The sequence below is a fragment of the Cryobacterium arcticum genome (assembly GCF_001679725.1).
GTDB classification, from domain to species: Bacteria; Actinomycetota; Actinomycetes; order Actinomycetales; family Microbacteriaceae; genus Cryobacterium; species Cryobacterium arcticum_A.
In genome coordinates this window covers 2,525,861-2,752,429 of sequence record NZ_CP016282.1, presented here as the reverse complement: position 1 = coordinate 2,752,429, position 226,569 = coordinate 2,525,861, and the positions used below count along the sequence as shown (strand labels likewise).

Below are 226,569 nucleotides of genomic sequence, written 5' to 3'. Positions count from 1 at the left end.
CGGAGCGGGCAAGTCGAGCATCCTCGACGCCATCTGCTTCGCCCTCTACGGGTCGGTACCCCGCTTCGACGGCAGCGAACTGCGCCTGCGCAGCGACCACTGCGACCCCGACGACCCGAGCTTCGTGGAGGTCGAGTTCACCCTCGGCGCCCAGACCTACCGGCTCTACCGCACCCCGGCCTACGACAAGCCCAAGAAGCGCGGCACGGGCACCACACCGGCCAAACCCGAGGCCCGGCTCGAGCGGCTCGGCGCCGACGGCTGGGAGGGCCTGGCGGCCAAGCCCGTGGACGTCGCCCAGGAGCTCGACCTGATCCTGCCGCTTCGGAAGGATCAGTTCCTGCAGGTGATCCTGCTCGCGCAGAACCGGTTCCAGCGGTTCCTGCTGGCCAAGACCGACGACCGGCTGACGGTGCTCCGCACCCTGTTCGGCACGCTGCGGTTCCAACAGCTCGAGGCCGTGCTCATCTCGCGCCGTAAGGTGCTCGACGACGACCTGACCGCCGTGAACCGCGACATCGCCGCCCTCGTGGAGTCCGCGCTGCGCCAGCTCCACCGGGCGGATGACACGGCGGATGCCGACGCCCCCGATGCCGACGACGCTGATCTGTCCGGCCCCGATCGGCCCGACCTGGACTGGTTCGTGGCCGGACTGCACACCGTGGAGACCCGCCTCGCCGCGGCGACCCGGCGGGCCGAGACCGCCGCCGCCGCGCTGGCGACAGCCACGCTCGACTGCGCGGACGCCGAGGACCGACGCCGCCGCCAGGACCGCCGGGACACCGCCGAGCGCACCCTGACCGCCCTCGAGGAACGCGCCGGCGAGATCGCCGCCGTGCGCGAGACCCTGCGCCTGGCCGAGCGGGCCGCCCGCGTCTGGCCGCAGGTGCGCGCCCTCGCGGATGCGCGGGAGCAGGTCACCGCGGCCGACGGCATCGAGGCCACAGCACGGGCGGCCTGGCAGCGACTTCTCGCGGATGCTGATGGCGATGTGGATGCCGATTCTGCTGGCGATGCCGCCGCCCTGACTCTGGTGATCGACGACAGGCTCCGCCAGCTCGGCGGCCTCGCCGACGTACTCGCCGACGAGATTCGGCTGCCGCAGCTCGAAGCGCAGATCAGCGCCCTCGAGCAGCAGGCGGCCGAGCAGTCCGAAGCCCTTGAGCAGGCCCGGTTGTCACTCCTGGCCCTGCCGGAACGCATCGTGGCCGCCACCGACGCCCTCGCCGTGGCCAGCCTCGGCGGCGCCCAGGTCGCCACCGCGGAGGTCGCCGCGGCGCGGGCGAAGGAGGCCCTCGCCGCGGCCGAGGACATGCAGAGGCTCAACACCGAGCTCGTGGGCGTGCACCGGGCCGAGCGTGAAGCCGTGGCCGCGAACACCGCCGCCGCCCAGGCCTACCAGGATCTCGTGGACCGCCGGTTGGGCGGCTTCGCCGTCGAGCTGGCCGCCGGACTCGTCGACGGCGAACCGTGCACGGTCTGCGGGTCGACGGAACACCCCGCGCCGAAGCCGCAGGAAACCGAGCCGGTCACCGAGGCCGACCTGGCCGCCGCCCGGCGCCTGATGACCCAGCGCCAGGCCGCCGTCGACGACGCCCGCGCAGCCTCCCAGACCGTGGCGACCCTGCTCACCGAGGCGCAGACGCGCGCCGGAAACCGCGACTCCGACGACCTCGACGGCGCGCTCCGCACCGCGCAGGAGGCGTTGGCCACGGCCGCCGGCCACCGCGACCGCATCCCCGGACTCGAAGCCGAACTCGCCCGGCTCCGCGCCGACCAGGACGAGGCCCAGTCCGCCCTGGCCCCGCTGCAGCTGGCGCGGGACGAGACCACGGTGCACCTGGCCGGGCAGCGCAGCGAGCGGGACGCCCTGGCCGCCCGGGTGCGCCTGCACCGGGCCGGCTTCGACAGCGTCACCGACCGGTCCGACCGGCTGCAGGCCGAACTCGACGCCGCCCGGGCACTGGCCGACGCCCTGGCCGCCGCCACCACGGCCCGCGGCGCCGAACGAGCCGCCACCGACGCCCTGGGCCGCCAGCTCGGCGAGGAGGGCTTCACCGATGAGGCCGAGGCCGTGGCCGCGCGCCTGGCACCCGCAGCGGTCGAGCGGCACGAGCGCAGCATCCGGGCCTACGACGACGAGCTCGCCGCCACCCGCGGTGTGCTCGCCGAACCCGATCTCGCCGGACTGCCCGACGACCCCATCGACCTGGAGCCGTTGCGGAACGTCCGGGACGCAGCCGCCGTCGCACGCGACGAGGCCCTGACCCGGCGCGAGTCGCTGCGGGAGCGCCGCACGGCGCTCACCGTTCTGGTGGCGGATGCGCGCGCCCGCCTGGAGAGGGCCGCCGACCTGCTGGCCACGCAGGCGCAGGTGCGCCAGCTCGCGGCCGTGGTGCACGGCGACGACCCCAACACCAAGCGCATGAAGCTCGAGACCTACGTGCTCGCGGCCCAGCTCGAAGAGATCATCGCGGCAGCCAACAACCGGCTACGCACCATGACCGGCGGCCGCTACGCCCTCGAACACGACGACGCCCTGCAGTACCGGGGCAGCCAGGCCGGGCTGGGCCTGGCGATCCGCGACGAACACACCGGACGCGCGCGGGCCACGCACTCCCTATCCGGCGGCGAGACCTTCCTGGCCTCGCTCGCCCTGGCCCTCGGACTGGCCGAGGTGGTCTCCAACCAGGCCGGCGGCATCACCCTGGACACCCTTTTCGTGGACGAGGGATTCGGCTCCCTCGACGCCGAAACGCTCGAGACGGCCATGAGCACCCTCGACAGTCTGCGGGCCGGCGGGCGCACCATCGGCCTGATCAGCCACGTCGAGTCGATGAAAGAGCAGATCCCGGCGAAGCTGCAGATCCGGGTGACGCCCCAGGGCTACAGCGAGATCGACAGGAGCTCCGTGGCTCTGTCATAGCTCCTCCATAGCTTCGACGGCTTGTCTGATTCCAGACGCGAACGGTTCCCGGTCGCCCCAGGAAAGGACACAGTCATGAGCGAGCCCGGCACGGCACCCGAGAGCCACCCGGCACCTGAGACCCACCACCGTCCGCGGTGGCGCACCGGCGACATCGTCGCCATGGGCCTGGCGGCGGCGCTCGTGGTGGGCGCCACGGGAACCGGCCTGTACTCGGCCGCCCGCGCGATCGAGCGCAGCGCCGCGGCGGCCGAGACGACCACCCGGTCGGAGACCACCGCCACCACCCAGGACCCCACTGCTCAGGTCTACGGTGGCCAGGGATACGGTGCCCAGGGGTACGGCGCCCAGGGCTCCGGCGCCCCGTCGGTCCGCTCCGGCGGGGGAGGGTCCACCACTCTCGACACCACCGCGGCCACGGCCGCGCAGTCCGTGGGTGTCGTCGTCATCGACACCGTGCTCGGCTACGAGAGCTCCGAGGCCGCCGGCACCGGGCTCATCCTCACCTCGGACGGCCGCATCCTCACCAACAACCACGTCGTGGAGGGCGCCACCAGCATCACCGTCACCGTGGTCTCCACGGGCACCGAATACACCGCAGAGGTCGTCGGCACCGACGCCACCGAAGACATCGCCGTGCTCGAACTCGTCGACGCGAGCGGCCTCGCCACGGCCGACCTCGACACCTCCGGCGAGGTCGCCGTCGGCGACGCGGTCACGGGCGTGGGCAACGCCGGCGGCACCGGAACCCTCACGGCCGCCGCGGGAACCGTGCTCAGCCTCGAGCAGTCCATCACCGCACAGGACTCCGACGGCACGAACGCCGAAGACCTCACCGGCCTCATCGAGGTGGATGCCGACATCGAGTCGGGTGAGTCCGGCGGGCCGCTCTATGACGCCGACGGCGAGGTGGTCGGCATCGACACCGCCGCCTCCTCGGGCAGCACCACCATCACCGGCTACGCCATCCCGATCGAGGACGTCCTCGAGATCGTGGACACCATCGACGCCGCGGTGGCCAGCGGGATCAACACCGACACCATCACCGTCGGTTACCCCGCCTTCCTCGGCATCGGCCTGAGCTCGACCGGCTCAACCAGGACCACCACCAGCACCGGCGCGGGCGTCGCGGGCGTCATCGCCGACACCCCGGCCGCCACGATCGGCCTCGCCGCCGGCGACACCATCACGGCCGTCGACGGAACCGCCGTCGCCACGGCCACGGCGCTGTCCGAGCTGCTCGCCGCCCACAGCCCGGGCGACACCGTGACCATCGACTGGGTGGATGCCTCGGGCGTCACGCACAGCGCCGCCGCCGCGCTCATCGCCGGCCCGGCGGCCTGACTCAGATCACGGCACACTGTGTTCATGACCAGCCCACACACAGAGCCCACCGCCCGACCAGCCAGCGCGGGCTGGACCACCCTCGTCTTCGTCTACCTGGCACTGGCCATCGTGGGCCTGATCGGCACCTGGACCTGGAACATCCAGGCGATCGCCGAGGCCAGCGACTTCATCGGCGACTGGACCATGAGCGGACCGGCCGTTTCGTCGCTCACCACCGATCTGCTGGTCACGGCCATCGCCGGCAGCATCCTGGTCATCGTCGAGGCCCGCCGCCTGGGCATGCGGGCAGGCTGGGCCTACGTCGTGCTCGGCCTGGTGACGGCCTTCGCCTTCGTCTTCCCGCTGTTCCTCGCGTTGAGGGAACGCCGGCTGGTGCTCGGCCGGTAGCCCTCAGCTCACATCCCCCGCCGCGAAACCGGCGTCGTCGCCCGCGAAACGCTCGCGGAGGGCGAGGAAAAGGGTCACCGTGAGCCCGTTCCGCAACAGGTACGGCTCTACGCCGCCGAGTGCGGCGACATCGGCCAGGGCCTGGCGGAGCGCAGCCGGATGCGGTTCGGCGGTGAGCGCCGCCGCCACGGCCTCGTCTTCGGGTACGCCGGCGGCCAGGAAGGCCAGGGCGAGCACCAGCCCGGTGTGGTGCTCGGCGCCGGGGCCGTGCACCACGAGCGGCCCGTCGCCGGCGGCTATCACCGCGACGGCTCCGGCGAGTAGGTGGCCGTCGTGGGCGATGAGGTCGGCGTATGCGCCGCCGGCGCCGATGCGGCCGGAGTCTGTGACTGGACTGGTCATGGTGCCCTCCCGAAGTTCACGAACGTGCGAATCGGGACAGTCTGCGCCATCGGGGTGAACGGGAGGTGAAGACCGACCGGATCAGGCCGACCGGATCAGGCCAGGTCGGGGGCCAACCGGGTGCCTTCGCGGCGCCCCAGCCGGCTCAGGCCGATCGCGCCGGCCGAGATGCCGATGATGACGGCGGCGATCACCAGGATGTAGAGCAGCACGGACGGCCAGCCGCCGGGTTCGCCGGGGTTGAGGAACGGGTAGGTCCACCAGTCGGTGAACGTGCCGCGCAGCAGCGCGTAGGCCAGCCAGGTGAGCGGGTAGATGAGCGCGAACCAGATGCGCTTCCAGGCCAGGGCCGGGCGCCCGGGAGCCAACAGCCAGTCCAGCAGGATCAGGGCGGGCGCCCAGACGTGCAGCACCTCGTTGGGCCAGCTGATGCCCACGTAGCTGCCGTCCGCCGGCAGGTTGCGCAGCAACAGGTTGTAGACGACGCCGGTGATCACGGCGTAGCTGAGCGTGGACATCCGCACCCGGGCCAGCAGCTCGGGCTCGGCGGCCAGGCGGAGGGCGAGGACGCCGCCGACCGCGAGGACGACCACGTTCATCAGGCTGGACTGGATGGTGAAGTAGCCGAAGTAGGCGGCCGGGTCGAAGGCGTCGTGCAGGAGCTCGTCGCTGATCTGGGTGACGATCGCCGCCAGCACCACCAGGGCCAGGACGATCCGCAGGACTCCCACGGTGCGTCGTACGGGGGTCGGACGGTCCGTCTGGCGGGCGGTCAGGCTGTCGATCGGTGCCTCGGCGGGGGCTGCAGAACTCATCTGATCAGGTTAGGGCACCGCCCCCGGCCCGCCCGGTTGGACAGGCTGGAGCTGACGAGGCTAGAAAGGGAACAGCAGCCGGTGCAGGAACTGGCGGGTGCGTTCGTGCTGCGGGTTGCGCAGCATCTGGCGCGGGTCGCCGTGCTCGACGATGGTGCCGCCGTCGACGAAGGCGACCTCGCTGGCCACCTCCCGGGCGAATTCGAGTTCGTGGGTCACGATGACCATGGTCCAGCCCTCGGCGGCCAGCTCCTTGATCAGGCGCAGGACGTCGCCCACAAGCTCGGGGTCCAGGGCGCTGGTGGGTTCGTCGAAGAGCAGCAGGGCCGGGCGCAGCGCCAGGGCCCGCACGATGCCGACCCGCTGCTGCTGGCCACCGGAGAGCTCGAACGGGTAGCTGTCCTTCTTGTCGATCAGTCCCACCCGGGTGAGCAGCTGGAGGGCTTCGGCCTCGACCTCGGCGCGCGGGCGCCGCTGCACGATGACGGGACCCTCCATCACGTTCTCCAGCACGGTCTTGTGCGGGAACAGGTTGTAGTGCTGGAAGACCATGGCCGACTGGTCGCGCAGGGCGCCGAGGGCCTTTCGGGGCACGGGCTTGCCAGCGGCGGTCGCCGCGTCGAAGTCGATGGCCGTGGCCGCCGCATCCGCCCCGACGATCTCGATGCGGCCGCCGTCGGCGACCTCGAGCCCGTTCAGGCAGCGCAGCACCGTGGTCTTGCCCGAACCGGACGGCCCGATCAGGGCAAGCACCTGGCCCCGAGCCACCGTGAGGTCGATCGAGGTGAGTACCCGGTTGGCGCCGAAGCTCTTCTGCAGGCCGCGGACGGTCAGGAGATTCTGGTCGGTGGGTGGGTCAGTGGGCGACATAGCGGTCCAATCGCTTCTCGAGCACTCCCTGGCCACTGGAGAGCACCAGGCAGATCACCCAGTAGAGCAGAGCGGCCTCCAGGTACAGGGCCATGAACTGCTGGCTGAACGCGGCCACCTGCTGCGCCTCACGGAACAGCTCGGTGACCAGGATCAGGGAGGCCAGGGAGGTGTCCTTGACCAGGCTGATGAAGGTGTTCGACAGGGGAGGCACCGACACCCGGGCGGCCTGCGGCAGGATGATCCGGGTGAGGGCGCGCCGGTGCGACATGCCGATCATGTACGCCGCCTCCCACTGCCCCTTGGGCACCGAGAGGATCGCGGCGCGGATGACCTCGGCCGCGTAACCGCCCACGTTGATCGAGAAGGCCACGATGGCGCTGGGCCACGGGTCGATCACGATGCCGAGCGACGGCAGGCCGTAGAAGATCACGAACAGCTGCACGAGCAGCGGTGTGCCGCGCACCACCGAGATGTAGACGCGGGCGATCGAGGAGAGCCAACGCCGTCGCGACAGGCGCATGAGCGCCAGCCCGAGGGCGAGCACCAGCCCGATCGCGAACGACGACAGTGCCAGCGGGATGGTTCCCGTGATGGCGCCGTGGAGCAATGGCCACAGCGAATCGAGCATCAACTGCCAGGTGGACTGGCTCACTTCGAGACGTCGGCCCCGAAGTAGGTGTCCGAGATCGCGGCCAGGGTGCCGTCGGCGCTCAGGGTGGCGAGAGCATCCGTCACGGCGTCGGCCAGGGCCGTGCCGCCCTGGGCGAAGGCGAAGGCGCTCTCCGACCGGTCGGTGGTCTCGGCGGCGATCTTGAGGCCGGATGCGCCGGTCTGCTTCTTGTAGTCGAGGTAGGTGAGCTTGTCGTTCACGGTGGCGTCCACGCGGCCCTGCTCGACGAGGGCGACCGACTGGGCCCAGCCCTCCACGGACTGCACGGTGGCGCCGCTCTCGGTGGCCAGGGTGTACCAGTTGCTCGTGAGCGACTGGGCCGTGGTCTTTCCGTTCAGGCTGTCGAAGGAGGTGATCGAGGTGTTGTCGGACGGCACCACGATGACGCCCGTGGAGTAGGTGTACGGGGCGGAGAAGGCGTAGGCCGCCTCACGCTCGGGGGTGATCGAGACCTGGTTGGCGATGGTGTCGAACCGGCCGGCCTCGAGGCCGGCGAAGATGGCGTCCCACTGGGTCTCTTCGAACTTCGCTTTGACGCCCAGCTGGTCGGCGACGGCCGTGGCCACCTCGACGTCGTAGCCGGTGAGGTCGCCGGAGCCGTCCGCGTGGTACGAGAAGGGCCGGTAGGTGCCTTCGGTGCCGATCGTGAGCGTGCCGGACTCGAGTACCGAACTCAGCGAGTCGTCCGTGCCGGTCGTGGAGCCGGCGGCGCCGCTGGAGTCGCTCGCGGAGGCGCTGCAGCCGGCCAGGGCCACCGCGGCGGCGAGGGTGAGGACGGTGGCGGAGACGAGGTGGCGCTTCATGTGAATGTTCATCCAATTGCTGATCGCTGGCTTGTGGCCGTGCTGGTGGCTGTGCTGGTGGCTGTGGTGCTGACGCTGGTCGAGAGGCTGCTTCCGGCGCTGTACTGGCCGGAAAGGCATACTCCGAGGTTAACAAGTCCGGCGGCCCCGGTGATATTCCGATGTCGCCACATGACGGCTCTGGCCCCCGTTCTGGCGCGGCCCGGCACCTGTCGGGGGATCGGCTTTCGGCATATGCTGCCGCGGTCGCACTCAACCCGAAGGAGTACGCATGAAACTGTCGATCCACCAACACGATCGTTCGTCAGCGGTCCTGCTCGGCATGGCCTGCGGCGATGCACTGGGCGCCGGGTACGACTTCGCCGGGCCGATGCCGCCCACCGCGGCGGTGGGAATGCGCGGCGGTGGCGGTGCGCACTGGGCGCGCGGGGAGTGGACCGACTACACCGCATTGGCGGTCCCCGTGGCCCGGGCAGCGGCCGACGGCCTCGACCTGCGTGACGAGTCCACCCTCGACCTCATCGTGGCCGAGTGGGTGGACTGGTCCACGACCGCGCCGTTCGCCGGCACCCAGTTGGCGGCCGCCCTGTCGGCCGAATCAGGGCGCCCGGACTCGGGGCGCCGGAACTCGGAGCCGACCGCCGCGGCGGTGCGCCGGGCCGCTCGCGACCAGCACGAACGCATCGGCCGCAGCGCCGGGAACGGGTGCCTGCTGCGCACCGCCCCGGTGGCTCTGGCCTACCTGCACGACGCCGACGCCCTCGCCGACGCCGCCCGCGGGCTGAGCGAACTCACACACTGTGAGACGGATGCCGGGGACGCCTGCGTGCTCTGGGGCCTCGCGATCCGCCACGCCGTGCTCGAGGGCGAACTCGACCTGCGCGTGGGCCTCGGCACGTTGTCGCCGGGCCGGCGGGAGCTCTGGTCGGCGCGGATCGGACACGCCGAACGCCGCGAGCCGCGCGATTTCACCCGCAACGGCTGGGTCGTGCAGGCGCTGCAGGGCGCCTGGTCGGCCATCGTGCACACCGACGCCTCGGATGCCGGCCACTACCGCCGGGGCGTCGAGGCCGCGGTGCGTGGAGGCGGCAACACCGATGCCGTGGCGGGCGTCGCCGGCGCCCTGCTGGCCGCCCGGTGGGGCCTGGCGGCGGTGCCGAGCGAGTGGCGGCGCCTTGTGCAGGGCTGGCCGGGGCTGCGCGGGGCCGACCTCGTGCGGCTGTCGGTGCTCGCCGCGCACGGCCACGACACCAACGACGCGGGCGAACGGGAGAGCTTTCGGCTCCACGTCGTGAGGTGAGGCGCCTGCGCGTCTGACCCGCCTTACGACCGCAGTGCCAGCGTGAACGGGAGCACGCCGGGTGCCCCAGCGCGCCGCAGCAGCCGCCCGGCCACCGTGAGCGTCCAGCGGCTGTCGGCGAGGTCGTCGACCAGCAGCACCGGACCGGTGGCCCCGGCGAGGCTCGCGGCGAGCTCTGCGCCCACCTCGAAGCCTCCCCAGACGCTGGAGAGCCGGTAGGCGCTGTTGCCGCCCGAGTCGCCCGTCGGCCCCGTCCCGACCAGGTCGAGGGAGCCCAGGAGGGGCAGCCGGCCCACCCGGCTGAGTTCGGCGGCCACCGAGGCCACGAGCTGCGGATGCGAGCGCGACGGCATGGCCACCACGCCGACGGGCCGCTCGGCCCAGCCCCATTCGGCGAGGACCCGGACGCAGGCGGCCTTGAGCGCCGCCGAGGCGGGCGCATCCGGGGTGCCGGGCGCGAACACGTCGCGCAGGGTGTTGCCCCAGCCCAGGTCGGTGAGCCGGGCGAGCGAACGGCCGCCGAGGAGCCGGTCGCCAGGGTCGATGCGGCCCTTGGCGCTCACGCCCAGCCGGTCGGCGCCGGTGGGCCACTGGGCGCGGGGGTCGAGGGCCACGCCCACCCGGTCGAGGGCCGACCCGGCGGTGCTCGCGGCCGAGGCCGACACGTCGGTGGGATACCAGGGCGCTGTGCAGTTGTCGCAGCGGCCGCAGGGTACGGCGGTGTCGTCGTCGAGGGCGCGCTGCAGGAACTCCATGCGGCAACCGGTGATGCGTTCGTAGTCGAGCATGGCGTTCTGCTCGGCGAGGCGGGCCGCGCCGATGCGCTCGTACCGGTCCCGGTCGTAGACCCACGGTTGCCCGGTGGCCACCCAGCCGCCGCTGACCCGGCGCACGGCGCCGTCCACGTCGAGCACCTTGAGCAGCAGCTCCAGCGGGGAACGGCGCAGGTCCACCCGGGCCTCGAGGGCCGGGGTCGACAGCGGGGCGCCGCCGTTGGCGTGCAGCGCGGCCAGGACGGCCTCGGCCTGGTTCTGGCTGGGCATCGACGAGGTCGCGAAGTACTGCCAGATCGCCTCGTCTTCCACACCGGGCAGCAACAGCACGTCGGCGTTCTCGGTGGCGCGGCCGGCACGACCCACCTGCTGGTAGTAGGCGACGGGGGAGCTGGGGGCGCCCAGGTGCAGCACGAAGCCCAGGTCGGGCTTGTCGAATCCCATGCCCAGTGCGCTCGTGGCCACGAGCGCTTTCACCTGGTTGGCCTTGAGCAGCCCCTCCGACTCCTCGCGTTCGGTCGTGTCGGTCTGGCCGGTGTAGGCCCGCACGGCGTGCCCGGCCTCCCTCAGCAGCCGCGCGGTGTCTTCGGCGGCGGAGACCGTGAGGGTATAAATGATGCCGCTGCCCGGCAGCTCGGCCAGGTGGCTGAGCAGCCAGGCCAGCCGGGCCCGGGAGTCGGGCAGCCGCAGCACGCCGAGGCGCAGCGACGCGCGGGCGAGCGGGCCACGGATGGTGACGACATCGTCGGTCGAGCCTGTCGAGACCCCCCTCGCAACCTGCTCAGCCACATCCGTCACCACCCGGCTGTTGGCCGTGGCCGTGGTGGCGAGCACGGGGACCCCGGCCGGCATGGCCGCGATGAGGTCGCGCAGCCGCCGGTAGTCAGGCCGGAAGTCGTGGCCCCAGTCGGAGATGCAGTGCGCTTCGTCGACCACGAGCAGGCCGGCCCGCTCGAGCAGGGCGGGCAGCTGCTCGTCGCGGAAGGACGGGTTGTTGAGCCTCTCGGGGGAGACCAGCAGCACGTCGACCTCGTCGGCGCGAAGCGCGGCGAGCACGTCGGTCCACTCGTGCGCATTGGCGGAGTTGATCGACACGGCGCGCACGCCGGCCCGGGCGGCGGCGGCCACCTGGTCGCGCATGAGCGCCAGCAGCGGCGACACCAGGATGGTGGGGCCGGTGCCCTGACGGCGGAGCAGCAGGGTGGCCACGAAGTAGACCGCCGACTTGCCCCAACCGGTGCGCTGCACCACGAGGGCGCGGCGCCGGTGGTCGACGAGAGTTTCGATGGCCTCGTACTGGCCCTCGTGGAAGTCGGCGTCCGGCCGGCCGACGAGGGTGCGCAGGATCTCGAGGGCGGCGGTCCTGGTGGCCGTCACGGAGCTGCTGGTCACAGTGCGTCGAGCCGGGCGGCGACGTCGGCCGGGAAGCCGCCCGTGGCAATCGGGCTCCACCTGGTGGGGGTGATGCGGATGAGCGATTTGTCCTGCAGCGTCATGGCCTCCCGGTACTCGTCCCAGTTCGGGTGCTCGCCGGCTACGCAGCGGAAGTAGTCGACCAGGCCGTCGCCGGCCTCGGGCATGTGCAGGATCTCGGCCGTGCCGTCCACCTGCACCCAGGCGCCGTCCCACTCGTCCGAGAGCACCAGCACCGAGGTCTGCGGGTCGCGTTCGGCGTTGCGGGTCTTCGCCCGAGACGGATACGAGGAGATCACGATGCGGCCCTCGTCGTCGACGCCGCCGGAGACCGGCGACATCTGCGGCCGGCCGTCGGTGCGGGTGGTGGCCAGGAGCATCCGGTGCCGGGGGCGCACGAACGCGAGCATCTCGGACAGGGGGACGGTGGTGGAGGTCGCGATGTTTCTGGCCATGCCCTCAGGCTAACGGTGGCCGCTGACAGTGCCTTCGCCTGCCGGGCTCGCCGGCGGGCTGCTCTCCGGCGGGCTCAGCAGGAAGTCGTGGGTCTGGCCCGGGTAGAGCTGCGCCTCCCGGCCCTCGACCCGCACCCGGATCGGCCGCGCCCCACCACTGGGCAGCTGCAACCGCAGGTTGCCCGGAGTGACCTCCAGTCGGATCGGCTGCTCCCGGTAGTTGATGCTGAAGGCGATCTTGTCCAACTGGGTGGGCAGCACCGGGTGCAACCAGAGCATGTCGTCCCGGATCTCCAGCCCCGTGTAGCAGCGCACGACCATGTCGACGGAGCCGGCCATGGCGCCCAGGTGGATGCCCTCGTGGGTGGTGCCGCCCTGGATGTCGCCGATGTCGCTGTCCAGTGCCGCACAGAGCGAGGTCCAGGACCGTTCCCGGTCGGCGCGGGCGTCCACCCAGGAATGCACGACGTTGCTCAGCGTCGACCCGTGCGTGGACCGCTGACGGTAGAAGTCCACGGTGCGCCGGATCAGGTCGGGGGAGAGTGAGTAGCCGAGTTCCTCGATCAGCTCCCGCAGCTCCTCGGCGGAGAACAGGTAGAGCAGCATGAGCACATCGGCCTGCTTGGCGACCCGGTAGTTGTTGGTGCTGTCACCCTCGGCGTTGAGGATCAGGTCCAGGCGCCCGAGCGACCCGTCGTGGGCGCCGTACTGGGCCCGGTAGCGGTCCCAATCCAGTTCGGGGAGGTTCTCGTAGCCCTCGAACTGGCTGATCACCCCGTCGGCGTGGAAGGGCACCCGCAGCCGGCGGCCGATGGTCTCCCAGGTGTCCACCTCGTCCGGGCGCAACCGCAGCCGGTTCCAGAGCGGCCGGCAGGAGCGGCCCTCGAGCAGGGCGACGGTGTCCACGGCCCGGCGCAGCACCCACGCGGCGAAGATGTTCGTGTACGCGTTGTTCCGCAGGCCCTCGCCGGGGTGCCCGGGCAGGCCGTCGTGGAACTCGTCGGGCCCCATGGTGCCGCCGATGTCGTAGCGGTCGTCGGTCTCGTCGTACTCGGTGAGGCTCGCGAAGAACCGGGCGATCTCCAGCAGAAGCTCGGCGCCCTGCTCGATGAGGTAGTCCACGTCCCCGGTGGCCTGGTAGTAGCCCCAGACGCTGTAGGCCAGGGCAAGGCCGACGTGGTGCTGCAGGCCGGAGTGGTCGGGCATCCACCGGTTGGTGCGCGGGTTGAACAGTTCGGTGGGGGTGACGTCGCGCCCGTCGATGCCGCTCTGCCAGGGGAAGCGCGCGCCCTCGTGCCCGGCCGCTCTGGCTGCAGCCCGGGCCTCGCCGAGCCGCCGGTACCGGTACCCGAGCAGCGCCCGGCTGAGGTCGGGCCGGCGCAGGGTGAGTACGGGGTAGACGAACACCTCGTCCCAGAACACGTGCCCGCGGTAGCCCTCGCCGTGCAGGCCCCTGGCAGGAACGCCCGCGTCGAGGTCGGCGTCCACAGCGGCCACGGTCTGCAGCACGTGGAAGGTGTTCAGGTTCAGCGCGAGCGACTGGTGCGCCCCGCTGTGCAGGTGCACCGCGAACTCGTCCCAGAGGATCTGCCACTCGCGCTCGTGCGCGGCCAGCAGGGACAGCGGTTCGTCGATGCGGGCCAGCCAGGTGGCCACTGCCGTGGGCGCCGAGACCACGGCCCGGTCCCGGGAGGTGCTGACCACCACGACCTTCTCGACCCGCAGCGGAACGCCGCGTTCGAGGGCGAGGTCGAACTCGTGCGCGACCCAGCGGCTGGAGTCGGTGAGGAACCGGCGGGCGGGTTCCAGGCGCACCTGCCCGGCACCGGTGCCGGCGTAGGCCCGGGTGCGGGCGGCCATGGCGATGTGGATGCCCGACCGGGTCGTCTCGACCTCGAGGAGCACCGAGTCCTCGTTGAGCTCGCGGGCCGTGCGCGGCATCAGGTGCAGGTGGGCCAGCAGCCTGTCGGCGGCCACATTGCGGTTGGCGACCCGCCCGTCGATGGCCGAGCGCACGGTGAGCGGCCCCGACCAGTCCTCCGCCGTGAAGGTGGTCTCGAGCACGGCGACGTGCGGGGAGGCCTGGGAGACGAAGCGGCGGCTCTGCACCCGGGTGACGTGGCCGCGGGTATCCCGGTAGCGCAGCACGCGGGAGAGCAGGCCCCGGCGCAGGTCCAGTTCCTGGCGGTACTCGAGGAGCTCGGCGGTCTCCGGATGGAACCAGCCCGTGTCGGGGGCGGAGAAGTCGCCCACGCTGCTGCTGCCGGGACCGCCGCCGGTGCGGAACCAGAGCGGGAGCCAGTTCGGCGCGTTCACCATGTGTTCGTCGTTCCGCACGTGGGCGGCCCGTCCGCCCGGCGCCGGGCCCTCGGCCGGAGGTTCGAACGGGGTGCGGATGCCCGGTCCGCCGGCCGTGCCGAGCGTGTCGCCGAGCACGTCGCCGACGGCCTCGCCCAGGTGCACCTCGGTGCTGAGCGGGTTGTAGACGCCGGCGAGGTAGGTGCCGGGGTAGTGCACGGCATCGGTGCGGGCCTCCGGCGCGGCACCCCGGGTGCCCCAGTAGCCGTTGCCCAGCGTGCAGAGGGCCTCGCGGTGGCCCTCGGCGGCGGGGTCGAACCCGTCGAAGCGCAGCACCCACGGGTCCGTTTCGTACACGTCAGCCTCCAGTCATACCCTCACGCTCCTGAGAGTTGCACCGCACGGGCACCTTGTCGAGGTGCGGCCGGCCAAGCTGCGAGAGGATGGAGGAATGACTTCGCTTTCGGCATATATCGACGACCTCGCGGGCTTCATCACGGCGTCGCCCTCGTCCTACCATGCGGCCGCAGAGGCGGCCAGCCGGCTGGCCGCCGCCGGGTTCGTGCGGCGCGACGAGGCCGACGACTGGTCGGAGGTCGACCCGGGCCGGGGCCCCGGCCGCGCCGGCCGGTACTACGTGGTGCGGGACGGCGCCATCGTCGCGTGGGTGCAGCCCACCGGGGCGCAGCCCACCACGCCGTTCCGCATCCTCGGCGCACACACCGACTCGCCCGGGTTCAAGCTCAAGCCCAAGCCCACCACCGGCTCCTACGGCTGGCTGCAGGCCGGCGTGGAGGTCTACGGCGGGCCGCTGGCCAACTCCTGGCTCGACCGGGAACTCGAACTCGCCGGCCGCCTGGTCACCACCGACGGGGTCGAGCACCTCGTGCGCACCGGCCCGTTCCTGCGCATCCCGCAGCTGGCCGTGCACCTGGACCGCACCGCCAACGAGGCGCTCAGCCTCGACCGGCAGCGGCACCTCAACCCGGTCTTCGGCGTGGGGGACCTGCGTCAGGCCGACCTGATCGGGCACCTCGCCGCGCTCGCCGGGGTGGACGGTGCCGATGTCGCCGGCTACGACATCCTCACCGCCGACACCAACCCGCCGGCCCGGTTCGGGCTCGACAACGAGCTGTTCGCCGCCGGCCGGATGGACAACCTCACCTCGGTGCACGCCGGCCTCACCGCCCTGCTCGAGGTCTCCGAGAACGACGAGGCGATCAGCGTGCTGGCGGCCTTCGACCACGAGGAGCTCGGGTCGCAGTCCCGCTCCGGCGCGAGCGGGCCGATGCTCGAGGACATCCTCAGCCGTATCGGCGACGACCTCGGCGCCACGGTGTCCGAGCGGCTGCGCGCCTTCGCCGACTCCTGGTGCGTCTCGGCCGACGCCGGCCACTCGGTGCACCCCAACTACCCGGAGCGGCACGACCCGGCGAACCTGCCCCTGGCCGGGCGTGGCCCGCTGTTGAAGATCAACGGCAACCAGCGTTACGCCACGGATGCGGCGGGCGCGGCCCTCTGGGCGCGCTGCAGCGCCGCCGCCGGCGTGCCGTACCAGGAGTTCGTGTCGAACAACACCGTGCCCTGCGGCTCCACCATCGGGCCGCTCACCGCCACCCGGCTGGGCATCCGTACCGTGGACGTGGGTGTGCCGCTGCTGTCGATGCACTCGGCCCGGGAGCTGGCGCACGTGAACGACCCGTTCTCGCTCTCTGCGGCGATCACGGCCTTCTTCGCCGGGGCGTAGCCGCTCTCCCTACAGCTGTCCCGTGAGCCGGCCGTGCATGGCCCGGCTGCGCTCGTCGAGGCCGTGGAAGGTGACGGTGGCGCCGTGTTGGCGGTACTTGGTCTCCACCGAGTCGAGCACGGCCACGGTCGAGGCGTCCCAGATCTGCGCCTGGGCGAGGTCGACGTCGACCACCGCGGGGTCGACACCGTAGGAGAACTGCTCGACGAGGTCGTTGCTGCTGCCGAAGAAAAGCGGGCCGCTCACCGCGTAACGCACCGACAGGCCGTCGCCGGCCAGAACCCGCTCCACCTTCACCACGTGCGCCACCCGCCGGGCGAAGAGCACCATGGCCAGCACCACGCCCGCCACGATGCCGATGGCCAGGTTGTGGGTGGCCACGACAACGGCGACCGTGGTGAGCATCACGACGGTCTCGGGCACGGGCATCCGCTTGAGCGTCGCCGGGCGCACGCTGTGCCAGTTGACGGTGGTGATGGCCACTATCATCATCACGGCCGCAAGGGCCACCATGGGGATCTGCTCCATGAGGCCGCTGAGTGCGGTGACCAGCAGCAGCAGGAAGACCCCGGCGACGAAGGTGGAGATGCGGGTGCGGGCCCGGCCGAGCTTCACATTCACGACGGTCTGGCCGATCATGGCGCAGCCGGCGATGCCGCCGTACAGCCCCGCGAGCATGTTCGCGATGCCGAGCGCCCAGGCCTCCCGGCCCTTGGCTGAGCGGGTGTCGGTGATGTCGTCGACGAGCTTGGCGGTGAGCAGGGTCTCCACCAAGCCCACGAACGCCACGCTCAGGGCGGTGGGCCAGATGATCTGCAGGGTCTCCAGGTTCAGCGGCACGAGGAGCGGCGTGATGCCGGGCAGGCCGCCGGAGACGTCGCCCTGGTCGCCCACGGTGGGCACGGCGAGGTGGGCGAGCATGGCGATCGCGGTGACGACCACGATGGCCACGAGGGGCGCGGGCACAACCTTGGTGAACCGGGGGAGGCCGAGCACGATCAGCACCGTGAGGGCGAACAGCGGGTAGACCAGCCAGGGCACGTCCACGAGGTGCGGCACCTGGGCGACGAAGATCAGGATGCCCAGCGCGTTGACGAAGCCGATCATCACCGACCGGGGGATGAAGCGCATCAGCCGGGCCAGGCCCGTGACGCCGAAGAGGATCTGCACGAGTCCGGCCAGCAGCACCGCGGGCAGCAGGTACTCCACGCCGTGGTCCTTCACGAGCGGGGCGACCACGAGGGCGACGGCGCCGGCAGCGGCCGTGATCATGGCCGACCGGCCGCCGAGGAACGACATCGACACGGCCAGCACCACGGAGGCGATGAGGCTGACCTTGGGGTCGACTCCGGCGATGATCGAGAACGAGATCACCTCGGGGATGAGCGCCAGGGTGGTCACGACGCCGGCGAGCACCTCGACGCTGAGCGCCTTCGGGCTGCGCAACGTGGCACGCACGGTGGGCGGGGTGGGGATGGACGCGGCGGCGGAGCTGGTGGCAATGGTGGGGCGTTGGGGCACTGTGCAACTGTAATCGGCGGGACGGAATGTGCGGAGTCGCCGGCATCAGGTATAGACAGTGACGCTATCCGATAGTTACACTATCCGTATGAGAATGGCTGAGCTGAGCGCCACGAGCGGAATTCCCGTGGCAACCATCAAGTACTACCTCCGCGAGGGTCTGCTGCCGGCGGGGGAAAGAAGCGGCCCGAACCAGTCACTGTACGGGCCCGAGCACCTGCGCCGGTTGCGCGTCATCCGGGGGCTGCTGGAGGTGGGCGGCCTCAGCGTCGCCGCCGCCCATCAGGTGATCGATGCCATCGACTCCGACCTGGGCCTCGCGCACACCTTCGACATCGCCCAGCGCACGGTGTCGCCGCTGATCGACCCGGCTACTCTCTCGGCCGACGCCGTGGCCCAGGTCGACGAGGCGCTGAGCGGATGGCACGTGTCACCGGAGAACCCCGGCCGTCTGGCCGCGGCCCGGGTGCTGCAGACCTTCGCCGAGCTCGGCCAGCCCGACCTCAGCGGCTGGGTGCCCGGTTATGCGGCCGCGGCGCTCGCCGTGGCCGAGGCCGACCTCGACGAGATCGACGTCCGGGACGACCGTGAGTCGAAGACCGAGATGGTGGTCATCGGCACCGTGCTCGGCGACGCCCTCTTCGCCGGGCTGCGCCGGGCCGCCCAGGAGCACGTCACCTCGACGCGATACGCGGGAGGCGCACGATGACTGCCGCTATGAACCCCGCGCCCCCGGCTATCCGCTGGCATCGCCCACTGCTGTGGTTGGCCGTGGCCATGGCCGGCCTCGCTGTCGTCGCGCTCATCGGCCTCTTCATCGATCCACGCACGGTCACGGGCGCGCCGCTCTGGGCCAAGCCTCTCAAGTTCGCGCTCTCGGTGGGCATCTATGCGGTGACCCTGTCCTGGCTGATCGGACTGCTGCCCGGCGGGGTCGCCGGCCACCGCCGCCTATCCGCCCGTCGAGTGGCCTGGTGGGCCGGCACCGTCGCGGCGGTCTTCCTGGTCGTGGAGATGGTCATCATCGTCGGGGCGGCCGTGGCCGGCGTCACCAGCCACTTCAACGTGTCCGACGGCTTTCACGCCGCCCTCTGGGCGATCATGGCCGTGTCGATCGTGATCGTATGGCTGGCCGCGGTTCCCATCGCCATCGTGCTGCTCCGCACCGCGCTGGGCGATCCGGCGCGCGCCCTCGCCATCCGCTCCGGCCTGATCATCGCCCTCGTCGGAATGGGCCTGGCGTTCCTGATGACCGGGCCCACCGCGGCCCAGCTCGACGACTACCAGGGCATCGTGGGCGCGCACACCGTGGGGGTCGCCGACGGCGGGCCCGGCCTGCCGGTGCTCGGCTGGAGCACGGTGGCCGGCGACCTGCGGATCCCGCACTTCGTGGGCATGCACGCCCTGCAGGTGCTGCCGCTGGCGGCCCTGCTGCTGGAGCTGCTGGGCAGACGGATCACCCTGCTGGCGCATCCGCTCGCCCGCCGCGGTGTGCTGCGCGTACTGGTGGGTCTCTACCTGGGGGTGTTGGCGCTGGTGACCGGGCAGGCCCTCGCCGGTGAGTCGATCGTGCGGCCGAGCGCGCTGGTCTTGTCTCTCGGGGCCGCCCTGGTGGTCGCCGCGGCCCTCGCCACCGCTCTCACGCTCCGGTCGAACCTGCAACCGAACCGGCGGACTCCAGTCGGCTGATCCGGGCGCGGGCGGCGTCTTCGGAGGTCGACGAGGCGCCGAGTAGAACGCGCACCAGGCCGAGCACGGCGCCCGTGGCCCACACCACCGGGAACGGGCTGCGGCGCAGGCCCAGCATCCGCCGGTACTCCACCGGGATCGAGGCCACGGCGCCGGCGAACATGATGCGGTAGAACGGCAGCATGCCACGTCGGAGCGGCGGCTTGCGGATGAATCGCACGGCCTCGGCGACACGGTCGCCGCCCATCAGCACCCCGGCGTCGGAAAAGGCCTTCAGCTGCGCGGACAGCTCGGCGTCCGATCGGGGCGCGCCCTGCACCCCCACGAGCTCGCCGGCCGTGGCCCACTCCCGCACGTAGGCGTCGGCGCCGCCGGGGATCGGGCCGCCCCAGAGCCGGTGGCTGGCCAGGAAGGCGTCGGTGAAGACCACGTGCACCCAGGACAGCAGCTCGGGGTCGCCGGCCGAGTACTCCCGTTCGACGCCGCGGGCATCGACATAGCGGCCCGCGACCCTGGCATGGAACTTCCCCACCCGCCCCGACTCCTGCTCGGCCTGCTCGGTGGCGGCGAAAGTCACGGTGACCAGCCACTGGATGGTGCCGCTGAGCCGGCCGAGCGGGTCCTCCCGGTAACGCGACCAGTCGTGCACACCCGCCATGGCGCCAGGGTGCAGGGTCTGCATGAGCAGCGCGCGGATGCCGGCGACCATGGTGGCCATGCCGCCGTGCACGGCCCAGGAGGCCGACCCCGGTCCGAAGAAGCCGGCGTCGTCGCCCTTCTCCATCGTGCCCACCCAGGCCGGCCGGCCCTCGTCATTGCCCGAGAGGGTGACCAGCAGGTGCGACCGCCAACTGTTCACGAAGCCCCGGGCCACCCTGCTCTCTGCAAAACGGCTCATCCTCCGAACCCTAATCGACGCATCCGGGCGGATGGCTGGGGATGCGCCCCCAAATTCCGTCTGGCTAGACTCCGCTCATGAGAATCGAGAACATCGAGCTGCGCCGCGTGAGCCTGCCGCTGGTGCGGCCGTTCCGCACCTCGTTCGGCACCATCACCGAACGCGAGATCACCCTGGTGCACGTGTCGACGGCCGATGCGGAGGGCTGGGCCGAGTGCGCAGCCGAGGTGCGGCCGCTCTACAGCTCCGAGTTCATCGACGCGAGCGACCTGGTCATTCGCGACCACCTGATACCCCGGCTGCAGGCCGCGGGCGACGCTCTCACGGCCGAGCTCGTTGGCCGCACCCTCGCCCCGGTGAAGGGCCACCAGATGTCCAAGGCCGTGCTCGAGGCCGCGATCCTGGATGCGCAGCTGCGCACGGCCGGGCAGTCCTTCGGCGGCTACCTCGGCGCCGTGCACGACAGGGTGCCGGCCGGCGTCTCGGTGGGCATCATGGACTCGCTCCATGAGCTGCTGGAGGCCGTGGCCGGCTACCTCGCGCAGGGCTACCTGCGCATCAAGCTCAAGATCGAGCCGGGTTGGGACCTCGCCCCCGTGCGCGCCGTGCGGGAGATGTTCGGCCCCGGGCTGCTGCTGCAGGTGGACGCCAACACCGCCTACACCCTCGCGGATGCCCGGCACCTCGCCAGGCTGGACCCGTTCGACCTGCTCCTGATCGAGCAGCCCCTGGGCGAACGCGACCTGCTCGGCCACGCGGCCCTGGCCCGGATCATCCAGACCCCGGTCTGCCTGGACGAATCGATCGAGTCGGCGGCGGATGCCGCGGCGGCCATCAGCCTCGGCGCCTGCAGCATCATCAACGTCAAGCCGTCGCGGGTGGGCGGCTACCTGGAGGCCCGGCGCATCCATGACGTCGCGGCCGCGCACGGCGTGCCGGTCTGGTGCGGCGGGATGCTCGAGACGGGCATCGGCCGCGCCGCGAATGTGGCGCTGGCGGGCCTGCCGAACTTCGTGCTGCCCGGCGACACCTCGGCATCCGACCGGTACTACGCCCAGGACCTCACGGCCCCGTTCGTGCTCGAGGACGGGCACCTGCGGGTGCCCACCGGACCGGGCACCGGGGTCGAGGTGCTGCCCGACGTCCTGGCGACGGTGACCCGGTCCCGGCAGGACATCCGCTTCTAGCTGGCAGCGCCTCGCGGGCATCCGGCGCCGGCCCTACGCTGGGCTGATGCCGTCGTATCGCGTGACCATGACCATCGGGGCCCTGCAGCCGGGGGTGCGGCCGGATGCCGTGCTGCCCGCTGCCGCTGCCGCCGCCGCGGAACTCACGACAGTGGAGGCCTCCGACCTGGCCGTGGTGGCCGGCTCGGCCCGTGCCACCGTGCGGTTCACCGCCGACGACGGCGAGCTGGCACTGGCCATCGGTGAGCACGTCGTGGCGACGACCCGGCAGGTGGCCGCCCCGGTGACCTGGCTGGTCACCGAACGGGTGAAGGGGCGCTGGCTGCCGGTGCGCTGACACCTATGGTCGCTGCCAGCGCGCTCGCCCGCTCCCGGTCCGCGCCGCGGCGCTGCTCCGGCCGGGCCGGCGCGATGATGGTGCCCCGGCGGCCGTCGACCACCAGAGGGTCGGCCGCGCCGAGCACCTGGCTGCGCGCCACACCGTGCCGGTGCCAGAGCGAGGCCGTCCAGGCGCTCAGCAGGGCGTCGATGAGATCCTCGCGGTGCTTGTACGCCGCATCGGCCAGCGGCGTCGGCTCGGTCACCAACCGGTCGGTGGCCTCGTGCGTGCTCAGGTCCAGCGGGGGAGTGGCCGTGCCGAGCCGCCACATCCGTTCGATGAGGTCGTCGCAGACGACGGCCCGGGCGGCTCGGCGTTCGACGATCGGCAACGACGACCCCATGCGCTTGTACCTCGGCCGCACGGCGTCGTAGCCGAACTCGGCGGCGCCCACCAGGGTCGTGTACGGATAGCACTCGAAGAAACTCGACGTGGGGGCGGCGACCGGGTCGAGCCCGTCGGTGTAGGTCCAGCCGAGCTGTTCGAGCCGGCCGCGCAGGGTGACGCCGCCCAGTCGCGGCAGCGCCTGGTTCGAGGCGTTGGCCGACACCTTCCAGCGGCCGTACCGGGAGCCGGTCTCCTTCTCGCAGTCCCGCATGCCGGTCGGGTTGTTCACCACCAACGGTGCATCCACCGCCAGCACCGACCCGGGTTCGGCCACGGACTGCACCCAGTGAACGACCTCGTCGATCCCGCGCGCCCACCCCGCGTCGAGCACCCGGCCGGTCTCGTCGATGCAGGCCAGCCCGCTCTCGTTCGCCGGTTTCGTCGCCGTGCCTTCCGCCCAAGCCAGATCCACCCCGAGGAATCGCGTCATGGCTCATAGATAGCATGCGGCGATGACCACGGGAAGAGCAGGCGTAGGCTCGTCAGGTTGCCCACACGGCAGAACCACCAGCGAACACGGGAGATTTGGCAATGAGCAAGACGACGAAACCGTCTGGAAACGGGCCGTCAACAGGTAGTCTTCCCGGGGTCGCCCCCGGCACGAACCGGAAGGTCATCGCGCTGGCCATCGCCGGCGCGTTCGGCGGCTTCCTCTTCGGATTCGATTCCTCCGTGATCAACGGCGCGGTCGAAGCCATCAAGGGCCAATTCGGCCTCACCGAGGCCATCACCGGTTTCGCCGTGGCCAGCGCCCTGCTCGGCGCCGCGACCGGCGCCTTCCTCGGCGGACGCCTGGCCGACCGGTTCGGGCGCATCCCCGTGATGCTCGTGGGCGCGATCGTCTTCTTCGCCAGTTCGGTAGGCTCCGGGCTCGCCTTCGGCGTCGTCGACCTCATCGTCTGGCGGGTGCTCGGCGGTGTCGGCATTGGGCTGGCCTCCGTGGTCGCCCCGGCCTACATCGCCGAGATCTCGCCCCGGCAGATGCGCGGCCGCCTCGGCTCGCTGCAGCAGCTGGCGATCACCATCGGCATCTTCGCCGCCCTGCTCTCCGACGCCGTGTTCGCCACGACGGCCGGCGGGGCGAGCGAGATGTTCTGGTGGGGTCTGGAGGCCTGGCGCTGGATGTTCCTGGTCAGCGCCATCCCGGCGCTCATCTACGGCGTGATCGCGCTGCTGCTGCCGGAGTCGCCGCGGTACCTGGTGCTGCACGACAAGGAGCCGAAGGCCCGCGAGGTGCTCGCCAAGGTCTGGCCGAACGGCGACGTGGACCGGGAGATCCGCGACATGAAGAAGTCGATCGACGAGGACCTCAAGGCCAAGCGCACCGGCACGCTGCGCGGACCGGTCTTCGGCCTCAAGCCCATCGTCTGGATCGGCATCACCCTGTCGGTGTTCCAGCAGTTCGTGGGCATCAACGTGATCTTCTACTACTCGACCACCCTGTGGAGCGCCGTGGGCTTCGAGGAGTCCAGCTCGCTGGCCATCTCGGTGGCCACCTCGGTCACGAATATCCTGGTCACCCTGGTGGCCATCGCCCTGGTCGACCGGATCGGCCGCCGGCCCATCCTTCTCACGGGGTCCATCGGCATGACCGTGTCACTGGCCACCATGGCCATCGCGTTCAGTCAGTCGGTCATGACAGACGGCGAACTCGCCCTGCCCGGCGCCTGGGGCCCGATCGCCCTCGTCGCCGCGAACGTCTTCGTGATCTCCTTCGGCGCCTCCTGGGGCCCCGTCGTCTGGGTGCTGCTGGGCGAGATCTTCCCCAACACCATCCGCGCCAAGGCGCTCGGCCTGGCCGCTGCCGCCCAGTGGATCGCGAACTTCCTGATCACGGTCACGTTCCCGCCCATGGCGGCGCTGTCCCTGCCGCTCACCTACGGCATGTACGCACTCTTCGCCGGACTGTCGTTCCTCTTCGTGCTCACCAAGGTTCCCGAGACCAACGGCATGTCGCTCGACGAGGCCAACACCCTGCTGCCGCACAAGAACGCGGCCAAGAAGAAGGCGGCCAAGAAGAACACCGCCCGCGCCTGATTCTCAGATCAGGTCGCGGAGCAGTTCCTCGGGGCTGACGCCGCGGGTGCTCGCCCGGCGCTTGAGCCGGGCGAGTTCCTCGGCGCTGAGCGCCACCTGCACCGAATGCGGCCGGTCGACCTCCAGGTCGAACAGGCCCAGATCGGCGGATGCCCGGGGTGCGGTCTTCGCCGCCGGTGCCGTCTTCGCCGGTGCGGTCTTCGTCACGGGAGCGGCCGTCGCCCGTGCGGCCGGTGCCGGTCCGCCCGCCACAAAGCCGGGCCCGGTGGGGATCGGGGCGTTCCGCTGGTACGCCTCCGACACCGCCCGGGCGCGGGAGTCCGCGGCCTCGTTGAGCGGGTGGTTGGCGTGGCCCTTCACCCATTCGAAGCGGTACCGGCGGCCCACGAGGGCCTCGTCGATCTCCTGCAACAGCTCGAGGTTCATCACGGCCTTGCCGTCGGCCTTGCGCCAGCCCTTGGCCTTCCAGCCGCGCATCCACTTGGTCACCGAGTTGATCACGTACTGGCTGTCGCAGAGCACGAGCAGGTCGTCGTCAACGTGCGCGGTGGCGCGGAACAGTTCGAGGACGGCCTTGAGCTCGCCCTGGTTGTTGGTGGCGTGCTTCCAGCCGCCGGCGGCCCAGTTGTTGTCGTCGATGTACCAGGCCCACCCGGCCGGTCCGGGGTTTCCGAGGGCGGATCCGTCTGCGGCGGCGGTGATAGTCATGGATCCAGTCTGTCAGGCCGTGGCTGCCGTCACTCCCGCTCGGCGGCCGTGACCTGGGCCAGCGCCCGGGCGACGGCGTCGACGGAGACGGCCACATCGGCGGCATCCGTCGTCCAATTGCTCACCGAGATGCGCAGCACCGCCCGACCGGACCAGGCCGACCCGCTCATCCACACCGTGCCGTCCTGGATGAGGGCCTGCGTCACCCGGCGGGTGCGGTCGTCGGAGCCGAATGCGACCGACACCTGGGTGAACACGACGTCGTTGAGCACCTCGACGCCGGGCAGCGCGGCCAGAGCGTCGGCGAGTGCCCTGGCGTTGTCGGCGAGGCCCTCGACGAGCGCCACGGTGCCGCTGCGGCCGAGCGACCGGAGGGCCGCCCACACCGGAACGCCGCGTGCGCGCCTGGACAGTTCGGGCACCAGCTCCATGGGGTCGGCGGCACCGGCGTCATCCTGCACGAAGTAGCTGGTTTGCGCGCCGAACGCCGATCGTAGGGCGGCCGGGTCGGCCACCACGGCGATGCCGCAGTCGTAGGGCACGTTGAGGGTCTTGTGCGCATCCGTTGCCCAGGAATCGGCGGTCTCCAGGCCCTCCAGCGCCGCCGTCCAGCGCGGGCTCGCTGCCGCCCACAGGCCGAAGGCGCCGTCGACGTGCACCCAGGCCCCCGCGTCGTGGGCCAGGCGGATGCACTGGCGCATCGGGTCGAACGCGCCGGAGTGCAGGTTGCCCGCCTGCAGCACCACCAGGCAGGGTCCGGTGACCGCCGCCAGCGCCTCCGCCAGGGCGTCGGGGCGGATGCGTCCCTGCGCATCGGCGGCGACGAGGGTCGGTTCGCCCAGGCCCAGGTAGCGCAGCGCGAGGAGTACCGAGATGTGCACCTCGGCGCCGGCGAGCACCGTCACCCGGGGCGCGCCGGTGAGGCCGTCGCTGTTGACGTCCCAGCCGGCCGCGCGCAGCACCGCACCCCGGCCGGCGGCGAGGCCGACAAAATTGGCCATCGTGCCGCCGGTGGCGAAACCGACCGCGCTCGAGGGCGGCAGGTGCAGCAGGTCGAGGATCCACCTGCCCGCGCGTTCCTCGATGGCCGCGGTGGCCGGAGTCGCGTAGCGCAGCCCGCCGTTCTGGTCCCACGCGCTCACCAGCCAGTCGGCGGAGAGCGCGGCCGGCAGCGTGCCGCCCATCACCCAGCCGAAGAAGCGGCCGGAGCCGATGGCCATGAGCCCGGGTTCGGCCAGCGTGGCAAGTTCGGTGACCACCGCTGCAGGATCGGCGGGCCCGTCGGGCAGGGGCCGGTCGAAGGCCGCCGCCAGTTTCTCGACGGGCAGTGCGGGTTTCACGGGCCGGGTCGGCAGCGAGCCCAGCCACTCCTGTGCCGACCGGACCGCCTGCTCGAGGGGCGCCCGGTACTCGTCCGGCCGGAATGTCATGCGGTCACCATACCCCCGCCTGCGCGCCCGGCGCCCGACCGGTTCAGCCCTGGATGCAGGCGCCGGAGCTGACCGCGGCAGACAGGCTGCCGGCCTGGTCGACGACCGGGGTGACCTCGTCCATCGCCAGGGCGTAGCCCACGTTGGCGGTGTTGGCGGCCTTGGCGAAGATCACGCCGGCCACCTGGCCGCCGTCGCTGAGCAGGGGCCCACCCGATTCGCCCTGCTGCACATCGGCGGCGAGGGTGTACACGGAGCGCTCAGTGGGGGACTGGCCGTAGATGTCGGCGACGAGCACCGAGGCCACCGAGATCACCCGGGCCGGGTCGGAGTCGAACGGTCCGCCGAACGGGTAGCCGAGACTGACGGCCTCGGCGTCCACCGGGAGGTTGCCCTGCAGGGTCAGCGGAGCGGCGGTGAGTCCGGGCACATTGATGAGTGCCAGGTCGTCCACCGGGTCGAAGTAGACGATCTCACCGGTCAGCGCACCCGCCCCCGGTACCTCGACGACGGCCTCGGTGACACCGGCGACGACGTGAGCATTGGTGAGCACGCGCTCGGGCGCGACGACGAACCCGGAGCCGGACTGGCTCTGCCCGCAGGCCACCGCGTTGCCCGTGATGCGCAGCACCGACTGGGCCGCCGTGTCGAGGGCGGCGTTGTCCAGCTGGGCTTCCGGCAGGGTGGGGCTCTGCCCGCCGAACGCGTCCGTGATGCGGGGCAGACCGTCGTCGACGACGGTGGAACGCAGTTGCGCGAGGAAGCTCTTGACCGGATCCGGTGTGACCGAGTCGATGGTGCGCACCACGCCGGAGGAGGCGATGGCGGAAGTGAGAACCGGGATGCCGAGGGCGCCCACGCTGAAGGCGACCATCGACATCACCGCGGCAGCGGCGGCGACGCCGATGACGGCGCCGAAGAGCCTGTCGACGCCGCGCAGCTTGCGGGGCGTGCGACGGCGCAGGGCCAGCCCGATGGACTCGCCGACCGTGAGCCCGACGATCACGAGCACCAGCGCAGCGGCGATGGACGCCGGCGTGCGCCACTCGGCGGCGGGCACCCAGGTGGGCACGAGGGGCACGACGAAGTAGGCGGCCACGGCGCCGGCCACCAGGCCCAGGATGCCGCTGATGCTGCCGATGAGTCCGCTGCGGTACCCGGCCACCAGGCTGGAGACGAGAAGGATCACCAGGATCACGTCGAGGATGGCCGAGCCCTGCATGCACGCTCCACTTGTCGGGCCTCGCGGGACGGTGCCGGGCCGGAGCCGGGTGCGAGGGCTGTGTGACGAGCCTAGGCGGACAATCTGCGCATTCGCCGCTAGGGGCGCGTGAGCGTGAGGAAGCTGACACCATGCAGGTCGAGTCGCAGCTGCCCGTCGGTCTCCACCAGCCGCAACAGGATGCCCGAACAACCCGGGCAGCACAGCAGCAGGCCGTGCGAGTGGGGGTAGCACCGCGCCGTGGCCATCGCCGCCGTACGTCCGCAGTGCGCGCACCGCCCCACCGCGCTGGTGACGTCGCCGACGAAGACCTCGCTCAGCGGGCCGGCGGCCGCGTTGCCGTCGACGTACGCGCCGTCCGGGGCTCCGCCGTCTGGGGCTCCGCCGTCTGGGGCTGGGCCGTCCGGGGCTCCGCCGTCCGGGACTGGGCCGGTGATCTCGTCGCTGGTCACGGCGTGATCCCGGTGCCGCCGTAACGTTCGGTCTTGATCCGGTCGGCCGGGTAGCCGGCCTGCACGAGCCAGTCGGCCACGGTTTCGACGAAGGCGGTGGCTCCGCAGACGAAGAACGCCGGGGTGTCCGAGACCGGCGGAATCGCGTCGAGGAGGGTCGGCGCATCCAGCCGGCGGGGCCTCGTGCCGCTGCCGGCGGGAGCCTCGCGGGTGTACACGCAGGTCACGGTGAGCAGCGGCGACCGGGCGAGGTCGTCGAGTTCGGCGCCGTAGTAGGCCGAGGCGGGGCTGCGCACCGAGTAGAGCAGGCGGAACGGTGCGGCGAACCCGGGTGCGCCATCCGTCGCGCCGGCCGCGTGCGACCGGATCATGGCCATCAGCGGCACCACCCCTGAGCCGCCGGCGATGAGCTGCACCGGGGCGGGATCGGCGGGGTTCCAGACGAACCAGCCGCCCACGGGGCCGCGCACCTCAAGCTGGTCGCCGGCGGCCACCTGGTGCACGAGGTACGGCGAGACCTCGCCGTCAGAGAGTTCCTCCACGGTGAGCTCGAGCTCGTCGCCCGGCAGCGCGGACGCCACCGAGTAGGAGCGCACCGCCGTGTAGCCATCCGGGGCGGTGAGACGCACGTCCACGTGCTGGCCGGGCCGGTGCCCGGTGAGGCCGGGCAGTCGCAGCCGCAGCGTGCGCGCCGTGTCGGTCTCCTGCCTCACCTCGATCACCTCCGCGACATTCCAACCGGTTCTCACCAGTAGCGCTGTTCTTGCCAGGGGTCGCCGTACATGTGGTACCCGTTGCTCTCCCAGAAACCGGGCTCGTCCTGCTGGAGCAGCTCCAGTCCGCGCACCCACTTGGCGCTCTTCCAGAAGTACAGGTGCGGCACCAACAGGCGGGCGGGGCCGCCGTGGGCGGGCTCCAGGTCCTCGCCGTCGAACTGGTGGGCGATCCAGGCCTTGCCGCCCAGCAGATCGTCGAGGGGAACGTTGGTGGTGTAGCCGCCGTAGGAGTGCGCCATGGTGAACTCGGCGTCGGATTCGACGGATTCGAAGAGTGTGTCGATCGAGACGCCCCGCCAGCTGGTGCCCAGTTTGGACCAGCTCGTGACGCAGTGGATGTCGTGGGTCACGTCATCCTGTTTGAGGGCGAGGAACTGCTCCCAGTTCCACCGGTGCACCTGGCCCGTCTCGGTCGTGATGGTGAACTCCCACTCTTGCGGTGTGATGCGCGGGGTGGGGCCGGCGGAGAGGACCGGGAAGCTCTCGGTGAGGTACTGGCCAGGCGGCAGCGCCGGATCGTCGCGGCGGCGGCGACCGAAGAAGCCGGGGGAGACGATTCCCATGGGGATTCCTTTCGGTCCGTGACGGTGGTAGTCCGTGAAGGTGGTAGTCGGCAGCCTATTGGCCGGGCGGCGTGTGGTCTAGGGCAGGGCCGGTCGGGGGCGCCTCGACTTCGGTCTCGTTTTCGGCGTCCTGGGCCTGGTCCATCCACCACTCGGTGAAGTCGTTCGCGCGGCCGTCCGGTGCGAAACGGATCACCCAGAGGTTGCTGTACACCGGACCGGTCGCGTATCGGGTGGTGCCCTGCACCACGCTGACCTCGTCGGTCACGGCCAGTGGATGCCACTCGAAGGTGAAGCTGCCGGGAGCATCGGCGAGGTGCAGCCAGCCGTCGACGATCTTCTCGGGCCCGACCCAGGGCTCGGCGTAGGGCTCGGTGCGATAGCGGGCATCGTCGGAGAAGAGCGCCCGGATCTCCTCGGGTTCGTTGGATGCCCAGGCCGTCACGTAGGCGTTCATCCAGTCGGAGATCCGGGCGGTCAGCTCTGCTCGGGTGCCGGGCGTGTTCGGAACGGTCATGCCTCAAGTTTTAGTCGCTTCGCGCCGGTCCGGCCAGCGTCGGAGTGCGATTCTCGGGGCGGTGCCGGGACCGTCAGCTCTGTTCCCGGGCGCAGTCGATGCACAGTTCGGCGGCCGGGCGGGCCTGAAGGCGCTCCCGCCCGATCGGCTCGCCGCGGCGGAGGCAGGTCCCATAGCTGCCGTCGTCGATGCGGGCGAGGGCCGCGTCGATGGCGGCCAGGGCTACGGTCAGTTCGGCGTGCACGCCGGCCCGCAGGGACCACTCGTCTGAGAGTGTCGGGCCCTCCGGATCGTGCTCGTCGTCGGCATCCGCCCCGCTGCGTGCCGCGCGCACATCGGCCAGGCTCGCACCCTGCCGGGCCAGCTCACCCTCCAGCTCGGCGCGGCGCTGCCGCAGCAGCCCGGCGAAGTGGGCCAAATCGGCCGGGCTGAGCACCGGTTCGGGGTGCCGATCGGGGGCGCTCATCGTCAGGACACCGAGACGCTGATCTGGTGCAACCCGGTGGCGCCGTCCGGCACCACATCGGCGGTCTTGCTGGTCTGCACCTCGCCGTTCGTGTCGGTGGCGCGCACCCGCAGGGTGTGCGAACCCGCGGTGGCCGGCCAGTCCCAGCGCCACTGGCGCCAGGTGTCCACCGAGATCGCGTCGGCCAGCGTGGCCGCGTTCCAGTCGCCGTCGTCAACCTGCACGTCCACGGCCGAGATGCCCACGTGCTGGCTCCACGCCACCCCGGCGACCGTGACGGTCCCCGCGGAGACTGTCGCGTTGTCCCGGGGCACGTCGACCCGTGAGGACAGCTTCACCGGACCCTTCTCCGACCAGCCGCGGCTGGTCCAGTAGGCCGTCTCCTTGTCGAACCGGGTCACCACGAGCTCGGTGACCCACTTGGTGGCCGACACGTACCCGTAGAGACCGGGCACGACCATCCGCACCGGGTAGCCGTGCTCGAGTGGAAGCGGGTCGCCGTTCATGCCCACCGCGAGAATCGCGTTGCGGTCGTCGGTGAGAGCCTCGATCGGAGTGCTTGCCGTCCAGCCGTCCTGGCTGCGGGAGAGCACCATATCGGCCTCGGCGAGCGGTGCGGCCCGTGCGAGCAGCTCACGGATCGGGTAGCCGAGCCAGACCGCGTTGCCGATCAGGTCGCCGCCCACGTAGTTCGATACGCAGGTGAGCGTGGTCGTGCTCTCCTCCAGCGGCAGGGCCAGCAGTTCGGCGAAGTCGATCTGCACCTCGTTCTCGACCAGGCCGCTGATCTTCAGCGTCCAGGTGGACGGGTCGATGCGCGGCACCGCCAGGGCGGTGTCGATGCGGTAGAAGTCCGCGTTGGGGGTGATGATCGGCGAGAGACCGTCGATGTCGAATGACGCCCCTGCCGGAACAGGCGTGCCGGGCACGGCCGCCGTCGGCAGGGTGAACAGCGCCCGCGCGGCATCCGCGGCTCGGGTGCCAGCGGTCATCAGCTGCCCGGCGATCGCCGAGATCACGCCGATCCCGGCGCCGGCGCCCGTGTAGGCCAGGAACCGGCGCCGGTCCATGGCGGCGCGCGACGCGGCCGCCGGGGTGACGGATGCCGGGCGGCCGGTGGCTGCCGCCGCAGCTTCAGCGGCAGCGGCGGGCGCCTCGCTGGCGTGCAGACGGGTGATGAGCATGGTCAGCAGCGTGGCGGCGACACCCGCGGCCACCACCGGCGGCACGGCGTCGAGCGGTGCGGCTCCTGCACGGGTGAGGGCGGCGGCCAACGCCACCAGCCCCACAGCGATCACCAGGAACCGGCCCAACGGCGGCCGGCGGTATTCGAGCAGCCCGGCCAGAGCGGCCAGCACGACGGCGACCACGGCGATGCAGACGATCAGGACGACCTTGTCTGCCGTGCCGAACAGGCTGATGACCAGCTCTTTGAGCCAGGCCGGTGCGAGGTCGATGAGAAGCGAGCCCACCACGATCACGGGACTGGCGCCGGGGGCGAGCAGGGCGGCGGCGAACTCCGCCAGCCCGAAACCGGCCACGACGGCCGCAAGCCCGGCCACGGGCGGCAACCACCGGCCACCCGGGCCGAGGGCGCCCTGGCGTGCGCGGGCCGCAGGCGCCCCTGTGGAGGGCGGCACAGGGGTGGGCGCGTGCGGGCTGGACATGGGGTCAGCTTAGATTCGTAGCCTGTGAGCCGGGCAGGCTCGCGCTTACGAATCTCTTACGGAAATGCCCGGCCATCCGGCGATCCCCGCCGTGCCGGTGGCCGGGCGTCGCCGAATGCCCCGGGCGGGCTTGCCAGATCCTGTGTGGTCGTTTTATGGTTGTGATTCGTCACCATGACTGAGGAATCCTCACGAACCCTGCAGTCACCGCCGTACCGTCGCGGCACCGCCCCTGTCCGCATCCCGATCGTCCCCCCCTCGATCCGCTCGATCCATTCACCCAGCTGGATCCCGCCGATGACGCCGACAGCCTCGCCAGCGCGCACCTCTGCGCCACCCCGCCGCGGCACGCCCCGGTTGCCCGCGCGCACGGGCGAGGTTGGTCTTCCCCCACACCCGAAAAGAGAGACGGATGACTGCCCTCGATCCCCGCCCGCCCGCGCCGGCGCTCCAGCAAGCACAGCCTGCTGCGCCCATACGCCCCCGGGCGGACGCGCCGTTGCAGCGCGGCCGTCCCGACATCCGGCCCGACGTGGAGTCGCCGCGCCCGGCGGCGCCCGGTCACGTGCACTCGCCGTCGTTGGTGATGCTGGTGCTCATCGCCACGATCGGGATCCTGGCCTACGCGAACTTCCTGCTGAACCCGGCCAGCCGCGGCGACTGGCTGCCCTACTCGCTGGTCATTCTGGCCGAGTCGATCCTGATCTTCCAGGCGCTGCTGTCGATGTGGACGATCCTCTCCGGCTCGCACGACCCACGTGATTTCAACTTCCACCAGGCCCAGTCCACGCTCTTCCACCGCCGCACCATCGTGCGGGACGCCCTGGACGCCAGCCCGGAGCGGTGGCCGCTGCACCTGAACGACCGGCGGGTCTCGGTGGACGTCTTCATCACCACCTACGGTGAAGACCTCGACGTGATCAAGGACACCGTCGCCGCGGCGGTCGCCATGCACGGCGCGCACCTCACCTGGGTGCTCGACGACGGCCGCTCCGACGAGGTGCGCGACCTCGCGGCCCGGCTCGGCGCCCGCTACGTGCGCCGGCTGAGCTCCAGCGGCGCCAAGGCCGGCAACGTCAACCACGCGCTCAGCCTCAGCTCGGCGGAGTACTTCGTCATCTTCGACGCCGACTTCGTGCCGGAGCCGTCGTTCCTGATCGAGACGGTGCCGTTCTTCGTCGACGGCGGTGTGGCCTTCGTGCAGACCCCCCAGGCTTACCGCAACCTGCACAACGTGATCTCTCGCGGTGCCGGCTACATGCAGGCCGTCTTCTACAGGTTCATCCAGCCGGGCCGGAACCGGTTCAACGCGGCCTTCTGCGTGGGTACCAACGTCATCTTCCGCCGGTCGGCGATCGACGAGATCGGCGGCATGTACACCGACTCCAAATCCGAAGACGTCTGGACGTCGCTCAAGCTGCACGAGCGCGGCTGGAAGACCATCTACATCCCGCTGGTGCTGGCCACCGGCCACGCGCCCGACACCGTCGAGGCGTACACGAAGCAGCAGCTGCGCTGGGCGACGGGCGGGTTCGAGATCCTGCTGACCAGCAGCCCGCTGAGCCCGCGCAGCAGGCTCACCTTCGACCAGCGTGTGCAATACCTGGTCACGGCATCCTTCTACCTCACCGGCATCGCGCCGCTGTTGCTGCTGCTCGTTCCCCCTCTCGAGATCTACCTGGACCTGCGCCCGATGAACCTGTCGACCACCGTGGTCACCTGGGTCGTCTACTACGCCGGTTTCTACCTCATGCAGGTGCTCCTGGCGTTCTACACGATGGGGTCGTTCCGTTGGGAGACCCTGATGCTGGCCACCGCGTCGTTCCCCATCTACGTCGCCGCACTGGTGAACGTGCTGGTCGGCCGGGAGCAGCACTGGAGCGCGACGGGCAACCGGTCGAAAGCCTCGTCCCCGTTCAACTTCATGGTCCCGCAGGTTCTGTTCTTCGTCTTCCTGCTGCTGACCTCGGTCGTGGGCGTCTGGCGTGACCTCGGCATCGGCACCCCCACTCTGGCCACCGCCTGGAACGTCACCAACACCCTGATCCTCGGCAGCTTCGTGGTGGCTGCCCTGCACGAGAGCCGCGCCACCCGGCGCAGCCTGGCCGTTCTCGGCCCGAACACCCGTCGCGGGCGTCAGAGCGCCCGCCGACAGGATGCCCGAACCGGAAAGGTGGCACCCGCATGACCTGGACCAACCGATTCAAACTGTTCTTCGGACTCATCGGTGTTGTCGGCGTCGTGGCGGTGCTGACCCTGGTGTTCAACCAGCGGCAGGCCCAGGTGATGAGCGATTCCGCGTCGATCGAAGCCGCCGAATTCCCGGTCGGCAGCGACTACGGCGGCACCGTCGTCGATCGGCTCGTCACCGAGGGCGACCGGGTCACGGCCGGTCAGGCTCTGTTCACCGTGCAGAGCCCGATCCTGCAGGCCGACCTGGCCCAGGGCCTGGTGACCCCCGAGAGCCCCGCGTACACCGTGGGCGACGACGGGATGCTCACCATCACCGCCTCAGTCGACGGCACCCTGGCCGACGTCACGGCCGAGCGGGGCTCGTTCGTGCAGCCCGGCCAGGTGCTGGCCACTGTCAACCAGGCCGGATCGCTCTTCGTCTCGGCCGAATTCATGCTGACCAGCGGCGATTACGCCCGTATCGAGCCCGGCGCCGCCGTGGACATCGTGCTGCCCAACCAGACCCGGCTGGCGGGAACCCTGGATACCGTCGACGTGCAGACCGCGGACGGCCAGGCCGAGACCACCGCCCGGGTCGTGAGTTCCGGCCTCGTCGACGACGCCGCCAACGGCCTCGTCGCGCCCGGCACCCCCGTGAGCGCCACCCTCGAGCTCCGTGACGACGGTCCGCTCGCCGGTGTCGGCGACGGCCTGTTCACCTTCCTGCGGACGATCGGCCTGTGACTGTGACCCGGCGCCGCCACCGCTCCCGCCCGTTGACCGTGACCCTCGCTGTGGCCCTCGCCGCTGCCGTCGGACTGACCGCCTGCACGGCGGGCCCACCTGACGCCGCGCCCGACGCCGGCGTCAGCCGGTCCGGCCCGGCCATCTTCCCCGCCACGCAGGTCGAGCCGCTCGTATCCGCGCTGCCGCAGGAGAGCCTCAAGGCGTTGCCGACCGCGCGGCTGGCCGACGGCCTGATACCGCCGACCAACCGGTGGTTCTCCGGACTGGTGTTCGGCGACGAGCCGATGCCCGTGTTCCCGCTGCCCCTCTCGTTCGGTCTGACCGAGAACGGATTCGCCCTGGGGCTGCCCGATGTGTCCGCCGATTCTGCAGTGATCACGGGCGGCTTCACCGGCCAGGTGAGCGTGGACGTGGGCGCCGACGAACAGGTCGTCACCGCCTATGACGAGGCGTCGGTGACCATCGGCCAGCGCGCGGACGGCCGGGACCTCGGCTCCACCGTGATCGCCGAGGGCTCACCGTTCGTGTCGTTCACGGCCGCGGACGACCTCACGCTGCAGCTGGCCACGGCCTTCCGCCCCGCCACGGATGCCGGTGACGGAGTCTGGACGGCCGAGCTGGCCGGCACCACCTACGGCCTGGTCTCCGACGGAACCCTGTCCGGCACCGGCCTCGACCTGTCCGTGGGCGGCACGGCCACCTGGTTCGCGCTGCCCGAGAACGGGACGATCGACACGCTCGCCGAGGCCGCCCGGCACCCGGTCACGGGTACCCATCTCGCCTACGGCTCCGGTCCCGACGCGGCGACAACGACCATCCGGTACGACACGGCGGATGGCGGCGACACCCTCATCGCGGCGCTGCCACACCACAGCGCCGGGCTCGCGGCGGGCATGGACTGCGACGCGGGGGAGTACCCGAGCATCTTCGGCACCCTCACCCTGTGCCGCGGCCCCGAACTGAGCTGGACGGTGGCCACCGTGGCGCCCAGCGGGGCGCTGGACCTCTCCGGGCTCGGCGACGACGACCGGCAGCGCCTGGCCGATCAGGTGCGGGCGGATGTGACGGCCACGCCGACCTTCGCGGCCGACACCTACTTCGGCGGCAAGTCGCTGTACCGGGCGGCCAACCTGCTCGAGGTGGCCCGGCAGGTGGGCGCCGACGACGCCGCGGCCGAGCTGACCGGCCGGCTCACCGACGCCCTCGACGAGTGGACCGAACCGGATGGCTGCTCGGACCGCGCCGAACGCTGCTTCGTGTACGACCCCGAGACCAAGGGCGTGGTGGGTCAGGCGGCGTCGTTCGGCTCCGACGAGTTCAACGACCACCACTTCCACTACGGGTACTTCCTCTACGCCGCCGCCGTCGTGGCGGCCCAGGACCCGGGCGCCGTGGACCGTTGGGCTCCCGTGCTCAACCTCCTGGCCGCCGACCTGGCCTCCAGCGGCGGCAACGGGCTCTTCCCCGACCGCCGGGTGTTCGACGCCTATGCCGGGCATTCCTGGGCCAGCGGCACCTCGCCGTTCGGTGACGGCAACAACCAGGAGTCCAGCTCGGAGGCCGTGAGCGCGTGGAACGGGCTGGCCCTCTGGGCCGCCGTGAGCGACCAGGCGGAATTACAGACTCAGGCCGAGTGGATGCTCTCCGCCGAGGCCGCCTCTGCCCGGGCCTACTGGACCGACTTCGACCTGGAGGACCCCGTCTACCAGGGCTTCGACCACACCGTGACCTCCCTGGTCTGGGGCGGCAAACGCGACTACGCCACCTGGTTCAGCGCGGAACCGAGCGCCATGCTCGGCATCCTGGTGCTGCCGATGAGCCCCGTCGCCGGGTACCTCGGTCAGAACCCCGAGCGCGTGACGGCCAACCTCGCCGACGCCCTGCCCGGGCCACCGGACGAGGCCGGAAGCTACGACGTGATGTTCGGTGACTACCTGTTGATGTACGCGGCTCTGCAGGGCCCGGATGCCGCATCCGCCGCCCTCGAGGCAGCCAAGGGACTGCCGGAAGACCGCATCGACGACGGCAACAGCCGTGCCTACCTTCTGGCCTGGCTCATGCAGCACGCCTCCGGATAGGGGAGTATTGGGGGATCATGGCAACCCTCACCGCCCTTCCGCACGTCACCGATCCGGACCTGCTTTTCGAGGCCTTCGAACTCTGGGCGGCGGACGCGGGCCTCCGTCTCTATCCGGCGCAGGAGGAGGCGGTCATCGAGATCGTGTCGGGGCAGAACCTGATCCTCTCCACGCCCACCGGAACCGGCAAGTCGCTCGTGGCCGTCGGTGCGCACTTCGCCGCCCTCTCGGCCGGCAAGCGCAGCTTCTACACCGCCCCGATCAAGGCGCTCGTGAGCGAGAAGTTCTTCGCGCTGGTGGAGATCTTCGGCGCCGAGAACGTGGGCATGATGACGGGCGACTCGTCGGTCAACTCCGACGCCCCGATCATCTGCTGCACCGCCGAGATCCTCGCCAACCTGGCGCTCCGCAACGGCGAGGACACCCCGGTCGACCAGGTCGTCATGGACGAGTTCCACTTCTACTCCGACCCCGACCGCGGTTGGGCCTGGCAGGTGCCGCTGCTGCTGCTGCCGCGCGTGCAGTTCATCCTCATGTCGGCCACCCTGGGCGACGTCACCGACATCGCCGCCGACCTGTCCCGGCGCACCAACCGCGACACCGCCGTCGTCACCGGTGTCGAGCGGCCCGTGCCGCTGCACTACTTCTACGAGACCACCCCAGTGCACGAGACCGTGGAGGACCTGCTCAAGACCGGGCAGGCGCCCGTGTACATCGTGCACTTCGCGCAGGCCGCCGCCCTCGAGCGCGCCCAGGCGCTCTCCAGCGTGAAGGTGGTCACCAAGGAGCAGAAGGAGGCCATCGCCGAGCTCATCGGCGAGTTCAGGTTCACCACGAGCTTCGGCAAGACCCTCTCCCGGCTGATCCGGATGGGCATCGGCGTGCACCACGCCGGCATGCTGCCCAAGTATCGCCGCCTGGTGGAGCAGCTCGCCCAGCGCGGCCTGCTGCGCGTGATCTGCGGCACCGACACCCTCGGCGTGGGTATCAACGTGCCCATCCGCACCGTGCTGTTCACCGCCCTGACCAAGTACGACGGCGTCAAGATGCGCCAGCTCAACGCCCGGGAGTTCCACCAGATCGCCGGCCGCGCCGGCCGGGCCGGCTACGACACCGCCGGCACCGTGATGGTGCAGGCGCCCGACCACGAGACCGAGAACCTCAAGGCCATCGAGAAGGCCGGCGACGATCCCAAGAAGAAGCGCAAGATCGTGCGCAAGCGCGCGCCTGAGGGCTTCGTCTCCTGGGGTGAGCCGTCGTTCAGGCGCCTGGTCGACGCCGAACCGGAGACCCTCACCTCGAGCATGCAGATGACCAGCGCCATGCTGATCAACGTCATCGCCCGCGGCGGCGACGCCTACGCCAACGTCTACTCGCTGGTGTTCGACAACCACGAGCCTTGGAAGCGCCAGCTCGCCCACGCCCGCCGCGCCCTGGGCATCTACAAGACTTTGCGCGCGGCCGGCATCGTCGAGCAGGGGGCGGACGGCAGCATCCGCTTGACCGTCGACCTGCAAGCCAACTTCGCGCTCAACCAGCCCCTGTCACCGTTCGCGCTGGCTGCCTTCGACCTGCTCGATATCGAGGCGCCCACCTACGCCCTCGACATGATCTCGATCCTCGAGTCCACGCTCGACGACCCGCGCCCGGTACTGATGGGCCAGCAGTTCGCGGCCCGCGGCGAGGCCGTGAACGCCATGAAGCAGGAGGGTATCGAGTACGACCAGCGCATGGAGCTGCTCGAGGAGATCACCTGGCCCAAGCCCCTGGACGAGCTGCTCAGCTACGCGTTCGAGACCTACAAGCAGTCCCAGCCCTGGATCGCGGACTTCCCCCTGCGCCCCAAGACCGTGGTGCGCGACATGTACGAACGGGCCATGTCGTTCGGCGAGTTCGTGGCGTACTACAAGCTCGCCCGCAGCGAGGGCGTGGTGCTGCGCTACCTCTCGGATGCCTACCGGGCCGCCCGGCAGACCATCCCGGACGAGGCCAAGACCGAGGACCTGCTCGACCTGATCGAGTGGCTCGGTGAGCTTGTGCGGCAGGTGGACTCCAGCCTGCTCGACGAGTGGGAGGAACTCATCCACCCCGACCTGGCCGCTCACGAGGCCACCGCACACGCCGTCGTGCCGCCCGCGCCGCACCGGCTCACCACCAACACCCGGGCCTTCCGCATCCTCGTGCGCAACGAACTCTTCCGGCGGGTGCAGCTGGCCGCGCTGGAGAACTACGACGCGCTCGGCGACCTCGACCGTGAACACGGCTTCGGGGCGGATGCCTGGGCCGACGCCATGGACGGCTACTACGCCGAGCACGAGGAGCTGCTGGCCGGGGCGAACGCCCGCGGCGCCGGGCTCCTCATCCTCGACGAGGGCGCTTCGGTGTGGACGGCCCGGCAGATCTTCGATGACCCGGCCGGCGACCATGACTGGGGAATCAGCGCCGAGATTGACCTGGCCGAGTCCGACGAGCTGGGCGTGCCGGCTCTGAAAGTGACGGGCATCAACCGGCTCTAGCCCGGGATCGTCGGTCTCACCGCTGTTCGGTCGAATATATTGGAACCGTTCGGCGGTCCTGCCGAGCACCCTTCGGCAGCGAGGAACCCCATGGTCGCATCCAACCGCGTGGCCGTGTCCACCGACACCCTCGACGCCGTCGACCTGGGCCTGCTCGGACTGCTCCGCACCAACGCCCGGCTGTCGAACTCCGCCCTGGCCGCCTCGGTGGGCATCGCGGCGTCCACCTGCCTCGAACGGGTGCGCTCGCTGGTGAGCCGCGGGGTCATCCGCCGGTTCACGGTGGATGTCAACCCGGCCGCGCTGGGCCTCGGCGTGCAGGCGCTGATCAGCATCAACATCCACTCGGGGGCGCGGTCCCAGATCACCCCGTTCGCCACGCGCATCCGGGAACTGCCCGAGGTCGTGCAGTTCTTCTTCGTGGGTGGCAACGAGGACTTCCTCGTGCACGTGGCCGTGCGTGACACCGACGGGCTGCGCCGTTTTGTCGTCGACAACCTCTCGGCCGACCCGGTGGTGGCGGCCACCCGCACGAGCATCATCTTCGACCACGTGTCGCCGCCGCTCTAGCCGGAAGGGCGTAACCTCGGGCCATGGCCTCTTCAGACATCCAGCCGGAATCCCCGATCAACCCGCCGAAGCCCGCCCCCCGGCCTGGGCCGCGCCCCGGACCTGGGCCTCAGCACGGCACGACGCCCGGCGCCGCGCCCACGACCGGCACCCGGGCGCCGCTGACCGGGCCGATCCGCGCGGCGGTCATCGGCTACGGCCTGTCCGGTCGGGTCTTCCATGCGCCGTTCCTCGCGGCCAACCCCGACTTCACCCTCGCCGCCATTGTGACCGGTGATGCGGAGCGGGCCGCGCGGGCCACGGAGAGCTACCCGGGCGTGCGCATCGTGCCCAGCAGCGAGGCCCTGTTCGGTCAGGCCCACGACCTCGATCTCGTGGTCATCGGCACCCCGCCGGAGACCCACGTGGCCCTGGCGAACGCCGCCCTCGACGCCGGCCTCGCCGTTGTCATCGACAAGCCGTTCTCGGTCGATTCCGAAGAGGGCTGGGCCCTGGTGAACCGGGCCGACAGCCTGGGCCTGCCGCTCACCGTGTTCCAGAACCGGCGCTGGGACGGTGACTTCCTCACCCTGCGGGCTCTGCTGGGCACCGGGGCGCTCGGCGACGTGTACACGTTCGAGTCGCGCTTCGAGTTCTTCAAGCCCGGCCCGCCCCGCAGCTGGAAGGCCGCGGCCACCCCGGCGGCCGGCGGCGGCGTGTTGTTCGACCTCGGCGCGCACCTGATCGACCAGGCGGTGCAGCTGTTCGGACCGGTCGACGACGTCACAGCCGAGCTGAACATCCGCCGCCCCGACGGCGTCGCCGACGACGACACCTTCGTGTCGCTGCACCACGGCTCCGGGGTGCGATCACACCTGTGGATGAGCTCGTTCACGGCCCAGGCGGGCCCGCGCTACCGGGTGCTCGGATCCGCCGCGGCCTACGTGAAGTGGGGCCTCGACGGCCAGGAGGCGGCCATCCAGGCGGGCAACCTGCCCGGCGACCCCGGCTTCGGGATCGAACCCGAGAGCACTTGGGGCCGGCTCGGAGCGGACGGCGCGACGCAGGCCGTGCCCGCGCTGCCGGGCCAGTACGCCGCGTTCTACGGCACGCTGGCCGATGCGCTGCTTCGGGGCGGGCCGCTTCCGGTCGAGCCGGGCGATGCCGTGCGCACCATCGAGCTCATCGAACGCATCCACAACGCGGCTCGCTGACCCAGGCGGGTTGACCCGCAGACGGGCGGCGGCGGATCAGCCCGTCGTCGTCCAGTCCAGGTTGATCACCTGGCGCAGGCGGATGTTCTCGCCGAGCCCAGACACCGACGGGTTCATGCGGAGCAGCTGCTGCATCGGCAGGTCGAAGCGCTGGGCGATGTCGAAGAACGTGTCACCGTCGATGACCGTGTAGCTCGTGAGGTTGCCCGCGCCGTCCCGCACCGGGGCGGCCTGGGCGCCGGGGATGGCGCCGTTGTCGTAGGCGGGGCCCTCTGGCAGTGGAACCTCAGGAACCTCGGGGTTGGCCACCAAAGGGTCCGGTTCCGCCTCAGCGACCGGCGGCGTGGTGGCCACGGGCGTCGGCGTGGCGGTGGGTGTCGGTGTCGGGGTGGGCGTCGGCGTCGGCGTGATGACGATGGTCTGGGTCACCACGGGGGCCGGCGCCGGGGCGCAGCCGCTCAGCGCCGCAGCGGCGACCGCGAGCACGGCAACGGTGAACGCACGTCGTGCGGTGAACAGCGATTCGGTCATGGTGTACCCCCGAGAAGACAGCTTAGGTCAGGGATTACGTTCGTGGGACCGTGGCAGGTGCCCACTTCGGGTGCGGTCTCAGCACTCGATGACGTTGACGGCCAGGCCGCCCTCGCTGGTCTCCTTGTACTTGGTCATCATGTCCAGGCCGGTCTGACGCATGGTCTCGATCACCGTGTCCAGCGACACCAGGTGGGTGCCGTCGCCGTGCAGGGCGAGCCGGGCCGCCGAGACCGCGGTGGAGGCGGCGATCGCGTTGCGTTCGATGCAGGGCACCTGCACGAGTCCGCCAACGGGATCGCAGGTGAGTCCGAGGTGATGTTCCATGGCGATCTCCGCCGCGTTCTCCACCTGGCGCGGGGTGCCGCCGAGCACGGCGCAGAGCGCACCGGCGGCCATCGCACAGGCAGAGCCCACCTCGGCCTGGCAGCCGCCCTCCGCACCGGAGATCGACGCGTTCGCCTTGACGAGCGACCCGATGGCCACGGCGGTGAGCAGGAACCGGCGGATCCCGGCGGCCCCGGCCCCGGGCACGAAGCGCAGGTAGTAGTGGGCGACGGCGGGGATGATGCCCGCGGCGCCGTTGGTCGGCGCGGTGACGACCCGGCCTCCGGAGGCGTTCTCCTCGTTCACAGCGAGGGCGAAGGCGTGCAGCCACTCGGTCGAGGTGTCCCGTTCCCGCAGCGTCAGACCGTCATATTCTTCCAATTGCATACGTATGGCCGAGGCTCGCCGCTTGACCCCGAGTCCGCCGGGAAGGGTGCCGTCTACGTGCAGGCCGGCCTCGACGCAGGCGTGCATGGCCGCCCAGATGGCGTCGAGTCCGGCGTCGAGGCGGTCCGCGCCGTGCACGGCCTCCTCGTTGGCCCTGGCCACGTCGCAGATGCCGATTCCGTGGCTGTCACAGAGCTCGAGCAGAGCCGCGCTCGACGCGTACGGCATCGGCTGCGCCACGGTGGCCGCCGGGCGCACCGGGTCGCCGTCGCGGCGGATGAAGCCGCCGCCGATCGAGTAGTAGGTCTCCTCGAGAACGGCCGGCGCCGACTCGTCGGAGCCGTAGGCCGTGAGCGTCATCGCATTCGGGTGCCCGGGGAGCCGGGTGCGCGGCTCGAACACCACGTCGCTCTTCCGCACGGCCACCGGATGGCTGCCGTTCAGTCGCAGCGTGGCGCCGTCGGCGAGGTGCGCCCAGAGGTTCCGCACCTCATCGGGGTCGCAGACCTCGGGGCGGAGGCCCGCGAGACCGGCCAGCACGGCATCCGGGGTGCCGTGGCCGAGGCCCGTGGACCCGAGCGAGCCGAACAGCGAACAGCGGATGCGCGCCACCTCGCCGAGCCGGCCGCCGGCGGCCAGGTTTTCGGCGAAGGCGCGGGCGGCCCGCATCGGGCCGACGGTGTGGGAACTGGATGGACCGATTCCGATGGAGAAGAGGTCGAGGGCCGATACGTACGCAGTCACCCGCTCCATCGTACGCGGGCGGCGTCGGCGGGCGGCTACCGGATGGTCTTGCGGGCCGTGATCTGCCCGGTGTCGAAGCCGAGCAGGTGCAGGCCGCCGTGGAAGCGGGCGTGCTCGATCTTGATGCAGCGGTCCATCACGATGGTGAGGCCCTTCGACTCGCCGTACTCGGCGGCCTCCTGGTTCCAGATGCCCAGCTGCACCCACACGGTCTTCGCGCCGACCGCGAGGGCGTCGTCCAACACCTGCGGGATGTCGGAGGCCTTGCGGAACACGTCGACGATGTCGGGCACCTCCGGGAGCGAGGCCAGGTCGGGGTAGGCCTTCTGACCGAGGATGGTGTCGGCGCGCGGGTTGACGAAGTAGACCCGGTAATCGCTCGACTGCTGCAGGTAGGTGCCGACGAAGTAGCTCGAGCGGGCCGGGTTGGGGGAGGCGCCCACGATGGCGACCGATTTGGCCGAGCGCAGGATGCCCAGCCGCGCCTTGGCGTCCGGTCCCTCCCAAGTGCGCTGGGTGCGCAGCAGTTTCGCCAGGGGGGAGTCGGAGGGCACGCTGCAGCTGAGTCCGTTGGTGAGCTGCACGGTCTCGGAATCTGGCACGGTCTCGGTGCTCATTCGGTTCCTCCTGCGGCGGCGGCGCGGGTCAGCGCCTGGTCGAGATCGTAAATGATGTCGTCGACGTCCTCAATGCCCACGCTGATGCGCACCAGCCCGGCGAGCACGCCGGCGTCCACGAGCTGCTGCTCGCTGAGCTGGGCATGCGTGGTGGAGGCCGGGTGGATCACCAGGGTCTTGGCGTCGCCGATGTTGGCCAGGTGGCTGGCCAGGTCGACCGATTCGATGAAGGTGCGGCCGGCGTCGCGGCCGCCCTTGACGCCGAAGCTGAAGACCGAGCCAGGGCCCTTGGGCAGGTACTTGAGACCGCGTTCGTAGTGCGGGTGGCCGGGCAGGCCGGCCCAGTTGACGAAGTCGACCCGGGGATCGGCATCCAGCCATTCGGCCACGGTGCGGGCGTTGTTCACGTGCGCCTGCAGCCGGTAGGGCAGCGTCTCGACGCCCTGGGCGAGCAGGAACGCGGAGTGCGGTGCGAGCACCGGACCGATGTCGCGCAGCTGTTCGGCGCGGAGGCGGGTGAGGAAGGCGTATTCGCCGAAGTTGCCCGACCACTCCAGACCGCCGTAGCTGGGAACCGGTTCGGTGAACAGCGGGAACTTCTCGCTGTTCCAGTTGAACCGGCCGCTCTCCACGACGATGCCACCGAGGGTGGTGCCGTGGCCGCCGAGGAACTTGGTGGCGGAGTGGATGACGATGTCGGCGCCCCATTCGATGGGCCGGCAGAGGTACGGCGTGGCGATGGTGGAGTCGATGATGAGGGGGATCCCGGCAGCGTGGGCGACGGCGGCGAGCCCCTCGATGTCGGCGACCTCGCCGGACGGGTTGGCCACGGTCTCGGCGAAGATCAGCTTGGTCTTGGGGGTGATCGCCGCGGCGTAGTCGGCCGGCTCGGCGGACTGCACGAAGGTGGTCTCCACACCGAACCGGCGCAGCGTCACGTCGAGTTGGGTGATCGAGCCGCCGTAGAGGTTGGCGCTGGAGACGATGTGATCGCCGGCGCCGGCGAGGCTGGCGAAGGTGATGTACTGCGCGGCCAGGCCCGATGCGGTGGCGACGGCGCCCAGACCGCCCTCCAGGCTGGCGATGCGTTCTTCGAACGCGGCCACGGTGGGGTTGGACAACCGGGAGTACACATTGCCGTACTTCTGCAGGGCGAAGCGGGCGGCGGCATCCGCGGTGTCGTCGAAGACGAACGCGCTGGTTTGGTAGATCGGCAGCGCCCGTGCCCCGGTGACGGCGTCGGGGATGTTCCCGGCGTGGATTGCCCTGGTCGTGAAGCCGTACTCGCGATCTGCCATGGAGGTACGCTACCGGGCGCCGCCGGGCGGACGCGGGTCGCGGCGTAACAGAGTGAAACCCGGGCGGCTCAGCTGATCAGCACGGCGCCCAGCGCGAGAACCGCGATGAGCAGCCAGGAGGCCAAGCCCACGCCCAGGGCCCGTCCGCCGGTGCGCAGCAGCGAGCCGAGGCGCACGGCCGTGCCCAGCCCGAACAGGGCCATGGCCAGCAGCACGGTCTGGGCGAGGTCGGCGGCGACCAGGACCGCCGGGGGAAGCGGAACCAGGGTGCGCACGAGCACCAGGGCCAGGAAGCCGGCCACGAACAGCGGCAGCACCGGGGGGCGCCGGGCGCCGGTCGTCGCGGCGGCGGTGGCGGTGTCGTCGGACTGCGGCAGGCCGGACCCGACCGGGGACACCGCGACGGCCTGGCGGCGACGTTCGTACACCGCGACGCTCGCCACGATGGGGGCCAGCATGAGCACCCGGGTGAGCTTGATGACCACGGCCACGGCGAGGGCGGCGGTTCCGGCGATCTGGGCGGTGGCCACGACCTGGCCCACGTCGTGCACGCCCGCGCCCACCCAGTGGCCGAACTGCAGGTCGGTCAGGCCCAGCGGATGCCAGAGCAGCGGCAGCACGCCGATCGCGAGCGTTCCGCACAGGGTGACGAGCGCCACCGGGGTCGCGGTCTCCTCGTCCTTGGCCTTGACCACGCCGCTCATGGCGCCGATGGCGGAGGCGCCGCAGATGGCGAAGCCCGTGGCGATCAGCAGCGGCTGGTGCCCGGGCAGGCCCATCGTGCGGCCGAGCCAGAGCGTGCCGAAAAAGGTGAGGATGACGATGAGCACGGTGGTCGTGATGGTGAGCCAGCCCAGGCCCGCGATGTCGACGAGGCTGAGCTTGAGCCCGAGCAACACCACGCCGAGCCGCATCAGGCGCTTGGCCGCCACGGAGAGGCCGGGTTTCAGTGCGCCGGTGACGGCGGGGCGCAGCACGGGCAGCTGCCCCACGATGATCCCGAGGACCACGGCGACGGTGAGTAGCGGCACGGCGGGCACGATGCTGTGCACGGCCCACGCCACGAGCGTGGCCCCGGCGGCCGCCGCAATTCCCCAGATCCACACCCGCTCAACCCTACCCATCCGGCCGCGACCCACGAGAACAGCCCCAAGAATCCGGCGGGGATTCTTGGGGCTGTGTTCGCGAGCCGGTTCTGCGCTAGCGGTGGTGGAAGCGCTGCACCATCGGGCAGTCGAACGGGTCACGTGCGGCCAGGCCCACCTTGTTGAGGTAGGCGATCACGATGCCGTACGACTCGAACAGGCCCGTCTCGGTGTAGAGGATCTTGTTCGACTCGCAGTATTCCTTGGTGATCTCCTGCGCCTTCTTGAGGTGCGGGCGGGCCATGTTCGGGAACAGGTGGTGCTCGACCTGATAGTTCAGGCCGCCCATGAAGGTGTCCATGACGGTGCCGCCGCGGATGTTGCGCGAGGTGAGCACCTGACGGCGCAGGAAGTCGACCTTGCTCTCGTGCGGCAGCTGCGGCATGCCCTTGTGGTTGGGCGCGAAGGACGCACCCATGTACACGCCGAAGACGGCCATCTGCACGCCGATGAACGCGAACGCCATGCCGAGCGGGAGGAAGTAGAAGATGACGGCGAAGTACAGCACGATGCGGCTGGTGAGCATGGTGATCTCGAGCCAGCGCTTGTCGACCTTGCCCTTGCCGAAGACGGTCTTGAACCCCTGGATGTGCAGGTTGATGCCCTCGAGGGTGAGCAGCGGGAAGAACAGGTAGCCCTGCTTGCGGGTCATGAAGGAGGTGATCCAGTTGACCTTCGCGGCGTCTTCCTCGCGGAACACGATGAAGTCGGGGTCGATGTCGGGGTCCTTGCCGACCACGTTCGGGTTGGCGTGGTGACGGCTGTGCTTGGTCATCCACCAGGCGTAGCTGATGCCGACGAAGAGGTTGGCGAGGATGCGGCCGGCCCGGTCATTGGCGGGGCCGGACTCGAACACCTGGCGGTGCGAGGCCTCGTGGGCCAGGAAAGCGAACTGGGTGAGGATCAGGCCGAGCACGCCGGCGATGATGAGCTGGTACCAGGAGTCACCGAGCAGGACGAAGCCCACGCCCAGGCCGGCTGTGATCAGCACCAGGGCGGCGAACATACCCCAGTAGAAGCCCGTGCGGCGCTGCAGCAGGCCGAGGTTGCGCACGGTGTGCAGGAGGGAGGAGTACTCGGTGGTGGGATTCTTGGAGTCGCCACCCTTGCGAGTGCGGACAATACGCACCGTGGGTGCGGCAGATGCTTCCGACATGAGGCCTTTGGTTTGTATCTGGACTTCTCAGTCGGTTGTAGAGCAAACACTCGTCAATCAGATACCGGCCATCCTACGGGTCGATTCCCCCAAAACGCCCGCAATTCACACGCCTTTAACAGGGGATGTATTCCAATTCTGGCATACGTCGCCTTGCATGCAGAGACTGCAATAAACCCGTTTGTGCCGGTCAGCGCCAGCTCGGCAGCCAGATGTGCAGTTGCCAGAAGCCGAACGGGACCTGCGCACCGGTCCAGAGCGGGAAGAAGAATGCGCTCACCAGGGTGGCAAGGACCAGGAAGACGATCACGATCGTGCGCCCGGCGCCGGACTTGATCAGCATGCCGATGACGAAGGTGAGACCGAGCAGCAGGTAGGGCTCGAACGCGATCGTGTAGAACTGGAAGACCGTGCGGTTCAGGTACATCAGCCAGGGCAGGTAGCCGGCGACCATGCCCATCAGGACCAGGCCGACGCGCCACTCGCGATACCGCGCCAGTCGGTAGACCAGGTACAGGATCGCGGCGCTGGCAGCCCACCAGATCAGCGGATTGGCGATGCCGGTGATGGCCTCCGAGCACGTCGTGTACCCGCAGCCGCTCTCGCCCAGGCTGCTGCCCTGGTAGTACATGCTCGTGGGGCGGGTCATCGCCAGCCAGGTGAGCGGGTTCGCCTGGTACGGATGCGGCGTGACCAGGCCCACGTGATACGCGTACGCGGCGCTCTGGTAGTGCCAGAAACTCTGCACGGAGTGCGGCACCCAGGCCAGCGCGCCGGTCCAGGCCTGCCCGGCCTGGTCTGCCCAGTCGCGGTAGTACCCGCCCCGGGTGACGAACCAGCCGGTCCAGGAGATCAGGAACGTGACGACGGCCACCGGCACCATCAACAGGAACGTCACCGGGCCCTGCTTGAGGATCGCCCCGCTGATCCAGAACGGCAGGCCGGCCCGGCGCCGGGCCAGGGCGTCGACGACGACGAGATAGATGCCGAACGCGGCGAGGAAGTAGACCCCGGACCATTTCACCGAGCAGGCCAGCCCGAAGGCGAGCCCGGCGGCGAACACCCAGGGGCGCCACCAGAGCGCGGGGCCCCAGGTGGGCTCGACCTCGTTGTCCCGCCGTTCGTTCAGCCAGGCGCCCAGGCGCGCCCGATGGTGGTCACGGTCCATCAGCACCGCACCGAAGCCGAGCAAGGCGAAGAACATCACGTAGTTGTCGAGCAGCGCCACCCGGCTCATCACGATGGCGTTGCCGTCGATGGCGAAGAGGAAACCGGCGATCGTGGCCAGCAGAACCGAGCCGAACAGTTTCTTCGCGATGAGCATCAGCAGGGCAACGGCCAGCACCCCGATGAGCGCCGTGACGATGCGCCAGGCCCACGGGTTGTCGGCGCCGAAGGCCGCCATGCCCAGCGCGATGAGCCACTTGCCGAGCGGCGGATGCACCACGAACGACGGTGCGGTGCCGAAGATGTTGCTCTGCCCGGCGGCGAACAGGGCATCCGCTTCAGCGGGCCAGGTCGACTCGTAGCCGTTATTGAACAGGCTCCAGGCATCCTTCACATAGAAGGTCTCGTCGAACACGAGGGCGCCGGGGTGACCGAGGTTGACGAACCTCAGGACGGCGGCGAGCAACAGCACCAGCGCGGGGCCCGCCAGACGCACCCACCGGTGGGTCCACAGGGCGGGCCAACGGTCGGTCGATCGCAGGGTGAGCAGCACCTGACCATCGTAGTGAGCCGCCACGTCCACGGGCCGTGGGGAACGGGCCCCGGGGGAGGGGGATGCGAGACTGTGACCATGATCATTCTGGCTGCCACCCCCATCGGAAACCTCGGGGACGCCTCGACCCGCCTCATCGAGGCGCTGCGCACGAGCACCGTGATCGCCGCTGAGGACACCCGGGTGACCGTGCACCTGCTCAAGGCCCTCGGGGTGGAGAACCGGCCCCGGCTGATCGCGCTGCACGACCACAACGAGCGCGGCAAGGCCGCCGAGCTCGTCGAGCTGGCCCGCGACACCGACCTGCTCGTGCTCAGCGACGCGGGCATGCCCACGGTCTCCGACCCCGGCTTCCACCTGGTGGATGCCGCCATCGCTGCCGGCGTCACCGTCACGGCGCTGCCCGGCCCGTCGGCCGTGCTCACCGCACTGGCCGTGTCGGGGCTGCCCACCGACCGCTTCACCTTCGAGGGCTTCCTGCCCCGCAAGCACGGTGAACGGATGCAGGCCCTCCGCGAGGTGGCCACCGAGCGTCGCACCATGGTCTTCTTCGAATCGCCCAACCGACTGGCCGCGTCGCTGACCGACCTCGCCGCCGTGCTCGGCGCCGGCCGGCGTGTGGTGGTCTGCCGGGAGCTGACCAAGTTCTATGAAGAGGTCAAGCGCGGCACCGCCGCCGAACTGGCCGAGTGGGCCGAGGCGGGCGTGCGCGGGGAGATCTGCGTGGTCGTCGCGGGCGCCGAAGCCCGGGTGCTCGACCTGGCCACGGGCGTCGAAGAGGTCCTCGCCCTCGTCGCCGCGGGAGCCCGGCTCAAGGACGCCGCGGCCGACGTGTCCGCCGCCTCGGGGCTCGGCAAGCGCGACCTCTACGAGGCCGCCCTCACGGGCCGCTCCGCTGAGGCCGGGTCGACCCGTCGGAAGGCCGAGCCGCAGCCCGATTTCCCGCTCTCCTGAGCGGGCACCGAGCCTGCCGCACGGCGTAACGGGGTCGGACTTCTCCGTGGCTCCCCATAAGATGTGAGCATGTCCGACGGCAATTCTTTCTACATCACCACGCCTATTTTCTATGTGAATGATGTCCCGCACATCGGGCACGCCTACACGGAGGTGGCCGCGGACGTTCTCGCGCGCTGGCACCGCCAGCGTGGGGAGGACACCTGGCTGCTCACCGGCACCGACGAGCACGGCCAGAAGATCCTGCGCACCGCCACCGCCAACGGCGTCACCCCCAAGCAGTGGGCCGACCGGCTGGTGGAGACCGCGTGGAAGCCGCTGCTGAAGACCGTCGACATCCGGAACGACGACTTCATCCGCACCACCGACGAGCGCCACGAGGTGAACGCGCAGAAGTTCCTGCAGCACCTCTTCGACGCCGGCCACATCTACACGGGCGAGTACGAGGGCTTCTACTGTGTGGGCTGTGAGGAGTACAAGCAGCCCGGCGACCTGGTCGACGGCACCGGCGAATACACCGGCCAGCAGGTCTGCGCCATCCACTCCATCCCCGTGGAGCTGCTGCACGAGAAGAACTACTTCTTCCGGATGAGCACCTTCACCGACCAGCTGCTGGCCCTCTACGAGGCCAACCCCACCTTCATCCAGCCCGAGTCCGCCCGCAACGAGGTCATCTCCTTCGTCAAGCAGGGCCTGAGTGACCTGTCGATCTCGCGCTCGAGCTTCGACTGGGGCATCAAGGTGCCGTGGGACGACAGTCACGTCGTCTACGTGTGGTTCGACGCGCTGCTCAACTACATCACCGCCGCCGGCTACGGCCAGGACGATGCGAAGTTCAGCCGCCTCTGGCCGGCCACGCACATCGTCGGCAAGGACATCCTGCGCTTCCACGCCGTCATCTGGCCCGCCATGCTGCTGGCCGCCGGCCTGCCGGTGCCCACCCAGGTGTTCGGCCACGGCTGGCTCCTGGTGGGCGGCGAGAAGATGAGCAAGTCCAAGCTCACCGGCATCGCCCCGAACCAGATCACCGACGTCTTCGGATCCGACACGTTCCGGTACTACTTCATGCGCGCCATCAGCTTCGGCCAGGACGGGTCGTTCTCCTGGGAGGACCTGTCCGCCCGGTACCAGTCCGAGCTGGCCAACGGCTTCGGCAACCTGGCCTCCCGCGTCATCGCCATGGTCGTGCGCTACTGCGACGGCGAGATCCCGGCCGGCGGCGAGCCCACGGACGCGGATGCCGCCATCCACGCCACGGCCATCCGGGTCACCCAGACCGCCAACGAGGCCATCGACAGGCTCGCCCTGCACGACGCCCTCGCTGCCGTGTGGGAACTCGTCGACGAACTCAACGGCTACATCACCCTGCAGGAGCCGTGGGCGCTGGCCAAGAACCCCGACGACCGGGAACGCCTCGAAACCGTGCTGCACACCGTGGTGCGGGGGCTCGGCACCCTCGCCGTGCTGCTGTCCCCGGTGACCCCGCAGGCCACCGCCACGCTGTGGAGCGCCCTGGGCGGCGCCGGAGACGTGCAGGACGCCCGCATCGACCGGGCCTGGGAATGGACCGGCGGCACCCACGTGTCACCGCTGGCGGCCCTGTTCCCGCGCATCGAGGCCGCCGTTGGCTAACGAGCCCGCCGAAACCACCCACATCCGGGCGCGAGAGGCGGGCACCGGACGAGACCTGGTCTACCCGCCCGCCCCCGAGCCGCTGGTCGTGGGCGTCTACGACAACCACACCCACCTGGAGATCTCCGACGGCATCACCCCCTTGTCGGTCACCGAACAGCTCGACCGGGCCTCGAGCGTGGGCGTGCGCGGCGTGATCCAGGTGGGCACCGATGTGGCCACCTCGCGCTGGTCCGCCGAGGCGGCCTCCCGCGAGCCGCGGATGCTCGCCGCCGTCGCCATCCACCCCAACGACGCGCCGGAGCTCGAAGCGGCCGGCACCCTCGACGAGGGCCTCGCCGTGATCGACGAGCTCGCCGCCCGGCCCCGCGTGGTCGCGATCGGCGAGACCGGACTGGACTTCTTCCGCACCGCCCCCGACGGCCGGGCCGCGCAGTTCCGCTCCTTCGAGGCCCACATCGCGATCGCCAAACGGCACGGCCTGGCGCTGCAGATCCACGACCGCGACGCCCACGACGAGGTCGTCGAGACCCTGCTGCGCGTCGGCGCGCCCGAGCGCACCGTGTTCCACTGCTTCTCCGGCGGCGCGAAGCTGGCCCGGCTCTGCGCGGACCAGGGCTGGTACATGTCGTTCGCCGGCCCGGTGAGCTTCAAGAACGCCGCCACCCTGCGCGAGGCCCTCGAGGTGGCCCCGCGCGCGCTGCTCCTGGTCGAGACCGACGCCCCCTACCTCACCCCCACGCCCCACCGCGGCCGGCCCAACGCCCCGTACCTGCTGCCGCACACCCTGCGCGCCATGGCGGCGCATCTGCAGACGGATGTCTCGGTGCTCGCCGCGCAGATCACCTCGAACACCGAACTCGTCTACGGCCGCTGGGATGCGGAACCCGTGGTGTTGACCGACACCCGCCGAAACCCCAGCACCAGCCCGGCCGGAGGCCTCGCATGACCGACTCTGCCCCCACACCCGCCCACGAGCCGGCGCACGCACCGGCCGCACCGACGCTGCTCGGCCCGGCCGAGATCCGCGACCTCGCCGAGATGCTCGGCGTGAACCCCACCAAGAAGCTCGGCCAGAACTTCGTCATCGACGGCAACACCGTGCGGCGCATCGTCAAGGTCGCCGCCGTGCAGCCCGGCGAGACCGTCGTTGAGGTCGGCCCGGGGCTCGGCTCGCTCACCCTGGGCATCCTCGAAGCCGGCGCGGAGGTCGTGGCCGTGGAGATCGACGACCGCCTCGCCGAGCAGCTGCCGCTCACCGTGCGGCTCATGCAGCCCGCCGCCCGGCTCACCGTCATCCGTGCCGACGCGCTGAAGATCGCCGAGCTGCCGGGGGAGCCGACCCGGCTGGTCGCCAACCTGCCCTACAACGTGTCGGTCCCGGTGCTGCTGCACCTGCTCGAGCACTTCCCGTCCATCCGAGCCGGTGTGGTGATGGTGCAGGCCGAGGTGGGCGAACGGCTCGCCGCGGCCCCCGGATCCAAGATCTACGGCAGCCCCAGCGTGAAGGCCGCCTGGTACGGCCGGTTCCGCACGGCCGGCAAGGTGAGCCGGCAGGTGTTCTGGCCGGTCCCCAACGTCGATTCCATCCTCATCGCGTTCGAGCGCCGCACCGAGGAGCTGGAATCCGAGGAGCTGCGCCTGGCCACGTTCGCGCTCGTCGACGGCGCGTTCCAGCAGCGCCGGAAGATGCTGCGTCAGTCGCTGTCGACGGTGCTGGGCGACTCGAACCAGGCCACCGCCGTGCTCACCAAGGCGGGGATCGACCCCACCGAACGTGGCGAGCAGCTCACGGTGGACGACTTCCTCACCATCGCCCGGGCCTGGACCTCCTCCTGAGCGGGTGCGGCACTGGCGTGTGCGCCGAGCGCCTCGCGCCGCTGGGCTAGGTTAGATCCATGACCAACACGGCGACCTCACCGGTTGTGCATGCGAGGGCACCGGGCAAAATCAACGTCTTCCTCAAGGTGGGGGCCGTGATGGACGACGGCTACCACGACCTCGCGACGGCGTTCCAGGCCGTCTCGCTCTACGAAGACGTGCGCGCCAGGGCGGCCGACGATTTCAGCGTCGAGTTCACCGGCTCCGTCGACACCTCCGGCCTGGCCGTGGACGACAGCAACCTCGCGATCAAGGCGGCGCGTGCGCTGGCCGCGGCCACCGGATTCCGCGGCGGCGTGCGCCTGCAGATCGACAAGAACGTGCCCATCGCCGGCGGCATGGGCGGCGGCTCAGCGGATGCGGCGGCCACGTTGCTGGCCTGCGACGCGCTCTGGGGAACCGACCTGGGCAAGGACGAATTGCTCAAGATCGCGGCGACCCTGGGCGCCGACGTGCCGTTCGCGTTCACGGGCGGCACCGCCATCGGCACGGGCCGCGGAGACCAGCTCAGCCCGGCGCTGGCCAAGGGCCAGTTCCACTGGGTGCTCGCCCTGGCCGAGTTCGGCATGTCCACCCCCTCGGTGTACAGCGAGCTCGACCGGCACCGCACCCGGCACGCCCAGGACATCTTTCCCGCCCAGGTTCAGCCCACCGTCGACGCCGACGTTCTGCAGGCCCTGCGCGCCGGCGACCCGGCCATGCTCGCCGAGTCGATGCACAACGACCTGCAGGCCCCCGCGCTCCAGCTCGCGCCGGGCCTGGGCCGGGTGCTCGAGCTCGGCGAGGCGAACGGCGCACTGGCGGGCATCCTCTCCGGCTCCGGTCCCACGGTCGCGTTCCTCGTGCCCGACACCGACGCCGCCCTCGAGCTGCAGGTGGCGCTGAGCGCCGCCCGGCTGCACGTGGTGCGCGCCACCGGCCCGGTACACGGAGCCCGCATCCTGACCAGCTAGCCGCGCTCTCCAGCTCGTCGGTCGAGCGTGCCGAGTCCCGGCGACCCGACCTGCGGATGGTTCCCGCTTCGTCGGTCGAGCTTGTCGAGACCTGGTGACCCGGTCTGCGGATCGGCTCGCGGGATCTCGACAGGCTCGATCAACGTTGGGGTCGCGACCGTTTGTCGGCTCGCGGAGGCGCTGCGCCGAGGAGCGGATGGTGACTCGGCCTGCGGATGGTTCCCGTCTCGTCGGTCGAGCTTGTCGAGACCTGGTGACTCGTCCTGCGGAACGGCTCGCGGGATCTCGACAGGCTCGATCGGCGTGTGGGTCGCGAACGCGGTTCGGCTCGCGGGATCTCGACAGGCTCGATCAGCGTTGGGGTCGCGACCGTTTGTCGGCTCGCGGAGGCGCTGCGCCGAGGAGCGGATGGTGACCCGGTCTACGGATGGTTCCCGTCTCGTCGGTCGAGCTTGTCGAGACCTGGTGACCCGGTCTGCAGATGGTTCCCGCCTCGTCGGTCGAGCTTGTCGAGACCTGGTGACCCGGCCTGCGGATCGGCTCGCGGGATCTCGACAGGCTCGATCAACGTGTGGGTCGCGACCGTTTGTCGGCTCGCGGAGGCGCTGCGCCGAGGAGCGGATGGTGACCCGGTCTGCGGATGGTTCCCGCCTCGTCGGTCGAGCTTGTCGAGACCTGGTGACCCGGTCTGCGGATGGTTCCCCGTCTCGTCGGTCGAGCTTGTCGAGACCTGGTGACTCGTCCTGCGGAACGGCTCGCGGGATCTCGACAGGCTCGATCGGCGTTGGGGTCGCGACCGTTTGTCGGCTCGCGGATGCGGTGCGTCGAGGAGCGGATGGTGACCCGGTCTGCGGATGGTTCCCGTCTCGTCGGTCGAGCTTGTCGAGACCCGGTGACCCGGTCTGCGGATCGGCTCGCGGGATCTCGACAGGCTCGATCGGCGTTGGGGTCGCGACCGTTTGTCGGCTCGCGGATGCGGTGCGTCGAGGAGCGGATGGTCACCCGGCCTGCGGATGGTTCCCGTCTCGTCGGTCGAGCTCGTCGAGACCTGGTGACCCGGTCTGCGGATGGTTCCCCGCCTCGTCGGTCGGGCTTGTCGAGACCTGGTGACTCGTTCTGCGGAACGGCTCGCGGGATCTCGACAGGCTCGATCGGCGTGTGGGTCGCGACCGCGGAACGGCTCGCGGGATCTCGACAGGCTCGATCAACGTGTGGGTCGCGACCGTTTGTCGGCTCGCGGAGGCGCTGCGCCGAGGAGCGGATGGTGACCCGGTCTGCGGATGGTTCCCGCCTCGTCGGTCGAGCTTGTCGAGACCTGGTGACCCGGCCTGCGGATCGGCTCGCGGGATCTCGACAGGCTCGATCAACGTTGGGGTCGCGATTGCTTGTCGGCTCGCGGGATCTCGACAGGCTCGATTGGCGTGGGTGCGCGGGTGTCGGGCGGCTCGCGGGGCTGTGACCGCGGTCCGGGCACTCAGCTGCGACGGCTAGGCTCGAACCCTATGGCACATTTGCTCGGGGCCGAGTCCCTGCACCTTGAATTTCCCACCCGCGTCATCTTCGACAGCGTCACCGCCGGACTGAACGAGGGCGACCGCATTGGCATCGTCGGACGTAACGGCGACGGCAAGTCCACCCTCCTGCGCCTGCTCGCCGGCCGCATGGAGCCCGATTCCGGCCGGGTGACCCGAAGGCGCGGCGTCACCATCGGCGTGCTCGACCAGTCCGACGACCTCGTCAACGGCCAGACCGTCGGCCACACCATCGTGGGCGGCATCGACGAGCACGTCTGGGCCGGCGACGCGAAGGTACGCGACGTGATCGCGGGCCTCGTCCGCGACATCCCCTGGGACACCCTCGTCGACGACCTCTCCGGTGGCCAGCGCCGCCGGGTGGCCCTCGCCCAGGTGCTCATCGGCGACCACGACGTGGTCTTCCTCGACGAGCCCACCAACCACCTCGACGTGGAGGGCATCTCCTGGCTCGCCGGGCACCTCAAGAACCGCTGGGCCCAGAACTCCGGCGGCCTCGTGGTCGTCACGCACGACCGGTGGTTCCTCGACGAGGTCTGCAACATGACCTGGGAGGTGCACGACCGCCTGATCGAACCGTTCGAGGGTGGTTACGCCGCCTACATCCTGCAGCGCGTCGAGCGCGACCGGATGAGCGCCGTCATGGAAGGCAAGCGCCAGAACCTGATGAAGAAGGAGCTGGCGTGGCTGCGCCGCGGAGCCCCGGCCCGCACGGCCAAGCCCAAGTTCCGCATTGACGCCGCCAACGAACTGATCGAGAACGAGCCGCCGCCCCGCGACACCGTGTCGATGCAGTCGATGGCCATGCAGCGCCTCGGCAAGGATGTGGTCGACCTCGTCGACGTCTCCGTGAGCTTCGGCGAGAAGACCGTGCTCAACAACATCACCTGGCTGATCGCGCCGGGCGAGCGCACCGGCATCCTGGGCGTCAACGGCGCCGGAAAGTCGACTCTGCTCAACCTGGTCGCCGGCACCCTCGCCCCCGACACCGGCAAGGTCAAGCGCGGACAGACCATCAAGGTCGCCGTGCTCACCCAGCAGCTGTTCGAGCTCGACGACATCCGCAACGACCGGGTCAGCGACGTCATCGCCCGCCAGCGCACCTCGTACATGGCCGGCGGCAAGGAGATCACGCCCGGCCAGATGCTCGAGCGCATGGGCTTCATGAGCGCGCAGCTGTCCACCCAGGTCAAGGACCTCTCCGGTGGGCAGAAGCGTCGCCTGCAGCTGCTGCTGATCGTCCTGGACGAGCCGAACGTGCTCATCCTCGACGAGCCCACCAACGACCTGGACACCGACATGCTCGCGGCCATGGAAGACCTGCTCGACTCCTTCCCCGGCACGCTGCTCGTCGTCTCGCACGACCGGTACCTCATCGAACGGGTCACCGACAACCAGTACGCGGTCTCCGACGGCGGGTTCCACCACCTGCCCGGCGGTGTCGACCAGTACCTGGAGCTGCGCAAGCGCCAGGTCGCCGGCGGTTCGTTCACGGCGGATGCCGCGTCGCCCACCTCGGCCAACGTCAAGGCCTCCGGCAAGCCGGCTCTCGGCGGCGCCGAGCTGCGGAACGCCCAGAAGGAACTCGCCTCGATCGACCGCAAGGTGGCCAAGCAGCAGGCGAAGATCAAGGAGCTGCACAACGCTCTGGCCGCGCATGACCAGAGCGACTACACGGGTCTCGGTGCACTTCAGGCCGAGGTCGCCGCGGCCGAAGACGCCGTCGCGGGCTTCGAGACCCGCTGGGTGGAACTGTCGGTCCTGCTCGAGAAGTGATCCACTTGTTTCACCCGCACGGCGACCCGGTTCGCTGAACCGCCGCCCAGCTCGCAGATCCTGTGACTGGGCGGCGTTTGTCGCAGCATCTGTGACGAAGTGTGTCCGCGCGGTTCAGTCGTCGAGTGTCCTGCGGTTAACGTAGAAGAGTGCCACGCGACGTTGCGGCACAGATTCCCCACGCGAGTACCCCGTGGATGCCCTGTGCCAACATTCGCTTCGTCGTGCGTGGCGCACACAGCCACACAGACACACAGACACAGCGACCGAGACGTGGAGATCACCAGAGTGAAAAAGAACAGTGCGACCAGAAGCATCCTGAGCGTCCTGGCCATCGGGGCCAGCCTGACCCTGCTCGCCGGCTGCGCCGGTGCTGCCGGAGGCAGTGACGACGAGACCGTGAAGATCGGCGTCGTCGGGGCCAGCGACCCGTACTGGGCCGACTACACCGAGGCCGCCGCCGCCGAGGGCATCACCGTGGAGATCGTCGACTTCGCCGAGTACAACCAGCCCAACCCGGCGCTGACCAACGGTGACATCGACCTGAACCAGTTCCAGCACCTGGCGTTCCTGGCCGACTACAACGTCTCCGCCGGCGAAGACCTCACGCCCATCGGCGCCACGGCCATCTACCCGCTCGGCCTCTACTCGAGCAAGGTCACCGACGTGACCGACATCAAGAAGGGCGACACCGTCGCCGTGCCCAACGACTCCAGCAACCTGGGCCGCGCGCTGCTGCTGCTGCAGAGCGCCGACCTCATCACGCTGAAGGACGGCGGCACGATCTTCTCCACCCTCGACGACGTCGACACCGACGCCTCCAAGGTGACCGTCACGGCGCTCGAGCCCTCCCTCACCGCCACGTCGCTGCCCGACGTGGCCGCGGCCGTGGTCAACAACGACTTCGTGGAGAAGGCCGGTCTCTCCTTCGACGACGCGCTCGTCAAGGACGACCCCTCCGATGACACCGCGCTGCCCTACGTGAACGTCTTCGCCGCGCGCGCCGAGGACAAGGACAACGAGACCTACACCAAGCTCGTCGAGCTTTACCAGAACACCAAGGCCGTCACCGACGGCGTGCTCGAGGTGTCGGGCGGTTCTGCCGTTCTGGCGACCACGCCGGCTGCGGACCTGCAGGCCACCCTGGCCACGGTCGAGAAGGAAACCGCGGCTCAGAAGTAGGCTCCACCCGGCCGGCCGGCCCCGCTGAGAGCGGGCCGGCCGGTTTTCCCGTTCCAACCGAAGGATCGTACATGTCCGCACCAACCCCCCTGGTCGAATTGAAGAACGTGAGCAAGGTGTATCCGGCCACCGTCAAGGGCGCACCCGATGTCACGGCGATCGACGACGTCAGCCTCCGCATCGACGCGGGCGACGTCTACGGCATCATCGGCTACTCCGGGGCGGGTAAGAGCACCCTGGTGCGCCTGGTGAACGTGCTCGAACGTTCCACCGCCGGGCAGATCCTCATCGACGGCCGGGACGTGGCCGGCCTGCCGGAGCGGGAACTCCGCCCGGTTCGGCTCGGCATCGGCATGATCTTCCAGCAGTTCAACCTGCTGAACTCCCGTTCGGTGGCGCGCAACGTGGAGTACCCGCTCGAGGTCGCCGGCCGGGACAAGGCCACCCGCGCCGCTCGCGTCGCCGAGATGCTCGACTTCGTGGGCCTCGGCGACAAGGCGGGGGCCTACCCCGACCAGCTCTCCGGGGGTCAGAAGCAGCGAGTGGGCATCGCCCGCGCTCTGGCGACATCGCCGGCCCTGCTGTTGGCCGATGAAGCCACCAGCGCGCTCGACCCGGAGACCACCCACGAGGTGCTCGAACTGCTGAAGCGGGTGAACCAGGAGTTCGGCGTCACCATCATCGTCATCACCCACGAGATGGACGTCATCCAGACGCTGGCGACCAAGGTCGCCGTGATGGACCAGGGCCGGATCATCGAGCGCGGTGACGTGTTCGACGTGTTCTCCAACCCGCAGCAGGCCGCATCGGCGCGGTTCGTCTCCACCGTCGTGAAGGGAGTGCCGTCTGCGGCCGAGCTCGCCGTGCTGCGCGACCGGCACACCGGCCGGATCGTGACGCTCGCGTTCCGCACGGATGCGGTGGACCAGACACGGGTCTTCGGCGAGCTGTCCCGCGACGGCGTCGGGTTCCAGGTGGTCTACGGCGGTATCAACGAAATCCAGGGGCGCCCGTTCGGGCACCTCACCCTCGCGCTGACCGGCGATGACGCGACCATCGATTCCGCGCTCGACCGTGTCCGCGCGCTCACGACCGTCACCGAGGTGCGCTGACCATGGATTCCCTCATCGACCTGCAGCCCGAGTTCTGGAAAGCCGCGGGGGAGACCCTCTACATCGTCGGGTTCACCCTGCTGTTCGGCGGTCTCGGCGGCCTGCTCATCGGTCTCGGCCTCTACCTCAGCCGCGCCGGCAGCATCCTGGCCAACCGGCCGGTCTTCGCGGTGCTCAACGTGCTGGTCAACACGGTGCGGCCCATTCCCTTCATCATCTTCCTCGCCGCGGCGCAGCCCCTGGCCCGAGCGGTCGTGGGCACCGGAATCGGCAACAACGCGATCATCTTCACCATCGCGCTGGCCGCATCGTTCGCCATGGGACGCATCGTGGAACAGAACCTGCTCACGGTGTCACCCGGCGTGATCGAAGCGGCCCGCAGCGTGGGCGCCGGTCCCGTGCGCATCATCTTCACGGTGCTGCTGCCCGAGGCGCTCGGCCCCCTGATCCTCGGCTACACGTTCATCTTCGTGGCGCTCGTGGACATGTCCGCCGTGGCCGGTTATGTCGGTGGTGGCGGGCTGGGCGCCTTCGCGCTGCTCTACGGCTACCGGCAGTACAACCCGATCGTCACCTGGGCGGCCGTGCTGCTGATCATCGTGCTCGTTCAACTCGTGCAGTTCCTCGGCAACTGGCTGGCCAGGAAGGCCCTGCGCCGCTGATCGGCCCTGCTCCTCGGCGTTCCTTCAGCGACCGTACACCCCCCGTTCAGCCGAGCGGGTCCTGGCGGACACCTCATGCCACGAATGTTCTCGCTGAGGTACGAAGCGAAGTCCTCAAACCGAGTTTCACCAGGTTTCGAGGAGCAGCGTGTCGACGAGCGCCAGCGTGGTCTTTTCCGCCTTCACCTCTGCCGCCGACCCGCGGTTGCAGGGCTGGTTGTCGTTCCGCGGACACCTGCAGGCCGACGACGTCGCGACGGCCCGGCCGGCGCGCGCCGTGCGTCGCGGTGACTCCCGGGGCGAGACGGCCACCGACGGTGCCTGGTCCGCCAGGTCGGGAATCTGGCGCCTGCTGGCCTCGAACAGCCGGGAGCTCGGCCGCAGCTCCTCCGTGTACGCGACGTTCGGCCTGGCGCGCGCGCATGTGATCGACCTGCAGGCCGGCGTGGACCGGATGATCGCGACGACCGTGACAGGGCCGACCTCCGGCACGCACGGCTGGGTGGTGACCGTCGACGAGGTCGCCGTGATGACGAGCGGGCGCTGGTACGGCACGACGTCCACCACCCGGGATGCGTGCGCGGGCGCCCTGGCGGCGTTCCGGAACGCGCTGGTGACCCAGGACCCCCGCCGGATGGTGGAACCCGGCGCCCGCCGCCCCCGCCGGACGAGCGGCGACACCGAGCTGGCGGGGTCCTGGTGAGCGGGCTCCCGGTGACCGGGCGGATCCGCTGGCTGGAGTGGCTTCCGCTGGGCCTCTTCCTGGGCGTGGCCGCCTGGTTCCTCGTGGCCGCCCTGCCCGGTGGGGGATCCGGAGCCGCGCCCGATCAGGCGGCGGTCTACGCCGAGGCCCCGGTCCCCGCGGTGCTCCTCCCGGAGACCGCACCGGAGGCGCCCGCCGGATCGCCGGCTGACACGCAGGACAGCGCTCCCGCCGGAATCGGCCCGGACACGGCCGTGGTCTCGGCGGACTGGGCGCGCGCGGCCTCGGGGGCCACCGGCATCCCGCAGCGGGCGCTGCTCGGCTATGCCGGTGCCGCGCTCCGGGTGGCCGGCGAACAACCGGGCTGCGGGCTGGGCTGGACCACCCTGGCGGCGCTGGGCGCCATCGAGTCCGACCACGGCCGGCACGGCGCCTCCGCCATCGGGGCCGACGGCCAGACCGCGCCGGGCATCCTCGGGCCGCTCTTGGACGGCACGGTCTACGACGCCTTCCCCGACACCGACGCCGGGCTCTGGGACGGCGACGCGCAGTGGGACCGTGCCGTGGGCCCGCTGCAGTTCATCCCGGCGACGTGGTCGGACTGGGGCGCCGACGGCAACGGTGACGGCGTGGCCGACCCGCAACAGATCGACGATGCCGCCCTGACGACCGCGCGGTACCTCTGCGACACCGGCGACCTCACGACTCCGGCGGCCTGGCGCGCGGCCGTGTACTCGTACAACCACGTCGACAGCTACGTCGACCTCGTCGCAGCGACGGCGAACGGCTACGCCGCGCGGATGCCGTGACGGGCGCGGCTGCCGGCCTCGTCTCCGGGCGGTACCGGCTCGGACCGCTGCTGGGCAGCGGGGGATCCGCGTCGGTCTTCGCCGCCGTCGACACCCGCACCGGCGACGCCCTGGCGCTCAAGATCCTGCACCCGGAGCTGTCGCGCAGCCCGCGGCTGCGGGAGGCGTTCTTCCGGGAGGCACGCGAGGCCGGCCGGGTGCGGCATCCCAACGTCGTGGCCGTGCTGGACGTCGGGGTGCACGACGACGAGACCGACCCGCTCGCCTGGATCGCCCTGGAACTGGCCCCCGGCCAGACCCTCGCCGAGTACGTCGAGAGAACCGGCCCGCTGCCGGTTCCGGACGCCCTCACTCTCGCGCTGGCGGTGCTGCGGGGGCTCGCTGCCGTGCACGGTGCCGGTCTGATCCACCGCGACGTCTCGCCGGCGAACATCATGATCGCCCCGGAGGCCGACGGCTTCCTGCCGATCGGCGCCGTGCGGCTGCTCGACTTCGGCCTGGCCGACGTCACCGATCGTGCCGCGACGGGCTCCGACCTGCTGCGCAGCGAGCCCGAACCGGCAGAGGACCGGCCGGATCGGCAGCTGGGCGTGCTCGGGAGCGTCAACTACATGTCTCCGGAGCAGGCGGCCGGCGGGAGCGTCGACGAGCGCGGTGACCTCTACCAACTCGGCGGTGTGCTCTACTTCGCGCTGACCGGCTCCCCGCCCTTCCCGCGCGACACCGTCGACGCCGTGCGGCGCGCGCACGCTCTCACCCCGCCGCCGGTGCCCTCGGTGGTGCGTCCCGGCATCCGGCGCGGCGTGGACCGGATCGTGGTGCGGGCGCTGCTCAAGGACCGTGCCGACCGGTTCGCCTCGGCCGACGAGATGCGCCGGGCGATCCTGGCCCTCGAGCCGTCCGCGACCGCCGAGGCCGCCGCGACCGGACAGTCCGGAGACGACCACACCCGCCGGTTCGGCAGGCCGCTCGACTCCTCGCCGGCTCCCGAAACGGAACGCACCGCCGTGCTCCCGCGTAGGCCCACGCCGAGACCCGCGCCGACCCGCTCAGGGCCCGCTGACCTCCTGCCGCCTCCCGCCGTCCGCCGCACGGGCGCGGGGCGGGCCGCCGGCTGGCTGGCGCTGGTCCTCGTCGCCGGGGTGATCGCGGCCGGCTGGGTGGCCGCGGCCGCCGACGGGGCCCGCACCAGCGTGGCCGTCAGCAGCACCCCGTCGGCCACGGAGACCACCTCAGCGGCCCCGACGGCGACGCCTCCACCCCAGACGCCGGCCCCCGCCGAAGCTGAACGCACCTCGGTGCGGGTCCCCGAGCTCACCACCATGCCGCTGGGCGAGGCCCGGGCCGCCCTCGAGGCGGCGGGGCTGCGGGTCGGCCTGCTCAGCACCCAGGATTCGGTGCGGACCGGCGACACCGTGCTCACCCTGAACCCGGCACCGGGGACCTGGCTGGCGGAGGGCGACCCCGTCGACCTCCTGGTGGCCTCGGGGTCCAACAGCGTGCCGGCGACGGTCGGCCTGGCCCAGGCGGATGCCGTGGCGGCGCTGCAGAACGCCGGCTTCACGGCCGTCGTCGTCGTGCGGGCCGAGGCGGCGGCGCCGACGGGCACCGTGCTGGCCAGCCAACCGATGGACGCCACCGTGCTCCGCCTGGGCACCACGGTCACACTCACCGTGGCCGCCGCCGTCGTCACTCCGACGTCCAGCCCGCCGCCGCAGACTCCCGCGCCGACCGCCACTCCGGCCGGCACGGCGACGCCCGCGCCCTGACCCGGGAACCGTCGCCAAGTCCACACACCACGTCCACATCCAGGTGGTCGGATCGACGCCGGGAATTCACCTGGCAACCCAAACATGTGTTTCGCAGCTGTTGCCGCTTACCCCGGCCCCGCTCGAATCCCACCCCACGTCTCACCCGAGGACACCCATGCCACGCTCGACCCTGCTGCCTGCGCGCACCGCGCCGGCCGGCGCACCGGACAGCGCACCGGACACCGAGGCGTTCCCCTTCGAGAAGGAACGCCGCCGGGCCCTGGTCTCCCGCCCGTCGGTCTCCGACTCGGTGTTCCGGTCGGTGGCGTTCACGGCCGGCGGCATCACCGTGGCGATCATGCTCGCGGTGGGCGTGTTCCTCTCCATCCGCGCCTCCGACGCCCTGGGCGTGGCCGGCTTCTCCTTCCTGACCGAACAGGTCTGGTCGCCGGAATCCCGCACCTTCGGCATCGCGTCGGTGCTGTTCGGCACCGTCACGATCGCCCTGATCGCCATGTGCGTGGCCGTGCCGCTGGCTCTGGGAACCGCCCTGCTCATCTCCGAGGTCGCCCAGGGCCGGCTGCGGTCCACCCTGGTCACCCTGGTCGACCTGATGGCCGCCGTGCCCAGCGTGGTCTTCGGGCTCTGGGGCGTCTTCTTCCTCCAGGCCAACGTCATCCCGGTGGCCAGCTGGATCTCCACCTACTTCGGCTGGATCCCGTTCTTCAGGGTCTCGGATGCCTCCGGCGCGGCCCTGAGCGACGCCAGCGCCTTCACCTCCTCGGCGTTCACCGCCGGGGTCGTGGTCGGGCTCATGGTGGTCCCCACGACGACCTCGGTCATGCGGGAGGCGTTCTCCCAGGCGCCCATCGGTGAACGGGAGGCGGCCTTCGCCCTCGGCTCCACCCGCTGGGGCATGATCCGCGCCGTCGTGCTCCCGTTCGGGCGCGGCGGCATCATCGGCGGCACCATGCTGGGCCTGGGCCGGGCCCTGGGCGAGACCATCGCGGTGTACATGATCATCTCCCCGATCTTCACCATCAACTGGCAGGTGCTCAAGACCGGCAGCAACTCCGTCTCGGCGCTCATCGCCCTTCGCTACGGGGAATCCAGCGAGTTCGGCCTGTCCGCGCTGATGGCCGCCGGCCTCGTCCTGTTCCTGATGACCCTGGTCATCAACTTCACGGCCTCGTCCATCGTGGCCCGGTCCCGATCCGGGGCAGAGAGCAACTGACCATGACCTTCATCCCCTCTCCGGACAGCGCCCCGATCGGCCCGCGCCGTCGCGTGCGCGCCGCCCGCCTCGACGACAGGTTCAACCTGCTCGGCGCGGCCGCCGCCGGCATCGCCCTGTCCACCCTGATCTTCGGCTGGTTCACCCCGCTGTCCGGCGGGGTGGGCTGGACCCTGGTGGCGTTCGTGTCGTTCATCGGCTTCTACGCCCTCCTGGTGAGCAACACCTCCGACTTCCAGGAGGTCAAGGACCGGGTGATGTCGGTTCTGCTCGCCAGCGCCGGGATCGTGCTCTTCGGCGCCCTCGTGTTCGTCGTGGCCTTCACCCTGGTGCGCGGGCAGGAGGCCCTGCCGCACCTCAACTTCTTCACCGAGAGCATGGAGAAGGCCGGCCCCCTCGACGGCCTGGAGATGGGCGGCATCCTGCACGCCATTCTCGGCACGCTCATGCAGATCGGTATGGCCCTCGTGATCACGGTGCCGCTGGGCATTCTCACCGCCCTGTTCCTCAACGAGGTCGGCGGCCGCTTCGCCCGGTTCGTGCGCACCATCTCGGATGCCATGACGGCGCTGCCCTCGATCGTGGCCGGCCTGTTCGTGTACTCGGCGATCATCGTGCTGATCACGCACCAACGCTCCGGGTTCGCCGCGTCGATGGCCATCACGGTCATGATGCTGCCCATCGTGATCAGGGCCTCCGACATCGTGTTGCGTCTTGTGGCCGGCAACCTGCGCGAGGCCGCCTACGCCCTGGGGTCGACCCGGTGGCGCACCATCTGGCACGTCGTGCTGCCCACCGCCCGGCCGGGACTGGCCACGGCCGTGATCCTCGGCACCGCGCGGGGGATCGGCGAGACCAGCCCGGTGCTGCTCACCTCGGGGGTGACGGCCGTGGTCAACACGAACCCGTTCGAGGGCCCGATGATCTCGCTGCCGCTGCAGGTGTTTGACTTCGTCAAATCGCCGGAGCCCAACATGATCGCGCGCGGTTTCGGCGCTGCGGCCGTGCTGATCCTGCTGGTCCTGGCGCTGTTCGCCATCGCCAGGCTGATCGGCGGCCGGGCACCCGGCGACCTCACCGCTCGTCAGCAGCGACGGGTCGGGGCGGCGTCGCTGCGAGACCTGCAGCGCATCACCCTGCAGCACCTGAACGCCCCGAACGTCATCACCCAGACCGCCACCGACCCCCACCAGAAGGAGTCGTCCTCGTGACGCCACAGACCCGGTGGATCCGACGGATCCGCGCCATCGTCGCCCTGCTCGCCATCGCCCTGGTCACCGTGACGGGCGTGATCCCCGCGCAGGCCGCCAGCTACGACCCGATCACCGGCACCGGTTCCACCTGGTCGCAGAACGCCCTCGACCAGTGGCGCAAGAACGTCGCGAACAACTACGGCATGACCGTGAACTACTCCGGGGTCGGCTCCTCGGCCGGGCGGCGCGACTTCGCCGCGGGCAACGTCGACTTCGCCGTGAGCGAGATCCCGTTCCAGCTCGCCCCCGAAGACGGCTCAGCGCCGGAGCAACCTCCTCGCGGTTACGCCTACATGCCCATCGTGGCCGGCGGCACCTCGTTCATGTACAACCTCAAGATCAACGGCGTGCGGGTGTCCAACCTGCGGCTGAGCGGCGACGTCATCACCAAGATCTTCACGGGCGGCATCACCAACTGGAACGACCCCGCCATCCAGGCCGACAACCCCGGCCTGGCCATGCCGGACAAGGGCATCGTCCCGGTCGTCCGCTCCGACGGCTCCGGCTCCACCGCCCAGTTCAGCCTGTGGATGTCCAAACAGCACCCGGCCCTGTGGGACGCGTTCTGCGCTTCCGTCGGACGCGCCACACCCTGCGGCCTGACCTCGCAGTACCCCACCTTCGGCAACGCCAAGGCGCAGAGCGGATCCTCCGGCGTGGCCGGCTACGTCAGCCAGGACTACGGCGAAGGCGCCATCACCTACGTCGAGTACTCCTACGCCCTGGAGTCGGGTTTCCCCGTGGCCAAGGTGCTCAACCAGGCCGGGTACTACGTCGAACCCACCGCGAACTCGGTGGCGGTGGCGCTGCTGACCGCGCAGATCGACCAGACCCCCGGGCCCAACTACCTCACCCAGGTGCTGGACGGCGTGTACAACAGCGCCGACCCGCGCACCTACGCGCTCTCCAGCTACTCCTACATGATCGTGCCCACCGAAGTGGGCGGGGTGTTCACCGCCAAGAAGGGCACCACGCTCGGCGCCTTCGCCAACTACATGCTCTGCGAGGGCCAGCAGCAGGCCGCCGACCTCGGCTACTCGCCGCTGCCGATGAACCTCGTGCTCGCCGGGTTCGACCAGATCAAACGGGTCCCCGGCGCCGACACCACCGGTGTCGACATCAACAAGTGCAACAACCCGACCTTCAAGGCCGGGGATTCCCCGTCGAGCAACCAGCTCGCGCTCACCGCGGCCCAGCCGCAGGACTGTGACAAGGTGGGCCCGAACCAGTGCACCACCGGCACGGCAGGCGCCCCGGCCGAGACTCCGATCACGGGCAGCGGAACCGGCGGGAGCGCCACGGGCGGCACGGCGGAGGAGACCGCCGCCGCAGCGGCAGCCGCGGCAGCTACGACATCGGCCGGCGGGGCAGCCGCCACCGGCACGACGGTGGGGGCGGCGGCGGTCTACGACGCCAACGGCGCCCTCGTCTCCGGCGGCGCCGTCGGCTCATCCGTGGCCGGGGCGGCCGTGGCCACCCCGTTCACCCTCGCCGAGGACGGCTGGGGGCTGCAGCAGTCGCTGATGCTCCTGGCCGCGACACTGCTCGTCGCCGCCGCGGTGCTGCCGCCGGTGTTCTGGCGCAGACTGACGCCCCGCGACCGCACGGGCGGCGTCAAATGAGCCGGCACGCCGCACCGACCCCCGTGCGCACCTCGCCCTGGACCCGGGCCGGGGCCAGCGGCATCATCGTCGGCCTCCTCGTGGGCGTCAGCGTGGCCGCGCTCACGTCGCTGGCCCCCACCGCGGCCGTGGCGGATGCCTCCAGCGCCGTCACCGTGCGAAGTGCGGACTACGAGCTCGCACCGGCCACGGCGCCGTTCCCCGACCTCACCGTCACCGTGTCCCAGACCACCGACCTCGTGTCGGAGGGCATCCTGGTCAGCTGGACCGGCGGCAAGAAGTCGGTGCGGCCGCAGGGCAACGTCGGCGGCGAGAACTTCCTGCAGATCGCGCAGTGCTGGGGCGAGGACCCGAAGAACCCCGGCCACCCCGACCGCACGACCTGCCAGTACGGCGCCTTCCCCAACGTGGGCCGGGACGCCAACGTGCAGGCCAACGTCCCGCCAGACCCCGAGAAGCCGGACCGCGCCCCGAACATCGCCACGCAGGACGAGCAGTACACCACAGCCGGCGCCGGGTTCGCCGTGCCGCCGTACACGTCGATCCCGTTCCAGCCGCGCAACGGCGCCCTCGTAACATCCGTCGTGAAGAACGCGAAGGGCGTGCTCGTGCACGACACCACCGTCGACGTGAACAAGAACGAGTACTTCACTGAGTACACCTCGAACGAGATCAAATGGGCCGGCTCCGACGACACCGGTGCCGGAGCGGTCAAGTTCGAGGTGCAGACCAGCATGCAATCGCCGGGGCTCGGCTGTGGCGAGCCCGTGGTGAAGAACGGCGTCACGACGGGCGCATCCTGCTGGCTCGTCGTCATTCCGCGGCCGGTGGGCGACTCCGGCACGAACGAGATCACCCAGCCTGGCCTGTTCTGGGACGCCTGGCAGCACCACGTGGCGGTCAAACTCGACTTCAAGCCCGTGGGAGTGCGCTGCGACATCGGCAGCGCGGAGTCCCAGCTCGGCGGCAGCGAACTCATCGCCGGCGCCATCTCCTCCTGGCAGCCCAACCTGTGCGCGGGCACCAGCGGCTCGGCGTTCGTGCTCAGCACCGGCAACGAGGCGGATGTGCTGACCAAGGCCGCCGGCACCACCCCGAGCCCGCTGGCGCTCACCTCCTACCCTCTCCAGACGACCGCCCCCGACCCGCTGCAGTACGCACCCGTCGGCATCTCCGGGGTCACGGTGTCCTTCGCGATCGACAGGCGGGTCACCCCCGTCGACGGCATCGACCAGGCCTACAAGGACCGCGAAACCCAGGCGTTCACCTCACTGAACCTCACCCCACGGCTGGTGGCCAAACTGCTCACGGCGTCCTACATCTCAGCGCTGCCACCCGGGGCAGACCTCAAGCACATCAACTACACCGACAACGCCCATCAGGGCCACAACGCCCGCAACCTCACCCGGGACCCTGACTTCCTGGCCGTGAACGATGCGGAGTGGGCCGCGCAGGACCTCAACAGCGCATCGTTGTCCGACATGCTGGCGCCGTCGGGACGCTCGGACCTCGCCACGGCGCTCTGGCGCTACGTGATGGCCGATTCCGAGGCCGTCGCCTTCCTGAACGGCACCCCCGACGAGTGGGGCATGATCGTCAACCCGTGGTACTCCACCAACGCGGGCGTCAACCCCACCGGCGCGGCCTTCACCCTGCCCCGCGACACCTTCCCCAAGGCCGACCCCGTCGAGAAGCCGGCGACAACGGGCTCGAACGGTGTGGGGCCGGTGAACCTGGTGACCTGGCGGCCGTACACCTCCGACTTCGAGAACGGCGCCTACCTCACCCTCCGCGGCGACGGTCAGCTGCTCGGCGGCTGGGACTCCACCAGCACCCCGCCCAAGTACCTCAAGACGGCCAGGAGCCTGGCCGGGGACCAGGGCGTGATCGGCCTGAGCACGGCGGGGTCCGCCGCGCGCTACCAGAACGTCACCGCGTCGCTGCGGAACCCGGCGGGCAGCTTCGTCGCGCCCACCTCCGACGCCATGCTCGCCGCTGCGGCGGCCATGACACCCACCGAGATGCAGACCGCCGTGCTGGAGTTCGATCCGTCGTCGAGCGCGGCGGCGGGCGCCAGCACCGCCTATCCCGTCACCCTGCCGGTCTACGCCGCGCTGAACCCGCTGCAGACGGATGCGAAGCAGCGCGCGAAGTTCGCCAACCTGATCCGCTACGCGGCCACCGACGGGCAGAAGCCGGGCACCGAGCTCGGCCAGCTGCCGGCGGGGTACGCGAGCATGCCCACCAGTTGGAGCGCGCAGGCCCTCGTCGCGGCGACCGCCATCGAGCAGGGCATCAGCCCGCAGGCGAAGCCCGCAGCGACGCCGACCCCGACAGCGGCGGCAGCGAAACCGGCCGCGGCGTCCGTCGCGGCCCCCGCCGCGGCAACGGTTCCCGCCAGCGGGTCCGCGGCGGTCGCGGCGGCGGCGGCGACCGTGGCCGCAGCCACGGCGGCCACCGACCCCACGGCCACCGGCACCGTGGCCGGACCCCTGATCGGGGCCAAGACCCCCGATGACCCCGAGGTCGGCCCGGTCGGCATGGCCGTGCCCGTCGGGCTCCTCTCCGGACTGGCCGCAGCCGCTGCGGTCCCCATGATCTCGCGCCTCAGACGACAGCGCTTCTGATGCGTCACAGCTTGGCGGTCAGTCCGGGGCATCCGCCCCGGCGGGAACACGTCGGGACGGCGGATCCAACCGGATTCCGTTACTTGCACCACATCCGAAAGGCATCACAGTGATTTCGAAGAAGGCTATTGCGCTCTGCGCGACTGTCGGCGTCACCCTGTCTGGCATTGCCCTGGCGGTACCGGCCCACGCCGAGCCCGTCTCCAACAGCTACTCCATCGTCGGATCCGACACCCTTGAAGACGTCGTCGGCGCCCTCGCCAACGGCAGCCGCATCACCGGATCCACCGTGCGAATCACCACGTCAGGCTCCACCCTCGGATCCTTCGACGCCACCGGTTCGCCGTACATCACGACCAAGGCATCCGGTGTGCGTTTCGGCCGGCCCAACGGCTCCGGCGACGGCGTCAAGGCGCTCAGCCGGTCGATCGACGGAGCGGCGTACACATCCGGAACCGTGGGCGGCCCGGCCAACGTGACCATCACCGGCCAGGTCGACATCGCCCGCTCGTCCAGCGCGGGAACGAGCAACACGAACGGCGAGCTGCTCTACGTGCCTTTCGCCCGTGACGCCATCGCCTACGCCTACAAGGGCTCGGCCAGCGGCATCGGCGCCATCACGCCCACCCAGATGAAGAGCCTGTACGAGTGCTCCGCCGGCTTCCAGATCGGCGGCGTCACCGTCACGCCCATCATCCCGCAGGCCGGCTCCGGCACCCGCAAGGACTTCATCAGCAAGATCGGCGTCACCGAGGCGAGCATGCTCACCGTCGCCGAGGGCGGCTGTGTCGTCGAAGGCCAGGAGCACGACGCGACCACCCTCACGAACGAGTCGGTCATGCCGATGGCCGTGTCCCGCTGGGTCGCCATGAACACCGGCGCCAGCTACGACAAGCGCGGAACCGGCACCCTCGGGTCGCTCGTCTCCGGCGTCGCACCGGTGACCGGAACGGGAACGGCCATGGTTCCCAACGCCGCGTACTACAGCAACGGCACCTGGGGCCGCGACACCTACCTCGTCGTCGAATTCGCGCGGGTCGACCCCACCAACGCGAAGTACGACGCGAAGCTCGCCGCCCTCGTCGACCCGGCCAAGGTCACCAGCCTCACCACCTCGGCCTCGGTCCTCGGCAGCCAGCCCGGCGCCGTGAAGAAGAAGTTCGGCATGCTCGCTCCCTCCAGCACCACCCCCTTCCGCGTTCTCAAGACCGCCTAGCCTCCCGCCCCGCGCATCCCCAGAGAAGGAACAAGACCATGAAGCTCAGCAGAAAAACCAGTTTCGCCGCCGCGGGACTGATGTCCCTGGCCCTCGTCGCCACCGCTGCCACGGCCGCCCAGGCCGCCCCGCAGTCCAACGGGTCCGACGGACCCATGTACATCTACGACGGAACCACCGCGGAGATCATTCCCGCCGACGCACCGTTCGCCTGGGACGAAGCCGCCGTGTCGTCCAACTCGCCCACCGACCCCAGTGACCCGCTGTTCTGCCCGGTCGGCTCCGAAGGCGCCGTGCAGTTCCTCTCCGCTCCCGGCGAAGAGCGCAACCCGCTGAACTGGATGGCGTACTCGCCGGGCGGCTTCGACCCGTCCCTCGACCTGTCTGTGCTGCTGGCCCCGATGATGCCGGAAGGCCTGTACAACGGCCTGCCCGGACAGGCCGCGGTCAAGGCCGCCGGCGGCACCTACAGCCTCGGTGTCGCGTGCACGATCTACAACGACGTGAAGGTCGTCGGAGCGTTCTACCGCACCATCACCGTTGAGGCCGGAACCGGCATCTGGCGTGCCGCCGCCGTGCAGGACACGACCACGCCCGTCGACCCGACCGATCCCACCGACCCCGGGACCCCGGCCGACAGCACCGGCACGATCGCCCTGGCGCCGACCGTCGTCGGCGCCACCAACGGTGTGCTCGCCCTGACGGTACCGGCGGGCGCCGCGGCGACCTTCGGCACCCCGACCCTGGTGAACAACAAGTCGACCACCACCGGCACCCTGGGCGCCGTCACGGTGAACGACGGCCGGGTTCTCACGCTCAACGGCTGGGACCTGACCGCCAACGTCGCCGACTTCGTCAACGCGGCCGACACGACCAGCATCATCGGCAAGGCCCAGCTCGGCCTCGCGCCGCAGGTCACGACGGCCGGCACCACCGCGACCGGCGTCACCGCCGCCGCAGCCCAGGTCGCCGGTTCGGCCAGCTACCCGGCGGCGTTCGCGTCCGCCGCGGCCGGCAGCACGGTCGGAGCCAGCGTGCTGGACGCCGGCCTCACCTTCGTCGCCCCGCAGTCCAAGGCGGCCGGAACCTACAACTCGACCCTGACCCTCACGGTCGTCTCGAAGTAGTCAGCAGCAGCTGAGGGGGAGGGGCGGCGCCTGCCGTCCTTCCCCTGCAGCCGCAGCGTCCTCCCGCAGTTCACCCCGTCTGGAAAGAGACCGTCGCCCGTGATCATCCGTCGCCCCGCACCCGCAGCCCACCATCGCAGCCAGGTCGCCACCTCGCTGCTGGTCACCCTGGGCCTCACCCTGGGTCTGACCCTCGGTGTCGGCGCCACCGGCGCCCGGGCCGACGACTCCGACGGCATCGCCGGGTCCCCGGCCGCCAACGGGAGCGTCGACCAGTCCCGCTCCCGGTACAGCTACCAGGTCGACCCCGGCCAGCAGGTCGCCGACGAATACCTGGTGCAGAACACCGGCACCACCTCGCAGGCCGTCACGGTGTACGCCACCGACGCCTTCAACGCCGACGACGGCAGCTTCTCCCTGCTCGACGGGGGCGTGCCCAGCGTGGACGTGGGCCACTGGGTCAGCTTCACCGACGGCGCCGACAAGGTCGAGGTGACCCTGGAGCCCGGCGGCTCCCAGGTGATCCCGTTCACCGTCTCCGTGCCCGCCGACGCCCGGCCCGGCGACCACGCCGGCGGCATCATCGTCTCCGCCCTCACCCCGGCCGGCCAGGTCTCGGTCGACCGGCGTGTCGCCATCCGCCTCTACACCCGCGTGAAGGGGGAGCTGCAGCCCGGGCTCACCATCAGCAGCATCTCGTCGTCGTACCGCGGCGAACTCAACCCGTTCTCGGGGGAGACCTCGCTGACCGTGAGCCTGCAGAACACCGGCAACGTCTCCCTCGGGGCCAGCACGGTCGCCCAGGTGAAGGGTGTCTTCGGGATCGCCCTGTCGGAGCTGACCCGCACACCCATCCCCGAGATGCTGCCCGGCAGCTCCCGCACCGTCACCATCGTCGTGCCGGGAGTGGGCCCGTGGGTCTACCTCAACCCGCACGTCTCGCTCGCCGCCACCGTGGACGCCGACGCGCTGCCGCCGGGGTTGCTGCCCACCGCCGAGCGCAGCAGCGACATGTTCGTCGTGCCCTGGGCTCTGGTGATCGTGCTGCTGTTGGCCGGGTTCGCCTGGTTGCTGGTGCGCCTCTCCCGCACCCGCGACGCCGCCAGGGCCCGCGCCTGGATCGAGTACACCGAGGCTGAAGCCCGTCGCAAGGCCCTCGGCGAATCGACCGCCTGACCCTGTGCGCGCCCCGACCCTTCCCGGCGCGTTTGCCCGTCGTTTGCCTGCACGCCAGCTTTCAGAGAACCGGACCCGACTAACTTGACTGTGCTCACCTCCCTCCCCGCACGACGACCGCTCCTGGCGGTCCTCAGTGCCCTGCTGTCGACCGTCGTGCTGTCGACCGTCGCCCTGTCGGGTGCCGCCGTCGGCGCCCACGCGACGGAGGACCCCGACGGCGTGGGACTCACGGTGGGTGTGGTCGGATCGACCCCCACGCCGACGCCAACGGCGAGTTCGGCCGCGCCGGCCCGGGCGACGAACCGCCCGGTCACCCCGGCGCTCGTCTCGACCATCCGCCCCGTCACCCAGACGACTCCCACCGGCAGGGCGGCGACGGCTGCGCTCGGCGGTAACCCGGTCACCCTCGCCGGCGTGCTGGCGGTGAGCGGGCTCACCGCCCACGCACAGCAGAACGTGGGTCCGGGCGGCGGCGACATCGTGCTCGGCTTCACCGTGAAGAACCTCACCGACCAGCCGTTCGATTCCACGGCGCGGTTCTGGGTCGACAACGCCCTCGGGCTGCAGATCCACGCGGTCGACGACGTCGCCCTGGACGACCTGGCCGGCGGCGAGACCCGCACCGTCACCGTCACCCTGACCGATATGGGTCAGTGGAGCGCCTACAACACGCATGTGACGCTGACCCCGCCGGAAACCGTCGGCGAGACGAGCCTGAGCCCGGTCACCCGGGATGCGCTGCTGCTGGTGCCGCCGTACTTCCTGCTGGGGGTGCTCGCCCTCCTGGGCGCGATCTCCGTCGTGGCCCGCTATGCGCTGCTGACCCGGCGGTTCTTCCCGGCCGGCACCGCGGAGCCCGTGTCGTGACGCTCACCGCACCACCCCGCGGCTGGCGTCCGCGCCAACCGCCCCGGCCGCCCCGCCGGCCACCGGCCCCGCCCGTCGTGATCGTGCTCAGCCCGCAGGACCAACTCGTCCGCACGATCTTCGCCATCGCCGCGGCGCTGATCTTCGGGTTCCTGGCCAACCTCACGGTGCTGGGCGGGTTGCAGCACATGGTCGCCCAGCAGCAGCTCACAGACACCCTGCGCATCGAGCTGGCGCAGGGCACCGCACCGGTCAGCGAGGGGACCGTGGACAAGGTGCTCCTGGCTGACGGCGCACCGCTGGGCATCATCGACATCCCCTCCATCGGGGTGCACGAGGTCTTCGTCGAGGGCTCGGATTCGGGCACCACCCGCACCGGCCCCGGACACCGGCGTGACACCGTGCTGCCCGGCCAGGCGGGCATCAGCGTGGTGATGGGCCGGGCCGCGGCGTACGGCGGGCCGTTCGCGCGGATCCAGGAACTGGCCCCCGGCCAGGAGTTCACCGTGCTCACCGGCCAGGGCGAGCAGACCTTCGCCGTGATCGGGGTGCGCTACGCCGGCGACCCGTCCCCGATGGCCCTCGCGGCGGGGGAGAGCCGGCTCATCCTCGAGACCGCTCGCGGGCCCGCGTTCATCCCGGGCGGCGTCGCCCGGGTGGACGCCAAGCTCACCAGCGCCACCCAACCTGCCGGCGCCCGCCAGACCAGCTACAGCACCCTGGCGCCGTCGCACCGGGAACTGGCCACGGACACCACCACGGTGTGGGCGCTGGCCTTCGCCCTGCAGTTCTTCCTACTGATCGAGGCCGCGGCCATCTGGTCCTTCCGCCGGGTGGGCGTGCGGAAGACCTGGACCGTCTTCGTACCGGTCGTGACCGTGGGCGGATTGTTCGTGGCCGACCAGGCCGTGCGCCTCCTGCCCAACCTGCTCTGACCCGTCTTCTGCTCCGCCCCATCTTTTCTTCCGCCCCGACCGTCGACGCCCCACGAAATGAGTGCTCATGACCCCGTCCACCCAGGATGACGAGCTGACCCAGGTTCTGCCGGCCCTGCGCGTCAGCCCCGCGGCCGAGCCGAGCGGCGCCGACCTGCCACCGGCCCTGCGCGCCCGCCGCAACCGCGGCCTGGCCCTCCCGTTCCGGTCCGCTGCCCGGGCTGCCGCCCGGCCGGTCGCCCCCGTGGCCCCGGCCGAGCCGGTGCCACTGGCCACCCTCGAGGGCCGTAACGTGTCGGCCTGGTTCGGCGAACGCCAGGTGCTCGACCGGGTGAGCCTGACCATGCCCGCCGGCGTCATCACCTCCCTGATCGGCCCGTCCGGCTGCGGCAAGTCCACGTTCCTCCGCATCCTGAACCGGATGCACGAACTGGTGCCGTCGGCCAGCCTGGCCGGCGAGGTGCTGCTGGACGGCGAGGACATCTACGACCCGGAGCGCAAGCTCGTCGACGCGCGCAAGCACATCGGCATGGTGTTCCAGAAGCCCAACCCGTTCCCGGCCATGTCGATCTACGACAACGTCATCGCCGGGCTCACCCTCACCGGCCGCCGCGTCTCCGGCGACGAGAAGGACGCCCTGGTGGAGAGCTGCCTGAGCAAGGCGGGCCTGTGGACCGAGGTGCGCGACCGGCTGCGCTCACCGGGCGGCGGGCTCTCCGGCGGCCAGCAGCAGCGCCTGTGCATCGCCCGCTCGCTCGCCGTGACGCCGCGGATCCTGCTGATGGACGAACCCTGCTCGGCTCTTGACCCCACCTCAACGCGCGTGATCGAGGAGACCATGCTCGAGCTCGCGCAGGAGGTCACCATCGTGATCGTCACGCACAACATGCAGCAGGCCCAGCGGGTCTCGCAGAACTGCGCCTTCTTCCTCGCGGCGCAGGGCACCCCGGGCGGCATCGTCGAGCACGGCCCGACCGAACTGATGTTCGGCGACCCGATCGACCGCCGCACCGCCGACTACGTCAACGGCCGTTTCGGCTGATCTTGCTGCCCCTGGGCGTCAGTCGAAGTCGAGGCTGAGCCGGCGCAGCAGCGCCGCGAGGCGTTCCTGGTCGGCGACGGGCAGGCTCGCCAGCAGGGCGGCCTCCGCGTCGACCAGCCGGGTGATGGCGGCATCCACCCGGGTGAGGCCGGCCGGTGTCATGCCCACGAAGATGCCGCGGCCGTCGTTGGGGTCGGTGCGCCGGGTGACCAGACCACGTTCGACCAGCCGGTCGATGCGGTTGGTCATCGTGCCGCTGGAGACCAGGGTCTGCTGGAGCAGAAGTTTGGGGCTCAGCTCGTACGGGGCGCCGGCCCGTCGGAGGGCGGAGAGCACGTCGAATTCCCAGGAGTCCAGCTCCGACCGGGAGAACGCGGTGCGGCGTGCGCGGTCCAGGTGCTTGCTGAGCCTGGCGACCCGGGAAAAGACCTGCAGGGGCGCAAAATCCAGGTCGGGGCGCTCGCGAAGCCAGGCATCAACGATCCGGTCGACTTCGTCATTCGCAGGCATCCCTCCATTATCCGGCTTTCCGGGCACCGGATACGGCGGATGACGCCGAGGCGCCTGCGGATCTGGCAGACTTGACTCCGTTGCCCGGCACCCACCGGCGCAATCCGCCGTGGTGTAATGGCAGCACGACAGCCTTTGGAGCTGTTAGGTCTAGGTTCGAGTCCTGGCGGCGGAGCTCATGTGTGAGAACACAGTTGAGAGGATCCACGTGACCGATTCCCGCCTCGCCATCATCGTCCTGGCCGCAGGGCAGGGCACCCGCATGAAGTCCAGCTTGCCCAAGCTCATGCATCCGCTCGCCGGCCTGCCGATCATCAGCCACGTGCTGGCGACCGCACGGGCACTGGACGCCGCACACGTCATCACGGTGCTGCGTCACGAGAGGGAGCGCCTGGCCGAGCTGGTGGCGCTCGACCTGCCCGAGAGCCTGCTCGTGGACCAGGACGAGGTTCCCGGAACCGGTCGCGCCGTCGAGCAGGCCGTCGCGGCGTTGCCGGCGGACTTCGACGGCGATGTGCTCGTGATCAGCGGGGACGTGCCGCTGCTGAACGCGGCCACCCTGGCCAACTTCATCGAGGCGCACCGGGAACGTGCTGCCGCGGCCACCGTGCTCTCCGCCTTCCCCGGCGACGTCAACGGATACGGCCGCATCATCCGCTCGGAGGACGGCACCTTCGACCGGATCGTGGAGCACAAGGACGCCACCGACGACGAGCGCGCCGTCGACGAGATCAACGCGGGCGTCTACCTCTTCGGGCTCGGTGAGCTGCGCGATCAGCTGGCCCGCCTCACCACCGACAACGTGCAGGGCGAGAAGTACCTCACCGATGTGATCGGGCTGCTCCGCTCGGCCGGCTCAGAGGTGCGCGCGGTTCCCGTCGCGGATGCCTGGCTGGTCGCCGGCATCAACGACCGGGCCCAGCTCAGCGACACCGCCGCCAAGCTCAACGCCGTCATCGTGCGTGGCTGGCAGCTGGCCGGCGTAACCGTGCAGGACCCGGCCACCACCTGGATCGACCTCAAGGCGACCCTGGCCAGCGACGTGACGCTGCTGCCCGGCACCCAGATCCTCGGCTCCACCACGGTGGCCACCGGCGCGATCATCGGCCCGGACACCACACTGCTGGACTGCGAGATCGGCGAGGGCGCCACCGTCAAGCGGAGCGACGCGACGCTCGCGGTGATCGGCGACGGTGCCACCGTCGGCCCGTTCTCCTACCTTCGACCGGGCACCTGGCTCGGCGCCGACGGCAAGATCGGCACCTTCGTCGAGACCAAGAACGCGGTCATCGGCGAGGGCAGCAAGGTGCCGCACCTGAGCTACGTCGGCGACGCGACGATCGGCGTGCACTCCAACATCGGAGCCGGCACGATCTTCGCCAACTACGACGGCGTGAACAAGAACCCGTCCGTGATCGGGTCGCATGTGCGCACCGGATCGCACAACGTGTTCGTGGCGCCGATTAGAATCGGTGACGGAGCCTACACGGGCGCAGGAACGGTGGTCCGCAAGGACGTGCCGGCCGGTGCCCTGTCCATCAACGTGGCTCCGCAGAGAAATATGGTCGGTTGGGTAGAGACCAACCGGCCGGGAACAGACGCGGCGACAGCCGCGTCACAGAGCGGAGACTAGGTGCCTGGAATCAAGAGCAGCGGCGAGAAGAAATTGGTGCTCATCTCGGGGCGAGCGCACCCTCAGCTCGCGATCGACATCGCCGCAGAACTTGGTTCGGAGTTGATCCCCACCGACGCGCGCACCTTCGCCAACGGCGAGATCTACGCCCGGTTCGACGAGAGCGTGCGCGGCGCGGATGCGTTCGTCATCCAGTCGCACACCAACCCGATCAACGAATGGCTGATGGAACAGCTCATCATGGTCGACGCCCTCAAGCGCGCCTCCGCCAAGCGCATCACCGTCGTGGCCCCGTTCTACCCGTACGCCCGCCAGGACAAGAAGGGCCGCGGCCGCGAGCCGATCTCCGCCCGCCTCGTCGCCGACCTGTTCAAGGTTGCCGGTGCCGATCGCATCATGTCGGTCGACCTGCACGCCGCACAGATCCAGGGCTTCTTCGACGGCCCCGTCGACCACCTCTTCGCCATGCCGGTGCTGCTCGAGCACTTCCGCGCCAAGCTCGACCCGTCGACGCTCACGATCGTGTCGCCCGACATGGGCCGCGTGCGCGTCGCCGACATCTGGAGCGACAAGCTCGGCGCACCGCTGGCCATCATCCACAAGCGCCGCGACCCGCTGGTGCCCAACCAGATCACCGTCCACGAGATCGTCGGTGAGGTCAAGGGTCGCGTCTGCCTGATCGTCGACGACCTGATCGACACCGGCCGCACCATCGTGCAGGCCGCGGAGGCCCTCATGGCCGCCGGTGCCACCGGTGTCGTCGTGGCCGCGACGCACGCCGTGTTCAGCCCGCCCGCACTGGACCTGCTGCAGAACCCGGCCATCCAGGAGGTCGTCGTCACCGACACCCTCCCGATCCCCGAGGACAAGCGCTTCCCCACGCTGACCGTGCTGCCGATCGCGCCCCTGCTGGCGCGCGCCATCCACGAGGTCTTCGACGAGGGATCCGTCACGTCGATGTTCGAGGGCGCCGCGTAGGCATCCGCTTCACCGTCGCAGGCCGGTCCCGGTATCGAGGCCGGCCTGCGGTCTGTCCGGGGGCTAGGTGGCCGTGCCGGCCGGCACGCGGAACGGGCCGGGGATGATGCCCAACGGCACCACGAAGGTCTGGCGCTCATTGAGGTCGATCGCGTAACACTGCCAGCCGAATCCGCCGGCGCCCGACAGCTCGAACCGGGCATCCAGGCCGACGGCCTGCGGGTAGTACCGCGCCACGGCGGCCGCGCAGGAGCGGGCAGCCGTGGCCGACGCGATGCTGAGGGTGGTGAGCACGCCGGGCACGATGAGCGCCACCAGGCCGAGCACGACCGTGACCCGCATGAGCAGCACCATCCGCCGGCCGCGCAGGGGCCGGGAGGAGTCCGCCGGCTCGTAGCCGGAGAGTTCGGGGTGTTCGCTGCTCATGGGCATCCAGTAAACCATTCCCGGCGCCGATTGCGGATGCCTGCCGTTCACCTGGCCTGCCTAGGCTGGTCGGATGAATGCAACTGCCGGGCCGGACGGCCAGGGGGCGCTGCGGCGCCAGCTCGGTGTCGGCGGGGCCATCGTGGTGGGCCTGGCGGCCATGATCGGCGCCGGTGTCTTCTACGTCTGGGCGCCCGCCGCCGCGGCCGCCGGCTCCGGCCTGCTCATCGGTCTTGTCATCGCCGGCGTCATCGCCTCGCTCAACGCCCTGAGCTCGGCCCAACTGGCCATGAGCCATCCGGTCTCCGGCGGCGCCTACGCGTTCGGCCGGGCCACCCTCGGGCCGTGGTGGGGATTCAGCGCGGGCTGGCTGTTCCTGGCCGGCAAGACGGCGTCGGCCGGCGCCATCGCGCTGATCCTGGGCGGGTATCTCTGGCCGGAGCAGGCGAGACTCGTGGCGGTACTGGGCGTTCTCGTGCTGGGCGCCGTGAACCTGGTCGGCATCCGCAGCACCGCCCGGCTCAGCGCCGTGGTGGTCTTCCTGGTGCTGGGCGGTCTGCTCGCGCTGGTGCTCGTGGTGGGGGCCGGCACCGCCGACGGCAGCAGGGGCGTCTCGGTCGACGTCGGCTCGCTGCTGGACTCCGGCTGGCTGGGCATCCTGCAGTCGGCCGGCCTGCTGTTCTTCGCGTTCGCCGGCTACGCCCGCATGGCCACGCTGGGGGAGGAGGTGCGCGATCCGCGCCGCACCCTGCCGCGGGCCATCGTGACCGCCCTGGGGTTGACGCTGGTGATCTACGGGGTGGTCGGTCTGCTCTGCGTGCTGGTGCTCGGCCCCGCCGTCCTGGCCGGCTCGGCATCGCCGCTGGCCGAGCTGGTCGGCGGCGCCGAACCGTGGACCGGCGTCGCCCGGCTGCTGGCCGCCATCGCCTGCCTGGGCTCGCTGGCGGGAATCCTGGCGGGCCTCAGCCGCACCGGGCTGGCGATGGCCAGGGAGGGCGACCTGCCCGGCCGGCTCAGCCGCATCTCGCCGACCCGGCACACCCCGGTGGTAGCCGAGGTGACGATCGGGCTCGTGGCGATCGCCGGGGTGCTGTTGCTCGACCCGGCCCGGCTGGTCGGTTTCTCGGCCTGCGCGGTGCTGGTCTACTACGCGATCGCGCATCTGGCCGCGCTGCGCCAGCCGCGCGAGCAGCGCTGGCTGCCTCGTGGGGTGCAATACCTCGGCGTCGCCGGATGCCTGCTCCTGGCCGGCACCGTGCCCTGGCCCGGCGTGCTCGCCGCAGCCGCCTGGCTGGCGCTCGGCCTGCTCGGCCGCGCCGTGCGCCTCGCCGCCGCGCGCCGCCCCTGACCCGCCGGCACAGACAACTGTTGCCCGTGCGGACAACTGGACCCGGCGTACCGGGTGCAGATGTCGCACGGGCAACAGTTGCCGTGCAGATGGTGCTGGAGACCTAGTGCGAGGAGCCCTCGGTCTCGATCTCGCTGCGGTCGCCGGACCACAGCGTGTGGAAGGTGCCTTCCATGTCGACGCGCTTGTACGTGTGCGCACCGAAGAAGTCACGCTGGCCCTGGGTGAGGGCCGCGGGGAGACGGTCGGCACGCAGGCTGTCGTAGTACGCCAGCGACGACGCGAACACCGGCGCGGGGATGCCGGCGTGGGCGGCGTCGGCGACGACGTTGCGCCAGGAGTCCTGCGCCTTCGCGACGACATCCGTGAAGAACGGGGCGGTGACGAGCGACACGAGCCCGGGGTTCTCGGCGTAGGCCTCGGTGATGCGGTTCAGGAAGCGGGCGCGGATGATGCAACCGCCGCGCCAGATCTTGGCGATGTCGCCCTTCTTGATGTCCCAGTTGTAGTGCTCGGCGCCGGCGACGATGGCGTCGAAGCCCTGCGAGTACGCGATGATCTTCGACGCGTAGAGCGCCTGGCGGACACCCTCGATGAAGCCGTCCACGTCTTCGACCGGGTTCGCCGTCGGGCCGGGAAGGGCCGCGGCGGCGGCGCGCTGCGCGGGCTTGGAGGAGACGGAGCGGGCGAACACGGCCTCGGCGATGCCGGAGACGGGGATTCCGAGGTCCAGTGCGGTCTGCACGGTCCAGACGCCGGTGCCCTTGCTGCCGGCCTGGTCGAGGATGACGTCGACGAGAGGCTGGCCGGTCTTGGCGTCGACCTGCTTGAGGACCTCCGCGGTGATCTCGATGAGGTAGCTCTCGAGGTCGCCCTTGTTCCACTCGGTGAAGATCTCGGAGATCTCGGCCGGGGTCTTGCCGGTCCCACGACGGATGAGGTCGTAGGCCTCGCCGATGAGCTGCATGTCGGCGTATTCGATGCCGTTGTGGATCATCTTGACGAAGTGGCCGGCGCCGTCGGTGCCGACGTGGGTGACGCAGGGCTCGCCGTCGACGACAGCGGCGATGGACTCGAGGATCGGGCCGAGGGTGACGTAGGCCTCCGCGGAGCCGCCCGGCATGATGCTCGGGCCCTTGAGGGCGCCTTCTTCGCCGCCGGAGATGCCGGCGCCGACGAAGTTGATGCCGGTCTCGCGAACCGCCTTCTCGCGGCGGAGGGTGTCGGTGAACAGCGCGTTGCCGCCGTCGACGATGATGTCGCCGGGTTCGAACAGCTCGGTCAGCTGGCTGATCACGGCGTCGGTGCCGCGGCCGGCCTGCACCATGATGATCGCGGTGCGCGGGGTCGCAAGCGACGCGACGAAGTCTTCGATCGCCTCGGAGGCGACGAATCCGGCCTCGGGGTGCTCGTCCAGGAGCAGTCGGGTGCGTTCGGGGGAGCGGTTGTAGACCGCGACGGTGTTGCCCTCGCGGCTGGCGAGGTTGCGGGCGAGGTTGGAGCCCATCACCGCCAGTCCGACGACGCCAATGTTTGCTGAACCGGTTACTGACACGTGTTCTCCTTCGGGTCTGTGAGCTTCGACCAATCCAAGATTAGTGGCTCGCCTCGTCAATGTAATCATATTTATTCGTCCAGGTGGGCTTCACCTCCGCATAGGTGCGCCGCATGATGAGCTCCATCGCCGCCCGGGCGTCCCCGGCCCGGCCCGCCTGAATCGCCTCGGCGACATCGGCGTGCAACTGCAGGGTGTTCTGATGCGGGTGATCGGGCATCAGGCCCAGGTCGGTGCGGCCGGACAGCACCGCCGCGACGGCCTCGTCGAGCTTGGCGAACATCTCATTGCCCGAGCCGTGCAGTACCAACTGGTGAAACCGGATGTCCAGCTCGAGGAACTGGGACAGGTCGCCGGACTGCCCCGCGCTACGCATCAGCGCGGCCACGTGCAGCAGCTCGGCCGTCACCTCCGCACCGGCATGCCGGGCGGCCAGCTCGGCGGCCATCGGCTCCACGGCCGAGCGCAGCTCGGTCAGCGAACGCAGCTGTTCGCCCTTGCCCGGGCCGAGCAGCCGCCAGCGGATGATGGTGGGATCGTACGCATTCCAGCGCGCGGCCGGCAGCACCCGGATGCCGACCCGCTTGACGGACTCCACCAGCCCCATCGATCCGAGCACCCGCACGGCCTCCCGGATCACCGACCGGCTCACGCCCTGGCGGCGTTCGATCTCTTCCGCGAGGAGAACGCTGCCGGCCGGGACGGTGCCGTCGACGATGGACCGTCCGACGTCTTCGGTCACTCGGGTGTGCAGGCTGGGCGACATGGTCGTCACTTTATCGTCTAGACTCATGAGTTGAACTTCGGCGAGGGATTCGCCCGGCGTCCGGGAAACCGGCACCGGCGCATCCGTAATCGACGCGGCGAAAAGTCCCCCAAGGCCTTTCCTCACGCTGACATGCGTTCGAGTTGAACCAGCATCCGTACCGCGGGCTCCGTGCCCGCGACATCAATACGGGCACACGAGGCCCGCAAGGAGACACCATGGCTGAGGCCACGAACAACAACAACAAGATTTCCGCTGACGCCCGCGTCAGCTTCGGCAAGGGCGCTGCCCGCAAGCTGCGCGTGCTGGGCAAGATCCCCGCCGTCATCTACGGCCACGGCACCGACCCCGTGCACGTCGCCCTGCCGGCCCACGAGATCGGCCTGCTGCTGCGCCGCGCGAACGCCGTGCTCGAGCTCGACGTCGAGGGCACCACCCACCTGACCCTGGTCAAGGATGTGCAGAAGGACCCGGTTCGTCAGATCATCGAGCACCTCGACCTCATCGTCATCCGCAAGGGTGAGAAGGTCCAGGTCGAGGTCGCCGTGCACGTCACCGGTGAGCCCGCCCCCGGAACCACCGCGGACCTCGACGCCAAGACCCTGCTCCTCGAGGTCGAAGCCACGAACATCCCGCAGAGCGTCAGCGTCGATGTCGAGGGCCTCGAAGACGGCACCCTCATCCACGCCAGCGAGATCAAGCTGCCCGCCGGTGCGTCGCTCATCTCCGACCCCGAGATGGTCGTCATCGGCGTGCACCTGCCCGCCGAGGAAGAGGAAGAGGAGACCACCTCCGAGGAGGCTCCCGCCGAGGAAGCTGCCGCAGAGTAGCGTTCCCCTGTTGACAACCGGACAGAAGACTGCGTAAAGGAACCCCCTGGACGAGAATCTCTGGCTCGTAGTCGGGCTCGGTAACCCCGGGCCCGGCTACGCCGGTAATCGCCACAACGTCGGTCACATGGTGACCATGGTGCTCGCCGACCGGATGCGGGCGAACTTCAAGAACCACAAGGCCAACGCCTCCGTCGCCGAGGGACGCAGTTTTCCCGGCGGCCCCAAGCTGATCCTGGCCAAGCCGAACAGCTTCATGAACCTCTCCGGCGGCCCCGTCGCGGGCCTGCTGCGCTTCTACTCGCTCGACGTGTCCCGGCTGATCGTCGTGCACGACGAGCTCGACCTGCCGTTCGACACCCTGAAGATCAAGGTGGGCGGCGGCCACGGCGGCCACAACGGGGTGCGCGACATCATCGCCGCCACCGGGAGCAACGACTTCATCCGCATCCGGATGGGCATCGGCCGCCCGCCCGGCCGGCAGAACGCCGCCGACTTCGTGCTGCACGACTACACCAGCACCGAGCGCACCACCCTGCCGATCATGCTCGAGGATGCCGCGGACGCCATCGAACTCATCGCCACAGAGGGCGTCACCGCCGCCCAGCAGAAGTTCCACGCCCCGCCCGCCTAGACCGTCGGCGGGAACCCGTAGACTTGTGCGGTGATTCTTCAGGGCTTGATTCCGGCGCTTTCCCGCGCCTCCACGTTCGACAACGCCCTCGCCTTCGCGGCCCGTGACGCCGACTTCTCGCTCACCGAGGGGCTGCGGGCGCCGCTCCTCGCCGCGCTGATGGAGCAACGCTCCCGCCTCGACAAGGGCCGGGCCCTGCTCGTCATCACCGCCACCGGGCGCGAATCCGAGGCGCTCCGGGAGAACCTCGGCTGCTTCTCCGACGACGCCGAGATCGTCGAGTTCCCCGCCTGGGAGACCCTGCCGCACGAGCGGCTCAGCCCGAGCGCCGAGATCGTGGGTCGCCGGCTCTACGCGCTCCGCCGGATGCGCGACTGGGAGAACGCGGATGCCGCCACCAGGCGCCCCCTCATCGTCGTCGCCTCGGTGCGTGCCGCCCTGCAGCCCGTGGCCGACAACCTCACCGACTACGACCCCCTCGAGTTGACCGCCGGCGGCCGCGGCCACGACCTGGCCGCCATCTCGGTGGACCTGGTGAACGTGGCGTACGCCCGCGTGGACATGGTCACCCGCCGCGGCGAGTTCGCCGTGCGCGGCGGCATCCTCGACGTGTTCCCGCCCATGGCCGCGCACCCCTACCGGATCGAGTTCTTCGGCGACGAGGTCGAGCAGATCCGCGAGTTCGCGGTCTCCGACCAGCGTTCGATGCCCGAGCCGATCACCTCGGTCACCCTGCCGCCGAGCCGCGAACTGCTGCTCAGCCCCGCCGTGCGCCAGCGCGCCCGGGAGATGCAGCACGAGTTCCCCAGCCTCGCGGGCCTCCTCGCCAAGGTGGCCGAGGGCATCCCGGTCGAGGGCATGGAAAGCCTGGCGCCCGCCCTCGTGGACCGGCTCGTGCCCGTCACGCACTACCTGCCCCGGCAGGCCGCCGTCGCCGTGATCTCACCGGAACGCGTCGCCTCTCGCGCCATCAGCCTGGCCGAGACCAACCGGGAGTTCCTCTCCGCAGCCTGGAACGCCGCCACAGCGGGCGCCGAAGCCCCGATCGACCTGGCCAGCGGTGACTTCCTCACCCTGGGCACCCTGCGGGACGCCGTGCGCTACAGCGCCCCCGGCGCCGGCGCCTCCGAGCGGGTCTGGTGGACGATGAGCTCCTTCCAGGCCGCGCCCACCGACATTCCCGTACTGCCGGAGCACCGCGAGATCGACGAGCTGCTCACCATCCGCGTCGAGGGTGACGCCGTGCCGAGTTTCCAGGGCAACGTCGAGGGCGCCGTCGGGCACCTCTCCAGCCGGCTCAAGGACGGCTGGACCGTCGCCGTCGTCGCCCAGGGCGCCGGCCTCGTCGACCGGGCCGCCGACGTGCTCGCCGGCGCCGAACTGCCCGCCCGCATCGTGACGGAATTCCCGGCGGAACCTGAGCCCGGCATCGCCTACCTGATCAAAGCCTCCATCGCGCACGGATTCGAGATCCCGGAGACCAAGCTCACCCTGGTCAGCGAGAGCGAGTTCTACGGCCGCACCGTCGGCTACGACGCCCGGCAGATCAAGAAGCTCGCGAGCCGACGGAAGAACGTCGTCGACCCGCTGCAGCTCAAGACCGGCGACCACGTCGTGCACCAGACCCACGGCATCGGCAAGTTCCTGGAACTCACCCAGCGCGAGGTCTCCAGCGGCGGCCGCAACCCGGTCAAGACCACCCGCGAATACCTCGTGCTCGAATACGCGCCGTCCAAGCGCGGCCACGGCGGCGACAAGCTCTACGTTCCCACCGACCAGCTCGACCTGGTCTCCCGCTATGTCGGCGGCGAGGCCCCCGCGCTGTCGAAGATGGGCGGAAGCGACTGGTCGGCCGCCAAGACCAAGGCCCGCCGTGCGGTGCGCGACATCGCCGTGGAACTGGTCAAGCTCTACTCCGCGCGGATGGCCAGCAAGGGTCACGCGTTCGGCCCGGACACCCCCTGGCAGCGCGAGCTCGAGGAGGCGTTCCCGTTCGCGGAGACGCCCGACCAGCTCACCACCATCGAGGAGGTCAAGGCCGACATGGAACGGCCCATCCCGATGGACCGGCTGCTCTCCGGCGACGTGGGCTTCGGCAAGACCGAGGTCGCCGTGCGCGCCGCGTTCAAGGCCATCCAGGACGGCAAGCAGGTGGCCATGCTCGTGCCGACCACGCTGCTCGTGCGCCAGCACATGGAGACCTTCCAGGAACGCTTCGCCGGCTTCCCGATCCACCTGCGCGCCCTCAGCCGGTTCCAGACTGACAAGGAATCCCGCGAGACCGTGGCCGGCATGCTGGACGGTACCGTCGACATGGTCATCGGCACGCACCGGCTTTTGTCCGAGAACACCATCTTCAAGGACCTCGGCCTGGTCATCATCGACGAGGAACAGCGCTTCGGCGTGGAGCACAAGGACGCGCTGAAGAAGCTCAAGACCAACGTCGACATCCTCGCCATGAGCGCCACGCCCATCCCGCGCACCCTGGAAATGGCCGTCACGGGCATCCGGGAGATGTCCACCCTGGCCACCCCGCCCGAGGACCGGCACCCGATCCTCACCTTCGTCGGCCCGTACTCCGACCGCCAGGTGGCCGCCGCCATCCGCCGCGAGCTGCTGCGTGAAGGGCAGATCTTCTTCGTGCACAACCGGGTCTCCAGCATCAACCGGGTGGCCGCGCAGCTGGCCGAGCTGGTGCCGGAGGCCAGGGTCGCCGTGGCGCACGGGCAGCTGCCCGAGGCCCAGCTGGAACAGGTGGTGGTGGACTTCTGGGAGAACAAGTTCGACATCCTGGTCTCCACGACCATCATCGAGACCGGCCTGGACATCGCCAACGCGAACACCATCATCATCGACCGCGCCGACAAGTACGGACTCAGCCAGCTGCACCAGCTGCGCGGCCGGGTCGGCCGGGCCAGGGAACGGGCCTACGCCTACTTCCTCTACGACGAGAACAAGCCGCTCAGCGAGATCGCGCACGACCGTCTGGCAACCATCGCGGCCAACAACGAGCTCGGCGCCGGCATGCAGGTGGCCCTGAAAGACCTGGAGATCCGCGGAGCGGGCAACCTGCTCGGCGGCGAGCAGGCCGGCCACATCGCGGGGGTGGGCTTCGACCTGTACCTGCGGATGATCGGTGAGGCCGTGTCGACCTTCCGCGGCGACGTCGCCGAGGGTCAGACGGAGCTGCGGCTCGAGCTGCCCGTCGACGCGCATATCCCCGAGGAGTACGTCGACAGCGAGCGGCTGCGGCTGGAGGCCTATCAGAAGCTCTCCGGCGCGAGCGGGCTCGCGGCCGCCGACGACCAGATCGGCCTCGTGCTCGAGGAACTCACCGACCGCTACGGCGAACCGCCCGAGGCCGTCACCAACCTCATCGCCGTCTCCCGGCTCCGCCGCCACGCGCAGCAGGCCGGCCTCGGCGAGGTCGTCGCGATGGGCTCCAACCTGCGGGTGGCCCCGGTCGACCTGGCCGATTCGATGCAGGTGCGCCTGCAACGGATGTACCCGGGCTCGAAGTACTCGGCCGCGGCCGGCACCATGATCGTGCCGTTGCCGCGCGTGAACGGTGAGCCGCCGGCCGACGCCGCGCTTATCGCGTGGACGGGCTCACTGCTGGATGCAGTTTTTCCGCGGCCCGTCGATACTGCCGTGCCCGCACACTGACCACGACCGCCGAGACCAGGATCGCGAAGCCCGACCCGAGCAGAACGGCGAGGGTGGCCTCGTCGACCACCTCGGTGTTGCCGGCGAAGGCGAGCGCGCCCATCAACAGCGACACCGTGAAGCCGATGCCGCCCAGGCACGCGACCATGACGATGTCGGCGAACTTGAGCCCGGACCTGGAGCCGTTCGGGCGTCGGGAGATCATGCTGCCCAGCGTGCCCGCCAGGGTGATGCCCAGCAGCTTGCCCACCGGCAGGGCCACCAGGATGCCCCAGAACGCCGGGCTGAGCTCGGCCAGGCTCACCTGGGGGATCGCCACGAGAGCGGCGGAGAAGGCGAACAACGGCAGGATCACCGCGTTCGAGTAGGGCTCGAGCACGTGATGCGCGCGCCCCCCTGGCACCCGCGCCATCACGAGGCCGAGGATCACGCCGGCGATGGTGGCGTGCACGCCGGAGAGGTAGGTGAAGTACCAGGTCGCCAGGCCCAGCACAGTCAGGGCGGTCACGATCGGCCAGACGGGCTTCCGGCCCAGCACCCAGGCTGAACGGGGCTTGAGCATCCGGCTGGTGACGCCGAAGAGGGTTGCGGTGATGGCGGCGAAGCCGATGTATTGCAGCTGCGGGTCCTGGGTGAAGAAGAACGCGATGATCAGGATGGCGACCAGGTCGTCGAGCACCGCCAGGGCGAGCAGGAACACGCGCACCCGGGTGGGGATGCCGCGGCCGAAGACCGCGAGCACACCCAGCGCGAATGCGATGTCGGTCGCCGTGGGCACCGGCCAGCCTGCCGCGAGCCCGGAGCCCTGGGTGAGCAACAGGTAGATGCCGGCGGGCACGAGCACCCCGCCGAATGCCGCGAGGGCCGGCAGCGCCGCCTTGCCCACGCTGTTGAGGTCGCCGATCACGAGCTCGCGCTTGAGCTCGATGGCGATGAGGAAGAAGAACACCGCCAGCAGCCCGTCGCTGATCCAGTGCTTGGTGGACAGGTCCAGCCCGAACAGGCCGGTGTGCAGGTGCTCGTTGAGGGCGTCGATCAGCGCCGGGCCGAACGACAGGTTGGCCATCAGCAGGCCGAGGATCCCGGCGATCAGGAGGAACCCGGCGGCGTAGCGCTCGGAACGGATGAAGGTCATGGGGAGTCCTGTTCACCCGCAGAAAAACGGGTCGGTCGTGAGTCGGAGCGAAACGCTTCGCCCGCCGACCAGACTTCCCGGCACACCTGCGTTCAGTTTAGCCGGGCCGCCTACGATGGAGTGTGACCGAATCCAGCCAGCCCCGCCCAACCGGTAGCCCGACCCCCGGCCAGTCCGGCCTCGACGAACTCGTGGCCACCGTCGCCCGGCTGCGCGCGCCCGGCGGCTGCCCGTGGGATGCCGAGCAGACCCACGAGTCGCTCGTGCAGTACCTCACCGAGGAGACCCACGAGCTGATCGAGGCCATCGAGAGCGGCGACCGCGAGGACCTGCTCGAGGAGCTCGGCGACGTGCTCTACCAGGTCGTCTTCCACGCGTCGATCGCCGCCGAGACACCCGGTGAGGAGTTCGACATCCAGGATGTCGCCGCGCGGATGACCCGCAAGATGGTCGGCCGGCATCCGCACGTCTTCGGCGACGGCGCCGAACAGAGCCTCGAGGCGGTCGTCGCCGGCTGGGACGACGTGAAGGCGGCCGAGAAGCCGCACCGCACCAGCGTGCTCGACGGCATCCCGCAGGGCATGCCCGCGCTCGCCCTGGCCGACAAGGTGCTCGGCCGGGCCCAGAAGATCGGGCTGCTCGAAACGGATGCGCCCGGCCTGCTGCCCATCGACAGTGAGGCCGAGCTCGGCCCGATCCTGCTCGCCATCGTGTCGGCGGCCAAGGCGCAGGGACTCGACTCCGAGCGGGCGCTCCGCACGGCGCTCCGCGACCTGCAGGACGAGATCCGCGCCGCCGAGCAGGAGGGTGACCCTGAGGACGCCGGGATCATCGGCCTGCCCAGCAGCAGCTAGGCGAGCAGCCGCTAGGCGATCCGGCTGCCCGTCGGCAACCGGCGGGCGGGCGTGTTCGTGCGCCGCCAGGCCCACAGCAGGGCGCCGGCGCCGAGCAGCAGGTGGATGCCGAGCCCGACGAACCAGGACGGCAGAGCGCCGTCGTAGGTCTCCTGCGCAGTGACATACTCCTGGTCCACGTAGCCGCCGGTAGTGCAGTAATTGTTCTCCGTGGACAGGTCCGGCGCGGCCTGGGCACTACGCACGCCGACAGCGATGCTGCCGAACAGGTCGACGGGTTCGCCGCCGGCACCGAACTCGCCCGGGGCAGCATCCGCCACGACCACGTAGGGGTTCGCCGCCAGGATCCACCAGTAGTAGTCGAACCGGGGGACCTGGTAGGTGTTGGTGGTCGGCGGCGAGCAGACGATGTCGGTGTCCGTCCCGGTCTCGTCGTCATAGGTCGACGACAGCACCGTGCGATCCACCGACGTCAGGGTGGACTGGGTCGCGGTGCCGAGCAGGGCGAAGGAGATCAGCGTGCCCAGGCTGAGCACCGCGACCATGAGGTAGGTCACCACGATCGAGAACAACGGCCGGGTGAGGATGCCGGAGAGCCCCACACCGATCGCGGCGATGACGCCGAGTTCGACGGCGAGGACCAGCATCGAGACCACGATGGTACTCACCGCCACCTCGCCGAGCAGAACCGCAGCAGCAAGGAACGGCACCGCGGCGGCCAGGAAGGCCAGCGCCGTGATCCACGCCGCGAGGAACTTGCCGAGGATCAGCTGACCCGTACCGATCAGGGTGACCTGGGTGGTCGCCAGTGTGCCGGCCTCCCGGTCGCCGTTGATGGCATTGCCGCTGAGGGCGGGGGAGACCAGCGTGGCCAGCAGGAGGACGAAGAACACCACGGCGGAGAAGACCAGGCTGCCGCCGGCCTGCCAGGTGCCGGCCGCCAGCCAGACCAGCAGGGTCACCAGGCCCACCAGTACCACGAACACGCCCAGGAGCACGTACCAGGCCACCCCGCGCACACGCTGGCGCAGCTCGAGGGTGACGATCAGCCAGACCCCGGAGAGGTACTCGGCGCTCATCGGGTGACCTCCGGCCGGTTCAGTTCGAGGAAGGTGTGCTCGAGGGTGCCGACGGCAGGGCCGAACTCGGTGACGGCGACGCCGGCGCCCACCAGGCGCGCCAGCAGCGCTGCGGCGTCCTCGGGGGTCGCCACCTGCACGAGTGTGCCGAGGTTGTCGACGGTGACGGCTGCGGCCGGCTCGGCGGATACCGCGAGCGCGCGCGCCAAGACGTCGGGGTCGAGTGCCCGGATGCGCCAGGAGCGGTGCCTGGCGGCGGAGGTGGCGACTGCCGCGGCGCTGGCGGTGCGGCCGGCAGCGAGGTACACGGCAGCATCGGCCATCTCGTCGAGCTCGGCCAGGACGTGGCTGGAGATGAGCACGGCGACACCGTCCCCGGCCAGACGGCGGATCAGGTCCCTCAGGTCACGACGCGCGGCCGGGTCCAGACCGGAGGCCGGTTCGTCGAGCAACAGCACCCGCGGGGAGTGTACGAGGGCCCTGGCCAGGCTGAGCCGTTGTTTCTGGCCGCGGGAGAGCACCCGGGAGGGCCGGTCGGCCAGTTCGCCGAGGTCGGCGAGCAGCAGGAGTTCCTCGGCCCGGGCCGCGGCGGCGGCCGGGCTCATCCGGTACATCTGTCCGGTGACGGTCAGGGCGGCCCGGGGGCTCAGGGTGGGCCAGGAGCCGAGGGCGTCCGGCATCCAGCCCATTCGAGCGCGCACGGCGGCCGGGTCGGTGACCGGGTCGTGGCCCGCGATGCGGATCTGGCCGGCGTCCGGAGCGAGCAGGGTCGCGAGCATGAGCATCAGGGTGGTCTTGCCGGAGCCGTTGGGCCCGATGAGCGCGGTGACCGACCCGGGCGGCACGCTCAGGCTCGCGTCCGCCACGGCGTGCACACTGCCGAAGGTGCGGCGCACACCGCTGACGGTGATGCCCCCGTGTTCTGCGTGGTCGGTGATCGGTTCGTCCATCGTTGCCCCCTCCGGCGGAATGACACCGAGTCTAGGGGCAGGCCCTCCACGGTGGCCCACTGGGCGGCGGAGCGCTAACGTCGGCTCATGACCGAAACCTCCTTCAACGCGCTCCTGACCCAGCAAATCGGCAACGAGTTCGCCGCGTCCCAGCAGTACATCGCCATCGCCACCTGGTTCGACAGCCAGGACCTGCCGCAGCTGGCCGCCCACTTCTACCGCCAGTCGGTGGAGGAGCGCAACCACGCCATGATGCTCGTGCAGTACCGGCTCGACCGCGGCCTCGAGGTCGTGATCCCCGGTATCCCCGCCGTGATCAACGGGTTCGCGAACATCGTCGAGCCGATCGCTCTCGCGCTCGCCCAGGAACAGCAGGTCACCGGTCAGATCGAGGCACTCTTCCGGGCCGCCCGCGCCGACGGCGACGCCCTCGGCGAGCAGGCCATGCTCTGGTTCCTCAAGGAGCAGGTCGAGGAGGTCGCGTCCATGTCCACGCTGCTGACCATCGCCCGGCGCGCCAAGGACAACCTCTTCGACATCGAGAACTTCATCGCCCGCGAGCAGGTCGGCGACGCCGGCGGCGACACCGACGCTCCCGGAGCCGCCGGCGGAGCCCTCTAACCGCTGACGGAACGGGGCCGGCCGGGGGACCTGACAGAATTGGGGGCATGGCAACAGCAGTGACCCCTCCTCGCGGCATGCGCGATTTCCTCCCGGCCGACAAGGCCACCCGCGAGAGGGCGCTGGGCATCATCCGCTCCAGTTTCGCCGCACACGGGTTCGACGAGATCGAAACGCCGGTCATGGAGGACACTGCCAGGCTGCACTCCGGGCTCGGCGGCGACAACGAGAAGCTCGGCTTCGCGGTGCTCAAGCGCGGCCTCGCGCCGGCCGACCTCACGGCCGCGGCCGAGGCCGACGACCTGCTCTCCCTGGCCGACCTGGGCCTGCGCTTCGACCTCACCGTGCCGCTGGCCCGGTTCTACGCCAGCCACCGCGCCGACCTGCCCACCGTGTTCCGCTCCATCCAGATCGCCCCGGTCTGGCGGGCCGAGCGCCCGCAGAAGGGGCGCTACCGCCAGTTCATGCAGTGCGACATCGACATCATCGGCGAGGCCGGCCCGCTGGCCGAGATCGAGCTGATCACCGCCACCGTCGCGGCGCTCGACAACCTGGGGCTGACCGGCTGCTCGATCCGCATCAACGACCGGCGCATCCTGAGCACCATGCTCGCCACCTGGGGGGTCGATACGGCCCTCACCGAACGCGCCCTCATCACACTCGACAAGCTCGACAAGATCGGCGTCGACGGCGTCGTGACCGAGCTGGCCGGCCTCGGCGTGAACACGACGGGCCTCGCCGACACGCTCGCCGGCTTCGCCGACGCCGGCTGGCCCGACCAGGCGGATGCGCCGGCTTGGCTCGACCAGGCAGCGTACGCCGACCTCACCGCGCTGCGCGCCGCGCTGCCCGGAGTGACCCTGGTCTTCGACCCCACCCTGGTGCGCGGTATGGGCTACTACACCGGCACGATCTTCGAGATCGCCCACCCCGACCTGGGCTATTCGCTGGGCGGCGGCGGCCGCTACGACGGCATGATCGGCCGGTTCCTCGGCTCCGACGTGCCCGCCTGCGGCTTCTCGATCGGGTTCGAACGCATCGTCGACCTCCTGGCCGGCGACGACGGAACGGCCGAGAACGCCGTGGTCCTCGTGCACGAGAAGGACGCAGACCCGGCCGCCCTGGTGCGCCTGAAGACGGCGCTCGTCGCCGGGGGGCTGCGGGTGCGGCTGGAGAAGCGCACCAAGAACCTCAAGGCCCTGCTCGAGCGCGCGGGCGCCGCCGGCTATGGCCGGTTCGCCGTCGTGGCCGACGAGACCGTGACCGCCGACGAGCTGGTCTTCAAACCGCTGGGCGACTGAACGGTCCGTGAACGCTCGGGCGACGGGACTTCAGTCCTCCTCGCGCCCGCGCCCCGATCACTAGACTGTCCTCGGACTGGAACACAGCGGCGTCTTCCTCGAAATCCACTCGGACTTACATCCAAAAATAGATAGACAGACAGACACAGGAGATAGTTGTGGCTCTTATTGACGCAGTTGTTGCACGCGAAATCCTCGACTCCCGGGGTAACCCGACCGTCGAGGTCGAGGTTCTGCTCGAGGATGGCACGCTCAGCCGTGCCGCCGTTCCGTCCGGCGCCTCGACCGGCGCCTTCGAGGCTTACGAGCTGCACGACGGTGACAAGAAGCGTTACCTCGGCAAGGGCGTGCTCAAGGCCGTCGGCTCCGTCACCGACGAGCTCGGCCCGGCCGTCGAGGACCTCGACGCCGCCGACCAGCGCATCATCGACATGGTCCTCAACGAGACCGATGGCACCGTCAACAAGGAGCGCGTGGGCGCGAACGCCATCCTCGGCGTGAGCCTGGCCGTCGCCAAGGCCGCCGCCAGCTCGGCCGACCTGCCCCTCTTCCGCTACCTCGGCGGCCCGAACGCACACACCCTGCCGGTGCCGATGATGAACATCATCAACGGTGGCTCGCACGCTGACAACGACGTCGACATCCAGGAATTCATGGTTGTCCCGCTCGGCGCCCCTACCTTCAGCGAGGGCCTGCGCTGGGGCGTTGAGGTCTACCACGCCCTCAAGGGCCTGCTGAAGAGCAAGGGCCTGGCCACCGGCCTCGGCGACGAGGGTGGCTTCGCCCCCAACCTGCCCAGCAACCGTGCCGCGCTCGACCTCATCGTCGAAGCCATCACGCTGGCCGGCTACACGCCCGGCACCGACATCGGCCTGGCGCTCGACTGTGCAGCCACCGAGTTCTTCAAGGACGGCGTCTACCACTTCGAGGGCAAGGAACTTTCTTCCACCGAGATCGTCGCGTACTACGCCGAGCTCCTCGAGGCGTACCCGCTCGTCTCCATCGAAGACCCGCTCGAGGAGGAGGACTGGGAAGGCTACGTCCACCTCACCGCTCAGCTCGGCGACAAGGTACAGATCGTCGGAGACGACCTGTTCGTCACCAACCCGATCCGCCTGGCCAAGGGCCTCGAGCTCGGCGCCGCCAACTCGATCCTCATCAAGGTCAACCAGATCGGCACCCTGACGGAGACGATGGACGCCGTCGCCCTCGCCCAGCGCGCCGGCTACACGACCGTCATCTCGCACCGCTCCGGTGAGACCGAAGACACCTTCATCGCCGACCTCGCCGTCGCCACGGATGCCGGCCAGATCAAGACCGGTGCCCCGGCCCGCAGCGAGCGCGTTGCCAAGTACAACCAGCTCCTGCGCATCGAAGAAGAGCTCGGCGAGGCCGCGGTCTACGCCGGTCGCTCCGCGTTCCCCCGCTTCAAGGGCTGATACCCCTCCAGCGACACGCTTGACCTGAAGGACCCCGGCCACCGGCCGGGGTCCTTTTCGGTTGCGTGCGAGCGAGCCTGCGGGTTTCCTCAGGATCGGTGCGCCCGGCCCGTGTCGACCGATGCGGCGCCAAACATCTGGCACTCTAGAAGAGGGGCATGTTCTGCGCCCCGGTCTGCGCGCCGCAATCGGAGGGAGTCGTCGTGACCACGAACGGTTCGGGCATGACCCCGCCCCGCCTCCCCGGCCCGCGCCGGCCTGCGCCGAGCGCGGAGAAGCCCCGCACTGAAAAGCCGCGCACCGAAAAGCCGCGCGCTGAGAAGTCCCGCACCGAGAAGTCCCGCACCGAGAAGTCCCGCACCGAGAAGTCCCGCACCGAAAAGCGCCCGATGCAGCTCGCCACCGACGAGACCGCGGTGGGCAGCTGGCTGCGCGGCCTCCGATTGTCGGGCTTCTCCTTCGTGATGATGGGCATCCTGGTGCTCGCCGTGGTGGCGCTGGCCCCCAACGTGCGCACCTACGCCGAACAGCGCCAACAGATCGACGCCCTCAGCGCCAGCGTCGCCGACCAGCAGGCCGCCGTGGACAAGCTCAAGGACGAGCGCGAACGCTGGAACGACCGCACCTATGTCACCACCCAGGCCAGGGCCCGGCTCTCCTACGTAATGCCAGGCGACATCAGCTTCCTGGTGATCAACGACACCGGGCAGAGCGTGGCCGGGGCCGCCGACACCGCCCCCGTCAGCACCGCCATCCAGGACACCGACGTCGACTGGGTCGACTCCGTCTTCCGCTCGGTGATGACCGCCGGACTCGCCCCTCAGGAGGCAGCACAATGACCAGACCGCCCTTCGATCCCGCCACCGAGGCGGACATCAGCACGGTCTCCGCGCAGCTCGGCCGCCCTGCACGCAACGTGATCGGCATCGCCGCGCGCTGCGTCTGTGGTGCCCCCACCGTCGTGGCGACGGCCCCGCGCCTCGCGGACGGCACCCCGTTCCCCACCCTCTACTACCTGTCGCACCCCGCCGCGACGGCGGCGCTGTCCTTCCTCGAGGCCACCCAGGTGATGAACGAGTACAACCAGATGCTCGCCGACGACGACGAGCTGCGCGAGCACTACCGGTCCGCGCACGAGAGCTTCCTCGCCGACCGAGAGATGATCGGCTCCGTGCCCGAGATCGCCGGGATCTCTTCCGGGGGCATGCCCGAACGCGTCAAGTGCCTGCACGCCCTCGGCGCCCACGCGCTGGCCGCCGGCCCCGGCGTCAACCCCATCGGCGACCTCGCCCTGCTCCGTGCGGCGTGGTCGCCCGAGGTGTGCGAATGCCTCGACTACGCCCCGCCGGCGGTTCCCCCGGCCGACGCGTGAGCACCCGCCGACTGACGCGTGGCCTGGCGGTCGTCCTCGCGGCGTCGGTGGTCTTCGTCGGCGTCGTCGGCGCCGCACCGGCGGCCAGGGCCGACCAGGTGCGCGACCTCGAATACTGGTTGAACGACTACGGCTTCAGCCAGGCCTGGAACACCAGCAAGGGCGCCGGCGTGACCGTCGCCGTCGTCGACACCGGGGTGGACGGGAGCGTCGCCGAACTCAACGGAGCCGTCGTCGGCGGCACGGATGTGTCCGGCATCGGCTCGTCCAACGGCCAGACGCCGGTCGGCGACGACAGCAACCACGGCACCCTCGTGGCGTCGCTGATGGCCGGCCGCGGCACGGCCACCGGCGGCGGCCTCATCGGGGTGGCACCCGAGGCCTCCATCCTCAGCGTGTCCGTGGCGTTCGGCACCAGCGACGCCACGCTCAGCAACGACGACCAGATCGCCGAGGGCATCCGGTGGGCCGTGGACAACGGCGCCGACGTGATCAACATGTCGCTCACCCGCAACACCCTGGACTGGCCGACCAGCTGGGATGACGCGTTCCTCTACGCGTTCGACAACGACGTCGTGGTCGTGGCGGCCGCCGGCAACCGGGGCAGCGGCACCACCGAGGTGGGCGCCCCGGCCACCATCCCGGGCGTTCTCACCGTCGCCGGCGTCGACCAGTCCAAGGACGCCAGCTTCGACGCCTCTTCCCAGGGCATCACCATCGCCGTCGCCGCTCCCAGTGAGAAGCTAGTCGGCGTCGCGCCGGGCGGCGGCTACATGCTGTGGGACGGCACGAGTGCCGCCGCGCCGATCGTGTCGGGGCTCGTCGCCCTGGTGCGCTCGGCGTATCCGAAACTGGATGCCGCGCAGGTGATCAACCGGGTCATCGCGACCGCGAACGCCAACGGCCACACCGTGCCGAGCCCCATCTACGGCAACGGCCTCATCGACGCCGCCGCCGCGGTCTCCGCCTCCGTGCCCAAGTCCACCTCCGCCACCCCCTCTGAGCTGCTCACGCAGTGGATCACGCTGCACCGCCGCGCCGACAGCGCGCCCATCACACCCACCGAGCCGAGCACGGCCGTGCCCGTCCCCCCGCAGGCCGACCCGGCGTTGCCGGAGCGGAATGTGGCCGCCGCGTGGTTGCCGAGCCCGCTCACCCTCACCTACGTGAGCGTGCCGCTCGCCGTGCTGGTGGGGTTTGGTATCCTAGTAACGCTGTTCGGCATTGGGGCCACGCGGCATTTCAAGCGAATTCGTTCCAAGCTCTAAAATTTCGCGTATCCAATCCTGTAGGAGGCCTTCTAATCGTGCCCAAAATTCTCATCGTCGGTGGCGGCTACGCGGGGTTCTATACCGCCTGGAAGCTCGAGAAGTGGCTGCGACCCGGCGAGGCCGAGGTCACCATGGTCGATCCGCTGCCGTACATGACGTACCAGCCGTTCCTCCCGGAGGTGGCCGCCGGATCGATCGACCCGCGCCACTCCGTCGTCGCGCACCGTCGTCACCTCAAGAAGACCAACGTCCTCACCGCCAAGGTCACCAATGTGAACCACGCGGAGAAGAAGGCCACCATCACGCCGCCCGTTGGCGAGCCGTGGGTGTTCGACTACGACATCGTCGTGGTCACCGCCGGTGCCGTCTCCCGCACCTTCCCGATCCCGGGCGTCGCCGACCAGGCCATCGGCCTGAAGACGGTCGAAGAGGCCGTCGCCATCCGTGACAAGGTGCTCACCAACTTCGACAAGGCAGCCCAGCTGCCCGCCGGCCCCGAGCGCGACCGCCTGCTGACCTTCGTGGTCATCGGCGGCGGCTTCGCCGGTATCGAGGTCTTCGCAGAGCTCCGTTCCTTCGCCAGCTCGCTGCTGACCAAGTACCCGCAGATCGCGTTCGAGGACACCCACTTCCACCTCATCGAGGCCATGGGACGCATCATGCCCGAGGTGTCGGAGAAGACCGCCCTCTGGGTGATCAAGAACCTGGCCGAGCGTGGCGCAGAGGTGCACCTGAACACCCAGCTCACCTCCGCCGTCGACGGCAAGATCGAGCTCTCCACCGGCGAGTCCTTCGAGTCCGACCTCATCGTCTGGACTGCCGGCGTGATGGCCAACCCGGGCGTCGTGCGCAACACCGACCTCCCGATCGAAGAACGCGGCCGCCTCCGGGTGCGCCCCGACCTGCGCGTCGGCACCGAGGACGAGATCATCGAAGGCGCCTGGGGCGCCGGTGACATCACCGCCGTTCCCGACCTCAGCGGTGGCGGCGTCGGCGGGTTCTGCGTGCCGAACGCCCAGCACGCCGTGCGTCAGGGCAAGCTCATGGCCAAGAACATCGTCGCGGTCCTCCGCGGCGAGGGCCCGGCCGAGTACAACCACAAGAACCTCGGCGCCGTCGCGGGCCTGGGTGTGGGCGTCGGAGCATTCCAGTCCGGCAAGTTCGCCATCACCGGGTTCCCGGCCTGGGTAGCCCACCGCGGGTACCACGGCCTGGCCATGCCGAGCTGGGAGCGCAAGATCCGCGTTGTCGCCGGCTGGGTCCTGAACGTGTTCCTCGGCCGCGACATCGTGTCGCTCGAGGCCGTGCAGACCCCGCGCGCCGTGTTCGAAGAGTTCGCCTCCCGCCCGAAGCCGCCGGCGGCAGCCCCCGCGGCCGCTCCGGCAGCAGCCGTGAAGGCTCCGCGCGCGCCGCGCAAGGCTCCCGTCAAGAAGCCCGTCGAGGTCGCCGCAGCCGAGTCCGGCACGGAGACCGTCGCCGCCCCGTAAAGCACCAGTGGATGCCGCGCCAGCGCGGCATCCACTCGTGATGCCCGGCTCGTCCGGGCGTGCCCCCGTAGCCCAACCGGCAGAGGCAGGCGACTTAAAATCGTCACAGTCTGGGTTCGAATCCCAGCGGGGGCACTCTCAGCAGAACTGGCGCAGTTCTTATTGGCGCAGCGCCGGCAGCACGAACCGCTGCCAGGCCCACGCGGTCACGCTCAGCACCGCGAAGACCAACGCCGCCCACACCAGCACGGTGGGGCCCTGTCCCTGCCACAGCGACAGTCCCGGTGAGAGCAACGTGAACAGGGCCAGCCAGGCCGGCACCGTCAGGGCCGCCCAGATCGGCGGCGACCAGGCCAGGATGCTGCGCCCGCTCGTGCTGCCCAGCGGGATGAGCACCAGCACGGCCGAGCCGATCGACACGAGCACCACGGTGTTGGCGAACTCGGCCGCGAGGGCGCCGATGAAACCGCTGGGTTCCGGCAGCACGCCCACCACGAGCAGGGCCACCAGGCCGAGCACCAGCAGGGTACCGGCGCGCATCGCGGCGAGCTGGCCGCGCTGGGCCAACACCGGTCCTGAGCGCACGACCACGCTGCCCAGAAGACCGAACAGCAGGGCGGGGTGCAGGTCGAGCAGCCGGGACGCGAGGGCGGTGACGGCGATCACGGCGAGATAGCGCGGCAGGATGGTCAGGGCCACATCGACGTGCAGGGCACGCGCTCCCCACCACTGCGGCACCAGCGCTGCCGCGGCGTTCACCACGGCGAGCGCCAGGGCCACGGCGAGCAGCAGCCGCAGGTACGACGGGGTCGCGGCCACCGGGCCCGAAAGCAGGACGAACACCGCCGCGGCCGTGATGGCCGCTCCCACACCGACCCAGCGGTTGACCCGCACGGTCGGGGCCACCTCGAATTCCTCCCTGGCCCGGTTGCGCCCGGCGAACCGGTGGGTCTGGAAGAGCGGGCGTCCGTTCCTCGCCCGCGACACGGTGCCGGCCAATAGACGCGCCGGCACGACCAGCAGCAGCAGTGCGCCCAGGGTGAGCAAGCCGGCTTGCAGCCAGGGGAAACTGGCGACGGTCCAGGGCGGGATGACGGCGGTGCTGAACTGGGTGGGGTCGTTCCAGCCGCCGGGCACGGTCAGGGTGGGCGGAAGGTCTCCGGCCTGGTCGTCCGGTGCGCCGGGGGCCGGCGTGGCCGAGGGGGTGCCGGGCGGCACCGCGGGTGCCGGCGTCGGTACCGGTGTGGCCGTGGGCGCCGGGGTGGGGGCCGTCGTCGGCTGCGGCGCCGTGGTCGGGGCCGGCACGGGCTCGGCCGGGGGAGTGGGTGTGGCCGGGGCCGTGCCGTAGCTGACCCGGATCGGGGCGCTTCCGGCGCTGACATTGCCCGCGGCATCCTGCTGCACGGCGCGCAGGTCGTAGGAGCCGTCGGCGATACCGGATTCGAACTCGGTGCACGACCAGGTGCCGCCGGAGACGGCGGCGCTGCAGAGGGAGTAGGCGCCGGCGAAGACCGTGACGGTCGCGCCGTTCTCGCCCTGGCCGAAGTAGGTGGCACCGGGCGGCACCGTGGAGCCGGCCGCCGGGCCCGCGACGGTGGGCGGCGCCGGGGCGTCGACGTCGAATTGCAGCGTGACCGGGTCGCTGGCCGGGGAGGAGTCTGGGGCGCTGAAGCCGGTCTGCTGCGACGCCGTGACCTGCTCGGTGCCGCTGATCAGGCCCTGCATCAGGCAGGCCCAGGCGCCGGATCCGTCGACGGTGAAGGAGCAGCGCTGGCCGCTGCCGAGGACGGCGGTGACGGTGGCGCCGGGGTAGCCGGTACCGCGCACCAGGCCGTTCGAGGAGGACGTTCCGGTGGGCCCACCCGTGACGGTCGGTGGCTGCAGCACCCGCACCGAGATGGTCGCGGCGAGACCGGAGTCGCCCTCGACGACGGCCCGCAACGTCACATCGGGTCCGCTCGGCAGCCGGACGCCGGGGCACTGCCAGGTGGAGCTACCGTCCGCCTCGATGATGCACAGCGGGTCGCCGCCGGCGGGCGAGAGCAGTTGGATCTTCTGGCCCGGGTCGCGGCTGCCGCCGACGCTGACGCTGCCGCCCACGAAGCTGCCCGGCGCGGGGGTGTCGATCGTCGGTGCGGCGGGCGCCGGACTGGGAGACGGGGTGCTGGATTCCAGCGGAGCCAGGGACGGCGTGGGGGTCGTGCTGTCCTGCGGGGTCGGTTCGGTCGTTTCGGTGGGTTCGACGACCTCGGCCCGGGTCAGTGCCGCGGCGGGGGAGACCGCACCGGCGAGGGGCACAGCGACGAGGGCGGCCAGGAAGACCGCGACGACGAGCATCGGGGCGCACCGGACACGCCGCCGGGATCGATCGAGCGACCCGTGCGCGCTGGAACGGCGTGACGTGATCATGGACCCCCTCAGACCATTTCAGGGGGCCGCGCCGCGATTGTCAATGTGGCGCGCCCACGCGGGGCGATCGCAGCCCACTTGTTACGCGCGCCGGTTCTCCGCGCCGCTCTGTCCCTGCGGGCGGTCGGTACGCCATACTGTCGACTGGGTCAGCTGCCCCAGTGCAGTCCGCCCGTGGACGACGATGTTCCCGACAGCTCCAGTGAGGTGGTCAGATGACGATGACGCGGATTCCCGCCGTCGAAAGGCGCAGCATCCTGGTGGATGCCGCCCTGCGGGTGGTCGCCGAGCGCGGCGTGGCCCAGGCCACCACCCGCGCCATCGTGGCGGAGGCCGGTATGTCGCTGGCGAGTTTCCACTACGCCTTCGCGAGTCGCGACGAGTTGATGGCCGAACTCATCCGCCGGGTCGTCGCCCAGGAGGGCGCCGCCGTCCTGCCGGATCCGGCGGACCAGACCCACCCGATAGACCCGACAGGGCAGGCCGGGCCCGCGCCCCTCCGCCAGATCCTGCGCGAGGGCCTGCAGCGCTACGTCGACCACCTGGCGGCCGCCCCGCTGCGGGAGAAGGCGATGCTGGAGCTCACCCAGTGGGCACTGCGCTCCCCGTCGATGCAGCCCCTGGCCCGCCTGCAATACGAGCGCTACCACGCCCTGGCCGCCGAGGCACTGGACTCGGCCGCGGCGCGCAGCGGAACGCTCTGGGCGCATCCGCTTCCCGACCTCGCCCGCCTGCTCGTGTCGCTCACCGACGGCCTCACGATCGCCTGGCTGGTCGACCGCGACGAACGCGCCACGAGCGCGTTGATCGACCTGGCCGCCGACACCCTCGCCGCGTTGGGCCGACCGGCGGGAGTGTCCCCGCAATGACCTGTATGACCCGTATGACCCGTATGACAGCACTGACCAGAACGAAAGCGGTACGCCGATGAGCCTGGACCTGTCCCTCGACCCGAACGCCCCGGCCGCCGCGCCGTGGCTCACCCCGGCGAGCTATTGGCCGGACCTCACCGAGGCCACCCGTGACCTGGACGCCCCCGTCGGGGCCCTGCACCTCGGGGCGCTCCGCTACAACACCCACGACATGCTGGACCGCGCAGCCGGCTCGCCGATCCGGGTGGCCAGCAAGTCGTTGCGGGTGCGCGGCGTGCTCGAGGCGGTGCTCGCGCTGCCGGGCTACCGCGGCGTCCTCGCCTACACGCTCGCCGAGGCCCTGTGGCTGGCGGAGACCCTCGACGACATCGTGGTCGGCTACCCGAGCGTCGACCTCACCGCCATCCGGCGGCTCGGCCGGTCGGCCGACCTGGCCGGACGGGTGACCCTGATGGTCGATTCGATCGACCACCTCGACGTGATCGATTCCGTGCTGCCGCCGGCGCAGCGCGAGCGCATCCGCGTCTGCCTCGAGCTGGATGCCTCCTGGAACGCACCGGTGCTCGGCCACCTGGGCGTGTGGCGGTCGCCCGTGCACACCCCGGAGGACGCCAGGGCGCTGGCGGTCGCGATCGTGTCCCGGCCCGGCTTCGACCTGGTGGGCCTGATGGCCTACGAGGCGCAGATCGCCGGGCTCGGCGACCGGCCGGAGGGCCACCCCGTGCAGGGCCGCCTGAACGGCTGGGTGCGCAACCGGTCGATCGTGGACATCACCGCCCGCCGGGCCGCGGCCGTCGCGGCCGTGCGCCAGGTGGCCGACCTCGAGTTCGTCAATGGCGGCGGCACCGGGTCGCTCGAGAGCACCCACGCCGACAGGTCGGTGACCGACATCGCCGCCGGCAGCGGGTTCTTCGGCGGCCACCTGTTCGACAACTACTCCGGCTTCCGCCCGGCGCCGGCGGCCGCGTTCGCGCTCTCCGTCGTGCGGAAGCCCACCGCGGCATCCGCCACCCTGCTCGGCGGCGGCTGGATCGCGTCGGGCCCACCCGGTGCGGACCGCACGCCCCGCCTGGTCTGGCCGGAGGGACTCAGCCTGGTTCCGCGCGAGATGGCCGGGGAGGTGCAGTCGCCCGTCACCGGCTCGGCCGCCGGCCGGCTGCGGGTGGGCGACCGGGTCTGGCTACGGCACACCAAATCCGGCGAACTCAGCGAGCACGTCAACGAGTTCGCGCTCGTCGACGACGGTATGGTGATCGACATGTTGCCCACCTACCGCGGCGAAGGCAAGGCCTTCCTGTGACCGCCACCGGCGCCACCTGGCGCAACTGGTCGCGCAGCCAGGCCGTGGTTCCGGCCCGGGTGGAGCGGCCCACCAGCACCGGCGCCGTGCAACGCGCCGTGCTCGCCGCCGCCCGGTCCGGCACCCGGATCAAGGCCGTGGGCGCCGGGCACAGCTTCTCGGGCATCGCCGTGGCCCCCGGGGTGCAGCTCGACCTGGCCTTCTCCGGCGTGCTGCACGTCGACGAGGCCGCCGGCCGGGTGACGCTGGCCGCCGGCACCCACCTGCACGAGCTGCCCGCCCTGCTGAAACCGTACGGACTCGCCCTGGAGAACATGGGCGACGTCGACCGGCAGACCCTCGCCGGGGCCACCTCCACCGGCACGCACGGCACCGGTGCCCGGTTCCGCGGCCTGGCCGCCCAGATCGTGGCGGTGACCCTCGTCGTCGGCGACGGCTCACTGCTGCACGTCAGCGAGACCGAGAACCCCGAGCTGCTCCCGGCGGTGCGGCTGGGCCTCGGCGCCCTCGGCATCCTCGTCGACCTCACCGTGCAGTGCGTGCCGGCCTACCTGCTGCACGCCGTCGAAACCCCCGAACCCTTCGAGGCCGTGGTCGATGCCTTCGCCGACCGCAGCGGCGCGGCCGACCATTTCGAGTTCTACTGGTTTCCGCACACCGAGACGGTGCTCACCAAGACCAACACCCGGCGGCCGCTGTCCGCGGGCCGGGCGCCGCTCGGCCGGGTACGCCGCTGGATCGACGACGAACTGATCGCCAACGGCGTGTACCGCGCCACCTGCGCGGCCGGCGTGATCGTGCCGCCCCTGGTTCCCCGGGTGAACCGGCTCGCGGACCGGCTCACGGGACACCGGGACTTCACCGACCTCTCCCACCGGGTGTTCATCACCCACCGGTCGGTGCGCTTCCACGAGATGGAATACGCCGTGCCGCTGGAGCAGGTGCCCGAGGTGCTGCGCGAGGTGCGGGCCCTCATCCAGAAGCGCGGCTGGCGCATCTCCTTCCCCCTCGAGGTGCGCACCGCCGCGGCCGACGACATCTGGCTCTCCACCGCTCACGACCGGACCACCGGCTACATCGCGGTGCACCGCTACTTCCGGGAGAACCCCGGGAAATACTTCGCGGATGTCGAGGCGATTATGCAGGCGCACGGCGGACGCCCACACTGGGGGAAGATGCACGACCTCGACGCGGATGCCCTCCGCGCGGTCTACCCCCGCTTCGACGACTTCCTCGCCGTGCGGGACCGGCTCGATCCGGAGCGTCGATTCAGCAACCGCTACCTGGAAAGAGTCCTCGGCCGATGAGCAGCAACACCCCAGCGTCCCGCGCCTGGCAACACCGGGCGGGGGAGCTGGGAGACCGGCTGCCCACCGGATTCCAGATCGGCGCGTCGTCCTCCGCCTTCCAGATCGAGGGCGGCGCCCGCGACGGCGGCCGGGGCGAGTCCAGCTGGGACGCTTTCACCCGGCAGGGCGGGCGCATCCTCGACGGTCAGAACGCGTCGGTGTCGGCCGACCACATCGGCAAGCTCAGCGAGGACATCACGCTGCTCAGCGAACTCGGCGCCGACGTCTACAGGTTCTCCTTCGCCTGGCCGCGCCTGCAGCCCGACGGCCGGGGTTCGCTCCACCGCGCCGGGGTGGCCTTCTACGACCGGCTGCTGGACGAACTGCTCGCCACCGGCATCAGCCCGATGGCCGCCCTGTCGCACTGGGACATCCCGCTGGCCCTCGCCGGCGGGTGGTTGAACCGGGACACCGCCTGGCGGTTCGGCGACTACGCCTACCAGATGGGCGAGCTGTTCGGCGATCGGATCGACGCCTGGGTCACCATCACCGAACCGGCGACCGTGATGTTCAACGGGTACACGATCGGCGTGCACGCGCCGGGGGAGACCCTGCTCTTCGACGCGCTGCCGGCCGCCCACCACCAGCTCCTCGGCCACGGCCTCGCCGTGCAGGGCCTGCGCGCCGCCGACGTGCGCGGCCGCATCGGCATTGTCAACGCGCACACCCCCGTGCAGAGCGCCACCGACCGGGAGGCCGACCGCACGGCCGCGACGCTCTACGACCTGCTGCAGAACCGGCTCGTCGCCGACCCCGTGCTGCTCGGCCGCTACCCCGACCCGGCCGGCGAGTTCGAGACCGAGCTGCGGATGCTGCACGAGATCGAACCGGACGACCTCCGCACCATCCATCAGCCGTTGGACTTCTACGGCGTGAGCTACTCCCAGCCCACCCGCATCGCTGCCGGAGCGCGCGGTCCGGTGAGCCCGGACGGGACCGGCCCCGCCCTGAACCGGCTCCCGTTCCACACCGAGGCGTTCCGCGAGCATCCGGCCACCGGTTTCGGCGTGCCCATCGCGCCGGAGTACCTCGCCGTGGCCCTGACCGAACTGCGGGACCGCTACGACGAGGCCCTGCCGCCCGTCTATGTCACCGCCGGGGCCGGGTTCCCCGACCGTGCCGACGTGCGCGGCGAGGTCACCGACCCGGCCCGCATCGACTACCTGGCCGAGCACCTGCTCGCGGCCGTGGAGGCCGTGGCGCCCGGCGGGCCGGCCGAGGGCGTCGACCTGCGCGGCTACCTGGTGCGGTCGCTGCTGGACGGCTTCGAGTGGGAAGCGGGCTACACTCAGCGCTTCGGCCTGGTGTACGTGGACGTCACCGACCCCGCGCGGCCACGCACCCCCAAGCTCTCCTACACCTGGCTGCAGCACGTCCTGAGCTCCCGCTAGTGGCGAACTAGGGGGTGCGGCGGCGCAGGGTGACCGAGCCCAGCACTACCGCGCCGACGATCCAGGCCAGGATCACGAGCAGTTCGCCGAGCACATGGCCGGTGTCCTCGCTGCCGGAGGCCACGGCCTCGAGCGCGTCGATGGCGTGCGAGAGCGGCAGGGCGTCGCCGATCGCCTGCAGCACATCCGGCAGCTGGTCGCGCGGCAGGAAGATCCCGCCGAGCAGGATCTGCGGGAACACCAGCACCGGCATGAACTGCACCACCTGGAACTCGGTGCGCGCGAACGCGCTGGCCAGCAGGCCCAGGGTCGTGCCCAGCACGGCATCCGCCACGGCGACGAGCAGCAGCAACCAGATCGACCCCGAGATGGTCAGCCCGCACACCAGCACGGCGTAGAGGCCCGCGATGCTCGACTGCAGCACCGCGAGCAGCCCGAAGGCCAGCGCGTACCCCACGATGAAGTCGCCGCGGCCGAGCGGCATCGACAGCAGCCGCTCCAGCGTGCCGGTGCGCCGTTCCCGCAGGGTGGTGATGCTGGTGACCAGGAACATCACGATGAACGGGAACAGCGCGATCATGGCCGGCCCGACGGACTCGAACACCGGGGTGTCCGAGAAGATCCAGGCCACCAGGCCGATCAACAGGCTCGGCACCACCAGCAGCAGCACGATGGTGCGCGGATCGTGCCGGATCTGGGTGAGCACCCGGCCGGCGGTCGCGAGGGTGCGGGACGGCGTCATGACCGTTCCCCGCGCTGGATCAGGGCCAGGAAGGCCGCCTCGATGTCGGTGGTCGCCGTGGCGGTGAGCAGCCCGGCCGGGGTGTCGTCGGCCAGGAGCGCGCCGTCCCGCATCAGCAGCAGCCGGTCGCACCGGGCGGCCTCGTCCATCACATGGCTGGACACCAACAGGCTCGTGCCGGCGGCGGCGAGCCGGTGGAACAGCTCCCACAGGTCGCGGCGGAGCACCGGGTCCAGGCCCACCGTGGGTTCGTCGAGCACCAGGAGCTCGGGCGAGCCGAGCAGCGCCACCGCGAGGGACACCCGGCTGCGCTGTCCGCCGGAGAGCGACCCGGCCAGCTGGCTGGAGGTCGCGCCCAGGTCCGTCGCTTCGATGACCCGGGCCACGTCGCCCCGGCCCGCGCCCAGCACGGCCCGGAAGTAGTCCAGGTTCTGCCGCACCGTGAGGTCGTCGTAGACACTCGCGTCCTGGGTCACGTAGCCCACCCGGCGGCGCAGGGTCGCGGTGCCGGCCGGTCGGCCGAGCACGGTCACGGTGCCGGACTGCACGATCTGCACCCCCACGATGGCCCGCATCAGCGTGGTCTTGCCCGACCCGCTCGGGCCGATCAGACCCACCACCAGGCCGGCCGGGATGGTGACGTCCAGGCCACGCAGGACCGGCTTTGAGCCCCGTCGGGTGCGAAGCCCGCGCACCTCGATCGCCGCTGGGCGTTCCGACTGCTCCATACCTGGATTATTCGCCGGTCAGGGCATTAAGTCACGCGTCGGCGGCGGGATTCCTTGGAGTGTCATGGGAAGCACATGGGAGCCCCAGCGAGCTTCGTTATGATTGTGCTGCATCGCACACATGCTGCAGCGGTCCGCCCCCGGCGCACGGCTGAAACGCACGTTCAATCGCAAGGAGACGCTGCCATGGAATGGCTCATTCCGGTCCTCATCGTTGTCGTACTCGTGGTCATCGCGGGTATCTACCTGTGGGCCACCTACAACTCGCTCATCACGCTCAAGGTGCGGGTGGACGAAGCGTGGAGCGACATCACCGTGCAGCTCAAGCGTCGTGCCGACCTGATCCCCAACCTGATCGAAACGGTCAAGGGGTATGCGGCGCACGAGAAGTCCGTCTTCGAGAACGTGACGAAGGCCCGCGCCGAGACGCTGTCCGCGCAGGGCCCGGTCGACGCCGCCGCAGCCGAGAACCACATGCAGACCGCCCTGAAGAGCATCTTCGCGGTGGCCGAGGCCTACCCGCAGCTGCAGGCCAGCCAGAACTACCTCCAGCTCCAGGGCGAACTGGTCGACACCGAGGACAAGATCCAGGCCTCCCGCCGGTTCTACAACGGCGGCGTGCGCGAGCTGAACACGAAGATCCAGGTCTTCCCGAACCACCTGTTCGCGAAGAACCTCGGCTTCACCCAGCGTGAGTTCTTCGAGGTCAGCGACTCGGCTGCCATCGCCGAGCCGCCCCGCGTCCAGTTCTAGTCCTGCCGAAGAGGATCCATGTATAGCGCGATCGCGCGGAACAAGCGCAACACCGTCTTCATCATCGTGCTCTTCCTGGTGATCATCACCGGGCTCGGCTGGCTCGCGAACGCCGTGTACGGCAACGGCGGCTACGGCATCCTGATCCTGACGATCGTGGTCGCCGGCGGCTACGCCCTGGTGCAGTACTTCGCCGCCGGTCGGCAGGCCATCTCGATGAGCGGCGGCATCCGGGTGAACAGCGTCACCGACCACCCCCGGCTCTGGCGCATCGTGGAGAACCTGTCGATCACCACCGGCACGCCGATGCCCGAGGTGTACATCATCAACGACCCGGCGCCCAACGCCTTCGCCACCGGGCGGGACCCGCAGCACGCGATCGTGGCCGCGACCACGGGTCTGCTCGACATCATGGACGACGCCGAACTCGAGGGCGTCATGGCCCACGAGATCGGGCACGTGCGCAACTACGACATCCGCGTGTCGATGATCGTCTTCGGCCTGGTCGTCGCCGTGGGCTTCATCTCCGACATGTTCCTGCGGATGGCGTTCTTCGGCCGCAACAACAACAGCAACGGCAACCCCGTGGTGCTGGTGTTCGGGCTGGTCGCCATGATCGTGGCCCCGCTGATCGCGTCGATCGTGCAGCTGGCCGTCTCCCGGCAGCGCGAATACCTGGCGGATGCCACGGGCGCGCTCACCACCCGGCAGCCGGATGCGCTCGCCAGCGCCCTCGCCAAGCTCGGCGAGTACGGCCGGCCGATGCGCAAGCAGAACACCTCGATGGCGCACCTGTGGATCGCCGACCCGCTCAAGCCCGGCGTGATGGACAAGCTCTTCGCCACCCACCCGCCGCTGAACGAGCGCATCGAGCGTCTGCACGCTATGGGCAGCAAGTTCTGAGGAACTAGGCCAGCTCGGCGGCCAGCCCGGCCGCCAGGGTGCCGCGTGGCACCACCTCGATCTCGGCCAGGCCCTGCCAGGCCGCGGTGCTCCGCAGCACCTCGGCCAGGCGGGCGGCGGTGTCGGCCGGGGCTCCCGGCTCCGCCCAACTGGCCTGTACGCGCAGCACGCCGGCCTGCCGGTCGTTCTTGAGGTCCACCCGGCCCACCACGGTGTCACCCAGCAGCACCGGCAGCACGTAGTAGCCGAACTTCCGCTGCTCCTTGGGCGTGTAGATCTCGATCCGGTAGTGGAAGCCGAACAGCCGCAGGGCCCTCGCGCGTTCCCACACCACGGGATCGAACGGGCTCAGCACGGCCGCGGCGTCCATCCGGCGCGGCAGCCGGGCATCCCGGTGCAGCCAGGCGGCGCCCGGGGTCCCACCGCGGCCCCAGCCGGGAACCTGCACGGCAATGAGCTCCCCGGCGTCCTCGAGCTCGGCGATGGCCGCACGGGTGGGTTCGGTGCGCAGCCGGAAGTAGTCGGCCAGGTCGCTCACCGTGCCGATGCCGTGCGCCCGGGCGGCCTGTGCCACGAGGGAGCGGTGCGCGTCGGCTGCGGAGACCTCACGATCCAGAAGGGCCGTACTGAAGACCCGCTCGGGCAGCGCGTAGACCCGCTCGAACCGCTCCCGGCCGCCGCTGACGACGTCACCCCAGCGAAACAGCGTCTCCAGGCCGATCTTCACATCGGACCAGCCCCACCAGGGCCCGGTGCGGGTGTTGGCGTCGTGCTCGATGGCGCTGGCGCGCATGGGGCCGTTCGCCGCCAGCTCGCCCAGCAGCCAGGCCAGCATCGGGGCGTTGTCCCGCGACCAGTGCGCATCGTCCGCGGCCGCCTTCTCCCGGTAGGCCTGCATCCGCCAACGGAACAGCGGCCAGTCGTCGACCGGGATCAGCGAAGCCTCGTGCACCCAGTACTCGGTGAGCCGGGGCGCGGCGCCGGCGCTCAGCCTGTCGAGCTGAGCCTTGTCGTACGGGCCGAGCCGGCTGAACGCGGGCACGTAATGGCTGCGCTCGAAGACGTTGACCGAGTCGATTTGCAGCAGGCCGAGGCGCTCCACGAGGGCGCCGAGCTGACGGATGCCGACGGCGGCCGGAGCCGGCTTGCCGAAGCCCTGGGCGGCGAGGGCCACACGGCGGGCGAGAGCGGGGGAGATCGTCTGGAGCACGCCTCGACACTACCGGCGGCCGACGACATCCGACGTTCACGCTGTGTTCAGCACCAGGGCGCATCGGGTCCACCCGACGCTCCTAGTCTCCTCAGCGACCGGTAAGCCAGCACCCTGGCCGGTCGAGACGCCCCCACACCCTGCTCACAACGGAGGAACCGTGCTTACCACCCGAACCCTGGCCGCCACCATCGCGGCGACCGCCATCGTCGCCCTCACCCTCACCGGCTGCGCGAGCGGCACGGCCGAGGCGACTGGCACCGACGGCTCCGTCGACGCCGCCACCGCGACGAGCGTCTCCGCCTTCGGCGACCTGGCCGCCCTCGAGGACGCTGCCAACGCCGAGGGCGCCCTGAACGTCATCGCCCTGCCGCGGGACTGGGCCAACTACGGCGCGGTCCTCGACCTCTTCGCCGAGAAGTACCCCGACATCACCATCACCGAGTCCGCCCCCGACGGCTCCAGCGCCGAGGAGATCCAGGCGGCCCAGAACCTGGCCGGCCAGGACACCGCCCCCGACGTCTTCGACCTCGGCCTGGCCGTCGCCCTGGCGAACACCGACCAGTTCGCGCCCTACCAGGTGGCCACCTGGTCGGACATCCCCGACGCCCTCAAGGAGGAAAGCGGCCTGTACGTGGGCGACTACGGCGGATACATGGCCGTGGGCTACGACCCCGACTCCGTTCCGGCGCCCACCAAGCTCAGCGACCTGCTCGGTGCGGACTACAAGGGAAAGGTCGCCATCAACGGCGACCCCACCCAGGCCGGTGCGGCCTTCGCCGCCGTCGGCATGGCCGCCGTGCAGAACAAGGGTTCGGTGGACGACTTCCAGGCCGGCATCGACTTCTTCGGCGACCTCAACGCGGCCGGCAACCTCGTGAAGATCGACCCGACCCCCGCCACCATCGCGTCGGGCGAAACCCCCGTCGTCTTCGACTGGGACTACCTCAACGTGGGCTACGGCACCCAGCTGGCCGGTGAGCGCAACTGGGAGGTCGTGGTCTTCCCCGGCACCGGATACGCCGGCTACTACAACCAGGCGATCAACAAGGATGCGCCGCACCCGGCCGCCGCGCGTCTCTGGCAGGAATTCCTCTACAGCGACGACGCCCAGAACCTGTGGCTCGCCGGCGGCGCCCGCCCGGCCCGCGCCGATGCCATGGCCGACGCCGGAACCATCGACACGAAGCTCTTCGATGCGCTCCCGACCGTTCCGGACACCACCGTGGTGCCCACGGCCGCCCAGAGCGAGGCCGCAGCGACGCTTCTCGGCGAGAAGTGGGCAGCGGCTGTCCAGTAGGTTCCGTGCACCGGCAGCAGCCCTCGGGCTGCTGCCGTTCGCGGTGTATGTGCTGCTCTTCCTCGCGCTGCCGACCCTGATCGCGGTCGTCACCGGGTTCATCGGCGCCGACGGCGGCTTCACGCTCGACACCCTCGCGGCACTCGGCAACCCGATCGTGCTCAACGCCTTCGGCAGCTCGGTCTGGTTGTCCGCGCTCACCGCCGTGATCGGTGCGGTGCTGGGCGCGCTCGTCTGTTACGCGCTGCTCGGCGCCCGCCCGGACGGCGCGCTGCGCTCCACCGTCGATTCGCTCAGCAGCGTGATCGCCCAGTTCGGTGGCGCGATGCTGGCCTTCGCGTTCACCGCGACCATCGGCATCCAGGGCATGGTCACCGTGCTGCTGCGCGACACGTTCGGCATCGACATCTTCGCGGATGGAGTGTGGCTGTACGAACTGCCCGGCCTGGTGCTGCCCTACATCTACTTCCAGGTGCCCCTCATGGTGATCACGTTCATGCCCGCGCTCGCGTCGCTCAAGGTGACCTGGGCGGAAGCCAACGCCACACTCGGCGGCACGGCACGCAGCTACTGGCTCCGGATCGCGCTGCCGGTGCTCGCACCGTCGTTCCTGGGCAGCCTGCTGCTCCTGTTCGCCAACGCGTTCTCCTCGTACGCGACGGCAGCCACCCTGATCAGCCAGGGCGCGCAGATCGTCCCGCTGCAGATCCGCTCGGCGTTGACGAGCGAAACGATGCTCGGCCGGGAGAACCTGGCCGGGGCCCTGGCGCTCGGAATGATCATCGTCATGAGCGTCGTCATGACCGGTTACGCACGGCTGGCGTCCCGCGCGGCCCGGTGGCAGCGATGAGTCGGCGGGACGGGCGGGGCCTGAACACGGCCGGCGGGGTGGCGCACGCGCCCACCCGGCTCATGCGCACCGTGATCCTCGTCTCCGTCGGCCTGGTCTTCGCCATCCCCATCCTCGCCATGGTCGAGTTCACCCTCCGCCGGGGCCTTGCGGGCGGCTACGACCTGCACCGCTGGACGGACCTGTTCCAGGGCGGCCTCACCGGCGCGTACCGCCCCGTGCTGGCCGCGCTCGGCAACTCCCTCGGCCTGGCCGTGGGCACCGTGGCCATCGTGCTCGTGCTGCTGGTGCCGACCATGCTGCTCGTGCACATCCGGTTCCCCCAGCTGCGCCGAGTGCTGGAGATCATCTGCATCCTGCCGATCTCCATCCCGGCCATCGTTCTCGTCGTGGGCCTCGCCCCGGTCTTCTCGGTCGTGGCCCGGCTCGCCGGTAGCGGCGTCTGGACGCTGGCGTTCGCCTACGGCATCACGGTGCTGCCGTTCGCGTACCGGGCCATCCAGGCCAACCTCGACGGCGTCGACGTGCGCACGCTCAGCGAAGCGGCGCGCACCCTCGGCGCCGGCTGGGCCAGCGTGCTGCTGCGGGTTCTGGTGCCGAACCTCCGCCGCGGCATCCTGGCCGGGTCGTTCATCGCCGTGGCCGTGGTGCTGGGCGAATTCACCATCGCATCGCTGCTCAGCCGGGTGAACCTGCAGACCGCACTCGTTGTGGTCGGCAAGAACGATCCGTACAGCGCCGTGATCCTCTCGCTCCTGGCACTGCTGGCGGCCTTCGTGCTGCTGCTGGCCATCGGCCGGCTCGGCAGCGAGCGACGCCGGAGCACGGCCGCGCCCGCCCCGACACCACTCACCCGAAGCGGAGACACCCCATGACCACACCCCGCCTGACGACGGTGCCGACCAACACCGGGCAGACCCGCACCGGTTCGGTCGTCGAATTCACCGGGGTGACCAAACGCTACGGCACCCACCTCGCCCTGACCGATTTCGACCTCACCCTCGCGGCCGGCGAACTCGTCGCGCTGCTCGGCCCCAGCGGCAGCGGCAAGACCACGGCCCTGCGGGTGCTGGCCGGGCTGGAGTCGACCGACGCCGGACGCATCCTGATCAACGGCGACGACGTCTCCGGCGTGGCCACCAGCCGGCGCGACATGGGCATGGTGTTCCAGTCCTACTCGCTGTTCCCGCACCTGAGCGCGGGCGAGAACGTCGAGTTCGGCCTGCGGATGCGCCGGGTGCCGGCCGTCGAGCGCCGCGAGCGCGCCGCCGCCGCGCTGGCCCTGGTGGGCCTGGACGCCCACTACGACAGGTTCGCCCACCAGCTCTCCGGCGGTCAGCAGCAGCGGGTGGCCCTGGCCAGGGCGCTCGTCACACAGCCCAGGGTGCTGCTGCTGGACGAACCCCTGTCGGCCCTGGACGCCAAGGTGCGGGTGGGGCTGCGCGAGCAGATCCGGCGCATCCAGACGGAACTGGGCATCACGACGCTCTTCGTGACCCACGACCAGGATGAGGCCCTCGCCGTGGCCGACAGGGTCGCGGTCATGCGTGACGGCAGGCTGGAACAGGTCGGCACGCCGGAGGAGCTCTACACCCGGCCCGCGACAGCGTTCATCGCCGACTTCGTGGGGTTGAGCAACCGGCTCGCCGGCGTGGTGCGGCACGGCTTCGCCGAGGTGCACGGCATCACCCTGCCGCTGCTCGACCCGTCCCAGGCGGATGGCCCGGTGCAGGTCTTCGTGCGGCCGGAAGACCTCACGCTGGCCGCGGCCGGGCTGCCCGGCGACAGCCTCGCCGGCACCGTGCTGCTCTCCAGCTTCCTCGGCTCGTTGCGGCGCACGAGCGTGCTGCTCGAGCAGGGCGGCACCGTCGTCGTGCAGCACGACGTGCGCGAGCGCCCGGAGCCGGGGGAACGGGTGGTCGTGCGCTTCTCCGGCGCCCCGGTGCCGGTCGAGCCGGACGGTGCCGACACGACCGGTGCGAGGCCGACGCCGTCTTAGACTGTTTCGGTGAACACATCGTCGGGAAAGACCGGTTGGTTCGGGCGCCGAAACGGACGCCCGCGTGGGGCTGCACGCGGAGTCGTTCCCGCCGTGGGGGTGGCGGTGCAGCCGGTGCCCACACACGGTGCCGCCGCCGACGTGCCCAACGGGGTCGACGAGAACATCCCAACGGGCCTTCGCCTCGCGGGCGCCTGGTCCTGGCGGTTGCTCGTGATCGCCGGCGCCATCGCCGTGCTGCTCTTCCTGGTGGTCCAGCTGCGCTTCATCGTGATCCCGCTCCTGGTGGCGGTGCTGGTGTCGGCCCTGCTGGTTCCCCTGGTGTCCTTCCTCACCCGGCACCGCTGGCCCAAGGGCATCGCCGTGGCCGTGGCCCTGGTCGGCACCCTCGCCGTGATCGCGGGTCTGGTCACCCTGGCCGTGACGCAGATCGCCTCGGGCTCGGCCGGGCTGAGCGAACGGTTCGCCGCCTCCTACGCGAACCTCACCCAGGCCCTGGCGACCTCACCGCTGCAGCTGAGCAACGCCGAGATCACCGGCTACCTCAACCAGGCCGTCACGGCCCTGCAGGCGGATAGCCAGATCTTCATCAGCGGCGCCCTCTCGCTCGGTTCCTCGCTGGGGCACCTGGCCACGGGCCTGCTGCTGACCCTGTTCAGCCTGCTCTTCATCCTTATCGACGGCGCCGGGATCTGGAACTGGATCGTGCGGATCTTCCCGCGCCGGGCCCGGGCCGCCGTGGCCGGCGCCGGTGCCGCCGGCTGGACCACTCTCGGCAACTTCGCCCGGGTGCAGATCCTGGTGGCCACGATCGACGCCATCGGTATCGGCGCGGGCGCCGCGATCCTCGGAGTGCCCATGGCCATCCCGATCGGGGTCCTGGTCTTCCTCGGCTCGTTCATCCCGATCGTCGGCGCCGTCGCGACGGGCGCCGTCGCGGTGCTCATCGCGCTGGTGTTCAACGACTGGTTCGTCGCACTGCTCATGCTCGGCGTGGTGCTGCTCGTGCAGCAGATCGAGGGGCACGTGCTGCAGCCGCTCATCATGGGAACGGCCGTGAAGGTGCATCCGCTCGGCGTCGTTCTCGTCGTCGCGGCCGGCGCGCTGCTGGCCGGCATCCCCGGCGCCCTGTTCGCGGTGCCCGTGGCGGCCGTGCTGAACGTTATGATCAGCTACATCCATAGCGGCGCCTGGCGCGGGGGAGTGCCCCAGGCCGGCGCACCAGCCGGGTCGGTGCTGTGGCAGACCGTTCCGCAGCGGCCGGGTTTCCGGCAGCCGCGTGCGCTGCCCGCCGCTTCGAACAACCGAGGACAAGAGACCCGTTCATGACAGACACCCCCGCTGACCTGCTGATCGGTCCGACCCTGGCCGACTTCGAGGCCGCCCGCATCGTGGTGGCCCGCGTGGCCGACGTCACGCCGATGGAAAGCTCAAGGTACCTCTCCACGATTCTGGGCTCGCCGGTGTACCTCAAGTGCGAGAACCTGCAGCGCACCGGGTCGTACAAGATCCGCGGCGCCTACAACCGGCTCTCCAAGCTCACCGACGAAGAGAAGTCCCGCGGCGTCGTCGCCGCCTCCGCCGGCAACCACGCCCAGGGGGTCGCCTTCGCGGCCCGGGAACTCGGCATCGAGGCCACCATCTTCATGCCCGTCGGTGTGGCCCTGCCCAAGCTGCAGGCCACCCGGGACTATGGCGCCCAGGTGATCCTCCGCGGCCACACCGTCACCGAACCGCTCCTGGCCGCCGCCGAATACGCCCGGGAGACCGGCGCGATCCTCATCCCGCCGTTCGATCACCCGGATGTCGTCGCCGGCGCCGGCACCCTCGGCCTGGAGATCCTCGACCAGGTGCCCGACCTCGAGACGGTCATCGTGCCGATCGGCGGCGGTGGCCTGACGGCCGGCATGGCCAGCGTGCTCAAGCAGTACGCGGCCCGGCACGGCCGCACCATCCGCGTGATCGGGGTGCAGTCCGAGAATGCGGCCGCCTACCCGCCGTCGCTCGCGGCCGGCGAAGCCCTCGCGATCGACATCAACCCGACCATGGCCGACGGCATCGCCGTGGCCAAGCCGGGACTGCTGAACTTCGACATCATCCGCGACGCCGTCGACGAGATCGTCACCGTGAGCGAAGACGACATGGCCCGGGCCCTGCTGGTGCTGCTCGAGCGCGCCAAGCTCGTCGTCGAACCCGCCGGCGCCGTCTCGGTGGCCGCCATCCTGGCCGGCAAGATCACCGGATCAGGTCCCACCGTGGCGATGCTCTCCGGTGGCAACATCGACCCGCTGCTCATGCAGCGCGTGATCAGCCACGGCCTGTCCGCCTCCGGCCGGTACCTCACCCTGCGCATCATGCTGCCGGACCGCCCGGGCCAGCTCGCGCGCATCTCCGAGCTGCTGGCCGAGGCACGGGCCAACGTCATCGAGGTGCTGCACACCCGGCACGGCGTTGGCATCCAGATCAGCGAGGTCGAGATCGACATCAGCGTGGAGACCCGCGGTCCTGAGCACCGCCAGCACGTCGTCGACACGCTGCGCGCAGCCGGGTACGACCCGCGCACGGACTGAGGGCGTGAAAAAACGGCCGGCTGCTCACGCATCCGGCCGTTTCACGTTCGTGTGCGGCAATCAGCCGGTGAAGGTCTCCACGAGGTGGATCTCGACGGCGATCTGCTTGCCGTTGGGGGTCTCGTAGCTCGTCTTCGCGCCGACCTTGAGACCGATGATGGCCTCGCCCAGGGGGCTCTTCTCGCTGTACACGTCGAGGTCGCTGTCACCGGCGATCTCGCGGCTGCCGATGAGGAAGCGGCTCTCGTCGCCCGCGATCGTGGCGGTGATGATGGTGCCGGGCTCGACGACGCCCTTGCTCTCGGGGGCGTGGCCCACCTCGGCGGTACGCAGCAGCAGCGTGAGGGTGCGGATGCGGGCCTCCATCTTGCCCTGCTCCTCCTTGGCCGCGTGGTAGCCGGCGTTCTCCTTGAGGTCGCCCTCCGACCGGGCGGACTCGATCTTGTTGGCGATGTCCACCCGCGCGACGGTGCTGAGAGTGTCCAACTCCGCAGCGAGGCGGTCGTAGGCCTCCTGGGTCAGCCAGGTGACCGAAGTTTCGGTAGTCATGGTTCTCTCCTTCTCGTGCGGATCGGTGAAGCGCCGGCAGATAGTGCGCCGATGGTGCCGCCGCATGGCGACAACAGTCGGTGTGGCGGCCCTGGGCTGTGGCGGCCGTAGGCCGGGTTCAGCTGGAATACAACTGACGCCCCGACAGCTGTCAGGGCGAATACATCAGTCTAGGTCAACCAGCAGCGGTAAATCAATCCGGTATTGCTCAGTTCGGTGGTGTGCAGTACCTCGGTGAACGACCGGGTGTACTGGTCCGACGGCGGCACGTCGATGACCTTCCACCCCACGACAGTGAAGCTCTCGTTGAGGGCCTGCACCGCGCAGCTGGAGGGGGTGCCGCTGGGCACCGACACCTCGAAGGTGACACTGATGGTGTTCTCGTCGATGATGCTGTGCCGGGTGTCCCTGGCCTCGATCGAGGGCCCGGCGCCGTCCAGACCGGCCCAGACCACCCAGGCCGTGAGGATCACCGCGAACGCGCCGGCGACGATCCACAACACCCGCCGGTCACGAAGCCGGGTGCCGGGGGTTCGCCCATAGCGTTTGTCGAGATTGCTGCTCACGGCCACTCAGACTCCACACTCACTCTTCAACGATTAGGCTTGTACCCAAGGTTAGCTGGCATTTCTGAGGAGTTTCATGACGCTGCGGCTCTTGGCAGTGCACGCCCATCCCGACGACGAGTCGAGCAAGGGCGCCGCAACATACGCGTACTACCGGAGCCTCGGAGCCGAGGTGCTCGTGGTGAGTTGCACCGGTGGCGAGCGGGGCAGCATCCTCAACGAGGACCTGACCCACCTGGCCATGGCGGAACGGGACCTGTCCGGTCTCCGGCGCCTGGAGATGGCGGCCGCGCAGAAGGCGCTGGGCATCCAGCACCGCTGGCTCGGCTACCAGGACTCCGGCATGCAGGACGACGGCGGGGTGCCCAAGAACTCCTTCGCGGACGTGCCGCTGGAGGTCTCGGCCGAGCCGTTGGTGCGCATCGTCCGTGAGTTCCGCCCGCAGGTGCTGATCACCTACGACGAGAACGGCGGCTACCCGCACCCCGACCACATCCGTACCCACGAGGTGTCGCTGGAGGCCTTCCGCGCCGCAGCGGACCCTGACCGGTACCCGGACGCCGGTCCGGCGTGGCAGATCGAGAAGCTCTACTACGACCGGATCTTCAACCTCGAACGCATGGACGCCATGTACCTCGAGCTGAGCGTCACCGAGCCGGATTCCGACCTGCTCGAGCCGCTCGCCAGCGCCAGGGAGCGCATGAGCGAGTACCCGAACCTGGCGACCACGCACGTGCCCATCGGCGATTTCCTCGAGGTGCGCGATGAGGCCCTCAAGGCGCACGCCAGCCAGGTCTCGCCCACGAGCAGCTTCTTCTTCTGGCCGAATGACATGGTGCGCAAGGCCTGGCCCTATGAGGACTTCCAGCTCATCGAATCGAAAGTTGACACCGTCATGCCCGAATCCGATCTCTTCGCGGGCGTCACCGACACGGTCGACGCATGAGTGTCATGCCCGCCCTGTCCCCGGTGCTCGACTTCATCCTCTCGAACACCCCTCCGCCGGAGTTCAACCCCGACACCGTCACACCGGGCCCGTGGGGCTTCTTCGCGATCTTCTTCGTCGCGGCGGTGACGCTGCTGCTGGGCATGGACCTGGCCCGGCGCATCCGGCGAACCAACTATCGTGCCGAGATGCAGGAGCGCCTGGCGGCCGAGGTCGCCGAGCGTGACGCCGCAGCGGGCGACGAGAAGAAGGCCGACGACCGCTAGAGCCCTACGGGTAGAGCGGATGCGTCGCGATGATCAGGATCGCGACCCAGTGGCAGAGGAACGCCACCACGGTCAGTGCGTGGAAGATCTCGTGGAATCCGAAGACCCCGGGGATCGGGTTGGGCTTCTTGAGGCCGTAGACGACGGCGCCGACCGAGTAGCAGAGCCCGCCGATCATGATCAGCGTCATCATCAGGGCGTCGGCCTGGAAGAAGTCGACGATGAACATCAGCGCGCCCCAGCCCAGCGCCAGGTACAGCGGCACGTAGAGCCAGCGCGGAGCGTTGATCCAGAACACCCGGAAGGCGATGCCGAGCAGCGCGCCGCCCCAGACCAGGGACAGCAGCAGCACGGCCTTGTCCGGCGGCAACGCCAGCACCGTGATGGGCGTGTACGACCCGGCGATCAGCAGGAAGATGTTGGCGTGGTCGATGCGCTTGAGCAGCAGGCGCGTGCGCGGCTGCCAGGTGAAGCGGTGGTACAGCGCCGAGTTGCCGAAGAGCAGCATCGAACTGGCCACGAAGACCGCCGAACTCCACTTGGCCGCCGGGCCGTCCGCCGCCAGCAAGAGGATGATGCCGGCCACGATGGTGACCGGGAACGTCCCCGCGTGGATCCAGCCCCGCCAGGTCGGCTTCTCGGGGACGGGGTGCTCGATCTCGTCTTCGAGCAGGGGAAGATTCGGGATGTCGTCCGAGGGGGCCATGCTGTCAGGATACGGCAGCCCAGCGGGGTGCGCGGCGCGGACGCGGGCCGGATTGGGTTAGCGTAACTGTGTGCACATGCGGCAAATCACCCTCGGACGCGGACTCCTCTACCGGGTCTACCAGCGGCGGCTTCGCCGCGGGCTGACGTCGGCGGTCCTGCCCCGCCACGTCGCCATGATCATCGACGGCAACCGGCGCTGGGCCAAGCAGCTCGGCTACGACTCCGCCGCCCACGGGCACCGCGCCGGGGCCGCGAAGATGCGCGAATTCCTCGAGTGGTGCGACGACCTGGGCATCTCCGTCGTGACGCTGTACCTGCTCTCGGCCGACAACCTCACCCAACGGCCCACCGAGGAGCTCGACGCCCTCTTCGAGATCATCGCCGACCTCGCCGAGGACCTCTCGCACTATCGGGACTGGCGGGTGCAGCAGGTCGGGTCGAAGAAGTGCCTGCCCGGGCCGCTCGAGGCCGCCCTGAGCGCCGCGGAGGCCCGCACGAGCGACCATCGGGGTCTGCACGTGAACCTCGCCGTGGGGTACGGCGGTCGCACCGAGATCACCGACGCCATGCGCAGCATCGTCGCCACCCACCACGCCCACGGTGGCACCCTCGAGGACCTCGCCGAGACCCTCACCCCCGAGCTCATCGGCCAGCACCTGTACACGGGCGGCCAGCCCGACCCCGACCTGGTGATCCGCACCTCGGGCGAGCAGCGGCTGAGCGATTTCATGCTCTGGCAGAGCGCACACAGCGAGTTCTACTTCGTCGAGGCGCTCGGCCCGGACCTGCGCCAGGTGGACTTCCTGCGGGCCCTGCGCGACTTCGCCAAACGGCACCGCAGGTTCGGCGGATGAGGCCGGCAGAGCCGGCTCTCACGGCCTCCTACCTGGACGGCTTCACCGAAGACCCCGGCTACCTGGACTACGGCCGGATCGGACCGCTCTCCCGCGCCGTCCTCGCCGAGAGTCTCGGACAGGGCGAGATCCTCGCGCGCGCCCGCTACGGCAGCCTCGGCCACTTCGGTGGGCAGGACCTGCGGATGCGCGCGGCCGTCGCCGCGCTCACCCGGTTCCGCGCCGACCAGGTCGTGGCGCAACCGAACACCAGCATGGGCCTCATGCACGCCATGTTCGGCCTGACCGGCGATGTGCTGCTCTCGCCGGCCGACTTCCCCAGCCTGCCGTTCGCGGCCATGCGCGCCGCGGAGGCCCTGCACGTCGCCACGCCGCTCTGGCTCGAGGCCGGGACGACATCCGAGCGCGCCGGCCAGGTCACCCCGCGGCAGGTGCGCGACCAGCTCACGCCGGGCACCGTCGCGGTGGCCGTGAGCCTGGTCGACTCCCGCACGGGATTCCGCACCGACCTGGAGGGCATCCGCCAGGTCATCGGCGACCGACTGCTCATCGTCGACGCCATCCAGGGCTTCGGCGTGGTCGACGCCGCCTACGAGGTAGCGGATGTGGTCGCCTCCGGCGGACAGAAATGGGCCAGGGCCGGGTGGGGCACCGGTTTCCTCGCCCTGAGCGACCGGGCCGTCGAGCGCCTCACCCCGGTGATGAGCGGCTTCACCGGCACCATGCCGGCCGGCTCGGACGAGCTGCCGTGGGACGACGTGCCGCCGCCCGTGCGCGCCGCGGCGGCGTTCGGGGTCACGAACGCCGACGGGATCGCCCAGGCGAGGTTCGCGAGCGCGCTCGAGGAGATCCAGGCCGTGGGCGTGGACGTCATCGAGAGTGCCGTCGCGGCCAACACCGAACGCCTGATCGACCTGGCCGACGAATTCGGCATCGGTGTGGCCAGCTCCCGCGATGCGCGGGAACGCGCCGGCATGGTCGTGCTGCAGCCGCCGGCCGAACGCCTGACCGCGCTGGGCGCCGCCCTGCACAACCACGGCCTCACGACCACTGTGCGGTCCGGCAGCGTGCGGCTGAGCACCCACGCGCGACTCGCCGAGGAGACCGTGGACATGCTCCGCGGCGCCTTCGTCGCGTACACCGCGGCCGCCCGGTACTAAGCCGCGGCACGTATTCGCATCCGGTTCCGCCCGGATTAACGTCTGATGACGTTGGGCGTGTCGCCTTTCCAATTGTCGGCCGATCGACGTACCTTCGACTCATCAGGTACGGCACCTGATCGAGACGGCCACATAAGTACGGCTCGAGAAAAAAGCTTGTGGTCGCTCGCCAACAAATCCGCACCTCACGGTGCGGGGTGGGAGTGGTTGTGACCGCTAATCGAACCGACTACCTGAACACAGATCTCCGGAACGCGGAGCAGACACCGTCAGGGGTCGACCAAACCGAGCGCACCTTCGTGCTGGACACCTCGGTTCTCCTGTCCGATCCCAAGGCCATCTTCCGTTTCGCCGAGCATGCCGTGGTGCTGCCCGTCGTGGTCATCACGGAGCTGGAGTCCAAGCGCAACGACCCGGAGATCGGGTACTTCGCCCGTCAGGCGCTGCGGTACCTCGACGAACTCCGGGTGAAACACGAACGACTCGACTTCGCCATCCCGGTCGGGGACGGCGGCAGCCTCAGGGTCGAACTCAACCACTCGAACATGTCGGTGCTGCCCAGCGGCCTGCAACTGGGCGACAACGACTCGCGCATCCTCGCCGTGGCCATGAACCTGGCCAACGACGGGCTTGCCGTCACCGTGGTCTCCAAAGACCTGCCGCTGCGGGTGAAGGCCGCGTCGATCGGCCTGGCCGCGGACGAGTACCGGCACGAGCTGGCCGTGGATTCCGGCTGGACGGGCATGGACGAGATCACCCTGAGCGCCGAGCAGGTGAACGACCTCTACGACACGGAGTCGCTGCAGACCCGTCTCGTGCAGGACATGCCGGTCAACACCGGCCTGGTCATCCACTCCGACCGCGGCTCCGCGCTCGGCAGGGTCACCGGGCGGGGCGAGCTGCGGCTGGTGCGCGGCGACCGCGACCTGTTCGGCCTGCACGGCCGTTCGGCCGAGCAGCGCCTGGCGATCGACCTGCTGCTCGACCCGGAGATCGGCATCCTGTCGTTGGGAGGGCGAGCGGGAACGGGGAAGTCCGCGCTGGCCCTCTGCGCCGGCCTGGAAGCCGTGCTGGAGCGCCAGCAGCACCGCAAGATCATGGTGTTCCGGCCGCTCTACGCGGTCGGCGGCCAGGAGCTCGGCTACCTGCCCGGCGACGCGCAGGAGAAGATGGGCCCGTGGGGCCAGGCAGTCTTCGACACCCTCGGCGCGCTGGTGAGCGAGAACGTGCTCGAAGAGGTCGTCGAACGCGGCATCCTCGAGGTGCTGCCGCTCACCCACATCCGCGGCCGCAGCCTGCACGACGCCTTCGTGATCGTCGACGAGGCCCAGTCCCTGGAGCGGAACGTGCTCTTGACGGTGCTCAGCCGCATCGGGCAGAACTCGCGGGTGGTGCTCACGCACGATGTGGCGCAGCGCGACAACCTGCGGGTGGGCCGCTTCGACGGGGTCGCCAGCGTGATCGAGACGCTCAAGGGTCACCCGCTGTTCGCCCACATGACGCTCACCCGGTCGGAGCGCAGCGCGATCGCCGCCCTGGTCACGGAGATGCTGGAGGGCAACGAGCTGGCCTGACAGCGCTGACCAACACCAGCGAAGAGGGGCGAACCGGATGCGTCAGCATCCGTTTCGCCCCTCTTCCGCGCGAACCTACCGCGGCGGCCGCGTCATGCTCAGCACGTCGAGCGCCACATCGAGCTGCTCGAGGGTGACCTCGCCGCGCTCCACGAAGCCGAGGTCGATGACGGCCTCCCGCACCGTGAGGCCCTGGGCCACGGAGTGCTTGGCGACCTTGGCGGCGGCCTCGTAGCCGATCACCCGGTTCAGCGGCGTCACGATCGACGGCGACGACTCGGCCAGCGCGCGGGCCCGCTCCAGGTTGGCCTCGAGGCCGTCGACGGTCTTGTCGGCGAGCACCCGGGCGCCGTTGGCGAGCAGCCGGATCGACTCGAGCAGCGCCGTGCCCATCACGGGGATGGCGACGTTGAGTTCGAAGGCGCCGGACGCACCCGACCAGGCGATCGTGGCGTCGTTGCCGATCACGCGGGAGCAGACCATCAGCACAGCCTCGGGGATGACCGGGTTGACCTTGCCCGGCATGATCGAGGACCCCGGCTGCAGGTCGGGGATACTGAGCTCGCCGATGCCGGTGTTGGGGCCGGAGCCCATCCAGCGCAGGTCGTTGCAGATCTTGGTCAGGCCCACCGCGATGGTGCGGAGGGCGCCGGAGGCATCGACGAGGCCGTCGCGGTTGGCCTGCGCCTCGAAGTGGTCGATCGCCTCGGTGATCGGCAACTCGGTCTCGAGGGTGAGCAGCTCGATCACGAGCTGCGGGAAGCCGGCCGGGGTGTTGATGCCGGTGCCGACGGCGGTGCCGCCCAACGGCACCTCGGCGACGCGGGGGAGCGCGGTGCGCACCCGCTCGATGCCGAGGCGCATCTGGCGGGCGTAGCCGCCGAATTCCTGGCCCAGGGTGACGGGCGTCGCATCCATCAGGTGGGTGCGGCCGGCCTTGACGGCCGTGGCCCACAGCTCGGCCTTGACCTCGAACGCCACGGCGAGGTGGTCGAGCGCCGGGATCAGGTCGTCGATGAGGGCGCTCGTGACGGCGATGTGCACCGAGGTGGGGAACACGTCGTTGCTGGACTGCGACGCGTTGACGTGGTCGTTGGGGTGCACGGGGCTGCCGAGGCTGCGGGTGGCGAGGGTCGCGAGGACCTCGTTCATGTTCATGTTCGAGGAGGTGCCGCTGCCGGTCTGGTACACGTCGATCGGGAACTCGGAGTCGTACCGGCCGGTGATGACCTCGTCGGCCGCCGCGGCGATGGCGTCGGCGATGGCCGCGTCGAGCACACCCAGGCGGGCGTTGGCCAGGGCCGCGGACTTCTTGATGCGCGCAAGGGCGGCGATCTGGGCCGACTCGAGCACGGAGCCCGAGATCGGGAAGTTCTCCACCGCGCGCTGGGTCTGCGCGCCGTAGAGCGCCGCAACCGGCACCCGCACCTCGCCCATCGTGTCGTGTTCGATCCGGTAGCTGGATGTCCCGGCCTGAGTTGAAGTGTCCACCACGGTGTGTCTTACCTTTCGATTGGAGAAGAAGCTCGCAGCGCCTAAACGACGCCGACGACGATGTCGGGTTCGGCGCGGCCCTCGAGGAGCCGGTAGTTCGCGCCGACGATAGCCAATGTACCTTCCGCGATGGCGGCGCTGATCATCTCGGAGCGCTGAACCAGCTCGGCGACGGTGTCCCGCAGGTGCTCCCGGCCCACCAGTGACGAGTCGACGCTCTCCGGGTCGAGCGGCCCGGTCGTGGGTCCGCCCACCCGGCGCACGGCCGGCACGATCTTCTGGATGATGCTGTCGATGTGCGGGGGAAGCGGATCGGCGTCCGGGCCCTGCGAGTCGATGGCCGCCAGCACGGCGCCGCAGCGGTCGTGGCCGAGAACCAGGATGAGGGGAACCTTGAGCACGGCGACGGCGTACTCCAGCGAGCCGAGGACGGAGTCGGAGATGACCTGACCGGCGTTCCGGACGACGAACAGGTCGCCGAGGCCCTTGTCGAAGATGATCTCGGCGGCCAAGCGGGAGTCGCTGCAGCCGAACAGGGCGGCCATCGGGGTCTGGGCGAAGGCGGTCTCCGCGCGCCGGTCGACGTCCTGACGCGGATGCTGCGGGTCGCCGTTCACGAACCGCTCGTTTCCGCTGGCGAGATCGTTCCAGACTGTGGCCGGGCTGAGGGAGGGAGGAGTGGTCATTGGCTGGCCCCTGACTGGTTGGCGGTCTGGTTGGCGGTTTGGTTGGCGGTGATCTGGCCGGACAACGCTCCGGCGACGACCGCGAGTTCGTCGTCGTCGGCGGTGCCGATGAGCAGGTAGGTGCTGTCGCCGGCCTCGGTGACGAGGGCCGACTCGAAGTTGCCCTGGTCGGCGGCCGGAGCGGGGTTGCGGTACACGTCCCACTGCACGTCGTCGATGGTGATCGTGTCGGAGGAGCTGACCTTCTTGAGCTGCTCGGCGAGCCAGGTGGAGTTCGCGTTGACGGCCTGGGTGAGCCCGATGAACTCGTTCCGGGGCGTGATCAGTCCGATGTACCAGCTGGACACGCCGTCGCTGCCGCCGGCGCGCCATTCGGCAGCGTTGGCGCTCCATCCCGGCGGTAGGGCGGGGGACACGAGCGGCTCGCCGACACCCCGTTGCACCTGCTCGGCCACCGCGGTGTAGTCCACCGCGCGGTCGAGGGGGGTGTCGCTGCGCGGCACGATGAGCACGAGCACGATGACGGCGCCCACGGTCGCCAGCAGGGAGAAGACCAGGTTGTTGATGGTCTTCCGCGACCGGTAGTTGCGGGAGTTCGTGGCGAGGCGCGTGGCGCGCTCCTCGGCGGTCTCCGGACGGCCAAGCTCCGCGACGACCCGCGGTGCGCGTGCCGGACGGGGGGTTCGGGGGGTGCGGCTCATTCCGCGGCGGCCGCTCCGCGGGCGGCGTCCAGGCGAGCCTTGGCCCCGATCAGCCATTCCTCGCAGCGGGTGGCGAGGGCCTCGCCGCGTTCCCAGAGCGCGAGGGACTCCTCGAGGGTGGTTCCGCCCTGTTCGAGCACCGACACCACCCGGATCAGCTCGTCCCTGGCCTGCTCGTAGCTGAGCGAATCGACCGTGGGGATGTCGCCGGGGGCGGAGGTGGGGGTGGAAGCGGGCGAAGTCATGTCAGCCATTCTATTTCGCCACCGCGTCCACGGTTCCGACGCCCGCCGTGATGTGCAGTTCGGTGCCGGCCGGGGCCTGGTCGCTCGTGCGCAGCACCTGGCCGCCGGAAAGCTGCACGATGGCGTAGCCGCGGTCGAGGGTGCCCTGCGGGGAGAGCGCGCGCAGCTGGGAGCGGAGCTCGACGACGCCGGCGCCGGCCCGCTCGAGGGTGCGGTGCATGAGCTCTGCGCCCCGGGCGACATACCGGGTGAGGTCCTGTGAGCGGGTGTCCACGATCCAGTCGGTGCCGGCGAGCACCGGGCGGCTGCGCAGCTGGCCGAGCCTGTCGACCTCGGTGGACAGAATGCCGGTGAGCCGGCTGCTCAGGCGCGCCCGGGCCTGCTGGACGCGGTTGAGCTCGTCGGAGACATCCGGAACGACGCGCTTGGCGGCGTCGGTGGGGGTGGAGGCGCGGAGGTCCGCGACGTCGTCGAGCAGCGGCCGGTCGGCCTCGTGCCCGATGGCGCTCACCACGGGGGTGCTGCACCCGGCGACGGCGCGAACGAGCCCCTCGTCGCTGAAACCGAGCAGGTTCTGGAAATCGCCGCCGCCACGGGCGACGATGATGACGTCGACCTCGGGGTCGGCATCCAGCTGCAGAATGGCGGCCGTGACCTCGGCAACCATGCGGTCGCCCTGCACGGCGGCGTGCACGACCCGGAAGTCCACGGCCGGCCAGCGCAGTTGGGCGTTGCGCAGGACGTCCTTCTCGGCGTCGGAGTCCTTGCCGGTGACCAGGCCGATGCGGTGCGGCAGGAAGGGCAGCGGGCGTTTGCGGGACAGGTCGAAGAGGCCCTCGGACTTGAGCTGGGCGCGCAGCCGCTCGAGGCGTTCGAGCAGGTCGCCCAGGCCCACGTGGCGCAGCTCGTAGACCTGCATGGTGAGGGTGCCGCCCTTGACCCAGTAGTTGGGCTTGACGAGGGCGATCACGCGGTCGCCCTGTTTGAAGTCGTTGGTCAGCCGCGCCTTCACCGACGACCAGACCGTGAAACTCACGGTGGCGTCGATGGTGAGGTCCTTGAGTTTGCCGTAGACGTTGCCGCCGCTGGCGCCCCACTGCACGATCTCGCCTTCCACCCAGGCGGTGCCGAGGCGTTCGATATAGCCGCGGATCTTGTTGGACAGTACGGCGACCGGCCATGGAGCGTCGACGGTGGGCGGCTGGTCGCCCACGGCGGGCATCGTCACGGCGTTCATCGGCTCTCGTTCTCTCGGGCGGCGGGGTTTCGCTCTCACGGACTGCGCAGACGCTCTCGCGTAGACTGTGCGAGTGAGCATCAGTACAGAAAAGCCCGTGATCGGCCTTGGCATGCCCAGAATTCCGAGCCTGCGCAACAGGCTCAAGGATACCCCGGTGGATGGGCTGAAACGGGTGCTGTTGGCAGCCCCGCGCGGCTACTGTGCCGGCGTGGACCGCGCCGTCATCGCCGTGGAGAAGGCCCTCGAGCTGTACGGCGCCCCCGTCTACGTGCGGAAGCAGATCGTGCACAACACCCACGTGGTGAGCGAGCTGGAGAAGAAGGGCGCCATCTTCGTCGAAGAAGTCGATGAGGTTCCCACCGGATCGCACATCGTCTTCAGCGCCCACGGGGTGTCCCCGGCCGTCGTCAACGCCGCCGCCGCGCGCGGCCTGGCGGCCATCGACGCCACCTGCCCGCTGGTCACCAAGGTGCACCGCGAGGCCGTGCGCTTCGCCAGGGACGACTTCGAGATCTTGCTGATCGGCCACGAAGGCCACGAAGAGGTCGAGGGCACCGCCGGAGAGGCGCCGGAGCACACGACCCTGGTCGGCAGCCCCGATGAGGCCGACACCATCACGGTGCGCGACCCGAACAAGGTCGTCTGGCTGTCCCAGACCACGCTCAGTGTGGACGAGACCATGGAGACGGTGCGCCGTCTGCGGGCACGGTTCCCCAACCTGCAGGATCCGCCCAGCGACGACATCTGCTACGCCACCCAGAACCGTCAGGTGGCCATCAAGAAGGTCGCCCGCGACTCCGACCTGGTGATCGTGGTGGGCTCGGCGAACTCGTCGAACTCGGTGCGCCTGGTGGAGGTCGCCCTGGAGTACGGGGCCAAGGCCGCCTACCGGGTGGACTACGCCAGCGAAGTGAAGCAGGAATGGCTCGACGGTGTGAACACCGTCGGTGTGACCAGCGGCGCCTCCGTGCCCGAGGAGCTCGTGGACGAGCTGCTGCGCGACCTGGCCGGCGCCGGCTACGGCGACGTGGAGCAGATCAAGACGGCGGAGGAAGACCTCTTGTTCTCGCTGCCCAAGGAGCTGCGCAAGGACCTGGCCGGCAACACCGACGCCCGCGCCCTGGGCGGCCGCGTGGACCGCACCGAGTAACACCGGATACACAGAAAACGGGCGGTTCCGCATGCGGAGCCGCCCGTTTTGTCGCCCGTTCGCTGCCGGGCGCAGCCGCCTTACGGGCGGCTGTAGAAGTCGATCAGGGTGGAATCGCTGCCCACGATGATCGTCATGAACACGAAGATCAGCACGAAGGCCACGACCCCGCCGATCAGCGGCACGTAGAACGCCCGCCGGGAGCGCACCAGCAGCAGGATGCTCACCGCCGCGGTGACCAGCCAGACGATGGCCTGGCTGATGCTGCCCGCGGTGATCATCGTCGCCACGATCGGGGCCGGCGAGTAATCGCCTAAGCCCTCCTGCGTGTACAACATCTGTACGGCCTGGGGCAGGGCGTCCAGCACCGCGATGGTGACGAAGGTCGCCAGCAGGCCCAGGATCAGCAACCCGAGGGTCACCGGCCGGTCCCACCCGGGTGGTGCGGGGACCGGCTTCTCAGCCGATCCCTGCGCCACCGGTGCAGCAGAAGCAGACTCGGATTCAGACGCGGCAGGGGCCGCAGGCGCCGAAGCGTCCTGCGGCGGGGACCAGGTCCAGCCTTCCGGAGCCAGCTCGCCGTAGCGGGGCCGGGGCCGGTAGTCGGCAGGCGGGGTCGCCGCCTGGTGGTGGGGAGCCGGGGTCCCGGTGTTCTCTGCCATCGTCATCCAGTTGGTCTGTCTATCGGTCTAGCTGTTGGAGTGGCCGGCGGAGCCGAGCTGACGCGTGGCCTGGGCGACGCGGGCGGCCATGGCCGTCTCGGCGACCTTGCCCCAGGCGCGCGGGTCGTAGAGCTTCTTGTTGCCCACTTCACCGTCGACCTTGAGCACGCCGTCGTAGTTCTTCAGCATGTAGTCGGCGATGGCGCGCGTGAACGCGTACTGGGTGTCGGTGTCGACGTTCATCTTCACAACACCGTTCTTCACGGCCTCGGCGATCTCGGCATCGGTCGAGCCGGAGCCGCCGTGGAAGACGAGGTCGAGGGGGAGTGCGCTGGTGCCGTACTTGGCGGCGACGCTCTCCTGGATCTCCTTGAGGAGCTCGGGGCGCAGCTTCACGTTGCCGGGCTTGTAGACGCCGTGCACGTTGCCGAAGGTGAGCGCGGCCATGTAGCGGCCCTGGTCGCCGAGGCCGAGGGCCTCGATCATCTTGACGGTGTCGTCGAAGGTCGTGTACAGGTTGTCGTTGATGTCGCCCTCAACGCCGTCTTCTTCGCCGCCGACGGCGCCGATCTCAACCTCGAGGATGGCGTTGATCGCCTGGGTGCGCTTGATGATGGTCTTCGCGATCTCGAGGTTCTCATCGAGGGCGATCGCCGAGCCGTCCCACATGTGGGACTGGAAGATCGGGTTGAAGCCGTCGGCGACGGCGGTCTCGGAGGCCGAGATGAGGGGGAGGACGAAGTCGTCCAGAGCGCCCTTGGGGCAGTGGTCGGTGTGCAGGGCCACGGTGACCGGGTAGTTCTCGGCGACGACGTGCGCGAACTTGGCGAAGGCCAGGGCGCCGGCGGCGCGGTTCTTGACGGTGTGGCCGGCGAAGTAGTCGGCGCCACCGGTGGTGACCTGGATGATGCCGTCGGAGCCGGCTTCGGTCAGGCCCTGGAGGACGGCGTTGATCGACTGCGAGGAGGAGACGTTGAATGCGGGGTACGCGAACCCCTTCGACTTGGCCTTGTTCAGCATTTCGGCGTATTGGTCTGGGGTTGCGATGGGCATTGCTTCTCCTCGAAATCGAGCGGGGTTGTCCGTCAAGTCTAGCGAGAGCGAACTCACGTGGCACTGCGGGGAGGCGGGTAGTAGGTCCCGTGGCCTCCTGGTGCCAGGGTCGAAGCGGGGCAGAATGGTGTCAGCTGTCCGAAACCGGATGTCTGACACCTGTTGGAGGAATTGTGGCCCGCAAATCACTCGTCGCCGTTGTGGCCGACGACCTGCTCGACCGTATCGTGCGGGGGTCGATAGGCATCGACGAGGGGTTGCCCAGCGAGGCGGAGATCGGCGATGAGCACGACGTGAGCCGGATGACGGTGCGCGAGGCCATGAAGACCCTGCAGGCGCAAGGCGTGGTGCGCGTCGAGTCCGGCAAGGGCAGCTACGTGAATCCGGTGGCCCAGTGGACCTCGTTGGACGCCGTCCTGCGCGTGGCCGGCGCCGGTGCGAGCGCTCTGGACGTGGCTGAGCAGCTGATCGAGGTGCGCCGGATGTTCGAGACCGGTGCCGCGTTCCTCGCCGCCACCCGTCGCACGGACGCCGACCTGGCCGCCCTGGCACGCCACCTCGACGCGATGCGGGCCGGCCACGCTGTCAACGACGTGGCCGCGTTCGTCACCGCCGACCTGGCGTTCCACGACGTCATCCTGCGGGCGTCCGGCAACGTGTTCCTCGGGGTGCTCTTCGAACCGTTGACCCGGGTCATGGCCGACCGGCGCACCGAGACGTCCCGGGTGGTGGCCATCCAGGAGCATGCGATCGCCGAGCACGACGGAATCCTCAAAGCGCTCACCCGCGGTGACGCCGAGGCGTCGCGGCGGGCGATGGACAGCCACATGGACCAGACCCTGGCCGACATCCGCACGTATGTGCACGCCGCGGGCTGATCCACGCGCGTGCAGAGGTTTTTCTGAATCACTTGTTCATTTCTCACTTCTGTCGTAACCTGTCTGACAGCTGACAACAGACAGCGTTTACAAAGGAGTAACGCCATATGGACGAGCGTCTTGCCCTCGAGCCTTTTCCCGCCGCCGTAGCCGTACCGGCCGCCGAGGTCGCCCGCCGGGTGCGGGCATCCGACCGCACGCTGGTGGTCCTGGATGACGACCCCACCGGCACGCAGTCGGTCGCCGACCTGCCCGTGCTCACCAGCTGGGCCGAGTCCGATTTCGACTGGGCGTTCGGCCGGGGCGCAGCCGCGGTCTATGTCCTCACCAATACCCGCAGCCTCAGCCCGGCCGACGCGGCAGAGCGCAACCGGGAGATTGTGCGGAACGCCGTCGGTGCCGCCGCCCGGCACGGACTGGTGCTGGGCTTCGTCAGCCGCGGCGACTCGACCCTGCGCGGCCACTACCCGCTGGAGACCGACGTCCTGGCGCAGACCCTCGCCGAGGTCACCGGGGAGGTTGTCGACGGTGTCGTCATCGTTCCCGCGTTCCCGGATGCCGGTCGGATCACCATCGGGGGAGTGCACTACATGCGCGGCGAGAGCGGCCTGACCCCCGTTGCCGAGACGGAGTTCGCTCGCGATTCCACCTTCGGCTACAGCCACTCCGACCTGCCCGGCTATGTCGAGGAGAAGACCGGAGGCCGTGTCAGCGCAGCCGACGTCGTCGTGCTCGACCTGGCCGTCATCCGCGCCGGCGCGACCGCCATTGCCGACGCCCTCGACCCGGTCGGCTCGTCCACCCCGGTGGTGGCGGATGCCGTCAGCGAAGACGACCTGCGCCTGCTGGCCCTGGGGCTGGACGAGGCCGAGAGTCGCGGCAAGGCCCTGCTCTACCGGGTGGGCCCCCCGTTCGTGCGGGCCCGGATCGGCCAGGAGAAGCGCGACCCGCTCACCATCGGGGAGATCTTCGGACCCACCGGGGGAGCGCCGGGCGGGGGCCTGATCGTCGTCGGCTCCCACGTCGGGGTGACCACCCGCCAGCTGGCCGCGCTCCGGGCCGACCGGCCGTCGACGGCCACCGTGGAGATCGACGTCGCCCGCGTCATCGATGCAGACGGGGCCGAGGCCTATTTGGCCGGCCTGGTCGATGACACCGTGCGGCACCTGCGGGCCGGCGATGTCATCGTGCACACCAGCCGGGGCCTGCTGAAGACCGACGACCCGGAGGCGAGCCTGCAGATCTCCCGGCAGGTGTCGGCGGCGGTGGTCACGCTCGTGCAGCGCACCCTGGCCGCGCACCCGCCCCGCTTCGTCATCGCCAAGGGCGGCATCACCTCGAGCGACGTGGCCACGCACGGGCTGGGCATTCGGCACGCCATCGTGCGCGGTCCGATGCTGCCGGGCATCGTCTCGCTCTGGGAGCCCACCGACGGTCCCGCCGCGGGCATCCCGTACATCGTCTTCGCCGGCAACGTCGGCGACGACCAGTCCCTCGCCCAGGTTGTCGAGACGCTGAGCAGCGCCCCCTCCAGCAGCCTCCCGTCCGGCAACACCCCCACCACCCCCGTCACCACAGGAGTCAGCGCATGAACCAGCCCCAGTCCAGCAGCCCCACCTACACGGTCGCCGTCCTCGGCCTCGGCGCGATGGGCTTGCCCATGGCGACCCGGCTCGCCAGCAAGCTCACCGTGCACGGCTTCGATATCAACGGGGCCCGCCTGGAGCTCGCCGCAGCGGCCGGCATCGTGGTCTTCGACTCCGCGCAGGGTGCCGCGGCCGGCGCCGACGCCGTGCTGCTGGCCGTGCGCAACGGCGACCAGCTGCGCGAGGTCCTCTTCGGGCACAACGGCATCTCCGAGGTGCTCCGCCCGGGCGCCGTCGTGATCATGACGAGCACCGTCGGCATCGAAGACGTCACCGCTGTCGCCGCGCGGCTCGCCGAGCACGGCGTGCAACTCGTCGACGCGCCGCTGAGCGGCGGCCCGGTACGCGCCGGGCAGGGCGACCTGCTCATCGTCGTGGGTGCCGAACCCGCCGCCCGCGCCACGGCCCAGCCCGTGCTGGACCTGCTGGCCTCCACCCTCAGCGTGATCGGTGACAAGCCCGGCGACGGCCAGGCGTTCAAGACCGTCAATCAGCTGCTCTGCGGCGTGCACATCGCTGTGGCCGCCGAGGCGCTCGCGCTGGCGGGCGCCCTGGGCCTGGATGTGGAGAGCACCCTCGCCACCCTGTCCAGCGGAGCGGCCGGCTCGTTCATGCTGGCCAACCGGGGGCCGCGGATGCTCGAGGCCTACACCGAGGACGGCGCCGAGGTGCTCAGCCGCCTGGACATCTTCGTCAAGGACATGGGCATCGTCACCACGGCCGCGCGTGGCCTCGGCCTGGCCACCCCCGTCGCCTCCGCCGCCGAGCAGGTGTACCTGATCGGCCAGGCCGCCGGGCTCGCCGCGGCCGACGACTCCGCCGTCATCAAGGTCGTCGCACCACAGGCCACCGCCTGATTTCCTGTTTGACCTTTTCTCACCTCTACTAGTCACTGCACACCGTCAAAGGAGACACCCCGATGAATACCGCCATCCTCTTGGGCATCGCCGCAGGGGGCATCGCCCTGCTGCTCGTGCTCATCATCCGGTTCAAGGTGCAGGCGTTCGTCGCCCTGCTTCTGGTCAGCCTGCTCGTGGCGCTCGCCGCCGGCATCCCCCTGACCACCATCCCCGCCACAGAGGACACGCCCGAACGACTGGGCGTGATCCAGACCATCGTCGCCGGTATGGGCGGAACCCTGGGAACCGTCGCCATCCTCGTCGCCCTCGGCGCGATGCTCGGCCGGCTGATCGAGGTGTCCGGCGGTGCGGCCAGCCTGGCCGGCCGGTTCACTACCCTGCTCGGCCCCAAGCGCGTCTCTGCCGCCCTCACGGCCGCGGCGTTGGTGCTGGCGATCCCGGTCTTCTTCGACGTGGGCTTCATCATCCTGGTGCCGATCATCTACGGCTTCTGCAAGGTCGCCGGTGTCAACCCGGTGAAGTTCGGCCTGCCCGTCGCCGGCATCATGCTCGCGGTGCACGTGGCGGTGCCCCCGCACCCCGGCATCGTCGGCGGGTCTGCGCTGCTCGGCACCGACCTGGGCTGGGTCACGATCATCGGCCTCGGAGTCGCCGTGCCACTGGGCTTCCTGGCCCACTTCGTGTCGAAGCTGCTCAACCGGCGCGAGTTCACCATGCTGCCGGCCACGGCCGTGCAGTTCGCCCAGTTTGGCACCGACAGCACCGACAACACCGGCGGCGCGGATTCGTCCACCGGCGGCGGCTCTTCGGCCGGATCGACCCGCACGGGTACCCTGACCAAGACCGAGGCGCCGCCGACGGCGGGCACCATCCTCACCTTGATCCTGGTTCCGCTGGTCCTGATCATGTCGGGGACCCTCGCGGCCACCCTGTTGCCGGCCGGCGACCCGCTGCGTCCGCTTTTCGCCTTCATCGGTGCGCCGATCTTCGCGCTCCTGGTCGCACTCCTGCTCGCCTTCTACCTGCTCACGGTGCGCCGCGGCTGGTCTCTGGCGCACACCGGAGACGTCCTCGAAGCCGCTCTGCCGCCCGCCGCGATCGTGATCCTGGTCACCGGCGCCGGTGGGGCGTTCGCGAAGGTCCTCACCGAGAGCGGCATCGGCACCGCGCTGTCCGACGCCCTCACCGCCACCGGCCTGCCGATCCTGGTCCTCGCCTTCCTGATCTCCCTGGTGCTCCGCGTCTCGCAGGGCTCCGCCACCGTCGCCATCCTGTCGACGGCCGGGCTCATCGCCGAGAACGTTGCGGCGTCGGACTACTCGGTCATCCAGGTCGCCCTGATCACCCTCTCGGTCGCCTTCGGGGCGCTGGGGCTCTCACACGTCAACGATTCCGGTTTCTGGGTGGTCACCCGGTATCTCGGTCTCAGCGTCGCGGACGGCCTGCGCACCTGGACCGTGCTGACGACCGTGCTCGGCGTCGCCGGGTTCCTGATCGTGAGTCTGCTCTGGCTTGTCGTGGGTCTGGGCGCCGCCTGAGCCCGCCATACCCGGCTGAGTAAACTGAGGGACGTGTCGGCAACGTTATCCGGCGCGTCCCTCAGCAACCCACATACGATCTCGAAGGACAACCACCCATGGTGAATACCGAACACGCTTCGCTGTACCTGCACCCCGACCGCAACCTCGGCATGGAGCTTGTGCGGGCCACCGAGGCCGCCGCCATCCGTGCCGTTCCCTTCATCGGGCGCGGCGACAAGAACGCTGCCGACGGCGCGGCCGTCGACGCGATGCGCAAGTTCCTGGGCACTGTTGATTTCGACGGCGTTGTCGTGATCGGCGAGGGCGAGAAGGACGACGCGCCCATGCTCTACAACGGCGAACACGTCGGCAGCGGCCGCGGGCCGTCCTGCGACATCGCCGTGGATCCCATCGACGGCACCTCCCTCACGGCCAACGGCCGCCAGAACGCGCTGAGCATGATCGCCGTCGCCGACCGCGGCAGCATGTACGACCCGAGTGCCGTGTTCTACATGGACAAGATCGTCACCGGATGGGAGGGCCACGGTGTTGTGGACCTGCGCCAGCCGATCGGCGAGAACATCCGTGCCCTCGCCAAGGCCAAGGGCAAGGACGTAGCCGATATGACCATCGCCATTCTGGACCGCCCGCGCCACGCGGGCCTGATCGACGAGGTGCGCGCGGCCGGAGCCGGCACCCGCCTGATGCTCGACGGCGACGTGGCCGGCGGCATCAACGCCGCCCTGAGCGAGACCCGCATCGACATGTGCGTGGGCATCGGCGGCACGCCCGAGGGCATCATCACCGCCTGCGCGCTCAAGGCCCTCGGCGGTTTCATCCAGGCCAGGCTGCACCCCAAGGACGACGACGAGGCGCAGAAGGCCATCGACGCCGGCCACGACCTCGACCGGATCCTGGGCGTCGACGACCTCGTGACCAGCGACAACACCTATTTCGTCGCCACCGGCGTCACCGACGGCCAGCTGGTCGGCGGCGTGCGCAAGATGGGGCCGAAGATCCGCACCGAATCGATCGTGCTGCGCGGCAAGAGCGGCACCATCCGCCGGGTCGTCGCCGAGCACCTCGCCGAGAAGTGGCTCTAGCCCTCTAGTCCGCGCTGGTCAATCGACCAGGATCCCGAGGTGCGCCGCCAGCAGCGGTGCCAGCAGCGACAGCTGGGCGTCGTCGATGGTGGCTCCCTTGAGGCCCTCCAGGCTGTGGATGGCTGAGAAGTCGCTCGATCGCAGGTCGACGTCGGTGAGGCGGGCACCGGCGACGTCCAGCGTGCCGATCCGGCAGTCCCGCAGCTCCAGCCGCTGCACGACGGCGCTCGAGATGTCGAGTTCGTCGATGATGCAGTTGCTGATCAGCACGTCGGTGAGGGTGGCGTTGCGCAGGTTCACGAAGTCCAGCTTGGAGCCGTCGATCTGCACGCTGCGCAGGTTCGCCTCGTACATCTCGACAGAGCCGAGCCTGGAGTGTTCGATGCGCACGTCCCGCCAGCTGGAGCGGGGCGCGCTGAACACCGCGGCGTGCAGTTCCGTGGCGACGCACTCCGCCCAGCTGGTGCCGCGCAACACCGTGGTGTTCAGGTCCACGGCGTGCAGTTCACACTCGGTGAAGCCCGTGCCGGTGAAGTCACGGCCGGAGAAGTCCACCCGGGTGTACCGCTCGGCCGCGCGGTCGTCGCCGCGGCCCACCAGGGCGCCGTCGTTGTCGAGCAGGTTCTCCAGGACGATCCGGTCCAGCTGCGGGCCGCGCTTGGTGACGCGGGCCACTAGGAGACGGGCTCGAGCAGGAAGACCGGGATCACCCGGTCGGTCTTGCTCTGATAGTCCGCGTAGGGCGGGTACGCCGCGACGGCCCGCTCCCACCACAGGTCCTTCTCCTCGCCGGTGATCTCCCGCGCCCGCATGTCCTGCCGGACCGGCCCGTCCTGCACCTCGACGAGCGGATGCGCGACCACGTTGGCGTACCAGACCGGGTTCTTCGGGCTGCCGCCCAGGGAAGCGACGGCGGCATAGCGGCCGTCATGCTCGACACGCATGAGCGGAGCCTTGCGGATCTTGCCGGACTTGGCGCCGAGGGTGGTCAGCACGATCACGGGCATCCCGCGCAGGGTGGTGCCCTGGGTGCCGCCGGACGATTCGTACAGCTCGACCTGGTCGCGCACCCACTTCTCGGGGCTGGGCTCGTAGTCTCCGTGCAGCGGCATGACAGTCAACTCTCTCTTCGGTCTGGTTTAAGTGTCTCGCAGGGGTACGCGGGGATGGCGCGGTGCGTACCGGGGAATGTAGCGCCAGAGCACCCCGGCGCCGAGGAGCCCCACGACGCCCATGACACCACTGGCCACCGACAGCGACAACACCGCAGTCATGCCGGCGACGGCCAGGGGAGCGGCGGCGCTACCGAAATCGGCCGTGAATCGCCAGGCGCCCAGGAACGGCGCGGGGCCGGTGGGCGGTGCCAGGTCGGCGCCCAGGGTCATCAGCAGACCGCTGCCGATGCCGTTGGCCAGCGAGAGGAACATCGCCACGGCGATGAACCACTGAACGTTGTCGGGCAGGTCGTGGGTGAAGGAGAGGGCGAGCATGCCGATGCCGAGCCCGATCATCGACGGGATCGCGGTCCACATGCGGCCGAACCGGTCCATGATCTGGCCGCTGGCGTAGAACAGGGCGAAATCGATCCCGCCGGCGATGCCGATGATCAGGGCCGTGTCCGGCTCGTTGATGCCGATGCTGACCGCCCAGAGGGGCAGCATCACCGTGCGGGTGGCGCGCATGGCGCCGACTAGGCCCGCGCCGGTACCGAGCCGCAGCAGCACGCCGCGGTACCGCCAGATGGTGGCGAACAGGCCGGTGGTCTCCGCCGCTGCCTCGTCCTCGCCGGCGGTGCGCACGGCGGTGCCGGCCGGCGCTCCGGGCGCGGCGCTCGCGAAGGTGCTCGAGGGATCCGGCAGCAGCAACAGCACCACGGCCGCCGCCAGGCAGCAGACGATGAATACCCAGAAGACCGCGGTGGTGCTGCCGGTGAGCTGGATGACGCCGGCCGCGATGAACGGGCCGACGAACCAGCCGGCGCGAAAGACGCCGCCGAGGGTGGAGAGGGCCCTGGCCCGGTAGGCCACGGGAACGTAGCTGGTCATGAAGGCGTGCCGCGCGAGCGCGAAGACCGCCGTGGCCAGGCCGATGAGGAAGATGCCTGCGGCCAGCACGAGGGGGTTGGGCGCGATGATGCAGACCAGAACGGCCATGATCGCCAGCAGCGATGCGCCGATCATGGAGTTCCGCTCGCCGAAGCGCGAGACGACGGCGCCACTGGGGATATCTCCGGCCAGTTCGCCCACCATCACCATGGCCGCGATGAAGCCCGCGAAGGCGAGGGAGGCGCCGAGACTGTCGGCCACCAGCGGGATGAGGGGAATCATCGCGCCCTCACCGATCGAGAAGAGCATCGTGGGCAGGAACGCTGCGAGAGCCACCCCCCGCAGGCTGAAGGGGCGCTCGGTACTCATCCGTTCGATGCTACCTCTCGCCCGGTAGGCTGGATTCCACAATGATTGAGCTGGACTTCTCTGAGCAGATCGCCGCGCTGCGGGCCACGTTCGACGACATCCGGTCGGTGATCGACATCGACCGGCTACGTCTGGACATTGCCGAGCTGAACGACGAGGCGGGCGCGCCCGACCTCTGGAACGACTCCGAGCACGCCCAGAAGGTGACCAGCGACCTGAGCCACCGCCAGAGCGAGCTCAAGCGCATCGAGAGCATCGAGTCCCGTCTGGACGACCTCGAGGTGCTCGTGGAGCTGGCCAACGCCGAGGGCGACCAGGAGTCAGCGGACGAGGCAACGGCCGAGCTGGAGAGCGTCAAGAAGGTGCTCGGCGACCTCGAGGTACAGACCCTGTTGAACGGCGAGTTCGACCCGAACCCCGCCGTGATCACCATCCGGGCCGGCGCCGGCGGCGTCGATGCCGCCGACTTCGCCGAGATGCTGCTGCGCATGTACCTGCGCTGGGCCGAGCAGCACAACTACACCACCAACGTTCTCGACGTGAGCTACGCGGAAGAGGCCGGCATCAAGTCGGCGACCTTCGAGGTCAATGCCCCGTATGCCTTCGGGACCCTGAGCGTCGAGGCCGGCACCCACCGCCTGGTGCGGATGAGCCCGTTCAACTCCGCGGGCAAGCGCCAGACCTCCTTCGCCGCGGTCGAGGTCGTGCCGCTGATCGAGCAGGCCGAAGCGGTCGAGATTCCCGACAACGACATCCGGGTCGACGTGTTCCGCTCCAGCGGCCCGGGCGGCCAGTCGGTCAACACCACCGACTCCGCCGTGCGCATCACCCACCTGCCCACGGGCCTGGTGGTGAGCTGCCAGAACGAGAAGAGCCAGATCCAGAACCGCGCCGCGGCCATGCGCGTGCTGGCCTCCCGGCTGCTGCTTCTGCAGCGTGAGCAGGAAGCGGCGACGAAGAAGGAGTTCGCCGGCATCATCACCGCCAGCTGGGGTGACCAGATGCGCAGCTACGTGCTCGCGCCCTACCAGATGGTCAAGGATCTGCGCACGGAGTACGAGGTCAACAACCCCTCCAACGTGTTCGACGGCGACCTCGACGGATTCATCGCCGCGGGCATCCGCTGGCGGAAAACCCCCACCGAATAGCGGGGAAACCGGCCGGCGGTGGCTCCCGTCAACCTGTCGAGTTGCTGCTTGAGGTATGTCGCAAGTAGGAAAATCCAGGTTGGCTGCCTAGGCTCGAACACGCCATGATCCGATTTGATCACATCACCAAGAAATATCCCGGTACGAACCGACCGGCCCTGAACTCCATCGACGTCGAGATTCTTCGCGGCGAATTCGTGTTCCTGGTCGGGGCTTCGGGCTCGGGAAAGTCGAGTTGCCTTCGCCTGATGTTGAAGGAGGAGAAGCCGTCCAGCGGGAGCATTCACGTGCTCGGCCAGGACCTGCGCTCCATCTCCAACCGCAAGGTGCCCTACTTCCGTCGCAACCTCGGCGTGGTCTTCCAGGACTTCCGCCTGCTGCCGAACAAGAGCGTCTACGACAACGTCGCCTTCAGCCTGCAGGTGATCGGCAAGTCTCGCGGGTACATCCAGGAGGCTGTGCCTGACACGTTGCAGATGGTGGGGCTGGCCGAGAAGGCGCAGCGCCTGCCGCACGAACTCTCCGGTGGTGAGCAGCAGCGTGTGGCCATCGCCCGCGCGATCGTCAACAAGCCGCAGATCGTTCTGGCCGACGAGCCCACCGGTAACCTCGACCCCACGACGAGCGCCGAGATCATGTCGTTGCTGGCCCGGATCAACGCCGGCGGCACCACTGTCATCATGGCCACCCACGAGGCGGGCATCGTCGACAAGATGAAGCGCCGCGTGATCGAGCTGTCCGCCGGGCAGATCGTGCGTGACGAGCGCCAGGGTGGTTATGCCACCGCGGCCATCCCCATGGTGCTGCCCCCGGGTGAGCGTGCCCCGTCCAGGTCTTCACGGATGCCGTCCACTGGTGCGGCGACGGGAGCCACCACGGGCCCGAGCACGGGCCCGACGCCCGCCGCGCCGCTGACCTACCCCGCTCCGGAGGTGCTGCCCCAGGAGGTGGCCTCGGCGGAGGTCGAAGCCGCTGCTGTCGCGGTGAACACAGCTCCGCCCGCCGAGGAGTCCGAGGTGGCTACCACCGCGTCGGTTCCCGAGCGTCATGCCGAGCCCGCCGCCGCTCAGCCGGTGGCCGTCGAGCGCGAGGCTGCCCAGCCGGTTGCTGCCCAGCAGGCGCCCGTCGTCGAATACGCCCAGCCTGTCGTTGAATACGCCCCGCCGGCCGAGGCCGAGCCGGCCGAGCCGGCGGCGAACGTCGAGCCGCCGGCATCCACCATGAGCCGGCCGGTTATCCCGGTCACCCAGCATGACGAGCCGGAGCAGCTCACGCTGGCCGAGAAGCTCGGTCTGCGGGCGCCCGGTGAGAAGCCCGACCCCACCATTGAGCAGAACGTAGGACCCACCCGATGAGACTCGGACTCGTACTTTCCGAAGCCTCCCACGGCTTGCGGCGCAACGCCTCGATGGTGGTCTCCGTCGTTCTGGTGACCTTCATCTCGCTGACTTTCGTCGGTGCCGCCATCCTGATGCAGATGCAGATCGGCCAGATGAAGAACTTCTGGTACGACCGTGCACAGGTGGGCATCTACATGTGCACGGCGATCTCGCCGGGGGAGACCTGCACGGCGGGCGAGGCCACCCAGGAGCAGATCGACTCGGTGAAGGCGCAGCTGGAGTCCCCGACTCTGGCGACGTTCATCGACAAGTACTACTTCGAGACGCACGAGCAGGCCTTCGAGAACTTCAAGACGCAGTTCGCGGGCAACCCGGTGGCGGATTATGTGACCCCCGAGCAGCTCAACCAGACGTTCTGGGTCAACCTGAAGAACCCGGAGGACTCCGACGTGCTCGTGGAGAGCCTCTCGGGTGTTGCGGGCGTTGAGAACGTCGCCGACCAGCGCAAGTACCTCGACCAGATCTTCTCCGTGCTCAACGTGGCCAGTTACACGGCCATCGGCATCGCGTCGCTGATGCTCGTGGCGGCGGCGCTGCTGATCGCCACGACCATCCGTCTGTCGGCGTTCTCCCGGCGGAAGGAGCTGGGCATCATGAGGCTGGTGGGTGCGTCGAACCGGTTCATTCAAACGCCGTTCATCCTCGAGGGGGTGTTCGCGGCTTTGCTGGGTTCGTTGCTTGCCGGTGGAGCGGTCGTGGCGCTGGTGAAGTTCTTCGTGCAGGACTTCCTTGGGGCGCGGCTCAGCGGCTTCGCTCTCGTCGACCTGCAGGATGCGTTGACCGTGGTGCCCATTCTGTTGGTGCTCGGTGCCGCCCTGGCGGCGGCGTCGGCCAACTTCGCCATCACCCGGTACCTGAAGGTCTGATCCGTCGCGGGCAGCGTGTCGGTGGCGGGTGCAGGTGCCGCTAGACTGATGGGCTGCCCGGCGGATGCCGGTCGCACCACAACTGATCGAGGAGAATGCCGTGCCCAGGGAAAAAGGCGAGAAGGTCGTCGCGACCAATCGCAAGGCGCGCCACGACTACCTCATCGAGGACACGTACGAGGCCGGAATGGTCTTGAGTGGCACCGAGGTGAAGTCCCTTCGGGCCGGCCGGGCGTCGCTTGTCGACGGCTATGCCTTCATCGAGTCCGGTGAGGCGTGGCTGGATGCCGTGCACATTCCGGAGTACACGGCCGGAACCTGGACCAACCACCCGCCGCGCCGCAAGCGCAAGCTGCTTCTGCACAAGCAGGAGATCATCAAGATCAGCCATAAGACCAAAGAGGGTGGATACACCCTCATCCCGCTGAAGATCTACTTCAGCGATGGCAAGGCCAAGGTCGAGATCGCGGTAGCCAAGGGTAAGAAGGAATTCGACAAGCGGCAGACCCTGCGCGAACGCCAGGACAAGCGCGAGTCCGACCGCGCGATCTCCGCGCGTCGCAACCTCGGCGACTAGCAGCACCCGCACTGCCCCCGGCCCGCTGATCAAGCAGGCCAAGCCCCGGTGGTCGAGCTTGTCGAGACCCGCTGATCAAGCAGGCGGTGATCCGGTGGTCGAGCGTTTCGAGACCCGGTGGTCGAGCTTGTCGAGACCCGGTGGTCGAGCTTGTCGAGACCCGGTGAGTCATTCCGTGTTCGGCGGTTTTCGGGTGTTGGGGTCGTGGGCGCGGTGCTGGTTGGGCCGTCGCCATGTTCCGGTCGGGTCGATCCAGTGCGGTGCTTTCACCTGCGGCATCCCGTTGACCATGCGGATCTTCCACCCGGAGGTGTTGATGGTGTGGTGGTGGTACCAGCAGAGCAACACTCCGTTGTCGATGTCGGTGCGGCCGCCTTGTTCCCAGGGGATGACGTGGTGGATTTCGGTCCATTGGGGTGGGCAGGTGCAGCCGGGGGTGATGCAGCCGCCATCCCGGGCGGTGATCTCGCGGCGTTGCAGGGGGCTGAAGCAGCGGGCTTTGTTACCCAGGGCGAGGACGGCGCCGTTGCCGCCGAAGAACACGGGCCGGATGCCACCGTTGTCGACCATCTGATTGATCGTCTTCATCGACAGGGGCGCATCCACGCCGTCGATCCAGCCGACGCCGATGCCGGCGAGGAGATCCGCGGCACTCACGTGCACCATCACGGTTGGTGGCATCCCGCCCAGGGTCGGGGTGCGGGGGTCTTGGGCGACCTGGGTGAGGATGCCGCGGAGGATGTCGGCTCGTTTCTCGCCGCCGCTGCGTTCGTCGAGGATCTCCCCGGGGACGAGTTCGCCGGCCTCGATGCGTTCCTGTTCCTCGGCGGAGGGGAACCGGGGTGCGGTGCGGGCGGACTGGTACGTGTTGAACAAGGTTTGGATGATGCCTTTGAGCTCCGGCGTCACGCCGCCGCGGAGCGGGTAGAGGCCGTTGCGGATCCCACCGAACGAGAACGTCGACTTCGCCTCGAGGACCTCCTCGTTCGGGGCGAGACCGTCCGGGTTCAGGGCCGCCTGCCACTGCAGCGCCATGTCGCGAAGCGCGTCAGCGGGGTAGGCGAACCCGTCCGAGTCGCCCAGCCGGGTGATCGGGTCGTCGTCGCCCGTGCGGCCGTAGAGGGAGCCGGTGGCCGATTCCACCAGGCCCGCCTCGGCCGCGTCAACATCGGCCGGGTTCGCGTCGAAGCGACCGTGGACCTTGTAGTCGGCCAGGCCCTTCACGATCTCCTCGGCCGCATCGAGACCGAGTTCCCCGTCGGCCAGGGCGGCGGCGACGGTCGGGAACACGGGGTCCAGGACGGTGCCGCCCATCATGCGTGGGGCGATCTTCTCGCCCAACCGCACCCGCCGTTTCATCTCCTGCCCCGACGCCCCGGTCAACCGGGTCAACAAATCCGTGTGGTGCGACGCGCCGAGCTTCCACGCCAACGAGTCCCGGCCCAGGCCCGTCCGGGACCGGTAGTCCACGACCGTGGCCGTGGTCACCCGGGCCAGATCGGCCGGCCGGCCGACCTTCTCGGTCATCTGGGTCAGGGCGACCAGCTCCGCATCGTTGAGGCCGTCAACATCGATCGAGCCCATCACCTCCTGCACCACCGCGGCGGCTTCGGACAGGAGGTGCAGTTTCTCCCCGAACTCACCGGTGTGAGCGCGCTGCACCGCGGGGAGGTCTGCGGGGTCCCGCCAGATCGGCTGCGGGGCACCCCGGCGAGCCGGGCGGGCAGGTGCCGGCCTGACAGGCTCGCCGTCGGTGTTGTCGGCCCGGTCGGTACCAGAGCCCGAGTCGGGGGTGGATCCAGCGCCGGAGCGAGTGTCGGTGGGAGTGTCGGTGGCTGCGTTTACGCTCGAGTCAGCGGCGACATCGAAGGCGGCGGGAACGGGTGCCGGACCAGCCAGGCTGGTGTTCCAGTCCTGCGGAGTGCTGCCGGTGGGAGTGCCTCCCAGCGGTGCGGTGGAGCCGTTTACGAGCTCTTCGTCCATACCCCTATTCTCCCACGAATCAGAGAATATTGTGAGGAAATGTCAAGTTATCAACAAGGGAATCTCGAGAATATTTGCGCCGGAGTCATTGCAGGTTCATAGAGGTTTCTAAGGGGATCTCGACAGGCTCGATCGACGATCGGGGCACGGTGGACAGCAGGTCGCGGGATCTCGACAGGCTCGATCGGCGATCGGGGGCGGTGGACAGCGGCTTGCGGGATCTCGACGGGCTCGATCAACGATCGGGCACGGTGGACAGTAGGGCGCGGGATCTCGACGGGGTCGACCGGCGGCCAGGAGTCCCCGGTTGGGTAACAGTTGCGCGGGCAAGCCGGCGGCCGAGTGCACTGGTGGGGGAAAGTGTTGTATCCTGAAAGGCCGTAGTGGCGGGCTGCAATGTTCGTCACTGCGGTCTTGGAAACAAGATTGGTAACTCAACAGCGTGTGACAACAACCGCGTCTCGTGCGACTCCTAGAGAGCCGTCGACACGTGAACATGGGGATGATCGGTTTCGACATTGCCTGCGTAACTGTGAGAAGCGGGTCGAGGATGCAGGGTTATCTCGTTAACGATCTCTGCAAAACAATAAGTGCCAATTCAAACCGCACTGTCTCGCGTTCCGCTTTCGCCCTCGCGGCCTAAGTAGAACCACATTGAGACCGTCAGACCGGGAATGCTCTCTACTCGGACCCTGACGTCATTTAGAGAGATTGCTCCTATCCTGAGCCTCGGGGTATAGGGGGACTTAAACGAGGGCTGGGCTCGTCGGATCAGCTGACAGTGGCAAGTTCCGGAGCCGAGTAGAACGATTTCACTGGATACACCCGTAGAAGAAACATGACCACAGCAATGGACCGGGGTTCAATTCCCCGCATCTCCACCATTGGGTTGTTGCCACACGCTGCTGACTTGCCCGTTGAGCTCCTCACGCGAACGCCATCCCTCGGGGTGGCGTTTTTGCGTGCTGAGCCGTTCGTATGCTCAGGCGCCCAGGAACGACTCGTGCCGGTAGCCGTCGGCGTCGAGCACAACCGCCGTCGACTCCGGCACCTCCACGAAGACGCCCGGCAGGTCGTTGAGCGGCTCGGACACCACGACCCGGGCATGATCCCCGAACGCCGCCAGGCGCGCCTGGTCGGGGTACATCTCACGCAGGGTCGGGATGTCGGTGGAGTGGAACAGGGAGCGTGTGCGCCCTTGGGACGAATAACGGAACGCCCACAGCGTGCTGCCGTCCGACACGGCGACCGTGCCCTGCCAGGGGAAGCGCACATCGTGCTCGTGGCCCACAGTCTCGACCATCCGGATCGCCCGTCCGACGGCCGCGATGGGATCGTCCTGCAGCCCGAGCGTGAGCGCGAGATGGAACAATACCTCCGAATCCGTCGTCCCCAGAACGTTGGGGTACAGGCCAGGGTCGATCGCCAGGGTGAGGTCGCGTTTCAGGTCCCGCCAGCCCGAGATGGCCCCATTGTGCATGAACATCCAGTTCTCGTACCGAAACGGATGACAGTTGGTCTGCTGGATCGGCGGCCCCGCGGCGGCGCGAACATGCGTGAAGAACAGCGGGCTCTCGATCGCCCGCGTGAGTTCGCGCAGGTTCTGGTCGTTCCAGGCCGGCTCGATGCTGTGGAACAGTGCCGGTTCGGCCGTCGCGGCCGCCCCAGAGGCGTACCAGCCGAATCCGAAGCCGTCACCGTTCACAGTCTCGGCGCCGAGCGGGGAGTCCAGCGATTGCGCCACGATCGAGTGGGTGGCGTCGAGCACGATAGTGGAGGGACGCAACGGTTCCCCGATATAGGCCAGCCATCTACACATCGCGTCTCTCCCATCCGGCGCGACTGCGACGACGCGCACGCGCCTATTGTGCACCTCTCTGGTGGATCACGCCCTCCCGGCGGGTTGGTGCTGCACCCGGGTGTCCGCAGGGATCACGAGTGGGGTGCCCGTCACCGGGTCGGTGATCACCACGTTGGGCAACCCGAAGACCTCGGCGACCAGGTCGGCCGTGATCGTGCTCTGCGGAACTCCGTTGGCGACGACCCGGCCCTCCTGCATCGCGACGATGTTGGAGGCATACCGTGCAGCGTGGTTGAGGTCGTGCAGCACGGCCACGATGGTGCGGCCCTGGGCGTTGAGGCGGTGCAGCAGATTGAGAATCTCGATCTGGTGCGCGATATCCAGGTAGGTGGTGGGCTCGTCGAGCAGGATCAGGGGAGTCTGCTGGGCCAGCACCATGGCGATCCACACGCGCTGCCGCTGCCCACCCGAGAGTTCGTCCACCGGCCGTTTCGCCAGGTCGGCGACGCGCGTCTCGGCCAACGCCTCCGTCACCGCCGCCTCGTCGGCGACCGACCACTGCCGCAGCAGGCGCTGATGGGCGTAGCGGCCGCGCGCGACGAGTTCGGCCACGGTGATCCCCTCCGGCGATACGGCGCCCTGCGGCAGCAGCCCGAGCCGGCGGGCCGTGTCCTTGGCCGAGTACGAGGCGATATCCCGGCCGTCCAGCAAGACGGATCCCGATGACGCCGGCAACAATCCGGCCAGCGCCCGCAGCAGCGTGGATTTTCCGCACGCATTGGGGCCGATGATCGCGGTGAACGATCCGGGCGGCACGATGAGGTCGAGGCCGTCGATGACGCTCCGACGGTCGTACCGCACGGCCAGGCCCCTGGCCGCCAGCACAGAATCCTCCAGCACAGAATCCTCCAGCGGGGATTCGTCCAGTGCGGAATCGTGGGGTCCTGTGGGTGAGATCATGCTCGCCTCCGGGATTCGTGGATGAGGAGCCAGACGAGGTAGCCGCCGCCGAGGACAACGGTCACCACCCCAACGGGCACGGTCAGGGGGATGACGTGTTGGGCGATCAGGTCGGAGCAGAGCAGCAGAGCGCCGCCCACCAGGCCGGACAGGGCGAACGGGATGCCGGGGGAGCCGGCGAGCCGGCGGGTGATCTGGGGCGCGGCAAGGGCCACGAACGCGATCGGGCCGGCGACGGCCGTCACCACGCTCACCAGGCACACCGCGAGGGCGATGGCGGTGAGCCGGGTGCGGCCGACGGCGACCCCGGTGGCGGATGCGCTGTCGTCTCCCAGGTCGAGCTGTCGAACGGCCGGGACGATGGGCGGCAGCAACGCGAGTAGCACCAGGATGCAGATCCCTGCCGGCACCGCCGTGGCCGCGGTGACGGAATTCAGCGTGCCCGCGCCCCAGGCCGACGCGAACAGGGCGGTCTCCAACTCGGCCCGCAACAGCATCCAGGTGTTGACCGACGCGAGCATGGCGGAGATGCCGATGCCGACCACGATGAAACGGAAACCGTGCAGCCCGCCGCGGTAGGCGAGTAGGTAGATGGCCACGGCTGCCAGCAGTCCGCCGACCAGGGAGCCGGCGGTCAGCAACGGCCAGCTGCCGCCGAAGGCCAGAAGGGCCACGAGCATTCCCGTGAACGAGCCGTTCGCGAGCCCGATGATGTCCGGGCTGGCCAGCGGGTTGCGGGTCACGGTCTGGAAGATGGCGCCCGCCACGGCAAGGGCGGCGCCGAAGAGCACAGCCGCCGCCGCCCGCGGCAGCCGCCACTCGAGCACCACGATGCGGGGCAGTCCGTCGAGGCGGCCGGTGACGGCACCGACGACCTCGGCCGGCGTCACGGGGAAGTCACCGAGGGTGAGAGCGAGGAGGAGCAGGACGACGGAGACCCCCGCCACGCTCAGGCCGACGAGGACGGAGCGTGTACGGATGGCCGGGCCCATCCGGGTCACGGGGCTCCGGGGCATAGCGCTCCGGGCCAGAGTGCTCCGGGTGCCGCCGCTGCGGTTCACAACGCTGTCGCCGATCGACGGCGGGCCAGCGCGATCAGCACGGGCGCGCCCACGAAGGCCGTCACAATGCCCACGGGCATCTCGCTCGGAAGCACCGCGACCCGGCCCAGCACATCGGACAGCAGGACGAGCGACGGGCCCAGCAACAGTGACCCCAGCACGATCCCGCGCTGGTCTGTGCCGAGCGTCCACCGCACGACGTGCGGCACCACCAGGCCCACGAAAACGAGCGGCCCGGCCACGGCCGTTGCGCTGCCGGCCAGGAGGGTCACGGCGGCGAGCACGACCAGCTGGATGCGCCGCACGCTGACGCCCTGCGACCGGGCCACATCGGGTCCAAGCGCTATCGAGTTGAGCCCGCGCGCGGCACCCAGCGCGAGGGCCAGGCCCACCAGCACGAGGGGGAGCACGGGCAGCACGACGTCGAGCCCGCGTTCGAGGAGGCTTCCGGCGCTCCAGCCGCGCATCCGGTCGAACGTGTCGGGATGGGTGAGGGCGAGCCCCGTGGTGAGACCCGCGAACACGGCGCCGATGGCGACACCGGTGACGGTGAGCCGCACCGGGCCGGCCGCCGGGCCGCCGGCCGAACCGATCACATACACCGCGATGGTGAGCACCAGGGCGCCGGCGCAGGCCAGCCAGACGTACCCGGATGGGCTCGTCACGCCGAGGAAGGTGATGCCGACGGCCACGAAGAATGCGGCGCCCGCGTTGACCCCGAGGATCCCTGGGTCGGCGAGCGGGTTGCGGGTGAAGGCCTGGATGAGCGCCCCGGCCACGCCGAGGGCGGCACCCACCGTGAGTCCGGCCGCCGTGCGGGGCAGGCGCTGATCCCAGATCACGAAGCGGGACTCCGCGGTGCCGCCACCGAACAGGGTGTCGAGCACGGTGCCCGGGTGCACGGGATTCGCACCGACGACGATGGAGAGCCCCACGGCCGCGATCAGGACGACCAGGGCGGTGCCGAACCAGGCCGTGCGGAACCAGGCCGTGCCGAACCCAGCGATGCCGAACCAAACTGCGCCGACCCCGGGCGCGCGTCGGCCGTCGCCACCGCGTCCGGTCCGGGCCGCGGTGGCCGTGTGGGGCACGTCGAGCCCCGCTACTTGGTGCCGGCCAGGATGCGTTCGATGTCGTCCAGCACGGTCATGCCGCCCAGCGGCCCGACGCCGGTGATCCAGAACGACTGGTCCACGACGTTGAGTCCGGGGAAGGAGGCCGCGTTGGTGCGGATCGACTCGGGCACGAGTGTCGGGTCGGTCACGTCGGTCGCCGAGACCAGGACCAGATCGGCTTGGGCGTCAAGTACGCGCTCGGGGGAGATATCGACCGAGATCGAGCCTTCCCAGTCCCGCTCGGGGATGGTGAACCCGGCGCACTCGAGGGTGCTGCCGGCGAAGGAGGTGGGGCCGTACAGGGTGAGGATGCCGTCACGGGGGCGCACGAACTGGGCCGTCATGCCGGCCACGCCGTAGGTCTCGGCGATCTCGGCGCAGCGGTCCGTGTAGGCCGTGAGGAGGTCGTCGGCGCCGGCCTCGTCACCGAGGGCCCGGGCCACCAGGGCCACGTTGTCGGTCCACGGGTCGGCTTGGCTCGCCATGAACACGGTGGGGGCAATCGACGAGAGTTGGTCGTAGAGCGCGGAATGCCGCGACTCGGTGCCCAGGATGAGGTCGGGCTTGAGAGCCGCGATCTTTTCGATCGACGGCTCGGGAACGGTGCCCACGGTCGCGATCCCGGCCGCGGCGGCCCCGAGATAGGCCGGCACACCGGCCGCTTCGTTCAACACGGCCGCGCCGACCGGGATCAGGCCGAGCGCCACGGTGGTGTCCAGCTGCACGGGCTCCAGCACCACGACACGCTGCACGTCATTGGGAACCTCGGTCTCGCCGCGGGCGTGCTCGACCAGGTGCGTGCCGGTGTCCGGCGTCGACGTGGCGCCCGCCGCGCCGGTACCGGTGCCGGTGGAGGCCGTGGCGGAGCATCCGCTGACGGCGATTGCCACGACGACGGGCAGGGTGAGCGCGGCGAGCAGGCGCGACGGGTGACGGGAGGGGCGCATCGAGGATGTCCTTTCGACGGGGAGCTGGCGACGAGCATCGCGAATAGTTAGCTTAGCCTGTCCTAACCTGTCGATCAGTCCAGCGTGGTGCGTGCCCGGTCGTTCCAGTAGCCCTGCGAGTGCACCCGGTCGGGTGCGATTCCGGCCGCGTGCAGCACCGTGCGCAGCTGCGAGACCTGGCTGCTCTCGGTGGCCAGCCAAGCGTAGAAATCGTCACCCATGGCTGCCGCTGTGGCTCCCGACCGGCCGCTCCAGGCCTCCACAGCGCGGAGCAGGGTGGGTTCCCCGCCGGCGGGTTCGCGCCGCAGCACGGTCACGGTGTGGCCCTGGATCTCGGCGGTGAGCCAGGCCGCATCCCGGGGGTCCCCGGCTTCCAGGATGACCGTGGCCCTGCTCGTGGGGTGCAGGGCCGAGACGATGCCGCGAATGGCGGGGAACGCGGTTTCGTCTCCCGCCAGCAGCAGGTGGGTGGCCATGCCCGGCGACCACTGGATGCCGTGGCGGCGGTCGCTGAGTCTGCTGCTAGGACCCGACACGAGCAGCCGCTGGCCCACACCGGCGCCGACGGCCCAGCCGCTCGCCGGGCCGGGCCGGGCGTGCACGTAGAAGTCGAGGTCGATCTCACGCAGATCGGGGCGCACTGCACTGGTCGTGTAGCTGCGGAGGGCCGGCCGGTCGGTGGCCGGGAGGTCTCGCCAGCGCCGTCGCCACTCCGATTCGTGCAGCAGATCCTCGTCGAACGTGGCCGGGTACGCGCCGCTCGGCACCAGGATCTTGATGCGCTGGTCGAGGCCGTGCGCGGCGAACCGGTGCAGGTGTGCACCCGTCAGGGTGACGCGCAAAAACCCGGGTGAGAGCCGGCTGACCTGCCGCACCTCGGTGTCGAAGAGCGCATTGGGGGAGGACTGGAACAGCGCCGGCATCAGGCGGGGGACGTGTGCGGGTGCAGCCGGAGGCCGGTCGAGGTGACGATCGGCTCCCGCTGGCCCCCGGAGTGCACGATCTCGGTGCCGTGCACTGTGAGCTGGCTCGCGTGCGCGCGCAGGGCATCGGTCACGACGCCCAAATGCCCGGGCAGGTCGAACCATTCGCCGTCCGCCCGCGGCGCCTCGAGCACCTCGGCGAACGACGTGCCGGTCGCCTCGCAGGCGGCCAGGGTCGCGTCGTGGGCGCGCACGTGATCCGGATGCCCGTAGCCGCCGCCGTCGTCGTAGCTGATCACCAGGTCGGGGCGCAGCCTCACGATGAGGGCCGCGATGTCCGCAGCGACCTCGGTGAGCGGCGCCACCGATAGGGCGTCAGAGGCGGCGTCGTCGGCCGGTCCGGCCAGCCCCGGTCGCAGCCACACCATGCCCGAATCGCGGTACCGGCGCGCCTCGAGTCCGTCGACCCGGGCCGGCGCCTCGCCCAGCCAGAAGCGCTCGGTGATACCCAGGATGCCCGTGGCCCGCTCCAGCTCCCGGTCGCGTTCCCGGGCGAGCTCGTTCGTTCCCGCCAGGGCGGTCAGCGGCCCGGCGACGACCTCGCCGCGTTCCCCGCGTGAGCAGGTGAGCAGGAAGACCCGGCTGCCCCTGGCCACGTACTCGGCGATCAGCGCACCAGTGGAGATTGTCTCGTCATCGGGGTGGGCGTGCACGAAGAGAACCGAGCGCCGCCCGTCGAGCAGGCTCACGCGCAGACCGGGACCGGCAGCAGGGCGCAGTAGACCTCGAGGAGGTGGGCGGCCGACCGCGGCCAGTCGAACTCCTCTGCCCGGCGGCGGGCCGCCTGGGACAGGCGCCTGGCCAGCGTGTGGTCCGACAGCACCGCGGTGAGCGCATCCGCCCAGTCCTGGGGGTCACGGGATTCGATCAGGAGGCCGGTGTCACCGTCGATCACGGCCTCGCGGAGTCCGCCGGTGCCCTGGGCGATGACGGGCACACCGCTGGCGGCGGCCTCCAGGGCAACAAGGCCGAAGGTCTCGGAGTGCGAGGGCACCAGCACGACCCGGGCGCCGCGCATCAGTCCGGCGAGCTTGACCCGGTTGCAGGGCCCCACGAACCGTACCTGATCGGCGATGCCGTGCCGGGCGGCCAGGCGGGTGAGCTCGTCGATGTAGCCGTCGTAGTCGGCCGAGGCGTCGCCCGCGATCACGAGCTCCGGCCGCAACTCGCTCGGCACGGCCGCCAGCGCTTCGATGGCGAGGTCCAAGCCCTTGAGCGGTTGCAGGCGACCCGCGACAACGGCGTAGCCGAGAGCGTTCGCCCCGGCGACCGGTCCGTCGGCAGCAGCGAGAGGGTGGAACATGCCGCCGTCCACACCCGGCGGGACCACGACGATGCGGTCCATCGAGCCGCCCAACCGCTGCACGACGGTGTCGGCCTCGGCCGCGCTGATGGCCACGATGAGGTCGGATTCGCGGGCCAGCCAGGCCTCGCCGGCCATCCGTCCTCCGGATTCGGGCCGCTCGCCGGCCGACAGCGGTGTGGCCTCGTCGGCCGCGATGGAGTGGAAGCTCTGCACGTGCGGCACGCCGAGCTCGCGGGCCAGGGGCAGCATGGCCATGCCCGAGAACCAGTGGTGCGAGTGGATCACATCCCACGGTCCGAGGGAGCTCGCTCGCACGCGGAACTCGTCGATGAACCCCTCGTGGTCGCCCTTGGGCACCGAGCGGAGCGGTCCGGCGTCGAGGTAGCGCAGCGTGACGCCCGGGCTCAGGCGCCGAGTGGTGGGCATCTCGGGGGAGGAGCGCCGGGTGAGGATCTCGACCTGGTGGCCGAGCGCTGCCATGGCCTCGGCCTGGTGGCGAACCACCACGTTCATGCCACCGGCGTCACCCGATCCGGGCTCGGCACCGGGGGAGGTGTGCAGGGAAACCAGGGCGATGCGCAGGGAAGAGGTAACTGGGGACACTACAGAATCTTAGGACATCGGGCGGATGCGTAAGATGAGAGCCAGTTGTATGCAATGCGCGCCCGGGGTGGAGTGCGCCGCCACCTCGTCCAGTGAGGGAGTAACGTGCGCGAACTCTGTCGCTGGGCCATGGTCCCTGTGCTGCGCGTCTGGGCGGCCTCCATCGAACGCCGCTTCGCCGGCATCCCGCGGCCCACGGACGCTCCCCAGGCCCATTCTCCCGGCATCGACAGCGACCGCATCCTCATCGTCGGTGGCGGCTCCGCCGTAGGTTGGGGTGTTCTCAGCCATTCGTTGGCCTTGCCAGGGGCCTTGGCGCGGGCACTCACCGATCGCACGGGTCGCGGGGCCGATGTCGATGTGAGTGCCAAGTCGAGCATGATGGTGCACTCGGCGGCGCACCACGTGGACTTCGCCAATCTCTGGCGCTATGACGCTGTCGTGCTCACCCTCGGCATCGGGGATGCGGCACGCCTCACCTCCACGCGATCGTGGGTCACCGGTCTGGGTCGGTTGATCGACCGCATCCAGCACTCCAGTTCCCTGGGTGTCGAGATCTTCCTGGCCGGTATCGAGCCGATGTCGTCGGCTCCCGTGTTCAAGACCACGTTCGGCCGCTGGGCGGGAACGCAGGTCCTGGCGCTGAACGCCGCCAGCGCCGACTTCTGTGCGGGCCGCGAGCGGGTCACCTTCGTGCCGTTGCCGGCGACGCCGGTCTCGGCGGCCGGCCGATTCCGGTCGGCATCCGACTACGACCTCTGGGCGGATGCCCTCGCCGGCAGCATGGCCGCGCCGCTGGACCCGCGCGGCCGCAGCACCCACGCCCTGCCGCCGGCCGAGGCGCAGGGGCGCACCCCCGATCAGGTCGAGGAGGGCAGGCACCGGGCGCTGATGTCCCTCAACCTGCTCCACACCGCGCCGGAGGCCCGGTTCGACCGCATCGTGGAGCTCGCCAGCCGGTCGCTCGGCACCAGCGCCGCCGCCTTCACGGTGCTCGATGGAGACCGGCAGTGGCACAAGTCCGTCGTCGGGCTGGGCACAACCGAGATTCCCCGCAGCAGCTCCTTCTGCACGATCACGGTGCTCGAGCCGGCCGCCTTGATCGTGCCCGACGCCCTCCTCGACGACAGGTTCCGCGACAACCCCCTCGTCGTCGGAGGGCCTCGCCTGCGCTTCTACGCCGGCTTTCCCATCGAGGCGCCCTCCGGCGAACGCATCGGCGCTCTGTGCGTGTACGACCAGGAGCCTCGCACCGAGGAAGCCGTGGACGTGGTGCTCCTGCGCGAACTGGCGCTGTTGCTGCAGAACGAACTCTGGCAGACGGCAGCGGCGTCCGGGGACGAGCCCATCGGCCAGGGGGCCTAGGGCTCTGAGCGCTGCAACCGGGCCCGAGGGCGCAGCGACGCTAGCGCCCGGCGCCCGCGAGCGTGCCGGCGACGGGGCCGTCCATGTCGCCGATGAGGCACACGATGGACCGGTGACCGGCCTCGGCCCAGTCGGCCTCGGTGGGCGTGACGTAGGTGTAGCCCAGCTCGGAGCTGGCGGCGTCGACCTCCGGCAGCCCCACAAAGGGGCCGAAGGTCGCGCCGCAGAGTTCTTCAGCATCGGCCACGATGACGTCGTCACCGGGAAACTCGGTGCCGTCCAGACCGGTTTCGGCGTAGACCTCCCAATCGTGACCGGCGCTGCAGGGCACCGAAGCCACGCCCGAGTACAGGTCACCCTCCATGCCGTCGAGGCAGTCGCCCACCGCGAGCGTGAAAACGTCGGTGCCGGCATTCGGCATGACCGCGGTCGTGCCGTCGTCGAGATCCTCCGCGCCCGGAATCAGGCCGCCCAGGGCATCGCAGCCGCCCAGCCCGGTGAGCGCGCCGAGAACGAGCAGGGTGACGCCGACGCGACGGATGGCTGCTGTCGTCACGGATCGATCCCGGTGTTCGTCGCGGTGATGGTGGCGCCGGTCTGGCGCCGTCAGGCGCTCGGGCCGGCGATGGCCTCGAGGGCGAGGGCGTGCAGGTGGCCATTGGTGGCCAGGGCGCTGCCGTGGAATGGTCCGTCCTGCCCGTCGGCCGAGGTGAAGCGGCCCCCGGCCTCCTGCACGATGGTGACCAGGGCGGCCATGTCATAGGGCTGCAGGTCGTATTCGGCAGCGATGTCGAGGTGACCCTCGGCGAGCAGCATGTACGACCACATGTCGCCGTAGGCGCGCGTGCGCCACACCTGGCGGGTGAGCGAGACCAACTCGTCGAGCTTGCCCGCCTGATCCCACTGCTGGATGCTGCCGTAGCTGAGCGAGGCATCCGCCAGGCCCTGTACGCCCGACACGGCCAGGCGGGTGGGCGGAGCGTCGGGGAAACGGGCGTCCGTCGACCAGGCTCCGCCACCCGTGGCGGCCCACCAGCGCTTGCCGAGGGCGGGGGAGCTGACCACGCCGAGCACCGGGACTCCGTCGATCGCGAGCGCGATGAGGGTACCCCAGATGCTGATGCCGCGCAGGAACCCCGCGGTGCCGTCGATCGGGTCGATGATCCACTGCCGGGTCGTGGACCCCGCGGTGCCGAACTCCTCGCCGAGGATGCCGTCGGCGGGGCGCCGCTCAGCCAGGAGGTCGCGGATGGCGCGCTCGACGGCCTGGTCGGCATCCGTCACCGGGGTGCGGTCGGGCTTGGTCGTGACGACCAGGTCGAGCGCTTCGAAACGGGCCATCGAGATCGCGTCGGCGGCGTCGGCCAACTCGAGCGCGAGAGTGAGGTCATCGGAGAGGGTGGGCTGCGGGGTCGGGATCACGCTCCCCAGAATAGTGACTGGAGTGCGACACGCCGGGCGGCGACCCTCGATTGGCGCCGGGCGCGAATCTGGTGGTAATGTCTCATGTCGGCGGGGGAAGTCCTGCCGCCTGAAATACGCACCTCTAGCTCAATTGGCAGAGCAGCTGACTCTTAATCAGCGGGTTCCCGGTTCAAGTCCGGGGGGGTGCACCACACAAGAAGCCCGGTCGCAATCATGCGGCCGGGTTTTTTCGTATCCGCTTCGAATCCGGTCGCTATCCGGTCGCGGATCAATAAACTGGGAGCACGCTGTGTGTGGCGGAAGCCAGGAACAGGCCGGGGCGCCGACACGTTGTGTCGAGGGAACGTCCACGATCACGGCGTCCACGATCAAGGAGAGACACTATGAGCGGAACCACTGAGACGGCGACACTGGCAGGCGGCTGCTTCTGGGGCGTCGAGGAACTCGTGCGCAAGCGCGAGGGCGTTATCTCGACCCGGGTGGGCTACACCGGTGGCGACACCCCGAACGCGACCTACCGCAACCACGGCGACCACGCCGAGGCCATCGAGATCACCTTCGACCCCGAGCGCACCAGCTTTCGCGAGCTGCTGGAGTTCTTCTTCCAGATCCACGACCCGTCCACCAAGGACCGCCAGGGCAACGACCGCGGCCGCAGCTACCGTTCCGCGATCTTCTTCGCGGATGCCGAGCAGGAGCGCGTCGCCCGGGACACGATCGCGGATGTCGACGCATCCGGCATCTGGCCCGGCCCGGTGGTGACCGAGGTCGAGCCCCTCGGCGACTTCTGGCTGGCCGAGCCCGAGCACCAGGACTACCTGCAGAACTACCCGAACGGCTACACCTGCCACTTCGTGCGGCCCGGCTGGGTGCTGCCGCGTCGCGAGCAGGTCGCGAACTAGCCTCACTGCTCCATCTGCACCGGCCCGGTCGTGTTCATCACGACCAGGCCGGTCTATTCTGGGGGGATGACCGGGGCTGAGTCGCGCAACCCGGCCCATCGGCCGGTTGTGGTCGCGCTGCCGTTCGCCGGGCGGTGGCTGGCACGCAACAGCCCGGCCCGGCGCATCCCCAGCCACGGCACCGACCTGCTGGGGGAGCGCTATGCCATCGACTTCATCGGCGTCGACGAGCGCGGCCGCAGCGCCACCGTGAGGGACTGGGGCACCCTCTTCGGCACGGAACCGGCCGATCGTTTCGTCGGCTTCGGCCGGCCGATCCTCGCGCCGGCGGACGGAATCGTCGTCGCGGCGCACGACGGTGAGCCCGATCATGTGGCCCGTCGCTCGCAACTCAGCCTGCTGCCCTATGCGCTCGGGCAGGCGGCCCGACTCCGCACGGGTGTGCCGGCTATCGCCGGCAACCACGTGGTCATCGCCCTGGCCGACGGCGCCGGCTTCGTGGCGCTCGTGCACCTGAGGAGCCGTTCGGTGCGGGTCGTCGCAGGCGACGGTGTGCGGGTGGGCCAGCCGCTGGCCCAGTGCGGCAATTCGGGGAATTCCACCCAGCCGCATGTGCACCTGCAGGTGATGGACAGCGCCGACCTCACGGTCGCGCGCGGCGTGCCCGTGGCGTTCCGGCGGTACCGGGAGTGGCGGCGTGGCGCGGCGCGGCCTCACTCCCACGACGTCGGCATTCCCGGTGAGGGGGCCGTGGTCGAAGCCGTCGCACCCGGATCAACGCCGGACTCGGAGGACGGAGAGCGTTGACAGCCTCCGCAACCCGGGTAATCGTGGCTTGAAGCATGGGTCTCCGCGCGCCGGTGGGCGTCGCCGCGGGTGCAGGCTCCGGCGCCGAGGAGGAGGAGCAGCCGAGATGACCGAACAGAGCACGGCCAAGCAGACCACGGCCAAGCAGACCACGGCCAAGCAGAGCACGGCCAAGCAGAGCACGGCCAAACGGACCACTGCCAAGCAAGCCCAGACCAAGCAGTCCCCGGCTCAGGCCCCCACAACCAGGCAGGCGCCCACGGCTGAGCCGCCCGCCGAGCCGACGCTGCCACGGCCGACCGAGGCACCAGAGCACCGCGTCGAGCATCCCAGCGTCGCGGAGCGTGCCGCCCGCGGCAAGGCGGCCCGCGCGGCAGCGCAGGTGTCCAGCCACCACGGATGGTCGCCCGCGAGCGACCGCCCAGACCCGGTCGCGCTGCTCGAGGAGCAGAACCTCACCCGGGAACCCGACCTCGTGCCGGTGCGCCACGGCCGCATGATGGTCTCGCCGTTCACGTTCTACCGGGGCGCCGCCAAGATCATGGCCGCCGACCTCAAGGACGTGCCACGGGCCGGGCTCATCGTGCAACTCTGCGGCGACGCCCACCTCTCCAACTTCGGGGTGTTCGCCTCACCCGAACGCAATCTCCTCTTCGACCTCAACGACTTCGACGAGACCCTGCCCGGCCCGTTCGAGTACGACGTGCTGCGGATGGCCGCGAGCTTCACGATCGCGGCCCGCAACAACGGCTTCAGCAGTGACGACGTGCGCACCATCACCGAACGGTCCGTGCAGGCCTACCGCGAAGCCATGGCGCAGTTCGCGCAGATGGGCACCCTGGACATCTGGTACGCCAAGTTGTCCGAGGCCGAACTGGTCGCTGCCATGGACACCGTGCGCGCCAGTCAGAAAGGAAAGGCCGCCCGCAAGGCGTCGAAGCGACTGGAGAAGAACGCCCTGAAGAACGCCGCGAAGGCGCGGTCCCGGGACAGCCTGCAGGCGCTGGCCAAACTCGCCGAGTTGGTCGACGGGCAGTACCGCATCGTGAGCCAACCGCCCATCGTCATCCCGGCACGGGAGCTGGCCTCGAGCTACGGCCTGTCCGCCGACGAGACCCAGGCCGCGATTCTCAGCCAGCTGCACTCGTACCGAGCCACCCTGCAGGACGACCGCCGTCAACTCCTGGAGCGCTTCGAGGTGGTGGACGTCGCCCACAAAGTGGTCGGCGTCGGCAGCGTCGGCAACCGCGCGTTCATCGCCCTGCTGCAGGGCCGGGACGAGCAGGACCCTTTGTTCCTGCAGGTGAAGGAGGCCACGGCATCCGTGCTCGAAGACCACCTGCCACCGAGCGTCTACGACCAGCCCGGTGAGCGGGTGGTGCAGGGCCAACGGCTCATGCAGGCAGCCAGCGACATCTTCCTGGGATGGACCAAGGGCGTGCAGGCGGGCCGGTATCTGTACTGGCGGCAGCTGCGCGACATGAAGGGCTCCGCCGTCGTGGAGGCCATGGTGCCGCTGGGCATGACCTTCTACGCCCACGCCTGCGGCTGGACCCTGGCCCGCGCGCACGCCCGGTCGGGTGACCCGATCGCCATCGCGGCCTACCTGGGTTCCAGCGACAAGTTCGACCGGGCGGTCACCGACTTCTCCAGCCGTTACGCCGACCAGAACGACGAGGACTACCGGGCCTTCCTCGACGCCGTGCAAAGCGGCCGGCTGGTCGCCCGCTCCGGCGTCTGACCCGTCGCCCGTCTCGCCCGCCCGCCGACCCGGCGCTCAACTCTTCCGCTTCGGCAACAGAAGCCGCAGGTCGGAACCGGGTTCGTGTCCCGGCCGCCGTACGATGGCAGGACAGGCCGGCATCCGGTGGACGAGCACGAGGAGGCGACGGCATGGCGAAGGTACCCACGGTCTACGACGTCGCGGAGCGTTCGGGCGTCTCCATCGCCACGGTGTCCCGGGTCTTCCGATCGCCTGACACCGTGCGCGAGCCCACCCGGCAACGTGTGCTCGCGGCCGTCAACGACCTCGGCTACGTTCCCAGCGCCGCGGCCCGCGGGCTCGCCGCGCGCCGCACCAATGTGATCGGCCTGTTCTTCCCCGGCCACGACGAGACGGTCCCTGACCAGCCGGTCGATTCGGCGCGCGGCGACACCGTGCCCATCGTCGACGACGATCCGGCCGGTTCGCCGGATGCCGAGAACCTGTACTTCGACGAGGTCCTGCGCGGTGCCGAGATCGAGGCCTGGCGCCGGGGGTTCGCCCTCATGGTGGCCGCCGGACGCGGCAACACCCGCGAGGCCCTGGTCACCGACATCGCCGGCCGGGTCGACGGCCTGGCCGTGCTGGCCCGTACGGTACCGGACGAGCTGCTCGCCTACGTGGCCCGCCGTATCCCGGTGGTGATCCTGGCCGGCGCCCAACGCGCCGACGAGTTCGACCACGTCAGCGCCAGCAACGGGCCCGGCATGCGCACCCTGGCCAACTACGTGCTGCAGTCCCACGGCGTGCACGATGTGGTCTACATCGCCGGACCCACCGACTCGCCCGACGACGCCGAACGCCTCGCCGGCTTCCGTGACGCCCTGGCCGACTCCGGGGTGGCCGAGAGCAGCGTGCGGGTTCTCCGCAGCGACTTCACCCGCGACGGCGGCCGCGCCACGGCGGCGCGGATCCTCGCCGGACCCCAGCCACGCGGCATCCTCTGCTCCAACGACGAGACCGCTCTGGGGGTGCTCGACGTCCTCGAGCAGCGCGGCATCCGGGTGCCGGAAGACGTCCTGGTGACCGGGTTCGACGGCATCGCCGCCGGCCGGCATTCCCGCCCCAGCCTCACCACGGTGCACCAGCCCATGGTGGAGCTCGGCCGCGCCGCGGTGCACGCCATCACCGCCCGGCTCGACGACCCCAGCCTCGAACCCCAGGCTTTCACGCTGCCCGTCGAGGTCGTGCTGCGGCAGAGCTGCCCGCGCGTCTGAGCCCCCGGCGCCACCCTTTTCCCAGAGATTCTGCTTGCGTTTCGTTAATGTATGCGCATACACTCGAATCAGATCACGCGTCCCCCGACGCGATCAGCTCAACGACGACTGAGGAATACCGGTAGTAATGATGCAACCCACTCGATCTCGGCGCAGGTCCCGGCCGCTGGCCCGCACGCTCGCCGCCGTGGCGATGGCCGTCGCCGCCTCCACGCTCGCCGCGTGCAGTATCCAGATCCAGAGCGCGCCCGACCCGTCCATCCCCGACGACACCATGCTCGTTGCCGCCGACAACGGCTCCCCGTTGTTCGAGAAGAACTTCAACCCGTTCATGATCAACAAGCGGGTCGCGGCGTTCTACATGTACGAGCCGCTCATCGTGCTCGACAACCTCACCGGCGAAGAGCACCCGTGGCTCTCCACCGGGTACACCCAGCCCGACCCGTCCACGATCGTCTTCACGATCCGCGACGGCGTCACCTGGTCAGACGGCGAAGACTTCACCGCCGAAGACGTGGGCTTCACGTTCCAGCTGCTCAAGGACAACCCGTCTCTCGACCTGCAGGGCATCTGGAGCTACATCGACACCTTCGAGGTCGGCGACGACACCGTCACGGTGCACCTCACCGCGCCGGATGTGCCCGCCGCGCAGCTCATCGCCTCCACCACCCTGATCGTGCCCGAGCACATCTGGGCGGATGTCGAGGACCCCACCACCTGGCGGAACCCCGACCCGGTCGGCACCGGCCCGTACACGCTGGGCAACTTCGCCCCGCAGCAGTACACCGTCGACAAGAACCAGGACTACTGGCAGGCCGACACCGTCGCCGCCGAGCACCTGATCCTGCCCGCCACCAACACCCAGCTCGACGTGGCCACCAAGGGGTACGACTGGGCCTACTCGTTCATCAGCGACGTCGAGGGCGCCTGGGTGGATGCCGGCAACCAGAACACCTACTGGTTCCCGCCGGGCGGCACCATCGCCCTGTTCCCCAATCTCACCAAGGCGCCGTTCAACGACGTCAACGTGCGGCTGGGGCTGTCCACGGCGCTGGACCGCGGCATGGTCGGCGATGCCGCCGCCGAGGGCTACATGGACCCGGCCGGCCAGACCAACATCCTGCTGCCCAACCAGGCGGATGTGCTCAACCCCGACATTCCCGACTCCGGCCTGATCACCCAGGACACCGCGAAGGCGCTGGACTACTTCGCCGCCGCGGGGTACACCCAGCAGGGCGGCAAGCTGGTGGACGCATCCGGTGCCCAGCTCAGCCTCACCATCACCACGGCCGCCGGGTACAACGACTGGCTCAAGGGTGTGCAGGAGGTGCAGAAGCAGTGGGGCGCGATCGGCGTCGACGTCAAGGTCGCCTCGCCGCAGCCCGCCGCGTACACCCTGGCGCTCCGCAACGGCGAGTACGACCTCGCCATGGGCGCCACCGGAGGCACCGGAAACACCTTCCGCGACTTCAACAACCTGCTCTCCAGCGAGTGGGTCAAGCCCGTGGGCGAAGAGGCCAGCAACAACTTCGAACGCTTCAGCGACCCGGCCGTCGACGAGATCCTCGCCGACTACAAGGTCGCCCTCGACCCCGCGGTGCAAGCCGATCTCGCCGACCAGCTGCAGCAGGTGGTCTACGACCAGATCCCGTCGATCAGCCTCTACTACGGCGGCTCCTGGGGCCTGTTCAGCGACGCGAAGTTCACCGGCTGGCCGAGCGCCGACGACCCGTATGCGTCGCCCAAGACCTATGAATCCACCCCCCTCCTCGTTCTCACCCACCTGAAGAAGGTCAATGATGACTAGCACAACGGCGGCGCCACGCGGCGCCGAGAGCCTCGCCCCGGCGGGTCTGAGTCCAACGGATGCTGCGGGTTCTCCCAGCCCGCTCCTCCGCGGCAGCGTGTTCGTCGCCCGCAAGCTCGGCCTGTTCGCCCTCACCCTGTGGGCGGCCGTCACGGTCAACTTCCTGCTGCCGCGGCTGATGCCCGGCACGCCGGCGGATGCCGCGCTGGCCAAACTCGCGCAGAACGGCCCCGTGACCGAGGCCACCAAGGCCGCCATCGAGGCGCAGCTCGGCGTGCCCACCGGCAATATCCTCGAGCAGTACGTCGCCTACCTGCACCAGGTGGTGACGCTGGACTTCGGTATCTCGTACACCTTCTACCCGCAGAGCGTGGGCGAACTGGTCTCGGCCGCGCTGCCCTACACGCTCGTGCTCGTGGGCCTGGTCACCGTGGTCGCCTTCATCCTCGGCACCCTGCTCGGCGTGCTCGCGGCCTGGAAGCGCGGCACCTGGCTCGACAGCGTACCCACCCTAGTGGGCTCGTTCATGAGCGCCTTCCCGTACTTCTGGACGGCCCTGCTGCTGCTCTTCTTCGCCGGCTACGTGCTGCGGCTCTTCCCCACCTCCGGGGCCTACGGTCCCACGGCCTCGCCGAACCTCTCGTTCGAGTTCCTCGGGGATGCGCTCTACCACGGGGTGCTGCCGGCACTCACCATCCTGATCACCTCGCTCGGCGGCTGGATCCTGGGCATGCGTAACACCATGATCTCCACCCTCGGCGACGACTATGTGACCTTCGCCGAGGCGAACGGACTCAAGCCCCGCACCATCGCCCTGCGCTACGCCGCCCGCAACGCCATCCTGCCCAACCTCACCTCGTTCGGCCTGGCGCTGGGCGGTGTGGTGGGCGGCTCGATCCTGGTGGAACAGGTCTTCGGCTACCCGGGCATCGGCTACCTGCTCTTCAACGCCGTCACCAACCAGGACTACCCGTTGATGCAGGCACTCTTCCTGATGATCACCGTGAGCGTGCTCATCGCCAACTTCCTCGTCGACATTTTGTACGGCGTGCTGGACCCGAGGACCCGACGATGACCACCTCACTGCCCAAGGAAACACTGCCACCCACCACCGCCGCCATTCGCGCGCCACTCTCCTCGATCGACGCGGCACCCTCCGCTTGGAAGGTCGTTCTCCGCGTCGCCTCCACGGTGTGGAGCAACGGCAAGGCCCGCATCGGCCTCGTCATGCTCGCCGTGTTCATCCTCCTGGCGATCTTCGCGCCGCTGATCGCCCCGTACGGAGCCAGGGAGACCGGCTTCGAGCGGAGCGCCGACGGCAGCGCCGCGCACTGGCTGGGCACCACCGCCGCCGGCGAAGACGTGCTCAGCCAACTGCTCTACGGCGCCCAGATCAGCATCTTCGTCGGACTCGTGGCGGGCCTGCTCTCCACGATCATCGCCGTGCTGATCGGCCTCAGCTGGGGCTACGTGCGCGGGTTCGGTGCCGACGTGATCAACTTCGTCGTCAACCTGTTCCTCGTCATCCCCGGCCTGCCGCTCATGATCGTCATCGCCGCGTACCTCTCCGGCGGCGGCATCGGCATGATCATCGTGGTCGTCGTGATCACCGGCTGGGCCTGGGGCGCCCGGGTGCTGCGCAGCCAGACCCAGTCCCTGCGCTCCCGCGACTTCGTCACAGCCGCTGTGTTCAGCGGCGAACGGCCCTTCCGCATCGTGTTCCGCGAGATCCTGCCGAACATGACCTCGCTCATCGTGGGCAACTTCTTCGGCGCCGCGACCGCGGCGATCCTCGCCGAAGCCGGCCTGGAGTTCCTCGGCCTCGGTGACTCCACCGTGGTGAGCTGGGGCACGATGCTCTTCTGGGCGCAGAACTCCAACGCCCTGCTCACCGGGCAGTGGGCGCTCCTGTTCGCCCCAGGCCTCTGCATCGCGCTGCTGGCCACCTCCCTGACCCTGATCAACTTCGGCGTCGACGGCATCAGCAATCCCCGCCTCCGGGAAGGAACCAAGAAATGACCCCGACACCGTTCAGCCAGACCCCGCCCGCCGCCAACACCACCCTGCTCGAGGTGCATGACCTCTCGGTGCACTACGGCTACGGCGAGAACGCCACCAAGGCCGTGCAGAACGTTTCCTTCCGGCTGGCTCACGGTGAGTTCGTCGGCCTGGTGGGGGAGTCCGGCTCGGGCAAGTCCACCCTCGGCTTCGCCCTCACCGGCCTCTCCAAGCCGCCGGCGCACATCGAGAAGGGCCGCATCCTCTTCGGCGGCAAGGACATCGCCAGCCTCGACGCCGAACAGCTGCGCGAGCAACGTCACGGCGGCATCGCCATGGTGCTGCAGTCCGGCATGAACGCGCTCAACCCGGTACGCAGCATCCGCAACCACTTCGTCGACATCTTCCGCGCCCACGGACACGTCGAACGCTCGCGCTGGACGGAACGGGCGACTGAGCTGATCGGCAAGGTCGAACTGACCCCGCAGGTGCTCGACAGGTTCCCGGGGGAGCTCTCCGGCGGCATGCGGCAGCGGGTCTCCATCGCGCTGGCGCTCTCGCTCGAACCCGAGCTGATGGTCTTCGACGAGCCCACCACGGCCCTGGACGTGCTGGTGCAGCACGCCGTGATGAACACCATCATCGAACTGCAGAAGAGCGAGAACTTCACCGCCATCCTGATCAGCCACGACCTGGGCATCGTGCTCGAATCCGCCCAGCGGGTGATGGTCATGCACGAGGGCCGCATCGTCGAGGATGCGCCGGCCCGGCAGATCCTGGAGAACCCGGAGGCCCCGTACACCCGGATGCTGCTCTCGCACTACGCCGACCCGCGCGCCGAGATCGTGGAGCTGCCCGGTTTCGCCGACCGGCAGCAGCGGAAGGCGCAGGGTGCTGAGCGGGCCGAGGCCGCGACCCACACGCCCACGGTCTCGCCGCGCACCCGGCGCACCGACCAGCACGCCATGGTCGTCGAGAACGTCTCGAAGATCTACCCCGCCCCGCGCCGCGGCGAGGCCCCCGTGCGCGCCGTGGACAACGTGTCGTTCACCCTCGAGCCCGGCGCCGCACTGGCCCTGGTCGGGGCCTCCGGCTCAGGCAAGTCCACGATCGCCAAGCTCATCACGGCGGTCGAGAAGCCCACCAGCGGCAGCATCCGCTTCGGCGACCTCGACGTGGGAAAGCTGAACCGCCGCCACTTCCGCCGGCTGCACCGCGACGTGCAGATGGTCTTCCAGGACCCGTACTCCGCGCTCAACCCGCTGCACACCGTGGAATACGCGCTGACCCGCCCGGTGATCAACTTCACCGGCCTGACCGGCACCGACGCCCGCCGCCGGGTGCTCGAACTGCTCGACATCGTTGGGCTGAGCCCGGTGGAGGAGTTCGCGGCCAAGCTGCCGCACCAGCTCTCCGGCGGGCAGCGCCAGCGCGTCGTGATCGCCCGCGCGCTGGCCAGCGACCCGCAGGTCATCATCGCCGACGAGCCGGTGTCGATGCTCGACGTGTCGCTGCGCGCCGGCGTGCTGGCCCTGCTCGAGGACCTCCGCGAACAGTGGGGGGTGAGCCTGCTCTACATCACCCACGACCTGCTCTCGGCCCGGGTGGTCACCGACAACATCATGGTGCTCAACGGGGGAGCGGTGGTAGAGCGCGGCGTCACCGCCGACGTGCTGCAGAACCCGCAGGACGACTACACGGTCCGGCTGCTCGATGCGATCCCCAACCCGCGCAAGGTCGTCGCGTGACGGCGCCGTTCGGTGTCCTTGACCTGGCCCCGGAGCTCGAGCACTTCACCGTCGACACCGCGGCCGGCCCGCTCACGGCGTTCCGGGTGCGCCCGCAGGGGCCCAGCCGTGGCGTGGCCCTGCTGGTGCCCGGATTCACCGGGTCCAAGGAGGACTTCCGGTTGCTGCTGCCGCTGATCGCGGCGCACGGCTGGGAGGTCGTGAGCTACAGCCAGCGCGGCCAGGCGGACTCGGCCGCGCCCGCGGGCATCGAGAACTACCGGCTCGACGACTTCGCTGCAGATGCCGTCACGGTCGCGCACGAGATCGGCCGGGGTGGCCCGGTGCACCTGGCCGGCCACAGCCTGGGCGGGCTCGTCGCCCGGGCGGCATTGCTGCGCAGCCCGGCGCTGTTCACCGACCTCACCATGCTCTGCTCCGGCCCCGGCGGCCGGGCGGGTGCGCACGAGGCCGAGGCCGAGTTGGTGGCCGATCACGGCACCCTGGCCGTTTGGGCGCTCGATCACCCCGCGGGCAGCCCGCTCACCGCCGACGACGAGTTCGTGCGCGACCGCCTTATCGCATCCTCGGTCGACAACATCCTCGGCGGCATCCGCATCCTCCAGTCCACGCCGGACTCCACCGCCGACGTGCGGGCCACCCGGGTGCCCACCCTCATCGCCCACGGCGACACCGACGACGCCTGGCCCATCCCCGCGCAGAAGCTCATGGCCGAGCAGCTCGGTGCTCAGTACCGGGTGATCCCCAACGCCGGCCACCTGCCCAACCTCGACAACCCCGGCTTCACGGCCGCGCTTCTCGACGAATTCTGGGCATCCACCAGCTGACTTTTCCGCCTGTACACCGCGTCTACGAACACAGCACTACGCAACCCGAGGAGAACCTTCCATGCTCACTTTCCCCCAAGGCTTCCTGTGGGGCGCCGCCACCGCCGCCCACCAGATCGAGGGCAACAACGTCAACAGCAACTGGTGGCCCAAGGAGCATGCCGAGGGCACGACCATGGTCGAACCCTCCGGTGACGCCGCCGACAGCTTCCACCGCTACCGCGAAGACATCAAACTGCTCGCCGACCTGGGCCTGAACTCCTACCGGTTCAGCATCGAGTGGGCCCGCATCGAGCCCGAGCGCGGCTTCACCTCCCGCTCGGCCGTTGACCACTACCGCCGCATGGTCGACACCTGCCACGAGTTCGGCATCGAACCCATCGTGACCCTCATGCACTTCACGGTGCCGCGCTGGTTCGAGAACGACGGCTTCTGGCGCGCGAAGGACGCCGCCGACCTGTTCGCGCACTACACCGAGCTCGCCCTGCCCGTCGTGGCCGAGGGCGTCAACTACGTGTGCACCATCAACGAGCCCAACATCGCCGCCATGCTCGCCGGCGGAGAAGACGCCGCCAACCTCGTGGCGCACGGCCTGCCCGACCCCGACCTGCAGGTGGCGGATGCGCTGCTGCTCTCCCACCAGCGCTCCCGCGAGGTTCTCTCGCAGGTGAGCGGTCTCAAGACCGGCTGGACCATCGCCACCCAGGCCTTCGTGGCCGTGGAGGAGGAAGGCGCGGCCGAGAAGCTCGTGGAGTACGGCCACCCGCGCGAGGACTGGTACCTCGAGAACGTGAAGGGCGACGACTTCGTCGGCGTGCAGGCCTACACCCGCACCTTCATCGGTCCGGAGGGCCCCCGCCCGGTCGCCGAGAACGTGGAGACCACGCTCACCGGCTGGGAATTCTTCCCGCCGGCCGCCGGCATCGGCGTGCGTGCCGCCTGGGAGCTCACCGACCACGTGCCCGTCATGGTCACCGAGAACGGCATCGCCACCGCGGATGACAGCCGCCGCATCGCCTACACGCAGGGTGCCCTTGAGGGCCTGCACGCCTGCATCGACGACGGCATCGACCTGCTCGGCTACCTGCACTGGTCGGCGCTGGACAACTACGAGTGGGCCTCGGGCTTCAAGCCCACCTTCGGTCTGATCGCCTGGGACAAGCAGACGTTCGCGCGCACCCCCAAGCCCAGCGCGAGCTGGCTCGGCGAGGTCGCCCGCCGCAACGGCCTGGAGGCCTCGGTCACCCCCGCGGCCTAGCCGTCTCCGCCGGCCACACGTTGGTCGAGCTTGTCGAGACCCGGTGCGGGTCTCGACAGGCTCGACCAGCGTGGGTGCGGCTAGACGAAGCGCTCGAGAACCGTGCCGTCGCGCATCCGTTCCACCCGCTTCACGTGCTCGCGGATGTCGCGCACGCCGCGGTACACCGCCAGTTCGGCCACATCGACCACCTTGGTAGACGCGTGCGCCCGAGTGGGATGCGCGAATTCCTCGATCGACCGGAAGCTGTCCCGCCCGCGTGGCTCGGCACTGAAGCGCTGCGCGAAGCCGGTGTTCACCGTGGTGAGTTCGATGTCGTCCTCGTGCGCGTTCACCAGGCTGAAGGTGTCGAGGGTCAGCACGGTGTGGGCGTCATCCCGGTAGGAACGCGCGGCCAGGAGTTCCTCGAGCCGCCGCTTCTGCAGGAAGAAGAACACCCGGTCATTGAGCATGGTGTACCACTCGCTCGGCGCGAGGTCTTCGAGCGCCGCCGCGAGCGACGATTCGTGGATGGCCTTCTGATGCCGGATGACCGCGGTGCCGTAGTCGGGGTGCTCCAGCTCGATCGACTCACCGCGACGCTTGGTCAGGATCGCCGCCTGGGGTGCCCCCTGGCGTACGCCCCAGCGTGTCACCAGGGCGCTGGTGCTGAGCAGTCCGTGCCGCTCGATGGACGGCCACGCCCCATCCGCTGCCACGTGGTACAGCTCGGGGTAGAGGCGGATCAGGTCCTTGGAGAGCACGGGGCAAGCGTACCGCGGGTCCGGCCGGACCCCCATCCGGCCGGACCCGTCCCGGCCTACACCCGCGCCGGTACCCGCCCCACCCGGCCCAGACGCTCGGCGCTGGGGTCCATGCTCGGGCCGAGGGGCGTCTCGTCGCGGTTCAGCCGGAACGCCAGCGGCAGAGCCCGCCCGAAGTGCCGCAGCGCCCGATGCCAGAAGGTCACCGGGTTGAGGCCGCAGACACGCATGGCCGGGCCGTGGTCGATCGCCAATGCCGTCGCGGTGCCCACCGCGAGCACCCAGGCCAGCGACGCAGCCAACACCCGAGCCGGGCGGGGAGTGGACGCGAAGCCCAGCCTGAGCTGATCGATCTGAAACCGCACGTGCTCCACCTCGTCGGTGAGGATGCGCCGCGCCACCCCCTGCACGACGGGGTCGGCACAGTGCTTCAGCGCGACGAAGTACTCCATCGCCACGGTCTCGACGATGAGGAACAGCGCAACCTCGGTGCGCAGGCCCATCATGCGGCGCAGTACGACGAAGATGCCGTCGGACCAGTGCGCCGTCAGGCGTTCGGCGCCGAACCGCGACAGGGCGGCCCCGAAGAGGGCCGAATGCTTCTGCTCCTCGGCAACGAAGAGCCGCAGCGCCGCGTCGTACTCGCGATCGTGGCGGCGGCGCGCCTTCGACAGCAGGCCGGTTCCATCGCCGCTCTCGCCCAGCTCGAAGCGCTGCAGGGACCGGGCGACCGCGGCGATGTGCGGCGCGGGGAGGGTGGAGACCGAATCCCACGGGATCAGCGCGTCAAGCCGGTCATGCCGGGCGAGATTTGCCTCGAAGTAACTGATCCAGGCGTCGAAACCCTGGCTGGACGGTGCCTCGTTCTGATTCATGCGAACTCCTCACGTAAGCGAATCCAGCGGCTCAGTGGCCCCGGAAACGCAATTGCTGTAACCTGACGAGGGTTAACGTATCGAATAACGATACGAAATGCACGTTATTCGATATGGAGGGGCACATGTCTCGTTCGGTACTCGGCGCGCTCCGCGCTCTCTTGATCGTGCTGTTCGCCGGGTCGCTGGCCGCGCAGGCCGGATCCGGGCTCATCGCCGACGCCGTGGCGCACGGCCCTGTCGCAGTCGTCGTCGTCACCCTCATCGTGGCGGGGGCCCTCTGTGTCGAGGTGGTTCTGCTGAGTGTCTGGATGCTCGTGGCGATGATCCGCCAGGAGAGCCTGTTCGATGATCGCGGGCACGCCGACCGATGGGTCGACGCCGCCATCGGCGCGTTGATGGCCGCAGCGGTGGTCTCGGCCGGGGGAGCGGTCGCCCTGGTCGTGCAAGCCGCCGAGCCCGGCGCCTGGGGCCTTGCGCTCCTGGCGGCGGCCGCCTTCGGGGCGAGCGCCGCCCTCGCCCTACTCGTGGTGGTGATGCGCCGGCTGCTGCACACCGCCATCAGCTTGCGCAGTGAACTCGCCGAGGTCATTTGATGGGTATCGTCATCAACCTCGACGTCGAGCTGGCCAAGAAGAAGATGTCGGTGACCGACCTCGCGGCCGCCATCGGGCTGGCGGTCGCCAACGTGTCGATCCTCAAGAACGGTCGGGCCAAGGCCGTGCGGTTCTCCACCCTCGACGCCATCTGTTCGGTGCTGGGCTGCCAGCCCGGAGACATCCTGACCTACGTCCCCGACTCGGGCGAGCCGGCGGGCGCCGAGAACGGCGAGGCCTGACTCGGGGATGGCCTACTGCAGGCCGAGCACCGAGCTGAACAGGCGCGGCGGGCTGGCGTAGTAGACGGTGCCATCCCGGTAGGTGAGCGCCGCGTTGTATTCGGGCTGCACCACGCCCGCGTAGGCGTCGGTCGACTCTGAGCCGCCGTTCGCCAGGATCTCGGCGCTGAGGGCATCCCAGGCCGCCTCGTCGCTCGGCCACTGGGCGTACCAGGCTTCGATGTCGGTGCTGGGCTTGCGCCACAGGCAGGTGATGCCGCCGGTTTCAGCCAGCTCATCCAGGTTCGCGTTGGCGAAATCCTCGCGGGCGGTCAGCCCGTCGGCGTCGAACTGGGCGTACTCGGCCGGCGCGAGCGCGGTGTCGCAGGTGGCGGCCGGAGCGGCGACGGGCTCTTCCGTCGGCAGCGGGCTGGCCTGATCGGACGGCGTCGATGTGGGCGTCGGTCTCGCGGACGCGGTCGCGGTCGGCGTTCCCTCAGCGGCCGGGGTCGTTGTCGCGCAGCCGGCCAGGATCACCGCCAGACCGAGTGCTGTGACGAGTGTGGTGCCGGTTCGGATAACTCCCCAAGTTTCCATGAGCCCACCCTAGCCCCCGAACCGGCCCGAGCGGGGGGTGACTGTGCGGCGCGTCTCAGAGGCCGAGGGCCAACCTGATGCCGAGGGCCAGCATGACCACCGCGATGGTGCCGTCGAGCACCCGCCACGCTCCCGGCCGGGCGAAGACAGGCCGCAGCAATCGCGCTCCGAAGCCCAGGCCGGTGAACCACAGCACGCTCGCCACCATGGCGCCGCCCACCCACCACCAGCGCTCGGCCGGCCCCTGCTGGGAGGCGACGGAGCCGAGGAACAGCACCGTGTCGAGGTATACATGCGGGTTGAGCCAGGTGAGGGCGAGGACCGTGCCGACGGCCACCCGCATCCCGGTGCCGCCCGGGGCGCCCGTCACCACCAAAGTGCCGGGGCGGAGCGCTCGTCGTGCGGCCCACAGGCCATAGACCACCAGGAAGGCCGCCCCGAGCATCCGCACGACGACCATGGCCACGGGTGCCGCCTGCACAAGGGCGCCCATGCCGAGCACCCCGGCCAGAATGAGCGCCGCGTCGGAGACGGCGCAGATGATCACCACCGGGGCGATGACCCGGTTGCGCCCCTCGATGCCGAGCCGCAATACGAACGCATTCTGGGCGCCGATCGCGATGATGAGCGAGAGTCCCGTCACCAGGCCCAGCAGAGCGGGCAGGAGCGTGGTGGCGGGGGTCATGGGTTCCACGTTACGAACATCACATGATTCAGTCCAGCTACTGTTTCTGATGATGCATAAGCTGAACTTATGCAACGGTTCACCCTGGATCAGCTCGGCACCCTTCTGGCCCTTATCGAGGAAGGCACCTTCGACAAGGCGGCACGCAGTCTGCACATCACGGCGTCGGCGGTGTCGCAACGGGTCAAGGCCATGGAGCAGTCCTGCGGCCGGGTCCTCGTGCAGCGCACGACCCCGGTGGCGCTCACCGACGCCGGGTCCGTCGTGCTGCGCTACGCCCGCCAGGTGGAACTGCTCGAGGCCGATACCCTGCGGGCCCTCCGGGACGCCGGGCCCGCCGGGCAGGCCGTGCGGGTGTCACTGGCCGTGAACGCCGACAGCCTGGCCACCTGGTTCCTCGCGGCCCTCGCCGGGGTCGCCGACGAACTCGACGTGGCCTTCGACCTGCACCGGGAGGATCAGGAGCACACTCTGTCGCTGCTGCGCTCCGGCGCCGTCATGGCCGCGGTCACCTCCAGCCGCGAGACCATCCAAGGGTGCGTCACCGAACCTCTGGGCCGGATGCGGTATCGCGCCGTGGCCACGCCGGACTTCGTCGCCCGACGGCTCCCGGCCGGCCTGACCGGGCTCTCGGCGGCGCCCGTGGTGACCTTCGACCGCAACGACGACCTGCAGGATGCTTTTCTCCGCGCCCACAAGGGGCGGCCAGGCGAGGCTCCCCGGCACGTCATCCCCGCCTCCAACGACTTCGCGCGCGCGGTGCTCCTGGGCCTGGGCTGGGGGGTGCTCCCCGAGCAGCAGTGCCTGGCGGAGATCGCCGCCGGCTCGCTCGTGGAGCTCGCGGCGGCGCATCCGGTGGACGTGCCGCTGTACTGGCAGCGCTGGAACCTCTCCTCGCCCCTACTCGACGCCGTCTCGGCGGCGGTACAGGATGCGGCGGTCCGGGAACTGTGCGCGCTCTGAGCCCGTCGTCGAGGCTGGGTCAGCCGCGACCGGTTCAGTCGTGACCGGTTCAGCCCGCCAGCAGGTGGGCGAGGCTCATCGGCTGGACACCGGTGATCGTCTCGACGGCGGTGCTCACCTCGTCCATCTCGCCGGCGGCGATGGCGGTGTAGGTCGATACCCAGGCATCCACCTGCCAGTCCGGTGCGCCCCAGGGCCGACGGGACTCGTAAGCCTCCGGCAGCGTCTCGGCGTGGTAGCGCACGGTTCCGGCCACGCTGCTGCCGGCCTGGGCGCTGCCGGCGGCGGTGAGGATCGCCGCCACCTCGGTCATGCTCAACGCCTCCGGACCGGTGAGGTCATAGGTGACATTGTGGTGCGCCGTGACGTCGTTCAGCACCGTCACGGCCGTGCGGGCCACGTCGGCGCGGGCGACGGCGGCCACCCGGCCGGTACCGGCCGGTCCGCGGATGACGCCGTCCGTGCCGACCAGCGCGGGCATGAAGTCGAGGTAGAGGCTGTCACGCAGGAAGGTGTAGTCGATCCCCGACGACCGGATGTGCTCCTCGGTGGCGTAGTGGTCCCTGGCCAGGGTGAACGTCGCATCCGGAGCCGCGGCAATGAACGAGGTGTAGACGATGTGACGCACCCCGGCGGCCCGGGCGGAGTCGATGAAGGCCAGGTGCTGGGCGAGGCGCTCGGCGTTCTCGGCGGCCGACACCATGAAGAGCGTGTGCACTCCCTCGAGCGCCCGCTCGGAGGCGGCACGGTCTGAGTAGGAGAACGGCAGGGCGACGCTGCCGTCCAGCTGCGGCGCCCGGTCCACCGCGCGGGCGAGCAGGCGTTGCGGCACTTCGGCGGCGGCCAGCGTGCGGGCCACCATGCCGCCGAGAACGCCGGTGGAACCGGTGACGGCCAGCGCGGGGAGGGAATCTGGCAGGGCGGTATTCACAGGTCGTGTCCTCACAGGTCGGTGTGCGCGAGCGGGGTGCCGCTGCGGCTGGCGCGAATCTCGATGCTCTGGATCTGGTCGCTGGGCACGTCGGTCGACGCCGCCAGGTTCTCGGTGCTCGGACTGGTCGCCGTCCAGGTGGCCAGCACTCTGGAGGCGCCGCTCTGGTCGGTCATGACCATGTCGTAGTCCTGCGGTCCGTTGTCTTTCCAGAGCTGGTTGAGGTACACGCAGGACCAGTCGAACCGGGTGCCCCAATCGGTGTCGGTGATGGTGACGGCGGCCGTGAGCGCGTTGGGTTCGAGGGGCTCCATGGCCACGACCTGGATCGCGGGGGCGCTTGGTGGCGGTACGGCGGATCCCGCTTCGGGCGCCGGCGCGGTGGCCAGGGTGGCACCGAGCACGCCGCTGCCCAGGGCGATGACCGCGGCGGCAGCGGTGAGGGCGACGGCGAGGCGGATGCGGTGGCGACGGCGGCGCCGCACCGCCGCCCCGGCGAGGCGCTGTACGAGCCCGGGCTGGTGCAATGCGGTGCGCAGGCGGTCGTCCGCGGCCGCGATCGAGGCTGCCGAGGCCGCGGCGTCGGTTCCGTCGGCCGGGTCGGCCTCGGCGATGGCCACGGCTTCTGCCGCCGGCAGGGCGCTGAGGATTCCGGGCAGGCCGGCCAGCTCGGCCACGGCGGCGGAGCAGGCCGGGCAGGTGGGCAGGTGGCGTTCGAAGTCGTGCCGGTCCTCGGTGCTCAGCGCACCGAGCACATAGGCGGCGTCCCACTCGCGAAAGCGGTCTGGGGTGGAGGTCATTCGGTGACCCCTCTTTCCTGTAGGGCGAGCCGCATCGCTCGCAGGGCATAGTGCAGCCGGGACTTGACGGTACCCTCCGGCACCTCTTCGAGACGGGCGATCTCGGCGATCGGCCGGCCGAGGTAGTAGGCGCTCACGAGGACCGTGCGGTGCTCGGGGGAGAGGGCGGTGAGGGCATCCGTCAGCAGCCAGCGATCGAGGATCGCCTCGGTGCCGTCAGCGGACGCCGTCTCTGGCAGGGCGTCGGAGCTGATCTCGCGGGAGTGCCTGGCGCTCCGCCGGTCGTCGATGACGAGGTTGCGGGCCACGGTGAACAGCCACGCGCGGGCGGCCTCATCGTCCCGATCGAGCAGGGCCGGCCGCTTCCAGGCGCGGAGCAGAGCCTCCTGCACCACGTCCTGGGCGAAGCCGTAGTCACCGGTCAGGCGCACCACGTAGCGGAACAGGGCAGGTCCGTGGGCATCGTGCAGCGCCCGGAGCAGGGCCGCCTGTGGTTCAGTCACGGTCGCCTCCCGGTCTGCACGATGCCCACGATGAACACTGCTGGACTAATTCTGCAGGGCGTTGAGGGAGAACTCGATCGCTCCGGTGTCCTCCACCGATACGAAGCCCAGGTCGGGTGCCTCGACGCCGTAGTCGCTGAAAGTGATCGGGATGGTGCCCACGACCTGCCCGCCGGTGTCGGTCAGAGCGGCCTGCAACTCGACGGTGACTGACGTGGTCACGCCGTGCAGGGTGAGATCCCCGGTGGCGCTGACCGTCTGCGCGACCCCGGCAACGGGGGCCTCGAGGGTGACCGGCTCGGTGAGCGTGAACGTGGCGGTCGGGAATTCGCCGACCTCCATGGCGGTATCGCGGAAGTAGGCGTCCCTGGCGCTCTCATCGGTGGCGATGCTCGCGACGTCCACGGTGATCGAGGCGGCGGTGAGCGAGAGCGCGTCGACCGTGAGGTCGCCGGTCACGTCGGCCGAGCGTCCGGTCACGGTCACGTCCTTGCCCTGCAGCACCTCGTCGACGCGGTAGCCGGCAAAGGAGTCGGCGCCGATGCTCCAGGTTCCGCTGAGGTCGTCGGCGTTCACCGCGGCGGAGGTGGCCGCATCCGTCGAGCTGGGGGTCGCGGCGGCGATGGTGGGTGCGGCGTCGGCCTTGCCGTTGGCGTAGTCGGCGTACACGGCAGGCCCGAATGCCAGGGCAGCACCGCCGACAACGACGACTCCGCCCGCAATCCACAGCCCGATCTTCGTCTTCTTCTGCATGTCACCCTCGTTCGTTTCCGTAGCGGATGATGGTCATCCACTCTGAACAACGAGGTAACGGCCCGAAAGGTTCACCGTTATCCATAATTTGCTGTCGCAAGTGACGAACGGTTGTGAGGACATAGTTCGATAATGAGGATCCAGCGAGCGACTCCGTCCTCGTAACCTCACTTTTTCCTCTCTGCAGGATCATGGATGGTGCCGGCCCGCCCATTGATGCGGCGGCCCAGCTCGGCGGCTGAGCGCTCCACCTCGGCCGCGAGCGCAGGCCACCGCTGCGGCGGCACGCTCGACCGGGAGAACGTCACGGCGATGCCCGCGGCCGGCCAGCCACTGTGGTCACGCACCGCCACGGCGACGGATGCGATGCCCGCCGTGACGTCACCGTCCTCGGCGGCATAGCCCTGGGTGCGCACCTGGCTGAGCAGCCGGCTCAACTCGCGGTAGCTGCCCACGGAGCCGGTCGGCTGAGTACCGGGCGCACCGTCGGAACCCGCGGCGCTCGCCGGGTGCTCGACACCGTCACCGGAGCGCTGCACGAAGGCCGACGGGTCGGGAAAGAGCGCCCGGAGCTGGGGGAGGGGCAGCGTGGCCAGCAGTGCGCGACCGCTGGCGGTGAGATGACTCGGGAGCCGCACGCCGACATCCGTCACCAGTGCGGGCCGGCGAGGCGCGCGCTCCTCGACCAGGTAGATCACGTCACGCCCGTGCAGCACGGCCAGGTGGGCGCTCTCGCCGATCTTGTCAACGAGGGCGGCGAGGATCGGCCGGCCCAGCCGGGCCAGGGGCTCCTGGCGGGAGAACCCGCTGCTCAGCTCGAAGGCGGCCAGCCCGATGCCGTACCGCCTGGCCTCGGGAAAGTGCAGGACAAAACCGAGCTCGCCGAGCACTCCGAGCAGGCGGTACACCGTGGACCGGGGTAGCCCGAGCGCCTGGGCGATGCTGGAGGCCGGCACCGGACCGCGTTGGGCGGCCAGGTGGGTGAGGATGGCCAGCGTGTGGCGCGCGGCGGGCACATCGTTCTGCGCCGGCGCCACACCGTGTTCGCGCGGCACGACCATTGGCGAACCCTTCCCTGTCAACTCGTGGTGATCGGTTCCGACTACGCGCTCACCCTTTCGGTGAGAGTGCGCAGGGTGGCCTGCAGCGCGCTGAATTCCGCGGGATTCAGGCCCAGGGCTGCGGTCATGTCGCAGTGGATCTTGGTGGCGTGGCTGCGCAGTTCGTCACCGGCAGGCGTCAGGGCGATCTCGACGAAGCGCTCATCGGAACGGTTGCGCCGCCGAGTGAGCAGCCCGTTGCTTTCCATTCGGCGCAGGAGCGGGGTGAGCGTGCCGTGGTCCAACCTCAGGGTGTCGGCGAGCTGGCGCACAGTGCGCGTTCCTTCGTCCCAGAGGACGACCATCACCAGGTACTGCGGATAGGTCAGACCCAAGTCGGCCAGCACGGGCCGGTACGCATTGGTGACGGCGCGGGATGCCGCGTACAGGTCGAAGCAGAGTTGGTCAGAAAGTGGTGGGGTCCGGAGGTCGGCCATGGCTCACATCCTGTCACCTTTCCCAGCAACTTGTGCGCTAGTAGCTTGTACACAAGATGTGTAAGGTGTTGATATCGACGGTGTGTTGACTGAAAGAGGACTATGGCCACTCCCGCCCCCGAGCTGCCCGCGAACAAAGCCCGGCTCTCCGTCGAACACCGCACGGACGTGTCCGGGGAACGGGATGCTGCTGCCCCTGCCGAGGCCAGTGGCCTGCAGCAGCGGGAGCGGTGGCTGGTCGCTGCGAGTCAGGGTGATGCCGGGGCGTTCGCCCAGTTGTATGACGACGTGGCACCGCACATCCTTGGCCTTGTGGTGCGGATCCTGCGTGACGTTCAGGAGGCAGAGGTGCTCACCGAGCGAATCTTTCTCGAGATCTGGCATTCTGCGGCCCGTTTCGACTCCGGCCGGGGCGCGGCGCTCTCATGGATGATCACGACGGTGCACCGAATGTGCGTGGAGCATCTCAGGAGCGACGTGGAGCGCGGTGTCCGAAGCTCGCCGGGCAGGCACGCCATCGCCGGCGGAGGGCCCCACCTCCCCCCGATTGCGCCGGAGGCCCTGTCCCATGCTGCGCTGCACGCCACTGCCCTGAGCGGTGCTCTCGCCGACCTCGAACCAACCCAGCGCCACGCGCTCAAGCTGGCGTACTACAACGGTCATAGCCACGGTGAGGTGGGCCAGCTCCTGCGGATTCCCGCAGCGACGGCGAAGACCTCGCTAACCCGGGGACTGCACGGTCTCAGGCGCGGTCTCACCGCCGCGACGAGCTGAGCGCCAGACGCTCACGCGCGCTTCGTCAGATCTTCTCCGCGGAGTTCGCGACCCCGATCGACCAGACCGCCGCGAGGACCATGAATCGCACCAGGGTTGCCCCGTCGTTGTCGCCCAACACCACCCGGACGAGCATCTCGCCTCCGGTCAGGATCAGTGCCGCGGCACCGACGAGCGCGAATCCGTTCCTGCCGATCGTGCGGTCACGTTCGTCGCGGGGGTCAAATGCCCACCCGGCTGCGGTCGTCGGCGCGGCTGCTCCGGGCGTAGAGCGCGATCCCGGCCCATCCGATCGCCATGGCGGCCAGGATGATGGCACCCACCCCGTTGCCCCGCAGTCCGGCGAGGGTGGCGCCCACGAGGAGGGCGCCGATCACCGCGGCATTGGGGACCGAGACAGGCAGGCGTTCAGCGATCTTCGACATGGAATACCTCCTCGACGGGGCGACTGAAGTACTGCGCCAACCGGATGGCCAGCCCCAGCGACGGGTCGTAGCGTCCGGTTTCGATCGCGTTGATCGTCTGCCGAGAGACCCCCATCACAGACGCCAGCGACGCCTGCGACAGATTCGCGGCGAGTCTCAACTCCCGAATATCGCTCCGCACGATGTCAAGTCAACGCGGGTCGGTCGCCGGGTGTCAAGCATCCTTGTCACATCGACTCGAACTGGGGCCGACGTGTCGCCGCGGGGCGGCGATCACTCGCGTCGCCAGGTGTACTCGTTCTCGGGCCGCCCCGGGGTACCGTACCGGGGGGAGCGCAGCACCGACCCGTCGTCGGCCAGATGTTCCAGGTAGCGGCGTGCGGTCACCCGGGATATGCCGAGAGCGTCGGTGAGCTCCGCCGCGGAGACCGGGGTGGAGCGGGCCTTGAGGAACTCGGTCACGCTCGCCAGGGTGCCCTCCGCCAGACCCTTGGGCAGCATGACCGGCGTGGGGGTGCGCAGGCTGTTGAAGGCCTGGTCGACATCCGCCTGGCTCGTGACCCGTGAGCGCTCGCCGAGTTGGCGGTGGAACTCCCGGTAGGTGGTGAGTTTCTGCGCGAAGGTGGCGTAGGTGAACGGCTTGATAAGGTACTGCACCACCCCGGCGGAGATGGCCCCGCGCACCACCTGCAGATCGCGCATCGCCGTGATGGCGATGATGTCGCAGTCCAGGTTGGCCGCGCGCAGCCGCCGCGACACATCGAGGCCGTGCAGATCGGGCAGGTTCATGTCCATCAGCACCAGTTCCACCGGGATACCCGCCGCCGCCGCCTCGGTGAGCTGCCGGAGCGCGGACTGGCCGGTGCTTGCGCTGCCCGCAAGTTCGAATCCGGGCAGCCGCAGCAGATAGGCCGCATGCGCCTCGGCCGTGAGAGGTTCGTCCTCCACGATGAGCACCCGGATCGGCCGGGGCTCACCAGTGATCTCGGTGGGCGAGAGGGGGTCGTCAGGCATTCGGCACGGCCCCCGTCGTTCCGGCGGACACCTGCAACGGGATGGTCACGGTGAAGACCGCCCCGACCCGCCGGGTCACGGTGAGGGTTCCACCGAGCCGGTTCACCGCCTGCCGCACGAGCGCCAGCCCCAGTCCGCGGCCGTAATGGCCGGGCTCCTTCGTGCTGTAACCGAGCGTGAAGACGTCGTCGAGATCGTCGGCGTCGACGCCGTGTCCGGTGTCGGCGACCTCGATCACCACGGCGGGTGGCCCGGTCTCCGCCGACACGCTGCGGATGGCGACGTCCACCCGGCGGGGTGCCTGGCCGCCCGCCGCGGCGTCGAGGGCGTTGTCGACCAGATTGCCCAGCACCGTGACCAGGTCCTGCACCGACAATCCGGAGTCCGACAGCGTGCCGGCGGCATCCACGCTCAGATGCACGCCCAGCTCGCCGGCCTGGGCGAACTTGCCCACCAGCAGCGCCCCGATCACGGGCTCGTCGACCGAGCTGATCATCTCGTCGGTGAGGTGCTGGCTCACGGCCATGTCCCGGGTGGCGAAGGCCAGGGCCTCGTCGGCGCGGCCGAGTTCCATCAGCGACACGATGGTGTGCAGCCGGTTGGCGTGCTCGTGGGTCTGCGCGCGCAGGGCATCCGAGAGGGTGCGCATCGAGGCCAGTTCGGTGCCGAGCGACTCCAGATCGGTGTGATCGCGGATGGTCGTGACGGTCCCCATGGGCGCCGCTCGGGTGCGCGCCCGAGTCGGCGTGGGCACGGCGGGTTCCTGGCTCACGACGAGCACCCGGGTCTCGGTGAGATGGATCTCGTCCTGCACGGTGCGGCCGCTTCGCAGCAGGTCCGCCAGGCTGGGTGGCAGGGGCAGGTCGTCGATGGCGGGCGCAGGCGTGCTGCGCGACACGGGGCGCGGAGGGATGCCGAGCAGCTCGGCCGCCTGATCGTTGTAGAGCACCAGATCGCCCTTGCGGTCGACCAGCACCAGCCCCTCCCGCACCGAATGCAGCACCGAATCGTTGTAGACGAAGAGCTGGGCGAGCTCTTCAGGACCCCAGCCGAGCGTCACCCGGCGCAGGTACCGGCCGAGCAACCAGGTGGCCACGGATCCGGCCACCAGGAGCGCCAGCGCCAGAGCCAGGATGGCCGGCAGTCGCGCGTTGAGGGCGATCTGCAGATTGCTGGTCTTGACCCCGGCAGCGACCATGCCCACAACCCGGCCGTCCGGTTCGATGATCGGCACGACGGAACGCACCGACGGCCCGAGGGTGCCACTCGTCACCTCCGTGAACGGTGTCCCCGCCACGGCCGGCGCGATCTCACCGATATACGGCCGGCCGATCTCGGTGGGGTCCGGATGCGTCCAGCGGATACCGTCCGGGCTCATGATCGTGATGAAGTCCACCGAGGCGTCCTCGCTGACCGCGAGGGTATAGGCCTGCAACGCCGTGGTCGGATCCGGCGATTGCGCCGCGGTGACCACCAGGGGACTGTCGGCGATCGCCGCCGCCACGGCGAGCATCCTGTCGGCCGTCTCGGTGTAGCCGCGGTCGCGTGCGTCCACGAACGACGCCGTGCCGACGAACACCGCGAGCACGACGATGAAGACGAAATGGGCCAGGAAGAGCCGGCGGGCGATGCTCCATCCGTGCATCCGTGCACTTGTCCCTTCGCCGGTGAAACCCATCGTGCGCGTGGCCGTGACCAATATGACCGCAAGAGTGACGGTACGCCCCCGGTCCCGCAGTGTGTATTCACCACCGCGTGACCACCAACGCTGCCCGGGGCCGCCCGCCGGATCCTGTACAGCCTAGACACACCGGTACCACCTAGACAAAGGAGTCTGACATGGCACTCTCTCTATCCCGCGCTCCCCGCGGCGGCCGGCCGGCCGGCACACCCCGCAAGCGACTCGACAAGTCGCACTACCTCTACATCGCGGTCATCGTCGCGGTCGGCCTCGGCATCCTGGTCGGGCTGCTGTTCGGCGGACCCGACGGTTTCGCCGTGGCGCTCAAGCCGCTCGGTGACGTCTTCGTGCTGCTGATCAAGATGATGATCGCGCCGATCATCTTCTGCACCATCGTGCTGGGCATCGGATCCATCGCCAAGGCGGCCACCGTCGGCAAGATCGGCGGGCTGGCGCTGGGCTACTTCCTGGTGATGTCCACCTTCGCCCTGGGCATCGGCCTGATCGTCGGCAACCTCATCCACCCCGGTGAGGGGCTCAACCTGCAGGACGCGACCTACGCGGCCCCCGAAGCGGCCGACACTCACGACTTCCTGCTCGGCATCGTGCCCACCACGCTGCTGTCCTCCCTCACCTCGGGCAACATCCTGCAGACCCTCATGGTGGCCCTCGTCGTGGGCTTCGCCCTGCAGAAGATGGGACCAGCGGGCAAGCCCATCCTCACCGGTATCGCGCACCTGCAGGCCCTCATCTTCCGCATCCTGGTGATGGTCATGTGGCTGGCCCCGATCGGTGCCTTCGGCGCCATCGCCGCCGTTGTCGGCGCTACCGGCATTCAGGCCGTGATCAGCCTGTTCACCCTGATGGCCGCGTTCTACCTCACCTGCATCATCTTCATCGTGGTCATCCTGGGCGGCCTGCTCAAGCTCGTCACCGGGGTCAACATCTTCAAGCTGATGCGCTACCTCGGCCGCGAATACCTGCTGATCTTCTCGACCTCCTCTTCGGAGGCCGCGCTGCCCCGCCTCATCGCCAAGATGGAGCACCTCGGGGTGTCCAAGCCCGTTGTCGGCGTCACGGTGCCCACCGGCTACTCGTTCAACCTCGACGGCACGGCCATCTACCTCACCATGGCGTCGCTCTTCATCGCCACGGCCCTCGGCCAGCCGCTGATGCTGGGGGAGCAGATCGGCCTCCTGGTCTTCATGATCATCGCCTCCAAGGGCGCGGCCGGCGTCACCGGGGCCGGCCTGGCCACCCTGGCCGGAGGACTGCAGGCGCACGCTCCGCAACTCGTCGGCGGCGTGGCCTTCATCGTCGGCATCGACCGGTTCATGTCGGAGGCCCGCGCGCTCACCAACTTCACCGGTAACGCCGTCGCAACGGTGCTGATCGGCACCTGGACCAAGGAGATCGACCGGGCCCAGGTGGACCTCGTTCTCGACCGGCATGCTCCGTTCGACGAGGCAACGATGATGTCGGCGCACGGCGTGGCCGCGCCCACGGATGCAGCCACGGCCGTGCCGGCCGACGAGGCCGCCGCGCCGCGGCCCGAGCTGGCCAGACGCTGATGGCAGGCCTGCTGGTTTAGCGGTCCTGACCTGCACTTAAAATTCTCGGACGAGGGCCGAAACGGCCCTCGTCCGGGGCCCTTGCATGCGTTCGCATGCTAGGCTCTCACACGGTCTTCCGACCCTTCACCAGGACGCGAACGCGTAGCCCCCAGCCTGACTGGGACGGCCGTGTGCGTACGGTGAGGCCCAGACGGACGCGATCCCATGGTCGCTCCAGCCCACGCCGCTATCGGCATCGAGGCCGGTCTCGGCCTACCCGTCCGACACAGCGAGCCCCGTTCAGTGTGACCGCTCAGGCGGTCTATTCGGCGTGCTCCGGAGAATCCGTGACCGAAATCATCGCCGTCAAGGCACCAGAATCCGCCAGCGAGGCGGAGCGCACAGCAGCAGATGTAGCACCTTCAATCGCCGTCAAGGCGTCCAAGCTCTACAAGGCCTTCGGCCGCAAGCCCCAGGAGATCGTCAAGAAGCTCCAGGGGGGAACCAGCCGCGACGAGTTGACCCACCTGGGCACCGCCGCCGTCATCGACGCCTCCTTCGAGGTGCGCCGCGGCGAGATCTTCGTCGTGATGGGCCTGTCGGGCTCGGGGAAATCCACTCTCATCCGGATGCTCAACGGCCTCCTCGAGGCCACCAGCGGAACCGTGACCGTGGGTGACACGAACATCACCGGCATCCCCGCAGCCCAGCTGCGCGATGTGCGCCGGCAGAGCGTCTCCATGGTCTTCCAGCACTTCGCCCTGCTTCCGCACCGCACGGTGATCGACAACGTGGCGTACGGCCTCGAGATCCAGGGCATGCCCCGGGCCGAACGCCTGGCCAAGGCGCGCACCATCATCCGCCTGGTGGGCCTGGACGGCTGGGCCGACAGCCTGCCCTCCGAGCTGTCCGGTGGCATGCAGCAGCGCGTCGGCCTCGGCCGTGCCCTGGCCGCGGACACCGACGTGCTCCTGATGGACGAGGCGTTCTCCGCACTCGACCCGCTGATCCGCCGCGAGATGCAGGAACAACTCATCGAGCTGCAGGCCGAACTCGGCAAGACCATCATCTTCATCACGCATGACCTCAACGAGGCCATGTTCCTCGGCGACCGCATCGCGGTCATGCGCGACGGGCGCATCGTGCAAATCGGCACCCCCGAGGAGATCCTCACCGACCCGGCGAACGACTATGTCGCCCAGTTCGTGCAGGACGTCGACCGGGCCCGCGTGCTGACCGCGGGAAGTGTGATGGAACCCGCCCGCTCCGTGATCACGGCCACCGCCGGTCCCCGAGCGGCCCTGCGCACCATGCGCGACCTGCAGACGTCCGCCATCTTCGTGCTGCGCCGTGACCGCACCTTCGCCGGTGTCGTACGCGACCGCGACGTGCTGCGCCAGGTCAAGCGCGGCGATACCGACATGCGCGAAATCATCACCGAAGCCACCACGGTGTCCTCGGACACCGCGCTCGTCGACCTCGTCGAGCTGGCCGTGGAGAGCGACCTGCCCATCGCCGTCGTCGACGAGCGCAACCGCCTGATCGGCGTCATCCCGCGTGTCACCCTGTTGGCCGCGCTCGGCAACGTCACCACGGTAACCGGCGAGGTGCCGGTGGCCGGTCCGCCGCCCACCGTGCCGCTCAGCGTCATCACCGACACCCTGCGCGAGACCGCGCCGGAAGGAGTGCAGCCATGAGCAGCACAGCAGCAGCGATCAACACCGCGCTCGTGAACACCGCGACCGCCGACTTCCGCATTCCCCTGGGTAGCTGGGCGAAGGGGTTCATCGACTTCGTCACCGACACCTTCGGCTTCTTCTTCGACCTGGTGCGCGCCATCTTCAATGGCGCCTATGACCTCGTCGACTTCGCCCTGGGCTCCCCGCCGTTCTGGGTGATCATCCTCGTCGCCGCCGCCCTGGGCCTCATGGTGCGCGGCTGGAAGTTCGCCGTCGGCACCATCGTGGGCCTTGTCCTCATCGTGGGCGTCGACCAGTGGGAGAACGCCATGGACTCGCTCGCCCTGGTGCTGGTCGCCAGCATCCTGGCGATCCTGTTCAGCGTGCCCCTCGGCATCCTTTCCGCGAAATCGAGCCTGGCCTCCGGCATCATCCGGCCGGTCCTCGACTTCATGCAGACGATGCCCGCCTTCGTCTACCTCATCCCCGCCCTGATCCTGTTCCGCGTCGGCGTGGTGCCCGGAATCGTCGCCACCATCATCTTCGCGATGGCTCCCGGCGTGCGCCTGACCGAGCTCGGCATCCGCAGCGTCGACCGTGAGGTCGTCGAAGCCGGCGAGGCGTTCGGCGCGTCGCCGTGGCGGATCCTGCGTCAGATCCAGCTGCCGCTGGCGATGCCCACCATCATGGCCGGTATCAACCAGGTCATCATGCTCTCGCTCTCGATGGTCGTCATCTCCGGCATGGTGGGAGCGGGCGGACTCGGCCAGCAGGTTGTCGCCAGCCTGAACCGGATCGATGTGTCGCTCGGCTTCGAAGCCGGCCTGTCCGTCGTGATCCTCGCGATCTTCCTCGACCGCATCACCGCGGCCCTGGGCACCGGCAACACCCCGATCGGGCGGTTCCGCTCCGCCCGCAAGCACCGCACGACGCCCGTCCAGTCCGGGCCCACGAGCGACGAGGTCGCGCACGAGTCCGCCAAGCGGCCCGGCGTGCTCGTCCCCTCCTAGCGGCCCAGTCTCACCGGGCTCTCGCCCCCACGACCCTGCACCAGCCGCTGTTCACGCGGCACGAAAGGAACACATGAAGAACCGTTCACTCAAGCTCCTCGCGACCGGAGCCATCGGCATGCTCGCCCTCACCGGCTGCGCTGCCGCCGAAGCCGAATCCGTGTCAGAGGACAACTCGGACAACAAGGACCTCACCATCGCCGTGTTCAACGGCTGGGACGAGGGCATCGCAGCCTCCGAGCTGTGGAAGGCCATTCTCGACGAGAAGGGCTACAACGTCGAACTCGAGTACGCCGATGTTGCCGTCGTCTACTCCGGCCTGGCCTCGGGCGACTACGACCTGAACCTCGACGTCTGGCTGCCGAACACGCACGCCACCTACCTCGAGGAGTACGGCGACGACATCACCGAACTCGCGGCCTGGAACGATGAGGCCAAGAACACCATCGCCGTGAACGCGGATGCCCCGATCGACACCCTCGCCGAGCTGGCCGAGAACGCCGACCTGTTCAACAACACCATCGTAGGCATCGAGCCCGGCGCCGGTCTCACCGAAGCCGTCACGAACAACACCATCCCCGCCTACGGCCTCGAGGGCATGGACTACCAGACCTCCTCGACCGCAGCCATGCTCACCGAGCTGACCGCGGCGCAGAAGTCCGGCGAGAACATCGCCGTCACCCTCTGGGAGCCGCACTGGGCCTACGGTTCCTTCGACCTGAAGAACCTCGAAGACCCCGACGGCACCCTCGGCGTCGCCGAGACCATCCACGCCTACGGCAAGAAGGACTTCGGCACCGACTTCCCGCAGGCCGAGAAGTGGCTCTCCGGCTACAAGATGGACCTCGACCGTCTCTACTCGCTCGAGACCGCCATGTTCGTCGACTACGACGGCCAGGACTACGGCCCCATCGTCGAGAAGTGGATCGAAGAGAACCAGGACTACGTGGACTCGCTCACCGCGTAGTCGACAGACCTCTGTGTGACAGGCCCGTGCTTCGGCACGGGCCTTTTGCGTGCAGCGGCTCAGGCCCTCAGGCCGTCGCGCGCAGCTCGGCGCCGATGAACGCGGCCCACGCGCCGGCCTTCCCGGTCTCGCCGGGGGCCAGCGGACCCTCGGTTCCCTGCACGATGAACCCCTGCGGTTTGGCCACGATGGTGGCACCGGCATCGTGCAGGGCGTGCGAGATCTTGCCCGCGGCATCCCCATGGATGAAGAGCTTGACCCGGGTATCGAACGCGGCTGCGCGCACGCCGGTCAGGGAGCCGGGTGTGAGGCTGTGCAGGAACTCCTGCATCCGCTCCGTGGGCCTCCACCCGTTGATCGGGCACCCGACGACAAGCACGTCGACGCCGTCAAGACTGGCGTCGGTGAGGTCCCCGAGACTGAGAGTCGTGGTGCCCTGGCCCAGCTCGGCGGCGATCACCTCCGCGATCGTGCGGGTGTTGCCGAACGTGGTGTCATAGACGACGCGGGCGTGCATGGATCCTCCTTGACCGTCGGACAGCTCTGTCCGGCTGCGGCCATAGTGGACCCGCCCGACGGGCCGGGCAACCGGGGGCGCTGGGCCCGGGTCAGGTCAGTTCGTTGTCACAAACACCGAGAGGGCCTCGGTGATGGCACGTTCGGCATCACGTGCCGACAGGTTCGGCACGCCGTCACCGGGCTGAGCGCCGTAAGCGCCGAAAGAGGCGTGGCTGGCGCCCTCGATGCGCACGAACGTGGCGTCCTCGGGCAGCAGGCTCGCGGTGTCGTCGATCTTCTCGGGTGTGCTCAGCCCGTCTTCGCTGCCGGAGAGGCTGAGCACTGGAAGGTCAGCGTCGGTGACGGCGGACGCGCAGTAGCTGCCGAACAGCACCAGTCCGGCGACATCGTCGTCTGCCGCATACATGCACGCACGCACCCCGCCGAGCGAATGCCCACCGACGAACCAGGTGTCCACCTCCGGTGCGACGGCTGTGAACGTCTCGAGCGACCGCTGGTCGAAGAAGGCGAGGTTCAGCACGGGCTTCGTGATGACCACCGTCATCCCGGTCTCCTCCACAGTGCCGGACAGGGTAGCGAGGTAGGCGTACGGATCCACCTTGGCGCCGGGGATGAAGACCAGGCCCTCCTGCGAGCCGCCCTCGGTCGGTGCGATGACCACGGAATCGGGGGTGTCGGTGACGGTCACGGCTGGGTTGTCGAAGACCGCCTGGGCAGCGGCCCGGTCGGCCGGCATCACGAGCTGGGTCCAGATCAGGAAAGCGATCACGCCGAGGGCCAGTGCGGTCAGCGCCGCCCAGCCGCCGAACCGGATGCGCCGCCGGAGGGAGGTCGTGGCCATGTCGGCAGGGGCCATGTCAATCGTCCAATCCGCGTGCTGCGAGCGCCTCCCCGATGGCATCGGCGGCGTACAACGAGCGTACGACGACGGGAACGGCCAGGGCGACAACCGACGCTTGCGCGCCGCGGGCCCGCCGGGCCTCCAGCACCTCGCGCACGATCTCGGCCACCAGGGGGATGCAGCGGATGGTCAGGGCGACGAGAAGCCCCACCCGGTCGGCGTCCACCCAGCGACGGAACGGCCGCAGTATGAGCTGGAACGCCTCCAACACGGCCGTGACGGTCGTGCTCAGCGTGAACAGCGCGGCCAGAGCGACGGCGACCAGCAGCCGGCCGGCCATCAGGCCCGCCGTGGTCCAGCCGTCCGCGGAGCCCCCGGCCACGAGAACCTGCACGGGAACCGCGAAGATCAGGATCCAGAGGATCGGTCCGATCTGCGGCCAGGCCGCCAGCGGCGGGATGCCGGCCAGGGCGTAGAGGGCCAGCACCAGGACGAACTCCCCGGCCAGCAGCACAGGGTCGGCGACCACGCCCACCAGCACCATGAGCACCGCGAGCACGACCAGCTTGAGCAGTGCGGGAGCGCGGTGCACGAGCGAGGTGCCCGGCCGGTAGAGGCCGATCATGCCAACAGGCTCAGGTAGGCCGCCAGCGCTACCGGGGGAAGGTCATCGGCAACGACCCGGCCCTCGTCGATCACGATCACCCGGTCGAAGCCGTCGAGCACCTCCAGGTCGTGGGTCACCACGATCACCTGCTGGGTCAGCGAGACCAGCAGCCCGGTGATGAGGCGGGTGTTGCGCGCATCCAGCAGAGTGGTGGGTTCGTCGGCGACGACGATGCTCGGTCCGGCCACGAGCACGGCGGCCAGTGCGAGCAGTTGTTTCTGGCCTCCCGACAGCCGGTGGGCGGGTCGGTCGGCCAGTGCGGTGAGACCGAACCGGTCCAGCGCCTCCGCGGTGCGGGCGGCGATCTCGGCGGCGTCCAGGCCCCGGCGGCGCAGAGTGAATGCCACATCCTCCTGCACGGTGGGCATCACGATCTGGTTATCCGGATTGGTGAAGATGAAGCCCACCTCGCGCCGCACCAGCTTGGCCTGACGTTTCACGTCGAGGCCGTTCACGGTGACGGTGCCGCGTTCGGGAGTGACCAGGCCGTTGATCATGCGGGCCAGGGTGGACTTGCCGCTGCCGTTGGCACCGACGATGCCGATCCGCCGTTCGGTCAGGTGCAGGTCGATGCCGCGCAGCACGGGGTTCTCGTCGAAGCCGTGCGACACTCCCTCAAACCGGATGCCTGCCGTTGTCACGCCTGGACCCGGCTGCCGTCCACAGGTTCAGTGCTGACCGACTTCCTGCGCAGCGGGATGAGGCCGGGATAGGCGCGGTGCACCTGCTTGGCCACGAGCACCGTGACCACGACCTTCACCAGATCGCCCGGCAGGAACTTGGCGGCGTCGACCAGGGCGGCCCAGAGCGGCAGGCCCAGGTTGATGGCCGTGACGGGTACGCCGATCAGGTAGACGGCCACGATCCCGCCGAGAACGGTCGCGCCGAGTGCGGGCCAGAAGGGGTAGCGCGGCAGCAGCAGTGAGGTGAGGAGGCCGATCACGACGACGCCCAGCAGCCAGCCGTAGAGGTACCCGGCAGAGGGGGAGGTGGTGAACCAGACCAGTCCGCCGCGCCCGCCGGAGAGCAGTGGCAGCCCGGCCGCGGCCAGGGCGAGCAGCAGCAGCACGGCCAGGAAGCCCTTGCGGGCGCCGAGGATGGCGCCGGCGAGCATCACGCCGAGGGTCTGGAAGGTGATCGGTACCGTGCTGGCGCCGAGGGCGATGGCGCCGGGGAACCCGAGGGCGGCGATGAGGGCGGCGAAGATGGCGATCTGCGCGAGATCGCGCACGCTGAGGCGGGCTGTCATGGTTTTCAATCTAGGATTCGGCGCCGGGGCGCCGCAGTGGAATACCTACAAAGAATTCCGGGGGATTCTGATCGGGCTCCGGCCGACGCTGGCAACCGGGCCGGTCAACCGGTCTGTCGGCCTGGCCGTCGGTGGGCCTATCCGGGTGGCCCGGCCGGATTTATGATCAACGCAGCCGGGCTCTCGATGCCGGTCAGAGCAAAGGAGTCGTCATGGGTTTCTTCGGTTTTCTCCTCCTGGGCCTGCTGGCCGGCGCTATCGCCAAACTCATCCTGCCCGGCGCCCAGGGCGGCGGCTGGTTCGTGACCCTGTTGCTCGGTGTGGTCGGCGCTCTTCTGGGCGGCTGGCTCGCCGGGTTGATCTTCGGCGTGGACATGGGCGGGTTCTTCGATTTGCGCACCTGGGTCATCGCGATCCTCGGATCGATCATCGTGCTGCTCATCTACGGCCTGGCCACCCGTAACCGGAATACGTCGACCTGACTCGTTTTGCGCATCAGACCGGCCGTTCCCGCATCAGAGCGGTCGGCCGGCCTCCTCGGCGTTCCGCCCGCCGGCGGCGACCAGAGCGTCGGCCGCGCGCACCAGCGCCAGGTGGGTGAGCGCCTGGGGTGTGTTGCCCGCGTGGTGCCCCGTTGTCACGTCGTACTCCTCCGAGAGCAGCCCCACGTCGTTGGCCAGGCCCACCAGCCTGGTCATCAGGGTGCTGGCGTCGTCGACCCGGCCGGACGCCGCGTACTGCTCGACCAACCAGAACGAGCAGGCCAGGAACGGATGCTCGCCGGGGTCGAGCCCGTCCAGCGCCGGATGCGTGGTGTACCGGAGCACAAGGCCCTCACGCAGCAGGCTCGTCTCGATGGCGCGCACGGTGCCGAGCATCCGTTCGTCGTCGGCGGCGCAGAATCCCACCTGGGGGAGCAGGAGGAGGGACGCATCGACCTCTTCGCTGCCGAAGTACTGCGTGAAGGAGCCCAGGGCCGTGTTGTAGCCGCGCTCCTCGATGTCGTGGCGCACCTCGTCGCGGATGCGGCGCCAGCGGTCCACGGGTCCGGGCAGCCCGTATTCGGTCACCCCGCGCACGGCCCGGTCGAACGCGGCCCAGACCATCACCCGGGAGTGGGTGAACTCCCGCGCGGGTCCACGTACCTCCCAGATGCCCTGGTCGGGCCGGCGCCAATTGGCTTCGAGGTAGGTCATCAGCGACACCTGCAACGGCCAGGAGAACTCGGTCTCCTCGACGCCGGCGCCCCGGGCCTCGTGCAGGGCCATCATGACCTCGCCCACGGCGTCGGACTGGAACTGGCAGACGGCGCCGTTGCCCACCCGCACGGGAGATGAGCCGTGGTGGCCGGGCAAGCTGGTCAGCTCACGCTCGGGCAGGTAGCGTTCGCCGGACAGGCCGTACATGATCTGCAGGTCGTTCGGGTCGCCGGCGATGGCCCGCAGCAGCCAGCCCCGCCAGGCCTCGGCCTCGCTCTCATACCCGTGCGAGAGCAGCACCTCGAGCGTCAGGGAGGCGTCACGCAGCCACACGTAGCGGTAGTCCCAGTTGCGGCTGCCGCCCGCGTGTTCGGGCAGCGAGGTGGTGGCCGCGGCCACGATGCCGCCGGTGCTCTCGTGGGTGAGGGCGCGCAGCACCAGCAGGGACCGCACCACCGCGTCCCGGAACGGTCCCTCGTGGGTGCAGCTGTCGGCCCACCCGGCCCACCAGTCCAGGGTCTCGCGGCGTGACCGGGCCACATCCAAAGCCGGCGGCAGGTCGAGGTGTGAGGGATACCAGGTGAGCTGCACGCTGTGCTGCTCGGTGGCGTGCACCGTGAACCGGGCCTCGTGCCGGTGATCGGCGGCGTGCAGGGCCGGGCCACGCACCACCACGGCATCCGGCCCGGCGATGGCGATGAGTCCGGGGGTCTTCTCGCGCCGCAGCTGCCGCACCCAGGGAACCGTGGTGGCGTAGCCGAACCGCAAACGCAGGTCCTGGAGCATCTCGACGCTTCCGGAGATTCCGCGCACGGTACGCACGACGTCGGCGCGACTGTCGCCGTGCGGCATGAAGTCGGTCACCTCGACGCTGCCGGTCTTGGTGGTCCAGATCGTGGAGAGAACGAAGCTCTCGCCCACGTAGGAGCGGGTGCTGGTGGCTGCGGGGTCGGCGGGAGCGAGCAGCCAGCGGCCGTGGTCTTCCGTGCCGAGAAGTGCGCCGAACATCGAGGCCGAGTCGTAGCGGGGCAGACACAGCCAGTCGATGCTGCCGTCGCGGCCCACGAGGGCAGCCGAATGGCAGTCGCTGATCAGTGCATAGTCCTCGATGTGCAGCGCCATTCAGACATCTTCACACAGGTCGAATGTGCGGTGGCCGGGGAAATCCCCGGCGCTGGATCAGGCGCCGATGCGCTCTGAGCCGACGGGCGGATCAGGCGACGGGCGGATCAGGCGACGCGTCGCACCACAGTGTCGGTGCGGGCACCGGTGCGGGCGCCGGTTTCCGGTTCGGCCCAGACCGAGATCGGCGCGGGGTTCCACGGCAGTGCCGTCGGTTCCGCTCCCGAGGACACCAGGAGTGCGCCGGTGCTCACGGCGGTGATGCCGTCGACGGGGGTGTCGGTGCGGGGTTCGGCGATGTTCGCGGGGGCCGCCGGAGTGTCGGTGCGCAGGCGCACGGTCTCGGTGGCGAGAATCTCCGTGAGGGCTGCCGCGATCTGGTGGGCCTTGAGGCCGTGGAAGATCACGTCGGTGTCGGACTCGACGCGGGGCACCAGGGTCCAGGCACCGTCCGCACCGACGAGGTCGGACAAGGCCGCATGGAGGTGTTCAAAGACCTGGTCGCGGCTGAGCTCGGCCGGGGCGGGCGCGGCGAGAACTGGAATGGTGGGTGCGATGCGACGTCGACGACCGAACATCGAGAGCCCCTTCCTTCTGCAACAACTGAGAAGTCCAGTTTCCCCGCCATCACTAGGAAAGACGGGGGTGACACGCCGCAGCCGGGGTACTCAGAGGAGTATGCGGCTATTTCTTGCCGCGCTTGCCCTCGCCGCTGGTGAGCTTCTTGTCCTCGGCGTCCTTGGTGACGTTGCCGATGGCCACGGCAACGCTCAACGCCCAGCCGATCCAGGTGAGCACGAGGCGCCAGTCCCTCGGTCCGTGCCGGGTCGCCTGAAGGATATTCCAGCCGCCGGCCACGACGCCGATCATGGCCCCGTTGAACAAAAATTTCCGCATGTCTGCCTCCTTCGTTCTACGCTACCGGGGTGGTCGTCGATCACGCGAGTCGGCTCGGCTGAGAAACCGGGCGGATGCCCGAGGTCGAAGGGGAGCCATGCGTACGGGGATCGTCGGAGCGGTGCTGCTCTGTGCAGGGATCATAGCCGTGATCACCGGGGTCCTGCCGTGGCCCGCGACGGTGGAGCTGATCGACCGGGTACTGCCCATCCTGGTCTTCGTGGTGGCGATCACCGTCGTGGCCGAGCTGGCTGCGGCGGCCGGCCTGTTCACCTTCGTGGCCGAACGGCTCACCCGGTGGGCCCGTGGACGCACGTGGCTGCTGTGGCTGCTGGTGGTGGCCCTGGCCGTGCTCAGCACGGTTTTCCTCTCGCTGGACACGACGGCGGTGCTCCTCACGCCGGTCGTGGTCGTGATGGCCAGGCATGTGGGTCTGAGCCCGCTCCCGTTCGCCCTCACCACGGTGTGGCTGGCCAACACGGCCTCGCTGCTCCTGCCGGTGTCGAATCTCACCAACCTGCTCGCCCAGGGTCGCATCGGCGAGCTCGTCGGGCATCCGGTGAGCCCCGTGCAATTCGCGCTGCTGACCGGCGCGCCCGCCCTGGCTGCGATCCTCGTGACCGTGGGCGCGATCTACCTGGTCTGCCGGCGCACCCTCCGAGAGCCCTACGAGATGACGCCGGGCACCCGCGTGAAGAACCCCGTGCTGTTCGGTACCAGCGCCGTGACCGTGGTGGCCCTCATCCCGGCCCTGGTCTCCGGCATCCCGGTGTGGATCCCCGCCGTGCAGGCCGCGGTGCTCCTCGCGGTGATCTTCTTCGTCCTCGACCGCAAGACGCTGCGGCCGGGACTCGTACCGTGGCCCCTGGTGCTGCTGGCATCTGGCCTGTTCCTGGTGATGGCGGCCCTGCACGAACTCGGCCTGGGGGAGCTTCTCGATGCCGTGGCGGGCGCCGGGGACGATCCGCTGAGCCTGGTCCGCCTGGCCGGGGCCGGGCTGCTCGGCGCCAACGCGATCGACAACCTGCCGGCCTACCTGGCCCTCGAACCGGTGGCGACGACGCCCGCGCGCATGGTGGCGCTCCTGATCGGCGTGAACGCCGGACCGCTGATCACGCCGTGGGCGTCACTGGCCACCTTGCTCTGGCACCAGCAACTGAGCGGCCTGGGCGTGTCGATCTCCTGGCGGCGTTACATGCTGTTGGGCCTGGCGGTGGCGCCGGTCACGGTGGTCGTGGCCACCCTCGTACTCGCGTTCACGGTCTAGCGCCGGGGCGAAGACAGGGGCGCAGGCTGGACGTTTCCCGATAATCTGACCGATCGTGCAGGAACTGACCGATCGGTCAACTAGCGTGAGCGGGTGATCACAGACACCTCCGCGCGCCAGACGACGAGCGACGAATTACGCCTGACCGCACTCGAGCAGTTCGCCTCTGTCGGCTTCGCCGGCGCATCCCTGCAGCACATCGCGGATGTGGCGGGGTACTCCAAGTCCAGCGTGCTGTACCACTTCGCGTCCAAGGAAGCACTGCTCGAGGCCGTGCTCACGCCGGCCATCGACCGGCTGGAAGAGATCCTTGAACGTTTCCTCGCGACAGAGGAGACCGAGACCACCCGGCTGCGCTTCGTGGACGACTTCATCGACTTCATCCTCGAGTTCCGGCTGGAGCTGCACACCTTCATCAACCAGGCCCAGTCGCTCACCGGAATCGCCGTCATCGACCGCGCCGGCGTGCTGATCGGACGGCTGTCCAACGCCATCTGCGACAACAACGCAAGCACCGAGGACCAGATCCGCTTCGGTATCGCCCTAGGAGGCGCCGCCTACGCCCTTGTGGCCGGCATGAACTTCGGCGGCACCCCCCTGGAGCGCTCACCCTCCTCGCCCGAGGAGATCCGCCGGGCCCTGCGAGTCGTCATCGTCGAGCTCCTGGCGCCCGTCTCCGTGCGTTCCGCGCCGGTTCAGCCCTCCATTCAGCACGAGTCCCGGAAGTAGCACCATGGCAACGTTCCTCTACCGCATCGGTCATTTCGCCTACCGGCGTGCCTGGCTCGTCATCGGCGTCTGGGTGATCGTCCTCGGCGGCATCCTCGGAGCCAACGCCGCCCTCGGCGGGACGACACAGGAATCGTTCGCGATCCCGGGCACCGAATCGCAGGAGGCCATCGACAAGCTGGCCGAGGTGTTCCCGCAGGCCGCGGGCGCCGCGGTGCAGGTGGTCTACCAGGCGCCGGACGGAGCCTCGGTGGACGACCCCGCCTATCAGGCCGCGATCACCGAGATGGGCACAGAGATGGCCGACCTGACCGGGGTCACCAGCGTCGTCGACCCGTTCTCCGAATACGCCTCCGGAGCTATCTCCGACGACGAGACCACGGCTATCACCAAGGTGCAGCTGACGGGTGAATCGTCCGACGTCTCGGACGCCACCATCGCCGCCGTCGTCGCGACAGCCGGCACGGCCGAAGACGCCGGGCTCACCGTGGCTTTCGGCGGCCAGGTCTTCCAGGACAACACGTTCGGCATCACGGTCACCGAGATCTTCGGTGTGCTCTTCGCCGGCGTGGTCCTGGTGATCACCTTCGGCTCGCTCATGTCCGCCGGCATGCCGCTGCTGATGGCCCTGGTCGGCGTCGGCGTCGCGATCGGCGGCATCGGGGCCGTGTCGGCCTTCGTGTCGGTCTCGAGCACGGCGCCCATGCTGGCCATGATGCTCGGCCTGGCCGTCGGAATCGACTACTCGCTGTTCATCCTCTCCCGGCACCGAACCCAGCTGGCCAACGGCGTCGATCCCCACGAGTCGGCGTCCACGAGCGTGGCCACCGCCGGCAGCGCCGTGGTCTTCGCCGGGATCACCGTGATCATCGCCCTGCTCGGGCTGCTCGTGGTGGGCATCCCGTTCCTCAGCGTGATGGGCCTCGGAGCGGCCTTCGCCGTGCTCATCTCCATCGCCGTGGCGATCACCCTGCTGCCGGCCATCCTCGGCCTGGCCAAGGGACGCCTGGCCCCCAAACCCGGCAGCCGGGCGCACCGCCGTGCCACCACGCCCGACACCGGGCGTCCCACCCTGGGGCACCGCTGGGTCGCGATCGTGCTCAAGGCCCCCGTCGTGGCGGTCCTCGCCGTCGTCGGCATCCTGGGGGTCATGGCGATCCCCGCGCTCAGCCTCGACCTCAACCTGCCCGACAGCGCGTCGGAGCCTGTGGAGTCCACCCAGTACCAGGCGTACCGCATGATCGAGAAGGGCTTCGGCCCCGGCTACAACGGGCCCCTGATCGTGGTGGTCGACATCACCCAGACCACCGACATCGTGGCCGACCTCGACACGATTTCCGCCGAGCTGCGCGACCTGCCCGACGTGGCCTTCGTGAGCGCGGGCCAGCCCAACGCCACGGTCGACACCGCGATCATCCAGGTGATGCCCGACAGCGCCCCGAACTCCCCGAAGACCAAGGAACTCGTGCAGTCGATCCGCGACATCGCGCCCTCGATCAACGACGACCTCGGCACCCCGGTGACCGTCACGGGCGCCACCGCGGTCTCCATCGACATCTCCAACCGGCTCACCAACGCGCTCATCCCGTTCGCGCTCATCGTGGTCGGGCTCTCGATCGTGCTGCTCACCATGGTGTTCCGCTCGATCTTCGTACCGGTCAAGGCGGCGCTGGGCTTCCTGCTGTCCGTGTTCGCGTCGCTCGGCGCCACCGTCGCGATCTTCCAGTGGGGCTGGTTGGCCGACCTGATCGGGGTGTCCAACCCCGGTCCGATCCTCAGCTTCCTGCCGATCCTGCTCATGGCCGTGCTCTTCGGCCTGGCCATGGACTACGAGGTGTTCCTGGTGTCGGGCATGCGGGAGGAGTTCGTCAAGACGCGGAACGCCCGCCGCGCGGTCGTGCACGGCTTCTCGCACGCCGCCCGGGTGGTCACTGCGGCCGCCCTGATCATGTTCTTCGTCTTCTTCGCCTTCGTCCCCGAGGGCTCCGGCGCCATCAAGGGCATCGCCTTCGCCCTGGCCGTCGGCGTCTTCCTCGACGCCTTCCTGGTACGGATGACGCTGGTTCCGGCCGCCATGGCGCTGGCCGGCAACGCAGCCTGGTGGCTGCCGCGCTGGCTCGCCCGCGTGCTGCCCAACGTGGACATCGAGGGTGAGGGACTACGTCAACACCTCGACGACAGCGCCTGGGCCCGGGCCCAGAACGACGACATCACCGCGGACGCCCTCTACGTGGGCCTGCCCGAGTCCCGGCTCGGCCCCATCGACCTGGCCGTCGACGCCGGTTCGGTGCTCGTGCTGACCGGTCCGGATGCCGCCCGTCGGGTTCTGGCCGCCACCCTCGCCGGCCGCCTCGACCCGGTCGCCGGACGGCTCCAGGTACGTGGCGCGGCCCTGCCGTCCGACCGTGCGGTCGCGATGCGCACCGTTGCGCTGGCGGAGGTCTCGGACACCCGCGACAACGGCCTCACCGTGGGCGAACTCATCGCCGAACGACTCGACCTCGTGCAGCCGCTGTTCCGTGCGGCGAATCGGCCCGCGCAGCTGCGGCTATGGGTGGACCGGCTGAACGTCGCACTGGGGGAGTCCGAACGGCGCCCGCTCACGGCGGACACCACCGTGGCATCACTGTCCGCCCTCGCCCGCGCGGCCACGCTCGCCGCCGCCGCCCTCGCGGAACGCCCGGGCGTGCTCGTGGTCGATCTCGGCGACGGTCTGCCGGCCGACGCCGGCGGACGCGGACCGGCCGCCGTCTTCGGGGCGCTCGCCCCGCTGGGCACGACGCTCATCCTGAGCGTGACCGCCCTCGACCTGGTCGACCCGGCCCTCACCCAGGAGCGCGGCATCCAACGGTTCGACCTCAGCACCGTGGATCAGGACGGCACCGACACGAACAGCACCGACACGAACAGCTCCGACACCGGAAAGGCCCTGCAGCGATGAGCACCAGGCTCGACAGACTATTCAGCCGCACGCCCGGCCAACGCCGCGGCGCGGCAGGGGCCGGCCTGGCCGCACTCATCGTGGTGCCGTTGGCCGTCGCCGGACTGTTCGCCGGCGCCCTCAACAGCGCCGACGACCGGGTGGACACCCTGCCTGCCCTCGTGGTGAACAACGACGAGTTCGTCACGACCACGCTGCCGGACGGCAGCGACCAGATGGTGCTGGCCGGTCGCCAGCTGGTGACCGAGCTCACCAAGCCCGCCACGGAGGGCTCGGACTCCACCGGGTTCGCCTGGGTGATCTCCAACGACGCCGACGCCTCGAAGGCCCTCGCCGACGGCAGCGCGTACGCCGTGCTGACCATCCCGAGCGACTTCTCGAAGTCGGTCACGTCCCTGTCGGGGTCCACGCCCACCCAGGCCGACCTCGCCATCCGCACCGATGACGCGCACTCGTTCCTGGCCGGTTCGGTCGCGCAGTCCGTCGGTGGCGCCCTCACCGGGGCGTTCGGTACCGAGATCACCAAGCAGTACCTCGGCGGGTTGTACACCAATCTGGGCACGCTCGGCGAGTCCCTGGTGGCTGCCGCCGACGGGTCGGCTCAGCTGGCCACGGGCGTGACCGGCGTCGCATCCGGGCTCGACACCCTGGCGGCCGGCACCCAGGCCACCGCCGACGGCACCGCCGCGGCGGCCGACGGCGCTGCCACGTTCGCCTCGGGCGTCGATTCGTACACCACTGGAGTGGACGCGCTCAGCAGCGGGCTCGGCACCCTCAGCTCCGGGGCTGCGGGGCTCGGCTCTCTCAGCGCCGGGGTCACCCAGTACACCGAGGGCGTGCAGTCCGCCGCATCCGGGGTGTCCCAACTGGGGTCCGTCGCCGCGCAGATTCCCGCCGCCGCGCTCGAGCCGCTCGACCCGCAGACCAAGGCCGCCGTGCAGGGCGTGCTCGGCGGGCTCCTCCAGGCGCAGGGCGGCCTCGACACCCTGGCGTCCTCCGGCGACGCCCTGAGCCGGCAGACCAGCGCGGCGCTCTCCGGGGTGCAGGGCGGGATCAGCCAGAGCGCCGCAGGGGCGGCGCAACTCGCTGCGGGCTCCGAGAGCGTGCGCGGGGGAGCCTCAGGGCTCGCCTCCGGGCTCGGCGAACTCTCCGACGGCGTGGCCCAGCTGGCCACCGGAACCGCCGCGGCCGCGTCGGGCGCCCACCAGCTCGAGACCGGTGCCGGCGACCTCGCCACCGGGCTCGCCACCGGAGCCGAGAGCGCCTCGGCGCTCACCGACCTCGACCCCACCCAAACCGCGAAGGTCATCGCGGCGCCCGTCACCCTCGATTCGGCGCGGGACAACCCGCTCGACTCGATCGGCCCGATCATCGGGATGCTCTTCGTCCCGGTGGGCCTCTGGATCGGCGCCCTGGCGATCTTCCTGGTGATGAAGCCGCTGTCGGCCATCGCCCTGGCCTCGACCGCCACCACGGGGCGTCTGGTCTGGCGCAGCCTCGGCCGCGGCTTCGCGATCGCGGCCGCTCAGGCCCTGGCCGTGGTGTTGCTGCTGCACAGCACCCTCGGCGTGTCCTGGACGCTCGCCCCGGCGACGTTCGGGTTCTCGGTGCTGCTGGCGTTCGCGTTCGTCGCGGTGAATCACTTCCTCACGGCGGCGCTCGGCCGCATCGGTGTGGTGATCTCGCTGGTGCTGCTCAGCCTGCAGCTCGTGTCGGTCGGCGGGCTCTACCCGCTCGAACTGGTCTCGGAACCGTTCCGGCTGATCAGTCCGTTCCTCCCGCTCACCTGGGCCGTGCAGGGCATCCAGGCGATCGTGTCCGGGGGCAGCGGGGCGGATGTGGCGTCGGCGGTGTTCGCCCTGCTGCTCTTCGGGATCGTCGCCGTGTTGCTCTCCACGGCCGTCGTGGCCCGTCGCCGAGGCGCCCGCTCCTTCGCCCTCGCCGCCGCCTGACCCGCCTTCTCATCCCGCGAACTGTGACGCAAGCACCCAGAACCGAGGCGTGCGTGACTCACGGCTCGCGGTGGGGTTAGGCGGGGGTGCGGGTGTGGGTTCGGGCGAAGGCCAGGGTGTCGGCGAGCATCGCCAGGCGCTCCCGCTCGGAGCGCGCGGACCGGGTGTTCACCTCGGCCACGATCTGGCCGGTCCAGTCGCCCGCGGCGAGCAGCCGGAGCACCTCGGCCACGGGCTCCGAGCCCTGCCCGGGCAGCAGATGCTCGTCGAAGACCCGGCCCTCGTCCAGGGAACCCGACCCGTCGCACAGGTGCACGTGCCGCAGCCTGTCCCCGAGGGCCGTCGCCATGGCCAGGCTGTCGTGCCCGCTCAGTGCGCAGTGTGAGAAGTCCAGCGTGACCGCGTCGCAGTCCATCCGGGTGGTGTCCCAGCCGGGGGAGTAGGCCTTCACTCCGCGGCCGCCGATCTTCCACGGGAACATGTTCTCCACGGCGATCTCGATACCGGTCTGCCGGCCGAGCGCCCGCACGATGTCGAGGAAATCCTCCGCATAGCCGGCCTGCCAGCGAAACGGCGGATGCACGACGACGGTCGACGCGCCCACCTCGGCGGCGAGGGCCGCTGACCGCTCCAGCTTCACCCGGGGGTCCCTGCCCCAGACGAAGTGGGTGAGTAAGAGCACCGGGGCGTGCACGGAGAAGATGGGCAGCGAGTACCGGGCGGAGAGGGCCCGGAGCGTCGCCGCATCCTGGGTGGCCTCGTCGCGCGTGACCATCACCTCGACGCCGTCGAAACCGCTCTGATGGGCAAGCCGGAAGGCATCCTCCAGGGGAAGCGGATAGACACAGGTGGTGCTCATGCCGATGCGAATCACGGCGTCAGCATAGCCTTCGCTGGTAACCTCGAAGTGCACCCAGGTGTTCCGCATGGGCGGGCACCGGAATGGATGAGTCATCGAAACCGCACCCGACACCACCGCAGCCACACCCTCAGCCGACGGAACAGAGGCGGCGCCGACCGGCGCCGCGACCGACGCTCCGGCAGAGGCGCTGACCGACGGCTCGGCCGCCGGCGCCGAAGCCGTGCCAGAGGCCGGCCCCGACGCCGTCGCCCCCGGCCACTTCGACCTTGTGGTGGTCTCCAACCGGCTTCCGGTCGACTACGAAGTCGCCGAAGACGGCACCGAAAGCTGGCGCACCTCGCCCGGCGGTCTGGTCACGGCCCTCGAGCCGCTGATGCGTGCCTCCGACGGCGCCTGGGTGGGCTGGCCTGGAGTGGCCGACCGTGAGTTCGAGCCCTTCGAGAACGACGGCATCTCCATCGTTCCGGTGCGGCTGAGCACCGACGACCTCGAGCTCTACTACGAGGGCTTCTCCAACGACACCCTCTGGCCGCTCTACCACGACGTCATCGCCTCGCCCAGCTACCACCGCGAGTGGTGGGAGGCCTACGTCAAGGTCAACCGTCGCTTCGCCACCGCTGCCGCCGCTGCCGCGGCCCCCGGCGCCACGGTCTGGGTGCACGACTACCAGCTGCAGCTCGTGCCGCGGATGCTGCGCGACGCGCGCCCCGACCTCGTCATCGGCTTCTTCAACCACATCCCCTTCCCCCCGTACGGCATCTTCGCCCAGCTGCCCTGGCGCAAGCAGATCCTCGACGGCCTGCTCGGCGCCGACCTGATCGGATTCCAGCGGCTGGCCGACGCGGGCAACTTCTCCCGCGCGGTGCGCCGCCTCTTCGGCTACGCCACCCGCGGCGTCGCGGTGGACGTGCCCAGCCAGAACGGCCAGCACCGCCGTGTCATCGCCAAGCACTTCCCCATCTCGATCGACGCCGCGGCGTACGAGGAGATGGCCAGGCGCCCCGAGATCCAGGAACGCGCCCGGCAGATCCGCGAGGACCTCGGCAACCCCAAGACGATCATGCTCGGCGTCGACCGCCTCGACTACACCAAGGGCATCGGCCACCGCATCAAGGCCTTCGGCGAACTCCTCGAAGACGGCACGCTGAACGTGGAAGACGTCACCCTGGTGCAGGTCGCCAGCCCATCCCGTGAGCGGGTGGCCACCTACATGCAGCTGCGCGACGAGATCGAACTCGCCGTCGGCCGCGTCAACGGCGACTACTCCACCATCAGCCACACGGCCATCAGCTACCACCACCACGGCTACCCCCGCGAGGAGATGGTGGCGCTGTACCTCGCCGCGGACGTCATGCTCGTCACCGCCCTCCGCGACGGCATGAACCTCGTGGCCAAGGAGTACGTGGCCGTGCGCCACGACGGCGACGGTGTGCTGGTGCTCAGCGAATTCGCCGGCGCCGCCGACGAACTCAAGCAGGCCGTGCTGATCAACCCGCACGACATCGACGGCATGAAGGCGTCGATCATGAAGGCCATCACCATGCCCAAGCGTGAGCGCACGAGGCGGATGCGGGCCCTGCGCCGCAAGGTCTTCGACAACGACGTGGCCGCCTGGAGCGCGTCGTTCCTGCAGACCCTCACCGGCGGGGCCGCCGTGCCCAGCGGGGTGCCGGAGAACCTGGTGAGCGCCCTGCGCGACATCAGTTCCGCCGAGACCATCCTGGTGGCCCTCGACTTCGACGGCACATTGGCGCCGCACGTCGACGAGCCCGAGGACGCCCGCGCCGTTGACGGCACCCACGACGTCGTGCAGCGCCTGCTCGACCTCCCCGGCGTGCGCGTGGCGTTCGTGTCGGGCCGCGCCCTGGTGAGCCTCAAGCACGTGGCCGAACCGCAGAGCGAGGTGCTCCTCACCGGGTCCCACGGCATCGAGGTGCAGCTGGACGCCAACGGCATCGAACTGGGACTGGTGCCAGAGGAACTCGAGAAGCTCGACACCCTCACCCGGGTGCTCGAGCGCATCTCCGGCCCGGTCTTCGGCACCTGGATCGAACAGAAGCCCGCCGGCCTGGCCCTGCACACCCGCTTGGCCACGGCTCAGGACGGTCAGGCCGTGCAGCGGGAGGCCCGCGACCAGCTGGCCGAACTGCTGCCGTCGCTCACCGTGCGCGAGGGCAAGAACGTGCTCGAATTCTCGGTGCGTTCCAGCACCAAGGGTGACGCCCTCGAGCGTCTGCGCGTACACACCGGCGCCGACCGGGTGCTCTACGCCGGCGACGACGTCACCGACGAAGACGCCTTCACGGTTCTCGGCGACAACGACCTCGGTCTCAAGATCGGTCCGGGCGCCACCCTGGCCGGATACCGGGTTCGCGGGCCCAAGGAGGTCACCCAGGTGCTCGCGCTGCTGGCCGATTTCCGCGCCGCATCCACTCAGCAGGAGAACTAGCCACAAGCGTCGCGGGCAGGTTCGGGTGCCACCCGGCCCGCCCGCGACGTTCTAGACTCACTTCATGCCTGAGTACGACATGAAGCCCCGTAGCCGCGACGTCACCGATGGAATCGAAGCCACCACCTCGCGCGGCATGCTCCGCGCGGTGGGAATGGGCGACGCCGACTGGGACAAGCCCCAGATCGGCATCGCGAGCTCGTGGAACGAGATCACCCCGTGCAACCTCTCGCTGGACCGCCTCGCCCAGGCGTCCAAGGAGGGCGTGCACTCCGGCGGCGGCTATCCGCTGCAGTTCGGCACCATCTCCGTCTCCGACGGCATCTCGATGGGCCACGAGGGCATGCACTTCTCGCTGGTCTCCCGTGAGGTCATCGCCGACTCCGTCGAGGTCGTCATGCAGGCCGAGCGCCTCGACGGTTCCGTGCTGCTGGCCGGCTGCGACAAGTCACTGCCCGGGATGCTCATGGCCGCGGCCCGGCTCGACCTCGCGAGCGTCTTCCTCTACGCCGGTTCCATCGCACCCGGTTGGGTGAAGCTCTCCGACGGCACCGAAAAAGACATCACCATCATCGACTCCTTCGAAGCCGTCGGCGCCGTGAAGGCCGGCCGTATGAGCGTCGAGGACGCCAAGCGCATCGAGTGCGCCTTCGCCCCGGGTGAAGGCGCCTGCGGCGGCATGTACACCGCCAACACCATGGCCAGCGTCGCCGAGGCCCTGGGCATGAGCCTGCCCGGCTCCGCGTCACCCGCTTCGGCCGACCGCCGCCGCGACTACTTCGCGCACCGCTCCGGAGAGGCCGTCGTCAACCTGCTGCGCCTGGGCATCACCACCCGCGACATCCTCACCAAGAAGGCGTTCGAGAACGCCATCGCCGTGGCCATGGCCTTCGGCGGTTCCACCAACGTGGTGCTGCACCTGCTCGCCATCGCCCAGGAGGCCGAGGTCGATCTCACCCTCGACGACTTCAACCGCATCGGCGACAAGGTTCCGCACATCGGCGACCTCAAGCCCTTCGGCAAGTTCGTGATGAACGACGTCGACCGTCACGGCGGCGTGCCCGTCGTCATGCGCGCCCTGCTCGAGGCGGGCCTCCTACACGGCGACTGCCTCACCGTGACCGGCAAGACCGTCGCCGAGAACCTCGCCGAGATCGACCCGCCCGAACTCGACGGCACGGTTCTGCGCACCCTCGACAACCCGATCCACGCCTCGGGCGGCATCACCATCCTCAAGGGCTCGATGGCCCCGGAGGGCGCTGTCGTGAAGACCGCCGGCTTCGACAGCGACATCTTCGAGGGCCCCGCCCGCGTGTTCGAACGTGAGCGCTCGGCCATGGACGCCCTCACCAACGGCGAGATCCTCAAGGGCGACGTCGTCATCATCCGCTACGAAGGCCCCAAGGGCGGCCCGGGCATGCGCGAGATGCTCTCGATCACCGCGGCCATCAAGGGCGCCGGGCTCGGAGCCGATGTACTACTATTGACTGATGGTCGATTCTCAGGCGGCACAACCGGACTGTGTATCGGCCATATAGCACCCGAAGCGGTGGACGCAGGTCCGATCGCCTTCGTGCGCGATGGTGATCTGATACGGGTCGATATCGCAGCTCGCTCGCTCGACCTACTTGTCGACGCTGAAGAGCTCGCCGCCCGCCGAGAAGGCTGGGCCCCGCTTCCTCCCCGTTACACCCGTGGCGTCCTCGCCAAGTACTCCAAGCTCGTGCAGTCGGCGGCACTCGGAGCGACCACGGGCTGATCGACACCATCCGTCACCGATTTAGGGATTTGCCTCTCATGACCACGGAACCTTCGCCCGTGCCGACACCCTCCTTTCCGACGCCCTCCGGTCCTGCTTCCGGTGCCACGACGGCGCCGGACGCCGCGACCGAACCCGAGATCCTCACCGGTTCCGGCGCGATCCTGCGCACCCTCAAGCTGCTCGGCGTCACCGACGTCTTCGGCCTGCCGGGCGGCGCCGTCATCCCGCTCTACGACGAGCTGATGAACCAGGACGACATCCGTCACATCCTGGTGCGCCACGAACAGGGCGCCGGTCACGCCGCCGAGGGCTACGCGTCCTCGAGCAACCGGGTCGGGGTGGCCATCGCCACCTCCGGGCCCGGCGCGACCAACCTCGTGACGGCCATCGCCGACGCCTACATGGACTCGGTGCCGCTCTTGGCCATCACCGGCCAGGTCTTCTCCACGCTGATGGGCACGGATGCCTTCCAGGAGGCCGACATCGTCGGCATCACCATGCCGATCACCAAGCACTCCTTCCTGGTGAAGCGGCCGGAGGACATCCCCGCCGCCCTCGCGTCGGCGTTCCTGATCTGCAACACCGGCCGCCCCGGCCCGGTGCTGGTGGACATCACCAAGGACGCCCAGCAGATGAGCGCCCCGTTCATCTGGCCGCCCAAGCTCGACCTGCCCGGCTACCGGCCGATCACCAAGGCGCACGGCAAGCAGGTGCAGGCCGCTGCGGCGCTCCTGGCCGGCGCCGAGAAGCCCGTGTTCTATGTGGGCGGCGGTGTCATCCGCGCCAAGGCCTCGCCCGAACTGCTCGAGCTGGCCGAACTCACCGGCACGCCCGTCGTCACCACCCTGATGGCCCGTGGCGCGTTCCCGGACTCGCACAAGCAGCACCTGGGCATGCCCGGTATGCACGGCACCGTCGCGGCCGTTCTCGCCCTGCAGGAATCCGACCTGATCATCGCCCTGGGCGCCCGCTTCGACGACCGGGTGACCGGCAAGGCCAGCGAATTCGCGCCGAACGCCACCATCGTGCACGTGGACGTGGACCCGGCCGAGATCGGCAAGATCCGCGCCGCCGACGTGCCCATCGTGGGCGACGCCAAGGACGTGATCGCCGACCTCACGGTGGCCTACCGCGACGCGATCGCCTCGACCACGCCCGACATCACCGAGTGGTGGACGTACCTCAACGGTCTGCGCGAGAAGTTCCCGCTGGGCTACAGCGAGCCCGCCGACGGCCTGCTCGCCCCGCAGTACGTGATCAAGCGCATCGGCGAGCTCACCGGCCCCGAGGGTGTCTACGCCGCCGGCGTCGGTCAGCACCAGATGTGGGCCGCGCAGTTCATCAAGTACGAGCGCCCCAACTCCTGGCTCAACTCCGGCGGCGCCGGAACCATGGGCTACTCGGTTCCCGCCGCCATGGGCGCCAAGGTCGCCGAGCCTGACCGGGTGGTCTGGTCGATCGACGGCGACGGGTGCTTCCAGATGACCAACCAGGAGCTGGCCACCTGCACGATCAACAACATTCCGATCAAGGTGGCGATCATCAACAACTCGTCCCTCGGCATGGTGCGCCAGTGGCAATCCCTCTTCTATGACGGACGGCACTCGTTCACCGACCTCAACACCGGTCACGGCACCGCGATGGTGCCCGACTTCGTGAAGATGGCCGACGCATACGGCGCCCTGGGCATCCGGGTCACCAGCGCCGACCAGGTCGACGACGCCATCAAGCTCGCGCTGGCCACCAACGACCGTCCGGTCGTGATCGACTTCATCGTCAGCCGGGACGCCATGGTCTGGCCGATGGTGCCTCAGGGCGTCAGCAACAGCTTCGTCCAGTACGCCAAGGACCACGCACCCACCTGGGAAGAGGAGTAACAATGAGCACCCACGTTCTCAGCCTCCTCGTCGAGGACAAGCCCGGCCTGCTCACGCGCGTCGCCGGCCTGTTCGCCCGGCGCGGCTTCAACATCGAGAGCCTCGCGGTCGGCCACAGCGAGATCCCCGGCCTGTCACGCATCACGATCCTCGTCGACGTCGAAGACGCTCCGCTCGAGCAGGTGACCAAGCAGCTCAACAAGCTGATCAACGTCATCAAGATCGTCGAGCTCGACCCGACGCAGTCCGTGCAGCGCGAGCACCTGCTCGTCAAGGTGCGGGCGGACAACACCACCCGTTCCCAGGTGCTCGAGGCCGTCACCCTGTTCCGCGCCCGTGTCGTCGACGTGTCCACGGATGCCGTCGTCATCGAGGTGACCGGCGACTCCGGCAAGACCCAGGCGTTCCTGCGGGTGCTCGAGCCCTACGGCATCAAGGAGATCGCCCAGTCGGGTCTGCTCGCCATCGGTCGGGGATCCAAGTCGATCACCGAACGCGTTTTCAAGAACTAACTCATTTGCTCTCACGGCCTCCGGGTCTCGACAAGCTCGACCAACGACAACAACCAAGGAGAACACCACATTGTCTGAAATCTTCTACGACAAAGACGCCGACCTGTCCATCATCCAGGGCAAGAAGGTCGCCGTCATCGGCTACGGCTCGCAGGGCCACGCCCACGCGCAGAACCTCCGCGACTCCGGCGTCGAGGTCGTCATCGGACTCAAGGAGGGCTCGAAGTCCCGCGCCAAGGCCGAAGAGGTCGGCTTCACCGTGAAGAGCGCCGCCGAGGCATCCGCCTGGGCCGACGTCATCGTGGTGCTCGCTCCCGACCAGGTGCAGCGTCACCTGTACAAGGACGACATCCTCCCCAACCTCGCCGAGGGCAAGGCCCTCGTCTTCGGACACGGCTTCAACATCCGCTTCGGCTACATCGAGGCGCCCGCGGGCGTCGACGTGGTCATGGTCGCCCCCAAGGGCCCGGGTCACACCGTGCGTCGTGAATTCGAGGCCGGCCGTGGCGTTCCCGTCATCGTCGCCGTCGAGAAGGATGCGTCGGGCAACGCCTGGCCGCTCACCCTCAGCTACGCCAAGGCGATCGGTGGCCTGCGCGCCGCCGGCATCAAGACCACCTTCACCGAAGAGACCGAGACCGACCTGTTCGGCGAGCAGGCCGTTCTGTGCGGTGGCGCGTCGCAGCTGATCCAGTACGGCTTCGAGGTTCTCACCGAGGCCGGGTACCAGCCGCAGGTTGCCTACTTCGAGGTGCTGCACGAGCTCAAGCTCATCGTCGACCTGATGTGGGAGGGCGGCATCGCCAAGCAGCGTTGGAGCGTCTCCGACACCGCTGAGTACGGCGACTACGTCTCCGGCCCGCGTGTCATCGACCCGAGCGTCAAGGAGAACATGAAGGCCGTTCTCGCCGACATCCAGAACGGTGCATTCGCCGAGCGCTTCATCAACGACCAGGACGCCGGAGCTCCCGAGTTCCTCGCCCTGCGCAAGAAGGGCGAAGAGCACCCGATCGAGGCCACCGGCCGCGAGCTGCGCAAGCTCTTCGCGTGGAACGCCTCGAACGACGACGACTACGTCGACGGCGAAGCCGCCCGCTAACTCGTAGCTCTTCCCGAAGGGGCCGGTCACTCGACCGGCCCCTTCGGTGCGCCCGGCCCGGGTGCCGCCCCCGCGCGGCCCGTTAGGCTTCCGGAGTGAGCATGCGTAACCCTGAGGCCCTGCAGACGCGGAACGCATCCGCCGACGGCGCCTCCGACGGCGCCTCCGACGGTGCCCCGCGGGCCTCCCGCTCCACCCGGGTCCTCGCGACGATCGCCCTGGTCGGCGCCGTCCTCTACGTGCTGGTGGACATCGTCCTGCAGGCGCTTCCGCCGCACTACAGCGTCGTCTCCGAAGCCGAGAGCAACCTCGCCGTCGGGCCGTACGGCTGGGTGATGAACCTGAACTTCCTGGCCAGGGGAGTGGTCACGGTCTGCGCCGTCGCCGCACTGGCGCACTACGGCCCGCGCACACGAGTGCGGCGTACCGGTCTGGTCCTGATGCTCATTGCCGGGGCCTGCTCGGCGGCCCTGGCGTTCCTGCCCACCGACATCCCGGCCAAGGATGCGCCGAGCCTGGAGCCGACGACGGCTCTCGGAACCGCGCACCTCGTCGTGGCCGCCGGAGGCTTCCTGGTTGCCTTGGTCGCCTTCGGCCTGCTGACCGTGTGGTTGCGGAGGAGCGACGACCTGCGCGGGGCGTACCCGGCGGCTGCGGTCTTCACGGGCGTGGCCGCATTCGGGCTGCTGGCGTTGGGTATCGCGGCGGTCTGGGCGCCCGGGGTGATCGGCCTCGCCGAGCGGGTCAGCCTGGTCGGGGTGCTCGGCTGGGTCATCGCCGTGTCCCTGGTCGTACGCCGGCGCTGCAGCTAAACGCGCATCGGGCCGTGCGCCAGACCGGCGCTGCACACGGGTGTGGCGGCGTGGCTGTGTGGCTGTGTGGCGGTGTGGCTGTGCGGCCATGTCACCGGCAGGTGCGTGCCGCACGGAGGTTTCCGTACCCGCCCCATCTGGCTACCATGATCGCCATCGTGGGCCGAGTCCGAAGCACCTCAACGCAAAGGAGCGTCATCGTGAAAGCACTCGTCTACGACGGCCCCGGTCAGAAGACCTGGACCGACCGGCCCGACCCGCGCATCCTGCGGCCCACCGACGCGATCGTGCGCATCGACACCACCACCATCTGCGGCACCGACCTACACATCCTCAAGGGCGACGTGCCCGCGGTCGAGGCGGGGCGCATCCTGGGCCACGAGGGCGTGGGAACGGTCGTCGAGACCGGTGACTCGGTGGAGTCAATCTCGGTGGGCCAGCGGGTGCTGATCTCCTGCATCAAGTCGTGCGGTCATTGTGCCAACTGCAAGATCGGCCTGTACTCGCACTGCCTGGGCGACGAGGGCCGATCGGGCATGGGCTGGGTGTTCGGCCACCTCATCGACGGCACCCAGGCGGAGTTCGTGCGGGTGCCCTACGCCGACAACTCGCTCTATGCGCTGCCGGATTCGGTGACCGACGCCGAGGCCGTGATGCTCTCCGACATCCTCCCCACCGGGTTCGAGATGGGCGTGCAGTACGGCCAGGTGGCCCCGGGCGACGTCGTCGCCGTGATCGGCGCCGGCCCGGTCGGCCTGGCCGCGATCGCCACGGCCGGGCTGTACGGTGCCGGAGCCATCGTGGCCATCGACCTGGACGAGAACCGGCTCGAGCAGGCCCGGCACTTCGGCGCCACCCACACCGTGCGTTCCGGCCGGCCGGAGTGGCGTGACGACGTGCTCGCCGTCACCGATGGAGCGGGCGTCGATGTGGCCATCGAGGCCGTCGGGGTGCCAGACACCTTCACCATGGCGACCGAGATCGTGCGGCCCGGCGGCCACCTGGCCAACGTGGGTGTGCACGGCAAGCCCGTGCCGTTGCACGTGGAGAACCTGTGGATCCAGAACATCAGCATCAGCATGGGGCTCGTGAACACCAACACCACGCCGATGCTGCTCAAGCTCGTAGCCCAGCACAAGATCCCCGCAGAGCGCCTCGCCACCCACCGGTTCGGATTCGACCAGGTACTGGATGCCTACGACACCTTCTCCCGGGCCGCCGAGACGCATGCGCTCAAGGTGCTGATCAGCCGCTGAGGAGCCGGAGATATTACGGGCCGCAGGTGAGTGCAGTTTCGGCGTCGGCCCGCCGGTCCGGCTCTATAGGCTGGACACATGACTTCTTCTCGGGATGACGATGCACTCGGCTGGGCCGGCGACGACGATCCCACGCTCGTCTCCGGAGGCACGGCCGCGGTCGAGCGCACTCCGGCGTCGACGACGGATGCGCCCGCGCCGGCAACCGATGCGCCGGCTGACCACGAGGCTGCCCCCGTGGACACCGACCTGCCCGAGGGCTGGGCAGTCACCGGCTCGCCCGGCGGCTACGTCGACGCCCCGGCGGAGCCCGCGTCCCTGTCGTCCCCGGCCCTGATCGGCCTGGGCATCCTCGCCGGGGTCTACCTGCTGTACACGATCGGCTGGTTCATCGGCGTCGGACGCTTGACCAGCGGTCTGACCGATCCGCTCGGGCAGTTCATGTTCTCCCTCGGCACCTGGCTCGCCGTCGCGGCGCCGGCCGTGTGGTTCGCCTCGTCCTACTGGCTCACGCGCGGCAAGCCGCGGCTGCGGTGGACCTGGCTCATCCTGGGCGCCGTGCTGCTGGCCCCGTTGCCCTTCATCGCCGGAACCGGGGGACTCTGATGAGCACCGACAAGACACTCGACAGCACATCCAGCACCCGGGTGCGCCGCACGCCGGCCTGGCTCTCGGCCACGATCGCCATCGTGTTCGGACTCTTCTACGCCTACAGCGCGTGGTCGGGGCTCGGCAACCTGCTCGGCCTCAACAACGCCGCTCAGCTGCTCGACACCAGCCTGAGCGGTTTCGGCTGGGGCCTGCTGCTCACGGGCGTGCTCGCGCCGGTCGTGGTGTTCGGCATCGCCTTCTGGCTCGGACGTCGCCGCGAGGCCGGCCCCCAGGCCCTCATGCTGCTGGCCGGGCTCTGCCTGGTCTCGGCACTCTCCCTCGACATCTTCGTGTTCGGACTCGGCAGCCTGATCGTCTGACACTCCGCAGAGCGGCGCCGTCAGCCGGCAAGGCTCACGGCGAGCACCAGCCCGATGAGCACCAGCTGGCCGAGCAGCCGCGGCACGAACGGAATCGCGACGGCACCGAAGCGCTCCTTGTGCCGGGCCGCGTACGCGTTCGCGGGAAAAACCGCGACGAGGAACACGGCCAGGGCGACACCTGACGTAACACGGGTGGCATCCAGAAGAAGTCCGACACCGCCGAGAATCTCGCAGACACCGGTGATCAGCACGAGGTTGCGCGGAGACCACAGGCCCCGCCAGCGCAGTCGTGGCGGGATCATCGCGGTCATCGTGCGTTGCACCGAGGGCGCGAAATGGCTGATCCCCGCCACGACGAAGACCACCGCCAGGATGACCCTCAGCACGGTTAGGACGTTGGTCACGGACTCGGCGCTCATCGCTCTATTCTGCAGCCAGTAAAGTGTTGTGGTATCTGGCGCCCCAAGATCGTGGCGCGAGCTTCCCTCGCCTGACGCTTTCTAAGGATCTGTTTTCGTGTCGAAGCCCGTTGTACTTATCGCCGAAGAACTCTCGCCCGCCACCGTCGATGCCCTCGGGCCCGACTTCGACGTTGTCAACGTCGACGGCACCGACCGTGCCGCCCTGCTCTCCGCGCTGGCCTCCGCCAACGCCATCCTGGTGCGCTCCGCCACCAAGGTCGACGCCGAGGCCCTCGCCGCGGCCCCGCACCTGCAGGTCATCGCCCGCGCCGGCGTCGGACTCGATAACGTCGACATCAAGGCCGCCACCGCGGCCGGCGTCATGGTGGTCAACGCGCCCACCTCCAACATCATCTCGGCCGCCGAACTGACCGTCGGCCACATCCTCAGCCTGGCCCGCCACATCCCGCCGGCTCACGGCGCCCTCGCCCAGGGTCAGTGGAAGCGCTCCAAGTACACCGGCATCGAGCTCTACGAGAAGACCGTCGGCATCATCGGCCTGGGCCGCATCGGCGCGCTCGTCGCGGCTCGCCTGCAGGCCTTCGGGGTGAACATCATCGCCTTCGACCCGTACATCACCTCGGCTCGCGCCCAGCAGCTCGGCGTGCACCCGGTGACACTGGACGAACTGCTCGAGCAGTCCGACTTCGTCACCATCCACATGCCCAAGACGCCGGAGACCACGGGCATGATCAGCGCCCCGCAGCTGAAGCTCATGAAGCCCACCGCCTACGTCGTCAACGTCGCCCGCGGTGGACTCATCGACGAAGCCGACCTGTACACGGCGCTCGTCGACGGCACCATCGCCGGAGCCGGCCTGGACGTCTTCGTCAACGAGCCGCCGACCGGCTCGCCGCTGCTCGGACTCGACAACCTGATCAGCACCCCGCACCTGGGCGCGTCCACCGACGAGGCCCAGGAGAAGGCCGGTGTCTCCGTCGCCAAGTCGGTGCGTCTCGCGCTGTCCGGCGAACTGGTTCCCGACGCCGTCAACGTCGCCGGCGGCGTCATCGACCCCACCGTGCGTCCCGGTATCCCGCTGGTCGAGAAGCTCGGCCAGGTCTTCTCAGGCCTTGCCGCCCACAGCCCGCTCACCAGCGTCGACATCGAGGTGCGCGGCGAGATCGTCGAATTCGACGTCTCGGTGCTCAAGCTCGCCGCACTCAAGGGCATCTTCACCAACGTGGTCAGCGAGACGGTCTCCTACGTCAACGCGCCGCTGCTCGCCGAGCAGCGCGGAGTGAGCGTGCGCCTCATCACCGACGCCGAGTCGCCCGAGTACCGCAACCTCATCACGCTGCGCGGCGCCCTCGCCGACGGCTCGCAGGTCTCGGTCTCCGGCACCCTGGTGGGCACCAAGCAGATCGAGAAGATCGTCGAGGTCAACGGCTACGACGTCGAGGTGCCGTTCGCCGAGCACCTCATCGTCATGCTCTACACCGACCGCCCCGGAATCGTCGCCGTGTACGGCCGCGAGTTCGGCGAGGCCGAGATCAACATCGCGGGCATGCAGATCGCCCGGCACGAGGCCGGCGGCGAGGCGCTCAGCGTCCTGACGGTCGACTCGCCCGTTCCCGCCGCGCTGATCGCGTCGCTCCGCGAGGCGATCGCGGCTGACGTCATGGTCGCGATCGACATCACCGAGTAACCAGTCCGTCGCCTCACCAGGCGCAGCACGAACGAAAAAAGCCCCGGATGCGCATCCGGGGCTTTTTCATGTGCTGTAACGAAACAGGTCAGACGTCGTCGATCGACCGTTCCTGCTGCACGGTGCGTTCGCCGCTGACCGGGTCGACGGCGCTGCGGGTGGTGCTGATGCTGCTGCGTCGGCGGGTGAGCAACACCAGGCCGAGCACGAAGATGAGCGCGCCCGCGCCCATCAGGATGTAACCGACGAGGTCGAGGTCGACCCAGTCAACCTGGATGTTGAGGGCCCACACCAGGATGGCGCCGACGACGAACAGGAAGATTCCCAATCCGATACTCATGGTGAACTGCTTTCTTCGGTGATGGCACATGCGCGTCGGCGACGCGCACGGTCAGGGTCCTCCAGCATAGACACCCGAAAGCGGGCAGTAGGGTTGATTTGCAGGGTATCTCTACGTCAAATTCGTGTCACTATCGCCAGCCCACCGGCTGCCTCACCGTAATCGGAGCCGCATGTCCCGCTCAGTCAAGCTCGCAGTCATCGCCGGAGACGGCATCGGCCCCGAGGTCGTCGCCGAGGCTCTCAAGGTGCTCGAGGCCGTGACCCAGGCCGAACCGGTCGACTTCGATCTCACCCACTTCTCGCTCGGCGCCACCCGCTTCCTCGAGACCGGTGACGTGCTGACCGACGAGGACCTGGCCGCGATCAGCGCGCACGATGCCATCCTGCTCGGCGCCGTCGGGGGAGTGCCCGGCGATCCCCGGCTCAAGAATGCCAACATCGAGCGCGGGCTCCTGCTCAAGCTGCGCTTCTCGCTCGACCACTACGTCAACCTGCGCCCGAGCGTGCTCTTCCCCGGTGTGCCGAGCCCGCTGGGCGACCCCGGCGAGGTGGACTTCGTCGTTGTGCGCGAGGGCACCGAGGGGCCGTACGTGGGCAACGGCGGCGCCATCCGCCAGGGCACCCCGAACGAGGTCGCCAATGAGGTGTCCGTCAACACTGCCTTCGGCGTCGAGCGGGTCGTGCGTTACGCGTTCGAGGTGGCCAGGAACCGGCCGCGCAAGCGCCTCACTCTGGTGCACAAGACCAACGTGCTGGTCTTCTCCGGCAGCCTCTGGCAGCGCATTGTCGCCGAGGTTGGCGCCGAATACCCCGACGTGGCCGTCGATTACCTGCACGTCGATGCGGCGACGATTTTCCTCGTCACAAATCCGGGTAGATTTGATGTCATCGTCACGGACAACCTCTTCGGCGATATTCTCACTGACCTGGCAGCGGCAATCAGCGGCGGCATCGGCCTGGCGGCATCCGGAAATATCAACCCGGACGGCCGTTTCCCCAGCATGTTCGAGCCGGTACACGGCTCGGCACCCGACATCGCGGGCCGGCAGTTGGCCGATCCCACGGCGGCGATCCTCTCGGTCGCGCTCCTGCTCAACCACCTCGGGCTCCAGGATGCGGCGGCTCGGGTGAGCGCGGCCGTCACGGCCGACATCGTGGCCCGCAGCAGCACCGACGCAGCGCGTGCGACCAGTGCCGTCGGCGATGCGATCGTCACCCGCCTGACCGACACTCCCGCCTAGACCAAAGGGACTCCCATGAGCCAGCAGAGCACCACCTTCCCCCTCGAATTCGAACTGACCCCGTCTGAGACGGCCCGATCCAGCGCGGAGCGCGAGACGATCCTCTCCGACCCGGGTTTCGGTAAGCACTTCACCGACCACATGGTCACGATCGACTGGACGGTCGAGGCCGGCTGGCAGAACGCTCGGGTCACCCCGTACGGCCCGCTGCTGCTCGACCCGGCCTCCTCCGTGCTGCACTACGGCCAGGAGATCTTCGAGGGCATGAAGGCCTACCGCCACGCCGACGGCTCCATCTGGACCTTCCGGCCGGAGAAGAACGCCGAACGCCTGCAGAGCTCCGCCCGCCGGCTCGCGCTGCCCGAGCTGCCCGTCGCCGACTTCATCGAGTCGATCAAGCAGATGATCGCCGTGGACGGTGCCTGGGTGCCCAATGCGCCGGAGACCAGCCTCTACCTGCGTCCGTTCATGATCGCGAACGAGAGCTTCCTCGGGGTGCGCGCCGCGCACAAGGTGGGCTACTACGTCATCGCCAGCCCGGCCGGGGCCTACTTCACCGACGGTGTCGCCCCGGTGAGTATCTGGCTCTCCACCGAGTACTCCCGCGCCGGCCGCGGCGGCACCGGCGCCGCCAAGTGCGGCGGCAACTACGCCGCCTCGCTGCTGCCCCAGCGTGAGGCCTACGACAACGGCTGCGCCCAGGTGCTCTTCCTCGACGGCGAGACCGGCACCCACATCGACGAACTCGGCGGCATGAACGTGTTCTTCGTGCACGGCACCGACACCCTGGTCACCCCGCGCCTGACCGGCACGATCCTCGAGGGCGTCACCCGCGACAGCATCATCCAGCTCGCCCGGGACCGCGGCATGACCGTTGAGGAGCGGGACGTGACCGTGGACGAGTGGCGCGACGGTGTCGCATCCGGGCGGATCACCGAGGTGTTCGCCTGCGGTACGGCAGCCGTGGTCACGCCTATCGCCCAGCTCAAGGGCGTGGGCTTCGAGATCGGGTCGGCCGATGCTCCGGCCGGGGAGATCACCATGGCGCTGCGCCAGGAGCTGACCGACATCCAGTACGGCCGCCTGCCCGACCGCCACGGTTGGCTGATGCGGCTGGATGCTGCGGCGGAAACCGAGGTGACCGCGTGAAGATCGCACGGTTCAGCCACGCCGGCACCATCGCGTTCGGCATCATCGACGACGACGAACTTGTCGTCCTCACCGGGGACCCCATGTTCGCCGGCTACAACCCCACCGGCCAGCGCCTTCCGCTGGTGGACGTGGCCCTGCTCGCGCCGGTGATCCCTCGCTCCAAGGTCGTCGGCCTCGCCGGCGCCTACTTCGCGGATGCCGTCGAGAAGGCCGCCGTGCAGGACGGCGCGGCCGCCGAGCCGCGCTTCTTCCTCAAGCCCAACACCACGGTGGTGGGTCCGAACGATCCCATCGTGCTTCCCGCACAGTCCGAGGACGTGCGCGTGGAGGGCGAGTTGGCCATCGTGATCGGGAAGGTCGCGAAGAATCTCAGCGTGGCTGACGCGTCCTCGGCGATCTTCGGCTACACCATCGCGAACGACGTCACGGCCGTCGACCTGAGCGAGGTCCAGGGGCATGGGGCCAGAGCCAAGAGTTTCGACTCGTTCTGCCCGCTCGGACCGGTGATCGACACCGAGTTCGATCCCACGGATGGCCGTATTCTCGGCCGGGTCGACGCCACGCAGTTCCAGAACGGCGACGTGTCGTTGCTGGCGTTCTCGATGGAGGAGATCGTCTCGTTCCTCTCGCATGCCTTCACCCTGCTGCCCGGTGACGTGATCCTGACCGGCTCACCGAGTTCCGCCCAACGGGTGACGCACGGCGACAGCGTGAGCATCGAGATCCCTGGACTCGGCGTGCTCACCAACCCGGTGCGAAGCGCGGCTTAGCAGTCCGCGTGCGGCGACTGTTTCCGCAGCGGACAAGTGCGCCCGGCGTACCGGGCGCAACTCTCCGGCCGGGAAACCGTTAGACCGGGAGCCAGGCGCGCACCTGGTCGGCGGCCGTGGAGAGTAACGCGGCCGATTCGGTGGCGTTGACCCGGGCCAGGAGCATGGCGCTCATGGAGAGGGAAGCGAGAGTGCGCACCCGTTCCTCCGTGCGGTCGGCGGGACTTCCCGCGCCGGCCAGCGCATTGCCGAGGGCGGCGGCGAGTTCCGTGCGGTACCCCTCCACGACCTCGCGGGCCGGTTCGTCGTGTGTGGCGAGGCCCGTGGCGCAGTTGACCAGAAGGCATCCGCGGCGGGGGGAGTCGAGCGGCAGAGCGGCGATGGCCTCCCGCAGCCTGTCGAAGTAGGCCAGTAGGGTGTCGCGACCCGCATCCGGTGCCTCGAGGAGGCTCAGTCGCGGGCGGATGACGGTGTTCCGGTAGTCGGCGACCGCGGCGTCGAAGAGCCCGCGTTTGCTGCCGAAGGCGTGGTACAGGCTGGACCGGTTGAGTCCCGTGGCTGTCTCCAGGTCGGCGAGCGAGGCACCCTCGTAGCCGAGGTCCCAGAAGACGTCGCGGGCGGATTGCACGACCGTCGTGCTGTCGAACGTCTGGAGCCGTCCCATGAGCTGCCTGCCTTCCGCCCGCGAACGCCTGGTCCGGGTGTTTCGCGGTTTCGCTCCGCGGGTGTTCCTGTGAATGTTCTGTACTGCTCGTTTCACTATAACCGATAGCCCGGCTATAGTAAAACGATCGGTGCAGAAAACGAGCGGCGCCTCAAACGCCCGGCACCCACCACGAACAGTAAGGAACTTCGCATGACGACAGCCACCAGTACCCAGATCCAGCTCGCTGCTCGGCCCACCGGCTGGCCCACCGACGCGGACTTCAGCACCGCCGTCGTCGAGCTGCCCGGGTTGACCGCCGGTCAGGTGCGCGTCGTCAACGACTTCATCTCGGTCGACCCGTACATGCGCGGCCGCATGAACGACGTCAAGTCCTACATCCCGCCGTTCGTGCTCGGTGAGACCATGGGCGGCGGCGCCGTCGGCCACGTCGTGGAGTCGACCGTCGAGTCCGTGCCCGTCGGCAGCCTCGTCGTGCACCAGTACGGCTGGCGCGATGTCGTGCAGGAGGACGCCGCCGGCTTCCGTGTCGTTCCCGAGATCCCGAACGTTCCCGCATCCGCCTATCTCGGTGTGCTCGGCATGACGGCACTGACCGCTTACGTGGGCCTGCTCGAGGTCGCCAAGTTCAAGGAAGGCGACACCGTCTTCGTCTCCGGTGCTGCCGGCGCCGTAGGCAGCATGGTGGGCCAGATCGCCCGGCTCAAGGGTGCCGCTCGCGTCATCGGCTCCGCCGGAACCGACGAGAAGGTGGCCCTGCTCACCGAGAAGTACGGCTTCGACGCCGCGTTCAACTACAAGACCGGTGACATTGCCGCGCAGCTGGCCGAGGCCGCACCCGAGGGCATCGACGTGTACTTCGACAACGTCGGCGGCGACCACCTCAGCGCCGCGCTCGGTGCTTTCAAGGACGGCGGCCGTGCAGCACTCTGCGGCGCCATCTCGCAGATGAATCGCACGGATGGCCCCACCGGCGTGCAGAACATGGTCAACATCGTCACCCGCGGGCTCACGCTCACCGGCTTCACGGTGGGCAACTACCTGCAGCACTTCCCGGCCTTCACCGAGCAGATGGGCACCTGGTTCGCAGCCGGCGACATCGTCTTCGACGAGACCGTCGTCGACGGAATCGAGAACGCGGTCGACGCGTTCCTGGGCATGCTCCGCGGCGAGAACACCGGCAAGATGGTCGTCAAGACCTCCGTCGCCACCAACTGACCGGCAGCGGCCCCTCGGCCGCGCCGGCATCCGTTTCACCGAATCCGACTCTTGGAGAGAATATGACTTCCGTACTTTTTGTCGTCAGCGCCGCTGACCACTGGACCCTCAACGACGGTTCGCTGCACCCCACCGGCTACTGGGCCGAAGAGCTCGCCGAACCGCACCGCCTCTTCACCGAGGCCGGCTGGTCGATCACCATCGCCACCCCGAAGGGTGCTGCTCCCACGGTCGACCTGGGCAGCCTGGCCGCCGGCGCGACCGGTAGTGACGAGCGCTCCGCCGAACTGCGCAGCTACCTCGAATCCCTGCCGGCGCTGCAGAGCCCGAACTCGCTCGACGACGTGACCGTGTCCGACTACGACGTGGTCTTCTACCCCGGCGGCCACGGCCCCATGGAAGACCTCGCTGTCGACGCGACCAGCGGTCAGATCATGACGGATGCCATCGGCTCCGGCAAGATCCTCGGCGTGCTCTGCCACGCCCCGGCGGCACTGTTGGCCTCGGTCGACGCCGACGGCACCTGGCCGTTCCTGGGCTACCGCATGACCGGCTTCACCGACGCCGAGGAGGCGCTGGGTGGACTCGCACCGAAGGCCAAGTGGCTCGTGCAGGCGCGTCTGGTCGAACTGGGTGCCGACTTCGTCGAGGGTGCGTCCTTCGGGGAGCACATCGAAATCGACCGCAACCTCTACACGGGCCAGAACCCGGCGTCGTCGGTCAAGCTCGCCACGGCGATCATCGACGCGGTGGCCGCCCAGAAGTAGCGGCGCAACGCGCACGACGTACCACGCGTCACGCAGTCTCGCGAAAGCGGTCCTGTGGTCACCTCCCGGATCCGGAGGCGACCATGGGGCCGCTTTCGTGCGTTCCCACGCTCATTTCCACCTTCAGACCTTCAGCCCCTGTCAGAAGGGTGGGTTTTCGGGCACTGGCGCCGTCGGGCGTCGCGTGGGCTGGTGCCGGGGTTGCAGGTAGCTGTCGTCGGCGGGGCGTGTCCGGGTTTTCGGGCCGGTGGTCGGGGGCAGGGGCCGGGGTGGTGCCACGGGGTTGGCGGGGTCGGTGCGGTAGCTGCGTTGTCCGGGTGAGGTCCAGAGCAGAATTCCACCGGGCTCCTGGGTGACGCGCCACCGGGACAGGTGCTTGAGCCGGTGGTGGGCTTCACAGAGGTGCGCGAGGTTGTCGCTGTCGGTGGTGCCTCCGCCGGCCCAGGGGTCGGTGTGGTCGACGTCGCTCTTGACGGCGGGGCGGGAGCAGCCGGGAAAGCGGCAGGTTTCGTCGCGCATCCGGAGCCATTTGCCCATGGCTTTGGTCTTCTTGTACTGGGTTTTTCCCAGGGAGAGCACGACCCCGGATTCCGGGTGGGTCAGTATCCGGGTGAAGCCTGGTGCGTTCCCGGCGATCTCCCGGGCGGTTTCGGGGGAGATCGGTCCGTAGCCTTCGAGGGTGGCGGGTTCATCGTCCAGGCCCAGGAGGGTGAGGACGGGAACGGTGATCATGACCTTGCCGCGGATTCCGACGCCCATCCCGTCGGGGGTGATGCCGTCCAACAGCAGGGCGCGGGTGATGTCGGCGCGCATTTGGTCGAGCGTGCGGCGCTTTTCCTCCTCGTCCCGGATCGCAGCCGTGGCCATGCCCGTGCCGGGCCTGAAGCCCGCACCCGCCCCCAACCCGAAACCTGTGCCCGTGCCCGAGGCGGCGGCTGTTGCTGCCGCATCCGCCGTGGTCGAGTCGCCAGTCTTCTTCAGGCTCACGGCCATCGAGTCGATGCGGTCGAAGGCGGCTTTGGTGTCGTGGGCGGTGCCGTACCAGTGCAGCCAGCCCATCCCGTCGGGTGCGGCTTCCCAGTAACTGCGGCGGTCGGCGAAAGCGTTCCTGTTACGGATCGCGATCGATTCCGGATGCGTCCGCTCCCGCACCCGGCGGGCCTTGTCGTTGAACCGGCCCACAGGGAGGACCTTCGCGGCCGGGAGGACCGCTTCCACGAACGCGGCCTGGTCCTCGTCGGGGAGGGTGCGCATCTGGTCGAGGAGCACGGTCGCGTGACGGTAGCTGATCTCACCCGTCGAGAGAGCCTGAAACGCGGCAGGGGTCGAGAGTAACCAGAGGGACTGGTCCAGCAGCCGTTCCACGGCCCGTTCGGCCAACTTGAGCAGGCAGGCGAGTTCGCTCACGATGGTGCGGCGGGCGACCTCCCCGTCTTCCCACCGGGAGTACGCGGCGGCCCGGGCCTGGTACGTGGTCATGGTCGCCGTGTTCCGGTCGGCCGCCCGGATGAGATCCGGGCTGCCGTGCAGGCGGGATGACACCCGCGGGTCCTCGCTCCACGTCTGCAGGTCGACCATATGCTCGGCCTGCCGGGCCTGGACCTGGGCGATCAGGCGGGCGTCGGCCGCGATGAGTTCGGTGCGGCGGGCGAGCTCCGTCTTCACGAACTCGTCCAAAGCCACATCGGGCAAGTATTCGTCGGGCTCTGCCTGGTCATCGGGCTCTGCCTGGTCATCGGGCTCTGTCTGGTCATCGGGCGGTGTCGGCTCGACGGGGTCAGCCGCCTCGGTGGACAGTGTCGGATCGACGGGCTCGGCCGGGGCGGTAGGCCAACGGGACTCGACGGGCCCAGCCGCCTCGGCGAGCGGTGTCTGCGTGATCGGGCCGGTCGGGGTGATAGCGGTGGGGGTGGTGCCAGGTGGAGCGGACTCCGGAGAGTAGTCGTCATCGTCCGGAGTGGGCGGTGGAGCCTGGTCTGGGCTACTCATAGTGAGATCGTCTCACCTACCACTGACATTCCAGCGACCCGCACACACGCCTAGAGCACCCATCCGCGAACTGTGAAACAGGCCCCCAAAACGCGACTGGTCGGTGCTTGAGTTACAGCTCGCGATTGGTGCGCAGGGAGATGGGGTGGGACAGCCTGGCGAGAGGGGCCAGCGGGCGGAAGGGGCTAGCGGGCGAGGGCTAGCAGGGCGGCTTCGACGTCGGAGGCGTCGTTCCAGAGGTGGAAGGCGACCCGGGCACGGCCGGCGCGTCCGGAGGCCGTGATGCCGGCGGCGGTGAGGCGGGCCAGGTCGGCGCCGGACGGGTCCGCCCACGTGACGATGGCTTGGTCTTGTTGGGGTAGCTCGAGTCCGGCACAGAGCGCATTGCCGAGGCCCGTGTCATGGGCGTACACCGCGGCCGGGTCGACCCGCGCGAAGAACTCCAGGGCCACTCTCGTGCCCACCCACGCCGGCCAGGCCGGAGAAACGTCGAAGCGGCGCGCATCCGTGGCCAGTGCCATGGTGGGGCCGTAACAGGACGCCCACGGGTCGTCGCCGGCGAACCAGCCGGCCTGCACTGGGCGCAGCAGCTCAGCCAGAGCGGGCTGCACGGTGAGGAACGCGGCCCCACGCGGGGCACCCAGCCATTTGTAGGCGTGGCAGATAGTGGCGTCGAAGTCGCCGGCCGCCACGGGCAGCCAGCCGGTGGCCTGGGTGGTGTCGCAGAGCGTGAACGCGCCCACCTCGGCGGCGGCCGCGCGAATCGCCGGCGCATCCGCGATCTCGCCGGTGGCGGATTGCACGAGGGAGAAGGCCACCAGCCAGGTGCGCTCGGTGAGCGAGGCCGCCAGATCCGCCACCGGCACGTGGCGCACGGTGACGCCGCGGTGCTCCTGCTGCAGGAACGGGAAGACCATGGAGGTGAAGTCCCCGTCGGCGCAGACGACTTCCCGGCCGTCGGGCACGGATGCCGCCACGACCGCGGCCATCACCGACGCCTGCGACCCGATCGCCACCCGGTCGGCACCGACCCCGACCAAGCCGGCGTAGAGCGCCCGGGCGCGGTCGATCTCCACCTGGTAGTGAGCGGGGGAGGCCTCGCCGCGAGCCCAGATGTCGGCGTCAACCTGCAAGGCTCGCACGGTCTCGATCGTTGGCCGGCCCGAGGTGCACGCCGCCAGATAGCGGGTCGTGCTGGGGGAGTACTCGGCCCGCGCCGCCGTCAGGCTGAGGGTGGCAAGTGGGGCGCTGGGCGGAACGGTGGAGCTCATGCCTCCAGCGTCCCGCTCCCCGA

At 69.7% G+C, this 226,569-nt stretch carries 208 protein-coding genes, 3 tRNA genes and 1 other RNA gene (1 of these 212 running past the window's edge); 122 read left to right on the top strand and 90 right to left on the bottom strand.

Going from position 1 to position 226,569, the window contains the following annotated elements:
• From PA27867_RS12360 to PA27867_RS12350, 3 genes are all read left to right on the top strand, one after another.
• On the top strand, positions 1-2,926 hold the 3' portion of the coding sequence (locus tag PA27867_RS12360; RefSeq protein ID WP_066596746.1) for an AAA family ATPase. 110 nt of this gene lie to the left of the window's left edge; 2,926 of the gene's 3,036 nt are visible here — the last part of the coding sequence; the start codon falls outside the window, past its left edge; its stop codon occupies positions 2,924-2,926.
• Between the two features lie 75 nt (positions 2,927-3,001).
• Complete coding sequence (locus PA27867_RS12355; protein WP_066596744.1) at positions 3,002-4,270, top strand: S1C family serine protease; 1,269 nt, start codon at positions 3,002-3,004, stop codon at positions 4,268-4,270.
• A 24-nt stretch (positions 4,271-4,294) separates the two neighbouring features.
• The gene (locus PA27867_RS12350; RefSeq protein ID WP_066596742.1) at positions 4,295-4,660 is read left to right on the top strand and encodes a DUF2834 domain-containing protein; all 366 of its coding nucleotides are present in this window, start codon (positions 4,295-4,297) and stop codon (positions 4,658-4,660) included.
• 3 nt (positions 4,661-4,663) lie between these two features.
• On the opposite strand, the gene PA27867_RS12345 is transcribed toward PA27867_RS12350, so the two are convergent.
• The 5 genes from PA27867_RS12345 to PA27867_RS12325 form a co-directional block, all read right to left on the bottom strand.
• Complete coding sequence (locus tag PA27867_RS12345) at positions 4,664-5,062, bottom strand: hypothetical protein (protein WP_066596740.1); 399 nt, start codon at positions 5,060-5,062, stop codon at positions 4,664-4,666.
• A 95-nt stretch (positions 5,063-5,157) separates the two neighbouring features.
• The gene (locus PA27867_RS12340; RefSeq protein WP_084021095.1) at positions 5,158-5,877 is read right to left on the bottom strand and encodes a Pr6Pr family membrane protein; all 720 of its coding nucleotides are present in this window, start codon (positions 5,875-5,877) and stop codon (positions 5,158-5,160) included.
• A gap of 60 nt (positions 5,878-5,937) precedes the next feature.
• Complete coding sequence (locus PA27867_RS12335) at positions 5,938-6,747, bottom strand: amino acid ABC transporter ATP-binding protein (protein ID WP_066596738.1); 810 nt, start codon at positions 6,745-6,747, stop codon at positions 5,938-5,940.
• Positions 6,734-7,378 carry an amino acid ABC transporter permease gene (locus PA27867_RS12330; RefSeq protein WP_066599842.1) on the bottom strand — a complete coding sequence of 215 codons (645 nt, stop codon included), beginning with the start codon at positions 7,376-7,378 and terminating at the stop codon, positions 6,734-6,736. Before PA27867_RS12330 ends, PA27867_RS12335 begins: the two co-directional genes overlap by 14 nt.
• A 20-nt stretch (positions 7,379-7,398) precedes the next feature.
• Positions 7,399-8,223 (bottom strand): amino acid ABC transporter substrate-binding protein, encoded by an 825-nt coding sequence (locus PA27867_RS12325; RefSeq protein ID WP_084021093.1) that lies wholly within the window; start codon positions 8,221-8,223, stop codon positions 7,399-7,401.
• 271 nt (positions 8,224-8,494) lie between these two features.
• Here PA27867_RS12325 and PA27867_RS12320 point away from each other — a divergent pair, with 271 nt between their 5' ends.
• A complete protein-coding gene (locus PA27867_RS12320; RefSeq protein ID WP_066596734.1) occupies positions 8,495-9,523 on the top strand; it encodes an ADP-ribosylglycohydrolase family protein in 1,029 nt (342 codons plus the stop codon).
• A gap of 23 nt (positions 9,524-9,546) precedes the next feature.
• On the opposite strand, the gene PA27867_RS12315 is transcribed toward PA27867_RS12320, so the two are convergent.
• Genes PA27867_RS12315 through PA27867_RS12305 form a run of 3 tightly spaced genes read right to left on the bottom strand, consistent with a single transcriptional unit; the run spans position 9,547 to position 14,819 of the window.
• A complete protein-coding gene (locus tag PA27867_RS12315) occupies positions 9,547-11,688 on the bottom strand; it encodes a RecQ family ATP-dependent DNA helicase (RefSeq protein ID WP_066596728.1) in 2,142 nt (713 codons plus the stop codon).
• A complete protein-coding gene (locus PA27867_RS12310; protein WP_066596725.1) occupies positions 11,685-12,164 on the bottom strand; it encodes a PPOX class F420-dependent oxidoreductase in 480 nt (159 codons plus the stop codon). The genes PA27867_RS12315 and PA27867_RS12310 overlap by 4 nt, the downstream gene beginning before the upstream one ends.
• Before the next feature lie 9 nt (positions 12,165-12,173).
• Positions 12,174-14,819: a glycoside hydrolase family 65 protein gene (locus tag PA27867_RS12305; RefSeq protein WP_066596722.1), complete on the bottom strand. Its 2,646-nt coding sequence runs from the start codon at positions 14,817-14,819 to the stop codon at positions 12,174-12,176.
• Between the two features lie 94 nt (positions 14,820-14,913).
• On the opposite strand from PA27867_RS12305, the gene PA27867_RS12300 reads away from it, so the two are divergent.
• The gene (locus tag PA27867_RS12300; RefSeq protein WP_066596720.1) at positions 14,914-16,209 is read left to right on the top strand and encodes a M18 family aminopeptidase; all 1,296 of its coding nucleotides are present in this window, start codon (positions 14,914-14,916) and stop codon (positions 16,207-16,209) included.
• A gap of 9 nt (positions 16,210-16,218) precedes the next feature.
• Here the strand turns inward: PA27867_RS12300 and PA27867_RS12295 are convergent, their stop codons facing one another.
• Complete coding sequence (locus PA27867_RS12295; protein WP_420480675.1) at positions 16,219-17,730, bottom strand: SulP family inorganic anion transporter; 1,512 nt, start codon at positions 17,728-17,730, stop codon at positions 16,219-16,221.
• 88 nt (positions 17,731-17,818) lie between these two features.
• Here PA27867_RS12295 and PA27867_RS12290 point away from each other — a divergent pair, with 88 nt between their 5' ends.
• Positions 17,819-18,439: a MerR family transcriptional regulator gene (locus PA27867_RS12290; RefSeq protein WP_066596719.1), complete on the top strand. Its 621-nt coding sequence runs from the start codon at positions 17,819-17,821 to the stop codon at positions 18,437-18,439.
• Between the two features lie 8 nt (positions 18,440-18,447).
• Positions 18,448-19,419 (top strand): hypothetical protein, encoded by a 972-nt coding sequence (locus PA27867_RS12285; protein ID WP_066596718.1) that lies wholly within the window; start codon positions 18,448-18,450, stop codon positions 19,417-19,419.
• On the opposite strand, the gene PA27867_RS12280 is transcribed toward PA27867_RS12285, so the two are convergent.
• Positions 19,370-20,317: an oxygenase MpaB family protein gene (locus tag PA27867_RS12280; RefSeq protein WP_066596717.1), complete on the bottom strand. Its 948-nt coding sequence runs from the start codon at positions 20,315-20,317 to the stop codon at positions 19,370-19,372. The two genes, PA27867_RS12285 and PA27867_RS12280, sit on opposite strands and share 50 nt — an antisense overlap.
• A gap of 77 nt (positions 20,318-20,394) precedes the next feature.
• On the opposite strand from PA27867_RS12280, the gene menC reads away from it, so the two are divergent.
• Together menC and PA27867_RS12270 are read left to right on the top strand one after the other, a co-directional pair.
• Positions 20,395-21,504 carry an o-succinylbenzoate synthase gene (gene menC, locus PA27867_RS12275; protein WP_066596716.1) on the top strand — a complete coding sequence of 370 codons (1,110 nt, stop codon included), beginning with the start codon at positions 20,395-20,397 and terminating at the stop codon, positions 21,502-21,504.
• A 46-nt stretch (positions 21,505-21,550) separates the two neighbouring features.
• Positions 21,551-21,841, top strand: coding sequence for a hypothetical protein (locus tag PA27867_RS12270; RefSeq protein WP_066596714.1), 291 nt, complete (start codon positions 21,551-21,553; stop codon positions 21,839-21,841).
• Here the strand turns inward: PA27867_RS12270 and PA27867_RS12265 are convergent.
• Complete coding sequence (locus tag PA27867_RS12265) at positions 21,801-22,700, bottom strand: DUF429 domain-containing protein (RefSeq protein ID WP_084021089.1); 900 nt, start codon at positions 22,698-22,700, stop codon at positions 21,801-21,803. The two genes, PA27867_RS12270 and PA27867_RS12265, sit on opposite strands and share 41 nt — an antisense overlap.
• Positions 22,701-22,801: 101 nt before the next feature.
• Between PA27867_RS12265 and PA27867_RS12260 the strand changes: the two genes are divergently transcribed.
• Entirely contained in the window at positions 22,802-24,307 is a 1,506-nt protein-coding gene (locus tag PA27867_RS12260) for a sugar porter family MFS transporter (protein WP_084021087.1), read from the top strand.
• Between the two features lie 3 nt (positions 24,308-24,310).
• Here PA27867_RS12260 and PA27867_RS12255 read toward each other — a convergent pair whose 3' ends face one another.
• From PA27867_RS12255 to PA27867_RS12215, 9 genes are all read right to left on the bottom strand, one after another.
• Positions 24,311-25,015: an RNase H family protein gene (locus PA27867_RS12255; RefSeq protein WP_066596710.1), complete on the bottom strand. Its 705-nt coding sequence runs from the start codon at positions 25,013-25,015 to the stop codon at positions 24,311-24,313.
• A gap of 29 nt (positions 25,016-25,044) precedes the next feature.
• Positions 25,045-26,445, bottom strand: a complete 1,401-nt coding sequence (locus PA27867_RS12250) for a pyridoxal phosphate-dependent decarboxylase family protein (RefSeq protein ID WP_066596708.1) — start codon at positions 26,443-26,445, stop codon at positions 25,045-25,047.
• Positions 26,446-26,488: 43 nt separating this feature from the next.
• A complete protein-coding gene (locus tag PA27867_RS12245; protein WP_066596703.1) occupies positions 26,489-27,667 on the bottom strand; it encodes a MarP family serine protease in 1,179 nt (392 codons plus the stop codon).
• A 98-nt stretch (positions 27,668-27,765) separates the two neighbouring features.
• A complete protein-coding gene (locus PA27867_RS21080; RefSeq protein ID WP_208857255.1) occupies positions 27,766-28,119 on the bottom strand; it encodes a DUF6510 family protein in 354 nt (117 codons plus the stop codon).
• Positions 28,116-28,832: a ferredoxin reductase gene (locus tag PA27867_RS12235; protein WP_236900701.1), complete on the bottom strand. Its 717-nt coding sequence runs from the start codon at positions 28,830-28,832 to the stop codon at positions 28,116-28,118. The genes PA27867_RS21080 and PA27867_RS12235 overlap by 4 nt, the downstream gene beginning before the upstream one ends.
• 32 nt (positions 28,833-28,864) lie before the next feature.
• On the bottom strand, positions 28,865-29,458 hold the full coding sequence (locus PA27867_RS12230; RefSeq protein ID WP_066596699.1) for a sulfite oxidase-like oxidoreductase: 594 nt from the start codon (positions 29,456-29,458) through the stop codon (positions 28,865-28,867).
• Positions 29,459-29,513: 55 nt separating this feature from the next.
• Positions 29,514-29,975, bottom strand: coding sequence for a nuclear transport factor 2 family protein (locus PA27867_RS12225; RefSeq protein WP_066596697.1), 462 nt, complete (start codon positions 29,973-29,975; stop codon positions 29,514-29,516).
• Positions 29,976-30,048: 73 nt separating this feature from the next.
• Positions 30,049-30,441: a TraR/DksA family transcriptional regulator gene (locus tag PA27867_RS12220; protein ID WP_084021085.1), complete on the bottom strand. Its 393-nt coding sequence runs from the start codon at positions 30,439-30,441 to the stop codon at positions 30,049-30,051.
• A 2-nt stretch (positions 30,442-30,443) separates the two neighbouring features.
• Positions 30,444-32,108: a molybdopterin-dependent oxidoreductase gene (locus tag PA27867_RS12215; protein WP_084021083.1), complete on the bottom strand. Its 1,665-nt coding sequence runs from the start codon at positions 32,106-32,108 to the stop codon at positions 30,444-30,446.
• Between the two features lie 412 nt (positions 32,109-32,520).
• On the opposite strand from PA27867_RS12215, the gene PA27867_RS12210 reads away from it, so the two are divergent.
• The 6 genes from PA27867_RS12210 (at position 32,521) to PA27867_RS12185 (ending at position 41,384) form a co-directional block, all read left to right on the top strand.
• Positions 32,521-34,296, top strand: coding sequence for a glycosyltransferase (locus PA27867_RS12210; RefSeq protein ID WP_084021081.1), 1,776 nt, complete (start codon positions 32,521-32,523; stop codon positions 34,294-34,296).
• A complete protein-coding gene (locus PA27867_RS12205; protein WP_066596696.1) occupies positions 34,293-35,024 on the top strand; it encodes an HlyD family efflux transporter periplasmic adaptor subunit in 732 nt (243 codons plus the stop codon). Before PA27867_RS12210 ends, PA27867_RS12205 begins: the two co-directional genes overlap by 4 nt.
• On the top strand, positions 35,021-37,105 hold the full coding sequence (locus tag PA27867_RS12200) for a glycosyl hydrolase (protein ID WP_084021079.1): 2,085 nt from the start codon (positions 35,021-35,023) through the stop codon (positions 37,103-37,105). The genes PA27867_RS12205 and PA27867_RS12200 overlap by 4 nt, the downstream gene beginning before the upstream one ends.
• Before the next feature lie 17 nt (positions 37,106-37,122).
• Positions 37,123-39,621: a DEAD/DEAH box helicase gene (locus PA27867_RS12195; protein ID WP_066596690.1), complete on the top strand. Its 2,499-nt coding sequence runs from the start codon at positions 37,123-37,125 to the stop codon at positions 39,619-39,621.
• 90 nt (positions 39,622-39,711) lie between these two features.
• Positions 39,712-40,191 (top strand): Lrp/AsnC family transcriptional regulator, encoded by a 480-nt coding sequence (locus tag PA27867_RS12190; RefSeq protein WP_066596688.1) that lies wholly within the window; start codon positions 39,712-39,714, stop codon positions 40,189-40,191.
• Positions 40,192-40,214: 23 nt separating this feature from the next.
• Positions 40,215-41,384, top strand: coding sequence for a Gfo/Idh/MocA family oxidoreductase (locus PA27867_RS12185; RefSeq protein WP_157109210.1), 1,170 nt, complete (start codon positions 40,215-40,217; stop codon positions 41,382-41,384).
• A gap of 36 nt (positions 41,385-41,420) precedes the next feature.
• Here the strand turns inward: PA27867_RS12185 and PA27867_RS12180 are convergent, their stop codons facing one another.
• The 7 genes from PA27867_RS12180 to PA27867_RS12150 form a co-directional block, all read right to left on the bottom strand.
• Positions 41,421-41,915, bottom strand: coding sequence for a LysM peptidoglycan-binding domain-containing protein (locus tag PA27867_RS12180; RefSeq protein ID WP_066596687.1), 495 nt, complete (start codon positions 41,913-41,915; stop codon positions 41,421-41,423).
• Positions 41,916-41,993: 78 nt separating this feature from the next.
• Complete coding sequence (locus PA27867_RS12175) at positions 41,994-43,373, bottom strand: L-serine ammonia-lyase (protein WP_084021077.1); 1,380 nt, start codon at positions 43,371-43,373, stop codon at positions 41,994-41,996.
• Between the two features lie 35 nt (positions 43,374-43,408).
• Complete coding sequence (locus PA27867_RS12170; protein WP_066596685.1) at positions 43,409-43,990, bottom strand: CoA-binding protein; 582 nt, start codon at positions 43,988-43,990, stop codon at positions 43,409-43,411.
• Positions 43,987-45,288: an O-acetylhomoserine aminocarboxypropyltransferase/cysteine synthase family protein gene (locus PA27867_RS12165; RefSeq protein WP_066596676.1), complete on the bottom strand. Its 1,302-nt coding sequence runs from the start codon at positions 45,286-45,288 to the stop codon at positions 43,987-43,989. Before PA27867_RS12165 ends, PA27867_RS12170 begins: the two co-directional genes overlap by 4 nt.
• A 68-nt stretch (positions 45,289-45,356) precedes the next feature.
• On the bottom strand, positions 45,357-46,412 hold the full coding sequence (locus tag PA27867_RS12160) for a YeiH family protein (RefSeq protein ID WP_066596674.1): 1,056 nt from the start codon (positions 46,410-46,412) through the stop codon (positions 45,357-45,359).
• 76 nt (positions 46,413-46,488) lie between these two features.
• Positions 46,489-47,589: a fatty acid desaturase family protein gene (locus PA27867_RS12155; protein WP_066596672.1), complete on the bottom strand. Its 1,101-nt coding sequence runs from the start codon at positions 47,587-47,589 to the stop codon at positions 46,489-46,491.
• Between the two features lie 190 nt (positions 47,590-47,779).
• Positions 47,780-49,309 (bottom strand): dolichyl-phosphate-mannose--protein mannosyltransferase, encoded by a 1,530-nt coding sequence (locus tag PA27867_RS12150; RefSeq protein WP_236900699.1) that lies wholly within the window; start codon positions 49,307-49,309, stop codon positions 47,780-47,782.
• 78 nt (positions 49,310-49,387) lie between these two features.
• On the opposite strand from PA27867_RS12150, the gene rsmI reads away from it, so the two are divergent.
• The 22 genes from rsmI to PA27867_RS12040 all read left to right on the top strand — a co-directional run bounded on the left by rsmI (position 49,388) and on the right by PA27867_RS12040 (position 77,358).
• Positions 49,388-50,263, top strand: a complete 876-nt coding sequence (gene rsmI / locus PA27867_RS12145; protein ID WP_066596665.1) for a 16S rRNA (cytidine(1402)-2'-O)-methyltransferase — start codon at positions 49,388-49,390, stop codon at positions 50,261-50,263.
• Between the two features lie 69 nt (positions 50,264-50,332).
• On the top strand, positions 50,333-51,895 hold the full coding sequence (metG, locus tag PA27867_RS12140; RefSeq protein ID WP_066596664.1) for a methionine--tRNA ligase: 1,563 nt from the start codon (positions 50,333-50,335) through the stop codon (positions 51,893-51,895).
• Positions 51,888-52,844 (top strand): TatD family hydrolase, encoded by a 957-nt coding sequence (locus PA27867_RS12135; RefSeq protein WP_066596663.1) that lies wholly within the window; start codon positions 51,888-51,890, stop codon positions 52,842-52,844. Before metG ends, PA27867_RS12135 begins: the two co-directional genes overlap by 8 nt.
• Complete coding sequence (rsmA, locus tag PA27867_RS12130) at positions 52,841-53,734, top strand: 16S rRNA (adenine(1518)-N(6)/adenine(1519)-N(6))-dimethyltransferase RsmA (RefSeq protein WP_066596662.1); 894 nt, start codon at positions 52,841-52,843, stop codon at positions 53,732-53,734. Before PA27867_RS12135 ends, rsmA begins: the two co-directional genes overlap by 4 nt.
• Before the next feature lie 59 nt (positions 53,735-53,793).
• Positions 53,794-54,729, top strand: a complete 936-nt coding sequence (locus tag PA27867_RS12125) for a 4-(cytidine 5'-diphospho)-2-C-methyl-D-erythritol kinase (protein WP_066596661.1) — start codon at positions 53,794-53,796, stop codon at positions 54,727-54,729.
• Positions 54,730-56,231: 1,502 nt separating this feature from the next.
• A complete protein-coding gene (locus tag PA27867_RS12120; protein WP_066596659.1) occupies positions 56,232-58,037 on the top strand; it encodes an ABC-F family ATP-binding cassette domain-containing protein in 1,806 nt (601 codons plus the stop codon).
• 279 nt (positions 58,038-58,316) lie between these two features.
• Positions 58,317-59,219: a MetQ/NlpA family ABC transporter substrate-binding protein gene (locus PA27867_RS12115; protein WP_084021419.1), complete on the top strand. Its 903-nt coding sequence runs from the start codon at positions 58,317-58,319 to the stop codon at positions 59,217-59,219.
• Positions 59,220-59,290: 71 nt separating this feature from the next.
• Positions 59,291-60,331 (top strand): methionine ABC transporter ATP-binding protein, encoded by a 1,041-nt coding sequence (locus PA27867_RS12110; protein WP_066596658.1) that lies wholly within the window; start codon positions 59,291-59,293, stop codon positions 60,329-60,331.
• 2 nt (positions 60,332-60,333) lie between these two features.
• The gene (locus PA27867_RS12105; RefSeq protein WP_066596656.1) at positions 60,334-60,993 is read left to right on the top strand and encodes a methionine ABC transporter permease; all 660 of its coding nucleotides are present in this window, start codon (positions 60,334-60,336) and stop codon (positions 60,991-60,993) included.
• Between the two features lie 148 nt (positions 60,994-61,141).
• Positions 61,142-61,696: a hypothetical protein gene (locus tag PA27867_RS12100; protein ID WP_066596654.1), complete on the top strand. Its 555-nt coding sequence runs from the start codon at positions 61,142-61,144 to the stop codon at positions 61,694-61,696.
• Complete coding sequence (locus PA27867_RS12095; protein WP_066596653.1) at positions 61,693-62,505, top strand: lytic murein transglycosylase; 813 nt, start codon at positions 61,693-61,695, stop codon at positions 62,503-62,505. Before PA27867_RS12100 ends, PA27867_RS12095 begins: the two co-directional genes overlap by 4 nt.
• Positions 62,502-64,274: a protein kinase domain-containing protein gene (locus PA27867_RS12090; RefSeq protein WP_066596651.1), complete on the top strand. Its 1,773-nt coding sequence runs from the start codon at positions 62,502-62,504 to the stop codon at positions 64,272-64,274. Before PA27867_RS12095 ends, PA27867_RS12090 begins: the two co-directional genes overlap by 4 nt.
• A 157-nt stretch (positions 64,275-64,431) precedes the next feature.
• Positions 64,432-65,490 (top strand): phosphate ABC transporter permease subunit PstC, encoded by a 1,059-nt coding sequence (gene pstC, locus PA27867_RS12085; RefSeq protein WP_066596649.1) that lies wholly within the window; start codon positions 64,432-64,434, stop codon positions 65,488-65,490.
• Positions 65,491-65,492: 2 nt separating this feature from the next.
• A complete protein-coding gene (pstA, locus tag PA27867_RS12080) occupies positions 65,493-66,701 on the top strand; it encodes a phosphate ABC transporter permease PstA (protein ID WP_084021075.1) in 1,209 nt (402 codons plus the stop codon).
• Positions 66,698-68,365 carry a phosphate ABC transporter substrate-binding protein PstS gene (gene pstS, locus PA27867_RS12075; protein WP_236900698.1) on the top strand — a complete coding sequence of 556 codons (1,668 nt, stop codon included), beginning with the start codon at positions 66,698-66,700 and terminating at the stop codon, positions 68,363-68,365. Before pstA ends, pstS begins: the two co-directional genes overlap by 4 nt.
• Positions 68,362-70,992 carry a hypothetical protein gene (locus PA27867_RS12070; protein ID WP_066596647.1) on the top strand — a complete coding sequence of 877 codons (2,631 nt, stop codon included), beginning with the start codon at positions 68,362-68,364 and terminating at the stop codon, positions 70,990-70,992. The genes pstS and PA27867_RS12070 overlap by 4 nt, the downstream gene beginning before the upstream one ends.
• A 109-nt stretch (positions 70,993-71,101) precedes the next feature.
• Entirely contained in the window at positions 71,102-72,208 is a 1,107-nt protein-coding gene (locus PA27867_RS12065) for a hypothetical protein (protein WP_066596645.1), read from the top strand.
• 38 nt (positions 72,209-72,246) lie between these two features.
• Positions 72,247-73,335, top strand: a complete 1,089-nt coding sequence (locus PA27867_RS12060) for a WxL domain-containing protein (RefSeq protein ID WP_066596643.1) — start codon at positions 72,247-72,249, stop codon at positions 73,333-73,335.
• 99 nt (positions 73,336-73,434) lie between these two features.
• Positions 73,435-74,511 carry a WxL protein peptidoglycan domain-containing protein gene (locus PA27867_RS12055; RefSeq protein WP_066596642.1) on the top strand — a complete coding sequence of 359 codons (1,077 nt, stop codon included), beginning with the start codon at positions 73,435-73,437 and terminating at the stop codon, positions 74,509-74,511.
• Positions 74,512-74,601: 90 nt separating this feature from the next.
• Positions 74,602-75,381, top strand: a complete 780-nt coding sequence (locus PA27867_RS12050) for a hypothetical protein (RefSeq protein WP_066596641.1) — start codon at positions 74,602-74,604, stop codon at positions 75,379-75,381.
• The gene (locus tag PA27867_RS12045; RefSeq protein ID WP_236900697.1) at positions 75,378-76,316 is read left to right on the top strand and encodes a sortase; all 939 of its coding nucleotides are present in this window, start codon (positions 75,378-75,380) and stop codon (positions 76,314-76,316) included. The genes PA27867_RS12050 and PA27867_RS12045 overlap by 4 nt, the downstream gene beginning before the upstream one ends.
• 268 nt (positions 76,317-76,584) lie before the next feature.
• Positions 76,585-77,358, top strand: coding sequence for a phosphate ABC transporter ATP-binding protein (locus PA27867_RS12040; RefSeq protein ID WP_208857341.1), 774 nt, complete (start codon positions 76,585-76,587; stop codon positions 77,356-77,358).
• An 18-nt stretch (positions 77,359-77,376) separates the two neighbouring features.
• Here the strand turns inward: PA27867_RS12040 and PA27867_RS12035 are convergent, their stop codons facing one another.
• Positions 77,377-77,868 carry a MarR family winged helix-turn-helix transcriptional regulator gene (locus PA27867_RS12035; protein ID WP_066596637.1) on the bottom strand — a complete coding sequence of 164 codons (492 nt, stop codon included), beginning with the start codon at positions 77,866-77,868 and terminating at the stop codon, positions 77,377-77,379.
• A gap of 103 nt (positions 77,869-77,971) precedes the next feature.
• Between PA27867_RS12035 and PA27867_RS12030 the strand changes: the two genes are divergently transcribed.
• The 3 genes from PA27867_RS12030 to PA27867_RS21070 all read left to right on the top strand — a co-directional run bounded on the left by PA27867_RS12030 (position 77,972) and on the right by PA27867_RS21070 (position 80,479).
• Positions 77,972-78,043 (top strand) — tRNA-Gln (locus PA27867_RS12030).
• A 3-nt stretch (positions 78,044-78,046) separates the two neighbouring features.
• Entirely contained in the window at positions 78,047-79,501 is a 1,455-nt protein-coding gene (gene glmU, locus PA27867_RS21075) for a bifunctional UDP-N-acetylglucosamine diphosphorylase/glucosamine-1-phosphate N-acetyltransferase GlmU (protein WP_420480674.1), read from the top strand.
• The gene (locus PA27867_RS21070) at positions 79,502-80,479 is read left to right on the top strand and encodes a ribose-phosphate diphosphokinase (protein WP_066596631.1); all 978 of its coding nucleotides are present in this window, start codon (positions 79,502-79,504) and stop codon (positions 80,477-80,479) included.
• Positions 80,480-80,542: 63 nt separating this feature from the next.
• Here PA27867_RS21070 and PA27867_RS12015 read toward each other — a convergent pair whose 3' ends face one another.
• Positions 80,543-80,905: a hypothetical protein gene (locus PA27867_RS12015; RefSeq protein WP_157109209.1), complete on the bottom strand. Its 363-nt coding sequence runs from the start codon at positions 80,903-80,905 to the stop codon at positions 80,543-80,545.
• Between the two features lie 73 nt (positions 80,906-80,978).
• On the opposite strand from PA27867_RS12015, the gene PA27867_RS12010 reads away from it, so the two are divergent.
• Positions 80,979-82,253 carry an APC family permease gene (locus tag PA27867_RS12010; protein WP_066596629.1) on the top strand — a complete coding sequence of 425 codons (1,275 nt, stop codon included), beginning with the start codon at positions 80,979-80,981 and terminating at the stop codon, positions 82,251-82,253.
• 103 nt (positions 82,254-82,356) lie between these two features.
• On the opposite strand, the gene gndA is transcribed toward PA27867_RS12010, so the two are convergent.
• Positions 82,357-83,760, bottom strand: a complete 1,404-nt coding sequence (gene gndA / locus PA27867_RS12005; RefSeq protein ID WP_066596627.1) for an NADP-dependent phosphogluconate dehydrogenase — start codon at positions 83,758-83,760, stop codon at positions 82,357-82,359.
• An 88-nt stretch (positions 83,761-83,848) separates the two neighbouring features.
• Positions 83,849-84,574 (bottom strand): FadR/GntR family transcriptional regulator, encoded by a 726-nt coding sequence (locus PA27867_RS12000; RefSeq protein WP_066599815.1) that lies wholly within the window; start codon positions 84,572-84,574, stop codon positions 83,849-83,851.
• 218 nt (positions 84,575-84,792) lie between these two features.
• On the opposite strand from PA27867_RS12000, the gene PA27867_RS11995 reads away from it, so the two are divergent.
• From PA27867_RS11995 to mfd, 3 genes are read left to right on the top strand one after another with little or no spacing between them, the layout of a single operon-like run.
• Complete coding sequence (locus PA27867_RS11995; protein ID WP_066596625.1) at positions 84,793-85,404, top strand: 50S ribosomal protein L25/general stress protein Ctc; 612 nt, start codon at positions 84,793-84,795, stop codon at positions 85,402-85,404.
• A gap of 46 nt (positions 85,405-85,450) precedes the next feature.
• On the top strand, positions 85,451-86,038 hold the full coding sequence (pth, locus tag PA27867_RS11990; protein ID WP_066596621.1) for an aminoacyl-tRNA hydrolase: 588 nt from the start codon (positions 85,451-85,453) through the stop codon (positions 86,036-86,038).
• Between the two features lie 30 nt (positions 86,039-86,068).
• Positions 86,069-89,704: a transcription-repair coupling factor gene (gene mfd / locus PA27867_RS11985; RefSeq protein WP_066596619.1), complete on the top strand. Its 3,636-nt coding sequence runs from the start codon at positions 86,069-86,071 to the stop codon at positions 89,702-89,704.
• On the opposite strand, the gene PA27867_RS11980 is transcribed toward mfd, so the two are convergent.
• The gene (locus PA27867_RS11980) at positions 89,631-90,839 is read right to left on the bottom strand and encodes a Na+/H+ antiporter NhaA (protein ID WP_066596615.1); all 1,209 of its coding nucleotides are present in this window, start codon (positions 90,837-90,839) and stop codon (positions 89,631-89,633) included. The two genes, mfd and PA27867_RS11980, sit on opposite strands and share 74 nt — an antisense overlap.
• Before the next feature lie 122 nt (positions 90,840-90,961).
• Between PA27867_RS11980 and PA27867_RS11975 the strand changes: the two genes are divergently transcribed.
• Positions 90,962-91,693: a MazG family protein gene (locus tag PA27867_RS11975; RefSeq protein WP_066596613.1), complete on the top strand. Its 732-nt coding sequence runs from the start codon at positions 90,962-90,964 to the stop codon at positions 91,691-91,693.
• A gap of 11 nt (positions 91,694-91,704) precedes the next feature.
• Here the strand turns inward: PA27867_RS11975 and PA27867_RS11970 are convergent, their stop codons facing one another.
• On the bottom strand, positions 91,705-92,772 hold the full coding sequence (locus tag PA27867_RS11970) for an ABC transporter permease (protein WP_066596611.1): 1,068 nt from the start codon (positions 92,770-92,772) through the stop codon (positions 91,705-91,707).
• Positions 92,769-93,722 carry an ABC transporter ATP-binding protein gene (locus PA27867_RS11965; RefSeq protein ID WP_066596610.1) on the bottom strand — a complete coding sequence of 318 codons (954 nt, stop codon included), beginning with the start codon at positions 93,720-93,722 and terminating at the stop codon, positions 92,769-92,771. Before PA27867_RS11965 ends, PA27867_RS11970 begins: the two co-directional genes overlap by 4 nt.
• Before the next feature lie 87 nt (positions 93,723-93,809).
• On the opposite strand from PA27867_RS11965, the gene PA27867_RS11960 reads away from it, so the two are divergent.
• The 8 genes from PA27867_RS11960 (at position 93,810) to PA27867_RS11925 (ending at position 101,348) form a co-directional block, all read left to right on the top strand.
• The gene (locus PA27867_RS11960; protein WP_066596609.1) at positions 93,810-94,343 is read left to right on the top strand and encodes a ferritin; all 534 of its coding nucleotides are present in this window, start codon (positions 93,810-93,812) and stop codon (positions 94,341-94,343) included.
• A gap of 47 nt (positions 94,344-94,390) precedes the next feature.
• Positions 94,391-95,644, top strand: a complete 1,254-nt coding sequence (gene hisS, locus PA27867_RS11955; protein ID WP_066596608.1) for a histidine--tRNA ligase — start codon at positions 94,391-94,393, stop codon at positions 95,642-95,644.
• Between the two features lie 158 nt (positions 95,645-95,802).
• On the top strand, positions 95,803-97,083 hold the full coding sequence (gene eno / locus PA27867_RS11950; protein ID WP_066596606.1) for a phosphopyruvate hydratase: 1,281 nt from the start codon (positions 95,803-95,805) through the stop codon (positions 97,081-97,083).
• A gap of 224 nt (positions 97,084-97,307) precedes the next feature.
• Positions 97,308-97,922, top strand: coding sequence for an FtsB family cell division protein (locus PA27867_RS11945; protein WP_157109208.1), 615 nt, complete (start codon positions 97,308-97,310; stop codon positions 97,920-97,922).
• Positions 97,919-98,455: a DUF501 domain-containing protein gene (locus PA27867_RS11940; RefSeq protein ID WP_066596605.1), complete on the top strand. Its 537-nt coding sequence runs from the start codon at positions 97,919-97,921 to the stop codon at positions 98,453-98,455. The genes PA27867_RS11945 and PA27867_RS11940 overlap by 4 nt, the downstream gene beginning before the upstream one ends.
• Positions 98,410-99,723 (top strand): S8 family peptidase, encoded by a 1,314-nt coding sequence (locus tag PA27867_RS11935; RefSeq protein ID WP_066596604.1) that lies wholly within the window; start codon positions 98,410-98,412, stop codon positions 99,721-99,723. Before PA27867_RS11940 ends, PA27867_RS11935 begins: the two co-directional genes overlap by 46 nt.
• Before the next feature lie 38 nt (positions 99,724-99,761).
• On the top strand, positions 99,762-101,213 hold the full coding sequence (locus tag PA27867_RS11930) for an NAD(P)/FAD-dependent oxidoreductase (protein ID WP_066596603.1): 1,452 nt from the start codon (positions 99,762-99,764) through the stop codon (positions 101,211-101,213).
• A gap of 61 nt (positions 101,214-101,274) precedes the next feature.
• Positions 101,275-101,348 (top strand) — tRNA-Leu (locus tag PA27867_RS11925).
• A 24-nt stretch (positions 101,349-101,372) separates the two neighbouring features.
• On the opposite strand, the gene PA27867_RS11920 is transcribed toward PA27867_RS11925, so the two are convergent.
• Entirely contained in the window at positions 101,373-103,550 is a 2,178-nt protein-coding gene (locus tag PA27867_RS11920; protein ID WP_066596602.1) for an Ig-like domain-containing protein, read from the bottom strand.
• A 287-nt stretch (positions 103,551-103,837) separates the two neighbouring features.
• Here PA27867_RS11920 and PA27867_RS11915 point away from each other — a divergent pair, with 287 nt between their 5' ends.
• Genes PA27867_RS11915 through PA27867_RS11900 form a run of 4 tightly spaced genes read left to right on the top strand, consistent with a single transcriptional unit; the run spans position 103,838 to position 108,534 of the window.
• On the top strand, positions 103,838-104,491 hold the full coding sequence (locus PA27867_RS11915; RefSeq protein WP_084021067.1) for a TetR/AcrR family transcriptional regulator: 654 nt from the start codon (positions 103,838-103,840) through the stop codon (positions 104,489-104,491).
• 58 nt (positions 104,492-104,549) lie between these two features.
• Positions 104,550-105,794, top strand: a complete 1,245-nt coding sequence (locus PA27867_RS11910; protein ID WP_066596599.1) for an alanine racemase — start codon at positions 104,550-104,552, stop codon at positions 105,792-105,794.
• Positions 105,791-107,101: a D-arabinono-1,4-lactone oxidase gene (locus PA27867_RS11905; protein WP_066596596.1), complete on the top strand. Its 1,311-nt coding sequence runs from the start codon at positions 105,791-105,793 to the stop codon at positions 107,099-107,101. The genes PA27867_RS11910 and PA27867_RS11905 overlap by 4 nt, the downstream gene beginning before the upstream one ends.
• A complete protein-coding gene (locus PA27867_RS11900) occupies positions 107,098-108,534 on the top strand; it encodes a glycoside hydrolase family 1 protein (protein ID WP_066596595.1) in 1,437 nt (478 codons plus the stop codon). The genes PA27867_RS11905 and PA27867_RS11900 overlap by 4 nt, the downstream gene beginning before the upstream one ends.
• A gap of 7 nt (positions 108,535-108,541) precedes the next feature.
• On the opposite strand, the gene PA27867_RS11895 is transcribed toward PA27867_RS11900, so the two are convergent.
• Positions 108,542-109,276, bottom strand: coding sequence for an ABC transporter permease (locus PA27867_RS11895; protein ID WP_066596592.1), 735 nt, complete (start codon positions 109,274-109,276; stop codon positions 108,542-108,544).
• Complete coding sequence (locus tag PA27867_RS11890; protein WP_066596591.1) at positions 109,273-110,004, bottom strand: ABC transporter ATP-binding protein; 732 nt, start codon at positions 110,002-110,004, stop codon at positions 109,273-109,275. Before PA27867_RS11890 ends, PA27867_RS11895 begins: the two co-directional genes overlap by 4 nt.
• Positions 110,005-110,190: 186 nt before the next feature.
• Here PA27867_RS11890 and PA27867_RS11885 point away from each other — a divergent pair, with 186 nt between their 5' ends.
• Together PA27867_RS11885 and PA27867_RS11880 are read left to right on the top strand one after the other, a co-directional pair.
• Positions 110,191-110,757 (top strand): LemA family protein, encoded by a 567-nt coding sequence (locus PA27867_RS11885; RefSeq protein WP_066596588.1) that lies wholly within the window; start codon positions 110,191-110,193, stop codon positions 110,755-110,757.
• Positions 110,758-110,775: 18 nt separating this feature from the next.
• Positions 110,776-111,660, top strand: a complete 885-nt coding sequence (locus PA27867_RS11880) for a M48 family metalloprotease (protein WP_066596586.1) — start codon at positions 110,776-110,778, stop codon at positions 111,658-111,660.
• A gap of 4 nt (positions 111,661-111,664) precedes the next feature.
• Here PA27867_RS11880 and PA27867_RS11875 read toward each other — a convergent pair whose 3' ends face one another.
• Positions 111,665-112,870 carry a winged helix-turn-helix domain-containing protein gene (locus PA27867_RS11875; protein ID WP_066596583.1) on the bottom strand — a complete coding sequence of 402 codons (1,206 nt, stop codon included), beginning with the start codon at positions 112,868-112,870 and terminating at the stop codon, positions 111,665-111,667.
• Positions 112,871-113,030: 160 nt separating this feature from the next.
• On the opposite strand from PA27867_RS11875, the gene PA27867_RS11870 reads away from it, so the two are divergent.
• From PA27867_RS11870 to ilvA, 6 genes are read left to right on the top strand one after another with little or no spacing between them, the layout of a single operon-like run.
• On the top strand, positions 113,031-114,170 hold the full coding sequence (locus tag PA27867_RS11870) for an ABC transporter substrate-binding protein (protein ID WP_066596581.1): 1,140 nt from the start codon (positions 113,031-113,033) through the stop codon (positions 114,168-114,170).
• On the top strand, positions 114,067-115,020 hold the full coding sequence (locus PA27867_RS11865; RefSeq protein ID WP_420480673.1) for an ABC transporter permease: 954 nt from the start codon (positions 114,067-114,069) through the stop codon (positions 115,018-115,020). Before PA27867_RS11870 ends, PA27867_RS11865 begins: the two co-directional genes overlap by 104 nt.
• Positions 115,017-115,895 (top strand): ABC transporter permease, encoded by an 879-nt coding sequence (locus PA27867_RS11860; protein ID WP_066596578.1) that lies wholly within the window; start codon positions 115,017-115,019, stop codon positions 115,893-115,895. Before PA27867_RS11865 ends, PA27867_RS11860 begins: the two co-directional genes overlap by 4 nt.
• The gene (locus tag PA27867_RS11855; protein WP_157109207.1) at positions 115,892-117,019 is read left to right on the top strand and encodes an ABC transporter ATP-binding protein; all 1,128 of its coding nucleotides are present in this window, start codon (positions 115,892-115,894) and stop codon (positions 117,017-117,019) included. Before PA27867_RS11860 ends, PA27867_RS11855 begins: the two co-directional genes overlap by 4 nt.
• 9 nt (positions 117,020-117,028) lie before the next feature.
• On the top strand, positions 117,029-118,348 hold the full coding sequence (locus tag PA27867_RS11850) for an AI-2E family transporter (RefSeq protein WP_236900696.1): 1,320 nt from the start codon (positions 117,029-117,031) through the stop codon (positions 118,346-118,348).
• On the top strand, positions 118,345-119,589 hold the full coding sequence (gene ilvA, locus PA27867_RS11845) for a threonine ammonia-lyase (RefSeq protein ID WP_066596574.1): 1,245 nt from the start codon (positions 118,345-118,347) through the stop codon (positions 119,587-119,589). Before PA27867_RS11850 ends, ilvA begins: the two co-directional genes overlap by 4 nt.
• A gap of 60 nt (positions 119,590-119,649) precedes the next feature.
• Here ilvA and greA read toward each other — a convergent pair whose 3' ends face one another.
• Both greA and PA27867_RS11835 read right to left on the bottom strand, forming a co-directional pair.
• On the bottom strand, positions 119,650-120,138 hold the full coding sequence (greA, locus tag PA27867_RS11840; protein WP_066596572.1) for a transcription elongation factor GreA: 489 nt from the start codon (positions 120,136-120,138) through the stop codon (positions 119,650-119,652).
• Between the two features lie 170 nt (positions 120,139-120,308).
• Complete coding sequence (locus PA27867_RS11835; RefSeq protein ID WP_167550840.1) at positions 120,309-120,704, bottom strand: DUF4307 domain-containing protein; 396 nt, start codon at positions 120,702-120,704, stop codon at positions 120,309-120,311.
• 76 nt (positions 120,705-120,780) lie between these two features.
• On the opposite strand from PA27867_RS11835, the gene mca reads away from it, so the two are divergent.
• Positions 120,781-121,650, top strand: a complete 870-nt coding sequence (gene mca / locus PA27867_RS11830) for a mycothiol conjugate amidase Mca (protein ID WP_208857254.1) — start codon at positions 120,781-120,783, stop codon at positions 121,648-121,650.
• Complete coding sequence (locus PA27867_RS11825) at positions 121,647-121,916, top strand: hypothetical protein (RefSeq protein ID WP_084021063.1); 270 nt, start codon at positions 121,647-121,649, stop codon at positions 121,914-121,916. The genes mca and PA27867_RS11825 overlap by 4 nt, the downstream gene beginning before the upstream one ends.
• Positions 121,917-121,920: 4 nt before the next feature.
• Here PA27867_RS11825 and trhA read toward each other — a convergent pair whose 3' ends face one another.
• Positions 121,921-122,622, bottom strand: coding sequence for a PAQR family membrane homeostasis protein TrhA (gene trhA, locus PA27867_RS11820; protein ID WP_084021061.1), 702 nt, complete (start codon positions 122,620-122,622; stop codon positions 121,921-121,923).
• Positions 122,623-122,698: 76 nt separating this feature from the next.
• On the opposite strand from trhA, the gene PA27867_RS11815 reads away from it, so the two are divergent.
• The 3 genes from PA27867_RS11815 (at position 122,699) to PA27867_RS11805 (ending at position 126,212) form a co-directional block, all read left to right on the top strand.
• Positions 122,699-123,478 carry an isoprenyl transferase gene (locus PA27867_RS11815; RefSeq protein WP_066596567.1) on the top strand — a complete coding sequence of 260 codons (780 nt, stop codon included), beginning with the start codon at positions 122,699-122,701 and terminating at the stop codon, positions 123,476-123,478.
• On the top strand, positions 123,475-124,638 hold the full coding sequence (locus PA27867_RS11810; protein WP_066596564.1) for an aminotransferase class V-fold PLP-dependent enzyme: 1,164 nt from the start codon (positions 123,475-123,477) through the stop codon (positions 124,636-124,638). The genes PA27867_RS11815 and PA27867_RS11810 overlap by 4 nt, the downstream gene beginning before the upstream one ends.
• A 233-nt stretch (positions 124,639-124,871) precedes the next feature.
• Positions 124,872-126,212 carry a PhoH family protein gene (locus tag PA27867_RS11805; RefSeq protein ID WP_066599791.1) on the top strand — a complete coding sequence of 447 codons (1,341 nt, stop codon included), beginning with the start codon at positions 124,872-124,874 and terminating at the stop codon, positions 126,210-126,212.
• Positions 126,213-126,287: 75 nt separating this feature from the next.
• Here the strand turns inward: PA27867_RS11805 and PA27867_RS11800 are convergent, their stop codons facing one another.
• The 5 genes from PA27867_RS11800 to xseA are packed head-to-tail and all read right to left on the bottom strand — an operon-like array spanning position 126,288 to position 130,575.
• The gene (locus tag PA27867_RS11800; RefSeq protein WP_084021059.1) at positions 126,288-127,706 is read right to left on the bottom strand and encodes a class II fumarate hydratase; all 1,419 of its coding nucleotides are present in this window, start codon (positions 127,704-127,706) and stop codon (positions 126,288-126,290) included.
• A gap of 41 nt (positions 127,707-127,747) precedes the next feature.
• Positions 127,748-128,392: a carbonic anhydrase gene (locus tag PA27867_RS11795; protein WP_066596560.1), complete on the bottom strand. Its 645-nt coding sequence runs from the start codon at positions 128,390-128,392 to the stop codon at positions 127,748-127,750.
• Entirely contained in the window at positions 128,389-129,093 is a 705-nt protein-coding gene (locus PA27867_RS11790; RefSeq protein ID WP_066596559.1) for a DUF4245 domain-containing protein, read from the bottom strand. Before PA27867_RS11790 ends, PA27867_RS11795 begins: the two co-directional genes overlap by 4 nt.
• A complete protein-coding gene (locus PA27867_RS11785; protein ID WP_066596557.1) occupies positions 129,090-129,338 on the bottom strand; it encodes an exodeoxyribonuclease VII small subunit in 249 nt (82 codons plus the stop codon). The genes PA27867_RS11790 and PA27867_RS11785 overlap by 4 nt, the downstream gene beginning before the upstream one ends.
• A 10-nt stretch (positions 129,339-129,348) precedes the next feature.
• Complete coding sequence (gene xseA / locus PA27867_RS11780; RefSeq protein ID WP_066596556.1) at positions 129,349-130,575, bottom strand: exodeoxyribonuclease VII large subunit; 1,227 nt, start codon at positions 130,573-130,575, stop codon at positions 129,349-129,351.
• Between the two features lie 112 nt (positions 130,576-130,687).
• Between xseA and PA27867_RS11775 the strand changes: the two genes are divergently transcribed.
• Positions 130,688-131,728 carry a 4-hydroxy-3-methylbut-2-enyl diphosphate reductase gene (locus tag PA27867_RS11775; protein ID WP_066599784.1) on the top strand — a complete coding sequence of 347 codons (1,041 nt, stop codon included), beginning with the start codon at positions 130,688-130,690 and terminating at the stop codon, positions 131,726-131,728.
• 80 nt (positions 131,729-131,808) lie between these two features.
• On the opposite strand, the gene PA27867_RS20660 is transcribed toward PA27867_RS11775, so the two are convergent.
• Both PA27867_RS20660 and fbaA read right to left on the bottom strand, forming a co-directional pair.
• Positions 131,809-132,396 carry a DUF6264 family protein gene (locus tag PA27867_RS20660; protein WP_157109206.1) on the bottom strand — a complete coding sequence of 196 codons (588 nt, stop codon included), beginning with the start codon at positions 132,394-132,396 and terminating at the stop codon, positions 131,809-131,811.
• A 21-nt stretch (positions 132,397-132,417) separates the two neighbouring features.
• Complete coding sequence (gene fbaA / locus PA27867_RS11765) at positions 132,418-133,443, bottom strand: class II fructose-bisphosphate aldolase (RefSeq protein ID WP_066596553.1); 1,026 nt, start codon at positions 133,441-133,443, stop codon at positions 132,418-132,420.
• 173 nt (positions 133,444-133,616) lie between these two features.
• On the opposite strand from fbaA, the gene PA27867_RS11760 reads away from it, so the two are divergent.
• The 5 genes from PA27867_RS11760 to glpX all read left to right on the top strand — a co-directional run bounded on the left by PA27867_RS11760 (position 133,617) and on the right by glpX (position 139,450).
• Positions 133,617-134,321, top strand: a complete 705-nt coding sequence (locus PA27867_RS11760; RefSeq protein ID WP_066596551.1) for a FadR/GntR family transcriptional regulator — start codon at positions 133,617-133,619, stop codon at positions 134,319-134,321.
• 107 nt (positions 134,322-134,428) lie between these two features.
• Entirely contained in the window at positions 134,429-135,913 is a 1,485-nt protein-coding gene (locus PA27867_RS11755; protein WP_066596549.1) for a four-carbon acid sugar kinase family protein, read from the top strand.
• A complete protein-coding gene (locus PA27867_RS11750; protein WP_066596547.1) occupies positions 135,910-136,824 on the top strand; it encodes an NAD(P)-dependent oxidoreductase in 915 nt (304 codons plus the stop codon). The genes PA27867_RS11755 and PA27867_RS11750 overlap by 4 nt, the downstream gene beginning before the upstream one ends.
• Before the next feature lie 62 nt (positions 136,825-136,886).
• A complete protein-coding gene (locus PA27867_RS11745) occupies positions 136,887-138,365 on the top strand; it encodes a GntP family transporter (RefSeq protein ID WP_066596545.1) in 1,479 nt (492 codons plus the stop codon).
• 98 nt (positions 138,366-138,463) lie between these two features.
• On the top strand, positions 138,464-139,450 hold the full coding sequence (gene glpX / locus PA27867_RS11740; RefSeq protein ID WP_066596543.1) for a class II fructose-bisphosphatase: 987 nt from the start codon (positions 138,464-138,466) through the stop codon (positions 139,448-139,450).
• 18 nt (positions 139,451-139,468) lie between these two features.
• On the opposite strand, the gene PA27867_RS11735 is transcribed toward glpX, so the two are convergent.
• Genes PA27867_RS11735 through PA27867_RS11725 form a run of 3 tightly spaced genes read right to left on the bottom strand, consistent with a single transcriptional unit; the run spans position 139,469 to position 141,864 of the window.
• The gene (locus PA27867_RS11735) at positions 139,469-140,125 is read right to left on the bottom strand and encodes a pentapeptide repeat-containing protein (RefSeq protein WP_066596542.1); all 657 of its coding nucleotides are present in this window, start codon (positions 140,123-140,125) and stop codon (positions 139,469-139,471) included.
• Positions 140,125-140,562 carry a nitroreductase family deazaflavin-dependent oxidoreductase gene (locus PA27867_RS11730; RefSeq protein ID WP_066596541.1) on the bottom strand — a complete coding sequence of 146 codons (438 nt, stop codon included), beginning with the start codon at positions 140,560-140,562 and terminating at the stop codon, positions 140,125-140,127. The genes PA27867_RS11735 and PA27867_RS11730 overlap by 1 nt, the downstream gene beginning before the upstream one ends.
• A gap of 27 nt (positions 140,563-140,589) precedes the next feature.
• The gene (locus PA27867_RS11725; protein ID WP_066596540.1) at positions 140,590-141,864 is read right to left on the bottom strand and encodes an MFS transporter; all 1,275 of its coding nucleotides are present in this window, start codon (positions 141,862-141,864) and stop codon (positions 140,590-140,592) included.
• A gap of 41 nt (positions 141,865-141,905) precedes the next feature.
• Here PA27867_RS11725 and prfB point away from each other — a divergent pair, with 41 nt between their 5' ends.
• From prfB to smpB, 4 genes are all read left to right on the top strand, one after another.
• Positions 141,906-143,012, top strand: coding sequence for a peptide chain release factor 2 (gene prfB / locus PA27867_RS11720; RefSeq protein WP_066596538.1), 1,107 nt, complete (start codon positions 141,906-141,908; stop codon positions 143,010-143,012).
• 104 nt (positions 143,013-143,116) lie between these two features.
• Complete coding sequence (gene ftsE / locus PA27867_RS11715; RefSeq protein WP_066596537.1) at positions 143,117-144,367, top strand: cell division ATP-binding protein FtsE; 1,251 nt, start codon at positions 143,117-143,119, stop codon at positions 144,365-144,367.
• Positions 144,364-145,278 carry a permease-like cell division protein FtsX gene (gene ftsX / locus PA27867_RS11710; protein WP_066596535.1) on the top strand — a complete coding sequence of 305 codons (915 nt, stop codon included), beginning with the start codon at positions 144,364-144,366 and terminating at the stop codon, positions 145,276-145,278. Before ftsE ends, ftsX begins: the two co-directional genes overlap by 4 nt.
• 100 nt (positions 145,279-145,378) lie before the next feature.
• Positions 145,379-145,855 (top strand): SsrA-binding protein SmpB, encoded by a 477-nt coding sequence (smpB, locus tag PA27867_RS11705; protein WP_066599783.1) that lies wholly within the window; start codon positions 145,379-145,381, stop codon positions 145,853-145,855.
• A 168-nt stretch (positions 145,856-146,023) separates the two neighbouring features.
• Here the strand turns inward: smpB and PA27867_RS11700 are convergent, their stop codons facing one another.
• The gene (locus PA27867_RS11700) at positions 146,024-147,838 is read right to left on the bottom strand and encodes an HNH endonuclease signature motif containing protein (protein WP_066596533.1); all 1,815 of its coding nucleotides are present in this window, start codon (positions 147,836-147,838) and stop codon (positions 146,024-146,026) included.
• Positions 147,839-148,336: 498 nt separating this feature from the next.
• Here PA27867_RS11700 and ssrA point away from each other — a divergent pair.
• Positions 148,337-148,722, top strand: a transfer-messenger RNA (tmRNA) gene (gene ssrA, locus PA27867_RS11695).
• A 98-nt stretch (positions 148,723-148,820) separates the two neighbouring features.
• On the opposite strand, the gene PA27867_RS11690 is transcribed toward ssrA, so the two are convergent.
• From PA27867_RS11690 to PA27867_RS11655, 8 genes are all read right to left on the bottom strand, one after another.
• Complete coding sequence (locus tag PA27867_RS11690; protein WP_066596531.1) at positions 148,821-149,657, bottom strand: class II glutamine amidotransferase; 837 nt, start codon at positions 149,655-149,657, stop codon at positions 148,821-148,823.
• A 66-nt stretch (positions 149,658-149,723) separates the two neighbouring features.
• Positions 149,724-150,599 (bottom strand): ABC transporter ATP-binding protein, encoded by an 876-nt coding sequence (locus PA27867_RS11685; RefSeq protein WP_084021057.1) that lies wholly within the window; start codon positions 150,597-150,599, stop codon positions 149,724-149,726.
• Positions 150,596-151,615: a FecCD family ABC transporter permease gene (locus PA27867_RS11680; RefSeq protein WP_066596530.1), complete on the bottom strand. Its 1,020-nt coding sequence runs from the start codon at positions 151,613-151,615 to the stop codon at positions 150,596-150,598. The genes PA27867_RS11685 and PA27867_RS11680 overlap by 4 nt, the downstream gene beginning before the upstream one ends.
• 41 nt (positions 151,616-151,656) lie before the next feature.
• Positions 151,657-152,751, bottom strand: coding sequence for an iron chelate uptake ABC transporter family permease subunit (locus PA27867_RS11675; protein ID WP_236900695.1), 1,095 nt, complete (start codon positions 152,749-152,751; stop codon positions 151,657-151,659).
• An 11-nt stretch (positions 152,752-152,762) separates the two neighbouring features.
• Entirely contained in the window at positions 152,763-153,722 is a 960-nt protein-coding gene (locus PA27867_RS11670; protein ID WP_066596525.1) for an ABC transporter substrate-binding protein, read from the bottom strand.
• A 74-nt stretch (positions 153,723-153,796) separates the two neighbouring features.
• Positions 153,797-154,645, bottom strand: coding sequence for a siderophore-interacting protein (locus PA27867_RS11665; RefSeq protein ID WP_066596524.1), 849 nt, complete (start codon positions 154,643-154,645; stop codon positions 153,797-153,799).
• Entirely contained in the window at positions 154,645-155,394 is a 750-nt protein-coding gene (locus PA27867_RS11660; protein ID WP_236900694.1) for a PIG-L deacetylase family protein, read from the bottom strand. The genes PA27867_RS11665 and PA27867_RS11660 overlap by 1 nt, the downstream gene beginning before the upstream one ends.
• Positions 155,391-156,614 (bottom strand): glycosyltransferase, encoded by a 1,224-nt coding sequence (locus PA27867_RS11655; RefSeq protein ID WP_066596522.1) that lies wholly within the window; start codon positions 156,612-156,614, stop codon positions 155,391-155,393. The genes PA27867_RS11660 and PA27867_RS11655 overlap by 4 nt, the downstream gene beginning before the upstream one ends.
• Positions 156,615-156,719: 105 nt before the next feature.
• Between PA27867_RS11655 and PA27867_RS11650 the strand changes: the two genes are divergently transcribed.
• Positions 156,720-157,979, top strand: coding sequence for a GAF domain-containing protein (locus tag PA27867_RS11650; RefSeq protein ID WP_157109205.1), 1,260 nt, complete (start codon positions 156,720-156,722; stop codon positions 157,977-157,979).
• Positions 157,980-158,019: 40 nt separating this feature from the next.
• Here PA27867_RS11650 and PA27867_RS11645 read toward each other — a convergent pair whose 3' ends face one another.
• Together PA27867_RS11645 and PA27867_RS11640 are read right to left on the bottom strand one after the other, a co-directional pair.
• Positions 158,020-158,535, bottom strand: coding sequence for a septum formation family protein (locus PA27867_RS11645; protein ID WP_066596518.1), 516 nt, complete (start codon positions 158,533-158,535; stop codon positions 158,020-158,022).
• Positions 158,536-158,585: 50 nt separating this feature from the next.
• On the bottom strand, positions 158,586-159,401 hold the full coding sequence (locus PA27867_RS11640; protein WP_420480672.1) for an inositol monophosphatase family protein: 816 nt from the start codon (positions 159,399-159,401) through the stop codon (positions 158,586-158,588).
• Positions 159,402-159,519: 118 nt separating this feature from the next.
• On the opposite strand from PA27867_RS11640, the gene PA27867_RS11635 reads away from it, so the two are divergent.
• The 11 genes from PA27867_RS11635 (at position 159,520) to PA27867_RS11585 (ending at position 171,730) form a co-directional block, all read left to right on the top strand.
• A tRNA-Lys gene (locus PA27867_RS11635) sits at positions 159,520-159,595 on the top strand.
• Between the two features lie 192 nt (positions 159,596-159,787).
• Entirely contained in the window at positions 159,788-160,306 is a 519-nt protein-coding gene (gene msrA / locus PA27867_RS11630) for a peptide-methionine (S)-S-oxide reductase MsrA (RefSeq protein WP_066596517.1), read from the top strand.
• Positions 160,307-160,372: 66 nt separating this feature from the next.
• On the top strand, positions 160,373-161,113 hold the full coding sequence (locus tag PA27867_RS11625) for a M23 family metallopeptidase (RefSeq protein WP_066596516.1): 741 nt from the start codon (positions 160,373-160,375) through the stop codon (positions 161,111-161,113).
• Positions 161,114-161,219: 106 nt separating this feature from the next.
• Positions 161,220-162,854: a DUF2252 family protein gene (locus tag PA27867_RS11620; RefSeq protein ID WP_084021051.1), complete on the top strand. Its 1,635-nt coding sequence runs from the start codon at positions 161,220-161,222 to the stop codon at positions 162,852-162,854.
• Positions 162,855-163,006: 152 nt separating this feature from the next.
• On the top strand, positions 163,007-164,092 hold the full coding sequence (locus tag PA27867_RS11615; RefSeq protein ID WP_066596515.1) for a LacI family DNA-binding transcriptional regulator: 1,086 nt from the start codon (positions 163,007-163,009) through the stop codon (positions 164,090-164,092).
• Between the two features lie 127 nt (positions 164,093-164,219).
• On the top strand, positions 164,220-165,899 hold the full coding sequence (locus tag PA27867_RS11610) for an ABC transporter substrate-binding protein (protein ID WP_236900693.1): 1,680 nt from the start codon (positions 164,220-164,222) through the stop codon (positions 165,897-165,899).
• Entirely contained in the window at positions 165,889-166,974 is a 1,086-nt protein-coding gene (locus tag PA27867_RS11605) for an ABC transporter permease (RefSeq protein WP_236900692.1), read from the top strand. Before PA27867_RS11610 ends, PA27867_RS11605 begins: the two co-directional genes overlap by 11 nt.
• Entirely contained in the window at positions 166,971-167,918 is a 948-nt protein-coding gene (locus tag PA27867_RS11600; RefSeq protein ID WP_066596510.1) for an ABC transporter permease, read from the top strand. The genes PA27867_RS11605 and PA27867_RS11600 overlap by 4 nt, the downstream gene beginning before the upstream one ends.
• Entirely contained in the window at positions 167,915-169,645 is a 1,731-nt protein-coding gene (locus PA27867_RS11595; RefSeq protein ID WP_066596508.1) for an ABC transporter ATP-binding protein, read from the top strand. The genes PA27867_RS11600 and PA27867_RS11595 overlap by 4 nt, the downstream gene beginning before the upstream one ends.
• On the top strand, positions 169,642-170,472 hold the full coding sequence (locus PA27867_RS11590) for an alpha/beta fold hydrolase (protein WP_084021047.1): 831 nt from the start codon (positions 169,642-169,644) through the stop codon (positions 170,470-170,472). Before PA27867_RS11595 ends, PA27867_RS11590 begins: the two co-directional genes overlap by 4 nt.
• A 61-nt stretch (positions 170,473-170,533) precedes the next feature.
• Positions 170,534-171,730, top strand: coding sequence for a glycoside hydrolase family 1 protein (locus tag PA27867_RS11585; RefSeq protein ID WP_066596507.1), 1,197 nt, complete (start codon positions 170,534-170,536; stop codon positions 171,728-171,730).
• 80 nt (positions 171,731-171,810) lie between these two features.
• Here PA27867_RS11585 and PA27867_RS11580 read toward each other — a convergent pair whose 3' ends face one another.
• Both PA27867_RS11580 and PA27867_RS11575 read right to left on the bottom strand, forming a co-directional pair.
• Positions 171,811-172,473 (bottom strand): DUF7002 family protein, encoded by a 663-nt coding sequence (locus PA27867_RS11580; RefSeq protein ID WP_084021044.1) that lies wholly within the window; start codon positions 172,471-172,473, stop codon positions 171,811-171,813.
• A 56-nt stretch (positions 172,474-172,529) separates the two neighbouring features.
• Positions 172,530-173,348 (bottom strand): hypothetical protein, encoded by an 819-nt coding sequence (locus tag PA27867_RS11575; protein ID WP_066596504.1) that lies wholly within the window; start codon positions 173,346-173,348, stop codon positions 172,530-172,532.
• A gap of 125 nt (positions 173,349-173,473) precedes the next feature.
• Here PA27867_RS11575 and PA27867_RS11570 point away from each other — a divergent pair, with 125 nt between their 5' ends.
• Positions 173,474-173,944 (top strand): DUF2975 domain-containing protein, encoded by a 471-nt coding sequence (locus PA27867_RS11570; protein ID WP_066596502.1) that lies wholly within the window; start codon positions 173,474-173,476, stop codon positions 173,942-173,944.
• On the top strand, positions 173,944-174,186 hold the full coding sequence (locus PA27867_RS11565; protein ID WP_066596497.1) for a helix-turn-helix domain-containing protein: 243 nt from the start codon (positions 173,944-173,946) through the stop codon (positions 174,184-174,186). The genes PA27867_RS11570 and PA27867_RS11565 overlap by 1 nt, the downstream gene beginning before the upstream one ends.
• A 12-nt stretch (positions 174,187-174,198) precedes the next feature.
• Here PA27867_RS11565 and PA27867_RS11560 read toward each other — a convergent pair whose 3' ends face one another.
• Positions 174,199-174,762, bottom strand: a complete 564-nt coding sequence (locus PA27867_RS11560; RefSeq protein WP_066596495.1) for a hypothetical protein — start codon at positions 174,760-174,762, stop codon at positions 174,199-174,201.
• A 55-nt stretch (positions 174,763-174,817) separates the two neighbouring features.
• Entirely contained in the window at positions 174,818-175,447 is a 630-nt protein-coding gene (locus tag PA27867_RS11555; protein WP_066596493.1) for a LysE/ArgO family amino acid transporter, read from the bottom strand.
• Positions 175,448-175,516: 69 nt separating this feature from the next.
• Here PA27867_RS11555 and PA27867_RS11550 point away from each other — a divergent pair, with 69 nt between their 5' ends.
• Positions 175,517-176,410 (top strand): LysR family transcriptional regulator ArgP, encoded by an 894-nt coding sequence (locus PA27867_RS11550; RefSeq protein WP_066596491.1) that lies wholly within the window; start codon positions 175,517-175,519, stop codon positions 176,408-176,410.
• Between the two features lie 49 nt (positions 176,411-176,459).
• Here the strand turns inward: PA27867_RS11550 and PA27867_RS11545 are convergent, their stop codons facing one another.
• The 6 genes from PA27867_RS11545 to PA27867_RS11520 all read right to left on the bottom strand — a co-directional run bounded on the left by PA27867_RS11545 (position 176,460) and on the right by PA27867_RS11520 (position 180,934).
• The gene (locus tag PA27867_RS11545) at positions 176,460-177,272 is read right to left on the bottom strand and encodes an NAD(P)H-binding protein (protein ID WP_066599755.1); all 813 of its coding nucleotides are present in this window, start codon (positions 177,270-177,272) and stop codon (positions 176,460-176,462) included.
• Between the two features lie 80 nt (positions 177,273-177,352).
• Entirely contained in the window at positions 177,353-178,141 is a 789-nt protein-coding gene (locus PA27867_RS11540) for an anti-sigma factor family protein (protein WP_066596489.1), read from the bottom strand.
• Positions 178,138-178,644: a sigma-70 family RNA polymerase sigma factor gene (locus tag PA27867_RS11535; RefSeq protein WP_066596487.1), complete on the bottom strand. Its 507-nt coding sequence runs from the start codon at positions 178,642-178,644 to the stop codon at positions 178,138-178,140. Before PA27867_RS11535 ends, PA27867_RS11540 begins: the two co-directional genes overlap by 4 nt.
• 45 nt (positions 178,645-178,689) lie before the next feature.
• On the bottom strand, positions 178,690-179,397 hold the full coding sequence (locus PA27867_RS11530; protein ID WP_066596485.1) for a YceI family protein: 708 nt from the start codon (positions 179,395-179,397) through the stop codon (positions 178,690-178,692).
• Between the two features lie 167 nt (positions 179,398-179,564).
• Positions 179,565-180,458 (bottom strand): IclR family transcriptional regulator, encoded by an 894-nt coding sequence (locus PA27867_RS11525; RefSeq protein ID WP_066596482.1) that lies wholly within the window; start codon positions 180,456-180,458, stop codon positions 179,565-179,567.
• Positions 180,459-180,499: 41 nt separating this feature from the next.
• The gene (locus tag PA27867_RS11520; protein WP_066596480.1) at positions 180,500-180,934 is read right to left on the bottom strand and encodes a MarR family winged helix-turn-helix transcriptional regulator; all 435 of its coding nucleotides are present in this window, start codon (positions 180,932-180,934) and stop codon (positions 180,500-180,502) included.
• Positions 180,935-181,036: 102 nt separating this feature from the next.
• Here PA27867_RS11520 and PA27867_RS11515 point away from each other — a divergent pair, with 102 nt between their 5' ends.
• A complete protein-coding gene (locus PA27867_RS11515) occupies positions 181,037-181,708 on the top strand; it encodes a sigma-70 family RNA polymerase sigma factor (RefSeq protein ID WP_084021040.1) in 672 nt (223 codons plus the stop codon).
• A gap of 221 nt (positions 181,709-181,929) precedes the next feature.
• On the opposite strand, the gene PA27867_RS11510 is transcribed toward PA27867_RS11515, so the two are convergent.
• From PA27867_RS11510 to PA27867_RS11495, 4 genes are all read right to left on the bottom strand, one after another.
• Positions 181,930-182,133, bottom strand: coding sequence for a hypothetical protein (locus PA27867_RS11510; RefSeq protein WP_066596478.1), 204 nt, complete (start codon positions 182,131-182,133; stop codon positions 181,930-181,932).
• Complete coding sequence (locus PA27867_RS11505; RefSeq protein ID WP_066596476.1) at positions 182,117-182,314, bottom strand: helix-turn-helix transcriptional regulator; 198 nt, start codon at positions 182,312-182,314, stop codon at positions 182,117-182,119. The genes PA27867_RS11510 and PA27867_RS11505 overlap by 17 nt, the downstream gene beginning before the upstream one ends.
• Before the next feature lie 92 nt (positions 182,315-182,406).
• On the bottom strand, positions 182,407-183,147 hold the full coding sequence (locus PA27867_RS11500) for a response regulator (protein ID WP_066596474.1): 741 nt from the start codon (positions 183,145-183,147) through the stop codon (positions 182,407-182,409).
• Positions 183,140-184,792, bottom strand: coding sequence for a sensor histidine kinase (locus PA27867_RS11495; RefSeq protein ID WP_066596471.1), 1,653 nt, complete (start codon positions 184,790-184,792; stop codon positions 183,140-183,142). Before PA27867_RS11495 ends, PA27867_RS11500 begins: the two co-directional genes overlap by 8 nt.
• A 194-nt stretch (positions 184,793-184,986) precedes the next feature.
• Here PA27867_RS11495 and PA27867_RS11490 point away from each other — a divergent pair, with 194 nt between their 5' ends.
• The 4 genes from PA27867_RS11490 to PA27867_RS11475 all read left to right on the top strand — a co-directional run bounded on the left by PA27867_RS11490 (position 184,987) and on the right by PA27867_RS11475 (position 190,037).
• The gene (locus PA27867_RS11490; protein ID WP_066596468.1) at positions 184,987-186,399 is read left to right on the top strand and encodes a cation:dicarboxylate symporter family transporter; all 1,413 of its coding nucleotides are present in this window, start codon (positions 184,987-184,989) and stop codon (positions 186,397-186,399) included.
• A 407-nt stretch (positions 186,400-186,806) separates the two neighbouring features.
• The gene (locus tag PA27867_RS11485) at positions 186,807-188,078 is read left to right on the top strand and encodes a quaternary amine ABC transporter ATP-binding protein (protein ID WP_066599750.1); all 1,272 of its coding nucleotides are present in this window, start codon (positions 186,807-186,809) and stop codon (positions 188,076-188,078) included.
• Positions 188,075-189,070 carry an ABC transporter permease gene (locus tag PA27867_RS11480; protein ID WP_066596466.1) on the top strand — a complete coding sequence of 332 codons (996 nt, stop codon included), beginning with the start codon at positions 188,075-188,077 and terminating at the stop codon, positions 189,068-189,070. The genes PA27867_RS11485 and PA27867_RS11480 overlap by 4 nt, the downstream gene beginning before the upstream one ends.
• Before the next feature lie 73 nt (positions 189,071-189,143).
• Positions 189,144-190,037, top strand: a complete 894-nt coding sequence (locus tag PA27867_RS11475) for a glycine betaine ABC transporter substrate-binding protein (protein WP_066596462.1) — start codon at positions 189,144-189,146, stop codon at positions 190,035-190,037.
• 67 nt (positions 190,038-190,104) lie between these two features.
• Here PA27867_RS11475 and PA27867_RS11470 read toward each other — a convergent pair whose 3' ends face one another.
• From PA27867_RS11470 to PA27867_RS11450, 5 genes are all read right to left on the bottom strand, one after another.
• Positions 190,105-190,554, bottom strand: a complete 450-nt coding sequence (locus PA27867_RS11470) for a flavodoxin family protein (protein ID WP_066596460.1) — start codon at positions 190,552-190,554, stop codon at positions 190,105-190,107.
• A 96-nt stretch (positions 190,555-190,650) separates the two neighbouring features.
• Positions 190,651-191,412: an alpha/beta hydrolase gene (locus PA27867_RS11465; protein WP_236900691.1), complete on the bottom strand. Its 762-nt coding sequence runs from the start codon at positions 191,410-191,412 to the stop codon at positions 190,651-190,653.
• 1 nt (position 191,413) lies between these two features.
• A complete protein-coding gene (locus PA27867_RS11460; RefSeq protein ID WP_066596457.1) occupies positions 191,414-192,022 on the bottom strand; it encodes an energy-coupling factor transporter transmembrane component T family protein in 609 nt (202 codons plus the stop codon).
• Entirely contained in the window at positions 192,019-192,705 is a 687-nt protein-coding gene (locus PA27867_RS11455; RefSeq protein WP_066596455.1) for an energy-coupling factor ABC transporter ATP-binding protein, read from the bottom strand. Before PA27867_RS11455 ends, PA27867_RS11460 begins: the two co-directional genes overlap by 4 nt.
• Positions 192,702-193,313, bottom strand: a complete 612-nt coding sequence (locus tag PA27867_RS11450; protein ID WP_066596453.1) for a biotin transporter BioY — start codon at positions 193,311-193,313, stop codon at positions 192,702-192,704. Before PA27867_RS11450 ends, PA27867_RS11455 begins: the two co-directional genes overlap by 4 nt.
• A 212-nt stretch (positions 193,314-193,525) precedes the next feature.
• Here PA27867_RS11450 and PA27867_RS11445 point away from each other — a divergent pair, with 212 nt between their 5' ends.
• A complete protein-coding gene (locus PA27867_RS11445; protein WP_066596451.1) occupies positions 193,526-193,795 on the top strand; it encodes a GlsB/YeaQ/YmgE family stress response membrane protein in 270 nt (89 codons plus the stop codon).
• 33 nt (positions 193,796-193,828) lie between these two features.
• On the opposite strand, the gene PA27867_RS11440 is transcribed toward PA27867_RS11445, so the two are convergent.
• From PA27867_RS11440 to PA27867_RS11430, 3 genes are all read right to left on the bottom strand, one after another.
• Positions 193,829-195,634 carry a glycoside hydrolase family 15 protein gene (locus tag PA27867_RS11440; RefSeq protein ID WP_066596450.1) on the bottom strand — a complete coding sequence of 602 codons (1,806 nt, stop codon included), beginning with the start codon at positions 195,632-195,634 and terminating at the stop codon, positions 193,829-193,831.
• Positions 195,635-195,741: 107 nt separating this feature from the next.
• Positions 195,742-196,212 (bottom strand): hypothetical protein, encoded by a 471-nt coding sequence (locus PA27867_RS11435; RefSeq protein ID WP_066596449.1) that lies wholly within the window; start codon positions 196,210-196,212, stop codon positions 195,742-195,744.
• Between the two features lie 106 nt (positions 196,213-196,318).
• Entirely contained in the window at positions 196,319-196,531 is a 213-nt protein-coding gene (locus PA27867_RS11430) for a hypothetical protein (protein ID WP_066596448.1), read from the bottom strand.
• 97 nt (positions 196,532-196,628) lie between these two features.
• Between PA27867_RS11430 and PA27867_RS11425 the strand changes: the two genes are divergently transcribed.
• The 4 genes from PA27867_RS11425 (at position 196,629) to PA27867_RS11410 (ending at position 203,420) form a co-directional block, all read left to right on the top strand.
• Positions 196,629-197,798 carry an SLC13 family permease gene (locus tag PA27867_RS11425; RefSeq protein WP_066596445.1) on the top strand — a complete coding sequence of 390 codons (1,170 nt, stop codon included), beginning with the start codon at positions 196,629-196,631 and terminating at the stop codon, positions 197,796-197,798.
• A 93-nt stretch (positions 197,799-197,891) separates the two neighbouring features.
• Entirely contained in the window at positions 197,892-198,527 is a 636-nt protein-coding gene (locus PA27867_RS11420) for a TetR/AcrR family transcriptional regulator (RefSeq protein ID WP_236900690.1), read from the top strand.
• A 4-nt stretch (positions 198,528-198,531) separates the two neighbouring features.
• Entirely contained in the window at positions 198,532-201,468 is a 2,937-nt protein-coding gene (locus tag PA27867_RS11415; protein ID WP_066596443.1) for an MMPL family transporter, read from the top strand.
• Complete coding sequence (locus PA27867_RS11410; protein WP_084021036.1) at positions 201,465-203,420, top strand: YhgE/Pip family protein; 1,956 nt, start codon at positions 201,465-201,467, stop codon at positions 203,418-203,420. Before PA27867_RS11415 ends, PA27867_RS11410 begins: the two co-directional genes overlap by 4 nt.
• A 76-nt stretch (positions 203,421-203,496) precedes the next feature.
• Here PA27867_RS11410 and PA27867_RS11405 read toward each other — a convergent pair whose 3' ends face one another.
• A complete protein-coding gene (locus tag PA27867_RS11405; protein WP_066599738.1) occupies positions 203,497-204,294 on the bottom strand; it encodes a sugar phosphate isomerase/epimerase family protein in 798 nt (265 codons plus the stop codon).
• A gap of 208 nt (positions 204,295-204,502) precedes the next feature.
• Here PA27867_RS11405 and PA27867_RS11400 point away from each other — a divergent pair, with 208 nt between their 5' ends.
• The 9 genes from PA27867_RS11400 to PA27867_RS11360 all read left to right on the top strand — a co-directional run bounded on the left by PA27867_RS11400 (position 204,503) and on the right by PA27867_RS11360 (position 215,020).
• Positions 204,503-206,731, top strand: coding sequence for a bifunctional alpha,alpha-trehalose-phosphate synthase (UDP-forming)/trehalose-phosphatase (locus PA27867_RS11400; RefSeq protein ID WP_084021035.1), 2,229 nt, complete (start codon positions 204,503-204,505; stop codon positions 206,729-206,731).
• A gap of 64 nt (positions 206,732-206,795) precedes the next feature.
• Positions 206,796-208,490, top strand: a complete 1,695-nt coding sequence (gene ilvD, locus PA27867_RS11395) for a dihydroxy-acid dehydratase (protein WP_066596440.1) — start codon at positions 206,796-206,798, stop codon at positions 208,488-208,490.
• A 38-nt stretch (positions 208,491-208,528) separates the two neighbouring features.
• A complete protein-coding gene (locus PA27867_RS11390) occupies positions 208,529-210,370 on the top strand; it encodes an acetolactate synthase large subunit (RefSeq protein WP_066596439.1) in 1,842 nt (613 codons plus the stop codon).
• Positions 210,371-210,372: 2 nt separating this feature from the next.
• Positions 210,373-210,882, top strand: coding sequence for an acetolactate synthase small subunit (gene ilvN / locus PA27867_RS11385; RefSeq protein WP_066596435.1), 510 nt, complete (start codon positions 210,373-210,375; stop codon positions 210,880-210,882).
• Between the two features lie 70 nt (positions 210,883-210,952).
• Positions 210,953-211,981: a ketol-acid reductoisomerase gene (gene ilvC, locus PA27867_RS11380; protein WP_066596434.1), complete on the top strand. Its 1,029-nt coding sequence runs from the start codon at positions 210,953-210,955 to the stop codon at positions 211,979-211,981.
• Between the two features lie 101 nt (positions 211,982-212,082).
• The gene (locus PA27867_RS11375; RefSeq protein ID WP_066596433.1) at positions 212,083-212,793 is read left to right on the top strand and encodes a DUF998 domain-containing protein; all 711 of its coding nucleotides are present in this window, start codon (positions 212,083-212,085) and stop codon (positions 212,791-212,793) included.
• Positions 212,794-212,993: 200 nt separating this feature from the next.
• Complete coding sequence (locus PA27867_RS11370) at positions 212,994-214,049, top strand: zinc-dependent alcohol dehydrogenase family protein (protein ID WP_066596432.1); 1,056 nt, start codon at positions 212,994-212,996, stop codon at positions 214,047-214,049.
• A 78-nt stretch (positions 214,050-214,127) separates the two neighbouring features.
• Complete coding sequence (locus tag PA27867_RS11365) at positions 214,128-214,655, top strand: hypothetical protein (protein WP_066596430.1); 528 nt, start codon at positions 214,128-214,130, stop codon at positions 214,653-214,655.
• Complete coding sequence (locus PA27867_RS11360) at positions 214,655-215,020, top strand: hypothetical protein (protein ID WP_066596428.1); 366 nt, start codon at positions 214,655-214,657, stop codon at positions 215,018-215,020. Before PA27867_RS11365 ends, PA27867_RS11360 begins: the two co-directional genes overlap by 1 nt.
• 20 nt (positions 215,021-215,040) lie before the next feature.
• Here the strand turns inward: PA27867_RS11360 and PA27867_RS11355 are convergent, their stop codons facing one another.
• Complete coding sequence (locus PA27867_RS11355) at positions 215,041-215,442, bottom strand: DoxX family membrane protein (protein ID WP_066596426.1); 402 nt, start codon at positions 215,440-215,442, stop codon at positions 215,041-215,043.
• Positions 215,443-215,539: 97 nt separating this feature from the next.
• Between PA27867_RS11355 and serA the strand changes: the two genes are divergently transcribed.
• Positions 215,540-217,132, top strand: a complete 1,593-nt coding sequence (gene serA / locus PA27867_RS11350; protein WP_066596424.1) for a phosphoglycerate dehydrogenase — start codon at positions 215,540-215,542, stop codon at positions 217,130-217,132.
• A gap of 88 nt (positions 217,133-217,220) precedes the next feature.
• Here serA and PA27867_RS11345 read toward each other — a convergent pair whose 3' ends face one another.
• The gene (locus PA27867_RS11345; RefSeq protein ID WP_066596422.1) at positions 217,221-217,472 is read right to left on the bottom strand and encodes a DUF6458 family protein; all 252 of its coding nucleotides are present in this window, start codon (positions 217,470-217,472) and stop codon (positions 217,221-217,223) included.
• 172 nt (positions 217,473-217,644) lie between these two features.
• On the opposite strand from PA27867_RS11345, the gene PA27867_RS11340 reads away from it, so the two are divergent.
• The 3 genes from PA27867_RS11340 to PA27867_RS11330 are packed head-to-tail and all read left to right on the top strand — an operon-like array spanning position 217,645 to position 220,637.
• A complete protein-coding gene (locus PA27867_RS11340) occupies positions 217,645-218,715 on the top strand; it encodes a 3-isopropylmalate dehydrogenase (protein WP_066596420.1) in 1,071 nt (356 codons plus the stop codon).
• A 15-nt stretch (positions 218,716-218,730) separates the two neighbouring features.
• A complete protein-coding gene (locus tag PA27867_RS11335; RefSeq protein WP_066596418.1) occupies positions 218,731-219,864 on the top strand; it encodes a branched-chain amino acid aminotransferase in 1,134 nt (377 codons plus the stop codon).
• Positions 219,861-220,637, top strand: a complete 777-nt coding sequence (locus PA27867_RS11330) for a fumarylacetoacetate hydrolase family protein (RefSeq protein WP_066596416.1) — start codon at positions 219,861-219,863, stop codon at positions 220,635-220,637. Before PA27867_RS11335 ends, PA27867_RS11330 begins: the two co-directional genes overlap by 4 nt.
• Before the next feature lie 79 nt (positions 220,638-220,716).
• Here PA27867_RS11330 and PA27867_RS11325 read toward each other — a convergent pair whose 3' ends face one another.
• Positions 220,717-221,301: a TetR/AcrR family transcriptional regulator gene (locus PA27867_RS11325; RefSeq protein WP_066596415.1), complete on the bottom strand. Its 585-nt coding sequence runs from the start codon at positions 221,299-221,301 to the stop codon at positions 220,717-220,719.
• Positions 221,302-221,493: 192 nt separating this feature from the next.
• On the opposite strand from PA27867_RS11325, the gene PA27867_RS11320 reads away from it, so the two are divergent.
• Together PA27867_RS11320 and PA27867_RS11315 are read left to right on the top strand one after the other, a co-directional pair.
• Positions 221,494-222,519, top strand: a complete 1,026-nt coding sequence (locus PA27867_RS11320) for an NADP-dependent oxidoreductase (RefSeq protein ID WP_066596414.1) — start codon at positions 221,494-221,496, stop codon at positions 222,517-222,519.
• A gap of 62 nt (positions 222,520-222,581) precedes the next feature.
• On the top strand, positions 222,582-223,286 hold the full coding sequence (locus PA27867_RS11315; RefSeq protein WP_066596413.1) for a type 1 glutamine amidotransferase domain-containing protein: 705 nt from the start codon (positions 222,582-222,584) through the stop codon (positions 223,284-223,286).
• Between the two features lie 141 nt (positions 223,287-223,427).
• On the opposite strand, the gene PA27867_RS11310 is transcribed toward PA27867_RS11315, so the two are convergent.
• Together PA27867_RS11310 and PA27867_RS11305 are read right to left on the bottom strand one after the other, a co-directional pair.
• On the bottom strand, positions 223,428-225,275 hold the full coding sequence (locus PA27867_RS11310; RefSeq protein ID WP_066596408.1) for an HNH endonuclease signature motif containing protein: 1,848 nt from the start codon (positions 225,273-225,275) through the stop codon (positions 223,428-223,430).
• A gap of 185 nt (positions 225,276-225,460) precedes the next feature.
• Positions 225,461-226,546 (bottom strand): aminotransferase class V-fold PLP-dependent enzyme, encoded by a 1,086-nt coding sequence (locus tag PA27867_RS11305; protein WP_084021033.1) that lies wholly within the window; start codon positions 226,544-226,546, stop codon positions 225,461-225,463.
• Between the last annotated feature and the right edge of the window lie 23 nt (positions 226,547-226,569).

What these genes read in the sequence shown, in the direction of transcription:
- PA27867_RS12355 (WP_066596744.1), top strand. Translation starts at nt 3,002, where the DNA reads ATGAGCGAGCCCGGCACGGCACCCGAGAGCCACCCGGCACCTGAGACC.
- PA27867_RS12350 (WP_066596742.1), top strand. Translation starts at nt 4,295, where the DNA reads ATGACCAGCCCACACACAGAGCCCACCGCCCGACCAGCCAGCGCGGGC.
- PA27867_RS12345 (WP_066596740.1), bottom strand. Translation starts at nt 5,062, where the DNA reads ATGACCAGTCCAGTCACAGACTCCGGCCGCATCGGCGCCGGCGGCGCA.
- PA27867_RS12340 (WP_084021095.1), bottom strand. Translation starts at nt 5,877, where the DNA reads ATGAGTTCTGCAGCCCCCGCCGAGGCACCGATCGACAGCCTGACCGCC.
- PA27867_RS12335 (WP_066596738.1), bottom strand. Translation starts at nt 6,747, where the DNA reads ATGTCGCCCACTGACCCACCCACCGACCAGAATCTCCTGACCGTCCGC.
- PA27867_RS12330 (WP_066599842.1), bottom strand. Translation starts at nt 7,378, where the DNA reads ATGCTCGATTCGCTGTGGCCATTGCTCCACGGCGCCATCACGGGAACC.
- PA27867_RS12325 (WP_084021093.1), bottom strand. Translation starts at nt 8,223, where the DNA reads ATGAAGCGCCACCTCGTCTCCGCCACCGTCCTCACCCTCGCCGCCGCG.
- PA27867_RS12320 (WP_066596734.1), top strand. Translation starts at nt 8,495, where the DNA reads ATGAAACTGTCGATCCACCAACACGATCGTTCGTCAGCGGTCCTGCTC.
- PA27867_RS12310 (WP_066596725.1), bottom strand. Translation starts at nt 12,164, where the DNA reads ATGGCCAGAAACATCGCGACCTCCACCACCGTCCCCCTGTCCGAGATG.
- PA27867_RS12300 (WP_066596720.1), top strand. Translation starts at nt 14,914, where the DNA reads ATGACTTCGCTTTCGGCATATATCGACGACCTCGCGGGCTTCATCACG.
- PA27867_RS12290 (WP_066596719.1), top strand. Translation starts at nt 17,819, where the DNA reads ATGAGAATGGCTGAGCTGAGCGCCACGAGCGGAATTCCCGTGGCAACC.
- PA27867_RS12285 (WP_066596718.1), top strand. Translation starts at nt 18,448, where the DNA reads ATGAACCCCGCGCCCCCGGCTATCCGCTGGCATCGCCCACTGCTGTGG.
- PA27867_RS12280 (WP_066596717.1), bottom strand. Translation starts at nt 20,317, where the DNA reads ATGAGCCGTTTTGCAGAGAGCAGGGTGGCCCGGGGCTTCGTGAACAGT.
- menC (WP_066596716.1), top strand. Translation starts at nt 20,395, where the DNA reads ATGAGAATCGAGAACATCGAGCTGCGCCGCGTGAGCCTGCCGCTGGTG.
- PA27867_RS12270 (WP_066596714.1), top strand. Translation starts at nt 21,551, where the DNA reads ATGCCGTCGTATCGCGTGACCATGACCATCGGGGCCCTGCAGCCGGGG.
- PA27867_RS12265 (WP_084021089.1), bottom strand. Translation starts at nt 22,700, where the DNA reads ATGACGCGATTCCTCGGGGTGGATCTGGCTTGGGCGGAAGGCACGGCG.
- PA27867_RS12260 (WP_084021087.1), top strand. Translation starts at nt 22,802, where the DNA reads ATGAGCAAGACGACGAAACCGTCTGGAAACGGGCCGTCAACAGGTAGT.
- PA27867_RS12255 (WP_066596710.1), bottom strand. Translation starts at nt 25,015, where the DNA reads ATGACTATCACCGCCGCCGCAGACGGATCCGCCCTCGGAAACCCCGGA.
- PA27867_RS12250 (WP_066596708.1), bottom strand. Translation starts at nt 26,445, where the DNA reads ATGACATTCCGGCCGGACGAGTACCGGGCGCCCCTCGAGCAGGCGGTC.
- PA27867_RS12245 (WP_066596703.1), bottom strand. Translation starts at nt 27,667, where the DNA reads ATGCAGGGCTCGGCCATCCTCGACGTGATCCTGGTGATCCTTCTCGTC.
- PA27867_RS12230 (WP_066596699.1), bottom strand. Translation starts at nt 29,458, where the DNA reads ATGGGAATCGTCTCCCCCGGCTTCTTCGGTCGCCGCCGCCGCGACGAT.
- PA27867_RS12225 (WP_066596697.1), bottom strand. Translation starts at nt 29,975, where the DNA reads ATGACCGTTCCGAACACGCCCGGCACCCGAGCAGAGCTGACCGCCCGG.
- PA27867_RS12220 (WP_084021085.1), bottom strand. Translation starts at nt 30,441, where the DNA reads ATGAGCGCCCCCGATCGGCACCCCGAACCGGTGCTCAGCCCGGCCGAT.
- PA27867_RS12215 (WP_084021083.1), bottom strand. Translation starts at nt 32,108, where the DNA reads ATGTCCAGCCCGCACGCGCCCACCCCTGTGCCGCCCTCCACAGGGGCG.
- PA27867_RS12210 (WP_084021081.1), top strand. Translation starts at nt 32,521, where the DNA reads ATGACTGCCCTCGATCCCCGCCCGCCCGCGCCGGCGCTCCAGCAAGCA.
- PA27867_RS12205 (WP_066596696.1), top strand. Translation starts at nt 34,293, where the DNA reads ATGACCTGGACCAACCGATTCAAACTGTTCTTCGGACTCATCGGTGTT.
- PA27867_RS12195 (WP_066596690.1), top strand. Translation starts at nt 37,123, where the DNA reads ATGGCAACCCTCACCGCCCTTCCGCACGTCACCGATCCGGACCTGCTT.
- PA27867_RS12190 (WP_066596688.1), top strand. Translation starts at nt 39,712, where the DNA reads ATGGTCGCATCCAACCGCGTGGCCGTGTCCACCGACACCCTCGACGCC.
- PA27867_RS12185 (WP_157109210.1), top strand. Translation starts at nt 40,215, where the DNA reads ATGGCCTCTTCAGACATCCAGCCGGAATCCCCGATCAACCCGCCGAAG.
- PA27867_RS12180 (WP_066596687.1), bottom strand. Translation starts at nt 41,915, where the DNA reads ATGACCGAATCGCTGTTCACCGCACGACGTGCGTTCACCGTTGCCGTG.
- PA27867_RS12170 (WP_066596685.1), bottom strand. Translation starts at nt 43,990, where the DNA reads ATGAGCACCGAGACCGTGCCAGATTCCGAGACCGTGCAGCTCACCAAC.
- PA27867_RS12165 (WP_066596676.1), bottom strand. Translation starts at nt 45,288, where the DNA reads ATGGCAGATCGCGAGTACGGCTTCACGACCAGGGCAATCCACGCCGGG.
- PA27867_RS12160 (WP_066596674.1), bottom strand. Translation starts at nt 46,412, where the DNA reads ATGGGTAGGGTTGAGCGGGTGTGGATCTGGGGAATTGCGGCGGCCGCC.
- PA27867_RS12155 (WP_066596672.1), bottom strand. Translation starts at nt 47,589, where the DNA reads ATGTCGGAAGCATCTGCCGCACCCACGGTGCGTATTGTCCGCACTCGC.
- rsmI (WP_066596665.1), top strand. Translation starts at nt 49,388, where the DNA reads ATGATCATTCTGGCTGCCACCCCCATCGGAAACCTCGGGGACGCCTCG.
- metG (WP_066596664.1), top strand. Translation starts at nt 50,333, where the DNA reads ATGTCCGACGGCAATTCTTTCTACATCACCACGCCTATTTTCTATGTG.
- rsmA (WP_066596662.1), top strand. Translation starts at nt 52,841, where the DNA reads ATGACCGACTCTGCCCCCACACCCGCCCACGAGCCGGCGCACGCACCG.
- PA27867_RS12125 (WP_066596661.1), top strand. Translation starts at nt 53,794, where the DNA reads ATGACCAACACGGCGACCTCACCGGTTGTGCATGCGAGGGCACCGGGC.
- PA27867_RS12120 (WP_066596659.1), top strand. Translation starts at nt 56,232, where the DNA reads ATGGCACATTTGCTCGGGGCCGAGTCCCTGCACCTTGAATTTCCCACC.
- PA27867_RS12110 (WP_066596658.1), top strand. Translation starts at nt 59,291, where the DNA reads ATGTCCGCACCAACCCCCCTGGTCGAATTGAAGAACGTGAGCAAGGTG.
- PA27867_RS12105 (WP_066596656.1), top strand. Translation starts at nt 60,334, where the DNA reads ATGGATTCCCTCATCGACCTGCAGCCCGAGTTCTGGAAAGCCGCGGGG.
- pstC (WP_066596649.1), top strand. Translation starts at nt 64,432, where the DNA reads ATGCCACGCTCGACCCTGCTGCCTGCGCGCACCGCGCCGGCCGGCGCA.
- pstA (WP_084021075.1), top strand. Translation starts at nt 65,493, where the DNA reads ATGACCTTCATCCCCTCTCCGGACAGCGCCCCGATCGGCCCGCGCCGT.
- PA27867_RS12070 (WP_066596647.1), top strand. Translation starts at nt 68,362, where the DNA reads ATGAGCCGGCACGCCGCACCGACCCCCGTGCGCACCTCGCCCTGGACC.
- PA27867_RS12060 (WP_066596643.1), top strand. Translation starts at nt 72,247, where the DNA reads ATGAAGCTCAGCAGAAAAACCAGTTTCGCCGCCGCGGGACTGATGTCC.
- PA27867_RS12035 (WP_066596637.1), bottom strand. Translation starts at nt 77,868, where the DNA reads ATGCCTGCGAATGACGAAGTCGACCGGATCGTTGATGCCTGGCTTCGC.
- glmU (WP_420480674.1), top strand. Translation starts at nt 78,047, where the DNA reads ATGTGTGAGAACACAGTTGAGAGGATCCACGTGACCGATTCCCGCCTC.
- PA27867_RS12015 (WP_157109209.1), bottom strand. Translation starts at nt 80,905, where the DNA reads ATGAGCAGCGAACACCCCGAACTCTCCGGCTACGAGCCGGCGGACTCC.
- PA27867_RS12010 (WP_066596629.1), top strand. Translation starts at nt 80,979, where the DNA reads ATGAATGCAACTGCCGGGCCGGACGGCCAGGGGGCGCTGCGGCGCCAG.
- gndA (WP_066596627.1), bottom strand. Translation starts at nt 83,760, where the DNA reads ATGGGCTCCAACCTCGCCCGCAACCTCGCCAGCCGCGAGGGCAACACC.
- PA27867_RS12000 (WP_066599815.1), bottom strand. Translation starts at nt 84,574, where the DNA reads ATGTCGCCCAGCCTGCACACCCGAGTGACCGAAGACGTCGGACGGTCC.
- PA27867_RS11995 (WP_066596625.1), top strand. Translation starts at nt 84,793, where the DNA reads ATGGCTGAGGCCACGAACAACAACAACAAGATTTCCGCTGACGCCCGC.
- PA27867_RS11980 (WP_066596615.1), bottom strand. Translation starts at nt 90,839, where the DNA reads ATGACCTTCATCCGTTCCGAGCGCTACGCCGCCGGGTTCCTCCTGATC.
- PA27867_RS11970 (WP_066596611.1), bottom strand. Translation starts at nt 92,772, where the DNA reads ATGAGCGCCGAGTACCTCTCCGGGGTCTGGCTGATCGTCACCCTCGAG.
- PA27867_RS11965 (WP_066596610.1), bottom strand. Translation starts at nt 93,722, where the DNA reads ATGGACGAACCGATCACCGACCACGCAGAACACGGGGGCATCACCGTC.
- PA27867_RS11960 (WP_066596609.1), top strand. Translation starts at nt 93,810, where the DNA reads ATGACCGAAACCTCCTTCAACGCGCTCCTGACCCAGCAAATCGGCAAC.
- hisS (WP_066596608.1), top strand. Translation starts at nt 94,391, where the DNA reads ATGGCAACAGCAGTGACCCCTCCTCGCGGCATGCGCGATTTCCTCCCG.
- PA27867_RS11945 (WP_157109208.1), top strand. Translation starts at nt 97,308, where the DNA reads ATGACCCCGCCCCGCCTCCCCGGCCCGCGCCGGCCTGCGCCGAGCGCG.
- PA27867_RS11940 (WP_066596605.1), top strand. Translation starts at nt 97,919, where the DNA reads ATGACCAGACCGCCCTTCGATCCCGCCACCGAGGCGGACATCAGCACG.
- PA27867_RS11935 (WP_066596604.1), top strand. Translation starts at nt 98,410, where the DNA reads ATGCCTCGACTACGCCCCGCCGGCGGTTCCCCCGGCCGACGCGTGAGC.
- PA27867_RS11920 (WP_066596602.1), bottom strand. Translation starts at nt 103,550, where the DNA reads ATGCTCGTCGTCGCGGTCTTCCTGGCCGCCCTCGTCGCTGTGCCCCTC.
- PA27867_RS11915 (WP_084021067.1), top strand. Translation starts at nt 103,838, where the DNA reads ATGACGATGACGCGGATTCCCGCCGTCGAAAGGCGCAGCATCCTGGTG.
- PA27867_RS11910 (WP_066596599.1), top strand. Translation starts at nt 104,550, where the DNA reads ATGAGCCTGGACCTGTCCCTCGACCCGAACGCCCCGGCCGCCGCGCCG.
- PA27867_RS11900 (WP_066596595.1), top strand. Translation starts at nt 107,098, where the DNA reads ATGAGCAGCAACACCCCAGCGTCCCGCGCCTGGCAACACCGGGCGGGG.
- PA27867_RS11895 (WP_066596592.1), bottom strand. Translation starts at nt 109,276, where the DNA reads ATGACGCCGTCCCGCACCCTCGCGACCGCCGGCCGGGTGCTCACCCAG.
- PA27867_RS11890 (WP_066596591.1), bottom strand. Translation starts at nt 110,004, where the DNA reads ATGGAGCAGTCGGAACGCCCAGCGGCGATCGAGGTGCGCGGGCTTCGC.
- PA27867_RS11885 (WP_066596588.1), top strand. Translation starts at nt 110,191, where the DNA reads ATGGAATGGCTCATTCCGGTCCTCATCGTTGTCGTACTCGTGGTCATC.
- PA27867_RS11880 (WP_066596586.1), top strand. Translation starts at nt 110,776, where the DNA reads ATGTATAGCGCGATCGCGCGGAACAAGCGCAACACCGTCTTCATCATC.
- PA27867_RS11865 (WP_420480673.1), top strand. Translation starts at nt 114,067, where the DNA reads ATGCGCTCCCGACCGTTCCGGACACCACCGTGGTGCCCACGGCCGCCC.
- PA27867_RS11860 (WP_066596578.1), top strand. Translation starts at nt 115,017, where the DNA reads ATGAGTCGGCGGGACGGGCGGGGCCTGAACACGGCCGGCGGGGTGGCG.
- PA27867_RS11855 (WP_157109207.1), top strand. Translation starts at nt 115,892, where the DNA reads ATGACCACACCCCGCCTGACGACGGTGCCGACCAACACCGGGCAGACC.
- ilvA (WP_066596574.1), top strand. Translation starts at nt 118,345, where the DNA reads ATGACAGACACCCCCGCTGACCTGCTGATCGGTCCGACCCTGGCCGAC.
- greA (WP_066596572.1), bottom strand. Translation starts at nt 120,138, where the DNA reads ATGACTACCGAAACTTCGGTCACCTGGCTGACCCAGGAGGCCTACGAC.
- mca (WP_208857254.1), top strand. Translation starts at nt 120,781, where the DNA reads ATGACGCTGCGGCTCTTGGCAGTGCACGCCCATCCCGACGACGAGTCG.
- PA27867_RS11825 (WP_084021063.1), top strand. Translation starts at nt 121,647, where the DNA reads ATGAGTGTCATGCCCGCCCTGTCCCCGGTGCTCGACTTCATCCTCTCG.
- trhA (WP_084021061.1), bottom strand. Translation starts at nt 122,622, where the DNA reads ATGGCCCCCTCGGACGACATCCCGAATCTTCCCCTGCTCGAAGACGAG.
- PA27867_RS11815 (WP_066596567.1), top strand. Translation starts at nt 122,699, where the DNA reads ATGCGGCAAATCACCCTCGGACGCGGACTCCTCTACCGGGTCTACCAG.
- PA27867_RS11810 (WP_066596564.1), top strand. Translation starts at nt 123,475, where the DNA reads ATGAGGCCGGCAGAGCCGGCTCTCACGGCCTCCTACCTGGACGGCTTC.
- PA27867_RS11795 (WP_066596560.1), bottom strand. Translation starts at nt 128,392, where the DNA reads ATGACCACTCCTCCCTCCCTCAGCCCGGCCACAGTCTGGAACGATCTC.
- PA27867_RS11790 (WP_066596559.1), bottom strand. Translation starts at nt 129,093, where the DNA reads ATGAGCCGCACCCCCCGAACCCCCCGTCCGGCACGCGCACCGCGGGTC.
- PA27867_RS11785 (WP_066596557.1), bottom strand. Translation starts at nt 129,338, where the DNA reads ATGACTTCGCCCGCTTCCACCCCCACCTCCGCCCCCGGCGACATCCCC.
- xseA (WP_066596556.1), bottom strand. Translation starts at nt 130,575, where the DNA reads ATGAACGCCGTGACGATGCCCGCCGTGGGCGACCAGCCGCCCACCGTC.
- PA27867_RS11775 (WP_066599784.1), top strand. Translation starts at nt 130,688, where the DNA reads ATGCCCAGAATTCCGAGCCTGCGCAACAGGCTCAAGGATACCCCGGTG.
- PA27867_RS20660 (WP_157109206.1), bottom strand. Translation starts at nt 132,396, where the DNA reads ATGACGATGGCAGAGAACACCGGGACCCCGGCTCCCCACCACCAGGCG.
- fbaA (WP_066596553.1), bottom strand. Translation starts at nt 133,443, where the DNA reads ATGCCCATCGCAACCCCAGACCAATACGCCGAAATGCTGAACAAGGCC.
- PA27867_RS11755 (WP_066596549.1), top strand. Translation starts at nt 134,429, where the DNA reads ATGGACGAGCGTCTTGCCCTCGAGCCTTTTCCCGCCGCCGTAGCCGTA.
- PA27867_RS11750 (WP_066596547.1), top strand. Translation starts at nt 135,910, where the DNA reads ATGAACCAGCCCCAGTCCAGCAGCCCCACCTACACGGTCGCCGTCCTC.
- PA27867_RS11745 (WP_066596545.1), top strand. Translation starts at nt 136,887, where the DNA reads ATGAATACCGCCATCCTCTTGGGCATCGCCGCAGGGGGCATCGCCCTG.
- glpX (WP_066596543.1), top strand. Translation starts at nt 138,464, where the DNA reads ATGGTGAATACCGAACACGCTTCGCTGTACCTGCACCCCGACCGCAAC.
- PA27867_RS11730 (WP_066596541.1), bottom strand. Translation starts at nt 140,562, where the DNA reads ATGCCGCTGCACGGAGACTACGAGCCCAGCCCCGAGAAGTGGGTGCGC.
- PA27867_RS11725 (WP_066596540.1), bottom strand. Translation starts at nt 141,864, where the DNA reads ATGAGTACCGAGCGCCCCTTCAGCCTGCGGGGGGTGGCTCTCGCAGCG.
- prfB (WP_066596538.1), top strand. Translation starts at nt 141,906, where the DNA reads ATGATTGAGCTGGACTTCTCTGAGCAGATCGCCGCGCTGCGGGCCACG.
- ftsE (WP_066596537.1), top strand. Translation starts at nt 143,117, where the DNA reads ATGATCCGATTTGATCACATCACCAAGAAATATCCCGGTACGAACCGA.
- ftsX (WP_066596535.1), top strand. Translation starts at nt 144,364, where the DNA reads ATGAGACTCGGACTCGTACTTTCCGAAGCCTCCCACGGCTTGCGGCGC.
- PA27867_RS11700 (WP_066596533.1), bottom strand. Translation starts at nt 147,838, where the DNA reads ATGGACGAAGAGCTCGTAAACGGCTCCACCGCACCGCTGGGAGGCACT.
- PA27867_RS11690 (WP_066596531.1), bottom strand. Translation starts at nt 149,657, where the DNA reads ATGTGTAGATGGCTGGCCTATATCGGGGAACCGTTGCGTCCCTCCACT.
- PA27867_RS11685 (WP_084021057.1), bottom strand. Translation starts at nt 150,599, where the DNA reads ATGATCTCACCCACAGGACCCCACGATTCCGCACTGGACGAATCCCCG.
- PA27867_RS11680 (WP_066596530.1), bottom strand. Translation starts at nt 151,615, where the DNA reads ATGCCCCGGAGCCCCGTGACCCGGATGGGCCCGGCCATCCGTACACGC.
- PA27867_RS11670 (WP_066596525.1), bottom strand. Translation starts at nt 153,722, where the DNA reads ATGCGCCCCTCCCGTCACCCGTCGCGCCTGCTCGCCGCGCTCACCCTG.
- PA27867_RS11665 (WP_066596524.1), bottom strand. Translation starts at nt 154,645, where the DNA reads ATGCCGGCGCTGTTCCAGTCCTCCCCCAATGCGCTCTTCGACACCGAG.
- msrA (WP_066596517.1), top strand. Translation starts at nt 159,788, where the DNA reads ATGAGCGGAACCACTGAGACGGCGACACTGGCAGGCGGCTGCTTCTGG.
- PA27867_RS11625 (WP_066596516.1), top strand. Translation starts at nt 160,373, where the DNA reads ATGACCGGGGCTGAGTCGCGCAACCCGGCCCATCGGCCGGTTGTGGTC.
- PA27867_RS11620 (WP_084021051.1), top strand. Translation starts at nt 161,220, where the DNA reads ATGACCGAACAGAGCACGGCCAAGCAGACCACGGCCAAGCAGACCACG.
- PA27867_RS11615 (WP_066596515.1), top strand. Translation starts at nt 163,007, where the DNA reads ATGGCGAAGGTACCCACGGTCTACGACGTCGCGGAGCGTTCGGGCGTC.
- PA27867_RS11610 (WP_236900693.1), top strand. Translation starts at nt 164,220, where the DNA reads ATGATGCAACCCACTCGATCTCGGCGCAGGTCCCGGCCGCTGGCCCGC.
- PA27867_RS11605 (WP_236900692.1), top strand. Translation starts at nt 165,889, where the DNA reads ATGATGACTAGCACAACGGCGGCGCCACGCGGCGCCGAGAGCCTCGCC.
- PA27867_RS11600 (WP_066596510.1), top strand. Translation starts at nt 166,971, where the DNA reads ATGACCACCTCACTGCCCAAGGAAACACTGCCACCCACCACCGCCGCC.
- PA27867_RS11595 (WP_066596508.1), top strand. Translation starts at nt 167,915, where the DNA reads ATGACCCCGACACCGTTCAGCCAGACCCCGCCCGCCGCCAACACCACC.
- PA27867_RS11585 (WP_066596507.1), top strand. Translation starts at nt 170,534, where the DNA reads ATGCTCACTTTCCCCCAAGGCTTCCTGTGGGGCGCCGCCACCGCCGCC.
- PA27867_RS11575 (WP_066596504.1), bottom strand. Translation starts at nt 173,348, where the DNA reads ATGAATCAGAACGAGGCACCGTCCAGCCAGGGTTTCGACGCCTGGATC.
- PA27867_RS11570 (WP_066596502.1), top strand. Translation starts at nt 173,474, where the DNA reads ATGTCTCGTTCGGTACTCGGCGCGCTCCGCGCTCTCTTGATCGTGCTG.
- PA27867_RS11565 (WP_066596497.1), top strand. Translation starts at nt 173,944, where the DNA reads ATGGGTATCGTCATCAACCTCGACGTCGAGCTGGCCAAGAAGAAGATG.
- PA27867_RS11560 (WP_066596495.1), bottom strand. Translation starts at nt 174,762, where the DNA reads ATGGAAACTTGGGGAGTTATCCGAACCGGCACCACACTCGTCACAGCA.
- PA27867_RS11555 (WP_066596493.1), bottom strand. Translation starts at nt 175,447, where the DNA reads ATGACCCCCGCCACCACGCTCCTGCCCGCTCTGCTGGGCCTGGTGACG.
- PA27867_RS11550 (WP_066596491.1), top strand. Translation starts at nt 175,517, where the DNA reads ATGCAACGGTTCACCCTGGATCAGCTCGGCACCCTTCTGGCCCTTATC.
- PA27867_RS11545 (WP_066599755.1), bottom strand. Translation starts at nt 177,272, where the DNA reads ATGGTGGCCCGCACGCTGGCCGCCGCCGAAGTGCCGCAACGCCTGCTC.
- PA27867_RS11540 (WP_066596489.1), bottom strand. Translation starts at nt 178,141, where the DNA reads ATGACCTCCACCCCAGACCGCTTTCGCGAGTGGGACGCCGCCTATGTG.
- PA27867_RS11530 (WP_066596485.1), bottom strand. Translation starts at nt 179,397, where the DNA reads ATGCAGAAGAAGACGAAGATCGGGCTGTGGATTGCGGGCGGAGTCGTC.
- PA27867_RS11525 (WP_066596482.1), bottom strand. Translation starts at nt 180,458, where the DNA reads ATGGTCGTGCCGCGCGAACACGGTGTGGCGCCGGCGCAGAACGATGTG.
- PA27867_RS11520 (WP_066596480.1), bottom strand. Translation starts at nt 180,934, where the DNA reads ATGGCCGACCTCCGGACCCCACCACTTTCTGACCAACTCTGCTTCGAC.
- PA27867_RS11515 (WP_084021040.1), top strand. Translation starts at nt 181,037, where the DNA reads ATGGCCACTCCCGCCCCCGAGCTGCCCGCGAACAAAGCCCGGCTCTCC.
- PA27867_RS11510 (WP_066596478.1), bottom strand. Translation starts at nt 182,133, where the DNA reads ATGTCGAAGATCGCTGAACGCCTGCCTGTCTCGGTCCCCAATGCCGCG.
- PA27867_RS11500 (WP_066596474.1), bottom strand. Translation starts at nt 183,147, where the DNA reads ATGCCTGACGACCCCCTCTCGCCCACCGAGATCACTGGTGAGCCCCGG.
- PA27867_RS11495 (WP_066596471.1), bottom strand. Translation starts at nt 184,792, where the DNA reads ATGCACGGATGGAGCATCGCCCGCCGGCTCTTCCTGGCCCATTTCGTC.
- PA27867_RS11490 (WP_066596468.1), top strand. Translation starts at nt 184,987, where the DNA reads ATGGCACTCTCTCTATCCCGCGCTCCCCGCGGCGGCCGGCCGGCCGGC.
- PA27867_RS11480 (WP_066596466.1), top strand. Translation starts at nt 188,075, where the DNA reads ATGAGCAGCACAGCAGCAGCGATCAACACCGCGCTCGTGAACACCGCG.
- PA27867_RS11475 (WP_066596462.1), top strand. Translation starts at nt 189,144, where the DNA reads ATGAAGAACCGTTCACTCAAGCTCCTCGCGACCGGAGCCATCGGCATG.
- PA27867_RS11470 (WP_066596460.1), bottom strand. Translation starts at nt 190,554, where the DNA reads ATGCACGCCCGCGTCGTCTATGACACCACGTTCGGCAACACCCGCACG.
- PA27867_RS11465 (WP_236900691.1), bottom strand. Translation starts at nt 191,412, where the DNA reads ATGGCCCCTGCCGACATGGCCACGACCTCCCTCCGGCGGCGCATCCGG.
- PA27867_RS11460 (WP_066596457.1), bottom strand. Translation starts at nt 192,022, where the DNA reads ATGATCGGCCTCTACCGGCCGGGCACCTCGCTCGTGCACCGCGCTCCC.
- PA27867_RS11450 (WP_066596453.1), bottom strand. Translation starts at nt 193,313, where the DNA reads ATGACAGCCCGCCTCAGCGTGCGCGATCTCGCGCAGATCGCCATCTTC.
- PA27867_RS11445 (WP_066596451.1), top strand. Translation starts at nt 193,526, where the DNA reads ATGGGTTTCTTCGGTTTTCTCCTCCTGGGCCTGCTGGCCGGCGCTATC.
- PA27867_RS11440 (WP_066596450.1), bottom strand. Translation starts at nt 195,634, where the DNA reads ATGGCGCTGCACATCGAGGACTATGCACTGATCAGCGACTGCCATTCG.
- PA27867_RS11435 (WP_066596449.1), bottom strand. Translation starts at nt 196,212, where the DNA reads ATGTTCGGTCGTCGACGTCGCATCGCACCCACCATTCCAGTTCTCGCC.
- PA27867_RS11430 (WP_066596448.1), bottom strand. Translation starts at nt 196,531, where the DNA reads ATGCGGAAATTTTTGTTCAACGGGGCCATGATCGGCGTCGTGGCCGGC.
- PA27867_RS11425 (WP_066596445.1), top strand. Translation starts at nt 196,629, where the DNA reads ATGCGTACGGGGATCGTCGGAGCGGTGCTGCTCTGTGCAGGGATCATA.
- PA27867_RS11415 (WP_066596443.1), top strand. Translation starts at nt 198,532, where the DNA reads ATGGCAACGTTCCTCTACCGCATCGGTCATTTCGCCTACCGGCGTGCC.
- PA27867_RS11410 (WP_084021036.1), top strand. Translation starts at nt 201,465, where the DNA reads ATGAGCACCAGGCTCGACAGACTATTCAGCCGCACGCCCGGCCAACGC.
- ilvD (WP_066596440.1), top strand. Translation starts at nt 206,796, where the DNA reads ATGCCTGAGTACGACATGAAGCCCCGTAGCCGCGACGTCACCGATGGA.
- PA27867_RS11390 (WP_066596439.1), top strand. Translation starts at nt 208,529, where the DNA reads ATGACCACGGAACCTTCGCCCGTGCCGACACCCTCCTTTCCGACGCCC.
- ilvN (WP_066596435.1), top strand. Translation starts at nt 210,373, where the DNA reads ATGAGCACCCACGTTCTCAGCCTCCTCGTCGAGGACAAGCCCGGCCTG.
- PA27867_RS11375 (WP_066596433.1), top strand. Translation starts at nt 212,083, where the DNA reads ATGCGTAACCCTGAGGCCCTGCAGACGCGGAACGCATCCGCCGACGGC.
- PA27867_RS11365 (WP_066596430.1), top strand. Translation starts at nt 214,128, where the DNA reads ATGACTTCTTCTCGGGATGACGATGCACTCGGCTGGGCCGGCGACGAC.
- PA27867_RS11360 (WP_066596428.1), top strand. Translation starts at nt 214,655, where the DNA reads ATGAGCACCGACAAGACACTCGACAGCACATCCAGCACCCGGGTGCGC.
- PA27867_RS11355 (WP_066596426.1), bottom strand. Translation starts at nt 215,442, where the DNA reads ATGAGCGCCGAGTCCGTGACCAACGTCCTAACCGTGCTGAGGGTCATC.
- PA27867_RS11345 (WP_066596422.1), bottom strand. Translation starts at nt 217,472, where the DNA reads ATGAGTATCGGATTGGGAATCTTCCTGTTCGTCGTCGGCGCCATCCTG.
- PA27867_RS11340 (WP_066596420.1), top strand. Translation starts at nt 217,645, where the DNA reads ATGTCCCGCTCAGTCAAGCTCGCAGTCATCGCCGGAGACGGCATCGGC.
- PA27867_RS11335 (WP_066596418.1), top strand. Translation starts at nt 218,731, where the DNA reads ATGAGCCAGCAGAGCACCACCTTCCCCCTCGAATTCGAACTGACCCCG.
- PA27867_RS11325 (WP_066596415.1), bottom strand. Translation starts at nt 221,301, where the DNA reads ATGGGACGGCTCCAGACGTTCGACAGCACGACGGTCGTGCAATCCGCC.
- PA27867_RS11320 (WP_066596414.1), top strand. Translation starts at nt 221,494, where the DNA reads ATGACGACAGCCACCAGTACCCAGATCCAGCTCGCTGCTCGGCCCACC.
- PA27867_RS11315 (WP_066596413.1), top strand. Translation starts at nt 222,582, where the DNA reads ATGACTTCCGTACTTTTTGTCGTCAGCGCCGCTGACCACTGGACCCTC.
- PA27867_RS11310 (WP_066596408.1), bottom strand. Translation starts at nt 225,275, where the DNA reads ATGAGTAGCCCAGACCAGGCTCCACCGCCCACTCCGGACGATGACGAC.
- PA27867_RS11305 (WP_084021033.1), bottom strand. Translation starts at nt 226,546, where the DNA reads ATGAGCTCCACCGTTCCGCCCAGCGCCCCACTTGCCACCCTCAGCCTG.